Raw genomic sequence first — 230,686 nt, 5'->3', positions numbered from 1 at the left:
GGCGCGAGTACTGTTAGCGGCTAACAGACTGGGTGGTAAGTTCAAATTCGTTGAAGAGAAATTGTTCAGCAGTTTCAACGGATACGAAATAGTCAGTATTCCCAATGCATACTCTGTCAGTGAATCTTGCGCTATTGCCGGTGCACCGATTTTAAACAAATACCCGAAAGATAACTATTCAAAAGCAACGCGTGTCTTAGCCGATCGTGTTGTGGCCAGGCTGGGTTGACTTGTGAGCAGAAGATAGTCGGAGTGTAGATGTCGAAACTTAGAGAGCTACTTTTCAAAGAACCTGAAGTCACCGATGAGGTCGAGGTAAAGCCTGCAGCGGTTTCTGCACCTCAGGCGCCGGTCGCAAAAGTTCCTGCGCAGTCGGCACGCGAGCAGCAATCAACGACTTCTCTATCTTTGCGTGGAGGAGTGGTTGCTCAAAGTAAAACTCAGCGAGTTTCAATATCGGAGGCCGCTCAGTCTTATCAGCGTCTAAAAACAAGAATTCACAATCGTTTGATTGAAAATCTCGATGTCAACGCATTGATGCAATTGAACGGAAATGATGAACTGGAAGCTTCGATTGAGCGCACCGTGCACATTCTGCTCGACGAAGAGCGATTGCCCTTATCCAATACTGAGCGTCAAAACGTTGTGCGCGACGTTATGTATGAGACCCTTGGTTTAGGTCCACTGGAACCTCTTCTTGCCGATCCGAACATCAACGACATTCTCGTCAATGGCGCACAGAGTGTCTGGATAGATCAAAACGGCAAGCTCAAGGAAACCGATATTCACTTCAAAGACGACAACCACTTGCTGCATGTGATCAATCGTATTGTTTCGCGTGTCGGCAGGCGTGTCGACGAGTCATCGCCGATTGTCGATGCTCGCTTGCCTGATGGTTCGCGCGTCAACGCTATTATTGCGCCGTTGTCTATTGATGGACCGGTGCTTTCAATTCGCCGTTTCCGTCCGAATCCTTTCCAAATCGAAGATTTGATCGCTAAAAACACAATTTCCGCAAATATGGCTGAATTCTTGCAGAAGGCTGTACGAGCGCGTTTGAACATACTGGTTTCGGGTGGAACTTCTGCCGGTAAGACCACGCTTTTGAATGTCTTGTCGGGACACATCTCGGATGAGGAACGCATCGTAACTATTGAGGATACGGCGGAACTGCGCTTGCAGCAGCGCCACGTCATTCGCCTGGAATCCCGCCCTGCTAATATCGAGGGTCAGGGTTCCATAACTCAGCGCGAGCTTGTGAAGAACGCTTTGCGTATGCGACCGGACCGCATTGTTGTCGGTGAAGTGCGTGGCCCGGAAGCTCTGGACATGCTGCAGGCGATGAATACCGGTCACGAAGGTTCGCTCACTACTGTGCATGCTAATTCATCTCGCGATGCACTCAGTCGTTTGGAAACGCTGGTTCTACTTGGTGGAGTCGAGCTTTCTCAAAGAAGTATTAGAGAGCAAATCGGTTCAGCCTTCGATCTTGTAGTGCAGATCAAACGTCTGCTCGATGGCACTCGTCGCGTCGTCAGTATTACCGAAGTGACTGGTGTGCAAGAAGGCGTAATTAGTTTGCAGGATATATTCGAATTCGAGCAGACTGGCATCGATGCAGATGGAAAGGTCCTTGGCGCTCATCGGGCTTGTGGAATCAGACCTCTCGTTGAACACAAGTTTGCCGAGGCGGGAATCGAATTGCCTCTGGAAATATTTGCACCTCCGAAAACTGAGGAGGCCAAATGAACGAACTGACTATAGTTGCAATTATTTTGGCCGCGTCGGCTATTTTTGGTTTCATTTTGATCAAACATCTGCAGATGCGCAAGCAGAAGCAACTTCTGGCTGACCGTTTAGCGGGGTTCCTCGAACCGGCGACCAGTACTGCAGATGATGGCGCAAAGACTCTGTTGAAGACTGACAGGGCTTTCGGCGATGGACTGCTGTCGGCTTTCGGTTCCTTTTCTCTGGCAAAGAAGATCGAGAAACTGATTGCGCAATCGGGCGTGCAAATGTCTGGTGCTACATTTATCTTCGCTTCAGGCATGCTGCTGCTTCTGCCTATCAGCATTGCAATGATGTTTCAGTTGGATGTGCTTATTTCGGTGCTGGTCGGAGTGATACTGTCCGTACTGCCGCTCAGTTTCGTGCTGGCCAAACGTACTGCTCTGCGTAAGAAATTTACAGAGCAGTTGCCTGACGCCATCGATTTGATGATCTCCGTTTTGCGCAGCGGTCACAGCATTCCGCAGGCTGTTAAAACAGTGAGTGAAGAATTGCCGTCACCGTGCGGCACTGAATTCGCCGAAGTGATGCAACGCATGAATCTCGGTCAGCCACTTTCGGAAGCATTAGTCTACACCTGCGATAAGTTTCGCTCTTTCGAACTCGACTTGATGCGAAGAGCAATCGCCATTCAAGCCGAGGTTGGTGGCAGTTTAGCGGAACTGCTGGATAAGACTAACTCGACTCTCAGGCAACGGCTCAAATTGGTTCGACAAGTTGGGATTTTGACGACTCAGAGTCGGTTGACTGCGCTGGTAGTAGGTCTTTTGCCCATCTTTATGGCTGTGGGAATGCAGTTCCTCAATCCTAACTATTTGCAGCCGTTGGTTTCGACAAATCTGGGCCGAATGCTTTTGATTGTGGCGGTAGTGCTGCAGGTTTTTGGAATTTTTGTCATGAAGAAGATGTCTACGGTCAAGGTATAAAACATGTCAACCACAATGTTTTTTGATTATCCCGAATTCTTCCTGGCTGCCCTGGCTGGAGCGTTCTTCTTCCTGTTTAATAAGACGACGGGTGCAAGGTTTTTTCTGCCTGTTTTCATCACGGAGCCTGCCGTAACTATCTTGTCGGCGATGCCGGCCACGTATGTCACCTGGCTTATGCAGTGTCAGAATTGGGCGGGTTGGCGCTCGAATACTGCTTTCGGCGTGCTCGCCTCACTCAAGGTCTACGTTCCGATTTTGCTTCTCAGTTTGCTTATAGTGTTTTCGCCGTTTGTCGTTATCCCGATGATGATTGCGGCTTTCTTTATACCTGATGCAGTTACTGCCTTGACTGCAAAACGGCGTCAGCAGCAGATTCGTGAGTCACTGCCGCAAGCTCTCGATTTGATGGTGCTTTGCGTCGATGCGGGGCTCGGTCTGGACGCCACCTTGCAACGAATAGCAGCAGAAAAGTCTATTGTCGCAGTGGCGCTGAACGAAGAGTTGCAGACGCTCGGTCGGGATGTGTTGCTTGGAATGGAGCGCGAGCGTGCTTACCAGGAGCTGTATCGCAGAACCGGCGTCGATGAGCTGAAAGCGCTGGGCTCGTCGCTTAATCAGTCGGCCAAACTTGGCCTGGCGATTGCTAAAGTGTTACGTTCGCAGGCTGATTTCCAGCGCATGAAGTTGAGTCAGAAAGCCGAAGAGAAGGCTACTAAACTGCCTATTCTGATGGCATTCCCTCTCTGGTTTTGCATTATGCCTGCCTTGATGGTGGTATTGCTTGCCCCGTCTCTGATTACGTTTTTCGAAAACGCCCCTTCTTCTTTCGGCCGTCAACTCGTGAAATAGGCTGGCATGAAGGCATTGCTCAAAAACAACATCGGTGGTTTTTTGCTCGGCGGGTTGACCGCAGTATTGATTGCCTTTGGTATTGCATATGGTGTTATTGTTTCGGGCATAATCAATCCTTGTGCAGACGAGGCAATTCCCCCTATGGAGAGATGGGCGGCAAAAACTTCACTGCGAGCCTATCTCAAATCGAATACGCCAAAGACAACAAACCCGCTCAAGGCTAGTTCCAGTGAAGATCTAAAGGCGGGCGCAAAACTCTATGTGAATAATTGCGCTTTCTGTCACGGATACGCTAATGGCAGTACATCAAAAACTGCTCAGGGCTTGTATCGTAAGCCTCCCGTCATTGCTAAGGAAGACTGGTCTGAAGACGCCGATGGTCTGGTTTACTGGTTCATCGATAAGGGCGTTAAGTTGACCGGCATGCCTTCCTATGGCAAATCTTTGAGCGAGAAGGAGATCTGGCAGATAGTTCTCTTTATCAAAAACATGAAGAAGTTGCCCCCTGATGTTCAAGAGTACTGGCAGGAAGCTTCGCAGCATCCGCTTATTCAACAGTAGCGGTCTGTCGATTTCGGGAGCGGGATGCGCTTTCCAGTGGGATTTTTCTGAATGTGCAGTAAAGGCAGATGTCGTAAATAGTTTTACAAGTGCCTGCGATCACAAAGGGCATACCCGACAGTGCACACATCGTCGCCCAGCCGGAGAGCAATGGTGACAGCCCCTGAGCGATAGCTCGGCTTGCCGAGGTCATACCAGCTACTGCTGAACGATCATCGGGATGCACAAGTAACATCGTATACGCCTGGCGCGCCGGTATGTCCATAGACGAGAAGAGGCTCCGGCATAGGAGCAGTGCGCCAGCCAGTTGTGCCGTTGGCATGAGTGGCACAAAACACAACGCGATACTGCAGGGCAAGTGAGTGAAGACCATGGTTTTGAGCAATCCAATTCTGGTAGCGAGGAATGGCGCTGCCAGGAATGAGCCAGCCGCAAGGACGTTAGCCACACAGAAAATTATGCCGGTAAAGTCTGCTCCGACGTGATACCGCATATAGAACCAGTAGGCGATCAGAGATTGCACAACGAAGCCGCCGCCGAATGCATCCAACCCCTGTAAAAGCACGAGAGCGCCAGCTTTTTTGTCAGCCAGTACGGAGAGGAAGTTTATCTTCCCGGATTCAGCCTGTGCCTGGTCTTTGGTCGGGGACTGCGCTTGCAGCGAATTTTGAGGACGGTTGATTTCAGGCAGCATCGCATAAAGCGATGCCATGACAATGCTGCTTGCTATGTAGAGCATGAATATGATCCGGTACGCAGCGTCTTGATCGATTGCCGCGAATCGGGCAAAGCACAGACCAGCAAGCAGCGAGCCCAGAGCTGCACCAGCGAACCCGGTGAGGTTATACCAGGAGAATGCTCGGGTCAGCTTGTCGGCTGAAATCTCTCGGGCAATTATGGTCTGCTCTACCGCCGCAAACGGACCGCCTTCAAAGCCTGCCGGGCTGAAGATACCGCATACGGCCGCCAGTGCTATCAACCAGGGTTGTGAGGCGAAACCGAGGCATAATCCCGACAGCATCATCAGACCGCTACACCAGAGCAAAACCTTTCTCAGCCCCAGACGGTTTGCAAATAAGGAGACAAGCGTAGTGAAGAGTGCATCTTCGATGAGAGTAGCCGAAAATATTGCTCCCACCTGCACCGAAGTGAAATTATGTTTGGCCAGAAACAGTGCCAGGATGACCGACACGCTGCCGAAGCCAAAGGTGCGAAGCCCTTTAGCCAGGCAGACTAGAAGCAGTTCTTTATCAGAGGAGCTTATTCTCATTCTATGCCAGGCAGACCGTTTTATTGCTGTTGTTACCAGATTGGCAGCGGCTGTCGAAGTCAGTTAGTGTTCGTAAGGTCTGCTCGATAGAACCAGTCTTTCTAAATGTATCGGCAATGTCGTCGGCTGGAAGATGTTGCTTCTTTAGCCGATTCCAGAAGGTTTTTAGACTGCTGCTGTTCAAGGAAAATCGACGGGCTATCGTCTCGGCACTTTCGAGAATCTGAGCTGCCTTTTCCCGAACGCTTTCAGTTGCCAGTCCGTCGAAAGCAATTGCTTCCAGTTCCGATATGCGGTTTGAATCTGATTCCTCTCCGGTCAGTCCGTCATCGAGGAGGAGCGCTAATCCAATTAGAAACATGGCATGGTAATCGTTCAGATTGTTGCTCATTTCGAAGCCTTTGAATTCAAATCGCAGGCTTGGCTTTTCATGCACATAGAAGATTGGCGCCCATTTGCTTCTTTCAAAGGTGCGCACAGACTTGCCGATTCGCCCATCTACGCTCCATAGTGCGCCGTCGCGAATCGGAGAGGCAAGTGTCAGTGCTATCGCCGCTGGTGCATAATAGTTGACGCGCGCATTGATGCGTTCGATATTTACTTCTTCTTCCAGCTGGTTGGGCAGGCTTATGTTTATGTCTGGACCATAGGTGGTCGTTGCGGTGAGAGCCCACTGCCAGTAGTCGTGGCGTTTGTAATTGGCTGGAGCATCTATTCGTTGCTCAGTTGGATGGTATGAAATCATCGCCGCATTGAGTTTTGATTCAATCAATCTGGTCTTCAATCGTCTGTACAAATTATTGAGCGTCTCTGTGCTTTGCTCAAAAGAATCTGCCAGAGGCGTGCGAATTTCTACACCTTTTGGCAGAAGACTCAGCGGTTTCATCTGTGCATCAGTGAGTGTGTACCCTTCAATCAGATATGGCGAGATCAAGTTATGCAGCGGTTTTTTGTTAAAACCTTCGCGAGAACAGTCAGCTGTTGGGATACTGTCTACGAGTGCAAGCAGGGTCTGGAAATTTAAGCTGCGATAGCTCAGCGGTGTATAGGACTGATTATCGACAATCAGGAACTCAGCTTCGATACCGAATCCAAAATCGTTTGCTTGCATTTGAACACCGTTAGACTTTGAGTAGAGCTGCAAAACCCAGTCATTATGGGGCTCAACGCTGAAATAGTTGCGTTGCTTGAGTGGAGCTCTTCTATCGATAGTTTATTATAACGGCTTTAAAAAAGTAATGCTTGGCAACTGCGAATCCTCTTTATTTAAGCTTCTCTGCCGTTATTGATTGCCCAGAGATCTACAGCACCTGAAAGTGAATACGAACTGACAGCTGGGCACTGTATGTGGTGTCATACTCGACTGAGCGCCTATATCATTATGGGTAGATTCGACTTGTTAGTGAATGATGTTAGCGCATGGAAGAATATTCTATGTCTCCTGTACCTGCTTTAAGCATATGTCCGGAGCGTTCTCCAGGGGGGCGCCATCCGCCGGGAGCTTGGCGTTTTGGGAATTTTTCTGGCTTCCTGCTAATTTTGCCGAGTTCCGGGTTATCAGAACATACGCGATGAAGGTGAAACCATGAAGAGATGTGCCAAGCGACACTTGAACCACGGAATGTTGAGCGCCTTGATTGCCGTTATGAGCTTGCATGGCGTGGCAGTAGCCCACTCATCCAGCGTTTCTGGAACACCTACTTCGGCACAGTCGTCTATGCCGGGTCATTCGGCAAGCGTTTCCATTGCCGTCGATGCCGATGCTGAACCGGTACCAACTGCAGAGCAGATAAGAGAATGGAATAAACCTATTAAGGGCTGGCATCCAATCAGGCGTCTGATGCGTCCGGTCTGGAAGCTGAGAAGGAATGCCCTCCAAATCGAGAAGAAATTGGAAGAGATCCAGAACCCGGTTAATCAGATACAGCCTGCGCTCGTTAGCCTTGATGACAAGATCTCTGGCGTAAACGAGAACATGAATCAAATGGAAGATAAGTTGGCTGGTTTGAGCGGCAACATACCATCACTAACCAGCCACATCAGCGAAATTCAATCGCATATGGATCAGCTAGGACAGGGCGTCAAAGATGTTGGCATGGTGAGAAAAGAGCTGCGCGATGTTATACAGATGCGTCAGGAGATACGTCAGCTCGATAAGCAGATTGCTCAATTGAAGGAACCCTTGCAAGAGATACAATCGCCGGTTGCCAGCATCTCGACACCGATCAAGAGTATGAACAGTGAGCTGGTTAATCTCAACGATAATGTCGCTGTAACAAGTGGACAACTCAATCAAGTCGTCTCTGAAGTCACGGCGATGCGTGCCGAGATGAAGGAGATGAAGCTGGCAATGCAGCAATTGAAGCAGCCGGTCAATTCGATTTCATCGCCTGTGCTTGCCGTGCACAACGATTTGAAAGAGTTGAACGATGTGCTCTTAATGGCTGTTCGCACCGTTTTATTCGGCGCACTGGCTCTGCTTACGGGAATGGTGGCTCTGGCTCTCAAGTACCGAGAGCGACTGGTAAAGCTGGTCGCCCGCAACTCCTTCGGTGGTTAGTGGTTTTAGCTTGAAAGCTTCAGTCCGACAATACCCGCCAGTATCAATGCTGTGTAGAGGCATTTCGATGCCGTCACCGGATCTCCAAGTAAGGCTCCCGCGATAAATGTGCCGGTGATGCCTATTCCAGTCCAGACTGCATAAGCTGTTCCAATTGGAATCTGCTTCATGGCCACTCCGAGCAGAACAACACTGCTAATCGCTGTAATGACAGTCAATCCGATTAAGAGTGGTCGCCCGTTGTGTACGCGAAGACCTACAGCCCAAGATATTTCTAACGCACCAGCGAAAAATAAAACCAACCAGGACATAGCATACACACCCTCGCGGGCCGTCCCGATTGATTCCACTGGTCAGGTCGTCCTGACAATCTTATGCTAGCACGACGCAGCAGCAGGTCAAGCAACTTTCACTCTTTGCAAGAATTGCTGAACTGAATTGCCCTATAATGGTGCCGAAATCGCGATGGTGTGTGAAATTCTGAAATGAAAATTTCGATTGTAAAAGAGAGTCCTGTTCCGATTCGCGACCAGCTGATTGAGCAAATTGCGTTGCAAATTGCCTCGGGCACACTCAAAGGCAAGGAGAAACTTCCCAGTATTCGAGCTCTTGCACAACGTCTGGGAATTCATTACAGCACTGTCACTGCCGCATATAATCATCTTGCTGATGTCGGACTCCTTGATGTCAGGCAAGGCAGTGGTGTTCGCGTAGCCGGTAAAGCGCCTGAAAAGAGCGATGAGAAGGTTGATCTCAGCCAACTGTTTCGTGAGTTTCTGGCTCGAATTTCAGAATCCGGATATTCGCGTGATGACTTGCGTCGTTGCATCGAAGATGTCTCCGGCAAAGGGAAAGTTCGTCGTATTCTCGCCGTTGATCGAAACAGGGACTTTCACGAACTGCTTTTGAAGGAACTGAGACCGCACTTTTCCATACCGGTTGAAACATGTACGGTGGAAGAAGTGCTTTCCAAGCCGGGAATGATGGATGATTCGCTGGTTGTGACAAGCCTTTATCATCTGTTCTCTTTTCAGCATACCGTGCCCGATCCGACCAGGTTGGTGGCATGCAACATTGAACCTGGTCGGGCTGAGCTCGATTCGATTAAGGATTTGAAGAGCGGCAGTCTTGTTCTACTTGTCTCCGGATCGCAAACGATGTTGAATATGGCCACCAAATTGCTTGCCGCTACCCGTGGTGAGGAAGTAGCAGTGCGTGCCGTTCTAACTTCCGATCAAAAGGAGCTTGCGTACATGCTCAAGCACTCTGATTTGATTATTTGTGATACCACTGCTGAAGCCGAGGTGATTCCTAATGCGGGTAAAACCAAGGTCATTGTCTTCAGGTTGTATGCAAACAGCACCATTGATTTGATCAAGGAACGCCTGACAAAATGGGGTTAGGCAAGGTCTATCAAAGCCGCTCTAACATGATTATGTTGGACGCCTATAAAGAGATTATTTGAGATTCTCTTAAAGGACCACCAGAGACGCTCTTAAAAAGTCTCCCTGCTGTAGGTGTTGATTGGAGCGGTGCTTCTATCAATATTGCCGGTAAATTGGTATGGGACTGTACTGCAAATTTTGCAAGAGCGTAGACGAAAGAGAAAAATTACTTTAGTCCGTTCAATTAATCTCAAAAATGGTAACGCAATCTGTAGGATCTATTTGCAACCTTATGAGAAGTCTTTATCCTAAGGGAATCCCGAATTTTTGAAGAAGCGAAATGGTCATTGAGATCAAGAGCGACCGCGAAGCTATGCTGAGCGAGAGCGCACCAGATATCATCGATGTGAATGTTGCCGGGGACGACGCCTCTGCGTCGGCTCAGGCTGCACGAACACGCATTTTTCTCGCCTGTTCATATGTTTTTTGTTGCCTGGTATGGAGCACGACTTACTGGGTCGTGCGGCAAACTGTTTTGCCTACCGCTGGTCTGGCGCCCTATTACACGGCGACGATGCGCTTTCTCATCGCTGTTGCAATTTTTGTCCCCGTCTGGCTCATCTTCGCGCGAAAAGATAGGCTTCCGACTAAACGTGAGTTCTTTTACATCGCTACAGCCGGTGTATTGAACGCTTTCAATCAGGTTTGTGTCTACAGTTCGGAGCAAGAAATTTGTGGTGGTCTGGCCGCAGTGCTGGCTGCAACGACACCGCTTATGGTGGCATTGATTGCCATGGCGACGAAGACCGAGAAAGTTTCTGGTCGCACGATAATTGGTTTTGTCGCCTGCTTCATCGGTGTGGCACTTGTCTGTCACGACAGGTTGCAAGTTTCCATGGCCCAGGCATTTGCGGCTGCACTCATGCTTGCCTCGTCGTTCTTCAATGCCTGCGCCAATGTGACATTGAAGCGAGCGAGTACAGGGTTGAACCCGATTATATCGGCGACGATATTTCTCGCCGTTACTGCCATTCCAATCTGGGTTGCCAGCTTGATTCGTGGCGAGCCTCAGTTTGAGCCGATTCCAACTCAGCCGTTCATGGGCATCATCTATCTGGCTGTGATGAGCTCGTTTGTTGCTTTCGGGTTGTACTTGTACATGCTCAAGCATCTCAAGCTGATGACCATTGCCACGCTTCCTTTTGTCATACCGGTTCTGGCGCTGGTTGTGGACTTGTTTCTGGAAAAGCAGTTCGTCATGACGACGGAAAGTTGGATTGGCTGCTTCGTTGTGCTCGCAGGCGTGGTTTACAGCATACTCCGGCGCTAATGGTTCTGGGCGGTTGGGAATGCTCAGGCGATGGTAATGCAGCCGTCACTTTTGAGCTGCACGCAAGATGCGGCGTGCCATGTGGTCGGATGGAAATGTGTTTGGCTGCACGCAAGATGCATACGTTCCATGCTGGGCGCGGATGGTTTCTACTTGTACGTGACCCCGAGTCCTGGCAGCTCTGTCAGTTTGAGAATGCCATCTTGATAGGTGGCGCCGTTGAATGGATCGTTGGAGAGCAGCAGGGCGCCGTCTAGATCGAGATGATCGACGAGACTGGAAAGATGGGCAGCGGCCGTTATACCTAACGAGGTTTCGAGCATGCAACCGAACATAACCTGCATTCCGTGTGCTCGAGCGGTTTGAATCACTTTTATGGCTTCTAACAGTCCGCCGGTCTTGGCCAATTTGACTACGACCCCGTCAACGGCGCCGACGAATTTTGCCACGTCGTGTGCTCGTGAGACGCTTTCGTCTGCGTAAATAGGCAAAGGCGAGCGCTCTCGAACAAATCTGAAATCATCGACGCTGGCTGTTCGGGCGACTGGTTGCTCGATGAATTGAACATTATGTTCTGCCAGAAATTCTGCCATGGCAATCGCTTGCTTGGGTGTCCATGCACCATTTGCATCTACCCTGATGGGCAGGTCGCCTGCTACTTTGCGAACAGCTTTGATGATGTCTTTATCGTACGGCGTGCCCTGTTTCACTTTTAGAACTTTGTACCCGGCATCGAGGGCTTCCTTCGTCTTCTTCTCAATCATCTCGAGGCTGGCGATGCCTATCGTGAAGTCAGTTACGGGTTGTTTCAGACCAGACAGTCCTAACATTTTGTAGGTGGGCTGGTTGGCGATCTTGCCGCAAATGTCATGCAAAGCCATCTCAATGCCGGCTTTGACCGAGTTGTGTCCGGCTATTGATTTGTCCATTTTGCGGCAGATCTCTGCGATGGCGAATGGGTCGTCGCCGAAAATGTCGGTCTCAGACCACGCCTTCAAGAGCGCTGCAGCCGTCTCAGGGCTTTCGCCGTGGTATTCAACGGGGGAGGCTTCGCCATAACCGACGATATCTTTGTAACTCAATTTGACCAGAAAATTATGCGAATCAGCCGCTGTGCCGGAGGCAATCCCGAACGGATGGATGGTCAGAAGGTCCAGAGGTTCAAAGCTGATCGCAATTTTCTTGTCGAGGCTTGTGGTTGTCACGTCGATTCTCCTTGAGGCTGGTTTCTTTGGACTTTTCGTTGCGGCTGCGCGCTTGATCATCTCGCAGTTCGAGTACTTACTGTCAATAGATGTGAGGGCAAGGTGTCTTGCCAACTTCAAGGGAAGACGGATGTTGTCGGGAGGATGGTCGCATCAAAGTAATTTCTTATTTTTTGAATTCCGGCTTTGTTTCAGGATGTTGGCTGCAGGGAATGAGCCGCCCTGCTATCCTTTGTAACAGCCTCATTGGCTTTGCCCGCGTTTGATCAAGATTGTTTACCGACAAAATCAACGAGTTTGGGCGTGAGTGCCATAGAATTATATGGGGGATTATCTGCGGGAGACCATTTGATGGCAACGGATGATAGCGGCAATCTGAACGGTGGCACTGGCGCTGGGGCGCCTGAACCTGAACCTGAAAAACCGGAAGATCGTGCAAACCGCATGAACGCCGCCAAGGCGTTTTATCGAGCGATGTATGCCGGTGAGGAAGTAGCGCCGGATGATTTCGGCATCAACGGCGTAGCGGCGTCCGCTCCTGCACCTGCACATTCGGGACCCTGTCCGAGCTGCGCCAGGTTGGAGGCGCAAGCTGCCGAGTTTGAGAAGCAGAAGAACGAGGCGGAGAACTTTTATAAACGAATAGCAGCTGACTTCGAGAACTACCGCCGTCGCAACGACCGCGAGCGTGAGGAAGCGCAGGGGCTGGGGATACAGAAAGCAATCGAGCAGATATTGCCGGCTCTCGACGATATGGACAGGGCGAGAACCAGCCTGGCCAACGTCTCCGACCCCAAGGCAATCCTGGACAGTATGAATCTTGTTTTCGCGCGGTTTGCCAAGTGTCTTGAAAATACCGGCGTCAAGCAGATGGATGTTATCGGTGAACCGTTTGATCCCCGACTGCATGAGCCAGTTCAGGAAGTTGAAACTAACGAATGTGCTGATGGCGCGGTTGTGCACGAACTGCGACGTGGATATCTCTACAAAGACAAAATTTTGAGACCGGCACTTGTTAATGTCGCCTCCAATCCAAGTGGCGTCGTGGTCAAGAAGGAGAGCCCGGCCGCGGCTCCCGCTTCCGAACCCGCCCCTGCGGCGGAACCACAGGCGCAAGCGCCTGCACCGGAAGCGCCTCCTGCAGCCTCGTCTGAGGCAGCAACCGCCGCTCCTGCACCCGAAGCGACTGCTGCGCCTGCCCCTGAAGCTCCTCCTGCTGCACCTGCAGCCGAGGCACCAGCGCCTGCGCCATCTCAAGAAGCTGCCGCCGCACCGACACCGGATGTCGCTCCAGTAGTTGACGAGATCCCAGCTGCTCCAGCGGCTGAGGCACCTGTCGCAGCGGAGGAAACGGTGGCCCCGGCGCCGCACGCCGAAGCGCCAGCGGAGCCGCCGAAAAAGGCTATCGACAAACTGAAGCCGACACGCGTGCATACTGAAACCCAAGATCTTCCTGTCTTCAAGATAGAAGACTATGCTGAGAGTCTGGCTCCAGAACCTGAGTTGGAAATGGTGGAGGCTGTGCCCGTAAAGGCTGCCGAAGGTGGCACCATATACGATATCACTGACGCCGACACCGAAGATCAACCAGCTGGGCAGGAAGAGCCAGTAGGTGAGTAGGTTCTAGATGAGTACTGACAGAATCATCGGTATCGACCTGGGCACCACATATTCGTGTGTAGCGATTATGGAAGCTGGTAAACCGGTCATTATCGAGAATGCTGAAGGCGCTCGCACAACACCATCTGTGGTTGCGTTTACACGCAATGGTGAAAGACTGGTTGGGCAACTGGGCAAACGCCAGGCTGTAACCAATCCGTCGCGCACCATCCAATCGATTAAACGTGAGATGGGTTCCAATCACCGGGTGACCATAGAAGGAGTCTCGCACAGTCCGGAACAGATTTCGGCGATGATTCTGCAAAAGCTGAAAGCCGACACTGAGTCTTACCTGGGCGAAAAAATTTCTCGTGCAGTGATTACCGTACCTGCTTATTTCAACGATTCGCAGCGGCAGGCAACCCGCGATGCCGGGCAAATCGCCGGTCTCGACGTCATGCGTATCATCAACGAGCCGACTGCATCAGCTCTGGCGTACGGATTGAACAAGCTCGAAGAGCACTCGACTATCTTGATATTTGATTTGGGTGGTGGCACATTTGATGTCAGCATTCTTGAGATTACTGACGGCGTATTCGAAGTCAAAGCAACCAGCGGCAATAATCGTCTCGGTGGCGACGATTTTGATCAGTGCATCATAGACTGGCTTGTTTCCGAGTTTCTGGAGCAGACGGGCATCGATTTATCGAACGATTTGATGGCGACGCAGCGATTGAAAGAGACAGCGGAGAAAACAAAGATCGAGCTTTCCACGGCCATGGTCAGTGAAGTTCATTTGCCATTTCTCACCGCCGACGATACCGGTCCGAAACATCTGGAAACTGCATTGACTCGGGCCAAGTTTAACGAGTTGACGGCGCATCTGGTGGAAGCGACTCTGGGACCGTTGCATCAAGCTCTGGAAGATTCTGAACTGAATCCTGAACAAATCGAGCATATCATTCTCGTCGGCGGTTCAACTCGAATTCCCGCAGTGCAGGATGCGATTCGCCGTTTCTTCAACAAAGAACCTTCTAAGTCCGTTAATCCAGATGAAGCAGTGGCTCTTGGAGCGGCCATCCAGGCCTCTATTTTGGCTGGGGAAGTGCAGGATGTACTTTTGCTCGACGTGATCCCGCTCTCCCTTGGTATTGAGACAGCGGGGGGACTTTTCACTCGCATTATCGAGCGCAATACCACTATTCCTACAAGCCGTACGATGACTTTTACAACCACTGAAAATGGTCAAACCTCAGTAGAGGTGCACGTTTTGCAGGGTGAGCGCGAGCTCGCTAGCGCCAACAAATCACTGGCTAAATTCCACCTTTCCGGCATTCCCGCTGCACCGCGGTCGGTGCCAAAGATCGAAGTGACGTTTGATATCGATGCCGATGGCATTGTTCATTGCAGTGCCCGTGACTACGGCTCCGGCATCAAGCACTCAGTAACGATTCAGCGCAGCACCGGTCTGAGCCCTGATGAAGTCGAATCTTATCAAAAGGAAGCAGAGCAATTTGCTGAGCAAGATAAGGTCGTAAAAGATGAAATATCCGCAAAAATTCGAGCCGAGGGTCTGGTCGCCGAGTCCAAGCGTACGATTGAAAAATATGGTGAACGAGTTGAGAAAAATTTCGTCGACAAAGTTAGCCGCGCTTCAGACTTGGTTCTAGAGGCATTGGAGAAGGCCAATCCGGACGAAATAAAATCGGCAACAGCCGGTCTGGATGTGGCTTTGATGGAATTGGGCAGTGCTATTCACTCGGGCAATCGAAGCGGAACACCGGGCACTAAGAAACGTCCGCTTACTTCAGAGAGCGGTCCGATCGAGCTGGGTGAGGTTGGACGCCAGACTATCGAGACGAGCGCTAACCCTGAGTGATGTCCTAGAATGTTATAGTTCAATTTGCTGCACTGATTAAGGCGGCATCTACACTCGTCCTACCTCTGAAGGTATTCCTTTGGCTACTATGGCAAAACGAGATTATTACGAAGTGCTGGGTCTCTCCAAGAACGCCAGCCCTGAGGAAATCAAAAAAAGCTTCCGCAACAAAGCACGCAATCTGCATCCGGACAATAAGGAAAGCGGAGACGAAGCGGCGTTCAAGGAGCTGGCAGAGGCTTATGAAGTCCTTTCAGATGAGCAAAAACGTGCCACTTACGACCGTTATGGTCACGATGGAGTAAAAGGCAGCACGCGCGGCTTCGACAACGTCGACTTCAGCTCGATGGCAGGTTTCGGCATCGACGATTTCATCGACTTTTTCTTCGGTGGAGGCATGCGCAGCGGCGGACGTCGCGGCGGTCCCGAGCAAGGTGCACACCTGAAATATGACCTCGAGATTGAGTTTCTTGAAGCAGTTTTCGGTACTGAGAAGAAAATAAATATTCGCCGCCTGGAAGAATGTACCGCCTGTGAGGGTTCAGGGGCTGCTCCAGGAAGCAACCCTGTCACTTGCGTCGCCTGTGCCGGGATGGGGCAAGTGCAGCAGGTCGTGAACAGCTGGTTTGGTCAAACCATGCGCGTGATTGAATGCCCGACCTGCCATGGCAGCGGACAGAAGATTGAGAAACCCTGCCGCGAGTGCAAAGGCGAAGCTCTGATTCGCAAGAGTCGCGAGTTTCAACTGAAGATTCCTGCTGGTATTGAACCTGGTTCCAGATTGCGCCTTACCTCAGCCGGTGATAAAGGCAGACGTGGCGGACCTTTCGGGGACCTGTTCGTAATCATTCATGTCAAAGAGCATAAGCACTTTATACGTGATGGCGAGACTATTCACTTGCGTCAACCGATCAGCTTCTCAATGGCTGCTCTTGGTGGCGAAATGATGGTGCCTACCGTCGACGGACCGCATCAACTGAAAATTCCAGCTGGTGTACAGCATGGCACCACTCAGATTATGCGTGAACTCGGCGTGCCCCGTTTCAACAATCCGTCGCGGCGTGGAGACCAGGTTGTGCACCTCGTTGTTGAGACTCCAACTAAACTCAGCTCCGAAGAACGCACACTGTTGGAACAGCTGGCTGAGTTGAGAAACGAAAGACTGCATCTCTCAAAAGAAGAGTTGGCAGAGATCGAAGCCAGAAAAGAAGCTGCAGCTAAAGAAGCTGCGGCAGCGACTGCAGCCAAGGCTGGAGCCGCCGGTAAGAGCAAAGGTAAGAAAGAAGAAGAGAAGGAAAAGGAAAAGGAAGAATCGATTATCGACAAGATCGTGGATGTTTTCCGTCCCAAAAATGGTGATGAGGCGAAGTAGATGAAGCGATTCATCGCCGCGTCTTCCAGTTTTTTTCTTTTAGCTTCGATGTTTGCGTGCTTGATTCAACCGGCATGGGCAACGCGTCTTGCGCCGGAATTGAAAGTGGCTGTGATGGCACAGTTTCCAGAGGCGAAAATACGCCTGGATGGTGCCATTGAAACTAAGGAGGGACGTTTGTACCTGCCGCTTCAGCCTGCGGTCGCAAAAACATCGCCCGAGAAAACTGCCGGCGGTAATTCAGCACTCGACAAAACTGGTCAGACGAGACCAGGTCAGCCGGCTAAAACCGTTAAAAACGTGACGGCGCCTGACAAACGCATCCCCGAAAAGTCAGTGCCGGATCGTGCTTCTCAAGACAAGGTGGGGGCGGATAAGACCCCGGAGAAGAGCGGTCAGGACAAAACAGGGGCGGATAAAAAGGCCATAGAGCTGCGTGAAAAGTTTCCTGCCAATTCGGAGACGCCTGATGCCCTCTTCTTCTCCAACGGCTGGTGCTTCCTTCATGTGATCAAGAAGGGTAACTTCAAGACCACTATAAATTCTAATTCTCTGCCTGAGAAAGCTCGAAAAGAACTTTTTGCATGTAAGTTTGTGCCTGATTTAATTGTGCCGGAGAATTTTGCCATTCCTCGCGTCATGAAGCCGTTAGCGGGAGAACTGTCCATAACTATCTTGCCTGAAGCTGTGCCTAAGCCCAAGTCAGTGGCTACAAACGCAGGTGATGCCAATGCAACTGGGAAAGGCAAAGTCGGCGAGAGCACCGCGCATGGTGCAGTATTTGTTTCGTCGCCGGGGTCCGGAAAAATAACGATGCTGGATGACAAAACTCTGGATAAACTGACGGAGTTTCCGACCGAAGGCACACCAGCCGGAATGACGGTGGCTGAAGGACGGTTGTATATCGCTGATCAGGGGAAAAGTCGAATTCTCGTTCTCGATCCCAGGAAACGTCAATTTCTCGGTCAGATAGATTTGACGCCGAAAAGCGCTCCGAAAGGATTGGCTTCTCTGCCCAATGGAAAGCTAATCTACGCTTCTGAAAGTGCGGCAGGAAACGTAGATGTTATTGAAACTGAAACCGGAAAGGTTCTCTTAAAGACCAAAGTTCTGGCCGGTCCGAGCAAAGTAGTGATGGCTCCTAACGGCACTTTGATTATAGTTTTGAATCCGCCGTCCGGTCAGGCAACGCTCATTACTACTAATAATCAGAAGGTGGCCGGTGTGGTTAAGGTAGGTGCCAATCCGACTGCTGTTGTTTTCAGCCCTGATGGCGCATTTGCATATGTTTCAAATCGCGTTTCCAACACTGTCACTATCATTGACGTCAACAAGCGGCAGGCAGTTGGCAATTTGGAAACCGGCGCCGGCCCCACCGGACTGGCCGTCACCAGAGACGGCGAGAAGTTGTTTGTTGCCAATGCCAAAGACAACTCAATTAGCATTTTCGATTTGTTGAAACGGACCAAACTGCAAGATGTGAAACTGCCGCTGGATGTGGACTTCCCCAGCTCGCTATTTTTGATGCCCGATGGTGAACATGTTCTGGTATCAAGTGCTTCCACCGATGCCGTCGGTATTTTCAATGTGACCAGAGCCGAGTTCGAAAAACAGCCAGTCATCGGTCATACCAGTGATGAGATGTTGTGGCTGTCTCTGGAGTGAACATAGCTTGTATAATAGGTCGCTCCTGTGCTTTTCGCGAATCATGAAACTCAGCTTCTTATGCCCGCTTTGATGACAATGTTCAAGCTGATACATTCAACCTGGTCAAAACGAGCTGTGCTGCGACTTACTGCTGCTGCATTTGCGGCATTTGTCTGTTTGACACTTTGTTCTGCTCCCGTCATTGCTGACCGTATCATTCCGTTCTCCGATGATTGGTTCAATCGCCAGTATGACTGGACTATTTACATGAGCCTCAGTCCTATGGATCAATACTTGAAGTATCCAGGCTCGTCCATGACACCGATCATGCGTGTACCGATCGAATATCGTTATTCGCCAAATAGAAACTTCCGCAAGAGCTATCCTTTAGAGCGGCAGAGGTACGAGGAAATCTGGTATCACTCAGGCAAGGCAGTTGGTTTGCGGCGTTATAACAACCTCAACCTCTCGATGGAAGAGCAGGGCGCTGTCTATATAACGCCTAATCCGAAGAACGGTCAATACATTCCCGAGCTGACTAATGCTCTGGTTCGACTGGTGCTCGACATTTACGCAAAGCGCACGATTCTTGCCACTATCGTTGTGCCGCAAGAGTACTTTGAAAACTTTGCCAATACTCTGGCGCAGTACAATTTTTTCAAACTGACAATCGTTTATCCGGGTGGACCCGGAAATAATATGTCTATCCATCTTGTATCCGAGCCGTTTGGGTCTGAGAGATATTTCTATTACGATGACACTGGTCGCCGCTGATAGAGTCTGCACTGATAAGGTCGTCGCTAATAAAGACGCACTGATATCTGTTTATCAGGTCGGTGATTTGTTTCAGGGCAGGATGACTTTGACCGTCTGGATATTCGAACAGCCAGGGCTAGTTGGCATTGCTCCATTTCACAGGTAGTTGAAATTGGTTCTGGTTTCCGATGTCAGGGAAGGCATCGGGAATTGGCTGTGCACCGTTTGTCAGAGCGGTGGAACCAATTTGAACTCGCTGGTTTCCTTCGCGCATCTGTACGTCCATGCGCCCGACCACCTGCACCGCAGTTGGTATCTGATCGAAAGATTGCACTACTGCTTTGCCGTTGTCGAAAAAGAGATTGCCAAAGTGAAAAATCTCAGGATTAGCCAGTCTGGCTGGAGCGATCAACTTCTCTACAGGGGCTGGAAGAGACGTGATTTTGAAATCCAGGTTGTTGTCTGGGGTTGGCAGCTTGGCGTTGATGTTGCCCATGTACAAGTTACTGCCGGGTTGAACATATTTTGCTCGCCTATCTTCGATGTTCAAGTCGTCGTAGATTTCTGTGTGCTCAACGTTTGACTGCACATCTCGCAGAGAGCCGCCGTTAACCTGAAACACTTGCAGCCCGTACGTCTTCCACCATGGCAGCGAAAACGTTGCCACGTTCTGGGTGTGCATGTTGTAGCGTTCGACAATATCTTTGATTCGTTTTTGCTGCAGGGTGATCTGTGTTTTGCGTTCTTTGTCGATTTCTACAGAACCTGAAGACGCTTCGTCGAGTAACTGTTGCGCCAGTGGTGCGCAAAATGAAAGATTCGAGTTGACGGTCGTGTTAGCAGTCAATCTCGATGCGTAGACGAGCTCACGATTGCGCACGACCAGATTATTGATCTGTCCGATGCGATCGTTTTCGTTCATAGACTTGGAAATTTCAAGCGCCAGCTTGTCTGCTTCTGTCTGTCCGCGCTTTTGCTCTGACAGAAGCAGGTAAAAGGCAAATCCAATCATGCACACGGCAAGCAGCAAGCCGACGCACAATAGCGTCATGGTGAGCATGTTACCGCTCTGTCGCCTCTGGGCTCGTTTGAGCGGCTTCAAAGTTCTGCGTTTGGATTTTTGTAGGACGGTGTTTTCTGCTGACATGGGCACGATTCTACCAAATCAGGCAGCAGGAAGGGGCGGACGTTGCCAATCACTAAGGACGTTCCAGTCTTCAGACTTGAGCTTCGTACTGATTATGTACTTTGTTTAGAAAGCGCGTGATGCTTGATTGGTAGAGGAGTTCAACTGTTCCAACCGGTCCGTTTCTTTGTTTGGCGATGATGATTTCGGCTTCGCCACGTTTGTCGCTTTCCGGGTTGTAGTATTCGTCGCGATAGATGAACATAACAATATCTGCGTCTTGCTCGATACTGCCTGATTCTCTCAAGTCTGACAGCATCGGTCTTTTGTTTTGGCGAGCTTCTACAGCGCGGGAAAGCTGAGAGAGCGCAATCACGGGTACTGAGAGTTCACGCGCCAGTTGCTTCAAGCTTCGGGAAATTTCTGAAACTTCCTGAACGCGGTTATCGGTTGCTTTTCGACCTTGCATGAGCTGGATGTAGTCGATGATGATGAGACCGAGTCCCTTCATTTCGCTTTTCAGACGCCGGCATTTAGCGCGGATTTCCAGTGAGTTGAGCATGGCCGAGTCATCGATGAAGACAGGCGATTCACCGAGTTTGCCCATGGCGGTGGCGAGGTGGGTCCAGTCATTTGTGTGCATGTGTCCTGTGCGCAAACGATTGGCGTCAATCTGAGCTTCGGCACAGAGCATTCTTTGTACAAGTTGCTCTTTTGACATTTCAAGACTGAATATAGCGACAGGCACGCCGGCTTCCACTGCGGCGCTGTGAGCCAGGTTAAGCACGAACGCTGTTTTACCCATAGAAGGGCGAGCAGCGAGAATGACAAGATCCGACTTTTGAAATCCTGAAGTCATTGCATCAAGATCGTAAAAACCTGTTGGAACGCCTGATAGCTGCTCGCGATTTTCATATCGTTTTTCGATAGCGGCGAATGAATCTTCGACGATATGCTTGATGTGCACGAGCTGGTTCATATCCCGCTTCTGTGCCAGGCTGAAAACGAGGTGTTCGGCTTTGTCTAATGCAACTTCTGCATCCGTCTCTTCATAGCAATAACCGACGATTTCAGTTCCGGCTTTGATTAGATGACGGAGAAGCGCTTTCTGCTGAACCGTTTTTGCGTAGTATTCAAGGTTGGCTGTTGTAGCTACGGCAAGAGACAGATCTGTGATGTATTGCCGACCGCCCACGCTATCGAGCTTGCCTTCGTCCTTTAAATACTGGGAGAGGGTGATGATGTCTATCGGTTCACTCTTCTCGTACAGGTCCAACATGGCCGAGTAGATGACTTGATGGGATTTTCGATAGAAAGACTCAGCCTCTAGCAAGTCGACGATGCGCGTCATTCCTTCCGCGCTCACCAGGAGGGCGCCAAGAACGGCTTGTTCAGCGTCAAGAGACTGTGGTGGTAGCCTCTCTGCGCCTGCTTCTGAAGTTATCTCTGGGTTCATCATATTCCTATAAACGTAATTTTCGCGAAATTAGTTCAAATTGACCGGCGGTCGTTTGTATATACGACAGCGGTCTAATTGGATATCGAACCGCATGTTCCCCTGGCTGCAAGGGCGCATGACGACTGGATATGCAGTTGTTCTGGTGTTTATAGGATAGTTGATCGAGCCTGCTCTTGCTCTAAAAAGAAAATAGGCTGAATCGCTAAATTTAACGATCGATCAGTCGTCTTCCAGCGACGAAGTGTCACCAGTAGGCAGTCCCAATTCCCACGCTTTGAGGAGCCGTCTCATGATTTTGCCTGAGCGGGTCTTGGGCAAACTTTCTTTTACCTCTATTTCTCTAGGATAGGCATGTGCAGCCAGTTGACGCTTGGTGAATTCTTTTATCTCTTCCAGCAGTTCGTTGGTTTGCTGGACGCCATTTGCCAACACAACGAAAGCTTTGATGATTTCGCCGCGTTCGGCATCCGGCTTACCGATCACGCCTGCTTCAATCACCGAGGGGTGTTCGATCAGGGCTGATTCCACTTCAAACGGGCCAACTCTGTGACCGGCTGTGTTGATGACATCATCGGCGCGTCCGATGAACCAGAAGAAGCCGTCTGTGTCTTTGAGCGCATTGTCTCCGCTGAAGTACCAGCCCGGGATCTTGAAATATTCTTTGTACTTCTCTTCGTTGCGCCAGACTTCGCGCAGCATGGCAGGCCAGCCCGGGCGAACGACCAGTTTTCCTTCTTTGCCGGGCGGCACTTCTTCGCCGTCGTCGTCGACGATAGCGGCATAGACGCCTGGCAGCGGTTTGCCCATTGAGCCCGGTTTGATGGGGTTGCAGGGCAGATTAACGATTAATTGCATGCCTGTCTCAGTCTGCCACCAGGTATCGTGGATGGGCAGTCCGTAGACTTTGTGACCCCAGCGTAGAACTTCTGCATTCAGAGGTTCACCGACGCTGAGAATGTGGCGCAGGCTTTCGAGGCTGTGTTGATAGACGATCTCGTCGCCACCCTTCATCAGCATGCGCAAGGCAGTTGGGGCGGTGTACCAGACGGTCACTTTCAGGCGGTCGATCAATGCATACCAGCTGGCGGCATCGAATCTGCCTTCGTAGCTGACGACGGAGGCTCCCAGTGACCATGGTCCGAAGATACCATATACGGTGCCTGTAACCCAGCCGGGATCGGCTGTACACCAGTAGATGTCATCATCGCGAAGGTCAAGCACCCACTTGGAGGTCATGTGATGACCGATGATGTCGTTGTGAACGTGAACAACACCTTTGGGTCTGCCTGTCGTCCCTGATGTGTAGAGCAGATAGAGCGGATCTTCAGGGTCCATCTGTTCGCATTGCAGTTTGGTCGACTCGTTTTCGACCAGTTCTTCGTAAGTGTATTCACGCTCTCCGAGCTGAGATTTATCGCCGCCGACAACGATCACATATTCCAGATCAGGCAGTTGATTTCTGATGGCGTCCAGCTTCGGTTTGAGTGCCGGGCTGGTGATGATTATTTTTGCTTCGCTGTCTACAAGCCTGTCGCGCAGAGCGTCTGGACCAAAGGCCGAGAAAAGTGGTCCTGCGATCGCGCCTACTTTGGCGATAGCGATTGTTGAGGTGTACAGCTCAGGAACACGGGAGAGGAAAACGAAGACACGATCGCCTTTTTTGACGCCCAGTTTTTTCAGGGCATTGCCCATTTTGTTCGACTGTTCGTAGATATCTTGGAATGTCAGCTTTTCGATTTTGTTGGCGGCATTAACGGAGTAGAGGGCGACTTTATTCCTTCTGCCGTCATGCATGTGGCGGTCGACTGCGTTGTATGCCGCATTCATTTTTCCGCCGGTAAAGTAAGAAATCTCTTTTTTGGCATCGTCCCAGTTGAATGACTGATAGTCCTGCTCGTAATTCTCGATATTGGCGCGAGGTGCAGGCTTCTTGATCAGCTCAGCGCGAGCCGGAGTGCTCTTCGCTCCTGTGTTTTCACCAGCCGTTGATGCTGAATTGTCCCGCTTTTGGGATTTGGCAGGCTTGTCAACCAGTTTCATCAGTACCTCCATCTAAGCCCTGCGGGCCTGAGAGTCACAAACCAGAGATCTCCGGACCTCTAAAACCATGCGATGACCGCAGGGGCAGAGGTGTATGCATGAGCCCAATAGTGTAACCTTTTTTGTACAATCCGTGCGTTTGCTAGTGTAATTCAGCCTAATCTGAGGTTTGTCCGGTGTCCCCGCAGGCTTTGACGATCGAGACGAGATGTCCTTTTTCTGACTGTCTGGCTGTTTTTTCACTGCCGCTATCGAGTCAGGACCCGAAGGCCTCGCGTCCTATCGCAGGCGTCTGCCCGACTTGCAATCGCAGAGCCAGTTTCAAACCTCTCTCTATTTTGCTCAAGCTGGAGCGGCAGGTTGGGCAGCATTCCGTCTTGCAGCCGGGTCTGGAGGCTGTTCACGGCTCTGACCCGTCTGTCTCTCGTTATCCCTTCGCGCTCTCTGCTCTGGTTGAGGATGTGCGCAGCTTGTGGAACGTCGGTTCTATTTTTCGATCTGCTGACGGCGCCGGGTTTGGTCAGTTATTTTTGAGCGGCATTACCGGCTGCCCGCCGCGTAAGGAGATAGCTAAAACAAGTTTGGGCGCCGAAGACCATCTCGTCTGGAGTTATCATCTCAGCGCTGTCGATGTGATTCCGCAATTGAAAAAGTCCGGTGTGCTTATCGTTGGGCTTGAACGAAACCAGCAAAGTATCGACCTCGAACAGACTCTGAGCGCTGACGAATTGCAGACGCCGCTGTGCTTGATTGTCGGTAATGAGGTGACGGGACTATCGGTAGAAGCGCTTGATTTGTGTGATGTAGTCTGTCATCTGCCGATGAAAGGATTCAAAGAATCGTTGAATGTGGCAGTCGCTTTTGGAGTTGCTGCGTATTTGCTCTCCTCGAAATTTCTGCCGCATGATGCTGAGAGCCTGAATCAGAATACGGCTTCGGCAGTGCATAAATCCGGCGATTTCGAGTGCGGAACTGATTAGCTTGTTTTCTGGAATCAATTTTGGCAATTCGGTACGATTGACGAATCTGTTCGGAGACACTTGAAGGGAGCACTTTGTTATGACGCTTGATTGGATTTATCACCGCAACGGTTGTGTGACTTGTGCAAGAGCTCAGGACTTCTTGACTCGCAAAAAAGTAAAAGCTGCAACGGTCGTAGATGCTAAGAAGACACGTATTGGACCGGATGAAGCTGTGGCTATGGCGCGCAAATTTGACGAGATTTATGCCAGTAAGGGCACTAAGCTGGTGCATCTGAATTTGAAAAAGGAAAATGTTGATGATGATGAATTGAAGAAATTGATCATTGGTCCATCCGGAAACCTGCGAGCACCCACGTTGCAAGTCGGCAAGGTCTTGCTGGTAGGTTTCAACGAAGAGAGTTATTCAAAAATTCTGAAGTAGCAAAAGTTCTGACGTAGTCAGGCTAATTTCTCGAAAACAGATTCAGGTATTCCTGTCTTTCCGCTGCGCTCAGGAACGACGCGTTAATCGAATTAACAGCCAGCGTTTTCAACTGATCGTGCGACAGGTCGAGAGCGTCTGTAATCGATTGGAAATTCTCGCCTATATAACCGCCGAAGTAGGCTGGATCGTCAGAATTGATGGTCGCTTTCAGTCCCGCGCCAAGCATTTTTTTGATGTTATGGTCTTTCATTTTGTCAAAAACGCGGAGCTTGATGTTTGACAGCGGGCACACCGTCAGTGGTGTCGCTGTCTCGACCAGGTGTTGAACTAGTTTCGGGTCTTCCATGCTCCTGACGCCGTGGTCGATGCGTTTCACCTTCAAAAGATTCAGAGCTTCCCAAACGTATTCGGCAGGACCTTCTTCACCGGCGTGTGCTGTGGCTTCGAATCCGGCGGCGCGGGCTTTGGCAAATACATCAGTGAATTTGGACGGCGGATTGCCCACTTCTGCAGAGTCGAGCCCGACAGCTACGATCCGCTCGCCATATGGAATGGCCTGATCGAGAGTTTCCATCGCTGATTCAGCACTGAGGTCGCGAAGGAAACACATGATCATTTTGGTTGTGATACCAAAGTTTTTCTTGCTGTCTTTTACGGCTGACCAGAGACCATCTATCACGGTTCTGAAAGGCACACCGCGTCCGGTGTGTGCTTGTGGATCGAAAAATATTTCTGCGTGTACGACATTTTGCTTGCTTGCTCGTGCGAAGTAAGCGTTGGCCAGTTCGGCGAAATCTTCTTCGGTTTGAAGCACGTTCATGCAGGCGTAGTACAGATCCAGGAACGACTGCAAATCAGTGAACTGATAAGCCTTTTTCAAGGTCTCGACTGAATCGTAAGGAAGAGTGATTTTGTTTCGCTCTGCCATTTTGAATATCAACTCGGGTTCGAACGTACCTTCTATATGAAGGTGCAATTCGGCCTTCGGCAAGCTCGCGATATAGTCGTCCATCATCCGCACCTGTATGTGATCCTGGGATAGCCTGTGCAGTCGAGCTGACCGGCGTTAAGTGCATAGAAGGTTAGCAGGTTTTTTCGCGGTTGCGTTTGCTGAGAACAAAAAAGGCGCCCGTGGCGCCTTGAGAAGTTTTGGTGCAGGGTGCCCGTTCAGACGGCATGACGACAGAACTCTGCTTGTGCAATTAAGCTGCGTCTGAATCCTGGAAGTGGGAATCATCAGTGAGGAAGCCGAGCACGAGACCGAAAGCTGCTCCGACTACGAGACCCCAGAGTGCTCCTATTTTGAAGCCGTACACTGGAACGATACTGACAGGTAAAGGCCAGTATCTGATGATTATGAAGCTCAGTCCACTGACGATTGCGCCGGCAAATCCCATTACTACCATGGCTGCGCTGGGCAGTCCGACACCTTTATTGACTTTTTCCTTCGTAGCCATAGAAAGCCTGAACCTCTTTGAATGCCGTTTTGTCACCGGAATTTATTAAGCAAAACACAGGAAGATTCTGCACTTTGCTGAGCGGAAGTATACCATCTGCAGGCGCCAAGTTTTGCTCTGATAAGTCTCTGGAGCCTGAGTGGCAGTTAAAAAATACGCTTGTACTTTTCCGCGAGCAGCATGCCTATTCCAGATACTGTTTTCGCATCGCGAATTTTTCCGTCGAGAACGAGTTGCCAAGCGTCCTCTGTGTCCAGAACGATGACTTCTGTCTCTTCGTCGTAGTCAAGATTTTTGCTGACGAGTTCGACTTCTGAGGCGTGGAACATGTAGAGCATTTCATTGCAGAAGCCCGGTGCCGAGTACATTCTGACAAGCTCGCGCCAAATTTTTGCACGGTAGCCGGTTTCTTCAGTCAGTTCACGTGTGGCGGCGTGCAACGGATCCTCTCCAATTTCGATGCGACCGGCCGGCAGTTCGAGCAAGTCTTCATCGACCGAGTATCGATATTGACTGATCAAAACCACTTTGTCTTCAGCGGGTTGACAGGCGATGACAACTCCCCCGTTGTGCTCGACCAGCTCTCGGATAGTCTCCTGGCCGTCTTCCAGGCGAACTTTGTCGACACGGAAGTTGACAATATCGCCTTCGTAGATGCGTTTACTTTCGACTTTGTGAGCGGCTTTGAAGACTGGCACGGGGAACTCCATTTGTTAGGTCAAGTCAAATCGTAACAGGTATGATCTGAGGCAACCTATTTGGTGTCGCAGTTTCAAGACATGTGTTGATGGATTATTCAGAGTGTCTCTCGTACATCGAGAGTTTGTCCCCAACTTTAGAGAAGCCGAGTTTAACCAGAATTGCGGCGTTTATGGCTGCGCATGGCAATTGGCAGAATCAATACCCTGTCATTCACGTGGCTGGAACGAACGGCAAGGGTTCCACCGTTGCTTTGATTGACAGCATTGCCAGAGCGGCTGGCTTGAAAACGGGTCGATTTACCGGACCTCATCTCTTGCGCTGGAATGAGCGGTTCCATATAGACGGCGAGCCAATTTCAGATCTCGAATTCGCTCGTATCGGCAGTTACGTTCGCGATCTTTCTCAAGAGTTCGCCTGTGCGAATCCGGAAATTGGTCCATTAACCTGGTTCGAATTTCTCACTGTAATCGCCTTTTATTGGTTCGCCGAGAACCGGGTCGATTTAGGGGTAATCGAAGTCGGTCTGGGCGGGCGGTTTGATGCCACCAATGTTGTCGGCAACGTCCTTGTCAGTGTAATAACGAATATCGATCTGGATCATACTCATATACTCGGTAATACCGTTGAGGAGATAGCGTTTGAAAAGTCCGGCATCATAAAATCAGCCGTTCCAGTGGTATCAGGTGCAAGCGGAGCGGCTCTGGGTGTGATTTCTAATCGAAGCAAGCAATTGGGATGCGACCTCTTTGCCATAAACGATAATCCGAAAGGAGAGCTTGCAAGCAAGATCCAGAGCGACTTTAATGCTTGCCGAGAGTCACTGGCGTTGCTTGGTTCATATCAGCAAGAGAACGGATTGTTGGCTGTGGCAGCCTTTCATATCAGTGGTTTAGCGGCGCGAAACCCCGGACGATCGCAGCAAATCATTCGCTCCGGATTTGAGCACGCATACTGGCCGGGTCGCTTACAAGTCGTGCGGGTGCCTGGATCCGATAGAAAAATTGTTCTCGATGGTGCGCATAATGTGGCCGGTGCTGAGGCGTTGCGAGCGGCACTGGAACGTATTCATCCCAGGAGAAAGATTCAATTTGTTATAGGTTGTTTCGAGAACAAGAATGCCAGACGAATCGTGGATGCGCTTGTGCGTGCCGGTGACTGCGTTTACGCCAGTCAGGCTGCGACACGCAGAGCTACCTTTGACAAGGAGCAGCTGGCAATCTTTTGTAACGAGCGTGGGGCTCGCGCATCAACCTACGAGACGATCGCAGACGCTTTTCGGGCTGCGCTGGACAAATCTGAACTGGTAGTGGTGACCGGGTCTTTTGCCACAGTTCGCGAAGTCATGATCGCACTTGGTTGGAAATCTGTAGAAGATGGGAGTCCAGAATGCGTTAAAATCTCAGACGAACGAAAGCGGACCGAGGATTTATTTTGACTTCGACAGTCTTCACCTTCAACTTATCCGGTACAGTCCGCCATCAAGGTTTGAGCATTTCAGGTGTGACTGTCTCTTTGTATGACCAGGGCGTCACCGGTCCAGAGGGGCTGGTTGGCAGGCAGCGCACTGGCACCAGGGGAGAATTCAACTTCGGTGTTTGTCCCGGTGGCTATCGCATTGAAATCGAACCCGACCCAAACACGAGGTTTCTGCGCACTTCAAACGAGTTGAATGTAAACGGCAACACTATGTTGAACGTTGGTCTTGTCACGGGAAATATTTTAAAGGTCAAGGCTGTCACCAGATCTGGTGCTCCAGTCACAGCCGGTGAAATTCTTGTGTCGGCGAGAGAACCGCTGACCTATAGCGCCTCTGCTGTGGCGGGGCGTGATGGCAAATACGCGGTGACGCTGCCCCGAGGCCGGTTCAACGTGGCCTTCCGTCATTCCCCTCAATCGGGAAGCGAGGGTGCAAAAGCCGGCAATCTGCCTTTTTTGACAAGTACTATCTATCAAGTTGATTTACAGCGCGACGACAGTCTCGAATTTGTTTTGCCGGATATGTGTAACTTCGAGGGGCGCGTCACAGATGTGTTTGGTGTGCCGGCCGCCAACGTGAAAGTGAAATTGACGCCTGCTAATCAGGAAAACGAGTTGCTCGAACAGCTCAATATCGACGTCACTTGCACCACCGATGGTAACGGCGAGTTTCGTGCTCTTGTTGAGTCAGGTGTTTACGATATCTCCATTGAGCCCGATCAAGCCGGATTGTTGTTCGCTGCCACCGAAAGCAATGTAGAAGTTTTCGCCGACTTGAAAAAGGACTTTCAACTGGCCGAGGGTTTTCGACTGCGCGGGCAGGTGCAGTACGAGCTGACACCACTGGCGCAATGCCTTGTGCGTATTCAGGGATTAGATAGGAAGATCGATCTGTTGACCAAGACCGATGAAGCCGGGCAGTTTTCTGTCGGTGTGCCGGGTGGTACCTATAAATTGGTCGTCTCAGCCCATCCCAAGCATGCTCCGTCAGTCACTCTTGACGGTGCGCAGTTTAGCGGCTTAGCGCCGTGGACTCGCATGGTTGTCGTTGGCGCTGACACGCAGCTTCCGGTGAGGCTTGTCCAGGGTACACGTCTTTATGGACGCATTGCCGACGAATCAGGGCACACTCGCAACGGTATTAAAGTCTCGGTTTATGCAGACGATGACCGAGATTTGTGTGAATCTGAAAACGATGTTCCACTGTCAACCTGTATGACTGACGCTGAAGGTCGATACAGCTTTTTCATAGCGCCCGGCTCTTACTGGCTGGCGGTGCATACTGATCTGTCGAACGCCCAGAAGATTGAAATTGGATCGGAGCCTAAAAACCTGGATATTGATTGGCATGGATGGTGTCAGGTCAAGTTCGAGGTGGTGGGCGAATCCAACCAGAAAGTGGCGCGCTGCCGAGTGGCCTACAGCCCATACGGCAATGCTATCACAGGCGATGGCAGCAGTAAGTCTCTGCCTAAAGGTTCAGTCTTAACCGATCCTGACGGTGTCTGTAATCTGACCATACCGGCTGGAGTTTATTCGCTCCGTTTTGCGCCGCCGTCAGACAGTGCCTTCGAGTCTAAAACTGTAAAACAGATTTCCATCAGTCACGATTTGAGCAAGACTATTCGCCTCGGTTTGAAAAACAGTTCTCAGGCATCCGAGAGCTGATTTCCGGCAAATAAAAAGGCGGCATAAAAGCCGCCTTAAACCCAATCAATCGAGGACAAACAAATCTTAGATGGCCACCGCTGTGAATGTCGGTGTTGCGAAAGCAGCAACTACATTCGTACCGAACAAGTCAGCGGCGCGTTGATCCGCTCCTTGCCAGGCTGATTTCACGATACCGGTTTTGTAGAGCTCGTGGTGAGTCGAGAAGAAAACATTCTTGCTCACGCTCGAGTTTGAAAGAAGAGTCTGAACTGCAGCTTGATGTGCTTCATCGCGTGAGACGATCAAAACTGATTCGACTCCGCCTTTGATGGCGCTTTCGATGTTGCTTATCAGTTCGGCAGTTGTGGCCGGGTGATTGATGATGCCGAAGTTGCGAACGTTGCCTCCGACAGTCAGTTTCACTATGGCATCAACATGCTTCTTCTGTCCTTCGACGGCTTTGCAGGTCGTCCATGTGAAATCGGAAATTTCATTTTCTTTGACACCAATCAAGTGCATCATGCGCAAGTTTGCAACTTCAAGCAGATGTCTTTGAATGTCGGCGTCGAACAGATCAACTTCTTCTTCTTTGAGATTTGAGACAGTGCGAGCCAGGGGCGCCAACATGTAGACCAGTGGCTTTGTTGGAGTCGTCCACCAGGGCAATTTTGTCGCGTGGCGGTGGCAGAGCAAGTAGTCGAGATAAAAGAGTTTGCGTAGTCGATCGCGGATCAAGACAGGTTTGTCATCGCCTGAGATGAACCAGGAAATATGTTTTTCGAGAAGAACCTGATGCTCATCTATCAGCTTGAAGATGAGATGGTCTCTTTCATTGAGTTGGATTGCCATTGCCTGCGGTCCTCGGATTTGTTTGGGGTGTTTGTTCGGAGAAAGACTTTTACTTCGGTAGCGCCTGAATGTGATTTGGCGTTTGATTGGAGACGTACTGCCAGAGCTTGTCGGTTTGTCTGGGCTGGTGGACGTGATACACATCTCTCAGGTGCATATCCATTGCGTGCAATTCTTTTTGTTGGCTGGCAATGCTGTCTGCGCGGTCATTGATTTCTTTGAGCTGGTCCTGCAGTTCTTCGATCGTTCTGGCTGGTGGGCGAGGGCGGATCAAATCTTCGTAGACAGCCGCTTTGTCGTCGTACCAGGCAGACATCAGATTTTGATATTCCTTCAAAGGTGCATGATTTGGAGGAACCGGTGCAGTTTTTAATTTCTTGGCGAGAACTCTGTAGTTGTGAGCTACTTTAGATGCAGTTTTAGACCATGCTATAACGCGCTCTGCTTCCTGGTTGAAGTTGGTTTTGAGGATGATTCTGTCTGTGTCGGTCGGCATTAAGCTGAATGACACATTGTCGAAATTCTCAAACCAGGTGAGCGCCGGAGACGTCGTTGACATCATCGCCATTGAGCCCTGTCCAATCGGATTGGCAGCAGGAATCATGCTGGCGATTTGATCGGCAGCGGATTTTCTAGGCGGGTTTTGATTTCTGTTTCCGGGTGTGACGTTGGAGAAAACATCCATTCCGTTCGGAGCGGCGTAGGCTGGAAACAATGTCACGCAACCTGCTACAAGGCTCAGTGCCGTTGTTGCTATCAGTAGTGTTTTTGTCTTCATTGTTTACCGCGTCCTTTTGACTACCTGAGAATCTTTGTTTTGTCTGCTTCGTCGATTATGGGTTGTTAGCATTGCCGAATGGAACGACTGGTATGCCGCTTCTTCCGGCTCCGCCGACGCCACCACCCGGGGTGACCGGTACTCCTGGCGGGCCTATGTTTGCATCGTTCACTTGAGCTGTTTGCGGTCTGTTCTGATTGATTGCCGGCGTGTTGCTCATTGCTTTGAATGTGTTCATCTGGACGACTTTCCAGATTGTGTAGCCCATGAGCAGGAGCATGAAACCAGCTGCGGTGCCTATTACTCTGGCGCCACCGTAAGGGTGACCGAGCACCATGGAGTAGGCTGCCAGTGCCATGAACACTGTGGCGCAGACGACGCCGAGAATGACGAGATAGCGGGAGAATGTTCTTACTGTCGGCAGCGGACCCTGGAAGTCGTAGCTATTGTTTTCGTTGGCTTTTGGGTATCCGGTGGCTGGTGAATCGTTGTTGATTTTCTTGCGATTGCCGTTCATTTGATATTGCGGCCAGGCTGCCATTGCTTGCTGCAACTGTTCGATCTGACCATCAGAAGCGTTGACCTGAATGATTTGTTCGCCCGAGAGCAGGTTGACGCCGAGAATACCTTGCACTTGACCGAGTTGATCAGCTGAGAGCTGGTCTGGACGAATCGTCATGACCATGCGGTTGCCGCGTGGCTGACCGAGTGCACCGCCATTGCTGTTGCGGTAGACGTTGACGACTGTTCTGTCGCGACCGACGCCATTTGGGAAACTGTTGCCTGTGGTTGGATCAGCTGTTCCAGTGGGAACAGGAGGAGCACCGATTGTGTCGCCGGGATTGACCGGCGCAGGAGTATCGCCGCTGCCAGGCACTTCTGCTTGTGGTGTCGTGTTCTGGCTGGGGTATCCGAGCGGTTGTGCAAACTGGGCAAGCGCTGCCAACGGAGAGAAGACGCTCAGTGCGCCGAGCATAAACAAAGACAACGCCGTGGTCTTGATGAACTGCTTATGTGCTCTGCCTGACATGTACGATTTCCTAGTGATCCGACTGCACCACTAGTATGCTTTTAAGATTCTTCGTCGTCCATGATGTAATTACCCTCACCATGGGATTTTTCCCCTTCGCCGCCCTCACGAGGGTTTGAGGATTTGACCGGCTCTGTGGGGGGCTTTACCGTTTCAGTAGTATTTCCGAGGTTGAGCAGCTCTGAAGCGAGCGACTGGAGATCGCTGAGCGACGGAAAGTCAAGCGACAGCTTTTCTTGTTGGCTGGAAAGTTCAGGCGCAATCGCTGCTGACAAATCTGATAAATCAGCGCTGGAAAGCGCAAAACGCTGCTCGCCGGCAGGTTGCGCAGTCGGTGGGGCGAATTCGGCTGGTTTCTTGAATTCGTTCGGTTTTCCGAACTCGACCGGTCTGCCGAAGTCGATAGGAGCAGCGAATTCTTCAGGTTCATCGAATTCCTGCATTCTTTGATTGTCTTCCTGGTTGACTGTTCCACTGGCAAGCGTTCCATCAGGTCCGAGAATGTCGCTTGTGGCGTCGTCGATGAAGGAAGCGAGATACGCTTCATCGCTGTCGTCGATGTCGTCGATGATTGGTTCTTGCGAAACTTCGATGCGCGGCTTGAAGCCGTTCTTGCCGGTTGTGACTGAGGTGATGACCGGTGCTTGCAGCGGTCGACTGATAGGAACATAGTCGCCGGCTGGGATTTCGAGAATCTTGACTCCTTCTTCTTCTCTCGTATCGACGGCGGAGACCATGTACTCTTCTTCGAGTGTCTTTGGAGGTGGTTCTTTCGATGGGGTCGAGCAACTCTTATCTTCGACAACGTCGAAGCTGTCTACGATGCGACCAAGTGTCATCTCGAAGCCAAGTCCGCGAATTTCGCAGCACAGACCGTCGAATGCAGCTGTACGTCCTGGTGCGCACATCGGGTTGCCCTGGACGATGTCGGCGTAAGACTGGTGCCGTCCGTGTAAGTCGTCGGCTTTGATGGTCATCATTTCGTTGAGAATATTGGCAGCGCCGTAGGCTTGAATAGCCCAGACCTCCATTTCGCCCATACGCTGTCCGCCGTGGTTTGCTTTTCCGCCCACGGGCTGTTGTGTGACAGCGGCGTAAGGTCCACCCAATCCGGATCTTGCGTTGATTTTGTGGAGAACAAGCTGATTCAACTTGAGCATGTACTGTCTGCCCACAAGCACCGGGCGGTCAAATGGCTCTCCCGTTCTGCCGTCGGTCAGAATTACTTTGCCGTCCTTGCCCATCCACTCGTAGCCGGGTGTTTTTCGAACCTCGGCAAGTGCGTCTCTGACCAGGTTGAACGAGGCGTCAGGTGAGATAGATTCGTCGAACTGGTGAATGCGGTAGTAGCGATTGAGAATCTGCGAGTAGAGCCCGAGCTGCGTATCGAACACCTGTCCCACATTCATACGGCTTGGTACGCCAAGCGGGTTGAGGCAGATGTCGACTGGTGTGCCGTCGGGCAGGTAAGGCATGTCCTGGTCTGGCACGACAATCGAGACGATCCCTTTGTTTCCGTGGCGTCCCGCCAGTTTGTCGCCTACTTCAACGGGGCACATTCGGGCAATCAGTACTTCGATTTCGCAGATCAGACCTGATTTCAACTCAGGCGTTGTTTCCGGCGTGAAGATGCGCACGTCGATGACTCGACCGCCTGAGCCGTGCGGCACGCGCAGACTCGTGTCTTGCATTTCTTCTGCCACCTTGCCGAAGATTGCCTGGAGGAGTTCTTCTTCCGCACTCATGGCGCGCTGTTCTTTCGGTGCCAGCTTGGAGACGAGGATGTCGCCCGGGTTGACATAACTGCCTATCTTCGCGATGCCGCGCATGTCCAGGTGTTCCAGATCTTTGTTGGCCACGTTGGGAAGTTCAGGCGTGAGAACCTCAGGACCACGCAAAGTCTGGTGAACACCGACCGAGTGCTTTTCTATTTCTATATGACTGAGCTTGGCGTCTCGAATCAGTCCTTCTCTGAGGACAATAGCGTCTTCGAAGTTCTGACCGCGCCATGACAGGAAGGCGATAAGAAGATTGCGACCGAGAGCCAGTTCGCCGTTGTCGATGGCAGGACCATCGGCGATGATTTGACCGGCTTCGACTTTCTGGCCTTCTTTGACGGCGGGCCGCTGGTCCAAAATTGTGTTCTGGTTAGTGCGGTCGAAGCGTATTAGATTGTAAGTTCGTGATTCGCCGCTTGCCTGGGTAACGACGATTTCGTTGCCTGTGACTCGTGTGACAGTGCCGGCTCGCCTGGCGACGATAGAGTGTCCTGATGAACGGGCGACGATTTTCTCCATGCCTGTGCCGACACGCGGGCGCTCAGGCTTGATAAGCGGCAGGGTCTGGCGCATCATGCCACCACCCATGAGGGCGCGGTTGGCATCGTCGTGTTCTAGAAATGGAATCAGACCCGATCCGACAGAGATGAAACCCTGTGGCGCGATACCGATCATATCGACGTCTTTGGGCTCCATCTCAAAAAACCTTTCGCCGCGTCTGCCGCTGACGAAGGGTCCTTGAATCTCGTTTTCAATTACTCTCGTATCAGGTGGTGCCAGCGAGTAGACTTTGTCGTCGGCGGGGGTGAGATAGCATACTTCGTCGGTGACTTTGCCTTCTACAACGCGGCGGTAGGGCACGGTCAGGAAGCCGTCTTCGTCGATGCGACAGTAGGTCGCCATGTACGCTACAAGACCGCAGTTTTTTCCTTCTGGTGATTCAACCAGACAGACTCTGCCGATTTGAGAGGGATGCACGTCGCGCATTTCGTTGGGAGCGGCGTTTGGATCGATACCGCCTGGTCCGAAGGAGGTGATTCTGCGTCTGTGAGACAGCTCTGAGAGCGGGTTTTGCTGGTCCAGATACTGAACGAGAGGATTGCCCGAGAAGAATTTGACCATGGCGTTGGCGACCGGACGGCAGTCGACCAGGTCGTTGGGGCTGCCTATCTCTTCGTCTTCATTGAGCTCCAGCCTCGTTCTCAGCGACTTGACCATCTGAGCCAGAGCCGGTCGTACGGCGCGCGTCAAAACGTCGCCGACACCGCGCAAATGGCGGTTCTCCAGGCTGTCTATGTTGTCTGTGGTGCCGTTACCCAGTGGCAGGTTGAGAATATATTCGACGGCTGCCATGATGTCTTCGGCACTGAGTTGCAACGACTCGTGGTCAACGCCAAGCTTCTTGTTGACACGTTTTCGACCGAGGTGGCCCATGTTGTAGCGGCGTTTCTCGGTCAATTCTTTCAACGCCGTGACGCCACCACTGGCGCCACCACCGCCGTCCGGTTTCCAGCCCCTGCCCACGACTGCCAGAGCTTCAGTCTGTGACACTTTCTTCCACTCGATGCGGTTGCGCTCGAGCAGGGGTGCGATTCTTTTGGTCATGGTGTTCTCGTCGACACCCATCGCCGTCAATACGGTCGTTGCTGCAATCCAGCTGCGTTTAGGCAGTTTGATTCTGCATTTGGCGCGACTGGTTTTGCCCGAACCGGGATCGAGTTCCAATTCGATGCTGACTGGTGCGCCCTGTTCTGCCAGCCAGAGAGCTTTGTAGCTGCTAGGCCCTCCCTGTGAAAAGTAGATGCCTGGAGCGCGGACAAGCTGACCGAGTACGACACGTTCAGAGCCGTTGATAACAAATGTTCCGCGGTCGGTGATTACAGGCACGTCGGCAACGTAGGCGGTTGATTTACGCAGTTCGTGGGTCTGGGTGTCGCGTAACCAGACTTCCATCATCATGCGCTTTGCATGAGTCATGTTGGTTTTGCGCGCCGCCTCGGCTGACGTCGGATAGCCTGAGTCGGGTGCGTAATCTTCGAATCGCCAGTGGACTTTGCCGTCCTGGCCGACAAATGAGACTTCGTAGCGGGTGCTGAACTCGCTAGCTATTGGTGAAATTTCAGCAAACAGATTACCCAGTGTTTCTTCAAGGAACTTTCGGTAAGATCGCCTCGGAAATTCGGCTAGATCAGGTGCCTGAAAGTAAAAGCTCATTGAGGTGCTCCGGCTCCGTCGCTCGTCATAGAGCGTTTATGAATGGACATAGCTCTCGCTAGATCTTCAGCATAAGCCTTCTGCTTCGGATTTAGTGCGCTTGCAATCCTAAATTCCGAGATTGCTTCGCTAATTTCTCCGGCTGACATCAGATTGACTGCCAGTCGGTGGTGTATGTCCGGGTTCTGGAGATTATCAGACAGCAGTTGGCGGAGAATTGTCACCGCTCCCGCGTAGTCCTTTTGTGCCTCGCAGGCGCTCACTTTCGCGAGATTGTCATTGGCTGCAGGCGCTGTAGTTTGAGGTGCTGTGATACCGGGGGCGGCGGCGACTGCCGTGCCTGATTGGGCTGCTTCCGACTCGTCATGAGTTCTGAAGTTCATGGTCTGGGGAAGGGTTGGTGAGCCGCTTCCGCCTTCAAACATATTCTTTCTCACGCCACTGTTATCAGTCGGCATGCCTTGAGCCAAAGCTGCAGGCGCGGTCTGCTGTGTTTGCACGGGCATCGCTTGTGCTTGTGGTGTTGCCAATGGTGAATGTTGTGAGTTTGCACCCGTCAATCTGTTGGTCACCTGGCTGATTGCGTTTTGCGATTGCTGAGCTGTCATGCCGCTCTGATTTTGCATCGCTTTCATGCGAGCGGCGGCTTCTTTGTTGTTTTCCGGGTCGATAAGCACGCATGTCAGGTAGGCCTGGTGCGCATTTTGATAGTCGCCATTTGCTTCCAGGCATTCACCTAGAAGAAACTGATATTCGGCATTTCTTGGCTCGAGCATGACTGCTTGATTGATTTCTGCCAGTGCTTCGCGGCGCAGCCCCTGGTTGTAGAGGGTGGTGGAGGCGAGTTTATGTTTCTCCGCTTTCGCGTGCTGGTAGGCGCGACTGAGGCTGGCACGGCCGGCTTCCAGTCCTGGATTTTTGGGATCGAGAGCTTCTAACTTTCTATATGAACTCTCTGCGCCGACGAAATCTCCAGTCAGTTGCAGAGCGCCCGCCAGACCTAGATGATTCTCTGCCAGTAAAGGATTTGTTGCTACTTGTTTGCGCCAGATCTCGACAAGTTGCTGCCCGGCTGCCACGTCTTTCGGGTCGAGAATGACTGCCTTGCGCAATGATGCCGCCGCCGATGTATTGTCACGCTGAGCCAGCGCCAGGAATCCCAGTTGCCTGTGGGCTGCGCCACAGTTTGGATCTTTGATGATCGCTTGACGATACCAGTTCGTTGCTGTGGTGATCTGTCCGTAGCGATAGGCCATATCGCCCATTTTTACGTATGTCTTCCCGGACGGCTCAATCTGCATGGCTGCCTGGTATTCAATCGCCGCGCCTTCGAAATCATTTGCACCGGCCAGTTGATCGCCAACTTGAATTCTCACGTCTGCATTGGTTGCATCGAGCCCGCTCTTCTTCATGCACTCGACCAGCATTTTGCCGGCCAGACCGTTATCAGGTGCTGCGCTGAGAGCTTTGCGGAACATGCTGGCAGCGCCCGCGTAATCTTTCTGGGCCATCCGTTGTTGGCCGAAAGCTGTGCGTGCCGCTGACAGATTGACTCTGAACTGTTTGTTCTTGGGGTCGTATTGAACAGCTTTTTCATGGGCTGCTATCGCTTCCATCCAGCGACCCTGTTTACCCAGGGCGACGGCGCTGTTGTTGGCTTCTATGGCGATCTGAGCCTGCTTGTTATAGGCTTCGATTTGCTGCTGCTGTGCTTTTGCTTCTGCGTCGAGCTGTTGCTTTTTGGCGAGAGCGGCGTTTTTCTGGGCTTCCAGTTCGTCTGCTTTCTGTTGTTTCTCGACTTCGCGCGCATCTGGACGGCGCTTGAAGCGAGTTGCGCTTGGCGGTATCACGGTCTCTTCGCCGTTGGAGAAGTCTTTTGAATCGCGCTCATGAGGCAGAGGCGCTGCATTGAGCTTGGTTGCGAATGCCTGCTCGGTGGCCAGACCGAGCTGAATGCTCATGGCTACTGCGAGGGTGTAGATGAATTTATGGACGTTAGTCATTTTTGCTTGAAAATCTGGTGAGGTGCAATACATATAATTTCCGAATGTGAGCACAGCTTAACGATTCCGCGGCTGCCAAGTCTATTGGGGGATATCCCACAGGCTTCGTATATTTCCCATACTTGATATACCCTTGGCGTCTCAAATCTGCGTGCTGGAAAGGGATTGACTTGACGAAGGGGGCGTCATCCCTTACCTTTCCACATATGGAGTTTTGGAATACTCCGTCAGTTCTCTGAGGCGTTGTTACAATTAACCAGTGGCCCAAGTGCCAGATTTTAAAAACTAGGTTCGGAGATTTCCTTGGATTCTTATTCACAACCGCAGAGGCACTCAGTGTTCCGACCACGTACAGTGTTGTGTGAGCGTCACGAACTGATCCGCTTCGGTCTCAAACGGGTTGTTTCAGAAGTAGTCGAAATTGTTGGAGAGGCATCCGACGGTATGGCGGCGATGGATTTGATTCGTCGCATGAAGCCTGATTTCGTAATAACAGATGTTGACCTCGATATTTTGAACGGCGTAGAAATCTGCCGGCGTGTCCATGATGAGATGCCAACGGCTAACGTGCTGGTGTTGACTGACTCCTATCACGCCACCAAGTATCACAATCAGCTTGTGCGCGCGTCGGCGCGTGGATTTTGCTTGAAGAGTTCCGGTCCACGTACTTTGTTCGAGGCAATCGAGCAAGTAACGCGTGGCTTGCCGTTTTGTGACCCGAAAATCACCCAGCTGGTGAAGCAGAGCCCGGCAACTTCGATGCCGAATTCGAACCTCACCGATCGCGAAATTGAAGTTTTAATTCGACTTGACTTGCGCAATAAAGAAATTTCAGAAGAACTCGATATGAAATTGCGTACAGTTGAAAAACATATCGAATGTATTCTTGCCAAGTTGAAAGTGCCGACAAGAACCGCCGCAGCTTTGAAAGCCGTGCAGCTTGGTTATGTGTTGTTGCCCAAGATGCCGGGACGCGACCCTGTCACAGGCGTCACGCACGAACAGACAGTGGCCGAGTTGCAAGCTGAGTTGGCCATTGCCAACGAACACTTGAAAGCTTTGCTCAAACAAAACGAGTTGTTGAAAGAGGCTTTGAACGAGAAGTTGCGTCCGAGTGGAGGCAATCCGAATGCTCCGCAGAACCCGCCACCCCGACCACAACCGCGTCGCGAAGACGAGATGGAAGGGCGGTCGTCAGGTTCGCCACCGCCAGATCCGTTCCGTCCGGAATAAATAGAGCTGACTCCACAGAATTTTTGCTGGCACCGTCTGTAGTGCGGCATGGTTGTGACTAATTTGTGTACGGACTTCTGTCTCCGGTCATCGTTTTTGAAAGTATAAAGAAAAGGTGATGGTTGAGCCGTTTCATTTTGCTTGCAGAAGCTTTTCAACTGCTCCTTTTAAGGCGCGTAAAGTCTGGAATTGCTTTCAGTAAACGGGTTTACAAAACATGTTTAACAAATAAGCGACGGGCGCGATCCTGAGTGGATAAAAGATCTTACAATCACCACGAGCTGCTTTCAGGTATCCGTTGGAATCCCAGATGATTATGCACCCAGAGGTGAAATGAATGTCCAACCTATACGGAGCGCCGAACGGCATCGAACGTCGCGCTTATCGCACTACCAATGCAACCTTGAACAGCATCCCTGCGGTCAACCCGCAACAGTCGACATCGGGAAAGCTAAGCGATCCGCTCAAGCGCACATGCACACGTGAGTACCTGGTGCAGTTGCTGGAAGGTCAAATCGAACTTGCCCTTGAGAACAAGTATCCTCTTAGCGTTGTGCTGGCTGAATTTACAAGCCCAGATGGTTCGTTGCAAGAAACGGAAGCAGTACTGTATGCGGTGGCACAGCAGTTTAACCTGAACTTGCGCCCAACTGATATTGTTGTGCGATTCAGGAATAAGACTCTGGCATTGATTCTGCATGAATGCGATGAAATCGGTGCTCGTTTAGCCAGTCAGAGATTGACAGCGTTTCTCGGTGAAGGCGTGAGAGTTGGCGCCGAGAAAGTCGTGCTGAAACCGCACTACGGGTTCTCTTCTCAGTTGACTCGCGACAGTGACAGAGCTTCTAAGCTTTTGTCCAGTGCTGAAGTTTCTTTGAGAGCACTCCAGGAAGCATAGAAAACAAACCGGCGAACAGTCGGTTAGAAGTCGAAGACTCTCGAGCCCAGAGCGAGAGGCTCAGGCGGTTCGCTTGAGATCAATTCGAATTCGAACAGGGCATCGAGCATGTCGCGGAAGAAGGCGTTGGAAGTAGCCATCTCCTCTGCGCTATTGATGCGGACTATATCGAAAAAACTGAGCACGTTACCCCAGGTTTGATCTGGGTTGAAGTTGCTCGACACTGCAAAGCCGGTCATTCGCGAGGCCAGTATCTTTTCTCGGATGCGGTGTTTTTCAAACAGTTTTTCAACCAGTTGTGGATGAGTGGTTTTGATGACAAAGCGGCTATCAACGTCATAATGCCCGCTCTTCACCTCGGTTCCAGCATCACTTCTGGGCTTTCTGTCGCCTACTTCTTTCAGCTCAGGCCACAACCTGATCACGTTTTCGAGTGGCTTTGACAGCCATTCCACGGAGGTGCCTCGGGTGATTATACTGAGCTGAAAATCTTGTTTTGGAACGAATCTCGTGCCTTGAACAATCAGCATCACTTTGCCTGGAAATATGAGCGGGAACTCGGCTGGGCCAAGAACTCGGGTCACTAATTTCCAGTGCTTATAACGGACGGTGATGACGGGAAACTTCAGTTTGTCCACCAGTCGCTGGCGTAATTCCATGTCGAGAAGGGCGTTTCCCGAGTTGAGCTTGGGAATGTCTTCTTCGTTTTTGTACATGCGCCCTTCTGAAAGTGTTCCACCTTGCTTGGCGGTGAAATTTTTGACCGTGCGCATCATCTCTTTGTGGTACTTCTCAAGCCAGTCGTCACCTTTGTTTCTCCAAAGGTCGAAAAATCGCGAGGCTAATTTTTCCCAGGGCTCCATGAAGCTACTCCAGCCGCATCAACGTGTAAGCATATGCGAGTGATTTGTCGAGCAGTCGACTTGCGCGGTTCGTATTCTGTTGAACCACTGATCGATTGTGCAGGTAGATCCTATTCCATTTGAGGATGTTTGGATTTGATTTGAAACCTGTTTGGAACATTATGTTTCGCGGCGTCAGGGCGACGAGATCAATAGTGACCAGCATCGACTATCGTCGATAAGGATTGGTAGCTCTACTGCGAGTTGACCATATCAAGCCAGGCTGGATGCTCTCCGAGCAGCTTAAGAGCCTGAGCCAGTAATGTGATGCCGGGCTCTTTTTTAAACCATGTCGATGCGCCGGACGGGTGGGGCAGTGGTATCACGTCACATGTCTGTTCGAATGCTTCGACCTGGAATTTCTTTCCGATGATTTCGTTGAGCGGAGCTATTGGCAAGAACTGTTCAATCGCTAAACGACCGACTGGCACAATCAGTTCAGGTTTCATTAATTGAAATTCTCTGTTCATCCAACTCGAGCAAGTGCTCACCTCTTGAGCGGATGGCACTCGATCGCCGCCCTGTTTGGTTTTTCCTGGAAAGCACCGGCAGACGGCGCCGATAAACGCTGAAGATCGAAATTGTTCTTCGTTCAAGCCGATCGTTTCGAACCACTTAAACATTGTTTTACCGGCCGTCCAGGCGAAGGGGCGGCCGAATGAGCCTTCTCGTGGACCCGGGGCCTGACCGCAAAGGTAGACTTTGCTCACCACCGGTGTAGGTGTGATTACCGGACCAATCATTTTTGGACAGGCAGTGCACTTCCTTACCTGGGCAAGATGGTCTTCTAGTGTTTGCTGAAGTTGTGTGTTCGACATTTGAGAGGGAACCGCTGACTGATAGAAGTTATTTGAGAATAGTCTATGCAGCAAGGAAGCGCCTTAGTAAGGTGAAGATGTTAAGAGACATTCCTTTTCGCCGGCAGTGGGATTTGCTATCCTTTGCAGCCTGGCATCGTGCCTGTCCGGGTTGAAATTATGATTCTGCAAATGAATATTCGTCTGGTTAGAAAGTTACATTTATCAGCACTGTATCTGACTCTCGCTCTGACTGCTCAGGTGTCATCGTATGGGGCTGAGCCAGCGTCAAGTTCGCCTTCTACGACCGATCCGCCTTTTCCGATTGGGAGCAAATTCAGTCGAACTGTTCAAAAGGTTACCGGTATTACGTTTATAAGTGATGTAATTGCTGGACAAGCCGCCAAAAAAGTATTGCAGAAGAAGCTTGGTGGCAAGGTAAAAGTAAAAGTAAAGACCTTCGGTTTGACAGATCTGGTCGCCGGAAAAGTGAAGTCCGTCTCTGTTTCCTCTGATGGTGGCTCCATTAAGAACGTTCCGCTCGGAGAGATTGAAATGGCTTCAGCCACGCCTATCTGGTATCAGTACAGGCGAAAAGAGGGAAAGAGTCTAGGATTGCAGACTCCTATTTTATTGAACGTGAAGGGAAATCTAAGCTCTCATGATGTTGTTGTTGCCCTTGGCTCAGAGCGGATTGCCAGATCTATGCGTGGTCTCAAGTTAGACCTGCCCGGTTTAGGAGATCAGCAACTGCAGGTGGTGCGTCCCCGCGTCGATATTGGTGAGGATGAACTGACAGTCGATGCAGTTTTGGTTACTGCCGGTGCCGCCGAAGAAACAGGCGTTCCAATCAAAATTGCTGGACGACCGGTGCTCGAAGGAGACAAGATATTTTTGAGAGGCATGAAGGTCGAGTCGCCTGACATAGTCGAACCGGAAAAGTTTTCAGCCTTTGCAGAGGAGCTGCTTAATCCGATTGTTGACTTCAGTCGGATGGACAGAAAAGATCATGCTTTCAGGCTCAAGGAACTGGCAGTCAGTAAGGATGTAGTGCATGGTGGCGGCCAACTTTTGATTGCGCCGAAGCCCACAGCGGCAGTGGCGCAGTCGACGAGAGCGGGCGAATAGGCTATTCTAGACTTGGGTCTGGAGCGCAGCATTGCGGCACGATAAAAGCAACGAATCTTTTTCAGATTTTTCGAAGTCTCTGGTGAAGTCGATTGGCTCTCAGTTTTTTGCCCTTCTGCCGGCCATAATCACAACTTTTTTTGCAGCCTCGCTTTTGACGTCGTGCTCTCACCATACGCAGTTGCCCAAGTCAGAGCGGCATGTCACCGGTGTTATCAAAGGACATACCGATTCCGACACCCGCGAGATGAAGATCTGGTTTGTCAAGCCAGCGCATGACGAAGTCAGTCTCGTACCGGTGATCCGAACTCTTACCCATAGCGATCAACTAGCCGAGGCGGTCGAGCAACTGTTATCTGGTCCTACTGCAACGGAAAAGGATTCTGGACTGTCCAGTGAAATCCCGAAAGGAACTACGTTGTTGGGTGTGAAACGTACTGACGGGGAAGTTGAACTTAACCTGTCTAAAGACTTCGCCTCTAGTGGTGGTGGCACATCGCTGGAAACAAGAATCGAGCAATTGAGCCGAACTGTCTCTGATCTGGCTGGATCGCAGAAGGTATATCTGGCTATTGAAGGTGAGCGCGTCAGCGCTGCTGAATTTGATGGGCTGGAAATCAAGCAACCTATAAATAACTGACTTATTCAGAAGTGCTTGAGTCAGCGAAAGTCGAATCCGCTGTCTGGATATCAAGTGTCTGCGGTTGACCTGAGTCGGACGGCAGATAGGCAGCCGGGGGGGGGGAGTCAAGAAGGTGTCGACTCAAACGACAACGTAAAGGCAGCTATGGGAACCAAGTTTCGGTTCGACCATTTTAGAGACCTGTGAGAGCGCTAAATCGGGAAGTACCAGTCCCTGGATTGCTTATGGATATTGGCGTCGCAAGGATTCTATGCAAAATAAGATGGGTAGGTTCTGGGTGGCATTACCTTTCTACTGAGAAAACTCAACCGATAGCGGTTGGACAAATTTCTCGATACTCAACCGATAGCGGTTGACTAAATTTGGATGGGTTTTCAGGAGATCAGACCGGCTTATTACGTCAGGAACTTAATCATTCTGTTTAGATTGGGGCTGAAGTCCCGATGTTTGTTATGATATCTATTCGCTTCACACAATCTATATCAAGCAAGGTCTGCCATGAAGGAAGGAATTCACCCTCAGTATCAAGAAGTTATCGCCACCTGTGTGTGCGGTAATTCAGTAGAACTCGGTTCAACCAAACCACAAATAAGAGTTGAAATCTGCAGTAACTGCCACCCGTTCTATACCGGTCAGCAAAAAATTGTAGACACGGAAGGTCGTGTTGATCGCTTCCAGAAGCGCTACAAGCTGGACAAACACAAAGTTGGTTCCAAATAACTAGTGTCCTCTTTGATTTTGGAAAGCTTGGCAATATTTAATTGCCAGGCTTTTTGTTTAGCCATGGTCTCTCCAGTTCGCTCAATACAGCAGGTGTCAGGATGCCGCCAACCATGAAAACCAAAACTGCACGTGAGAAATTGATTCTCGCGCTTGATGTTCCGTCAGAAGCAGAGGCTTTGAACATAGTCAAAGAGTTGAAGGATGAGGTCGGTCTTTTCAAGATTGGTCTTGAACTGTACGCACACAGCGGAACGCGTTTGTTCGAGGCGATGAGAAGTGAGGGCGTTTCCTTTTTCTTCGACTGCAAGTTTCACGATATACCAAACACCGTAGCCAGAGCCAGTCAGGCTCTGGTTGGACAGGGCATTGCCATGTTCAATGTGCATGCCACGGGCGGCTACGAGATGATGCGAGCCACGATCGAATCTACGCATAAAGCGGCACAGCAAGCTGGTGTTGCTGCGCCTAAAGTAATTGCCGTGACTATGCTGACCAGCATTAATGATCAGGAAGCCGGCGACATAGGCTTTGGACAGACGGTGTCTCAAATGGTGCCCCGCCTGGCTGCCCTGACAAAAAGGGCCGGCCTCGACGGTGTCGTGGCCTCGGCGCAAGAGGTTACTGCAATCAGGGAGGTCTGCGGTCCGGATTTTCTCATCGTTACTCCGGGAATACGTCCAGCCTGGTCGTCTAGCGACGATCAAAAGCGTATAGTCACGCCGGCTCAGGCAATTAAAGATGGCTCTGACTATCTTGTCGTGGGCAGGCCGATTACTCAGTCTTCCAACCGCCGTGATGCTGCACGACGAGTCGTAGAAGAGATGGAATCGGTCAGTTGAGAAATTTAGCCCTACTGCTCGCCTGTTTTTTAGCTGCTTTCATCACACCGGTTTTTGCCGCTGAGGAGCGCCCGGTCAACTTCATCTTCTTGATTGACGTGTCAGGCAGTATGGTCTTGAAGTCCACTATGGTCACCGCCAGTGATGGCAGTCAGGTGACATTGTTCGAATCGCTCAGGCAGGCACTGAAGCAGGTTGCTGCAGATGAACGTCTGATCAATCCAAAGAGCAGAATTTCATTTATCACTTTCGGTACGAAAATTACTGAGAAGACAGATTGGCCTTCGAAACTAGAAACGGCTGAAGACAGGCAATCACTCTTGAGAGTGATTCAATCTCCAGAGGCTCTAAGCGCCGACAAGCATGGCGACACATATATGGGAGGCGCGCTGGCGCTGGCTTTGCAAAAGGCGAATCAGCTTTACTCTGAGACCGACCCTTGCACGACAACTTTCATAGTCATGCTTACGGATGGTTGGGATGAACCACCGCCTGGTGCTGCTGTGAAGGTTCGCGATATCTCAGCACAACTGACCAAAAAGCAAAACGAGATCTTCAAGAAGGTCGGAATTAAAACCTGGAAAGTACTTGTGATCGGCTTGCAGCGACTGCCTGACAGGAAAGCGGGAACGACAACTGCAAAAGAGCTTGCTGAAATGCTTGGCGGCGATTTTATTGATGTGACAAAACAGGCTGGTGGTACGGTTTCGGAGAGGATCTTCCTCTCTTTGAAGTCACAAGTTGAGCAGTTGAAAGGACAGCTGACGCTCGGGCAGGGCCTGAGCTTGAAAAACGGCATTGTTGATTTTGGCACTGTTGTAGGCAACGGTTCGGCAAAAGCATCTTTTCCATTGCAGCTGAAGTCCTGTTATGCAGAAGAGATAAGCGGTGTCAAAGATGTCACAAGCAGTGTCGCCGCCGACAAGTTGAAGGCAGTTCTTGCCTCTGCCGCGACTGTCACTGGCGCTCCCTGTCAGTCTGTTACTTCCATTCCCGCAAATGCAATTACGTTGCACGTTGCGCCCACCCAGGTAGCACCGGCTGGTGAGCCTGGAAATCGCACCTTGACGAGCCAGGAGATAAATATCGATGCGCAGGCGCACACGAATTGCCCGGCTGGTCATTATGCCGGCTGTTTCAAGCTCGACTCCAGCGCTAAAGTGCCTGACTTCATAGGCTGGACTTTGCGCGTGCCGGGACGCGTAGTTGCAGAGCCTGAAGCGATCAAAGTGAAGATGCGCAAGCCTGGATTCTTATGGGCTGAGGATTCGGATGTGGACCTGATTGGCAAGATCAAAGAATTGCCGGGTGCACATGCGCAAGCGAATTACGATATTGAGATTTCGCCACAGCAGGCAACAATGGTGAGTTCGAAGAAAGGCGATGCAAGCGATGCTCGGGCAATTCCCAGAGAGGAGATGAATGGTGGCAAACCGCTTTCGTTCGCGCTTGATACCTCAAAATCGGACAGTCATGATTTCAAACTCAATGTTCTGGTGAAATCGAATCAGGCGCCGGGCAAATACGCTGGAGTTCTGGGTGTGCATGTATCTGGACCTCCAGAAACTGTAGCGCCGACGGAAATTCCATTTGAGATCACTGTAGAGCCAAGTGCCTGGGAAGAAATCGCACCGCTGGCAATTCCGATTTTTTTCATTCTCATTATCTGTACTGTTTTTGGGCTTTTCTTGTGGATCACTAACCTGAAGAGGGACTGATCGGCAATGTTGAAGGTTTGCTTAGTCTAAGATTGCTATACTTTCCTCCTCAGGTCCGACCCTGTGACGCTTTCCAAGTGTTGGCGTGTCCGCTGAGACCCGTTTGAATTAGCCTATGATTGGGCTAAAGCGTGATAGTACAGACACAGCAAGTTGTAAAACGAAGGACGGCGAAGTCGATGGAAATGGTTGGGTGGTATGTAATTCTGGCTGTCGCCGCAATTGCAATCGCGATTGCGCTGCGTTTCGTTGTTTACACCATGCTTGTAAAAAACAGTCGGTGGCTGCCCGAAAAAGCCACCAAGGTCGCCAATATAGCAAGCGGTGCTATTGCAGGTCTGGCCATTCTCGCTATCGTCGGCAAGGCCCTTTTAACTCACTAATTAGATCATTGGCTCTGTTCGTTTGTCTGGTCTTGACGGCGTTCAGAATATCGCTCGCAGCAGAAACAACCGGGAGTTTGCATCATGGCAATAAGGACAATTCCTTCTCTGGTAATCGGGTTGGGTGGCACTGGCAAACGTGCTCTGACGCACTTGAAACGCCGCATCTATGATACTTATGGGCGTGCTGACTTGCCATGGATCCGCCTGCTGTCAATCGATACGGATAGTGCTGGAGTCAATAACCCGCCTGTGATCAGTCAACGCACTGGTGAGTATATTTCGCTCGGTACAAACGAATTGCGAGTCATCGATCAAAGCGATACTCCTCAAATCATCAGCAATCTAGACTCACCTGAAAACAGGCACATTAAGGATTGGTATCCGGATCCCGAAATGCGAGTGGATTTCCCGAAAGCCGCGCGTGGCTCAGGACAAGTGCGGATGTTTGGCAAGATTGGTTTATACAAGGGCGAGAATCTGCACACTACTTACAGATGGTTGCAACAAGCTGCTCACGAAGTATCCGATCCGGCTGCCTGGGAAGATTTCACAAATTTTGAAGTCGACCCTACCTTGCAGTTCGTTTATATCATTTGCTCCATATGTGGTGGCACCGGCAGTGGTATGTTTCTGGATGTTGCCTATATGCTCAGAAAAATTGTCGGTGTAGATCCATCGACGCGACGATTTATAGGCATGTTTGTCATGCCTGAGGTATACGAGCCGGTCGTGGAAAACCAGCATATCCGGCGCATTTACTCGAATGGCTATGCGGCCTTGAGAGAGCTGGACTACCTCCTCAACAGTCCCAAGCGCTCCTACATTATCAAAGGGAAGGATCACACTTTTGTTGATTTCCCAAAGGATGTGCCACCATTTGATTTTACTTTCATGTTCAGCAATAAAAACAAGCGCGGTGCGGTGATTTCGCAGCGTCAGGTTTCCGGCGATAAACCAGTTGCAGCCGATGATCGTGTGTCACAGTATATGTCTGAGACTATCATGACTGATGTGTTGTCGCCTCTGACTGAGCGGAGCGAGTCGATTTTAAGCAACATTTTTACGTCGATTAGCGAACCGGAAACGATGGGCGATCGCACCTTCTATAAAGCATATTCTGCTGTTGGTGTATCGTCGGTTAAGGTGCCACCGATTGCGTACTTTCAGGATCTGCTTGAAATCAAGATTACAGATGCGGTGGTTGACTTTCTGCTCAGGCCGGACCCGGACATCACCGAGAAGGCTCTAGCAAAGCAATTCTTTGCAGATAACTTGTCCAAGATAGAAGATTCGCTGACGCTGAAAGCAAGTCTTGGTACTGATGCCTCATACGGACGTTACCTTTCGCGTGCCTTCTTTGAAGAGTTCAAACAGAATCGACCGGCTTGCATAAACAAGTTGAAGCAATGGTCGGACACAATTGTTTCTGAAACGGTTGATCCAGAAAGTCCTCTCGAGATTGAGAAGATTGCCGCATCCGCCAGTAAGCAGGCAATCAGTAATATTTCGTCTGTTCTGGATACAGGGCTTAAATCGTACGTCAAGGATCCGGAGCGTGGATATGTGTTCCTGCGAGAGTACCTTGAGGAATTGATTGCTTTGGCGCAGCAAAAATTGGCACAGGTGCCACCATTGGAGGTGCATGAAGGTGATGCCAGAAGACCTGTAAAAGAAGCGATGGATTCGCTGCAGCGCGTTTCAAATGATGTGCAGCTGCCCGTTTTGCGAGATACTGTGGAAGTTCTCCTGGAGCGCCTGGCAAACTATTACGATAATTTCGGGCGTGACGGTCGCAGTCGCAGCATGCTGGTCAATTTCTACAATGACCTGATCAAGCTGTTCCAATCTGTGCACGCAAGTATCAAGTCGCTTTCGGACACGATCACTGTCGTCAATAAGGAAGGTGAGCAGAAGCTTTCCGCGCGCATAGCGACGATGGGTGATACATCACAGGAGAGAGTGCTGATCGACAAGTCTTTGATCGGTCGAAAAGAAGTGGAGCGTTTTCTTGACGGTTTACTGGCACAACTGTGGGAGAAAAATGACTGGAAAGCGGTTTCTCCTGTGCTTTCGACTGAGACGAAGAGTCTGATTACATCTGAACTGGCCGGCAAATTATTCGCCATGCATCTGGATCCATCCATCGACGCAGATTCCAAGAAACAAAAAGTGGAGGAGATGATTCGCGTATTCGTCAAAGAGAAGCTCTTTGACAAGCTTTTCCCCAGTGATCCCCAGAGCGGCACAATCAAAGAACCTTTATATACAAATTCTGATGGACGGAGTTTGTTGCTTGATTTCGCCAATGATAATCTGCTGCCGCTCATGATTGCGCACAGCAGTCCGTTGTGGTCAGTGCAGACCCATCAGATTGGCTCTGCCAGTTCGCCTGTGACGTTCGTCGGTTTGAATGGAATCAAAATTCCAGAGACAGTGGTCGAGGATTTGCAGGAGCAGATTCCGAATTTTCGCACTACCGATATCGTTCTTTCGGATGTCGAGCCACGTGTAGTAGTGAAGCAATACGATCCACTTTATTCGCTGGCATCAATGAACGGCATTGCCGATTACGAAAATTATTACAGAAATACTGATCGCAAGATGAACCCGATGCATACAGACGTGAAGTTCGTCACCGAGCCGAACCCTTATCTACAGTGGCTTTCGTATGAGGTGCCTGAGGATACTTCCGTCAAGACTTGCCCGGTTGGGCATGACATTACTGCCGCTCTTGCAGATGATGCAAAGTTCTGCCCTGCTTGTTCGAAAGCTGGAATGAAAACGCTCATTGTGCCAGGCAAAATGTTGTGTCCAAAATGTCAACACATAATCGACGAGGGCAGCCGCAAGTGTCCTGAGTGTTCTGCGATTGTGATTGAAGATAAGAAGGCGCAGGAAAAGACCTGGCCGCTTCAGCGTGGCGATGCGAAGAAAGAGCTCTGTCCTGGATGTGTGACATTAGGTCGTGAGAATCCTGAGACGATGATCTTGAAGACAGGAAGTGAGGCTGGTGGCGCCAAGAGCTACTGTCCAAGTTGTGGTTCAGTCTGGGCGAATCTTTGTCCTTACTGCAACGCGCCTCTGGAGAAACCAACAATATGCACTAAGGGTAGTGACAGGTGCATCTTCGAAGGTCCACCGATTGTGTTGTGTGTCTCTTGCAGCTGCCCTGTGACGCCGGATACGACGAAGTGTCCGCGCTGTTTTAAAGACCTGATTGAGTGTGATATATGCCGCAAGGAAGGCAAGGAGAAGCGCATGTTGCCCAAGGGCACTGAGTGTCCACAGCGACACGTCAAAGCTGCGCCGGTCAGTGCGGTTACAGAGACTGTCGCGAAAGTCGAAACCACAGTTGCTGCGGAACCTGGGACTAAAGTCGATGGCACTGCCGCTTCCGGGTCAGAAAAGTCTAGTAGTGAACCGACTGCCGAAGAACCGGTGACTGCGAAGGCACCTTCGTGACAACCTGCCTCGTTCTTTCGAGTAAAATCTAGTGCAGTTTAGGTCGTGTCTCTATACGTATAGGAGTCATTCATGCCGCTTGTCGTGCATTTGCGAGATACCAACCCAGAGATAGTAAAGTCATGGTCTGCCTTCTTCGGGCGGAATGCTAAAGTCGACATTTCTGAAGGGAGTGTTTTCGACCTTGATGTTTCAGTTCTGGTCACTCCGGCCAACAGCTTTGGCATCATGGATGATGGGCTCGGAGCACAGTTGAACAAACTCACTGATGGAAGACTGGAGTCCAGAGTTCGCAAATTGATTCAGGATAAGCACGCCGGTGAGTTACCGGTTGGATGCGCTGAAGTAATCAGCACCAATCTGGATAAACCGAAGTTAGCAATCATCGCTCCGACCATGCGTGTTCCGTTGCGCATGACCAATGCAAATGTGAATAGCTACCTTGCGACAAGAGCAGCATTTCGTGCGCTTGCGGCTTACATTCGGCAAGAGCGCGAGGACCATGGCGGTGAATCGAAAATAGATTCAGTAGCTTTAGTCGGCATGGGAACCGGTGCTGGAAAAACCGCACCGGCAGTGGCTGCCTTCCAGATGTACGAGGCGTATTGCCAGATTGTTCTGGGACAAGAACCAAATTTCGCCACTGTCGAAGCTGCCACCGCCCATGATGCCGAGCTGCGCAAGAGCCGGTACATTTAGACACTCGCCCATACTTAACTGTAAAGCTCGCGCAGATGCCGATGCTGATGTAGTGCAGATGCTGATCCAGTCGCCTGAGCGGATGCATCAGCAGAGTCCGGATGAGGATGCAGATTTACACATCCAAAATTTAGAACTGATCCAGAGCCGTGCATCGAAAAATTATGGACTTCTCTGTCGTCAATTTGCCGGGGTTTTATGAAATTGCTGCCATTTGAGCCACTCGACCGATGCTGCCAAACGTGATAATCTCGCAAAAGCATATGTGGAGATTTCATGATGACGAAATTCAGGTCATTCGTTGCCTTTGCGGCACTTCTAGTACTTTTTCTGTGTAGTTCGGTGACTACAGCTCAAGCTCGTTCTCTTGGTGGATCTTCGCAATCGGCGGGGATCGATACCACATTTCAAGTCTATAACCCCAGCAATCCCGACGTGAACGTGTGGGTTGTGCTGCCGACGAGCAGTAATCTCGGTTGCGGTGCGACAAGATTGACTCAATTGCAGATCATCGACGTCAACAACAACAACCCGATTGCCATCACTCAGTTCGCTGACAACCAGCAGCTTGGTTACTTCTCCCTCAAGAGAGGCCGTGGAGCCTATATCAAGCCTGCAAATGGCGCTAGTTGCCTGGATGGTCTGAACGTCACATTTTTGAATCACCCGCAGTGTCCGTGTTCGAACACCTGCGCTGGTGACAAACCATTCGTGCCCGGACCGAATCTGCCAAATGGCACAAACTTTGTCGAAGCGACCTTGAACGCGCCAGGATCGTTCCAGGAAACTGTCGATATTAGCTGTGTAAACGGAGCTAATACAACAATCTCAGTTGATTTTCAGGGTGGTCCGAACTGGAATGCCGGAGCTGGCAACAACAACGTCACACACATTCAGAACTCGTGGGTGAATGTCAATTGCAATCAGGGTGCCGCTTGTGACAACAACTGCTCGCTGACGGGAGTCTTCCCGTACAACGCTACGTTGTGCGCCACTGCCGGTGCCGGTGCCTGTCCGAATGCCGGTTCGCCGCCGTTCTGTCTGGCGACCAGCGAGCACTGCAACATCCAGCGCGCCCGACAGAACGGTTCTTTCGGCGGGTTGGTCAAGGCCACCTACCTCGGACCTATCGCTCCTCCTAACTAGGAAACGCGCGATAAACAACGATAAACAGCAACTCTAACTCTGGCGGATGGCGAACTTCAACGTAATGTTGAACTTAGCATCCGCCAGATTTCTTTTGTTTCCGACCTTTCACGTGCCGATTTATTCATTGTTGCCGACTCAGTGATTGCACAATATTAGTGAAGTTTGGATGGTCGGTGCAGGACAGAAGCATCTGACAGAGGTCATAACGAGCTTTAAACTGCTGATACAGCTCAGAGTTTTTGTTCGACAATTCCGGGACAAGCAAATCTCGAATGTCACGCAGCGAATTTATTGCGTTCGAATCTTGAGCGGTTGTTTTCAGATTCTTCAATGTCTCTTCCAGTCGCTCTGATAATAGAGTCAGCTGTTTGTGGCGTGCCAGGGGCGTGTACAGTCCGGACTCTTCCAGTTCAATGTTCAGTGTCTGCAGAACGTCTTCTGATATCGGCACTGGTTGTTTTTGTTTGCATCGATCAAGGCACTGTTCGAAAGCTTTCATTGTCAGATCCCAGTTGTACTGTTCAAGCGTTTTTCGTCCGTTGAGGCGGAGTTTTTGGATCAGGTTTTTGTCAGTCAATATTCTCTTTAGTTGATTCTCGATGCTTCGAGAATCATTTGGCGTCGCTATGAGAAGGTTGACTTCGTCCAGCCCGAAGTCGGAGACACCTTGATTGGCTGTGCAAACGACCGGTAGTCCGACAGAAAATGCTTCCAGGCAAGGCAGTCCAAAACCCTCGTACCATGAAGCACAACAGTATGCATCGCAACTGGCGTAGATGGCTGCTAATTCTTGCTGTGGTGGTTGGTAATGGTACTGAACAGGAAAAGAACAATTGTCGAAAAATTCCCGTCCTTTCTTTTGTTGTGTTACAAGAACGAGTTCTATTGGTAGCTGACTGGATAAGCTTTGCAAGGCTTCGCGCAGGTCTGCCATTCCTTTCAGGGGCCACAGATAGTTGCCGACCGCAAGAATTCTTTTTGGAGAGGCTGTGAATTCGCGCTCAGGCATAGGAACAAAAACTGTTTTGTCTACCGCGGGTGGAACCAGGTAAGAATCTGTAGCTAGAGTCGTCGAAAGAATGCGCTGCACGGATTCGGAGATTGCAATTTTGTCTATCGGTAATTGATAGAGTTTGGCCATTGTTTCGTTGCTTTTGAAAGTATCCTTAAAAGAATTCGCATGGCAATAGCCTTCGTATCCCTGACAAATTAAGAGAGGTCGGGCGTCTTTTATGGCTGGGAGAGCTAGAGGCAGTAAAAACGCATTCGAAAAGAGGACAAAATCAAAATCACTTGCAACTGCTTTTTGAATCTCTGCCTCTTCTGATAACACCGGCAGCGCATTATGCGAAGTAGCCTCTGGTGACCTGATTTTTTCTTGATACCAGTTCTGATTGGCAACGGGGTTCCAGAAATGAATCACACATTTATATCCCATTGTTGAAGCTCGTTCTGCCAGCTCGAGCAGTACGCGATTGGCACCGCTGATGGTGTTGCTGGTGAGGCAGAATAAGATGCGACCTTTCATCCGAATCACTTGTTCCGCGCTGATAGAGTCGAAACACACTTTAAGAAATCAGGAGCATCTTTGAACGCGATCAGCAGCTGGCATAAGTCATAGCCGGCTTTGAAAGATTTGAAATATTGAGTATTCGTATTCTGCGTGTATTGTTTCAGCTCATTTCTTATAGCTGATAGCCGCTCAATACCTTGATCTGCTTGTAGGCGCTGATTCAATAAATCATCGCATATGGAATCGATAGCGCTATTCAAATTCTGCAATGCATCTAGTGTCACCAGTGGGGTATACATACCTTCCTCTTCTAATGCAGTCAAAAGTTGATTCATTTCGGCAGCTTCGACGACTGCAAGAGGCTCGGAGAGAATCTGTTGTTGCGCTTCTTTCCATGCTTGCAAGACTTTGCCAGGTTCGTATCTTTTGGCCTGATCAAAGGCATTTTTTCGTAATTTCGAAGACAGAACCTCGTCTGTCAAAATTACTTTGAGTTTATTGCACAGGTCCTGCGGATTGTTCGGCTCAGCGAGGAGTACTGATTCGTTGTCCACTCCGTAATCATCGACGCCGTGGTTTCGGGTGCACACGGCAGGGACCCCGCAGCTGAAGGCTTCCAGGGCTGCCAGTCCAAGTCCTTCATGCCAAGACGAACAGCAGTAGACGTGGCAGCTGGCATAAATGTCCGGTATTGCTGCGAGCGGTGGTTGGTAGTTTATTTCAATGGGAAATTCGTAGTGGTCGAATATTTTTCTACCATGCCTTCCCTGAGTTATGAGCACAAGCTCGACATTCACGTCGTGTGAGAGCATCTCGACAGCGGTGAGAGCGTCTTGCATGCCTTTCCAGTTCAGATTGTAATCACCGACCAGCAAGATGCGCTTTCGAGATGCGCTACGGTCTTTCGGAGGGCGTGGAGTGAAGAATTTTTTGTCTGGACCAACCGGGATGTAGTACGAATGACGTCCCGTTTTGCTCATGAGTATGGTTCTGAGTGCTTCCGAAATTGAGACTATTGAAATCGGCAAGCGCAGAATATTCAGAAATGCTTCTGACTCAGTCATACACTCGGCGTATGTCGAGCCGTAATGATAGCTTTCGTGGGCCATGTAGTACAAGACAGGATGAGCGTTCCCAACAAAGGGCAATATAAGTGGTGCTAAGTAGGCGTTGGAGAAAACTACAAAATCGAAGTTTTTGGCGGCGATATCCTCGATTCTCTCGATTCTTTCAACAGGCAGGTTGTTCCATCCCTCGAATCTCCGTCGTGAATTCCAGACGAGGTATGCAACTTCCTGTCCATCGTTCTGAAGTGCCTGCATAATCTCTCGACACAGTTTGATACCGCCGCTAATCGAATCGCTGTCCAGGCAAAACAGTGTTCTGTACATTTTGGTCTCGCTGTCTCGCTCTAGGTTCGCCTGGCGGGGGCAAAATACTTGCGTCTGAGTAATCCCATTTCTTCGAAAAGTTTGCCCTTGTTTCGGCAGAGAACGCTATCCGGCGATTCCAGAATTAGACCGAGCGGTTGTGCCACGCGTTTGAATGGAACGTGTTCTGCAATGCGCAGCCAGAAATCATAGTCGCCGGCGACTGTGAAGCCGGGGTCGAAGGTACCGAATCTTTCATGAAGGGACCGCCGCCACATTGGAAATGCTCCGATGAAGCAGCGCAGTAAAAGTTCTTTGTGGCTGTATTCAGGTGTTTCAATGCGTGTCCAGTTTTCCAGCGGGGACAGAGTCTCAAAGTTTAGAATGTCATAGTCGTCTTCAGTTTCCCATGCGTCAGAGTAGACCAGTCCAACCTCGGGATTCGCATCAAGAGTACTGGCGAGCACTTCGTAAGTATTTGCGCTGAGTCTGTCGTCTGTGTTTGCGTTGATCAAATATTGGCCATGAGCAGCTGCCACGGCTCGATTCCAGGCGCCATAGAGAGTTTCTCTTTCGCTCCTGATGTAGGCTATATTTTGATGATTCTTTTGATAGTCGCTGACGATTTCGGCTTCGTTTTGAAGGGAACCACTATCAACGACGATTATTTCCAGCGCGTCTGACAATGTCTGTGACAGTAAGTTGTTGAGCTGAGTTGGTAAATACCTGGCAGCACAGTAGGTTGAAACGATTGCTGTTACTTTCGGTGTCATGAGCGGCTACTCCCTGCTACTACAGGGCTGTTCCTGTCTGCGGCGGGAACTGCTGATTCAAGCCTGTTGATTTGAGCGATTAGCTTGGAAAGGTGTTCGAGAAAGCGATGATCATCTGCTAAACCTATGACTAGTTGACAGAGGTCATAGCGTTTTTTGCAGCTTTTGTAGTATTCGGCGCCCGGCATGGCAAGGAACGGTTTCAACTCGTCACGTAATCCTTGCAACTTTTCCAACCCCGGCAGCAAGTCGATGCGTTGTTCGGTCAGCTGCATGAGAACTTTGTCGATTTCGTGAAAAATGTGGCTGCATCGTACGTGCACTGCGTGTGGTGTATAGAGCCCGCCCTCTTCGAGATTAACAAGTAATTTTTCGAGCTGTGATTCTGTCACTCTTGTCTTTGTGCCGGAGTCGGTAAGAATCTTCTGCTGACAGGCAAGAAATTCAGTCACGGCGAGTTCCCAATTGAACTTGTCTTCGGTCATCTCCCCCTGTTCAATAAGCTTGTTGCGGAGCTTTTCCTCTTTAAGAACCCTTCTCAGTTTCTGGCATAAGTCGGTCGGGTCATTTGGGTTGCACAGCAGCAGGTTCTCTTCGTCGATACCATAGTTGGTGACGCCGGAGTTTCTGGTTGAAACGACGGGAATCCCCATTCTGAATGCTTCAAGCGCGGGTAATCCAAATCCTTCGTACCAGGAAGTGCAACAATAGGCGTCGCAACTTGCGTAGATGTGGGGGAATTCTTCTGCGTCAGGGCGTATGTGAATTTCGCACGGGTATCCGAGATTCTCGAAGATCTGCTGACCGCGGTGTTCTCGAGTAATCAAGACGAGTTCCACCGGCAGCTCGTCGTTCAGGAGCTTCAATGCCCTCAGTCCGTCCCGAATCCCCTTAGTCGGTAGTAGATGGTCTCCCACCATGAGAATTCTTTTGCGGGCGCGTTCTTTCGCAGGGCCTGACTGCTTGGAAAACAATTCTTTATCGATAGCCAGAGGCACATAATAGGCATGCTTTTGGTGGCGCTCGCTGATGATTTGTTGAACAGGTCTCGAGGTCGTAATGATGTCGATGGGCAAGCGTAAGACGTCATCAAAAGGAGGGCACTCCAGGTTGATTGAGTCGAATGATGTAGCTGCATAGGCGCTTTCAAAATCGTGACAGATGAACACCGGTTTTGCAGAGTTGAGAGAAGAAAATGCCAGTGGGATGAGAAATGCCTTTGCGAAAAAGACGACAGCGTAGTTGCCGCTTACGGCAGTTTCAATATCCGGTGCTTGAACTACCGTCAGTTCATGGTCGAACCAGTCCAGGTTTTTATCTGCGTGCCATATGTAAATCTCAGCAGTTTGACCGCTGCGCTTTAGTCCCCTGGCGTATTCGAGAATTGCTTTATTACCGCCGCTTATGGAGGCGTTGGCCAGGCAAAATAGCGCGCCGCTCATCTTGCACCACCAGTGGTGGATGCGATTAGCTCTGGTATCTTTTCCAGATCCCGGTCGTCATAACGAAGCTCGAAGGCTCGGGCTTCCAGGAGCATCGCGCTGGTCGTGTCGAATATGAATTTTGTAGCTCGTTTGAAAAGCTTCGGATCTGAAGAGAGTGTGATTTGTGGACCGAAAATCGACATGAACTCCCTGATCAGATCACCGGTAACTTTATTTTTACTGACTTCCGTCAGGCTCGGCTGTTGGCAGGGACCTCGCTTCAACTCAATGAAATCAGTAATTGGCAATGGTCCAGACGCAACCTTCTCTTTCCCGAGGGCTGATCGAGAGACAAAGTGTTTTCCAGAGATTTCGCGTTGACGTGAGACGAATTCGTTCAGACTCGGAAATAGTTTAAGCGTGTTGGTAGTTACGCTCAATTCGTCCAGTGATGATAGAACCAAGGTCCTACCGTCAATGAAGGTAAACAACGGGCTGTCGTCTGAGAGAATGCGATAACCGTTTTCCAGCAGCTTGAGGGAGATGGTGCTTTTACCCATGCCCTTGTCACCGGCCAGAAATATCGTTCTGGAGCCATTTGTTACTACTGCTCCGTGCATGCTCATAAGATTATTGAGAGGCAGCAAGAGCTTACCGAGTACATCACGCATTACGTTGTAGATAAAGCTCTCTTCTGACTCGATAAATTCGCCACCGATGTTTGCACGCATCGAGCGTCGACGAACGTCTATTTCGATCTGGTGCGCAAATTGACCTTCTCCATTGGAGTAGAAGACTCCATCTCTGTAATGGCAGTGGGAATTGGCCAGGCAGAATTTAGTGAAAACTCCCTCGCCTGAAGTTTCCAGGTCGTGGGCAAAGACCGAACCTATCTCTTCCAGTTCGAGTTTATAGGATGCTGAGTGGTCGCTGAAGATATCGCGTTGATCGTAAGGACTGTAGTAACTCGTGAGCCACTTGTGGATGCGCTGGCTGTGCGTTTTGACTTCCAGGGAGAGGAAGTGCAGCAGAATCTCGAACTCGTAGACGCTTTTATCGCAGCTTGATTCAACCGGTTTCAGATGCATTAAAACCTAATCGACACCATATGCGGTGACATAATCGATCTGTGTGTATTTGCGAAGTTCCGGCTTCTTGTATTGTTTCTTTTCGGCTGGTTTCTCCGCAGCAGTCTTGAGATCTTCATGCTTTTCGGTTTGTACCGGCTGGGAAGTGGTGTCGCTCATTTGACTATTCTCCAAGGCTGGCGATCTGTTCTTTGTTCAAGTTGGCAATCAGCTCCTGAACATCGCGTCTGACGCTTTCGCTGTCGATTTCGTAGCGTTCAGATATCGTCGTCGCGACGTCGTCGATGCTTTTGCCTTCGTTGAGGAGGCACCAGATCTCGGTAGCTGTGTCATTCATCGAGAAGTAGTAGCCGCTGTCAGTGTCGAGGAGCAATGCCTCGTCATCGACGACACGCCAGATGATCTCTTCTTTTGTCTTCAACATGCGCTTGGATTCCGACAGGTAAAACGAGATGTCATTTTCCCAGGATGCCCGTGTTTGCTGCATTAACGACCGCTTACTTGTTAAGTTTGAGCACTGGCACTGCCTCAACACCAGAGAAGGCGTACTGAATCAGGCGCCAAAGCCGCTAAAATGCCGCTTTCTATTAATTAGATTCAATGACGGATGAAGGGTTGCACCGCACACTTAGACCATGTGTGCTCTCTTTACAGTGATTTATTTATCGCTCATCCCGGTTCTACTGCAGACTGCTGAAGTTGCTCGAGTTCTTAAACTGCCGACTTTTCTAACCTGTGGCATTATTGGTTCCGTATTGCTCTATCTGGGCTCATTAATCCCTGGTGCCGCAGGTCACTACACTCCGGTCTTTGTTACGGCCTCGACAGTTTTTGTCTCATTATCGGCTTCGATTCTGATCTGGACGGGGTATGGAATTCGTCCTGGTTTGACAGTCTCTAAGTTTGAGCTAAGTTCCGAACTCAGTTCCGAACTGCGATCTTACTCCTGGAGCATCGGCACTGTTGCACTCTCGATAGTTGGACTGGTGGCACTGAGTCCGCTTGCAGATTACCTGAAGCGCTTGCCCGGGATGTTTCTGTCTCCGGAGCCGGAGCTGAGCTGGGATGTGGTCAGTTATCATCTACCCGGTCTGGCCGAGTTTATCCGTAACCAGACGCTCTGGTCTAGTGACGGACCTTTCCAGAGTTATAGCCAGGGCTACGAGCTGATAGGTGGGCTGTCGCTGCTGTTTTTTCATTCTTCCTGGGGGTTGATTGCAGCAAATACCCTCTCGGTTATTCTGCTTTTCTTCGCGACGATTTACGCTGCAGAAATGGTAAGCAAAATAGTCCTCGCGCCGTCCAAGTTGCCGGTCAATAAATTTGCCGTCTACGTCATTTCACTGGCTCTCTGGTTGTGTTGGTTCAAGTCCGATATTTTTGCCGTCGGTAAAAATGACGTCTTTGAAGCTGCCGCTCTTCTGGCAGCATTTGCATGCTTGCTTGACAGTCTCAGTCAAAAGCCTGATCGGGTCAGGCATAAGGCCTTGCTAGGTCTTGCCGCTATCGCCTATGGCTTGAGCATCGCCGTTAAGCTTCCATCACTCGTCTACTTGCCTTTATTCGGATTTATGGCTGGGGTTCGATTGCCAGGTCATGATGCAGCGAACATTCCGGCTGATTCTGCGAAAACTTCCGCGGCTCGCAGTACCGTTCTTTTTTCATTCCCCTCCGCGCTGGCGACCCTGTCCGCAAGCCTTCTATTGGGCGGGTTCTTTCAGTTTCGAAATCTGGTTATGTTTCATCAATTAGTTGCACCGGATGTGGTGGCGGAAACTTATCGCATGGCGCTGGTTCATCAGTGGCGTCATGCTGAACTCTACAATCCGTTTGATCGCGGCGCACTTTATGCGTTCGTCTGTTTGACAACTCTCAGTTTTTTCGTTTATTGCATAAAGAATCGCTCGAAATATGCAAATGCAGTGCCACTGTTATGCATTTTCTTATTTACTGCCCTGGGCTTAGGCGCGTTTGCCTTCATGCCGACCAGTGTCGATATTGCTGCGGGCAGTCTGAATTTCCAGGATAGGAAAATAATAGCTGCTTACATTGTGGCTGCAATTCTCATTGCTATTTTCGTTTCTGCCAGAGCCGCTTACCTGAACTGCATCAAGATTCACTCACTAGTCTGGATAAGCAGTCTGGCTGGGATTCTTCTAATCGTTCCATCATACAATCAGTTTCTGCACAGGGAGCCCACGCCTGGCATGCCCGGCTATGAGAATGTCAAAGGACTGCCGACAACTAAAATTTACCGGTGGGTGCAAGCCTTTACTGAACCGCAGCGCATTTACTCGGCGGGGCTTCGTCCGTGGGGTCTGTACGGCATTAATTTGCAGAATGATGTGTTTTACGATTTACATTCTCATATTCTGGAGCACGATGGAGAGATTAGAGTGCTGGCTATAATTAGGCAGTTTCATCCGGACTTGATTTTGATCTCTGTCGACCCCCATAGCTATACCGGTTCACCGCATAAACCTGCCGTCGTTGATTGGCTTCGCGGTCAGAGCTGTTTCACAGAGGTTTATAACGACGAAACAGTTTCTGCATTCAAGGTTGGGCATGGCTGGGAAGAGCTTCTGAGACAGATAACCGTTCCCTCAAAACCAATCCGCATGCATGGCTGATCGGAGAGCGCCCATGAAAACTGTTGTAATAACTGGAGCAAGTGGCAATCTTGGCGGAAAGTTACGTCAGCATTGGAAAGATCGCTACCAATTACGGCTGCTGGATCGCAGCACGAATGGGGATAATGAGATAGAGACGGCGGATGTCGGCTGCTGGAACAGCAGCTGGGTCGATCGGTTCGTTGGTGCCGATGCGGTCATCCATCTTGCTGCCGATGGCATTGGCTGTGCGGATAGGCATAGACTGATCCGCACTAATATCTACGGCACAATGAATGTGTTCAAGGCTGCTGTAGACGCGGGAGTACGCCGTGTCATATTTGCCAGTTCGAGTCATGTGATGGGAATGTATCGGTTCATCGCAGAGCCGGCAACGATTACAACCGACCTTGAGACTTATGCCGGTGGTCACTTTGTTCAGGATGGCTGGAGTTATGACAGCACCGTATATGCTACCACAAAGGTTTTTGGTGAAAAGCTGGCTCGGCGATACTCTGAGGAGCATGCATTGGAAGTGATCGTCGTGCGGATTGGATTCATTATGCAAGGCAAGAACGCTGCTGAGGACTTCCCAGCGCGGACGGATGAATGGCTGAAACAATTGTGGATGTCCAATAGTGATTTTTATGCCTTGATGGATCGCTGTTTGCAGCAAGAGTTTGAGCCTAAATTTGCTATAGCTCACGGCATCTCTCGTAACGCCGGGTCTTGCTGGGATGTTGAGTCGACTGAAAAACTCCTCGCGTTCGAGGCGCAAGATGGACTGGTTGTGAACCCTGCGAAAGTCCGACTGCGCCCTGGTTATCTCGCGAAACTGCGGTGGGAGTTTCGGAAATTGATTCCCGCAATGTAACTTGAAATGTTGAACTTCCCTGTAAGCCTGACACATGCAAAGGAACTCGAGTTCCTCGTTTGTCTTGCGCTGCCCTCTTTGCCGGAATCGCGTCTTAAGCGGGCGAAGGGGCTGGCTAAAGATGGGCTTGACTGGTCATATCTTCTTTCTGCTGCTGCCTTTCATGGCGTAGTGCCGGCTTTTATGAAACATGTGAAGGCGCACTTCGAGACTGATGTGCCAGGCGAAGTGATATCCCAATTAAACGTTCGCATGAAGCAGATATCGACGCAGAATTTAGCGTTGGTTGGTACGTTTCTCCGTTTTTACAGAGAACTGGAAAAACAGGGCGTAAAGTCGGCTATCTTCAAAGGACCAGCTTTAGCCTTGCTTGCTTACAACGATTTGTTTTTACGTGAGTTTGGTGATGTGGATGTTTTTGTCGACAAAAAGGACGTGAAGACGACGCAGAAACAATTGCTCACTCTCGGCTACAAGCCCTTGCCCGAACGTGATCCTCCTCTTAGCGAATCGTTTTTTCAGTCTGACCGTTTTTTATCGGTAACGACAGAGCATACATTTGCCAGGCAATTTCCTACGGGCGTAATCGATGTTCACTGGGAGGTGCAGCCTTCGCATCTTTTGCCGTTGACTTCAACTGAAGTTCTCGCCAATACGGTAGAAATTTCTCTGGAGGGGCGTACTGTACGAACCATCGAGCCAAATCTTTTGTTTGTGGTGCTCACTGCTCATGCCTCAAAGCATGCCTGGGATCGTCTGATCTGGATTTGTGACATCGCTCAGTTGTTGGACAACTGTCAAGATTTTGATTGGCGCAGAGTTTATGACTTTGCCGACCGACTTAATGTCAGCGAGATGGTGACATTAGGACTGCTTCTGTCGAATCGCTTCTTCGATTCTAAGTTGCCGTCCATCGCACTTGAGAGAAAGACGAAAACATTAGAGTCACTTGTTGAAGATGTGGTGCACAACCTGCCTGCTATGAAGCTGGAGGGTGAAGGTCTCATGGTTCGCTACTGCAAGTTCAGTGCAACTCTGTTGTCTGGAGCGCAGGCCAAGTTTCGCTTTTTAGCGCGGGAATTTTTACAGCCTACAGTTCCTGACCTTTTGAGACTAAAATTGCCTGAGCCTCTATTTTTTCTCTATTTTGCGCTGCATCCGCTCTGGCTTTTCTGTGATGCGGCGCGCAGGCGTTTGACGTGGACTCGCGCTGAGTGAGGGTTTTTGTGGTTAACCTGAGTGCCGCGCTATGATAAAGAACGATGTTAGTTGAGTTGATGTCAACGATGATCTCCCTGGCTTTGAATTGGATCGGACGGTTTCCGGGTGCGAAACTGCCTGTAGCGCACGGTTTACGATTGTGCCTTGTTTGGCTTGCTGCGGTGGTTTTTGCACTGAGCACTCTTGTTGGACTTTGCACCGTCCCGTGCTCTGCCGATATTAATGCAGACTTGTTGGATCCGAAACTTGAAGAACAGTATGACTGGGCCATGTACATGGACGTCCATGACATGAAAAATGTTTTGAACTATCCTACTTCTAAATTGCATCCTCTTACTAATCTGCGTGTGATTTATCGCCCTCTGGCACGTGGTCTGCGCGCTGCCGACTACAAGAAGGCGCGTGTGTATGAGGAGTTCTGGTATCGAGAAGAGATGCCTATTGGTTTGAAGCGTAATGAGCAACTCCAGATCGAGAGCTATAAATTTGGAATCATTTTCGTCCAGCCCCGAGATGGAGAAAACGACCATACCTATGCCATTGCCAATGCACTCGTGAGAATCCTCGTGGACTTGTGGATTCACGATATTGTGGCAGGATACGTTGTTGTGCCCAGAGACAAGTTTGATCAGATGGCTGGTGCTTTGAGTCGTTATGGATTTTTCCCTGGAATGAGGGTGGCTCAGGGCGCGCAACTAAGCATTCATCTGCGGTCTTACCCGGCCGGAAGGGATGAGATATATTTTTTTCAAAAGGGTTATTAGTCAAATTTGACTGGCTTTTCAAGGCTTGTTAGCCAATCATGCCGCGTTTTAAACCGCTTTTTCCGATTCCACTGAACTTTTGATCTGGGAAACATTGCTCTCTTTGACGGGGGCGACTTCAAGTGACGGTTTGAGAGATGGGTCGCTAACTTGTTCACTGTCTGATTGGTTTTCCTGTTCGCCACTATCTCTGGTGGCAGTATTCGATTTGGTGCGACCGAGCATTGACAGAAAGGAATCCAGCGGGGTTGGAGATTTGCGGTCTGCGTCTTTCAGGTACATGTATGATAGTGGGTCCATCAAATCGTCAGCCGTGCTGTAACGGGCGAGAATACCGCGGTTGGCTGCCGATATGGCGCCAGTTTCCTCTGAGACGACGATGCACAAGCCGTCATAAATTTCGGATAGTCCAATAGCGGCGCGGTGTCTCGTTCCATATCGCGAACTCAATTTTGGATCGTCGGTCATCGGCAAGATCACGCCGGCTGCGACAATTTTGTTGTGGCGGATGACGACTGCGCCGTCGTGTAGTGGTGATTTTGGAAAGAAGATTGAGAGCAGAAGATTGGAGGAAATGTCTGCATTTACCGGAGTTCCGGGGCTGAGATAATCTCGTTCTCCTTCTGGTGGTTCAACCACTATAAGTGCGCCGGTTTTGCTTCTAGAGAGATCTCGAACTGCTGAAATTATTTGAGCGATATCGTGTCTGGTATTGTCAACGTCGCGATTCGGCAAGGAGAAATCGATTCTGAAGGTGTTCATTCTTCCTAGATAGCCCAGTCCCCGTCGAATCTCTGGTTGAAAAATGATGACGAGCGCCATCACCGCTACTGGTATCAGGTGCTGTAGGATAGAAGTGACAAGAGTGAATCCGGCAAAGTAGGAGATTACTGCGACGCCGATCAGAACCATCACGCCCTTGACCAATCGCTCGGCTTGCGTACCGACTATCCGGCGCCATATCCAGATGGCGCAGTAGCAGATAATCATGATTTGAACGAATTGTTTCAGGGCGCCTAACCAGTTCGCCTGGCTGATGATTTGGTTTAAATCGCCACCCATTTGAAACTAACCCCTTATTCGTTCAGTAACTGATTCGTGAATTCAACCGTCATCGGTTGAGTAGAGCGATTTGTTCCGCCAAAACTGGTCTGCACTAGACGACCTTATAGCAGACGCTCCGGCGTCCTATCATTGCGTACCAGGTCTTCGTTCGTTTCCCTCGCCAGAATTATTTCGGAGGTCCCTTCGTGCACGAGTACGCATGCGGGGCGTGTAGTGCGGTTGTAGTTAGATGCCATACTGTAGTTGTAGGCACCTGTTCCGAACACGGCGATAATGTCGTCGCGTTGGGCCGCTAAATAAGCTTCCTTTACGATTATATCTCCCGATTCGCAATACCTGCCGACGAGGCTGACAGGTTTTTTGGGAATTGGCTCATTCATGCGGTTTGCTACGCATGTTGTATATTTCGCCTGATAGGTTATGGGGCGCGGATTGTCAGCCATACCGCCATCGACCGCCAGGCAGGAGTATCCACCTTCTATATGCTTTGTATGTCCAGCGCGGTAGAGTGTGACTCCGGCTGTGCCGATCATAGAGCGGCCAGGTTCTACAAAGAGTTCGGGTAAGTCGATGTTCCTTTGAGTGAATGCCTCCGCTACCTTTGTTGCTACTGCGTGAGCCCATTCGTAAATAGGTGTGGGTTGATCATCTTTTGTATAGGCGATTCCCAGTCCGCCGCCGACGTCCAGGTGTGTCAGGTTGATTCCATAGTCTGTTTTGAGCGTAGCGAATCGATCTGCCATGATGTCAATCAATTCCAGAAATGGACCGAGGTCGTGCGATTGCGACCCGATGTGCGCATGCAGCCCAATCAATTCGATTGAGTCTGTATGCTTCAAAACCAGTTCTGCCAGCTCGTTCAGGCTGTCGAGTGGCACTCCGAATTTGCTATTGTGCTGCCCGGTTTTGATGTGTTCGTGCGTATCTGGCTCCACCCCTGGTGTCACGCGAATCAAGATGGAAGCTTTCTTTTGGGCTGTCCTGGCTAGTGCCGCAAGGATTTTGATTTCGTCGGCGCTGTCGACAACGATTTTCACGCCTGTATAGTCCAGTGCTGCCTGGAGCTCGCGTTCGCTTTTGTTGTTTCCGTGCAAATAAATGAGATCGGCAGGAAATCCCGCTTTTATGGCTGTGTACAACTCTCCTTCAGAGACGACGTCCAGTCCAAATCCCAAATTACGAATCAAGTGACAAATAGCTGTGCATAGAAATGCTTTGCCTGCGTAGAGTGGGCGTGCCTTTCTGTACGATGATAAACCTGCTTGAAAGGCACTAGCAGCCTGGCGTATCGTTGCTTCGTCGATTATGTATAGCGGTGTGCCGAATTTTTTCGCTAAATCTACTGTGTCGCAGCCGCCGATGGTCAGGTGTCCTTTTTCATTCGTGGCGGCGGTGACAGGCTTAATTTCTACGTTTGGCGAAACAACGCGCGTTGATTGGCTCATGAGAGCAGGTGCCTCCGTCGACAAGCTTGAGCTGCGCATTTGTGGCGGCGCAGGTCTCTATTATCGCGCAGACGTGGACGTAAGTCGAGTCGACGATCAAAACGGCGCAACATTCATCTAAAAACCGCGCCCTGAGCCTAGCTCAGAAAATCGCAAAAACTGTCAAAGCGGTACTGGCGCTGCTGCTAGCAGTGCATTGTGGTTTTGCTACGAATCAAACCTGAGTTGTTACGCAAAGGCTTGTGTCGACCCGAATCTTTCTGCAACTCCTCGACATCGAGGTGGTCAGTAGGTATGAAGGTAGTGTAGCTGACGTGACTGGCTCTATCACCGAGCCCGGTCAGGCTGAAGGTCATCTCTTCCACTTCTTTGATGTTGCGAGCTGCTAACGCGCTGGCCATGACTTGTACTCCGTTGTCGCTGAGCACGTATCCGAGCGCTGTCTCATATGTCGATTGCACCCATCCTTCGCTAAATGAGTAGACGCCGGCTATTTGTCCTTTAAAGATGTAAACCATGCACAGAGCTTCATTAGTGGAGGAGTTAATCACTACACAACCTGGTGAATTGCTGTGCATGAGATTACGCACCACGGTTTCGAAAATTTGTTCTGCTGTGCCGCCTGAGTGTTCGATCGGATGACCGTGAAAAAGAGCTCCACCAGCTAGAACAAGCTCCTCATTTAGTAAATATGTGTCGATGATATTGCCCGGTTTGGCGAGTTCAGACATCGACAACCGATGCGCTTCTTGCCCGAAGACTTGTTCGGTTTCGACTTTACTTCCGTACAGGCAACCCAGTACCCGTCCTCGAAAAACCAGTATGGCGGCACGCGATTTACTGGTTTCTGATACGATGCGGATACAGCAAGTGCTCTGTTTAGCCTCAATTGAAACAAGCAGTTGATGATACTTGATGCGATGTGACTGGGCGATTTCGTGAGCATCGCGCACCGCAGGTAGTGGCACAAGATTGATTGCCCGGCGGTTAGAGCCCCGGCCGTTGTTTTCTGCCGAGACTAACTTGGATATGGTTTCCTGAATTCCTCTTTTGTCTTTCCAAGCAAACATGTGCACGGGTCCTGCAAATTGTGGGTGCGCAATTAGACCGTTTATAGCGGCTTTCTGGGCGTTAGGTTAAGGTGAAGGCTAAGGCTGCTCACATTGAAGGTAGCAAAGAGAGATAGCACTGTCACTGGGAAAATTACGAATGTGAGTTGTTTTAGTTTAGGTAGGCAGGAGTGCATTCGTCAGTAGAAAGCCTGGTAGATATGAGTCACAACCGGGGCGTCCAATTTGGATCTGAGTGCGTCCTCGTCGAGTCCCTCTAGAACTTCCGCCTGGTTATCGACCGGATTCCGGCGCGGTCGTTCAGGAGAATTTCTTGGGTCTTGATTTTGGGGATTTTGTTTTCGTGGATAGCTGACAACGATTACATCTAGACGAGCGCCCCTGTCGACAAGTTCGTTGTGATGAAGGTAAATACTCGCTGCCGCTACAAGTCTTTGTTTCTTCTCGTGTGTAATTGATTCCAGGCCGTACATCGACACGCCGGGGTGAACAGATGTGATTCTGGTTTTGACTTCTATAAACACAAGCAGTTGTTCGGGGCTAAGAGCAATGATGTCGATTTCATATCTGCCTGCTTTCCAGTTCTGGTTGATGATGGTCCAACCCTGCGAAAGCAGTGTTTGCGCTGCGAAGCGTTCGCCCATGTGCCACAAGAGCGTACGGCGTTTGACAATTGAGTCGTTGAGCAGTTCCATTTGCATCTTCAGTGGTTCCACCGAATGCAACAATGTGTGGATGTTTGATCTGATTTGTGCTGCATAAACCTGTCCTTTCTATATAATTGTCATCTTTGCAGGTAGGTGAATGGACCTTCCTGTAAGTGAATACGCGTTATCCCTGTAAAAAGTTCAAAGTGAAGCCATGATTGATCTAAGACTAATTCGAGAAAAAGCAGACGAAATTGAGAAGGCTCTGGGGCGTCGCAATGGCGGTTTCTCGATCAAAGAATTAGTTGAGGTTGATGCCGCTCAGCGCAAGGCGCAGAGCGAGTGGGAAGCGCTCAATCAACGTAGCAACCAGCTGCAAGGTCTGATTAAGGCGGCTCAGGCAGATGAGCGCGAAAAGCTGAAAGTAGAGGCCAAGGACGTAAATGTTCGCATCAAAGAAGCCAACGCATTGCGCACTGAGTTGGATGCGCGGGTGAAAGAGCTTCACTTTGCTTTGCCGAACGTTCCAGATGCTTCCGTTCCCGATGGTCCTGACGAAACTCACAATGTCGAGCTGCATGTGTGGGGCGAAAAGCCGGAGATCGAAGATCCCAAGGAGCATTGGGAATTAGGGCCTCCATTACGCATTTTCGATTTTGAACGCGGCGTGAAAATTGCCGAGTCACGTTTCACTGTGCTCATGGAAATGGGTGCGAAGATGGAGCGTGCCTTGATGAACTTCATGCTCGACTTCCACTCAAGCCGCGGTTATAGCGAAGTTTTTCCGCCGATACTTGTTAATCGTCAATGCATGATTGGTACCGGACAGTTGCCCAAGTTCGAAGGGGACTTCTATAAGTGTGCAGATGACGAACTATATCTGGTGCCTACTGCAGAGGTGCCGGTAACTAATTTGTATCGTGATGAGGTTTTAGATGCTTCTGCTCTGCCCATCAGTCACTGTGCTTACACGCCTAATTTCCGTCGAGAAGCTGGTAGCGCGGGCAAGGACACGCGAGGCTACATTCGGCAGCATCAGTTCAACAAGGTCGAGCTGGTCAAATTTTGCTTGCCTGAAGACTCAGAAGCGGAGCACGAAAAGTTGACGCGTGATGCGGAAGCCGTTCTAGAGGCGCTCAAGTTGCCATATCGGCGAGTAATCTTGTGTGCCGGCGACATTGGTTTTTCTGCAAAAAAATGCTTCGATCTTGAAGTCTGGTTTCCCGGTCAAAACAAGTATCGTGAAATCAGCTCATGCAGTAACTTTGGCGATTTCCAGGCACGGCGAGCGAATCTCAAGTACAGACCCGCTGATGAAGGAAAAGCTCGCTTCTTGCACACTATAAACGGCTCTGGATTAGCGATCGGCAGAACTCTGGCGGCGATATTAGAGAATTACCAGCAGCCTGACGGAAGCGTCAGGGTGCCTGAGGTGCTTGTCCCATACCTGGGTGGACTGAAAGAGCTCAGACGGACTGACGGCGCTCCGTGTGCTGGAGCTTGCCACTAAGCTCGGACGGGATCTCTATCCAGCCGGACCTCGATCCAAGCTGGACCTCGATCCCAACTGGACGTCAATCCAACTGGACGTCAATCCAACCGATTTGAGCAAAAAATACTGAATCGATAACGGTTGAATACGCTGGCACGTTTCAGTATCCATACAATCATGATTGGCTGGATTGTCTTCCCTGCCAATCTGGGATATGCTGAATTTTGCTTGATGCTGTTTTTTGTTGGCTTTACCTGAGTCCTTTGTTTCCTTGGACTTTTAGTTGGTCGGCCGGGGACTGGTTTAATCCAGATTGGATGAGTCGGAATTTATGGATTGGCTGGATTTGCTGAATGTGGAAGAGCATGGGCTGGATCGAACCGAGCCCATGTACGCCAGAATAACCTCCGGTATTCGCAAAGCGATTCAGTCCGGAGAATTAACTGACAATAGCCGCTTGCCGACGAATAGAGAACTGGCGGCTCTTTTGAAAATTGATCGCTCCACGGTCTCGAGGGCCTATCTCGAACTGAGCCAGTCAGGCTTGATCGATAGCCACGTCGGGCGCGGCACATTCGTACGTCCGCTCGCGCAACGACGTCGTCTTGCTTTCAAGAGTGCTGAAGAAATGCCTGCCGTGAGCGATGGCGCCTGGCCTGCTGTTTTGAACTGGACTGAAAAATTCTCTGAATCCAGTCGTGCTTCGCTCGATTTGATTGGGCGCCAGCCGGCAGCACCAGAGCGCTCCGATATTATTTCTTTCGCCGGTGGAATTCCAACTGAGGAGTTCTACCCCAACGAGCAGTTTCATCGCATCGTCAATGAGTTGTTGCAGTCCGCAGATGCAGCTCGTATGTTCGGATATAGCGCTGCCGAAGGCAGTCATTATTTACGAACAGAAGTGAAGAAACATCTGCTCAAACATGGTATCGACTGTGGTGACGATGAGCTTTTGATTGTCAGCGGTTCTCAGCAGGGCATTGATTTAGTCACCAACATTTTCGTAGATCCCGGCGACCTGGTCGTTCTTGAGGACCCGAGCTATTTTTGGGCAATTTGCAATTTCCGTGCACGTCAGGCTCGTTGTCTGCCGATTAGTTTAGATAATGAAGGCATTCGCTTGGATCTCCTCGAATCCAGTCTTGCCAGGCAGAGAGCCAAGCTGCTTTATGTGATGCCAAGCTACCAGAATCCCACCGGTGCGACAATGTCAATGGCACGGCGCATTGCATTGATTGATCTGGCAAGGAAGTATCAAGTGCCCATACTCGAAGACAACTTCGTGGGCGACCTTGTTTATGGCGACGCGGTACTACCTCCGTTGCGTTCGCTTCCGGGTGGTAAGGATATCGTGATCCATCAAGGCACCTTTTCCAAGGCTCTGTGCCCCGGCTTGCGACTGGGGTGGTTGGTGGCACCACCTGAGGTGACAGCGAGATTGCTGCTCGCTAAGCGAACATCAGATCTTTCGACTAATTCAATCGCTCAAATCATTCTCGCCAAATATCTGGAAGAAGGTCTTTACAGTAAGCATCTCGAACACGTGCGTTTGTCGTACAGAGCCAGGAGAGATGCGATGTTGAAGGCTTTCTCTGAATATTTTTCTGACGCAGAATTGAGTTCAAAAATGACCTGGTCCAGTCCAGCTGGAGGTTTGTTTATTTGGGCAAAGTTAGCGCCTGGTCTTTCGGCGCGTGAATTTCTGAATTTTGCTGAGATGGAGGGTGTTTCATTCTCTCCCGGTGACATCTTCTTTTTGAATGGCGGTCACTCGGAGTATCTCCGACTCTGTTTTATTCAAACAGAGGAGTCAATTATTGTAGAGGGTATAAAACGGCTCGCAAGAGCTATGCGCAGCTATTTAGAATCGGTTGCGCGTTTGAACTTGGCGGATATTTCCGGCAAAGCGCGTGTGCGCAACAACGTACTGATTTGACAAACTGATGTCTTGACTGGAGGAAATTATGGTCATTGAAACTAAAGACGCCGGGAAAAAAATCGCGACTGGTACTGAACTGGTCAAGAAGGCGTTGCCTCAGATGCTCAAGGGTGGCGTAATCATGGACGTCGTCAACGCCGAGCAGGCCAAAATCGCGGAAGATGCCGGTGCCGTCGCCGTGATGGCTCTTGAGCGAGTTCCTGCGGACATCCGCGCTGATGGTGGCGTTGCCCGCATGAGTGACCCGGAATTGGTGAGCAAAATCATCGAAGCCGTAAGTATTCCCGTCATGGCAAAAGCGAGAATCGGACACTTCGTCGAGGCTCAGATCCTTGAATCACTGGGAGTTGATTGCGTCGATGAAAGCGAAGTTTTGACGCCGGCGGATGAGGAATATCATATCGACAAGAATTCATTCACTATTCCGTTTGTTTGCGGCGCTCGCAATCTCGGTGAAGCTCTCAGGCGCATCGGTGAAGGCGCAGCGATGATCCGCACGAAAGGAGAAGCGGGTACAGGTGACGTCGTTGAAGCGGTTCGTCATGCTCGCAAGATTCTTGGCGAAATTCGTTTGTTGTCGACGATGCCTCGGGAAGAACTGATGACATATGCAAAGAACATCGGCGCACCTTACGAGCTGATTTTGAAAGTTGCAGAAGAAGGCAAGCTACCGGTTGTTAACTTCGCCGCCGGAGGCATCGCCACTCCAGCCGATGCTGCATTGATGATGCAAATAGGTGTTGATGGCGTTTTTGTGGGCTCCGGAATCTTCAAATCTGGCGACCCTGGAAAGCGTGCCCGCGCCATTGTGAAGGCAACGACCTTCTATCAGGATCCCGCTATTCTGGCTGAAGTAAGCCGCAACCTGGGCGAACCGATGGTTGGTCGCACGGCGCGCAACTTGAGCGAAAGCGAGCAACTTGCAGTTCGTGGTTGGTAGTTTGAAGTGGTTCGAATTAATTTGAACTAGTTCGAAGCAGTTAGACGCAGTTCGACGCAGTTCGGAGTAGTGAAAGCAGCTGCCGGAGGGTCTATGACAAAAATTGGTGTGCTTGGATTGCAGGGATCTTTCGCTGAGCATATGGCTGCGATTGAGAAATGTGGTGCTCAAGCAATTGACATACGAAACTCCCGGCAGCTTGCCGATATTGATGGACTAATCATTCCGGGCGGTGAATCGACTGCAATTGCCAAACTGACTGGAGATAACCCTGACCCGATTTTTGATACCATCAAAAAGCTGGTGGGTCAGGGCTTGCCGGTGTATGGAACTTGCATGGGCTCTATTTTTCTTGCAAAAGAGATTGAAGGGTCGCAGCAAGGACGCCTGGCTTGTATGGATATAAAAGTTCGTCGCAACGCTTTTGGACCTCAACGCAATAGTTTCGAGACATCAATAAAAATAGATTCGCTTGGACTGGAGCCGTTTCCAGCTGTATTTATTCGGGCACCAATAATGGTATCAGTTGGTCCTGAAGTGGAAGTATTGGCCAAAGTTGAGGAAGGAATTGTCATGGCAAGACAAAAGAACCTTCTCGTCACTGCTTTTCACCCGGAAATCACAGATGATCTGCGCGTTCACAGATACTTTCTCAGCATTGTCGAATCCCAAAAGGATCTCAGGGGAGCAGGTCGCCAGGTCGGCTTTGACACAGTAGTCGATTGTCACCCTGTTTAGGACTTCATTTCACTCCCGCTGGGTCCGGCTAATTCCTCATTATCGTTTGGCGCTTTTAACGGCGTGACCTTTTGAATACATCTCGCTGCCGACTACAGCTTCTTGATTGAAGGTGATTTTGGGCAAACGAATTGTCTGCATATTGGCGACATCATTGCCGCTGCCATCGTAATTACCCCAAAATGTAGGTCCAACTTTCTTTTTGCGTGGTCTGTAGACGGGCATCATTTCGGATACATCTAAGTTGTGCAAAATACTCACCAGGGTGATGGTGGCGCCTACGATGCCTATACCGAGGAGAAGATAGACTAAAATGATCATTGGCTGTTCCTTTTGAGCAAGTTTGGAGTATTTGAAAACACCGCAGCCATCTGGCTTCAGGGATGCCATGAAACAGCGTGTTTTGTAAGCTGTGTCGGTGCAGTGGAGTCCATGGTGGGATTGTGTAGTGCGATGCTGCCTGGTCCGGCTGGTTCGGTGGCACCGGCATATCTGCCCCAGTAAGCAGCAGAAACACGAGACTGTGGCAAGATCTCATCTGTATGACAGATTCTAATCAGGACGAAGGATATGATGAGAGGGATTGTCAAAATCACGGCGAAAACAATTACTGGAAGGAACATACGTTTCTCCTCTTGGGGAAGGACGCGAGATTCCTTGCTGGCGAATAAGTAATCGCGCAGCAAACTTACGGCTTCCGTGAAGGACTTTGCGGGCACAAAGTCAATATATTGGTTGCACTTTAACTCCGCCTGACATCTTCGTCCATGGGAAATATACGATTTGATGCCGGTTTCAAGAACTCTGATTAGCCAGTTTTCGAAGATGTTTTTGTATATCAGCGGGCCAGGATTCAATCTGTTTTTCGAAGCGAATTCCATCTTGTGCAAATAATGCTCTGGTCGCTTCTTCGAAGCCGGTCAAATTGCCTGCCATCGCCGACATGAACTTGTAGGTGGCGTTCTGTTTGGCGCGAAGCTGATCCTTATATACGCTTTTGCGTTTCGCTTCTTCAACCAATTTACGCAGTGCAACAGATGCGCCACCAGGTTGTTCGTTGAGCCAGTCCCAGTGCCTGGGTAGCAACGTCACTTCCCTTGCGACAACTCCTAATTTCGGACGTCCTCTTCCGCGCGCACCGCTTTCGGTATCACCGGGTTTTGCGGTATTTTCAGGAGTGGCTGCGTCTGCTAATTCAGGTTCTGCTACTCTGTGTTCGATGCTTTTGATTGTGTCTGAATCTGCCGCTTCCAGTTTTAGACGTTCCTCGAACGCTTTAATTGATCCTCGGAAGTCTATCTCTATTATTTCGCTTGTTTCATCATCGAATACAAGTATCGGCTGCTGCTCTCCTTCGTCCAGGCGTCTCTTTGTCTTATTCAGCACATCGTTGATGTCTCCTGTCGCGATCATTTGAAAGCCAGCGAAAGAAGTGCATCTTAAATTAGACTGGTTGGTCATAGCATCCTCAGTACAGGTTTTTGGATGTGTGTGCCAGTGAAGGCGTGTAACTGCTTTTCGAAGATTGGAACACCGCACTTGTGATTTTACCCGGGTAATATTGGTAATGTCAAATTATATCCGGGTAAAAATAGGCGGGTAAAGGCGCTGGCCAATTTTGTTCTGCCTCATAAAGCCAATACAGGATTGGTTTAACCGGTTCTGGACATTTATGGGGTACCTACCATGGGAAATCTACTAATCACTAGGTATTTCCACCAATCGACTAGTTTGTCTGAGATATCTATCATTCGACTATGAAGCAAATTAGTTGAGGAAAAAAATCAAAGTTTGAAATCTTGGAAATAGTTGCGGGAAGTTAGCTTTAAATGCAATTCTCCGCGCCTTAAGTGAGCGCATGCGTAAAGCAGTCTCTTGTTCTGGTATCGGCGACGGTGCCTAGGAGTTTAGTGATTGACTGAAGCTCATAAAGTCCATGTTTCTGCGAAAACCATTCAGTTTAAAGGCGATGTGCAAATTAAATTTGGTTCGATAGCCCATTACAGCAGTCCAGCAGTTTTTAATTGGATAAGACAATGCATACAAAACAAGCCCAAGTAAGCGATTATCAGAGTCAGAATCTATCCCTTGCGAATCAAACAGTAGACCTTCTCGATCGCCTGGACCGTCGAAAAGAATTGCCTTTTGATCCGCTAAAACCGATTCAGAAGTCCAGTCCGCTCGTCCGACGAGTTGTCAGACCCGCTGTAGATAGAATTGCGCTTGGCGAGACGAACTTCGCGCCGCCAGCCGATAGCGCGATCGACGTCAGAGGCGAAGCTGCGAAGAAATCATCTTCTCATGAGACGCTTGATGAATTTGTGTACGAGTTTCGGCTTGCGAATTCACGCAGTGCCGCCCTTCGAAACATAGAACCATGGCGAGCTGAAAGCGAATTGAAATTCGCACAAAACAGCAAACGGGCCGCAGAAAGCGGTCGCTATCTCGACGAAGAAACTCGACTTCGCACCATTGAGATAGCAGAGGCGCGGCTGGCGAAAGCGCAGATTGCTGCAGATGCGGCAGGACCAACAAAATATGCGCAAACTGTTCGTTGTCTTCGAGATTACGCTGTTGCGATATCAAAGCATTTATCTGATCTGGCTGATTCTCAAGAACATGCAAGAGCTGCGCGTCACCTGGCTGTTGATCTGGAGTTGATGGTTAGAGCAGTCAAAAATCTCGAAAAAGGAGGCGCAGGTGATCTGCCTCAGGTCAACTTAGTGGAACCTTTTGACTATGTCGCTCGTATTGCGAAAGTTCGAGATCATTTAGAAGAGAAAATTTCTCGTATAAATTCCAACCAGGATAAACGGCTGGATCGTCTCGTCGAACAAAACTCGATATTGACTCAGCTTCAGAATCGATTGCCTGAATTGCCTGGTGATGGCGTAATCTTTTTCTTCAGTCGTGAGGGATTGATTATCAAAACCCCGATGAGCAAGCCGGGAAATATTCTGGTTGGAGTAGACAGACAGGAGTATCCGAAGAGTAAGTTGCGACCTGATGGAACTTTTCTCAGTCCCAATGGCGAGACGGTAAAGGTTGAAATGACTTATAAGGCAATCGACGTGCCGCGCTGGAAGAATGCTGGAAATGGTCCTAACGGTGCAGGAATTGATCGATTTGCCGGAGATGATATCGCTGGCGCGGTGATTGTGCGACCGAAGGCCGGCGCCAAACCAATTCAAGCGAATAAGAGAGTGTTCGTTGAGAAGGAGGTTGTTGGTCTGATCGGTGAATTGCCGGCAGACGTCATCGAAGGCATGGCCTTTAAGGAACTGGCGAAGCGTTTCGGCAACATGGAGTACAGCAGAAAACCATCCGAAGTCAAAGCTGTGTAGGCGCCTGGTTGTGCCCGATTCGAAAGAATTGTGCTTGGTGCAATTAGGCCCCAAAAACAGCCCAGGCAAGACTTGGGGAACCTCAAATTAAAGAGGTACTGAGCCGGATCTGGGTAAGAATCCTCAAAAGCAGGAAGCCATCTTCCTGCTTTCATTTATTTGGAATCGTTGTTAGTCAACCGATAACGGTTTGATTTTGGAAATGGTTTCCGTTAAGTCAACCGACAACGGTTGGGTTTTGGAAATGGTTTCCGTTAAGTCAACCGATAACGGTTGGGTTTTGGAAATGGTTTCCGTTAAGTCAACCGATAACGGTTTGATTTTGGAAATGGTTTCCGTTAAGTCAACCGATAACGGTTGGGTTTTGGAAATGGTTTCCGTTAAGTCAACCGATAACGGTTGGGTTTTGGAAATGGTTTCCGTTAAGTCAACCGATAACGGTTGGGTTTTGGAAATGATTTCCGTTTAAGTCAACCGATAACGGTTGGGTTTTGGAAATGGTTTCCGTTTGGTCAACCGTCAACGGTTGGGTTTTGGAGATGTTGAGGTTAATGTTAGCGGGGTCGTGACGATCGCCCAATTTTCGCTGATACTGACGACGTCGTATTTTTTGTCATACCGGCAAATTAATCTTCTGTGGAATGCACCCGGATTCCATACGATTTCTTTGATTGCGGTTGGTGTTCGATCCATTTCCAGTCCGACACGTCCGAAGAAGCCCTTTTGGGTGATTTTTTTGACGCCGAGTTGTTCCGACAATGTCAGGGCTTCTTGACAGTTTTCTTTCAACACTTGGGTTGGACTTAGCTTTGGATACATATAAGAGAAATAGTTGACATTGGTTACTACATGTCCAATGTCTCTCTCGTGTTGGTAAAAGAAGCGAACCAACTCTTGGTTAGAAATCAGCTCAGTATGAGCTGGACGAAGTAAGCAGAAAATCGGCAACAAAGAGAGATACGTAGTAAGAAAACACAATGCGCTCTGCATTTCGTCCCTCCCCGTTTTTTGGATTATAGCGGCAACTCTCGTCGGCTCATATGTTGCCACTTAACTATTTCTTCCGTAGCCGTGTTTTTTTTGAGAAGATAAGTCGGAAGAGGGGGTGGGGCGTGGATCAACCAAAACAACAATTAGAGACCGATTCGTCTCCGCCTCTGTCTTCGGAGCCATTCACCACCGAAGAGCAAATTTCACCATACAAGTGTTTTGCAAGTAAGCAGTGGTGGCGAAACGTGCTTTTCATGTCGCTGACGTTTGCCAGGCAGTGTATTACTCCAGCGTGTTTGTGGTTGGCTTCACTTGCGACAATTATCTTACCGTCGCTTTTTGTAGCAACGACGTTTGGTAAAACCGTTGAAATTTCTCAGCTGCTGCAAGCAATGGCTGTCTACATAGTGACCCTGTTTATTGCTGTGCCGCTTTTGTTCTGGTGTTTTGGGGCCTGGCTTGTTCGTCTCACTGCTTATTCAGCGGCTCTTGAAACATTCTCTCGTCGTGAGCTCTTGTTAGAGAGGCTTGATAAGTCTCGTGTGGTGCGAGTTCAGCAGCAGGCTCTGGAGCACGTGAGAACTCAGAAGCTTTTTCTTGCAAAATTCTGGTCGACTTTGACCATATTCTTGTTAGGACCGTGCGGCTTGTTTTTCCTATCTATGCTCGTGCTAGCGTGCACCTCGCCAGCTGTGCTGGGGAACTCCGCTCTTCGTTTGTCTGCAGGTGTGACTTTGGCGGCGCAGGCGATCTGCCTTATTTCTGGTTTGGTGACTACTACGGTCAGTTTTGTCGGTATCTCAGTGTCGGCAGTCTCTGATATCGAACCCGTTAAACAGGCCAGAAGGACCGTCTTTATTTCAGCGAAATGCTTGATTCCGCTTAGCGTGATCACTGTGTTGTCCGTCTGTGTGAGTGTTTTGATTACATCTCCTGACGAGATATTGCAAGGCAACGCTATCAGCGCCGGCTTTGTCAATGCGGGTTGGATGTCGGTCGTGCAGGAAATCTGGCGAGCTGTCTCCAGCACTGTGGTATGGACCCTGACACTGGCTCCGATTTGTGAGTTTATGCGAGGACGGCAGATATTGAATGACTGAGTTTATTCAGTATTTAAATAGTGAAGAGCAGATGCGAAAACTCTTGTTTCGTCTGAATGCTCGCACCCAGTTTTGTTTGTCGATGGGAAGCACTGAAACAAGCGACGTTGCAGGCATTTCCGCCGCTGGTGCAACGCCCGAATTCAGACGGCTGACACCTGCTGCAGACGCTGAAGCCCTTGTATTTGGTCATACTTTATCGGTCGACAAGTTACCAGTCTCCCCGTTGGGCGTCGTGTCTCCTGTAGTTATTACAAGGGCTTGTCTTAACCTTGCCGGATTGATACCACATATAGTGAATTGTGGTGCTTTTGTGGTGCCGCGGGTTCCTTTTCTTGGCGTAGGAACCGCTCCCGCTGCGGCAATCTCGACTGGACGCGCAATGCCACCTGATTTGGTGTGTGCATTGTTCAGTCGGGGCTATGAGTTTGGACTTCAACGGTCCCGGGAAACAGATTCTATTGTCATGGCTGAATGTGTTCCTGGTGGAACTACGACTGCCCTCGGAGTGCTGATTGCACTTGGATATGACGCTCGCCGGGCACTCTCTGGTAGTATCCCTAATTGTAATCACGATATGCGTTTGGAGTTGGTGGAAGAGGGCTTGCGCAACGCTTCTCTTCAGCCCGGAGAAGGAGATCCGATTGCAATCCTTGCTGCTCTTGGCGATCCAATGCAACCATTTGTTGCCGGGATGGCATTGTCTGCCAGTAAACACATAGCTGTGATACTGGCTGGCGGATCTCAAATGCTGGCCGTCTATGCTTTGTGCAAGGCTTTCGCGCCCATGTACGACATTCAAATTAAGGACAGTGCAATCGGTATAGTTACCACTAAGTGGGTAGCGTTCGATGAGCACGCCCGCGTTCCTCATTTGTGCGAGGAAATTGATGCTCCGATGGCGGCTGCCTGTCCGGATTTCAATTTGTCTAGGCACCCGGGCTTGCAGTTGTACGAGCGCGGCAACGTCAAGGAAGGCGTAGGAGCAGGAGCTGCTATGGTTCTTGCATACAACGCTTTGCAGGGCGATACTACAGCAATGATGAATGCTATCGACCAGTCCTACGACGAGATGGTTCGCTATCCTTGCTCAGAGGCGATCAGTTAATCGTACACTGAAACGCAGTTGCGTCCAGCTTCTTTGGCTTTCTGTAAGGCAATTTTTGCGTCCCGCAAGATGGTTTCTGGATTGAGATCTTCCATGTTGAAATGAGCACAACCAACGCTAACTGTTACTTGAGGACCTTTTTTTCCGCTGTTTTTACCAAAGCCTAGTTGTTCGACTTCAAGCCGAACCTTTTCCGCCAATACTTTTACACCTGCAATCTCAGTGTTTGGAAGGACAACTGCGAATTCGTCCCCGCCATAGCGTGCAATCAAATCACTTGATCTTGTGATGTTCATTAGTCTGTTAGCAATCGTCGAAATGACGACATCACCAACTTCGTATCCAAATTCGTCATTGAGTTGCGCAAAATTATCGATGTCGATGATCGCCATGCCGACTGCCAGTCTCTGTCTAAAAGAGAAGAGCAGTTGTTGCTGGAGAAAGCCGACAAGAAATTCCAAATTGTAGAGACCGGTGAGCGGATCGATTGATGCCCGGTACGCTTCGCGCGAGTGGAGCACTTCGATTTCTTGCTTGGCGAGCAACAGTTGAATTACAGGTTGCATTTGCAGCTGTAGTTGGCTCATAAATGCTTTGGAAGTGGCATTGAAAGTCTTCTTTTGATATGAGGCAAAGATGAGTGCCCCGATGCCTGTTTTTTCACCAGCTACCGGCAATAACTCAAACTCTCCTAAACCTTTTCCGTTTTCTTCGAACTCTCCCCGAACGTCCATGGAAAGGTCGCGTGGTACGGAAAGTTGCTTGGTTATTTTGGCCACAAGTTGATCGAAAGCTTCCTTGCTGAGTCCGGGCGCTAACTGAAACGCAGCCCAGGGGCTATCTGGATTGGCAATCACGATGCCAAGTACATCCGGGCTGAAAAGTTGGTTTATCGATGAGAAATAAGCGTCTACAAAGCGTTTCCTTGGTTCTACAAGTCCAGTCATGCTGCGAGTCAATCTGGTCACCAGTCGCTCAATGAGCAGGTCGTCCAGCAGACCGGCATAACTGTTGATCAAATTGTGGCTGGAAAAGGTTCGGGAGGGAACCAGCAAGTTTTTTACCATGCTGGTCTTCCAGCCCTGTTCTTTGGCTGACTTGATCAACTCTTCTAGCATTTCGATCACTGCTTTGACGTCGGTAAGTTCTTCCGGTTCAAGCAGCGCATCAGGTAGAGACGCTATACGCCAGAATTCATCTTGCTCAGCGGGAGTGCCCTTTATTAATACAATCGGAAGTCTGCTCGTGCGATCGTTCGACTTAATCAAGCACGATAGTTGGTATCCGCTCAGATCTTGCAAAGAAGTCGAGGCTATCACGATGTCTGCCCCTTGCGAGCCCAGCTCGTCAAGAGCGTCGAAGCCTCCACGACAGGCCGAAATCTCATGGCCAGCTGCTTTTAGCTCACTTTTTAGATGGCTGTGGGCGACTGGATCTTCATCTACAAATACGATTTTATACTCTGCCATGCTTTCCAAATCCTGCTGGTTTCATGCCTTGCTCGTCAATTTTACAGGGTTGAGAGAGGAGTATCCATCCATCCAAATCACATCCAAATCACTCTAAGAGAAGACAAACATGAGGAGCGCGAATGTTATGATCATGCTTTGATAAAAGCTCTGTGCCGGCTTCGATTGAGAACTTATCGGCGCCGATTCAATGAGGTTCGTGACTGACTATGGCAACTGCGACATCGCTCAAAGACCAGCCGCTTACTTTCGAATATACGGAAGAACAGCTGTTAATTCGAGACACAATTCGAGAAATCGCTCAGAAAGAATTTGCACCGAGAGCGGCGGAAATAGATAGAGACCATCGTTTTCCCCGTGAAAACTGGGAGTTGCTTGGCGCATCAGATGTTTGTGGTTTGCCTTTTCCCGAAAAATATGGCGGCTCCGGCCTCGATTCTCTTTGCTACAGCATTGTTGTAGAGGAACTGGCTAAAGTGTGCGCTACCACCTCTGTTGTTTATTCCGCACATGTCTCCTTAACAGCAAAGCCAATTTACATGTTTGGCAACGAAGAGCAGAGAGAGCGTTTTCTTGTGCCGATGTGCCAGGGCAAAAAATTAGGTGCCTTTGCGTTATCTGAACCAGGGTCGGGTTCAGACGCTGCAGCTGCAAGATGTACCGCTGTTTTAGACGGCGATCACTTCATTTTAAATGGCTCAAAAAATTGGATCACCAACGGAGTCGAAGCTGATTATTATCTGGTTATTGCTCAAACTGATGCGAGCCTGAAGCACAAAGGGCTCGTGGCAATAGTTGTCGAAAAGGGCACTCCAGGTTTTACTTTCGGCAAGCTCGAGGATAAATTGGGAATCAAGGGTTCTTCAACATGCCAGATTATGTTTGAAGATGCCCGTGTGCCTGCAGCTAATATGCTTGGCTCAATCGGTGAAGGGTTCAAAGTCGCTATGTCAACCTTAGACGGCGGAAGAATCGGCATCGCCTCCCAGGCTGTGGGAATTGCGCAGGGGGCGTGGGATCATGCCTTCAAATATTCAAAAGAGCGCGTTGCTTTCGGCAAGACGATCAATCAATTTCAGGCCATTCAATTCATGCTTGCTGAGATGCAAACCGAAATTGATGCCGCTCGACTTTTGACCTATCATGCCAGTCTGGCACAAGATCGCGGTCTGAAATTTACGAAAGAAGCTGCCCATGCCAAGCTTTATGCCTCTGAGGTGGCGATGCGCAGTACCGTCAAGTGTGTTCAGATCTTCGGCGGATATGGCTACGTCACTGATTATCCTGTTGAACGCTATATGCGCGATGCAAAAATTACGGAGATATATGAAGGAACCTCCGAGGTACAAAGAATTGTGATTGCTAACCAAGTATTAAAGGGAATGTAAATTATGTCGTGGAACCCGCCTCCTCAGCCCAAACCACAGGGTGCGCCTCCGCCAGGTAACGGAGGTCCAGCAGAACCAGCAGAGTTGAGCCTTTATCAACTTTTGCATGTAGATCGTGATGCGCACGTCACCATTATTCGTTACGCCTATAGATTTTTGGCTGCTCAGTATCACCCAGACAATGGTGAGACTGGCGATGCTGAAAAATTCAGGATCATCACCGAAGCATGGAAAACCCTTTCTGATGAAGGTAAGCGAGCCGCTTACGACATGTCTCTCGGCGCTCAGGAACAGACCCGGGGTGGGACGCAACACAAAGCGCAGCCTAAGGTAAACGAGTTCGGGCGAGACGCGTTGCCTACTATGGTCAAAGCCGGAATCTCGTGGAACGAAATTGAGTTGCGTCTGGCTATTCTGCAGGTTCTTCTGGCTGCCCGCAAAAAGAAACCAGCGTCAGGCGGTGCTTCCGGAAAGATGCTAATGGACTGTTTGCAGTTGGATAGCATTATCGAAATCGAGTTTGCTTTGTGGTACTTGCGTGAGAAGCGCTACATCGAAACCGGCGAGCGTGTGTTTATGATCACCGGAATCGGGCTCGACTACTTGACCGATCAGTTGTCCAAGACTCAGATTCTTGAAGGTCCAGGCGCCAGCGAGAAGAAGGTCAATGAAGTGGCTAACCTGCCAGCTGTTTTGAGTTAGCTTCCAGCCGGTAGTATCGAATTTGGTGCCTTGCTGTCACGGCGATTACGCTATCGGCGTGCCGCGCCACGGCCGTTGGTGTCGCCTTGTAACCAATGTCGGCGTGCGTTGCAACTAATATTGGTGTGGCCGTGTAACTAATGTTGGCGCTGACATGCAACTAATATCGGTGTCGACTTGCAACTAATGATCGGCGTCGTTCGAGTTGTCGGAGCTTTATTTGGCAATCATTTCTTTAACGCGTTCCTGCAACTCGTAGTCTGACATTAGGTCTTCACTCGTGCAGTCGCCGGTTACGAACTTTTCGCTAAACAGACGGCGATGATAGCTCGTCATGCCCAGCCTTCTCAGCGCCTCTCGATGCGCTCTCGAAGCATATCCTTTGTTCTGGTGCCAATCATATTCAGGATGTCGCTGGCTGAGCTCATGCATAAGCTTGTCCCGATACACTTTTGCGATTATCGAGGCAGCGGCGATGCATGCTGATGACGAATCTCCCTGAATAACGGGTGTTTGAAGGTGCTCGACGTCGTTCATTGCTTTATTGCCATCAACTAAAACCAGTGTGGGTAGTAAATCCGGAATCGAGGCTTTGACTTTGCTCATGGCACGACGCATCGCAAGGAGACTGGCTTGCAAGATATTGATTTCGTCAATTTCTGATACAGAAGCCTCCTCGATTGCATAGACGGATACTGATTGAATAATCGCAGCGAGCCGTTCTCGTTGTGCAGGAGTTAGCTTTTTTGAATCGTTTAATTCGCAAAGTGATTCGGCCAGTTGGGAATTCTCATCGATATCTGGCAGCATAACTGCCGCTGCCACCACCGGGCCCGCGAGACATCCGCGTCCTACTTCATCGGTGCCAATTAAGTAGCACTGCGGTTTTTTAGATCTTCCTTTGAAACGCTGCTTTTGATCGAATAACAGCAATTGACGCAGTGCAATCAGCTTTTCGTCTGTTTTTTTCTTTCTGTGCAGAGTATTCGGCATTAAGGCACCAGCGCAGGATGACTTGATTATAGTGTTTGTGGTGCGCGATCCAAAGTTATTCTTCCTAATCTTCCATTGCGCAGATCCGTTAGAAACGTATTGGCCGCTCTGGATGTATCGAGTTTTCCGCCGTGAGTCAAAAAATGCCGTAGAGTCGCTATGTCTTCCAGACTCGCTGAACTTAAATCACAATCTGGCATATACTCTTCGATTATTTTTGGATATGTTTTTTTGAGCAAATTCAACCCGTGCCGAGATATTTCTTCTGCGTTGTAGCTGGTCTCTGGAATCAAGTTAAGTAGAGCCAGCTTGAGAAAAGCATCTTCGTTCAGAGTAGCCGATGGCAAAAAACCTGGGGTGTCGAGTAACTCGATCTGCGGATGAACTCGAACCCACTGGGGACCTTTAGTAACACCCGGTCGGTTCTCTGCTTTGGCTTTATTTTTGCCGATCATCCAATTGATCAAACTCGACTTTCCAACGTTTGGCATTCCAACCACCACTGCTCGCATCGGACGAGGTAGCAATCCCTTGCGCTTGAGCTGGAGCCGTTTTTCTTCTGTGAGTTGTAATGATATATCTAGAAGTTTCGAACGATTTTTTTGCGTTTTCAGGGAAAGTGAAATTGTCTGCGTCGGGGCCTGGCTCCGAGAGGATGGCTCAGGTGGCGGGGTCTCTTTGTCATTGTTTGCCGAAGTTTCCATCAAGTTGAGCCATTCACGAACTTTGGCTTGATCGGCAAGGTCTTCTTTACTGAGAACGACGAGGCGAGGTTTCTGGCCGAAGATATCCTGGGCGTTGGGGTGGCGGCTGGATACAGGCGCTCTTGCATCCAACACTTCAATAACAAGATCAACCCACTTGAGAGCCTCCTGCAAAGACTTGTAAGCCGTTGCATGACCTGAGCCCTTGCCGGATTTTGGTGGCATGTTTGATCCGAATTGGAACGTTTTTGCTAAGAGAATAATCCTGGGTCTGCTTAAGTTGGCGACGTGAGTCGCATACCAGCCCCAGGATCAAACCATTTATCTTATTCTGCGACTTCAGTTTTGGCCGATTCTGCAACCGGAGCTGGAGCGGCTTTGCCTTGAGGTGCAGCAGTGCCAACCAGTTCTTTCTTGGCGCCAATTTTTTCTTTGATACGTGTAGCTTTGCCGGTTCGCTCACGCAAATAGTAGAGCTTGGCGCGGCGAACGTGTCCGCGTCTCTGTACCGTGATCTTTTCTACACGAGGTGAGTGAATCAAGAATACCCGCTCGATGCCGATTCCTTGAAATACACGTCTAACCGTGACAGTTGCACTGACGCCACTGCCGTTTTTCTTGATAATTACGCCTTCATAACCCTGAGTGCGTTCTTTGCCGCCCTCTTTGATTTTTACGAACACTTTGACGGTGTCGCCGATATTCAAGGCCGGCACATTCGTCTTCAAAAGTGGTGCTTCAATTTCCTGGATAATCTGATTCATGGCTACTGCGCTGCTTTTTGACTGTAATAAATTTGGTCCATCATTCTAACATGAGCCTTTCCCGATTGTTGGTTTCGAAGAGCCAATACTGGTAAGCGATTCACGTACCTTAACGAATTTGCTGTTGAGTCCAAGGCTCTAGCGTTCATATATACAGGACGTTGTGCTTCCTCATGACTAAAGCGCTGCCGCAAGATGATACATGATTTATATTCTAATGTGCCTCCTGATTGTCAGGAGGCTGGTTGTAATTGGCACCTTGAACGACCTTTTGACTGGAAAAAATTCAACCGCTTTCGGTTGAGTTAAATTCGAGTAGAGAGATCCGCCGCACTTATTTAGAGTGGGAAAATTCAACCGTTATCGGTTGGGTTCGCAGAAAAATCCAAAAAGATATCGATTGCTCCAAAAAAGCTGAACCGATTACGGTTGAATTTCAGGCTGGCACAGTGGAATTAAGCACTGGATACAGTGGCTTCTTCTGCCTCTGTGTGGGAAAGCAGTGTTTTTGTGTCTTTCAGAGTGTTGAGCTCAACTATGAAATCTTCAATCGACCGAAATTGTCGGTAAACACAGGCGAATCGGACGTAAGCTACTTCATCTAGATTTCGAAGGCGGGCGAGGGCGAACTCTCCCAACAAGGTAGAAGGCACTTCCCGCTTGCCAAGTGATGCTAGCTCATTTTCCAATGAATCGACTAGATCATCTATCTGTTCTGCTGTAATTTTTGTTTTCGATACTGCTCTAGTAAGTCCAGCTCGCAGTTTCTCACGCATGTAAGGTTCGCGACTACCTGATCGTTTTACTACCAGGAACTGTACTATTTCAACGCGTTCGTAAGTCGTAAACCGTTTATCGCACTGTTCGCACTGACGGCGTCTGCGAACGGATTTTTCTCCCGTCAAGCGAGATTCAAGAACCCGACTATCTCTGTGATTGCAAAATGGGCAAAACATCTCAGGTCAATTATAGAACAGTGGGCCGGTAGAAACTATCAATGAATTGCCTCCACGCGCTTAAATACTGGTTCGAGGGTGTAATAATGGTTGTTAGTAATGACTCTTTCCGTTCATTCTAATGCAAAAGAGGACTCCCAATTATTACCAGATGCTCGGGTTGGCACCCGAGGTAAGTGCGCTTGAGATCAAACGTGCTTACAGGACTCTTGTAAAAAATCATCATCCAGATGTCGATTACCACGGTCAAGATCTGAGTGAGAGAAATAGAGCCACTGAATACATGATGCAGATCAATGAAGCTTACGAGACATTGATCGATAAATCGAAGCGTGCGGCCTATGATTTGATTCTCTCTTCGGATGGTCGAGGACGGTTAACGGCCAGATTCACTGACTTAAATGAGGCTGAGGATCGCGAAGTATATCTGCGTATGAACTTTCACCCAGCCAGGCAGTCGATCTTGCGTGTGATGAAAAAATACAAGCGCCAGTTAAGCGATCTCTCACTCGATATATATGATGATGAACTGGTTGCGTCTTTTGAAAAGTATGTTGACGAAGTTGAGGATACGCTGCGTAAGGCTTCACAATCACTGTCAGCAAGGGTTGTGCCCAGTTCTCTGGATGGCGCCGTAACAATGCTCCGGTATTCGATTGCGCAGGCTGCCGATGGGCTCGATGAGATGCGCCGCTTTTGTCAAAATTATGACTACGATCATCTCCACATGGCGGGTAATTTGTTCAGAGAGTCCTCTGACCTCTCCAAGCAAGGTCTGCAGCTAAGCAAGCGTTAGTATGTTAGCTGTGGACTGGCTGTGTCCTAGAATATTCGGTCCAACTGCAGCTCTGTTAAAAAGCCTCGATTTAAAATGGCCTGGCGTAAAGTGATATTGCCCGCGATGCGGTCGCTTATTGCCGTTTGCAGCTGATCTGCAGTCAATAAGCCGGTGCGTATTAGTTTCTGCCCCCAGCCATTTTGTTTTTGGTTAACTGGTCGAAGAGCTTTTAACAAGAAGAGAAAGGCTCGCAATTCCTCAATTGTAAGACAGCCTGCGTAGACAAAAAATGTGCCGAGTGGCAGGCCGTTTAGTGCTGGGGTCTCGTGCACCAGGAGTAGATCGGTCAGTTCGTCCTCGGTCAGTCGCCCGCTTTCAACCAGCATTCGCTGCAGATCTGGTGTTGCAAGACAAAAAGCTTTGGCCTCGTTGATATCACCTTCAGTAAGGCAACGCATCAAGGCCTGATAATTTAGCTCTCCGCTGCCGGTATGGCAGTCCGCAGAGCGTGTTTGATCTGGTTGTTCCATCATATTCTCGCGCCAACAGTTGAAGTATGCCCACTATATTTGCGCGATAACGGTTGATTTCCCGGCGGGCATCCTGGTGGGTGAAAGTCCCACAGAGATGGTAAATCGTCTGATTTCTGAGATCTAAATTGAGAATTTAGCTCAAGTCGAACCGAGTCAACTCAGACTGAGCTGCCCTTACTTGCCACTAGATGTAGTGCTGGAGAGGGGTTTTCTAATGCTGTACCGTACAGGTCATACGGTCCGCTTCGGTCAATTCTGACCGTGGCAAGTTCACCCATGGTGACCAGATCTCCGGCTGGATCCGTTACGTAGACTTGATTATCGATTGAGGGTGCGTCCCACTGTGATCTTCCGCAGTACAGGTTTTTCTTATCGTCGAAGCTTTCGATCAAAACGTCTATTTGTTGACCAACCAGCATCTGGTTGTGTGCTGTCGAAATCCCGTGCTGAATCTGCATGATCCGCTTGCGACGGCTCTTTTTGACTCTTTCGGTAATTTGATCCGGCATGTGACCGCTTGGTACTTCCATCTGCCGAGAATATGCAAAGACACCAAGCCTGTCGAACTTTTGGGTTTCTATGAAACGAGCCAGGTGTTCGAAGTGCTCTTCTGTTTCACCCGGAAAGCCAACAATAAACGTTGACCGGATACGAACGTCAGGGATCATCTGGCGGATCTTTTCTACGGTTTTTTCAGGATGCAGTGGTCTGGCCATTGCCTTGAGCATCTCAGGATGCGAGTGCTGCAGCGGAATATCAACATATTTCACAACTTTGGGTAGCGATGCAATCGTTTCGAGCAATTCATCCGGTGTTTCCGTCGGATAGGCATACATAACCCGCAACCACTCCAGCCCGTCAATATCGTGGAGGGCGCGCAGTAAGTCTGAAAGCGCCATTCGCTTGTATATATCGAGCCCATAATAGGTTGAGTCTTGAGAAACTAAGATGATTTCTTTTACGCCAGAGGCAACAAGCATGCGCGCCTCTTTTACCAGCGATTCGATAGTTCGAGAGCGGAAATCACCCCGTAATTGCGGAATAATGCAAAATGTACAACGGTGATCGCAACCCTCGGCAATCTTCAAGTATGCGGAAGCGCCAATGCCTGTCTGCATTCTAGGCAACACATCTTCGTGGTAATCGTTGGGAATATCGCTTACCTGCACCACCCGTAGTGATGAATCGTTGGCAATGGCCGAAATCACGTCCACTATGCTGGCGATGTCGCCCGTACCGACCAGGGCTCGGGCTTCAGGAATTTCCTCAATCAACTCTTCTTTGAAGTGCTGAGCGAGGCAGCCGGCAATTATGAGCTCCTTGCCCTGATCTGCAAGTTCAACCAGGGTGCGAACTGACTCTTGCCTGGCATCCCCAATAAACGAGCAGGTATTGACGAGGCACATATCTGCTGCGTCGTTATCAAAAGTGACCTCGAAACCAGCCTGATTCAACAGTCCGAGCATTACCTCGGTGTCGGTTTGATTCTTTGGACAGCCAAGTGAGACAACGCCAATCTTTGGATTACGCATGACCAGTGCTCCGTTGGTTCGGAATTGACTTCCGAACTGAATTGAGACGCTGGACTACTCGCCGCTATCTCGCCCTTCAGTATAACGGTAGGGGACGTCAATAGATCTTGAGCCTCCCACTGATTCCCCGGGAATTGAACGGGATGCACCGTCATCAACCGGTCGGTATCTGCGTTTTGGTGTCAGGGTGGCATCTGTCACAGGTCGCTTAACAATGCGCTTTACAGGTGGCTTGAGCGTGCTGGTCAGAGCCGTTGCACCCAGCGGTTTGATGGTCCCGTCGGGCCCGATTGTTGTGCCCGATGTCGCCACCGGATTTTTAGCCATGAAAACCTTTTCGGCCCGGCGCCCGGCTGGTCCGAGAGTGGAGGTCTTGCCGTCGACATCAACTGTGATGCTAGCTCCGTTTCCGGCGACGATTCTGATACCCTGCGGGTCTTTGTAATCACGACGGTCGCCGGACTCCAGATTGCCGATGTAGAGTGATTCACCTGTGCTCACTGATTTGATATCGACCCAGACGTGCTGGCTAGCTGTGAAAGAAAGCTGCACGTCGTTGCTGGTTGGCGTCTGAGTGGTTGCTGGCACAGTTGCTGCCACTGTCGGACCTGTCTGAGAGCCTGTCTGTGCGGTGCCATCCGGAGCAGCCGTTGGCTGGATTTTGTCAAATTTGGACTGAGGCAGTGACTTAACCAGTGAGTCAGGGTTTGTGTCGTTGCGCTGTTGCAGGTTGTATAGGAAAGTGATTAAACCAAAGATCAAGACAATCCAGCAGACAGGAAAAAACAGACTTTTCAGAATATTAGGCGGCCTATCTTCGATGCGTGATCGTTGCACATACGGTGCGCTTACAAGCACTGGTTGGGCGACGTTAGACCGGCTGCTCCAGCCTCCATCGCCATTGCTTGATCGTTCAGGAGTGGCTTGTTTGCGATATTCATCAGACAAATTTTGTCCATTCAGTCCTACGCATTCGGCATAGCGCTTAATGAATCCAGCCACATAAACGGGCTCCGGTAGGTCATCTGCGATGCCTGTATCAATTGCTTGAAGATGGTTTACCGGAATTTTTGTGCGCTCGTAAATTTGAGCTAGAGTCAATCCTTGCCCTTCGCGGGCATTCTTCAATTTTTGTCCAATCTGCTCAAGTGCCACTTAACAAACCTGTCTTAATTGCTTTGATTTCACGAACCGTCAAATGGCGCCATTCTCCCGGCTCCATTTCTCCCAATTGTAACTCACCTATAGCAACTCTGACCAAACGGATGACCGGGTAGCCCAGCTTGGCGCACATCCGCCTGATTTGCCGGTTTCGACCCTCTCTTATGGCAATCTCGAAAATTGATTCATCTTCGCTTCTGTTTATTAAGCAAGTTTCCGCTGGCAGGGTGAAGCCATCGTCGAGTCGCATTCCGGTGGACATTTTTCGCAAGGCAGCATCGGTGATTTTGCCTTCGACAACCGCTTCATATCGCTTATAGACGTGCTTGGATGGATGAGCCAGTGACTGGGCCAGGTCGCCGTCGTTGGTGAGTATTATCAGGCCTTCAGAATCCATATCCAGTCGACCAATAGGCTTCAGGTGGGCAAGGTTTTTTGGCAGAAGCTCAAGCACGGATTCGCGCCCCATCTCATCGCTGCAGGTTGTGACGACGCCGCGCGGTTTGTATAGTAGGACGTAGTCGAGTTTTCTCGCTCTCAGCTTTCGCCCGTCAACGACCAGAACATCGCGCTCGAGATCGATTGCCCTGTTGAAATCAGTTACGATCGTGCCGTTCACCACTACTTTGCCGGCTGCAATCAGTTCATCGGCGCGTCGCCGCGAGCAAAATCCGGTGGCAGCAATCGCTCTGTTGAGCCTTAAGGTCATATTGCTGGTTCGCTTTGCACCGTATGTGGTGCATGGTAACGGTCGGCACAATGGTCAGGCGTGCGTTTTTCGTGAATGTTGGCCGTGAGCGGATCACCACACGTTTGTGTGTGTCAACCAGACACAGACAAAGCGAGTCTATCACAGTTGAATAATCGGACCGGCATGGATGCAGCCGGGATACCTACCGCTAGATAATCGACTAGCCCGATGTCATCGATTCGACGTCGTCAACCAGTACCTGGGTGCTCTGCCCGGCTAGTTCCTGGATCTTGTTTGAAATCGTCTCTTTTGTGCCTGCCAGCCCTTCCGACGCGCGTTTGATGACATCACCACCGCGTTGCTGCACATCGTTAATGGCAGCGCCTCCCCGCTTTTTGATGTCTCCAATTGAATCGCTGGCTGTTTTGTAGAGGTCTTCTGAACCGTCTGCCAGCTGTCTGCGCAGGTCAGCGCCTGACTTTGGTGCAGACAGCATTCCAAAGAGGAACCCCATGATTCCGCCCACTAATAACCCTTCAAAAAATCTTCCGCTTGAGTCGGCCATTGTTCTTTACCTCTGCCAATCTTGTATTTGACGACTTCCATCCTTCTAGTTTGTTCTTGTTTCTAAGACTAGCTATGTTTCCGGTTGTTAGCTAGGTTTGTTCTCGTGATTCGCTTTTGCCTTCCAAGTAGGTTTTGACGCCTGCAAACAGTCCATGTGCCCAGACTGACGATTGTTTTGTTGCTGAACCGGCAACTTTTGTGAGAGTGCCGCTCACATCTTCCACTTTGTGGCTGACTGTACCCATAGTTTGCCCAGCAATTTGCTTCAACTCGCCCACGCCGACCACAACTTTTTGTACCTCCTGCAGCGTTGGACCGAGCTCTTCTTCGAGCGTCACTGCGAGCTTCTCATAAGCTGAGAGGGTACGATTTACCTGTGGTATCAAGGTCATTGCCGCCCAGACCAGTGCGCAGACCGAAAAGCCCAGAAACAGAAGTGCGCCCAGTACCAATCCATTTATCGAACTTAGCGGATCCAAAGTTTATTCCCCTTTTAGCGGTCGCTAGATTAACGATGCTGGAACGGCAATACCGACGAACTACCCAATTCCAACTCTTCCCGCTTTTTCGCAGCTGCCAGTTTCCCGGCTGCCACAGCGCGTTTTAATCGCATCGTCTGTTCTTCGATAACGAGCTGGCAGTAGTTAAGCGCTGATGCGTAGAGATCAAGTGAGTCATCCACGAGTTCACTGACTCTCTCCGGCATATCAGTTGCGGTCTGCTTGATAACGCCTCGAACCTCACTACCCGGTTTGGGTGCGGTCAGAAGAGCCAACGCGGCTCCGCCCAGTGCGCCGACGACCAGTCCCACGAACCACGAACTCGTTCCAGAGCCCGTCGTCTCATTGTCATTTTGTCTACCCATTCGATAGTCTCCGATCTTTTCGATTAGCTTTGATTTGAGATAGGACGCCAAATGCTTAGTCACATCAGGTCGCAAGGGACTTTTGTGTCCAGTAGTGGAGTATATCATTCACATTATGTCTTAAGTTGGCGTAGAAGCCTGATTCGCACAATTATTTTAATCGGACGTCAGTGGCGCCCTGCCGTTTGGCTGCGCTGTTCCGCTAACCCGTTGGTTCGGTTTGGATATCAAGGCACGGCTCACTAGCTCCTCGGTGTTGAACCGTTATCGGTTGAGTTTTTTTTGGATTTTTTTGAACTTTTTTCCCTGTTCTTACGTTCTACCTGGTAGTAGGACAAATTGAACGGAGGTAATCGTTGTGACAAGCATGCTTACTTACGCCTCAAAAAGAGAAAAGTTGAGATCTCGAATTGCTCAGATTGACGCACTCTTTGCTGATCCCTCTGAGCAGATTTTGTATCTGTACGGGTTTTTTCCTGGTGGGTTGAAGTGCAAGTGTTGTCGGAGTGCGCATCTCGACTTATACAAGGGCAACCGAAAGGCGCGTTGCCTTGTTTGTGGGAAAGTCAATTTTTTGACAGCTCATACGTTTTTGCATGGCGTGCGTAGACCGATCGAATGGTTACGCGCCATGTGGTTGCTCGAGGAGGGGTTCTCTTTTAGTGCCAATATGTTCGCTGACGTAACAGGAATGGCTCCTTCCTCGGTCGGCTCCATGTTTTCAAAATTGTTTACTGTACTTGTTGGAGAAATGGATGATCTCGAGTCAGAGTGCTCGAGTACGTTCGTGAAGACATTCAAGCGGCGCAGCGTTCATACTCCTGCGCTCAAGCACCCAAGTGCCGAGCAGGATATTTTTGACGAGATTGAAAACCAGAAAATGGCCGCTTCGCTAGACTCGCACCTCGAAAGATGTCTTGATGAAATCTATGCGAAACCGGTAGGTGCAACAAAAGTAGCTGCACCCGTCGGCCTGCCGGAGAGCGCGGAACGATCTGACTGTGCTGTACCTGGCGTTCTGTCAGGGAGTAACTCTTATTGCGGGGAGTTTTCTGATGGCAAGGAATTGGTTGCAAGTGCGGTGACTTCCGTTGTTGATTGGTCGAAAGAAAAAAAGGTTTTTAAATTGCTTTCGAAGCAACCGATAAAGTTCGATGCCCTCGGGTCAACTGCCAAATTGTCTATTGGTGACCTGTCAGTAGCGCTTGTACATCTGGAACTGGGTGGTCTAATTAGAACTCTCCCGGGCCATCAATATGTCCGGCAGCGCTTGTTGTGGACCGACAAGTCGTCGTCGAAAAGCGGTAACAAAGATAAGCGCTTTGAACCGTTTTTCGACTTTATTAGTCGAACTTTTCACGGTATAAGCAGGAAATATCTACAGCTTTACCTGGGGGCTTACTTCTGTTATGTGGCCAGGGTTCGCTGGGGAGTTGGTCGGCTCTTCGCGGCTTGCCTGAGAAGTAGACGAATTACACACAGAAAGGTTTTAGCGTTTGTCTCACCGCATGTAGTGGCTTACTATACGCCTAAAGCTGACAGATCACGCTAGTGTTATCATCGAGCGGGAGTTTTTTCCATAGCTGCGAACTTGTTTGCGAGTAAATCACACAGATGCTCAGCAATTGCTCGTTTTGGCATACGGGTGAGATTTTCTCTTGTGCCATCTTCACTCAAAATAACGACAGCGTTATCGTCACTACCAAATCCAATATCGGGAACGGTAATGTCGTTGCCTACGATCACATCTAAATTCTTGCGCTTCAATTTTTGTGAGGCGTTGCTTAAAAGTTCCTCGGACTCGGCAGCAAATCCGATGATTACCTGATGCTTTTTCTTGACACGTCCCAGTAAGTCTAGAATGTCAGGATTTTTTGTTAGCTCAAGGTTGATGTCTTCGGAGACAGTCTTCTTGATCTTGTTGGTGGAGACAGACAGTGGGCGGAAGTCGGCCACTGCTGCCGTCATAACGAGAGCATCACAGGAGTCGAATTCGCTTTCTACGGCCTCTTGCATTTCAAAAGCTGTTTCGACCAGTATGACTGGATAGGCACGCTCGACTTCGACCGTTGAAACCAGCGTTACATCAGCCCCGCGTGCGAAAGCCGCATCGGCCATTGCGATTCCCATTTTCCCTGAGGAGCGATTGCCTATGAATCGCACCGGGTCGATTGGTTCCCTGGTGCCGCCTGCGGTGACCATTATGTGTTTGCCAGACATTGCACCGTGCGAGACGAGCCTGGATGCAATCGCTGCCACAATTGTCTCAACAGATGCCATCTTTCCTGCGCCCCAATCGCCGCACGCTACTTCGCCGAATTCAGGAGGAATAACTTCATAGCGATAGCGATTCTGCAGGACTTCCAGGTTATGCACTACTGACGGATGTTCAAGCATGGTCGGATTCATTGCCGGCGCAATCATTACTTTCGCTTTAGTTGCGAGAATCATCGTCGTCAGCAATTCGTCGCAGATGCCGGTGGCCAGTTTGGCTAACATGTCTGCAGTAGCTGGTGCAATGATCACGAGATCCGCGCGTTTGGCCAGGTCAATATGTTCTGGACGCCATTCACCATTTGCACCATATTGTTCGCAATGGGCTGGGTTACGAGTAATAGTTTGTAAACTGAGCGGAGTAATGAACTCTTTGGCATTTTTGGTCAGGACAGCGTGTACGTCTGCACCGGCCCGTCGCAACATCGAAGCCAAGTCGCAAGCTTTGTACGCAGCTATACCGCCACTGATGCCAAGCAAGATGGTCTTGTTTTCCAGAGGATTGAAGTTTTCAAAGGTTTCTTCACGCTTTCTAGCCCTTTTCATCGTTCTTACTCTCCGCTGCTTCAAGTTAGTTATATTATGTGTCTAATCGGGGCTTCTTCGCTAGCCGCTTGAATTCTCATGAGCGACTTTTTTGCGAGGCGAAGGTATATACGCCTGCCACAATCCACAGATGTGCACACTTCAGCATATCTACTCCTCGACAATCTGACTAAAATCGACAACAAAACTTCAGAAGAGAATCACATGCCCAGCACACAGAAAGCATCCCGCGGAAAGTATTACATCACCACGGCCATAGATTACGTTAATGCCTCACCGCATATCGGACATGCCTATGAAAAGATAGCTGCGGATGTTTTGGCTCGCTACCATCGCATGCAGGGCGAAGACGTCTTTTTCCTGACCGGGGTTGATGAACATGGCTCCAAGGTCGAAAAGTCGGCTCTGCAGGCTGGTCGCACTCCTAAAGATTTTTGCGATGAGATGTCTTCTAAGTTTATAGGCGCCTGGAAGAATCTCGATATCTCGTATGATTCCTTTATTCGCACAACCGAACCTCGTCACGCTCTGGTCGTACAGGAAGTTTTTCGACGCTTACGAGATAAGGGTGACATTTATAAATCGAGTTATTCCGGACTCTACTGTGATGGTTGTGAAGACTTTGTCAGAGAGCGTGATTTGATCGAAGGAAATTGTGTTTTCCATAAAGTGCCACCAAAAACAGTTCAGGAAGAAAACTACTTCTTTAAGCTAACTAAATACAAACCCCTTATAAAGGAATGGATAGAAGCCAATCCTGATGCGGTGCAACCAGAAGGACGGCGTAAGGAAGTTCTTAACCAGCTTGAAGATTCTGAGTTGGGAGATTTTAGCGTTTCCCGTTCTCGGACTTCCTTGAGCTGGGGTATACCGGTCCCTGACGATGATGATCAGGTTATCTATGTTTGGATTGATGCACTTTCAAACTACATTACGGGTGTCGGTTTCCACGCAGACGAGACCCAGTTTGCTCGGTATTGGCCGGCCAACCTGCACTTAATTGGCAAAGACATCACGAAGTTTCACGCCATTTACTGGCCCGCGATGTTGATGGGAGCGGGAGTGCCAGTACCAAAACAAATTTATGCTCATGGATTTATAACAGTGGAAGGACAGAAGCTGAGTAAGTCGATTGGCAATGTCATAGACCCAAATGCGCTTGTTGAGCAGTTTGGTGAATATGGATCTGATGCGCTCCGTTTTTACCTTCTGGCTGCGACTCCCTTTGATCAGGATGGTGACTATTCCAAGGAACGGTTGATAAACACTGTAAATGCCGCCCTGGCAAATAATTTGGGGAATCTGCTTAACAGAACTCTGAACCTGGTTGATAAATACTGTGACGGTCGGGTGCCGATTTCTGATCCCGAACACACTTTGCGAGAGCAAGCAAATACGATTCACGTGGTAGTAGCCCAACACATGGAGCGATTGGAGTTTGCAAGAACTATCGATGCGATTCTTGCTCTGGCAGACCAGGCGAATAAATATCTTGCTGATGAGAAGCCCTGGGCTTTGTTTAAAGAAGGCAAAGATTTGCATGGCCGCGATATTTTGTACACGGCTCTTGAAGTTATTCGTCGCGTGGCGATGGAGCTTTATCCTTTCACTCCGAAATTGTCTCAGGCAATCTGGCACCAGCTGGGATATGACGATCACATCGGAACCATCGGTGATTCGAAGAAGGAAGATGGGTTTTTTGACACCATCGAACCGGGACAGATAGTCAGAAATGAGGGTCCAATTTTTAAGAGAATTGGAGAGTAATAGCTGCACTGACCTGCGGTTTTGACAAATTGCTTTCCGCGAGCAAACCGTTATCGGTTCAGTTAACGGATCTTGGGCTTTCAATCGAGAGTTGTCATGGAATGAATTCAACCGATATCGGTTGAGTAATTGGGAGAGTCTAAGCTCTCCGGTAGGCTACAACACTTTCATAGTCGTTGGATGCAAATTTACTGATTGGTGCAACGGTGACGCATCCCTCTGCACTACTATTGTTTACAACTTTTCCGTTGCCGACATAGATGGCGGCATGTCCGTGCCTGTTGCCGTAGCGGTGCGCAATGATGCAATCACCGGGCTGAGCAAATCGAATAGGTATGGCGCGGTATCCGTTACGGCGCAACGAATTTTCCAACCCGTCTACATTTGTGTCGTGAATGTTGACGCCGTGCGCTCGTCGTAAAGCTGCACTTACGATTGTTGCACAGCCGAGATCGTCGGGTACGTTTCGGTTGAATTCACTTGGTGAGTGTCCGAGCATTGCTTGAAGCGTTGCCCGCATCCGCAGCCAGTCCCCAGAAGCCTGTCTCGGGTAATAGTCGTTTGAATCGCCATCAACTCCGTAATAGTTACTTGAGAAGCGACCAACTGGATAGCTATCACCATCATAGGACTGCAGCCGATTGTTGTTGGGGCTCAATGTATAGCCCTTGTCGCTGGCATATTGGTCGTTCCAGTTTCGCTGCTCAGTGTACTGCTGCTGCCCACTGTATGTATCGACTGGTTGAGTACCGCGATAGCGTAGATCAAATCTGTTATTGACCGGGTCGAACGGACCGCAATACTGGTCATGGGCAGCATAGTATCGGCTGTAGCCGTTATCGTATCCGTTGTAATCGAAGTTGTTTGCGTAATGCAGTTCAGGATTGAAACTGTTTGAGTACCGGTCATTGGGATAGGTGTAATAGCCTGAGTCGGAGCCGGAGTAGACGGTATTCTGCAACCTTTGTTGGCTTTCTAGCTGACGATAGTAGTAGCGTTGGGCTTCAAATGAAGTGGGCGTTTCCGCGATAATCACGCGTGGTGAGACGATCTGACCATAGACATTCCGGTAGGTATTGTCGTTGCTCTCATATATGCTTGGATAGCCACGATAGTCGTAGGAATTTGAATATCTCGGATGGGTCTGGTCTGAGAAGCGGTCATCATCTGGGTTGCCGTATTCGTGGCTGCGTCCCCAATGTCTGTAATGGCGGCCGTCAAGGGAATTTGTACCAATGCTTATATGAGCGCTGCCCACGTCGAACGATAATCCTGCGCTTAGTCGTTGATGTGATAGCGGGTAGTTCGTCCGAACATCCTGCTCGCTGGCAACTCGCTCCCATGATAGGCTGGAAGTTTGCTGCTGGTCGGCAAAATGCCGAGAATCGTCGCATTCGCGTGTCATAAAATATGATTGCTGTAGGGAATCTTCAGGTTAATCTCTGAACTCCCTTTCCACAACACGGTTTCTCCCATCAAGCCCATTGTCGGGAGTCCATTGGATTAAGCCCGCTTATAAAGGGGAAAGTTGACAGAGCGCGCCCTCTCGGAATCGGTTATGCCTCAAAGGGAGCACATAATCCGTTATCGGACTGTTCCAACCTGGTTTGTGCCAACGGTTGCTGGTAGCTGCGCGGGGCTGAGTTTGTCAGTAATTTTCAGTGCGTCGTCACTAGCGCTTATGCTTGTTCCAAGCGTTCCAGCTGGTAGCGCATATGTTTTCCTGGAGACATGTTTAAGAGCGACGGTGGTCGTTTTCCTCATGTTTATAGCTTATTTGACTAATGAGGTGGCCCGGCACGATCAAGTGCTACTTTCTGAGGAAGGGCTCTATTTCCCACTTTTCCTGGGAGCGGATCTTCTTTTCCGGCGACGCAGGAGTTGGGACGATATCGGCAACATCTTGCTCGGTGCCATGTTGTTGGAAGACAGAAAAGGCACATACGAATACGAACTTGAGCAGGCCAAGGACAAGAAGAAACTGTTTATTTACTTCAAATCAGGTGGTCACGTTACCCTTGATCTCGCCCGTATGCCAAAGGAAAGTGTTGAACGAATTTTTCAGTCAATTGAAAGTTGGTGCATCGCCTGCACTCGTTCGCCTCAGATGACAGCCGTCAAGGAAATTAGTCCAGATAGCTCTAAAGCCTCCGCCGTCAAACTGGATAAACTGTCATACACGAGAATGTGGGAAGAGGAATTACATTCGCATTTTTCTGCCACCAATTTCGTGCCACTGGATAAGGGCTGCACCATGCAGGATGGTCGATACTCAATTCTCATGCAGCTTTCCTCTGGTGGATTATCTGCAGTCTATCTTGCTGAGCTTGGTGACAAAGACCTCGTCATTATCAAAGAAGCTGCGCTGCCGGCAGACTTAAAGGAAACTGCACGTACAAAGGCTAAAGCGATGTTCCTTCGCGAAGCAGAAATCCTGCGAGGGATCGCACATCCGCATATTGCAAAGGTTCTGGATAACTTTGTGGAAAGAGGACGAGATTATCTAGTCCTGGAGTTTGTTCCAGGCGAAACCTTGAGGCAAACAGTTCGTAAAACAGGAACACTTTCTGAGCAAACGGTTCTTACTTACGCACGAAAGACGGCTTCTATACTGGATTATTTGCACTCTTTAGAGCCGCCGATTATTCATCGCGATCTGACTCCAGATAATCTAGTGGTGCGTCAGGATGGAGAGATCGTCTTAATTGATTTCGGCGCTGCAAATCTTTTTCTTGGAGCGGCAACGGGAACCATCGTAGGCAAACAAGCCTATATTGCCCCAGAGCAGTTTCGGGGTAAGGCGTCAGTGCAAAGCGACATTTACTCACTGGGCGCGACTTTGTTTTTCCTTTTAACAGGCGTCGACCCTGAGGCGCTCAGCGAATCTCATCCAAAGTGCAAACGTTCTGAAATTTCAGAGCAGCTGGACCAGTTTGTTGCACGTTGCACCGCTCTTGATACCAGTATGAGATTTGCTTCTGCTGATCAGTTGATTGACGTAATTGAAGCTATGCTCCCGTCTACAAAACTCAAACTTGCTCCGTCAAGCGAAGGAGCCTGATGGACGCATCTCTCAAGGCTATGCTCTCGAGTCGTTATTTCTTCACTAAAGGGGTGAAGGCAAACGATGAGTACGAGCAGTTTTGGATTCGTTACAAGCCAGGCAGAGTTGTTCGGAAGCATCTCAGTAAGTATGGTCGGAATGACTTGCGGGTCAAGCTTTGTGCAGTAGGTTTGCTTCTGCTTCTGGCGCTCTATGTGTCTGTCGCGCTTCTACTAGCGTTAGGTTCAATTGGAATGGCATGGATGCTTTTCTCTCTCTTCAACTTGCTTTCGCCCACTCATATTTTGTTGTCGGAAACAGGGCTCCAACTGCATTGGTTGCGCAGTTTTTGTAATGTCGCCGGTCCGATTGTAGGCTGGGATAGGCTTTCACATCTCTCTATTGCCCCAGTCAAAAATACATTCGGTTCAGTCGATGCTGCTCTTGAATTCAACGTATTGGCAAATGGAATCCCGCTGAAGCAACGAATGCTCTATGCACTTTTCGCACCGAATATGACATCGGGGTGGTGGAGAGGGGAGCGCTGCAAAATTATGCTTAAGCTTGATGGAATCGCCTCGAGTGATGATCGTAAGAGATTACAGATGGCATTGAAGAAGTTTTTACCTTCTTATCGAATTGATTCGTCTGTTACTGATGAACTGAATCTGGCAATCCGTGTCGAAAGTTATACAGACCTCTGGCTTGATGCTTTATCTTCTTCGAAGCGAATTCGTCAGGAAATGTTGGAACCTGGCACCCACATTCTCGGCGGAAAGTATGTCGTGGTCAGACATATAGGTGGCGGTGGGCAAGCAGTCGTGTATGAGGCGACTGAACGAGTTTCGGCAGGTAACGGGGCGATTGGCGAGACGCCCGTAATCTTGAAGGAGTTCGTTTTGCCCGCGCATGCAGGTGTTAACGTACGAAAGCGTGTATTGAGTAACATTCAGCGTGAAGCAAAAATTTTGAAGGAGCTTCATTGCGAGAACATAGTTCGGTTCATAGACTTTTTCGTCGATGATCAGCGGGCCTATTTAGTCCTAGAACGCATCGACGGCCTGACTTTGCAAGATTATGTAGAAAATTCCGGTGCTTTCACGGAAAGAGATACTGTTGCAATGGCGCTGCAGATGTGCGAGATCTTGAAAAACTTGCATAGCAGTGTGCCACCAGTAATTCATCGAGATTTTACGCCAGACAACCTTATGATCGACAAAAACAAGCGTTTGAAGCTTATCGACTTTAACGTCGCTGAGCACCTGGAGGCTTCGGACACCAACTCCGTAGTGGGCAAACATGCTTACATTCCCCCTGAACAGTTTCGTGGGAAAGCTTCTGAGCATAGTGATATATATGCCATGGGTGCGACCATGTTCTTTTTGCTAACAGCGCAAGAACCCGAAGCAATTAGCGTATCCGTTCCTCGACAGTTTAATTGTTCGATCAGTAACGAACTTGACGCCATAGTCAGGAAAGCAACCGCTCAAGATGTGAAAGATCGTTTTGATTCGTGGTCTTCTGTTCAGAAGGAGCTTCTACAGCTATGGAATGGTCGGTATGGAGGCAGCCATCCAGATTAAGTTGTCGAGATTACGGTGTTGGAAAATTCAACCGTTATCGGTTGAGTTTTTTGTTTAATCAAACTCAACCGATAACGGTTGGGTTTTCAATTTGGTTGATTCGTTGTCGCCCCTGTTTTCTGAACAAGTTCTTGTATTCCCCATGCGGGCAGTCAAGGGGGGCAGGCGCGCTTATTTTGCAACCAAAACGAAACAGAATGTTCTCGATTGGGCGTAGAACCGGTATTCTGATTGACTGGTGTCCTGTGTTGTACTTAGTTCCATGTTACTAGTTGAAAACTCGTGAGAGTTCTAATGCCAAAAGACGTTTCTATAAGTTTTCCCGAGAAGCAATCCTTGGGCAGCCTTTATGTTGCCGAACATTCTTTTCCTCATCTGCGCAAGTGGGTTGGTGAAGCTCGTGGAAAGATTGTAGTTCGACTTGAAGATGACCGCATGCTTGGAGTTGCTTTGGGTTCTCTGGGCTGGGAAGGTCTAGCGCATACAGGAGAGAGAGAACTAGCATTGCTGGAGTCGCTGGATGTATCGACCTGCCATTTTTCAGAACGCTCACTTTCGCACGATATTGCTCTGGCTAACTTGTCGGAAATAAGGTTGGACTATCTAAAGATAGGCGACCCCGAAGTGCGCTTGCTGAAGCGATTTGAGGGATTGAAAACGATCTGGCTGACCGGAACTGAAATCACAGATGGTGGCGCACGCGAGTTTAGAGAATTCAGGCAGATCGAAAATCTTGTGCTGAAAAGCACTGGTATAACCGATCAAGGTCTGTCAAACATGGGTGAGATCACAAGTCTCCGTTGTTTGAACTTGCCAACTCAAATCACGGATCGCGGATTGGATTTCCTAAAGAACTTTCCATCGCTTGCGAGGCTAGATTTGTCATTTACGAAGATAACGAATGAGGGACTGAAGCAGCTGGAAGCGCTTCCAAGACTGACTGAGTTGTATTTGAATGATACCACCATTGGTGACAGTGCCGTGCCACATCTGACGGAATTGGACAGTCTCAAAGCTTTGTTCTTGAGTGGCACAAGAGTTTCCGACGCTGGATTGACTCATCTTGAATCGTGCTCTAAGTTGGAGCATTTGGAATTGCGGGATACTAGAGCTACCGAAATTGGAGTGGCTCGTTTGCGTTCGCGTTTAGCTAACTGCGCAGTTTTCGGTCCATAGCGAAAACTGACGTTAGGCTCATTGCTGCTTCGGTAGAGCTTGTTTTAGTTGTGGTGTTTTCATCTGAAGAACATCATATTCCTGGTGTTTTTTCTGTGAACTCAGCAGAATGCCACAGAACAAGACAATCAGTCCTATGACGTTGCCAATACAGAACCAGGAGACCGTCGAAAGTTTGTCCAACACAGTTACCCGTGAGTCTCATCTGCTCATAGCGTAGCACGGCAAGCTGCTAGGAGCTTATTGCAGGTATTGCAACCTACAGCCTAACAGCGGCCAGGGAACGCTCAATAGCCAGTCGTGCCGCTAAACTGCGAGCTCAGCGTTCTCAATCCTGTTGGGAACTCTGAGCTCTTCATACGCAGGCCGCATCTAATCGTTGGCGATGTCTTTTCTCTTCACCCAGGAAAAGAATCGACTCCACCACGGACGGCTTGCGTTATCGACTTCAGAACGCATTTTTGTTAGCTTCATGCGTTCAATTTCTAGCTTCACTTTGGCGAATTCTGCTTTAAATTCCTCAGCTGTGAACGCCATTGTTGCGGCACGCTCTGACTGCGCTTTGAGATCTGGAAGCAACTTTATTTCATTCTGTAGAGTCGCCAATCTTGCCCGATCATCTACTCTGTCAGTGAGTAGTCGAATGATCGTGCCCTGCGCTTCCACCAGCAGTGTTTTCAGTTCGGCTATTTCTGCGGCTTGGTCTGCTGATGAAACAACGTCCCGCACCTCTATTTGTGGCGGAGCGAACGAGAGCTGATGGCTTCCGTCATCATCATCGCTGTTTTTTACCAGCTCGACGAAACCTTCCATAATCTGAATTAGTTCGGCTCTGGACACTTTTGGTTTGCCGCTTTCCGAATTCTTTTGAATCGGTGCGGGTAGGTCCATTGTCTCGCCGACTGAGTTGTTTTCGGTGCTGCTTGGTTGTATGACACCGGTTACAACGTCGTTTGTGCTTTCTTTCTGTTGCTCGCCCTCACTCACAACAGTTTGAATTTCTCGGTCCTCAGCAAAGAGGTGTGTTAGCGCGTCCTGCATAGCAGATTCGGTCATTTCCGCTGCGGTCATTTGCACTCCTAATCCATTCCCCAGACCTCATTATCTCGACTCCAACATGTATTGTCTAGTTTTGTTTTGGTGCTATATGTGGTGCATATTTATAGGCATGCTGGCTCGAGTATATGAATACTAATGGAACGCCCCGATCCTCGGAATGGTGAAATTCCCCTGGGTCACCTTAATTGTCAAGTGGTGTTGAGCAGGTAACCATTCGGGCGACTTCACATTGACTTCATTTAAGTCCGCCCAAATTAGAGTCATTTTCATTTGTGCATTTGGGATTAGCAGGTGTTCGGTTGGTTTGTATCCGGTTGGGTCAGGTCGGCGGATTGGTCAGGTCGGTGACCTTGGTCACTGGGTGTATGCGGTTGGGTCCGGTTGGAGAACTGGTTAGGTCGGAGGATTGGTCATGTCGGTGAATTGGTTAGATCGAAGGATTGGTGAGGTCGGCGGATTAATTAGGTTGGTGACCTTGGTCGCTGGGCGTATCCGGTTGGGTTAGGTCGGAGGATTGGTCCACTCGGAGGAGCGGTCCACTCGGAGGAGCGGTCCGCTCGTAGGATCGGTCCGCTCGTAGGATCGGTCCGCTCGTAGGATCGGTCAGGTTGGTTGGTTTATTGGTTGGTTGGCGGTCGACCCTGGTAAGCAGTTCTGCGCGCTCGGTGTTGGCACTTTTCGTTCTTTAGTTGGTTGTACATTGTTGTTGCAAATTCCGAGTTCGGTCCTACCAGCTAACCCGATGGCACCAAATACGGTGCATCATTGAATTCGAAAATCATGTCTTGGTTGGAAACTGTAAATTGCGATCTTGTCAATCTGCATGTTTTCCAGTATGTTTGTCTGTATCGAATCACAAGAAAAACATACGGGTAAAGTTAATGGAAGAAATTTTGAGAAATGCGGGTTTGACGCTGCGTCATTGACGAGCGACCTCGGTATTCGTTTGCGGTGATATTCGCGGCAGCCCAGTGGGCTTCCGGGCGATTGCATAATTGTGCTGAGAACGCTTGTCTGACCTGGTAAAACAGGGGACTTTGAGCGGCTTGGTGCGATGGTAATCGCCCGTTTATGCGTTTGGTTTTTATTACATAACTATCTGGAGTGTTGGTCAAAATGAACAACATAGTCGAAGTGCGCGGTCTCAGGAAGGAATTTCGAAAAACCGTAGCGATTGAGAATTTGAGTTTTGAAGTCAGGCAAGGTGAAATTCTTGGCTTTCTCGGTGCCAACGGTGCCGGTAAGACGACAACGATATTTATGCTGCTTGGATTGATAACGCCAACCAAAGGCACTATCAAAGTATTCGGCAGAGATTTGAGGTCCTCCAGAGTAGAGATTTTGCAGCGCATGAACTTTGCTTCTGCCTATCAGCAATTGCCCTACAACTTGCTGGTCTGGGAAAACTTGCATGTATTTGCTGAAATTTACGGTGTCAGGAATAGCAAAAGGAAGATCGATGATTTGCTCGAAGTTTTCGAGCTCTCTCATATGCGAAAGAATCTGACGGGATCTCTCTCTTCTGGTGAGCAGACCAGGCTGACGTTGTGCAAATCATTGCTCAACGACCCTGATTTGCTTTTGCTCGATGAGCCGACAGCGAGTCTGGATCCGGATCAAGCCGACAAAGTTCGCAAAATCATAGCGGCACGTCAGCGAGACACCGGAATGACTGTAATCAACACGTCTCACAATATGTTAGATGTGTCGGAATTGTGCGACCGCATTCTGTTTATGCAAAAGGGTCATGTTGTCGCAAATGGCTCCGCCTCAGAATTGCTAGATAAATTCGAAAGCAAGAACCTGGAGGAAGCCTTTATCACAATGGCTCGAACCCAACTTGTAGAAAAGGTATAAGGAAATGAACTGGAGAATAATTTGGGCCCTTATTGTTAAATACGCTTTTGCGTGCTCTCGCAACAACTTTCGAGTCATGGATATCTTCTTCTGGCCCGTAATGGACCTTCTTTTATGGGGATTCGTGACTGTATACATGTTGAAAGTCAGCAACGCAGTGCCGACCTTTATCACGTTCTTCATCGCCGCAATTATTTTGTGGAATGTGTTGTATCGTGCTCAACAAGTGGTCAGTGTTTCATTTTTGGACGATGTCTGGTCGAGAAATTTGCTCAACATTTTTGCTGCTCCAATTAGAGCCACCGAATATGTGGGCGCATCCTATGTTATGGGATTAATTCAGTCTACGGTCGTGTTGTTCATATTGGGCCTGCTGGCTTACTTTGTGCATTCCTTGAACATACTGACGATGGGTCTGCACCTCGGACTGTTGTTTGCCAACTTGATCCTCATGGGGTGGTCTATTGGACTGATGACCACGGGCTGCATTTTGAGATGGGGACCACCAGCGGAGGCTCTCGCCTGGGCAATTCCTGGTGTGATTCAGCCTCTGTCTGCGGTCTTCTATCCAATCAGTGTGTTGCCGCTTTGGTTACAACCGTTCGCGGTTTGTTTCCCGGCATCTCACGTATTCGAAGGAATGCGTGAAATATTGGCTGGACACTCTTTGAGCTCGGAACACTTGCTCTGCGCATTTCTGCTCAATGTTCTGTACATGGCACTGGCTGCATTCATGTTCAAATCATGCTTGGATGGCGCTAGAGAACGAGGCTCACTCGTTAAGTATGGCACTTGATAAGTGCCATACTTAATGCTGCAGTCCGGTAAATTCAACCGTTATCGGTTGAGTGACGAAAATGCAAACGTTATCAGTTGATGCCGAAATTCAACCGCTATCGGTTGAGTGATGAAATTCAACCGTTGTCGGTTGAGTGATGAAGATTCAACCATTATCGGTTGGGTTCGTACTTGGGCAGGATTTCAATCCAGGAAAAAACTCAACCGTTATCGGTTGAGTTTTTCTAGTGATGTCTCGGCTTTATAGTCGACTTCGGCTTTGCCGCTGCAGCAGACTGTTCGGCGGTTTTAGAAGCTGTGTCGATTTCGAAAAACTTCTCCAGCACTGCTTTAGCAATTGGCGCGCAGGTTGTTCCACCGTGACCACCGTGCTCCACAAATGCGGCAATGGCAATTCGAGGCTTGTCGGCTGGCGCGTAACATGCGAACCATGCGTGCGTTTTACTTCCTACTGGAGGCGCCTCAGCTGAACCTGTTTTCCCAGCTACTTCGATACCGCCAAGTTTTGTGGCTCCACCTGTTCCGCTGGCAACCACGGCTTTCAGACCTGCCAGAACGACGGCCAGATATTCAGGGTGAGTCTTCACTTTTTCGGGACGAGGAGGCGGAATTTGACGATCGCCTATCTTGATAGCAAAGTGAAGGTTTGGGACCTGTCCTTTCATGCCGAGTCCGGCAAATATTCTTGCCGCTTGTGCAGGTGTTACCTGAACGTAAGTTTGTCCGATCGACATGTGTAAAGTATTGCCCGGGTACCATTTCTCGTGATAAACGCGCTCTTTCCAGGCCGAATCTGGAACCAGACCCATACCTTCGTGTCGCAACTCTAAACCGGTGGTGCGGCCAGCCCCGAACTTTACCCCCCACTCTTTAATCTGTTCGGGCTTGAGTTTCAGACCCATCTGATAGAAAGCTGAGTCCCGCGACCAGGCAAGGCACTTCACCAGATCAAACAATCCGGTTGAGTGAGTCCAGTCACCGAAAAAGAAGCCACCAAGGCTGATACCGCCAGAAACTTGCAATTTTGTATCCGGTTTGACCACTTTATTTTCTAATGCTGCCAGAAGCGTAATTGCTTTCCAGATCGACCCGGGTGGAAATCCTGAAAGGGCGCGGTTAAAGAGGGGGTGATCCGGTGCGTTTATACGTTTCCAAACAGCCGGTGTTATTTTTCTTGTAAAGACATTTGGATCGAAACTGGGGCGCGATACCATGGCCAGGACTTCCCCGTTTTGTGGATCTATGGCCACCACTGCGCCCGATCTTGCTCCCAGCGCCTGATATGCGGTTTTCTGAAGATCGAGATCTATGGATGTGACGATCGAACGTCCCGGCACAGGTTCTTTCGTGATCACAGGTTTAGAAGTTTCGGCTGACAGAGATTGTCCCATGGCGTTAACACGCACTCGTTGTTCGCCGTCGATACCGCGAAGTTGCACATCGTAGAGTCGTTCGATGCCGTCTTGCCCAACGATATCTCCCATGTGTCTTTCTGGACGAAGTTTCAGTTGTGCCTGTGTGATTTGACCACAATAGCCAAGAGCGTGCCCGACCAACTCACCTTGTGTGTAGTTGCGGCTGATGTCCGGCAGAATATCGATGCCCGGTAGGAACAATTTTTGCTCGTAGAATCTGCTTACAATATCGACATCAAGGTCTCGTTCTATGACCACGGGCACCGGCGAATGTGAGGCTTTTGCCTTCAATATGACGTTCAAGACTTTAGCCGGTGGCTCGTCGAGAACTTTTGCCAATCGATAAGCCAGATCCTTTGCATGTTCTATCTGCATTGGAATCGCAATCATAGAAAGGGATTGTTTGTTTGTCGCAAGCAGATTCCCGTGTCTGTCGTAGATAGTGCCCCGGGGCGCACGCAGAAAAGTTACGCGAGTCGAATTATCGATGGCCTGGTTTCGATAGTAGTTGTTTTGCAAAATTTGCAGCCAGCATAAACGCGCAATCAGAGTGACAACAGCCGCTGCGATTACCACCGACAGAACTATCATCTTGAGGATGGGATTGTAATTTTGGCTGCCTAATACGTTCTGTGTCATGTCGATTGCACCGTGTCACGTTCTTTGGAGAATTTGTACCATTCGCGCATCGGGAAAAATATGAATGGTGCCATGAGCGCGTTGAGAATTGCTTCTGGAAAAGCGATCGAACTCAGCTGCTGTAAAACGTCCGGACGACCCATCATAGCCAGCTGCAGTGCCGTTACCGTTTCAGCAAAAATGGACGCAAAAAACACCAGAGGAATGCAAAGGAATGTAGCTTGATTGAAATTCTGCAAGGTGAAATAGCCCGCGATCCAGCCAATCAGCGGATAAGCAATAGGATAGGCGGGGATGACCGAGGCGAATAGAGCGCCGAAAAATGCGCCGACCAGGGCGCCGCTCAATGACCCGGAGAGCGCTTGCCGTGCGATTACCTGTCCGAGAGTGCTGATGCGTAGTTCATTTGGTCGCGGGGCTTGCAGAGGCGATCCAAAAACTGAACCCCATAAGATGGTAAAAGTGAGGGGTAAGCTGGCCAGAACATTATTGAAGGTCATCTGTGTGAAAACCGTTAGTTGAATCAGCCAGGCGAAACACACAACCAGAGCAGTTATTCCAATTTCGCCAATACGCTTTTGAGTGCGAACCGACATCAGCGCCATAGCTTCGCTCCTTATTCAAGCGGGGGCAAAACCAGTACCTGGCTTAAATCGTAACAGTTCTCAGAAAGCTTTACTTCGATTTGCAACGCTGCTCCATTGTTTTCGCGGCGTACGGCGCTGACTATGCCTACTGGATGGTTCTCTGGAAAGGTGCCGCCCTTGCCGAGACACATGATCTTGTCGCCTGCATCAACGTTGGTGCCGACTGGAACATAGTCTATCTTAGCTGGACTGGCGTAAGCACCAGAAAGAATGCCAGTCAGTCCTATCCTGGAGATTACCACCCCCAGTTTTTGATCGGGATCAGTTAGTAATCGCACTACGCTGGCATCGCTGGTTGTGCTTACGACTTGTCCGACGACGCCGTCACTGGTGATTACGGCAGAACCTTTTTTGACACCATTTATGGTGCCTTTGTCTATTACAACCTGGCTGAACCAGTTATCCGGGTTGCGCGCGATTACTTCTGCCGCAATTGTTTTGCGGTTTGACTTCTGCTTCAAATTGAGTAGACTGCGCAGCTTATTTGTGTCTTGAGACTGCTGTCTCAATCGTGTCAGCTCGAGCTCTTGCTTGGCCAATTTGGTTTCGTAGGCTTTGATTTTTTCAGAAGATTCCAGAAGTTGTTGGGCGAGGTTTTTGGTTGATTCGACTTGATAGGAACCCTTCGCCACGATCGAGGTAATCCATGTTTGCGCTCCCAGCACCGCCCCGCTGATAGGACCCGCTACCATCCATATGAGAACGAGAATGAACACGAATTCCGCGGTGGATTCCGTGTCTACACCCATTCTGCCTTGGTTTGGAGGGGGCACGAGCGAGCCCTCAGTTTTGCGAGATACACTGCTCGAGAACGCGGCGGAATGTTGGTTCGCTCAGCATTCTGCCAGTTCCGATAGCAACGCACGAAAGCGGGTCGTCTGCGATGAAAACCGGCACTTCAGTTTCGTCAGATATCAGTTCGTCCAATCCTTGCAATAAGGCACCGCCGCCAGTAAGCATTATGCCTCTGTTGAAGATGTCTGCCGCTAACTCGGGTGGTGTGCGTTCCAGTGTTCGTCGCACTGCTTCGACTATCTGGTTGAGCGGCTCACCAAGAGCTTCTCGCACCTCTGCGCGACTGATGGAAACTGTTCGGGGCAAGCCGTTTATTAAGTTCAATCCGCGTACTTCGTAGCTGTCGTTTTCAACTGAGTTTCGGGCTGAGCCGAGACGGAATTTGATGTCTTCAGAGGTGCGTTCGCCGATAGCCAGGCTGTGCACTTTCTTCAGATATTGCACGATAGCGTCGTTCAATTCGTCGCCTGCAATGCGAATCGATTCATTGACGACGATGCCGGAAAGACTGATAACAGCAACTTCAGTCGTACCGCCGCCGATGTCAACAATCATCGAGCCGGTCGGCTCGGCCACTGGCAAGCCCGCACCGATAGCCGCTGCCATCGGTTCTTCAGGCAAATAAATCTGACCAGCTTTAGCTGTAATGGCTGCATCTCTGATCGCTCGTTTCTCTACGCTGGTGACGCCGGACGGCACGGCAATCGCCATGTATGGATTCATGAAGCCGCGATTACCGCTCACACGTTCGATAAACTTTTTGAGCATCACTTCGGCGAATTTGAAATCGGCAATGACGCCGTCTTTCAGAGGGCGGCATGCCGTGACGCCGACTGGCGTGCGACCGATCATCGCCCTTGCTTCCTCGCCGACAGCGAGAACTGTGTTTGTCTGATCATCAACAGCGACAACAGACGGCTCCCGCAAGACGACGCCTTTCTGGGTCAGATATATAAGCGTGTTTGCAGTCCCGAGATCGACGCCAATTTCTTGTCGGAAAAAACCTTTGAACAATACTGCCAAGCCCCGCGTGAAGTCGTCAGCACCAGATGCTGATACTCGCCAAGTTTAACACAAATGCCCGTCTGATGGCATTTGAGAGCCTTTGGTAAGTAAAGGATCACAGTCTGATAGGCTTCATTTTTGTTCTACTATCGATATATTCGCGCCGCGACTTTGAAATATTTTGGCTCCCCGGGCTAACGCTATTTGCATCTTCGGGGATATTGCGAGGATTTTGGCTATTGTAGGGACCTGTATCCGAGTACGGATGTTCGTAGCAAAGTGATAGGTCCTTCATACTCTTGTACAAGCGAAAAGCAGCTGTCATCGAACCAGCGCAGAGTTCCGACAAATTTTTCTCCGTTGCTGAGAAGAAATTCCAACTTGACTTTGTCTCTTACAAATTTTTGCAATTCCGCTACGCTCGGACTTCTGTTTTCTGGTCCGCTGAGAGTCATAGATTGCTCGCCTTTATAGCCGGGATTTGATTAGGGTACTCAGAGCCGTCAAGCATGTCAAACCGGCCTCGATTTGGGAAGTGGTAACTGCCAATTCAATGGTTCGGCTCAGGTTCACCGCCTGCTTCAGTGCTCGCTTCTTGCTGCCATTGCATGTGGTGCGTCTCCAAAAAAATAACAGTCAATAGCCTCCCTGCGACCTGGGGAAAACCTGGTGTTGTTTATAAACGCAGATAGTCAAAATGGCTCTACTGGAGTACGTGATGCAAAAATTGGATTGGAGACAAAAGGTTGTTGTCACAGGAGCGCTATGCCTGCTGTGTTTTCTGTCTTATCTATTCTTTCGAGTGCGCATGGCGAGCGGGCTGCCGGTAGTTCACACTCTCTGGAGCATCGAACTCGCGTCGCTCTTACGAACAACAGCTAAATCAGTGCAACTGTTGGGACTTCTCGCCTGTGTCACAACCATCTGCGCCGCAATAAAGAAGTGCAAGAAGAAGGAACCATATATCTATGTGCAGGTGCTTCAGGCGTCTGTGCTTGGTGCTCTCAGCTTCCTGGCTCCAGATCTGGCAACCAGCGCCATACCGATATTATTTGGACTTGATTTTTAAGTACGTGTCAACGCTTAGTGGGAGGCACCGTTTGTGTTCGCCGTCTCCTTCGTTCTTCCGAGCGATTTTAAAATGGAGTTGTAGGCTCTGACAGCTGCAATTGTATCGGGATGTTCTGCTCCCAGAGTCGTTTTTCGCACGGTCATCGCTCGCTTATAGTAGTGCTCCGCTTCCTGAAATTGCTTTTTCTGTTCGTAGTAGTTGCCGAGACTTGTAAGGTCGTCGGCGACTGCCGGATGCTCGAATCCGAATACCGACTGGTGCACTGACAATGCCTTTTTCAAAGCTGCTTCCACTTGATCGAAATTACCCCGAGCCATGTTGATTTTGGCTAGACTGGCTGAGATTCCTACGGTTGTAGGATGGTCTTTTCCCAACACTTTCTGATCGATTGCCAGCGCTTTTTTGAAGTATTTTTCGGCTTCCTCATAGCGTTTTTCGTGGAAGTATAAGTTGCCAAGGTTTCCCAGCGTGACAGCCACATCTTCGTTGTTTTCTCCCAGAACTTTCTCTCGCACTTTCAAACATCGAAAGTAGAGTGCCTCAGCTTCGGCAAAACGTCCCTCCCGGTCATACAAGGCCGCTAAGTTGTTGTAACCGGAAGCAATGCTTGGATCGTCTTTGTCGAGAAGCTTTTCTTTGATGGCGATGGATTTTTTATAGAGCTTCTCAGCCTCAGGATAATTTGCTTGTAGTGCATACAAGACAGCCATATTCCCTAGTGTTTTGGAGACGGTTATGTTGTCGGATCCAAGTAATTTTTCTTTGATTGAAAGCGATCTCTTGTAGGCTTTTTCGGCATCTGAGTATTTACCAGTCAGCCGTTCCAGCTCGGCGATGTTATTGAGCGTGGCGGCAAGGTTTAAGTCATCTTTGCCCGTCTTCTGAGCTTCAATCAAGGCTAATTGAAAGAGCATCGACGCTCGCTTGTAATCAGCGTCTGCCATCGCTTTTCGGCCTGCTACGTTGTACTTTGACCAGAGTGTTTGTTCTGGCTCCTCCGTATCGAAACCAGTTTTCTTGCTGGTTCTCGCTGCCTCACTTCGGTATTCAGCTCCTTTGAGCTTCTTGAGTCCGCTTGAAACAGGTGAACGGGTCGCAGCATCACCTTCATAGGACCTGCCAGTGTTCGTCCTGCCGGTACCATCATCACCAGTGTAAGAGTCGCTGCCCCGTGCTGCCGTAAACAGCCCGTCGTTTAACGAGCAGACGGTTATCGTCGCGAAAAGAAATCTCGCTGCCTGTAACCTAATCCGGTCCATCGGTCGAAAGCGACGCGGAGTCAAGCGCTGCATCCAACTTCTTGGGTGTGTTTGGCTGAATTGTCTTGGACGTATTAACCGTATATTGGCGTCCTTTCCAGTTGACCTTGCTGCCGCTCAAAACTAAGTATGCTGCGTGTATTTGTAACCACGTCACCGACAAAGCGCCAAATGGCAGCCAGAAGAAGTGCCACCATGTCGTGCCGGCGCGGTGTTCAGCTGTCAATCTGAACCACAGCATGAGGATAAGTAATTGCGAGCCGACAAGCAGGCTGATAGGCAAAAGCAATGGTGATGGATCTGCCTGCATCCACATATTTGCTACAACGCCCAATTCAATAAACGGTGTCAACAGAACCGTATTCAAAAGCGCGATGATGGCGAGCAGATTGATTACGTGGCTATCAATCAATGAATACAGATTCTTGGTCCAGCCCTGCCACATGCTCTCGAGATCTGTATACATGCGCACGCTGTACAAAGTTTTGCCGTCTGCCACAAGAATTTTATAGCCCTTTTCTTTGAACACTCGGGCAATGGCATGGTCTTCGACAATTTCATCACGTACGCTTTGATGACCGCCCAGTGCATCATAAGATGAACGGCGGCAGATGATGTATTGTCCGTAGGCGTAAGCCCGTTTGGCTTTGGGATTATTGACGCTGTGAAATGGGTCGCCCAGTACGAACGAACTGAGCAATGTAGGCATGACCAGCTTTTCCCAGAAACTGCCTAGCTCCTGCATCGGCACAAACGAGACCAGATCGGTTTTGTTCGTTATCGAGTAAGCCACGGCATCTCTGATTGAAGATTTTGCATGGCATGTATCGGCATCGGTGAAGATGTACCAATCGCCTGACGCATACCCGACAGCGTGCGCCAGCGCATTGCATTTACCGATCCAACCTGAGGGAGCGTCTTTGCCTTGCACATACTTAACGCGGCTGTCGCGTTTGGCATATGCTTCGATTATTTCACCAGTGCGGTCTGTTGATCTGTCGTCAATAACGATCAGTTCAAAGTTTGGATAATCCTGAGCGAGTAATGAGTCCAGACATCTTTCGATTTTTGCTTCTTCGTTTCTGGCAGGCACAAGTATGCTGACAAAAGGCAAATTCTGGTCGGCAATTTTGCATCGCTCGACATTACGTAGAAACGTATAGAACGCTACGGTAAGCGAAAACATGAAGAGGATAACGACTGCATTGACGAGAACAAAAGTGAAAAAAATCATCCGGCGTTACCGTATTCGTAGAACCCCTTACCCGTTTTGCGGCCCAAGTGACCGGCTGAGACCAACTGCCTCAAAAGAGGACATGGTCTGTATTTTGGATCCCCGAAACCCTCGTGCAGGGTTTCCATAATGTGCAGACAAATGTCTAACCCAATGAAATCAGCCAGTGCCAGCGGCCCCATCGGATGGTTGTATCCGAGTGTCATGCCGGTATCTATTTCTTGAGGCGTTGAAAGTCCTTCCATCAACGCGAAAGCTGCTTCATTAACGAGCACAAGACCCAGACGCGTCGTGATGAAGCCCGGCATGTCTTTTGCCGTAATGATTGTCTTACCGAGTTCGTTTCCGAATGCTTTGGCGCTTTCTAACGTGGCTGCACTCGTGTCGATGCCTGGAATCAGCTCAAGCAGTTTCATGATGTGAGCGGGCGAGAAGAAGTGCATGCCTATGAAACGATCGGAGCGTTTGGTTGCCGATGCCAGACTCGTAATCGGCAGAGACGATGTGTTCGAGGCGAATATTGCTTCCTTTTTGCAGATGCCGTCCAGCTTGCTGAATAAGTCTCTTTTGGCTTGTAAGTCTTCGGCAATTGCTTCGATTACCAGGTCTGCCTCAGCAGCTGCTTCATGACTGGTTGCTGTTTTAATGCGACCTCGACACTCAGCCAGAGCTTCGGCTGTAATAAAACCCTTATCTACCGAACTTTTGCCGAACTTCTCGACGGCTGCTTCGGCGCGCTTCAGTGACTCCTGAGAGATATCGAACAGAGTTACTGTCGCTTTCGTTTTGGTGGCAATCAGATAGGCTATGGCTGAACCCATAAAGCCGCTCCCTGCCATGAATACATTGTTGATAGACGCCTGTGACATGGTTTTCTCTTGCCAACTTGTGGGATGCACTCGATCTGTACGCAATCATCCTATCATCCCAGTTTTTGGCTTTTCTGGCCACGCAACAGTAGTGGAAGTGTCTACCAATCGCACGTTCAGACTATATCGCTTGCCATGAGGCGGTCCGAAAGAGTTTCATAAGGATTTCTAATTCCCTTTTTATGCCGATTATTTGGTAGCTTTGCAGATGCATTTTTAGGCCCATAGTTGACATACACTTTCACAATCAAGAGTCAGACATGTTCAAGAAAATATTAATTGCTAACCGCGGTGAGATTGCAGTGCGCGTTATAGCGGCTTGTCGAGAATTAGGCGTACAGACTGTCGCCATCTTTTCTGAACCCGACCGCGAGTCGAGGCACGTGCAACTTTCTGATGAGCAGTGGCGGTTGGAAGGTCAGCCGGCTCGCGTATATCTTGATCATGCTCAGATTCTTGATATTGCCAGAAAAGCCGGAGTCGATGCTGTGCATCCAGGTTACGGCTTCCTCTCTGAAAATGCCGAGTTTGCCCAGGCTTGTCTGGACGCGGGCATCAAGTTTATCGGGCCGACCCCTGCTGTAATCAGAGCAATGGGCTCGAAAGTGGAAGCCCGTCGAGCCATGGAAGCAGCCGGAGTGCCGGTAGTTCCGGGTACCACCGATCCAGTCACAGATCCGAAGATTGTGAAGGAGCTTGCCACTAAATATGGTTACCCTGTCGCTATTAAGGCTAGTGCCGGTGGTGGTGGCAGAGGTCTGAAAGTCGTTCGCAACGAGCAGGAAGTGGAGAACGCACTGTCCTCAGCTCAGCGCGAAGGACAGAGCTATTTTGGCAGCAACGAGGTTTATGTCGAAAAGTATCTGGATGCTTCGCGTCACATCGAAGTGCAGGTGCTTGGAGATGAGCATGGTAACGTCATCCATCTTGGTGAGCGCGATTGTTCGAGCCAGAGACGCCACCAGAAGCTGCTCGAAGAAAGCCCGGCTGTCAAACTGGGGGCTGAAGTGCGTAAACGCTTACTGGAAGCGGCTGTCAGAGGTGCTGCCTCGCTGAAGTATAGCTCTGCCGGTACGCTGGAGTTTCTTGTCAGTGGTGACGAATTCTATTTTCTGGAAGTCAACACTCGCGTTCAAGTTGAGCATCCCATCACGGAATTAGTCACAGGCGTCGATATAGTTAAAGAGCAGATTCTGGTTGCCGATGGAAACAAGCTTTCTCTTACTCAAGACGATGTCGAGTTTCGTGGACATGCGATTGAATTTCGAATCAACGCTGAAGATGCATTGAAGAATTTCATGCCCAGCCCGGGCGTTGTACACACTTATGCCGAGCCCCGACTTCCCTGGACTCGCATCGATAGCGCGTGCTATCAGGGCTATCAGATATTGCCTTTCTACGATTCACTGCTGGCTAAGTTGATCGTCTGGGGCCGAGACAGAGAAGAAGCGATTGTTCGAGGCAAGCTCGCTCTGAACAGCTACGACATCAAGGGAGTAGCAACAACGATTCCGTTTCAGTTGGCAATTCTTGATGATTCAAAATTTCGCGCCGGTGAGATGACCACGAAATATGTCGAGGCCGAGTTGATCAAAGATTTTATCGCCAGGCATCAGGCGCTCGCCGCCACTGCCAGTAGCGCCGGTCAAGCTGAAAAAAAAACAAATGACTCTTCGCCCTCTCTGAATAGTGATTCATCGTCAAAAACCACGCGTAGTTTTGAGGTGGAAGTAAATCAGAAGATATATAAGGTGGCTGTGACTGATACCTCGCCAGCTCCGGTTGCGGCGGCAGGAAACAGCAGGGCCGCGGTGGCCGCACCAGTACCAGCACGAGCTGCTCGCCCGATGCCCGAACGCGCGTCCAGGAAATCTGCTCAATCGTCAGGCTCGGGAGAAGTGCGCACTTCTATGAATGGTCTTGTTAAGGATCTGTTTGTCAAAGTCGGCGATACCGTTTCGGTGGGGCAGAAGATTGCTCTTTTCGAAGCAATGAAGATGGAACAGGAGATACTCGCTGCCACCGCCGGTAAGGTCTCCAGCATTGATGTGAAGCCTGGTGATACCGTTGAATCGCAAGCTTTGCTCATGGTTATATCACCAAACTGAGTTGGTCTGGACGAGCCCGGGAGATGCGAATCAGCATGAACCCGGGGCTGGAGAGGTCTAAGTGAGAATCGGCACCGGATACGATGTGCATAAATTTGTGGAGGGGCGGCCGCTTGTTATCGGCGGAATTCGTATCGATTATCCGCTCGGGATGGAAGGACATTCAGACGGCGATCCACTCACTCACGCGATCATCGATGCTTTGCTCGGCGCGGCTGCTCTCGGGGATATAGGGCTGCATTTTCCACCCGGAGACCCGCAGTACAAGGGCGCTGACAGTCTTGTGTTGCTCGAACACGTTTATGAGCTCTTAGTCGCACGTGGCTACAAAATCGTCAACATCGATTCGACTATCATTTGCCAGGCACCCAAGATGTCTCCTTATTTCAATCGCATCAGGGAGTCGCTTGCATCGCGCCTGCATATGGACGTCGACGCTCTCAGCGTCAAAGCAACGACGACAGAAAAACTCGGTTACCTGGGACGTGGCGAAGCTGTAGCTGCAGAGGCGGTAGCTCTGATTTCAAAAGAGTAGAAAGCCTGGTGAAAGGTTTAGACCAGCTAGCCATGAGCCTTCTGATTATTAAAAGTTGTTGACAAGTGCCCGGTGCCTTGATACAGTTTCATTTGCCCCTCTGAATATTTACTAAGAACCGGTTGCTGCCAGGTTTGCTGTTTTCGCAGCTCGCCTCAATGTAGCGACCCCAACACAGGTGACGACGAATGTCTCGACCTTCAGCTGCTGCATTGGAGAATCTCAACGCTGCTCCGCTAGATATTCCGGCACTCGCACTTTCTAATCATGTATATGGTGATCTCATGCCGCGCAATTTCACAGCTGCCGGCGCACCCCAGGAATTGCCTCAGAGTCTTGATTTCAGTCCAAACATTTACCCGGCGGATGCAATTGATTCGTTGCCTGCCGCTACACCGGAGCAGCTCAGACCAATCTTTGATAAGGCTACGAGCGTTTCTTTTACGAGCGCTGCGGACAATCAGAAGAGTGGTCAGCAGCCCGATTTTTTCCTGGGAGCAGATGGCAAACTCAGAGCTAATCCTGATAAGAAAAGCCCGAATAAAGACGGGTCCATCAACATCGAGCTGCAAGCAAAAAACAAGTCTGATGTTGATGCTAAAAAGTTTGCTGACCAGTTGCAGAAGGCTGCTATTAAAGACTTGATCAGCTATTTTGCCAAAAATAATCCTGGAGCGAAGATTCCACAAGATTGGCTGGATCAATTGCAAAAAGCACCGGACTTGCCGCCGGCACCAGTTCCGCTTGCTGTCGATCAGCCTGCTGCACCAGACGTTACTCCACCTGCACCACAGGATCAGCCTCAACCTGCGCAACCAGTTCAACAACCCTCTGATTCCGGCTCCTCCGGTGGGGGCGGTGGTGGTGGCGGCGGTGGTGGCGGCAGTTATGGCGGTGATGGCGGCGGCGGTGGCGGCGGCGGTCGCAGTTACGGCGGAGATTCAGGCGTTTCTCGAGCCGGTAGTGACGGCATTGGTCCTAACGTCAATTTGAATGCCAACTCTCCTGCGGCAATGCAGATCATGGACTACTTTGTAGAAAAGGGATTAACCAAAGAGCAGGCGGCTGGAATTACCGGCAATCTTCAATATGAATCAGGTCTGAATCCCGGCATAACTGAAGCAGGAAATGGTATCGGTTACGGTCTGGCTCAATGGAGCTTTGGTCGACGCGACGCCTTAAATGAGTTTGCTCAGAGCGAGGGCAAACCGGTTTCCGATATGAAAGTGCAACTTGATTTTCTGTGGAAAGAAATGAACACTACAGAACCGGCAGCGCTGGATGCTTTTAAGGCGAATCCAAATATGAGTGCGGCGGAAGCATCAAATATTTTCTACGATAAGTTTGAACGACCTCTCTACAATCCAGAAAATAGAAACAACCGAAGTGAGGCGGCTACTCAGTTTCTTGCTCAGTACGAAAGCAATAATGGCAGTCAGGGTGCGGTTGCGGATAACAGCGGACCATCTGGCAATGCACCGGCTCCAACTGAGTTCAATCAGAGATTGGTTGCGGCGATTAAGGAGCAAGATGCGAACATGGCGGGAACTGGATACTGCGCAAAGGCGGTACAGCAAGCTCTCAGTCAGTGTGGATTGCCTGAGTTCCTTGGTTCCGGCAATGGTGGCGAAATGGATAAACCACTGCTGGATAGCGGAAAGTTCAAGGAGATTTCTTATGCTGACGCCAGACCCGGTGACATAATCGTCAGACCACCCAGTGCAAATCCTAATGATAGTAGCGTTTACGGTGACATTTCGGTAATAACAGCCAGGAACGGAGACAATATAACCCAAACCAACGACGCAACTTACCAGTTCCACAAAGATAACGACCGATACGATGGCAAAGCAAAATTTATCCGTTACACCGGCTGAGTTTGCTTGTCATTCTATAACTTGGTTGCGTCTTTCAAAAATCGGTTTCGATTTTCAATGATCGGTTGCGTCTTTCAATGATCGGTTTCGTCTTTCAACAACAGCTGTGTTTTCGATAATCGGTTGACTTCAATAATCGGTTCAGCCGAACAACTACTTTTTACTGTCAGTTTTAGCTTGCTCAAGTGGATTGGGCGCGATTGGCAGTGTTGTGTGGTCAGGCTTGACCGGCGTCAGTTCGAGTTCACCAATCACATAAGAAGGTATGACCAGCGCTCTAGCTGCCGAATCTTGCGGTTCGACGATTTGCGCGGTAGGTTGATCCCCGACTGCCTGAATGTCTCGGAACGCCCTCAACGAAATATTTCTAAACTCCAGCCCTCGTACCAATTCTCGTTTGCCATCTGGATAGAGCTTGTATACGAAACCCGGACTGCCCGGCTGCATTGAATAGGCAGGCGTTACGTATGGACGCTCACGATGTTGTCCGGAGGGGTATTCTTGCATTTGATAGTCGTCATACATTCTAGAGACAACCAGGACATAGTCTGTGCCGGCGTCTTTTGCCAGATCGAAGAGCTGCTGTCGAATTTGTTCCGGTGTGGATGGCTGGGAGCAGCTCACTTTCAAGATGCTGAAGTCGCCGTGTCCGCCAACTGAATGCCCATTGCTGTGTGGGTTTTTCTTGGTCGGCAGTCGACTCTGGCAAAAGCCTTTCAAAATACCATTGTCGACCAGCGTCAGCTGTTTTGCCGGCATGCCTTCATCATCAAATTTGAATGTGCCATACAACAAATTGCCAGCTGCATCTTTAGCTTGCGGATCATCAATGACAGTCATATTCTTGGGGAGGATCTTCCGTCCCACGGCATTTTTCAGCGGATTTCGGAAGTCTTCCTCGCCGATATAGTCTTCGGCAAAGCAAAAGTTTGGCGCCATGACCTGAGAAAAAAGTTGCGCTGCTGCCTGCCCTTCGAACAGTACCGGTCCGCAGTATTCCTCAGCCTGAGGAGCCTTCTGTGCGGAGACAACACGTTCTGCTAGCTGTTCCGTTCTTTGCTTTAGTTCATCGAATGATGGCAGCTGCTCCTCATTTGTTACTGCGAATACATCAAAGTCGGAAATTGGCATTCCGTCGGAAGCTTGTGCAGAAGCCGTTATGCGCAGTGAGATTTTTGAGACCGAGTCTCTAACTCTTGATCCTTCTGAATTTACATACCAGGTGTTGATGGTGCGGTTGATGAAAGATACTTTTGACTTTTGCAGAGAGGGATAATTCTTGAATATCGCTGACAGTTGCTGCACTGTGTCGATCCACTTAGGATCTGATTTTGTAGTGCGCAGCGGATTGATGGAGGTGATTGCCTCTTCGTGGCTCATGTCCGGTAATCTATCGGGCACATTGTTGGCGCTGAGATAGGCTTTTTTCCACTCTAGAAAGCGGATCGCGCTCTTGTATTCATTGTCGCTGTACAGCCAGAGCGCTCGCCGGATCGCATCGTAATTGTCGTCGACGGGCAGCGGATAGATTGAGTCAGTGTGAGAAGAGACGTGGTAGCCACTGTCGAGATCGTAATCGCCAACACGTATTATTGGCGTGAGGACCCGATCGTGCGCTTTGTTGACGATCGGTTTTGATCCTAAGATCGATGAAAAAACGATCTCATCGACATCTTTGACTGCATACGAAACAAAATATGGGGGCTTGTGTTGATCGACGCGCAACTCGGAAATTGACCTGGACATTTCGTCCACGAGGGCACTCATCACAACATCGCTGTCTGCATAGACTGCGGCAGTAGAAGCCAGAGAGAGCACTGTTAGAAATAGGCAGGCTCGTGTGATTTGCACGATTCTGTTGCGGTCACTCGAGATGATGCCGAGGAATTGGTCGCATCCGGACTTCCAGAGTTTGGCGGATTTTACAACAAAGCCTCTATTCATTGACTGCCACCTTTCGAGGAGTGCTCGGATGGCGGCTTCGTTTCAACTTTTGTATTGTTTCCAGGTGGTGGCAGTATCGGCACTTTGTCGAAAGATTTCGCAGAACGCTTTGTTTCCATGCTTTCAATCAGCAGGCTGGGTGCCACTGCCGAGACCGGAACCGGACCTGACTCTCTTCCGCAAACACCATTGAATACCGATCTCTCTTCGCCGGCCGCTATTACATGTTCAAGCGCTGCTAGTGGCGTGCCGATGATCTCTGCACCGCGAATGAGTTGATCGGGCTTACCGTCGGCGAATATCTTGTAGACGATGAGCGGGTTGATGTAATAAGTTTGTTCCGAACCTCTGGCTGTGTAAGTATGACCGCCTTGAATTTCGTCAAACAGAAGTCCGTATGGCTTGTGTTCTTTTTTGAGCTGGCCTATCAGCAGGGCTCTAAGCTTTTCGAATGGAACCTGTTTTTTGGGATCAGCGTTGACTATCAAGTTCGCCTGTCTTGCAACCGGATTCCATCCCGGAGACGAGCGCCCGTGACCGTTTGACCTGGAGAACCCCTGCACCATCGTTCTGTTTAGTAGAAAACCGGTCAGTACACCGCTTTTGGCCAGAGTGACTGCCTGTCCTGGCACACCCTCGTCATCATATTTGTAATGACCGTTTAGGTACTCCCCGTTCCATTTTTCAAGAGTAGGATCATCGACAACCGTTAAGAACCTGGGCATCACCTGGGTGCCCAGTTTTTTTGCGAAGGTTTTGCCTTCGTTCTCACTTTTTTCATGCACGGCCTCCACCCTGTGGCCAAAACTCTCGTGGAAAAACACAGCCGCTGCTTTTCCTGAAAGAATTGCCGGCCCGACAAATGGCTCCGCTACTGGTGCCTTACGCAATTGCTCTAATTTGTTTGCCAGTTTTTCTACTCTTGCAGCCAGTTCCTTTTCGTCCGGGAAAAGGGATGCGTCCGGCCGCGAAATAGTGTCGTTCAATGAGAGCGCCATTCCATCATCAGCCAGGGTATTAGCAACAATCATAAGATGGTAGTCGAGGTGCTGTTCAATTATTTTCGAGCCCTCACTGTTGACGAAGTAACGTAATTGAGGCTCGCTTACGAATGCTACGGTTGAATTCTGCAAAAGAAGAGGATGTTTAAGGAAGATCAAGGACAGCCTTCTGACGCGCTCACGCCATAACGCTCTGTCAAATTTGATTTCTTTGATTGGAGAGATGTATTTGTGAATTGGCTGCGATGAAAAGTCATCAGATTTGTCGTCTTCGTCCGACATTACCTCATTATTTGCTACCAGTTCGGAGTAGCGCTGCTGCGCCGCTTTATAGGCTTCGTCAGTCTTTAACCACAAACATTCCTGTAATGGAATTCCAGCACCATCGCTGGGCAAGGTCGAGGACAAGGTAGTCGATTTCTCGTATTGATGCGGTGAGGAGGAATTCTTTCCTCGCAAAAAATGTGTGTTATCGAATTTAGGCGTACCGACGCGCAAATCAACCGCCAGCATACGCCAGGAATTATTGGGATAGTCATCCAGAATGGCGCCGTTCGTCGCTGAAATCTTCTCCCAGTTTCCCTCGTATAGTCTGTATGCCAGATAATAGAGTGGAACTTTGCCGGCGTTTCGAAGTTTTGCCAGTGAGCGTTTCAGTTCGGCATCCATGGTCTGGATAATAGGATTGTCCGCCACCACAGCCGCACCGTCGCTTGGTCCCTGGCTGGAAGAGCCGGTCGTCTTTTTGTCTGTCTGTCCATAATTGGCCTTGCTTTTTGACTTGGTGTTTGTTTTAGAAGCAAACGGTGCAGGCTCGGAGCTTACAGTCTTTCTGGTTGAACACAGTCCCGGTTCCGAATAGTGGACCATTGCCAAATTCGATGCGAGAACTGCAGCGACCAGAGAGGCCGCATTCAATTTCAACTTGCAGTGGTTTCCAGTGTGTACCAATTGTTGCCGCTTTCTTATTGCTTCAGCTTGGATAAAGCATTGAAATAGTGTACGAACATTTTTATGCCGCCTCCGGCTTGCTGCCAGTCAAAGTTCTCGTTAATGGCATGGTATCCGTGTTCAGGTAATGAAAGACCTAGAAATACAATCGGCTTATTGAGAATATCGTGCATACTCACCACGGCACCAATTGAGCCACCTTCTCTAGTGAAAGCGGCTTCTTTACCGAAGGCAGCTTTCATGGCGGCACTTGCAGCCTCGTTGTAAGGACCGCCGAATTCTCCCAGATAGGGACGAAGCGCACCTTCCGGCAAGACTTCAGCGTCAGGACATTTTTCTTTTACGAAGCTCTTGAACAACGCAAAAATCTTCTCTGGATCTTGATCCTTGACCAGGCGCATACTGATTTTAGCTTCTGCTTCATGGGGCACAATCGTTTTGACGCCCGGACCGTGATAACCGCCCGTGATACCATGTACTTCGAAAGTTGGCAGTGCCCAAATGCGCTGGGATGCTTCTTTGGCATCTCGTGTGCGCAGCGAATTCAGTTCATGCGCTTTCATGAAGGCATCGACGTTAAACCCAGAGGCGACGAAGTTATTTGTTTCGTCGTCGGAAATTTTCCGGACATCGTCGTAGAAGCCCGGAATGTTCACGTGCCCAGTTTTGGCGTTATAGCACTCGTTAATGAGATGTGCCAATTCTCCCACTGGGTTGCGAGCTAAACCGCCCGTGGTGCCGGAGTGAACGTCTTTGACTCCGGTCTTGAGGCGGACAAGCACACCTTGCAGTCCTCGTAAACCATAAGGAATAGCTGGTCTTTCTCGTGAGACCCAGATAGTGTCTGAAATCACAATTGAATCAGTTTTGAGTTTTGCCTTATTGTCATGCAAAAACTGTTCAAAGTTTGGACTGCCAATCTCTTCTTCTAACTCCCAGATGAATTTGATGTTGATTGGAATCTTTTGCTCGCGCGCGTATTTTGCCGCGTAAAGTACTGACAGCGCCGGACCTTTATCGTCGGTTGTGCCTCGACCACGATAGGTCCCGTCTTCGATCTTCATATCGAACGGAGGCGATTGCCATTCTGACGGATCTGCTGGTTGCACATCAATATGATTGTAGACCGTGACGGTCGGGTATCCAGGATCGGCAAGCATTTCAGCAATCACGACTGGATTACCACTGGTAGGAATAATTTCAGCCTTTGCGCCAGCCTCTGTCAGCAAGCGTGCTGCCACTTCGGCTGTGCGCATTATGTCTGACTTCCGATTGGGATCCATGCTGACGCCTGGAATATCAACGAGCATCTTCAGCTCTTGCTCGTACTTCTGACGAGACGCGGCAGCGTACTCAGCGACCTTATCTACATCGACTTCGACTGGCATTCTTCCTCCCTGGCAACAGCAGCAATATCGTACTTGCCAACCGAAGTTTTCAATCTTCCGAAATCGGAAGTTCGGAGACCAATTACGAATCTGCAATCATGCGTAAGCATAATCTGTGATTGGATAATTCATACGCTAATAGTCAAGCAAATCAGCGCTAAATTCAATATTGACTACCGTGGCCCAGTGCTTACCAGGCCCGAGTTTGGCCGCAGTCGATTTTGTATGGTCCTGCTTCGTCTACTTTTCAGGCAATCCACAGTTGTGTGCCTGTTTATTGGTTCAGGCCGCTATTGAAGTCTGTTCTGCACTAGCCACTTGTGGTGCTTGCAGCGCTGAGTTTACCTTGTTGATGTATTCGCTAACTTTGTTTGCCACTGTTGCAGCGTCGAAATAGCCAACTATTCTGCCCACTTCATCGAGCATCGTGCCGTTTGGGCTTAGTACGGAGATTGAAGGATAGTGATCGACACCCAGCGCTTTACCAATGTTGGCTGCCACTGCATCTGTCGAGGGAGTGCTTTTGAGAAAAACTGCTTTGGACGCGAGTCTCTGGAATTCTTCCTTATCCAGCTCTCTGTTCATGGCCTGAGACCATTGACCATTTTCACCGAACACCATAACAATTGGTTTCTTGGCTTGTACTGCTGCGTCATAGCCGTCGGCAGTGTTCGTGATCCAATCGATTTTTTCTGCTCTGTCGGTCTGTCCGTTCGGCAAATCTCTGATCACTTGCCGATCTGAAGGACGTGTCGGATTGTATGCTACGTCATTTTGAGTCAGCGTCAGCTCTGGAAGAACCGCCTGTGCAGTGCTAGTGTCTTTTGTCGGTGGAACAATTGACCAGTCGATTGACTGGGCTGCTTTATTGAAATTGTCTGCAAAAACGCTAAATGCAGACTGTTCCACGTAAGAATCGGCTGATTTGCTCATCAGTCTTGTTTCCTTATTTCGCCAGAGTTCTCACATGTATACAAGTGAGAGCGAAATTAGACAAAATTTCGAAATAATTGTCAGGCTTACTTCCAGAGAACCGTAGAAAGTGTATCCGTGAAGGTTTTCACGAATCGTTCGAATTGAAAGTAGCCGTAGGAAGCTGGAACTTGCAGGTAGATTTCTTGAATTCTATTATTGTCGGCACCCGAGTCGATAAAAATCCCGCAGTATTCATTTTGGACTTGCTTAGATAACGGTTCCAGAAATGAGCCTTTCACTTTCAAAAGGCACTTGCCGTTTATGTTTGTGATTTCGCCTTGTGTAAACCGAAAGTTCGGCCCGCGCGCGCCTCTTTCCTTATTCGTCCACTGATTGTTTCCTGCATTGCCCATCACGGGAGCTAATTGCAGAAGTTCTTCGCCGCTCTCGACTACTTTGTGTTCGCCCAGAGCGAGTATCTTTCTGAAATCTCGCAGGGCCGATTCCGGCACGCCCTGGGTCTTTTCGAAGAGTGTTATTTCCACATCACTATGCGCAGGTGGATGCAGGCAGATCATCTTCAAGACGCCTGTGTTTATCTCTCCGTCCGCCAGCCAATCGCCGGGAACAGTGATGCTTTTGATTGCCCCGAAGTCTCGAAGTTCCATTACCTGCCGAAGTTAGCACGGATCTCTTCGATTTTGTGTTTGAGGATACCGATTTGCATCGAATCATTTTTGCTGACTGCGTCATCAAGCATGCTTTGCAGTGGAGCAATTTGGACGCTTGGGTCAAGGTTTGGATTTTTCTTGAGCGGATTTTCGTCCATGTCTTTCCAGGACTTGTCGAAGACGTCTTGTCTCCATGTCTTGTAGTCTTCGTCGCGCATGACACCGTCATTTCTCGACCAACCGCGTCGGTTACCGCCCTGGTCACCGTTGCCTTGTTGTCCACCCTGATCGCCGCCACCTTTTTGCTGGTGACCGCTTTCATCGACACGTCCTGCGCTGGTTGGCAAAGTAGCGTTGTAGAGGTCGCTTACGTTGACCCACTTGTTGTTGGCAGAACCCCACTGGTTTGTCATGAAAACCTGAGGAGGAGGACCGGCTTTGTAGTCGCCGACAGTGACCACGTGCCAGCCGCCGGAGCCGCCCTTGTCGCCGTTGCCGCCGAACAATTGATCGTTGGCGTTTACCATGATGATTGCAGGTGGTTTTCCGGAAGTAAGAGCGTCTGAGAATTCTTGGTAAGAGCGGACTTTGGCAGTGCCATCGGTTTTATCGGGACCAGCTACATCGGCATTCGAAATTATGTAATTTCCCGAGAACCCTAGCCGTTTACCGATGTCGGCCATAGCATCTACACTTAGTGCGGGCTGCCTCATGGGTTTTCCGTCGGGCCCCATGACCTCTTGCCCATTGGCGTATTTCAGCCGTTCTCCCGTGTCAGACTGGCTTGTGGGAGCGACTTGCGAGTAAAAGAGAGGCGGATTCTGGTGTTGCCAGTAATCGTTGACCGTAGCCTGGTCGAAAATCTGACTGGCATAGTTGCGCTTTCCATCGGTTTGCTTGTCACCAAACTGAAGTGAAGCTTCTCGGTCCTCGTGCAAACTAGCTGCGTCGAGTTTAATCACTTTGCCATCGCTTGATTGAAATTGACCTGTTAAACCAACTTCTGAAACGATGCGGGCGGCTTCAGCAGGATTGGTGACATTGAGCCGACGCTCGATTGTCGTGACATTGCAGGTGTTGTGGAAGCCCTGGTCGGTGCCGGTTCTGAGTGATGCGTTGTGCAAGATGCTTCCAGCAAGTTGATTGCGCTCATCGGCCGAAAGAGGTGATTGTCCACCATCGTTTCTCAGCAATCTGGCGGTCGAATCGTAAATGCCTTTGACCTGATCTGCAGTCAAAGGTGGATTGCGATTCTCAATTGCCTTCAAGTCTTTGTCAACTTCAGCCTTCTGATCGGCAGTCATACCGTCAGTTAATTTGAGCAAGTCTTGTCTCGACTTGATGACGCTGGCGTCGTTGCTGACAGATGATGGAGCGTCGGTTGGCTTGCCAGTTGCGTCAGTAACTGGTTTCGTGCCGTCAGTGGGTTGTGTTTGGTCGCCCGGCTTGCCGCTTCTGAGCGGTGTGGCCAGTTCCGGGTTTACGCCCTGCGGTCCGTAGATATTGGAGAATTCCAGCTTGCCATCTTTGACTATATTGGGACGCGACTCAGTCGGCGTTCTAGCTGCCGCCATCTCTGTGTTAGACACTGTCAAGTTAGGAGCGGAATGCGCTACCTCTTTGACCGAGCTTTTCTCTGATTTTTCTGAAGTTTCAACCACGGGTTGATGACCTGCGATCCTGAATGGAAACGCCAAAAAGCGCTTTCATCGGACCTATTGAGACTTGGGCAAGCTAGTAATATGAACTGAATTGTGCCTATTTTGCCTGGACATATATATGATGTCAAGTTAAACCAGGGTTCCGCTTGATTGCTTGCCAGGCTTAAATTTTAGGGCTTCAATCTCTCGCGAATTCAACCGATAACGGTTCGCTTTCGAGAGGAAAAAGACTCAACCGATAACGGTTCGCTTTCGAGAGGAAAAAGACTCAACCGATAACGGTTCGCTTTCGAGCGGAAAAAAACTCAACCGATAACGGTTTAGTTTCGCCGAGCAAAGTCTCAGGTGTTAATGGTGGCCGGCTTAAGTTGCGACCGGGGCTCGCTCGGTCATGGTCAGCTTAATGCCGCGACTTTCCAGTTCAGCCAAAAAGAGTTTGACGGGAACGCTTGTTTCTTGTTTCAGCACTCCTCTGTCCGTGATGTCGCCGCGTGCCATCATTTGAGCAACTATGGAGGCTGGGAACGCAGTCATTCTCATCATCGCCGAAACCTTATCGGCCTGATCGTTGTAGTCGATACATTCCCACACTATCTGCACGGGTTCGCGTTCTTTGATACCAGTAACAGTTACCCGTACCAACACCACATCCGGTTCATCCTGGGGTAGGGTTTTGATCAACAGATCAGACAGAAGATCTCTCGGTACGACTTTGCCTGAAGGCAGCTGTACAGGCTCTGAACTCATCAGACCGAGGTGCTTGAGCAGGTACATCTGCTCACAATGACCTTTGTAGCGAATGGTTTTATAATCCATGTGCTGGATCTTCCCACCATATGTCTTTGGCAGCGTTGAGATTCCGCCTGAAGTATTGAACGCTTCCAGCTTTCCAAACGGTTTTGGAAACTCAATTTCTTCGATGTCGGTAAGCGATGGCACCTGGAATTCCTTGCCGTCGCGAATCACCGTGCAGTCTTCTACATATTCATTTATCAAACCATCGATGGCAAAAAACTGCGCATATTTCAACGGTCCCTCAGGATCAACTGGAAGCCCCCCGACACGTATACGCATTTCATAGAGTTCATCCAGACTGTCCGCCGCATTGACAGCCAGCATTGACACCATCCCTGGTGCCAACCCGAGGTCGGGCATGATGGAGATGCCTCTTTCTTTTGCGAGATCGTCGAGTAAAAATTCCTTAGCTACCATTGCTTCGTTACCGCCCAGGTCGACGAAGTGAGTTCCTGCTTCCAGTGCAGCTTTGGCCAGGTCGTAGTTATGATGGTAGGTTACGCAGCTAATGCAGGCATCACAGGCTGCCATTAATTTGACGACTTCATCGAATTTTTTTACGTCCAGTTCGACCGGCACGATTTTCGGATCGGCAAGAAGGTCAAGTAAGGTTTCAACGCGCTTGATGTCGAAATCGGCTACGACAACTTGTTCTACTTTGGGGCTGCGAATCAGATCGAAGACTGCGGCATAACCCATGCGACCGGCGCCAAGCACTAAAAACTTCACTGCTACATCCTCACATTGATTGAACTACGACAGCTAAATTTGTTCTGAAGCGAAAATAATACCATCAGACCGTCGATCTGCGCTTACCGCCATCGACACAGAGGGTGGAACCGGTTATGTATGAAGCCTGGTCGGAGCACAGGAAGACAGCCGCGGCTGCGAATTCCTCAGGCGTACCCAATCTGCCTGCAGGAATAGGCTTGACATAGTCAGCCATGTATTCTTCCTCTGTTTGACCGGTCTTTTCTCGGCGAATGCGTATCAGATTTTCGATTCGCCCTGTCCAGATGGCACCCGGAGCAATGCAGTTTACTGAGATGTTGTATTTTGCCACTTCATCGGCAAGTGTTTTGAGCATCGATGTCACTGCCGAGCGCATCGCGTTAGAGATTGCCAGATTGCTTATTGGTTCTAGTACAGACAAGGATGTGACGCAGACTATGCGACCCCAATTGTTCTTCTTCATATGAGGAATGAACGCTTCATTTAAGTCTGCGACGGCAGGGAATAGCTGCTGAAAACCCTCATGCCAATCTGATTGTGTAGTGCCTTCTACTGAAGTCGGCTTTGGACCGCCTGTATTGTGCACGATGATGTCTACACCGCCTGTTTTCTCGGCTTCGGCAATCAATCTTTTCCTATCGGCTTCAATGGACAAGTCGCTGATCACAACTACTGGTTTGATTTTAGTTTTTGCTTCGATTTCTGCTGCCACCGCATTTAGTTCGTCTTTGCTGCGTGCGCAGATGATCAGCTCAGTGCCCTCTTCTGCTAGAGCAAGAGCAATGGCTCGTCCCAGCCCCTTTGAGGCGGCGCAGACAAGTGCTCGTTTTCCTTTGATTTTTAGATCCAATGTGTCACCTATTTATTTCTGTATTTGTAAGTGATCGTTTTTGTTTGTGAGAAGAAATCGAGACTGTATCTGCCGCCCTCGCGTCCGAGTCCGGACGATTTCTGACCGCCAAACGGTGCTCTCAGTTCTCTGACAAACCAGCAGTTTACCCAGACCATCCCAGATCTTAGTTTGGTAGCAACTCGATGACAGCGGTCTATATCCTGGCTCCAGACGCTTGCCGAGAGACCATACGGTGTGCTGTTGGTCATTTCGATAACCTGATCTTCGCTGTTAAACGGAATTACCGGTACGGCTGGACCAAAAATTTCTTCCTGGCAGAATCGTGAGTCGAAGGGTAGATCTGTGAAGACTGAGGGCGCTAAGAAATTTCCATTTGGCAGTTCGCTTATGCGATGACCGCCAGTCATCAGTTTGCCTTCTTTTTTGCCGATTTCTAAGTAGCTCTCCACTTTTTTCAGATGCTCTTTGCTGATTAATGCTCCCATCTGGGTCTGAGGATCAAGAGGATCGCCGACTTTGATCTGTTTTACCTTTTCAACAAGTCGTTCAACGAACTCGGAATAAATCGTGTCCTGTACAAATAGTCTTGATCCGGCCAGGCAGATTTCACCCTGGTTTCGGAATGCCGCACGCACTGAGGTCGCCAGCGCATCGTCGATGTTAGCGTCTGCGAAGATGATATTTGCACCTTTGCCACCAAGCTCGAACGAAAGCTTTTTCAGTGTCTGGGCGCCAGCTGCCATGATCGCTCTTCCCGTAGAGGTTTCGCCTGTAAAGGAGATGCTGTCGACCAGTGGATGTCGAGTTAAGGCCTCACCTGCGCCATTAGCACCAAATCCGTGCACAACGTTGAATACACCATCTGGCAATCCTGCTTCTTGCACGATCTCTGCAAATAATGTTGCTGTATAGGGTGTCCACTCAGCTGGTTTGAGAATGCATGAATTACCCATGGCCAGACACGGTGCAATTTTCCACGTGGCTAGATAGAGTGGCAAATTCCATGGAGTGATTAGTCCGCAGACGCCCAGCGGTTCGCGCACCGCCAGATGTCTTTCATACTCTCCCACCGTATACAGATCCTCGCTTGCCGATTGAGCGAAGTCTGCGAAGAAGTGGAAATTGTAAGCAGAGCGGGGAATGTCTCCCTCTAAACTTTCGCTGATTGGTTTTCCGGCGTCCATTGATTCGGCGCGGGCCAGAGTCTCTTTCTTCGCGAGAATCAAGTCGCCAATTTTTCTCAATATGTCACAGCGTTCTCGAATAGACATGCGCGCCCAGGGTCCAGTCTCGAAGGCCTTGCGTGCCACCTTCGCAGCTTTGTCGATATCATCCGCGGTGCCGAGGGCAACTTTTGCTATAACTTCATTTGTAGCTGGATTTATGGTGTCAAAAGTTTCTCCACCCGAGGCTTTAGTGAACTCGCCACCTATGAAGTGATTGAGTTGCAATGTTTTTGTTCGCACTTCGGTAGTCATTTTTTGCTCCTATTTTGCTTCAGGTGAGGGTGCTGCTTTCTAGTGAGGCTGCACTGCGATTGCTTTGATTTCAATGAAATTGTTTCCCGGTAGATCCGCCACCGCTACTGTTGTTCGAGCTGGCGGATTCTCAAATGAAAAATACTCTTTGTAGACTGTGTTGTATTTTGCAAAGTCTTTCATATCCTTCAGAAAGACGGTCACATCGACGATATCTGTGATGTCGCATCCGGCTGCTTTGAGCACAACGATCATATTTTCAATCACTGCTCTGGTTTGTACTTCAATTTCGTACGAGAGCACAGTGCCATTTTCAGCAAGCTTAACGCCAGCTTCTTTGCCGGTAGTCGCATCGCGGGCTCCCTGTCCAGCCAGGAAAACAAGCCCGCCGGCTTTGACTGCATGCGAATAAGCTCCAAGCGGGCCTGGTGCTTTGCCTTCTTCGATAATGATTGCAGTGCGACCTGCGCCACGATTGTTTTGGCTCATACGATTCCGCCTCTATATAGTTCGGTAATAGTACCAAAGCGGCTGGCTGCGTAAGTTCTTGGCAGGATGAGCTTTATTGAAATGAAAAGAGGAAGGGCTGTTGTGCAGCCCTTCCTCTTTTTGAGAGTTGAATGGAGGTACCGGGAAAACTTTATGGATTGGTCGACGTCGTGGATGGCGCACTGCCGTTGTTGCCCCCACCCGGGAATCCGGGAGGGAAATCTCCTGGCCCACCGCCGTGCGCACCGGGTAGACCAGCTGCTCCGCCATTTTGCATATTGCGATGGCGATGATGTCCACCAAAACCAGCTCCACCCGGTCCATTTGCTCCAGGACCACCTGCACCCGCATTTGGACCTCCTGGTCCGCCGCCATTCATCTGTGCCTCTCGTTGGGCACGGCGCTCAGCTCGGAATGCTTGCCACTTTGCCTTCTCAGCATCGTCAAGAACTCCGTCGCCATTGGTGTCAAAGCGCTTTAATATCTTTGCTCTGCGTTCAGCCACCTTTGCCGGGTCCATATTTTTGCCTCTGCCGATAGCGTCGACTCCTGAACCGGTTGGTCCGGCTCCAGCACCAATTGACGAGCCAGAAGCGGAGCCGTTTGTGCCTGTTGGGCCTGCTCCGTTGCCGCCAGCTCCGCCCTTCCACCGGTGTCTTCCTCCCGGCCCTCCAGGGACTCCGGCTCCTGGGTTGGCTTGACCGTCGTTGACGCCGTTAACTAGATTTTGCAAGCCTTTATAGTTGCTGTCCGTGGCACTTTGATTTGTGCTCTGTGAGAAGGCCGGAGCGCAATTCACAATCAGGCAAACGCCGCCGACCAAAAGTCTCATCTTATCCATTTAATGTCATCCCCCAGTTCGCAGTCCACATTGAGCTCTGTAACTTTCCCAACCGAAACCTTTTGGCCCGGGAGCAAATTTTGTTCGGCTCTTCCATCTCATACCTGCGCGTATAACTCTTTAACGTCAAAACTCACCAAAAAGTTCAAACGAATTTGCTGATTTAAGGAAAATTCTTTGATTTTTTTGATGGGGTGACTATGCAAATTGCGAAATCCCACTCATCTATTTTGAACTCTTGTGTTTTGAGTTTGTTTGTTTGTTTGTTTGTTTGCACCAAATGTGATGCGTTGTTTGTTTCCGTCTGCTTCACTGTTGTTGGATGTTGTGTGTCATATAAGCTACAACTTTTAGTCGATGCCTGACCGCCCGAAAGTTGAGCAGTGCTTGAACTTCGGTATGCCTTTTATATGGATTTGATGTACCTCTTGTTATTCTCCTTGACGTTAGCCTTCCAGCTGACTTGTGGTCGAAACTTACTAAAGTGCAGAGATAAATGCCAACGGATCGCGCCCCCGAAACACCGCCGGTAGAGCGACATGCCACTACAGGTGCAGCTGCAGACGCTGCTCGCGCTCAGAATGCACCTGGAGCTAGCAACAACGATTACAGGGCTGCCCGCGAACGTTCATCAGCGGGTGACCCAGCGGCAACCCCGCGGGCGCATGTCGATAGTACGGGCATTACCTTCGATGCTCATCCTCCTGCTCCGCCAGCTACCACAAGACAAGGTGAACAACCAGCAGCAAGGGCAGGTGAGCAGCCAGCAGCTAGGGCAGGTGAACAACCGGCAGCAAGGGCAGGTGAACAACCAGCAGCAAGGGCAGGTGAACAACCGGCAGCAAGGGCCGGTGAACAACCAGCAGCAAGGGCAGGTGAACAACCGGCAGCAAGGGCAGGTGAACAACCAGCAGCAAGGGCAGGTGAACAACCGGCAGCAAGGGCAGGTGAACAACCAGCAGCAAGGGCCGGTGAGCAGCCAGCAGCAAGGGCAGGAGGTGAACAACCACAGGCAAGGGCAGGTGAACAACCACCGGCAAGAGCAGGAGAGCAGCCAGCTACAGGGCAAACCGATCAGCATGCTGCGAAGGCAGGAGACCAACAAGCGAGCGCTGCACAACCTGCTCCCGAGCACTGGTATTCCGGCATCGTTGCTGTAGCGGCAGATCTGTATGCCGGCGCGAGAAATGAAGTCGTTAATCATCCAGGGCACGTTGTAGCCAGTGCGGCAATTGGAGTAGCGGCCGTGGCTGCCGTGCCGGTGGTGGCAGCTGGCGCAGCGGCTCTGGGCGTAGGCGCAGCAGCCATTGCAACCGGTTCAGCCCTGGCTGAAGGGGCAATGGGCGCAATTGGTACCCTGTACGCAGGCTATCAGGTCCATGAGCACGGCGGTGCCTTACTGCATGATGCTCAAGTTGTTGCCAATCCTCAGAATTACTCCAGGCAGGAGCAACAGAACGCTCATGCAGGGCTTCAACAAGCCGGTGCAATTGGTGTCGATATTGCGGCTGGAACCTTAGCCGCAGGTGCCGCAATGGCGGTCAGAGGCGCTTTGACGAGTGGAGTGAGAGGTGCCAGTGCGGAGGGAGCGGAGGCTCAAGCAGCCAGAGGTGCAGGCGAAGCAGGCGAGGCTGGAACAGGTACTGGTGTTGCACGTTCCGCTGAGCCAGCGGGACCGCATGCACCACCTGATCATTGGCCGAGCGGTATTGCTGACAGGACTGAACCTCCGGTTCAAGAGGGTTTTGCTCGTTTATATCGTGGAGTGAGGCGTGAAGGTGAGCATTATGAATTTCAGAAACCTCTTTCAGATTCTGAGTGGGACCACTTCGATGCGCTTCGTCGAAGCATGGGCGAGAGGGAGTTTACACCTCAAGAAGATGACACTTTGCGAGCCCTGTTTGTCAGAGCGAGGGCCGACTCAAAGTGGTACACAGACGACATTGCAACAGCTGGCGATTATGCTCAGGAATCCGGAAAAGTCCTTTACGTAGATGTTCCGGTTTCAAGTTTAGGAGCAATGGCAAGGGTCACCGGACTTATCGGCAGGGGTAGAATGTCTGGTGCATTTGAAGTTCCTTACGAAGTTACGACTGGTGCTCGAGAACATGTGCTCTCACCAACGAACATCCATACTCAGGCTCCAACTGGTTAGTTAGACGTCTGTACGAGTATTCCTCAAGTGATGCTGTAGAATTTACTCAGCATCGCAGAAATGGTGGAATAGTGGCTCGTATTCTTGTCGTTGAAGACGAAGTCGAACTGTCTAAAATCATGAGGGAATGGCTCGAGGGCGAGTTTCATGTCGTCAATACAGCCTTCACTGGTGGTGACGCAGTAGCGAAGTTATCGAATGGCACGTACGACTTGATCATTCTCGATTTGATGTTGCCTGAGATTGGAGGAATTGAAGTTTGTCGCCAGTATCGCCAATCAGGCGGCGAGGCGCCAATTCTTATAGTGACTGCAAAGAAATCGCTGTCTTCAAAAGAGGAAGGACTGGATAGTGGTGCTGATGACTACCTGACAAAACCTTTCAAGCTGCGCGAGTTGGCAGCACGGGTAAGAGCTTTGTTGCGGCGTCCAAAAGTTGTTCTGCCGACAATTTTGAGCAGAGGCACCATCGAGCTTGATTTGAATTCGAGGACTGTGACCAGGGCTGGGCAGGAAATTCGACTCGTCGGTAAAGAGTTCGCTTTGTTGGAGTTACTGATGCGTAATGCCGGCAAAGTGGTAACAGTGGACGCGATAATTGATAACCTCTGGAGTGAGACGAGTAGTATCTCAAACGATACAGTTCGATCGCACATCCGTTCACTCCGGCAAAAGCTCGATGGAGAGTCTGATTCGAAGACGATAACGACTCTACATGGAATCGGATATCGCATCGATGAGTAATGACAGATCAAGAGCACGTATCGCACTCTGGTTTATAGGTTTGTCGACTCTCGCCTACATCATCCCAACAATGCTTGGTATTTTTTTCTTTTATGGCACGTTAACAGCCGCTCTCGATCAGGAACTGCGCACTCTCGCTTCGAGTATGGGTCATGCCATCGATCTGTCGAGCGGCCAACCGCGCTTTCGCGATTGGGCGAGAATTGTGCAGACAGAACCGGCTCGTGCTGTCTATGCGATTCAATTGTTCAGTCAGGATGGAAAATTGCTAGAAAGCTATGGCATCAAGGGAAGCCGGAGACTCTCGTTGAAAATTAAGGAGCTCAACGATGCTGGTCAACAGGTGCGTTTGCTTGTAAGCCCTCTGACATTTGGTGGGCAGGTGATTGGTTATCTGCAGCTGGAAGTTTCGACAAAGGATAGGGACAACGCCACCAGATCTTTCATTTGGACAATGTTGACCATTGCGCCTTTCGTCGTTGCTGGACTGGGTTTCTGTGGCTACTATGTCTCTAATAAGGCAACGGTGCCTATCAGGAAGGCGGTAGTCAGTCTGCGTCAATTCCTCGCTGATGCCGGTCACGAGCTGAATACGCCGTTAAGTGTAGTTTCTGCCTATACGGAAACTTTGCAGCATAAATTGAGCAAAAGTGGATTGCATTATGAAGAGCCTGAAATCATAAATAATGCGGCCGAGCGCATGCAGAGAATCATTGATGATTTGTCGATGATTGCCGAGATAGAAACTCTTGAAGCAAAAGAATCAACCTCTATTGATCTGGCAGAAATAGTCAAACAACAGGCGATAGAGTTTGCAATCAAATTTGAAGAGAAAAAGTTGCAGTTCACTTGCGAAATTGCTAACGGTTGTCAGGTGTCTGGCAGTCAAGAAGCTCTTCATGCCTTGATCTCCAATCTTCTGGCAAACGCCCTGCGATACACGAACGAAGGATCTGTTTCGGTCGAATTATTTAAGGATGGTGCTGAGGTCAAGATCATTGTCGAAGACACAGGCATCGGAATTCCTGAAAGTTCGCTTGAGGATATCTTCAAGCGATTCTATCGCGTCGATAAGAGCCGAAGTCGCGCTTCCGGTGGTTCAGGACTGGGTCTTGCCATTGTCAAAGCGATTGCTGAAGCACACCGTGGTACCATCAATGTGATAAGTGTTTTAGGCAAAGGCTCAAAGTTTATTGTCACGTTTCCTGCCTCAGAAATTCTTGTCGAACGTGTCAAAGATCCGGGCAGAGCTTGATTTTGTAATGCTTGGCCACTCGATTTGGGACCGTTTGCCTTGCACGAAACTTGCACACATTCAGAGCCGCATCGTACTAATATAGTCGAAGAGTATGGCTCGCGCATTGGAGTGCAGTATACCTTAGCGACGTTGCCTAAAGTACTCGTTAAGATCCCGGATACTTAATCGCAAACGCAAGAAAGGAGGCGGGCCACTCTCCTTCTTTGTGATCCTCTTCAGTGAATTCGCTGAGCTATAATTCGCCAAGAGTTTGCGTGTAATCTCTGAAATAAAAGTGACTAAACCGGCAGAATTTACGGCTTCCAGCGCATTCTCAGATGTGATTGACTGTCCTATTGGGCCAGGAGAGCGGCGTCTCTCCTGTTATTCACATGACAGTATCCGTAAGACAGTTTTTGCCATTCTTTCTTACACTTCATCACTTGTGCTGGCTTTATTTCCGAATGCGTGCCTGGCAGAAAATTCCGGTCTAACTGGACTTGGTGAACCTGCTGCACCTGGCAGCCTGCGGAACCCTTCTCAAGTTATGCCGAGTGATCATGCCAATGAATCTCTGAATGCTCCTACTGGAACGGTCAACCCGCTTAGTTCGAATGGAGCTGCCGATCTTCGTTTGAAGATGGGTTCCAGTGGCAGTCAGCCTGTCAGCTTGTCACAGCCGGCTGCGCCCCTGTCCGATTCATCGACTCCGTCTCCTCGTAAAGACAAGGCTGAGCCAATCTTTTTAAAACCTCGCATTGAACAGACTGTCATTGATAAACCGTTCACTCTGCGTGGTGCCGTTGAATATGCTCAAAATAATTATCCGAACATTCTCAAGGGCAAATCTCAGATCCGTGCTGCAGAGCGTAATGTCACCGTGCAAAAACTGACGGAATACATGCCAGATTCGCTGTTGCAGTATCAGGAACTGTACGCCAGTCACAACAAGCTGACGCAAGTCTTCTTCGGTAGCCCGGTGTTCCCTGCAATTTCTGGACCGGCAAAGGATACCAGCACACTATCTCCTTATCTGTTCAGTGCTGCCGGTGTAAGCCTTGACTGGGCACCGCTTGATTTCGGTTTGCATAAAGCCCGTATTCAACTAGCGAAACGATTGGCCGCGCAAACAAAGGCAAACTACAACGCGACTGAATTGGATGTGGGTCTGACCACGGCGAATGCATTTTTAGATAGTGTCATTGCTATTCAGCAGGTTAAGGCTGCTGAACAAAACGTTCGCTCCTTTGAGCAATTTAGCAAAATAGTCGAGGCGCAGGTGAATGCTTCTCTTAAACCCGGTGCTGATGAATCGCTGGCCCTGGCTCAATTAGCCAACGCTCGCAACGATCTGGTTCGGGCCGAGATGTCGCGTGATCTTGCTTTTGCAAACCTGGCTAACTCGATGGGTCTGGGCGGCAGGCTTGTCGATATTGATTCCACTGGAATTGCTGATAGAGCCGAGCCCGCGCAAATTCAGCGAACCACCCCGGTCTTCGAAGAAGTGCCGATACTGCAGGCTGCCAACGCTACTGTTCTTTCTGCTATTGCACAGAAAAAGGTCCTTGATAAAGAGTACTACCCGGTATTTCATCTTTTAGGAGGTTTCAACTTCCGCAGTTCGGCTCTCAGTCCGACCATTCCAGGCAAGATGCAGTCAACTAATCTTGCTGGCGCACTGCCTGTGATTCCTAACTATCAACTGGCATTGATCATCAACTGGAACTTCCTCGACATCTTCAGGCTGCACCAGGAGAAAAAGGTACAGCAGGAGCGTATCTACCAGCAGCAACAAGAATCAAATCTGGTTCTGCAAAATCTGCGCACGCAAGATCTACAATCCCGCGCTCGCGTCAAAGCAGCGTTAGCATTGGCTGAGAATATGCCTGTGCAGGTGCACGCTTCGGAAGTAGCCACACAGCAGGCTGAAGCGCGTTACCGCACCGGGCTAGGTTCCGTTGCCCAGGTTGCGCAAGCTAATGAGGTGCTTGCCCAGTCTAGAGTTCAAGATGCAATTGCCAAAGTCGGTGTCTGGAGAGCACTTCTCTCCGTGGCATCTTCGCATGGCGACCTGAGACCACTTCTATCTGAGTCTGATCGTATTCAAAAGGGTCTTTAAATCATGTGGCTGATTCGACTGGCAATGGGACGACCTATCACCATGATGGTTGTGGTGGCAGCCACTGTTTTATTTGCTGTGCTTGCCATCACTCGCATGAAGGTGGATATCTTCCCCACTATCGATTTGCCTCGAGTCACAGTTATTCAGCCTTATGGCGGTATGGACCCTTCTCAGATGGAAGGTTACATGGTCACCTTCTATGAGCAGCACTTCTTCTATATCAGCGGTGTTGATCATGTTTCGTCTCGCTCAATTCAGAGCGCGGCGATCATGGACGTATACTTTCAGCCGGGCGCTGATATGGCTGACGCAATGGCGCAGGTTGTTGCGCAGGTGGAAAGATCCAGAGCCTATATGCCACCAGGCACGGTGACGCCTTTCATCTTGCGTTATGACGTTGGTAGCGTACCGGTTGGTTATTTGGTATTCTCCAGCGAGACAGAGAATCTTGGTCAGATTCAAGACCTGGTCTATTCTCGTATCCGCCCGGTCGTCTCTACTACTCCGGGTGTATCCACGCCCCCACCTTTTGGCGGAAATCAGCGTTCGATTGTCGTCACCATCAATTCCAGGAAATTAGCCGAATACCATCTCAATATCGATGATGTGGTGCGGGCAATTAATGACGGCAATGCGATTATGCCATCAGGTATTGTGCGCACCGGCGATATGCAACGGATGGCTTCCATCAATTCCATTGTGACGGATATCCAGAGCCTGGGAGACATTCCGCTTCAGAATAAGTCAGGTACGCAAAATGTCTTCTTGCGCGATATTGCATCTGTCAAGGACACCACCGATATTCTCACCGGTTACGCCCTGGTAAACGGTCGCCGAACTGTTTATATGGCAATTTCAAAGCAGGCTAGTGCATCAACTCTCGCTGTTGTAAACGGCGTTAAAGAGAAGGTCCCCTACATGCAAGATCTGCTGCCTAAGGACATCAAAGTTTCCTTTGAGTTCGATCAATCCGTATACGTGACGGAGGCTTTGATTGGTCTTCTAATTGAAGGTGGCATCGGTGCGCTTTTGACTGGAGGCGTAGTACTGCTGTTTCTGCGCGATTTCAGAAGCTCGCTTATCGTGGTGCTCAACATTCCATTCGCCTTGCTGGCCGCAGTGGTGGGACTCTGGGCTTCCGGACAAACTATAAATTTGATGACGCTCAGTGGTCTGTCGCTTGCCGTAGGTATTCTGGTAGATGAAGCAACTGTGACAATTGAGAATATTCATAGCCATTTGAGTCTCGGGCGTCCACTGCTACCAGGTATCTACTTTGCCTCTCTGGAAGTTGTGGTGCCTCGATTACTGGCGATGCTATCTGTTGTCTCTGTTTTTACACCATCATTTTTCATGGTCGGCCCGACTAAATCTCTATTTGTGCCGCTCAGCCTGGCGGTTGGATTGGCCATGTTTGCTTCATACCTACTATCCGGAACGTTTGTACCGATCATGTGCGGCTGGCTGCTCAAGAGCCATAAAGTACATGTCGATGAATCTCGTGAAGAACACATTCAAGATTTGATAGAAGAGCGACTTGATGGACATGTCCCGCACCACAAGCATTTTGAACACACGGAAGCTGAGCCTGTCAGCAAGTACCCGAAGCATCATCCTCCCAAGCCTGATCTGATGGAGCGCATCCGCGGACGTTATCAACGAGTGTTGATTCGTTTATTTGGCATTCGTCCGGTTATTCTGATCGTTTTCGTCCTGGCTTGTTTGAGTTCAGTTCTAATTTACCCGACACTGGGCCGCGAAATTTTTCCAGCTGGAAACCCGAAAGGTTTTCAATTGCGCCTGAAAGCACCTGTGGGAACGAGATTCGAGAAGACTGAAGAAATTGCCACCAGCGTATTGAAAACGATTCAAGATGATGTCGGAGCAGACAATGTGGAAGTTTCAATCAGCTACGTTGGCTCGCAACCGCCTTCTTATGCCATCAGCAATGCCTATATGTGGACGAGCGGACCACAGGAAGCAGTTATGCTCGTATCTTTCAAGGATGAGGCGAAAGTACAGATCAAACCACTGGAAGAGCAGCTTCGTAAGCAATTTAAGGCTGATTTCCCGGATTGCGATTTTACCTTCGAAGCTGGTGACATCGTCAATAAAGTTATGAACTTTGGCGCTTCCACTCCGATTCAGGTCGATGTTGATGGACCCAGGTACGGTGAGGTCACCGATTTTGCTCGTAAGGTTCTCGATAAGCTGAAGGACGTCAAAAGTCTGCGTGATGTAGGCATCGTTCAGCCTCTCGATTATCCAACTCTGCAGGTCGATGTCGATCGTGTCAGGGCTGGACAACTGGGAGTCAGTGTCCGTGATGTCGGGCATGCACTGGTTTCGTCGACTTACTCCAGTCGGTTTGTCACGCCGATGTACTGGCGTGATCCGAAAAGTGGTTTGTCTTATCAGGTTCAAGTGCAGGTCCCGCAGGGAGATTTGAACTCTCTTGAAGCCGTTGGTGCCATCCCGATTAAGACAGGCAGCTATGCCGGCCCGTTCATGCGTGATGTAGCAAAGGTTACTTTTGGCACCATGCCTGGTGAATATGACCATTACAACATGCGTCGAACTGTTTCCATTTCAGCCAATCTTGCCAGTGAAGATCTTGGCGGTGCAGCTGAGGATGTGCGCAAGGCGATTGACAGTCTGGGGAAACCACCAAGAGGAGTGAAGGTTCATGTGCGCGGTCAAGTGCCCACGATGGATGAAACATTCGTTGCTTTGAGTCTTGGTATCCTCTTTGCGATCGTGGCAATTTTCTTGCTCCTGGTCTCGTTCTTTCAATCAATGGCTCTTGCATTCATTATTGTGTCTGTGGTTCCAGCCATCCTCTTTGGTGCATTGTTGGCTCTGTTCCTCACCCACACTACGCTCAATGTGCAATCGTTTATGGGGGCGATCATGGCCACGGGTGTCGGCGTGGCTAATAGCATTCTCGTAATAGTGTTCGCGGAAGAGCGCAGAGCGCTCGGCATCTCGGCGAAAACGGCCGCAATCACCGGTGCTGGTGCACGATTGCGACCCGTGATGATGACCAGTATTGCTATGATTGCCGGTATGGTGCCGATGGCGCTCGGAATGAGCGAAGGTGGAGACAGAACCGCGCCGCTCGGGCGAGCTGTAATTGGTGGATTGTTGGTGTCGACAAATGCCGTGCTGCTGGTGCTGCCTCTCGTCTATGCACTGGTTCAGAAAAAAGCATCGCGGAAGACCGTGTCACTTTTACCGGAAGATAACCCAGAGGAGTCGGACGAGAATCACACTCAGCTGGCTAGAGAAGAACAAACTGCAGGAGCGTTTTAGAGTGTATTACTTGAAGAGCGATATTGGCAAAGCTGCTGCGATGACGATCTTGTCATTGACGCTTCTGACTTCATGCGGGGGAAATAGACAACAGGCACCATCAGGCAACTCTAACGCCGAGTCCGTTAAATCCGAAGGCAGTGAAGCCGGCAAGGAACATCATGTGGCTCAGTTACCCACAGTTCCTGTGGTGCCTGTTAAGTCGGAGATGCTCTCACATAAGTTGAATCTGCCTGGTGAGCTTGTTGCTTATCAGAACGTACCTGTGCATGCGAAAGTCGAAGGCTACATAAAGTCCATAACAGTTGATCGCGGCTCTTTTGTCAAAAAAGGTCAACCGATGATTACCATTTTTTGTCCAGAGTTGAACGAAAAAGTTAAAGAAGCGGAAGCAAAATTGTCTGCCGCACAGTCGTCGTATCGGCAGGCTCAAGCAACTCTGGACGCCACGAAGTCGAAACTCGTTGAAGCACAGGCAAGAGCAGATGCGGATCAGTTGACCTTAAGCCGCTTGCAGCAAGCAGCCAAGACTCCGGGGGCGGTCGCACAGAACGAAGTTGATGTACAAGCTAAGGCCTATGAGTCTGATCGTGCTCGCGTCGAATCGGTGAAACAAGAGGTAACCGGCGCGCAAAATCTGGTGCTGGCGGAAAGTCACAATGTGCAGGCGGCTCGTCAGGTTCTCAACTCTGTCCGTGACATGAGAGGTTATTTGACCATTTGTGCCCCTTTCGATGGTGTAGTGACTGAAAGAAATGTTCATAACGGCAGCATTGTTGCTATCGGTACAGGACGTGATGCACCGCCTCTGGTGCGTGTTCAGGAAAAGGATCATCTTCGTCTTGTTGTGGCAGTGCCAGAAGATTCAGTTTCCGGTACTAAGGTTGGCCAGAAAGTGGAGTTTAGCGTGCCTGCCTTCATCGGACGAAATTTTTACGGTACTGTAGCCCGACCGGGCTATGCACTGGATAGCTCGACACGAACAATGCCGGTTGAACTGGACGTGTCCAACTCCAGTGGTGAACTTGAGCCTGGCATGTTTGCGACCGTTCACTGGTTTGTCTCACGACCCTACCAGACACTGTTCGTGCCTTCCTCAGCAGTCGTATCTGACCTCAAAGGCACATTTGTTATTCGGGTAAAGGATAATGTTAGTGAACGAATTGACGTTCAAAAAGGTTTGACTATGGATGAGGAAGTCGAAATTTCTGGAAATCTGCACGCTGGAGATATGGTCGCATTGAAGGCTACTGACGAACTCAAGACAGGTACGCGTTTGATTGCCAAAGCAGCAAGTAAGGAAGAGATCGAGAAAGCTGGAAAGCATAGTGCGGCAGGTGGTGAATGAAGTTCAAGCTAAGTCTGTTGTTGTTTTTGTTTGGTTGGTCAGGCGTTGCCTCTCCTGTTTTCAGTCAAACTGTGGGTAACGGAACTGTGTTTTCTCCTCCGGCTGGTGCTCGCGAAGCATACGGCATCAACGCAACTCAGGAAAGTAACATCAGTTACCCGACGCGTCATTCTCTTGGTGGCAATGGTAGTGGCATCGGCACATCATTCATCGGCACGACTTCGCCTACCTCCGAAAGTTCGCCTGCTACGTCGCGCCCCGCTTTTGTTGCTGATACGACAGTTCAGTTTCATTTACCCAAGCTGGAAAACGGGTTCACCGGAGGAACAACAAATCCAGCCTTGCAATCTTTCAATCCTGCTATGCCGAGCCTATCTGGCGCGGGACGGACCACATCTCCCTGGGCCGACCCACTGATTAAGCCTAATACTTTTCAACCGCTGGAAGAATTGCCGTCGTTCAGTAAGAAGCCATCAGTAACTGATTGGATGCACTTTTGATTGTGTTGGATGTAGTTCTGAACTTGTGTTGGATCTGGTTCTGAACTTGTGTTGGATGAACTAGCTGCAGAACTTGTATTGGATGCACATCTGGCTTTCTATTGCATCCAGCTTTGAACTTGTCTCTTGAATACCTGACTGCAGTGATTATTTATTTCGAACCTGAGCATTTTGCTTTACCGTCAGGCATTTTAACGAGATGATTAATGCATGACAGATCTAAATTCAAGCGTAACCCCGTGGCAGTCTCTCTACACCATTGAGCGAAGCGGAATAACAGAAGTTCAAGTTTACGGCATTATCTCCGTTGTCGAGGGGACAGCAAGCGGCGACACTCGCTCGCTTCTTAGCCATGGAGATGTCAATTACATGTTGTGGAGCCGTTCGCTCCTCAAGCCGTGGCAACTGTTGAGTCACTTTAAGGAAGTGGTCGACAATTACCCTCAACTGAGCGAATCGCATCTCACTTTGATGATGTCGTCGCATAGTGCTGAAGCTGCGCATCTGAAGCTGCTCGATGAGATCATGAAGATAGGTGGCGTGTCCGATCATCTGTTGCGATGTCCTGCTACTTATCCGCTGGCAAATGAAATGCGCATCGCCCTGAAAGTTGAAGGCAAGCCGCCCAGTTCGCTGTATCACAATTGCAGCGGTAAGCACTTTGGTTATTTGTTGGCTTTGAAAGCGACTGGAAAAGATCTGGAAAGTTACGCAGACCCCACCGGTGAGCACTTTCAGCCACTGAAGGAATTGCTTTCGGATATGACCCATCGACCGCTCGATGATTTTAATTTTGCCACCACTGATGGTTGCCAGCTTCCCAATTTTGCATTGACACCTAAAGAGATGGCCGCCGCTTATCTCAAGTTGGCGTGTGGTTATGATTCCTCCAATCAGCGTGTTTTGCAACTGTCCGAATTGGGAGAGTTGATGCGGGGCCATCCGCAGGTGATTGGCGGGGTGGAGCGATTCGATTCGCGGTTGATGTCGGGGCTGTTCGCCAATGTCGATGAAGTGCCGCTCGTCGCTAAAGAAGGTGCAGACGGATTACTCGGCATCGGAATCGCTCCGAACAAAAAATATCCTCATGGACTCGGCATATTGGTGAAGCTGTCGTCCGGTAACGAAACGCGCCATATGCAGGCACTGGTGAAGGAGCTGTTCCGCCAGCTTGATTTGCTCAAGCACAAGCGAGACAAAGCCCACATCGGACCGCCCGTGCGCAAAGACCACATCAAATCCAACTTCGATTTTGAGATTTCAGTATCGTCACCGGTATGAGTGGTGTAAGCATGCATCAAATTTACGACTTGCTCTCCAAACCCTTTCGTATCGTTGATATCTCACAGCCGATTAAAAGTGACACTGCCTGCTTTCCTGGTGATACACCCTTTAGCCGTGAAGTGACAGTTTCCTATGAACAAAGCAATGTGATCAATTTAACGGCTTTGAAAATGAGCCCGCACGTCGGCACTCACGTCGATGCGCCGGTCCACGTGCGTGGTTCCATGACTGGTGAGCAAGAGACTGCCGGCACGATGCCTCTCGACGCCTTCATTGGTCCGGCCGAGGTCATTGATATCGCACCTTTCGTTGGCGCGATCAAACCAGAACACGTCGAGAAACATTTGAAGACTGAAGCTGTACGATTGCTGATTCGCACCAGTCACCAATTGCGGTACCATGTGTTCGAGGAAAGTTATTCGTTTCTTTCTACTGAGCTGGTCGAATGGCTGGCTAAGCGGGGTACAAGACTGGTAGGTCTCGATAGCCCTTCAGTTGATCACATCGAGTCCAAGACACTCTGTGCTCATCACAGCCTGCTTGCTAAAGACATTTACTGGCTGGAAAATTTGGATTTGACCGCTGCGGCATGCGGCGAATATTTTCTTGTGGCAGCGCCGCTGAAGTTTATGGAATTGGAGGCATCGCCTGTTCGCGCTTTACTGCTGGATTGGTCCGTTAACTAGAAAGGCTTGAGAGGTTCAATAAATGTTTGGAAGAAAGTGCTCAGTGATAGGCGTAGTGCATTTGCCACCACTTCCTGGCTCTGCCGCATACGGTGGAAGTATGGAAGCTGTGTTAGGAACCGCTCTTTCCGATGCAATGGCATATAAAGACGGTGGTGTCGATGCATTGATTATCGAAAACATGCATGATGTTCCATATTTGAGAGGGCGCGTAGAACCTGAGACCACGGCAGCTATGTCGGTGGTGGCTCATGCCATTAAATATGAGACTGTATTACCGATAGGAATTCAGATATTGGCTGGTGCCAACCTGGAAGCACTGGGTGTAGCAGTGGCTGCAGGACTGGACTTTCTGCGTGTGGAAGGTTTCGTATTTGCTCATGTCGGCGACGAGGGAGTGCATCAGTCATGTGCTGCTGAATTGATACGCCGCCGTGCGGTTCTAAAGGCAGAGCACATCAAAATCTTCGCTGACATTAAGAAGAAACATTCTTCGCATGCCATTACAGCTGATATCAATCTAGTCGAGACGGCCAGACATGCAGAGTTCTTCAAAGCCGATGGAGTGATAGTGACTGGACCTGCCACTGCCCATGCTCCGGAAGAAGAGGAAGTGAGCAGCGTGCGGGCTGGAGTGGCCACTCATGTTTTAGTCGGTTCGGGAGTTGACACGACTAATATCAAAAAGCTTGCTAAACATGCAGATGCGCTTATTGTCGGCAGCTCGCTCAAATATGACGGACTCTGGACCAATGAAGTAGATCAGTCTCGCGTAGAGCGATTGATTGATGCGCTTGCAGCGGCGGTTTAAAAAACTTCAGTAGACAATTAATGATCGTAACTGTGGCGCAAGCTCGCCCACGGGTCACTCTTGGTGGCCGGGCGACTCTCAGTCGAAGCGGCGATGGCCCGAGCTTTCTTATGTTTCTTTGGTTTATCCGATGATGCTGATTGCATCATGTCAACGATATTGGTGGTGCTGTATGCTCTTCGATGTCCTGGTGTCGCGGGCGATACCGCAACATCAGTCGAACCGTCATCTGTTTCTGTTTTGCCACCACGCTTCGCCTGGTGCGACTTGAGTGCCGTCTCAGCCGGGTTGGGTGACTTTTGCGCAGTCGGATCTGCGGGCTGTGCAGGTGGTGTCACGGCAGTCGTGGGACCAGTTGTTGAAGCCGAATTTCTCGGCGCTGTACCATCAGGAGTTGTTTGTGCTGCATTGTTGGGTGTTTGTCCGGCGACTGCATTTGGTGTCGTCTGGGTGGAAGCTGTGCCGGCGCCGGGAGTGACTGATTGCTGTAAAGCTGGTGGATTCTGAGTGTTTGTTGTTTTTCGCAGCTGAAGTACACCCAGACCGCCTGCGACAACGACAGCCAGAACTACTGCCCAAACTTTCATCGAAGTGTTTTTAAGCGCTTCCGCTATCAGTTCACCGGGAGTTCTGCTATCGCCGGGCGCTGATCTTAATACCTGACTCCTTCCCGGTCGCGGAATGGCGTTCTCCAGTTCGATGCGCAATTCATCCATAGTCTGATGGCGATCGTTTGGATCTTTGGCCAGTGCTTTGAATACGACCTGTTCCAGTCGTTCCGGGATGTACAGGTCGGGACGGGCTTGAGCAAATGTTGGTGGCATCTCGCTGATGTGCTTAGACATGGTATCGACCATGGTTTTTCCGAGAATTGGCAACTTCCCGGTCAGCGTTTCGTAGATGACGATACCCATCGAATAGATATCCGAGCGCTGGTCGAGCTCACCGCCCGTGCACTGCTCTGGGCTCATGTAGACCGGACTGCCACAGACTTCGCCGGCCTGCGTCAACCTCTGCCCGTCGGGGGTAGAGTTCATCAATTTAGCCACACCGAAGTCGACTACTTTGACAAAATCCTTTTCTTCGTCGTAATTGATCAGTACGAAGTTTGTCGGTTTAACGTCTCTGTGGATGACACCCATCTTGTGCGCGTGGTCCAGCGCGTCACAAGCTTGAGAGAGAATTTTGATGCTTCGCTCTACACCTACTTGACCTTCTTCTTTGATTATGTCGGCCAGTGAGGTGCCTTGCAGATAGTCCATGACGATAAACGGTTGACCACTTGGGCTGATGCCGAAGTCGTAAACCGTAATAACATTCGGGTGGCTGATTCTGCTTGCCGATTGCGACTCTTGCTGGAATCGCTTTACGCTCATTGAATCTGAAATCAACTGAGCCTGCAACATCTTAATGGCGACGATGCGATCCATGAGGGCGTGGCGTGCCTTATAGACTACGCCCATGCCACCGTGACCGATCACTTCCTGAATCTCGTAATTGCCGGCCAGAGTCGTGCCCAGGAGAGGATCCTGGACAACATTGACGAGCAGAGTGCCGTCATGTGGGCAGGCTGCGACTATACCCGTGAACTGCCGATTGCATTCCAGGCATACTTTGTCATTCATCGGTTTGATTTCGGCGGACACAGTTCTCCGTAGGTCCTTTATCGGGCGTTGCCACGCAGTCACTCAGGGGCGAGCATTAACCATGTACCCACGTATCATAGCGGACTAACCCACATCCTGCCGCCAGGGGTATGGACTAAGTGAGCTGGATGCTCGCTGCTTCGCTGGTTGGCTCGATAGAGCCTTCTTTGACTGCCAGAAAATGTGCCCCCGCTACCCATTCTGGCTTGAACCCGGTCACGTGAGTCGTGGTAATTAAAGTCTGCGTTTCTGTCTGAACCTGTGACATCAGCAAACCTTGCCTGTTCAAGTCGAGTTCAGCCAGTACATCATCCAGCAGTAAAATCGGAGGCTCGCACAAATTTTCCTGCACCCGTTCGAGCTCGGCCAGTTTGCAAGCGAGCACCAGGCTGCGTTGTTGACCCTGACTGGCGAATTCAACTGCATCTGCTCCATTCAAGGCGAATTTGATATCGTCACGATGGGGACCGCACAATGTCTGTTTCCGTGCTATTTCTTCGTAGCGCCGTTCCTTCATTAGTCTGATCAGCGTCTGCACCAGTTCAGCCTCAGGTTGATCGATAATGTCTTTTGCGGCAACTCCCCGAGGCTGCTCGGCTGTGTTTCCATCTTCTGTGTCACGTGATTCTTGGGCGCGGAATACATACTCTGCTGTTAACAGCTCACGCTTACCCGAGATATGTTGTTGGTGCCTTTCGGCCTTTGGCAGTAATTCGTTGAGCAGATAAAGTCTCTGTTTGATGATTGCGGCGCCGATTCTTGCCGTTTGTTCGTCCCATACTTTCAGTTGGTTCTGGTCCTCGACGCTGGCTTTCCCTTTTTCGAAAATTTGCTTGAGCAGCCGATTTCGCTGAGCTACACTCTTGCCGTATTTGGAGAGTGTTTCCTGGTAAGTCGGGCGCAGAGTGATGAGAATGTCATCGATCCAATCGCGACGAAATTTAGGACCACCCCGGAGCAAATTCAGATCCGAACTTTTAAAACTGACCATCACCAGTCGGCCACGTAAAGACCTGGCTGAGCCGATAGTCAGACCATTGATTTTTATCTGGCGCTCGACGCCTTTGGTTCTGGGTTTGTCACTGCGAGCCAGGGCAAATGATGCTGTTACTTCGGCACCGTTGCTTTCAAAAACAACCTCGATGCGGGCACTGTCAGCTTCTGCTTTGATCAAGTCGGCATCTTGTTGCGCGCGGGTTGAGCGCCCTAACGCAATAATTTCGATAGCTTCCAGAAAGTTGGTTTTACCTTGAGCATTTTCGCCTATGAGAACGTTTCTGCCGTCCTGCAGGTCAACGGAGGCGTAATCGTAATTTCTGAAGTTTGTCAGAGTGACTTTTTTGACTCGCACGTTAACCCGCTAAAACTCGCTATGCAGGCAATTTGTCTTTGGTCATCCCGTCGTTTGACTGGTTGAGCAAGGCCCGAGCGATATTGCAATCGGCAGCGATCTGGGCGCGCAAAGCATCCACCCCATCGAACTTTTGCTCACTGCGTAAGTGGGCGTTGAAGTCAACTTGAATGGTCGAGTTATACAGATTCTCGTCGAAATCCAGTATGTGTACTTCAACAAGAAGCGCTGCTCCGCCTGATTCGCTTACACCCGGCTGAGGTTTGAAGGTCGGTCTGAAGCCGACATTTATTACAGACGGCAATTTGCGTCCGTCTGCCAGTCGTGCCACTCCAGCATAGACACCGCGTCCAGGCACAAGTTGATATTCGTTGATTGCCATATTGGCTGTTGGAAAGCCTAACTTCCGTCCTCTTCCTTCACCTCTGACGACTTCACCAATCAGTGCGTATGGACGAGACAAGACCCGGGTAGCCTCTTCGACTTTGCAACCGGAGACAAGTTCTCTGATGCGTGAGCTCGAGCAATCTTCGCCATCGATCAGCACCATCGGGGCGGCAAAAACACAGAAGTCCAGTTGTTTTCCCATTGTCCCGAGCAATGATGCGTCGCCTTCTCGGTCTTTGCCGAAGTGATGGTTATAGCCGACCGATATCGATTTGGCACCCATCGAGCCGACCAATATGTTTTCGACATACTCCCTGGGGCTCAGGCGGCAGAGATCTTCTGTGAACGATAGAACTAGCGTTGCCTCTACACCGAGACGCTCAAAGAGCTCCAGGCGTTGCTCTATCATCGTCAAAAGGAGAGGCGCAGCACCTCTTGTCAGAGAGCGCGGGTGATCTTTGAAGGTGACGACGCCGGCTGTGACGCCGAGACGTTTAGCTTCTTCAACGGCCTTTCCAATGACAACTTGATGTCCATGATGCACACCATCGAAGAATCCGAGCGCTATCGCTGATTTCTTCAAGAGACCTGGTGTGGCTTCGTAAAAGGTTTCCACGGCAATTCCCTGTTGGCTGATAACGCTTAGACCGGGCTTCGCGCCACAGTATTTTAGCCCAGAGATGAAAAGACTGCTAAGACTAAGCTGTTTTCATCTGAAAATATTGCGGAAAGCCGCCAGTGAACAGCGCGGAGGGGGGATTTTTACATGCCCTTCGTGCTAAAATTGAAGTTGTGGGAATTATTGTCCCTTGAGGGCAAGAGCCTTATCCTGTCCGTCTTTTACGCTTCTGCGAGTTTCTAAGTTCCTGGTTCATTTGAGCTATCGAACTACGGAAACCATTTACATTTGGGTGTCATAAATGCCGAACAAACAAGATTCATCAGCAGGTACTTCAATAGTGACTGAAGATAATTCAGAAAAAGAAGAAAAAGAGAACAAACCATCCACGGCGACGGGTACCGATGCCGCTGACTACAGTGCCGATACCATCTCTGTGCTGGAGGGGCTCGAAGCAGTTCGCAAGCGTCCTGGCATGTACATCGGAAGCACTGGACCGCGCGGACTACATCACCTTGTCTGGGAAATTGTCGACAACTCTGTAGATGAAGCGCTGGCTGGATTTTGTAAAGTCATTGATGTAACCATCAATGAAGATAACTCTGTTACCGTCCAGGACGACGGTCGGGGTATTCCAACCGGTATTGTTGAAAAAACTGGTAAGAGCGGTGTGGAAACTGTTTTCACAGTCTTGCACGCGGGCGCCAAATTTGGCGGCGGCGGTTACAAAGTCTCAGGCGGTTTGCACGGGGTCGGTGCCTCTGTTGTGAATGCTCTTTCCGAGCGTCTGGAGGCGGAAATCCATCGCGATGGACAGGCCTACAAGCAGGCCTACAATCGGGGCGAGCCTGATGGTGGATTGCAAACTCTAGGACCCTCCGATCGACGCGGTACGAAAGTTACTTTCTGGCCTGACGATCAGATCTTTCATGACGTCAACGAAGACAATGAACTCGTCAAGATCGTGATGGATTGGGATGTTGTCATTACGCGTTTGCGAGAAATGGCCTTCCTCAATAAAGGTCTGAAAATCACTGTTACAGATAAGCGTGGTGAGAATCTGCATCAGGAATTTCACTACGAGGGTGGAATTGCAAGCTACGTTGAGTACATCAACGACACTCGTGATGTATTGCACAAGCCGCCCATTTATTTCGAGCAAGAGCAGAACAATGTCGTTGTCGAGTGTGCAATGCAGTGGACAGAGACGTTTACTGAGTCGATCTACACTTTCGTCAACAACATCAAAACCGGTGATGGTGGCACTCACTTGACTGGTTTCAGAAATGCCTTGACGAGAATTATCAACGATTACGCTCGTAAGCAGAATCTGATCAAGGAAAATGATGCCAACTTCACAGGCGAAGATGTGCGTGAAGGTTTGACTGCAATTATCAGCGTCAAAGTTTCAGAGCCTCAGTTCGAAGGTCAGACTAAAGAGCGTCTGGGAAACCGCGAAGTGCAGGGTATTACCCAGTCGGTGGTTTCTGAGCGTCTGGCCGATTGGTTGGAATTGAATCCCAATCCAGCCAAAAAGATTATTCAGAAAGCTTTGCAGGCAAGATTAGCTCGTGAAGCTGCGCAGAACGCCAAGAAGGCAATTCGACGTCAGTCTGCCCTGGAGAACTCTTCTCTGCCTGGCAAGCTCTCAGATTGCTCCGATCGTGATCCTTCCAATTGCGAAATTTATCTGGTAGAAGGTGACTCCGCCGGTGGTAGCGCTAAGACAGGAAGGAACCGTCACTTCCAGGCTATTTTGCCTTTGCGCGGCAAAATCTTGAACGTGGAAAGAGTACAGCCCGGTCGCATCTATGAAAACACTGAAATTCAGGCGATGATTCAAGCGCTCGGTCTGGTCGTCAAAGAAGATGATGAAGAGGGCGGCAAAACTGCAGGTTTGCTCAGACCAAATGCCGAAAATCTAGATCTGAGTAAGCTGCGCTATCACAAAATCATCATCATGACAGACGCAGATGTTGACGGCAGCCATATTCGCACTCTACTGCTGACGTTCTTCTTCCGCTATGCCCGTCCGTTGGTCAACAACGGTTATGTCTACATTGCACAACCGCCGCTGTTCAAAGTAACTAAAGGTAAGCGCGTCGAATACTGCTACAACGAGCATAAACTCGAGGCTGTATTGGCCGAGATGGGAGAGAAAGCCGAGATTCAGCGATTCAAAGGTCTCGGTGAGATGCAGGCGGAACAGTTGTGGGATACAACAATGAATCCTGAAACCAGAACACTTCGACAAGTGACTGTCGCTGATGCTTCTGAAGCAGATCACGTCGTAGACTTGCTTATGGGTGAAGCTGTTCAACCGCGCAAAGACTTCATTATGAATCACGCGCACGAAGTGCAGCATTTAGACGTTTAGGCTCGCTTGTGATCAATGTAGCAAATGTACTCACGGTAGCAAGAGTCGTACTGGCTCTGGGCACCGTGAGTTTGCTATTCATGCCTGGCGAACAGGTGCGATGGACTGCATTTGTCCTCACGATTTTCGTCATTTGGGCTGACGGGCTGGATGGATACTTTGCTAGAAAACTCAAGCAAACGTCAAAATTGGGCGGTGTTCTGGATATCGCCGGTGACAGAGCTGTTGAACTGGTCTACTGGATTGTTTTTTCCGTGCTCGGTTGGATTCCCGTGTGGATACCAATTCTGTTCGTTGTGCGCGGCACTTTTGTCGATGCGATGCGCAGTCATGCCGCCGAAGACGGGTTCACAGCATTCGGCGTCAACACTATGATGCAAAGCAAGGTGGGCAAGTTTTTAGTTGCCTCGAACTTCAGCCGCTTCAGTTACGCCATTGCCAAAGCTGTTGCCTTCTGTCTCATGATAGCGGCGCACACCGAAGCGGGAAGCGTGACAATGGTGCCCGCGATTGCTAGCTTCTGCGTTTATTTTTCTGCCGCTTTCTGTGTTGTTCGGGGCTTACCCGTTTTTTTTGAAGGCGACAATATTTTCATCTTCAAGCCAAAAGTTGATGATCCAAAAGTTGCGACCGCAGATTCAAAGTCAGAATCGTCCGAATCAATTAAGTAGTTCTTGTCATAGTTGCTCTGACAGAATCTGCTCACCTCCCGGGCCCAACTTATGCTGCCAAGAATGGGCATATTACGTAGCGCTGTTCTAATTCGGTAACCTTTCGGTAACGTTGCATTGGCACTCTAAAACGTGAAGGGTGGGAAACCCACCTCTGTTTCGGCTGATAGGGGAAGTGCAATGTCTCTAGGAACACAGAAGGCTCTTGATGCTAACGCCGCAAAGCAGCCAGATCATCCGGCTCCTCAGGCTCAACCCAAATGGGATGTGAGTCATCGTGAGGTTTTGAATCAAATCAAGCATGATCGCGCCCCAGTTCACCCTGATGTAAGACCGACTGTTGTTCAGGCACAACAGCCGCATCGTGAACCACACCGAGAAATTCCGCATCCTCAGCCACAGCAACAGAACCATCAACGCCCAGCGCTGCCAGGGCTAGTTTCGCAGGCAAACGCAGCACCGCGCAATGACGCTTCGCATCCCGTGCCGCCCGTCAACCAGAACACTCGGCCGCAGTGGAATCCATCACACCCACGTCCGGAGGTGGTGGCTCATCCCCCGCAAGTCGTCCAAAACACGGCTGCTGTCGGCAACCATCAAATTGCCCAGCAATACAGGGGTAATCAAAATCAACACCCCATTGAAGTAAACCGGACAATTATCAATAACAACCAACGTTACGAGTACGGAAACAGCGGTCAGCACAATAACACCAACAACAATTTGAAATATCTATACGGCGGTCTTGCCGGTGGTGCTCTACTGGGTGGTGCGGGCACTTATTATGCCAACCGCGACTACGGTTATGGATACAACAATACCGACAGCTATCGTAACTGGAACACTTATAACCAGTACAACCAATACAATAACTATGATCAATGGTCACTTAACAATACGTACAATCGATATGGATTGAATCAGTACGATCAGTACGCGTGGAATCAGTCCGATCAGTATCGCTATCCTAACGCCATATATGAGAGCACTTATGCTGATAGTTACGATCCTCTGTTGAACGGCACTTACGGTAATTCGGACTATCTCTACGGTAGTACTTATAACAATAACGATTATCTTTATGGTGGCACTACATACGGTGCAACTCGGTTTGACGATGGATACAACTCGCCGATCTATGAAACAACGATCGCTGACTCATACAGACCTGTATACAGGGATGCAAATCCAGCAGACGCAATTCCACGATTGTTCTCAAACTTGATCGGTGGTGTGCTTGGAACAATCACCAGGAGCCAGCATCACAGGCAGTATTACGATCGTTTCGACTGCTAGTAAGGCACTAGAACGACAAGAGTTTCGTCTTTAGAGCTGGCTAAATCTGTCTTCAAATCTTCATACATCTGGTAAAACTCATCCAGACCGGCGTCAACGTATGTGTCAACATACTCCAGTCCAAGCGGTTCAAAAAACTCGCTGATGGTCGGTTCAAAAGTCGGCTCCTGCCGTGGATCGACTTTTTCCATCTTTTCTTTCAATTCTGTCTGGGTTTGATAATCTATCACCCAGTGCACGTATTCGCAGTCCGCGACAAACTCTATGCCCGTTCGAGAACCGAACCCGGGTAACTTAAACCTTTTTGTCATCCAGGCGCTTAAACCTGACAAGATCCAGGAGTCTGTTGTGCCCCCCCAAACTCTGACCAGACCTTCTTCGCTGCGCATCCTTTCGAACAGACCTGCAACATCGTCAGGTGAGTTCCAGTCAAAATTGCGTAACTCTTGGAAAGAAGCTGGGCTGGCAAAAAAGGCGATGTAGTCTGACATTGGTTTCTTCTGAAAGGAAGTCCAATTATAGGCGACTGAGGAAAAAAACGCGCCCTTTCAGGCGCGCTTTTAAATTGGTCGCAGGTCCGGTGCTGCCCGCGGTTGGATGCATCCCTGCTTCCACTCACTTGAGTCTCTGCGTTATGCTCAGATTGACGACCGCCTATTGGGTTTGTTCCCGTTTTAGGGAGCTGAACGACAACCAAAATTCAACCGATAACGGTTTACTTTCAGAGAGTGAAAACCGTTTTCAAATAACTCAACCGATAACGGTTCGACCTATCTAAGATGAACATTAACCGACAGTTTCGTTTTGAACGGTTTGGGCGTTGCCTGGAGTGAAATTCAGTCTGGTCTGCATTACCAACATTGTTTTTTCAACAATTTTGGCAGGGCTGAATTCAGTCAAGCATTCTCGGTTGTTGCATGTTTTGTTGTAATTGCATGGGCGGCAAGTCAAATCGGGATTAAACAGGGCCAGGTGACTGTCACCGTAGGGTCGCCACCGTTCGGGATCTGTGGGACCGAATAAGGCTAGTGTCGGTACTCCGACGGCAGCGCTCAAATGTGCTGGTCCCGAGTCGACGCACAAGGATACGTTCATGCGTCTGTAGAGCGCCATACTTTCGCGTAGAGATAATTTACCGGCTAGATTGAATCCTTTGATTCCGGCTAAATGCTGCAGATCTTCGTAGAGCAGATAGTCTTGTTCTGCACCAGAGAAGTAGAAATCGCAGTCAATTTGAGCGCCTAGCAGTTTCATTACTTCTGCCCAGCGATCGATTGGATACATCTTGTCCGGATGCGCAGCAGCTGCGTGGATAAGGACTTTCGTTTTGCTTCGGGCTAATTCCGGAGCTTTTCTCGAAATGGCATTATCTTCTTCTTCGCTGATCCAGGCATCGAGAAAGCGATCCTGAATTGGCAGGTTGGCTCCGCTCAGCACTTCCAATGTTGAATCGACTTCATGAATGTCTTTATGCCAGGGAATACCTTGAGTGAGCAAAATCTGGCGCCCCTCGGTTGCGTACCCGATGCGATGCCTGGCTCCCGTCAAAAGTGCCAGAAAGGCTGATGACCATGAGCGTTTCAGTACAAACACTAGATCATATTTTTCTTTGCGCAACTCTTTTGCGTATGACCAGAAGCTTTTCGCTTCGCCTTCGCCTTTGTCGTATTTATGGAAACGCGTCGTGTCAAAAGTAATGAACTTATTTACGAACGGACATCCTTGCAGAACTTCGCCGCTTTGAGGACCTACCAGAACGTCGATATGTGCGTCGGGAAACGAATATCTGAGGTTGCGTAAAAACGGCACTGTCAAAATGGTATCGCCAATGAAACGATAGCGGATCACCAGTATTTTTCTGCAAGCCAGCAAGTCTGTATGTGCTTTCATACACCGACGCTCCGCGAGCTGTGCGTTAGTGTTGAGAGGATTTGAGTCACTGCGGGTGGTGGCGAACTCAGCCACTCAGTCTCTATCCTCAGTGCATATAGCTTCTCGGCAAGGCGTTCAGAAGGCTTCATTTTGACCATATCTTTTTCGGTTGTTACTACCAGGTCAGCACGTTCCCCTGCTGTTTCGATACGCTTCATGTCGTCGTCGGAATACCAGTGATGGTCTGGCCAGCTCAGGGTGTCTACCAGATTGGCACCTCTCTCTCTCAGTAGTTTGTGAAAAGGTTCCGGCCTTGCCAATGCTGAGACGGCTACAATCGAATTGCCGTTAAGCGCATCTGCCTGCAGCATGACACAAGTCGGTGATACCAATTGCGATGCTGTGAAGCGACACTTGCTAATTGTTTGTTCGGCCGCATAACTACTTAGGAATTTTTCGAGCCGTTCCAATTTACTCGAGTCGTAATTGTCGGGTATCTTTGTTATCACAAGTGACGTTGATCGAGATAGTGCAGAGAGTGGCTCACGCAGTCTTCCGGCTGGCAAAAGAGAATCGTTGGCCGGCTCGTCGTTGTAATCGATAAGAACCAGATCTGCATCGCGGTGCACGGCTAGGTGTTGAAAGCCGTCGTCGAGAATGAGAACCCGGCAGTTGTAGTGTGAGACGGCAAGGTTAGCTGAAGCCCTGCGATTCGAGCCGACAAGCACGACTGCTTTAGGCACTCGTTTGGCAATTAAGTACGGTTCGTCTCCAGAGTCTGCGCAGTTGGCAAAATTTCCAGCACCGTCACTGACGACCAGGGTTGCATCTTTCGACTGGCGTTTGTAGCCTCGACTTAAAATGCCCACTTTGACTCCCGCCAAGACAAAACGTTGAGCAAGATCTATGGTTACAGGTGTTTTGCCTGTGCCACCGCAGGTGATATTACCGACGCTGATCACCGGTATCTCAACTTGCTCGCGTTTTAATAGCCCGTTTCGATAACCTTGAAGTCTCATCAGTGAGCCTATAAAGTAGGCTGCAGATGCCGGCGTCAGGAGTGTTTTCCGGAACTTTTCGAGAGGAGTGGTGGGGTTGCCCCAACTCATCTTCTTTCTCCTTGCGCGGTTTCTACCTGGATTGTTTCAGGGACAGCCGAATTCAATCCAGCTGCCTTTTCAATCATTGTCAAAGCTCTCTCAACAGCGCCCTGACTTTCTTTCAACCATTCATTGCCGTGACGTCCAAGTTGCTCACGTAAATTCGCGTCGTTGAAAAGTAATTCTAGTTGCTGGGCCAATTCTTTCTCGTCCTGGACAATGATCAAGGCGTTGTGTGCCTTCAGGGCGTCGGCAACATCTTTTGTTTTGTGCAAATGAGGACCAGCGATGACAGGCACCGAGTATGTCAGCGGTTCAACTATGTTGTGACCGCCAATAGGAGTTAGAGTACCGCCAACAAATGCCACCGTTGCTACAGAGTAGAATTTTGCCAGATGACCTATGGCGTCAAGCAGATAGACGTTACCTTCTTGTTCAAACTTTTCATTTTCTGAAAAACGACGTGGGCGAAATCCGGCCAGTCGAATGATGTCTGCCACTTTGTCGAATCTTTCAGGATGGCGCGGTGCAATGATCAATCGCTTTCGTTTGGGCTCGGGTAGCTTTTTGAAAGCGTTGATGACGGCTGCTTCCTCCCCTTCATGTGTGGAACCGGCAATGAAAACGAGATCGTCGGGGGAGAGATTAAGCCGGTTTAGAAGTTCATCTTGTTCGCTTCGGCTGATTGGCTTAAGTCCATCGAACTTTATGTTGCCTAAAACTTGAAGTGGAAGGTTATCGCCGGCTACTTTTTTATATCGCTCTGATTCCCCGGTCGATTGCACCCCTATCGCATCAAAATTACGCAGTATCGGACCAAAAAAGGTTCTGAACCTGTAGTATGACCCGAACGAACGTGGCGACATCCTTCCGTTGATCATTGTGATCGGAATAGTTCTTTCTTTGCATTGGTTGACGAAACCAGGCCAAATTTCAGTTTCGACGATTGTCACTAATTTAGGGCGCAGCGCATCGAGCCAGTTTGCGGTGCACCAGGGCAGGTCATAGGGGAAATAGATGCAGTCGGCAAAGGAAGCGGCTCGCTCCAGCGCCAGTTTATGACCTGCTCCCGTCGTAGACGAGATGACTATAGTCTGTTGAGGGTGTTTGTCGTTGAGTCGCTTGAGCAGTGGCCAGGCGGCATTAAATTCGCCGACAGATACGGCGTGAAACCAGATCGGTTTTACACCATCGGGCGATTTGTATTTTTCTTTGATCGCTTCAGGAACAATGCCGAGCTTTTGTGGCATTCCGTAACGAGCCCGGCGCTTGAGCAGCAGAAATGGTCCGACCAGCACTGCTATTGCCAACATCACTATGTAATACGCGAACAAGCCCGGAATTCCGAAAGTGCAGGAAGTTATAGTCGGTCGAAGATGACAGAAGTGTCGAGTCTAAAGCCTTTCCTGTCCAGAGTTCCAGTCAGATCGGTTCATATTAGCGTGACAATTTTGCGATGACTCAGACTAGGTCAAGAGCGTCTACATCCACTGCCATGCTCAGCCCCTGGGGCAGGTATTTGTTTCGCAAAAAGGCGGTAACCATTTGTCGGCCTTCTTCACCGCCGAGATTCTTGAGAAGCAAATGGTAGCGGAACTTGCCGCGCAAGCGCTCGATCAGGCAGGCGGCCGGTCCCAGCACCTGGACTTCATTGGCAGGTAAAGTTTCTTCTATAAAGCTGGATATCTCCTCGGCTAGCTGTTTGCAAGCGGCTTCTACCGTTATTGGTTCGTCGCCTGCCACGACTACTCTAATGATCTGGCTGAAAGGGGGATAGCCAAATGCCCGCCGCGCCTCCAACTCCTCATTGAGAAAATTGGCGTAATCGTGGTCTTTAGACCATGTGAGGGCAGGCATTTCGCAGTCGTACGTTTGCAATATCACAACTCCCGGTCTTTCACCTCTACCGGCTCGACCAGATACCTGTGTCAATAGTTGAAAGCCACGTTCCGTCGACCTGTAGTCGGGCAGGTTGAAAGCGGCGTCTGCTGTCATTACTCCTACCAGTGTGACATTGGCGATATCCAATCCCTTTGAAACCATCTGAGTGCCAATCAAAACATCGGCCTCACCTTCGGCAAAGCGCTGCAATATCTCATCATGGGCACCTTTGCGACTGGTGACATCGCTGTCCAGTCTGAGAATGCGGCTAGCTGGATAGCGCTCCTGGACTTCCTCTTCGACTCGCTGTGTTCCCAATCCGTACTGTTTAATGAACGGGCTTTTGCAGCTTGGGCACTCTTCCATAGCGGAGCAGCGAAAGCCGCAGTGATGGCAAGCAAGAAAGCCTGCCAGATATGAAGTATTGCGATTTGGACCTGAGTGCTGATGGAAAACCAGAGCAACGCTGCAATTGCGGCATTTGACGACATGCCCGCAAGCACGACAGAAAACGTGACTTGCGTAGCCGCGTCGGTTGATGAGAAGGATGGCCTGCTCTTTTCGCTCCAGGCAGGCTGTCAGTTCGTTTGAAAGGGCAAGCGAAAAGATGCTTTTGTTGCCATTGGCGAATTCTTTTCTCATGTCGGCAATTCGCACAGCGGGCATGGCTTGCTTGAAGACTCGCTCGGGCAATTCGAGAATCTTTTTGCTTTCCCGGGCCCTGGCGTAAACAGCAACGTCGGGAGTTGCGCTTCCGAGCACCACCATCGCTCCTGTTCGTCTGGCTTTTTCAATCGCTACGTCTTTAGCGTTGTACCTGGGACTGGGGCTGGTTTGTTTGTAGCTTGAGTCGTGTTCCTCATCAAGAATGATCAGACCGACCTGGGGAAGATTGGCTAATATCGCTGATCTCGCACCAAGTAGCACTCTGCCTTCGCCGTTTCTCAAGCGTCGCCAGGTGTCGTACTTCTCACCGGGGGTGATGGCACTATGCCATACCGAAACCTGGTCTCCGAAACGCCCTTTCAGTCGCCTTGCTAGTTGAGGTGTCAGGCTTATCTCCGGAACAAGCATTAAGGCAGCCTTGCCGGCAGCAAGTGTTTGCTCAATCAGGCGCAGGTAAACCTCGGTTTTGCCGGAACCTGTCACCCCGTGCAAGAGCCAGGCCGGATAGTCAGATCCATTGTTTGCTATTGGACCCTCATCGCCCAGAGTTCTTGCCAGCTCTGCCGATAGAATCTCCAGAGCTTTCTCCTGCGCTTCTGTCAAACGGAGATCTGTATTAGTTGTTCTGGATACTTGCAGATTGCTGAGCGGGTCTCGAAATGTCTCTTCGTGACTGATGCTTACGATTGCGGACTCGGCTAGCTTTTTAATCGTTGCCGGCGTCGTTTTGCCCTGATCCAGCAACTCTTTCAGGGTCATCTGACCGCCATTTTTGGCCAGGATTCCTATTACCTCTTTCTGTCGAGCGGTTTTGCCCTCTTCTCCAGTCCAGATTACTGTCGTAACCACTCGTGGTGCCTGGGCGTTGGTTGACTCCTGTACGACGGTCAAAAGTCCTTCGCCGCGCAACATTCCCACGGCTCGATAGAAATGTGATGCCGTCATTCTCGATTTCACCGTGCGCCGCCATCGTTGCTTTAGTGCCACCATTGATAGAGCCAGATTTCTGCTTTCCAAAAGCACCCTTATGATTGCTTGACTGGCTGGTTCATAGCTGGAAAGACTGCCGCCGCGCCGTTCATAGGCATCTCTATTCAACCTGACGATACGCTTGAATTTGGCGCTCAGTACAGAAGGCACTGCGGCTGAGATCACGTCGGAGAGATTGGCGCAGTAATAATCGGCAATCCAGTAAAGAAACTCGACGTATTCCTTGTCGAACAAAGGCTCAGGCTCAATGACCTCGGCTATCTCCTTGAGAGTTACCTCGGTTTTGGCCTCATCGCTGAGCGATACCACATAGCCACCGACCAGGTCTCGCCCGCCGAAGGGCACAAGCACCTGAGCGCCGATGAAGGTCTCGGCTGCAAGTTCTTCGGGGACCCTGTATGTGAAGAGCTTATCCTTGAGCTCGCGGGCCTGGATATCGACGATTACATTGGCGTAAACGGTGCTTGCCAAACCTTTGCTCCGCAGTAGACCGGCATGAAAACGTTTTGTGGTTCCATGAAAGTATAGAGATAAAGACACGTCTCTGACCTCATTGCAGGGGTATGAGCGCGAACGCTTACATTCAAATACGTTCTTTTGCCTGCAAAAGTTCAAATTCGCCAAAATCGCACTGAATCGGGTCTGAACTAAATCAGGCGCCGATTACGTACTTCTTCCAGCTGAACTCACCAGAGACTGAGTGCTTCGAAATTTCAAAATAAACGTGACTGGGCGGACGGCGCGGCACCACATGGAGCGCCATGTTCGCTTCTTTGGGGGTGCGGTCGCCTTTCTTGACGTTGCACTTCAGGCAAGCCGCCACGACGTTATCCCAGCTGTCTGTGCCCCCCTTCGACCTTGGCACGATGTGGTCAATGGTCAGATCGTGGCGCCTGTCACCGCAATATTGACAAGTGTAATTGTCACGGTGCAGCAGGTTTCTCCTTGACAGGCTGATCTCTTTGTAGGGAATCTTTACGTACGAGCGCAGCCGAATCACCGTCGGTAGTGGGAAGTCTGCGTAAAGAAGTTTGCCGTTGTGTTCGATTTGCTCAGCCTTCCCTTTCATGAGCAAAACCACTGCACGACGCCATGTACAGATGTTCAGAGGTTCATATGAAGCGTTAAGAACTAGTACTTTAGACATCCAAAACCCGTGCGACTTAGCAATTGTTTACGATAGAAATATTATAACAAGAATAACAAGTATGTCTATAAATAAGCCTTTTAGGGGCTTTGTGATACAATTACGTGATTGTCTAATCGAGCAATCGAGGTTTGTAGCGGACTGCGCTAGACTCTGTTGCATCGTTTGGACTAGCGAGTGACGCTGTTCGAGCTCCGTCAGACTGACGCTCTTGAGTGTTTGGTCCGTGCCTGAACTCCGCTACTCGTTCCTGTCCGCAAGTATTACCCTTCGTTATTACACGTCGTTCGTGCTCGGCACCATGAGGAGATTGTACAAGCCTTGTCAGTAGCATCTATGAGACAACTGTTGGAAGCAGGCGTCCACTTCGGCCACCAAACCCGCCGCTGGAACCCTAAAATGCGCCCATATATCTATGGAGAGCGCAACGGAATTTACATCATCGACCTCGAGCAAACCACTCGTGCCCTCGATAAAGCCTGCGAGTTCGTTCGCAAATCAGCTTCAGAAAAGAAGAACATTATCTTTGTCGGCACTAAGAAACAGGCTGCTGAGATCGTTCAGGAAGAAGCACTGCGTTGCGGCGCTCACTTCGTCAACAGACGCTGGTTAGGCGGCATGCTGACCAATTTTGAAACCATTCGCTTGCGTATCAACCGACTCAAAGAGTTGGAAGAAATGAAAGAAACCGGCGAATTGTATCGTCGCCCCAAGAAAGAATTGGCTGTTCTCAATCGTGAGCTTTTCAAGCTTGAGAAGTCACTTGGCGGCATCAAAAACATGCGCGGCAAACCAGACATTCTTTTCATCATCGATCAAAAGCGTGAACTGATTGCAGTGGCAGAAGCCAAGAAGATCGGTTTGACCGTCGTCGGAATTATCGACACTAACTGCGATCCAGCCGGTATTGATTACGTGATTCCAGGCAACGACGACTCGATTCGTTCAATCAAATTGATCACCGGTAAGGTTGCTGACGCCATTCTGGAAGGCAAGCAAGGTCGTGTCGAAATCGAACCGGCTTTGTCCAAGGCAGAAACCGAAGCCGCCCCGGATGCCGAAGAACGTGCACCTGAGCATGCTCTGGTCGGTGCCGGTTCGTCTGACGAATCAAACGAAGAAAAAGCCTAAAAGCTGAATGATCCAAAATTCGACTTTCCGGGCTTTAAAAAATCCCGGAAAGTAGTTTGGTGATTAGATTTAGAGTCGAAAGCAAATTGCAGGAGTAATGAAATGGTTGATATATCCGCATCCATGGTTAAGGAGCTGAGAGAGAAGTCCGGCGCCGCTATGATGGATTGCAAGAAGGCACTGGTCGAAGCGGCTGGAGATCTGGAAAAAGCTTTCGAGGTGCTGCGTCAGAAGGGTGTCGCGGTTGCCACCAAGAAGTCGGGTCGTACTGCTTCTGAAGGTCTCGTGGTCGGTCAAATTTCTGCTGACGGCAAGACCGGCGCGATTGTAGAGATAAATTGCGAAACAGATTTCGTTGCCCGTAACGATCAATTCGTCGAGTTGACCAAGCAAGTCTCGGATCTCGTTTTGAAGAACAAACCGGCAGATGTCGAGAAGTTCCTCGCTCAGAGCGCCGGCGACAAGCAGGTGAGCGAACTCGTCACCGAAGCAGTGGCAAAAACTGGTGAGAACATCATTCTTCGCCGACTGGCTGTTTTCGATGCGACTGGAGAAGGCATCGTCGGACTGTACATTCATGCCCTGGGCGGCAAAATGGGAGCGATTCTCGAGCTTTCATCGACTAAACCAGTCGATCGTGAAAAGCTCGCTGCCATTGCCCGCGAAGTTGCCATGCACGTAGTTTCGGCAAAACCACAGTATCTAACCAGAGACGAAATTCCAGCTGATGTTGTCGAAAATGAGCGTCGCATTGAGCTTGGAAAAGCCGATCTGGCAGAGAAGAAACCGGAGATGAGAGAAAAGATCGTCACCGGCCGAGTAGACAAGATTTTGAACGAACGCTCTTTGAACGATCAGATGTTCGTTAAGGATCCCAACAGCACCGTTGGCAAGTATTTGCAGACCAAGGGTGCCGAGCTTGGTACTGAGCTCAAACCCGTCAGGTTCGCGCTTTTCATTCTCGGTGAATTAGCGGCTGAGACAAACGGTAAAGAAGACTAAAAGGAGAGGGCGACGCGAAAGCATCGCCCTTTTTTTCTGACTCTTTTACAGAAACTAATCAGACAGTAGTTCGAACAACAGTTAGGAATAACCCAAAATTCAGAGCATCGACCGGACCTATTAATCCCCGCAATACCGATCGATATCTGATCTGCCTGCACATGTACATAAGCCTTGTAAGAATGCTGAAAGGACAGCGTTCAGGCGAACGGGTTATTATGGCGGGGAACCAAAAACACCACCTCGTCAAAGGTTCAATAGCTATCGTGGGCGACATAAAATATAAACGTGTTCTTTTGAAATTAAGTGGTGAAGCCCTGATGGGCTCTCAACACTCTGTTAATGCTGCTTCTATTGCTACTCGCGGCAATATCGACCCGGAAGTAATCGATCGCATCGCCAATGAAGTGGCCAACGCACACAAGCTAGGTGTGCAAATTGCCATTGTAGTTGGTGGCGGAAACTACTTCCGCGGCAGCCAGGGAAGCGCCTGGGGCATGGACAAAGCTGCTGCCGATTATGTCGGTATGCTTGCCACAATTATGAATTGCTTGATATTGCAAGAAGTTTTGAAGTCCAAGGGTGTCGACACACGCGTGCAGACAGCTATCGCTATGCCGGCAGTGGCAGAGCCTTTCATCAGGCAACGAGCGATCAGGCATCTGGAGAAGAATCGTGTCGTCATCTTTGGTGGTGGCACAGGCAACCCCCTCTTCACCACAGATACAGCCGCTGCCTTGCGAGCCGCTGAGATCAAGGCCAATGTCATTCTCATGGCTAAGAACAACGTGGACGGTGTTTATGACGACGATCCGAAATCTAACACCAATGCCAAGAAAATTGACGATATAAGCTTCGGAGAAGTGATACAAAGAGGTCTGAAGGTCATGGATCCAGCAGCTGTCTCTGTCTGTCAGGACAATGGCATTCCAATCGTTGTGTTCGACTTCGCAAAGCCCGGAAGTATTGAAAGAATCGTCTCGGGACAAAGAATAGGTACATTGGTAGCGACTGCTGTTGGAGGAAGAAAATGACCGGCGGTGACATTATTGCTGATGCCGAAGAGCGCATGAAAAAGGCAATTGGAAATCTGCATCAAGAATTGCAGACAGTCCGCACAGGACGTGCAAATCCTGGATTGCTCGATCGTGTTGAAGTTGACTATTACGGAACACCCACTCCGCTCAAAAGTCTGGCAAATATATCCACTCCTGATGGTCGTTCGCTTGTGATTCAGCCCTACGACAAAAGTGGACTGAAAGACATTGAACAAGCTATCCACAAGTCCGGACTGGGATTGACGCCCACCAGCGATGGCTCCATGATCAGAATTTCGATTCCGACTTTGACTGAAGACCGTCGCAAAGAACTGGTCAAAATCGTAAAGAAATACGGTGAAGAGTGCCGCGTCGCTGTGCGCAACATTCGCCGAGACGGAGCCGATCATCTGAAGAAACAGAAGGGTGAAGGTGTCTCGGAAGACGAAATTAAACGCAAAGAGGAAGCTCTGCAAAAGGTTACAGATAAGTACGTAAAGGAAGTAGATAAAGCCATTCACGACAAAGAAGTCGAAGTGATGGACATCTAGGAGGTTCAAACATGTGTGGAATTGTTGGTTATCTTGGACCAGCCCAGGCAGCACCGGTTTTGCTATCCGAGCTTAGATGTTTGGAGTATCGCGGTTACGACTCAGCGGGCGTGGCTGTAATTGAAGACGGTCAGTTGTCTGTAATGAAGGCGGCTGGCAAACTGTCCAATCTGGAAGCCTTACTTGTCACCAAGAAACCAGCAGCAACAGTGGGCATCGGTCATACTCGTTGGGCTACCCACGGTGTGCCGAATGACCAGAATGCTCATCCCCACATGGATTCGACCGGCACGATTGCAGTTGTTCACAACGGAATTATCGAAAATCACGAAGAGCTACGTGAAGAGCTGATTAAGGCTGGATACGTTTTTACATCTGAGACCGACACTGAAGTGGTGGCACATCTGGTGTCGTTCGAATATAAAAAAGACCAGGACCTTCTGAAAGCGATTTTGCGTTCAGTGGCCAGACTGGATGGAGCCTATGCTCTGGGAATCGTCTGTCAGCGCCATCCAGACAAGATTTATGCTGTCAATCGTCACTACTCTCTGGCGATCGGATTGGGTGAGCACGAAAGCTATCTTGCTTCCGACAGTATGGCCGTGCGTCAGTACACCAACAAGATTCTTAAACTCGAACAAAGCGAAGTAGCAGAGATTTCTGCAAGTGGCGCCAGGCTGTTCGACTTTGAAGGCAAGGAAGTTTTCCGTAAGCCTGTTTCGATGGACAGCAATCCATACATTATCGATAAAGGTGGATACAAACATTTCCTTCTTAAGGAAATTCATGAACAACCGCTGGTGCTGCGCAAAACGATCGGAAAATACCTGTCGGCTCCAACCAAACCGGTCAATTTTGTCGTCACGCACGAAGCTGATGAGAACCTCGGTTATGGAGTGAAATTCACACCGGAAGAGATCAAATCTTTTGAACGGGTCCACATCGTTGCTTGCGGAACTGCATATCACGCTGGTATGGTCGGCAAATATCTTCTCGAGGAGCTTTGCTCAATCCCAGTTGACGTTGAGATCGCGTCTGAAATCCGCGGACGTCGAATGCTGGTGAACGAAAAGACTCTCACTATTGCAGTCAGCCAGTCAGGCGAAACAGCCGACACAATCGCCGCATTGACCGAAGCAAAGGCACGTGGATCCTACACGTTGGGAATCACTAACCGTCCTGATTCGCATCTTGGACAGATCACACCTAACTTGATTGTCACTGAATGCGGTATTGAAGTCTCAGTCGCTGCCACGAAAACATATGTGGCTCAGCTGACGAGCTTCTATTTACTGGCCATCTATCTGGCGGAAGTGCGCGGCTCAATCACGAAGGAACGTGCCAAAGAGCTGAAATCAACTTTGAATTTGATCCCCACGCTGCAAGAGAAAATCCTGGGCAAGGAAAACGAAATTCGCAAGTCGTCTCTCAAGTATGCAGAAGCTCATGACGTTGTATTCATCGGTCGTGGTCTGAATTTCCCCACTGCACTCGAAGGCGCTCTTAAACTCAAGGAGCTGTCTTACATTCATGCTTCCGGTTACGCTGCCGGTGAACTCAAGCATGGACCGATTGCCGTACTGGACGCAAACGTACCTGTGGTGACTGTAGTTGTGCCAGGCGCAGTTTATGAGAAGACTCTGTCTAATGCTCAGGAAGCGCGAGCCCGGAATGCCAAAATGATCGCCGTGGCAGTTGAGGGCGATGAGCAAGTAGCGAAGATGTTCGACACCACTTTCACCATTCCGGAAGTGGAAGAATTCTTCAGCCCACTGCTCACAGTCGTGCCGCTGCAACTGATGTCTTATTACATTGCCGACTATCTTGGTAAAGACGTCGATCAGCCGCGCAACCTCGCTAAGTCAGTCACGGTCGAATAAGTCCATCGTACCGGTTAAGCCACTTTTCATAGCGGCTCCTACTGTGAGCATCCGCAAACACGTGGATGCTCAAAACGTGGATCGGCACCGGTGAGCACCTGAACACGTGGATCCGTAGATCTGATCAGCCTCATGTGCAGAGGCTGATCAAAACCGCGACCCACTGTCAGCGCGCAGATCCGTTTGATTGATCAACGCGAACTTACAGTGTCGGTGTTGGTGACGCATCAGTGATTGATGTCGGATCGTCCTCTACGATTTTTGGCGTCAATAGAAGCATCAGCTCCGAACGATTTCGTCCCTTCAAACTGTTTCTGAATAATGCGCCAAGAACTGGAGCTTCAGCCAGATACGGAACTTTGGCCAGCTGGGCTGCTTCTTGCTCTGAGAACAAACCACCTAGTACCAGCGTCTGACCATCTTTGATGCGCACTTCTTGCGACATGATTTCACGTACGTTCAAGAGCGTGACAATTGTAGGGCTGGCCGTAGAGCCAAAAACCTGAGGCGGACCCAGTGGAGTGGAGACCTGAGGGCGCAGCCTCATCGTGATGAAACCGTCCTCGGTGCACTTGGGCAATACGTTCAAAAAGATACCAGCTTTGGTCAGCTCGACGTTCGTTGTAACCACGCCCAAGCTGACCGTAGACGTCACTTTGTGTACGACTTCACTGGCAATCGTAATCAAAGTCTCTGTATCGTCCACGACAACCACGCTTGGATTGGCGACAACTTTAGCTTTATTAGTTTGCAGCAAGAGCTGTAGGTCGAGGTTCAGAGCCGTAGGTACAGTGGCTATATTCTGCTTTCCGCCTGTACCCTTACCACCTGTGAGGAAGTTGAATGCCGACTGTGCAAACTGTGAGGCTTGAATGCCTGCGATGGTAGGAGCGACAGGCAGAAGAGACCCGACCAGTCCGGTGAAGGCGGTGCCAGGGCTACTTGGTGTCACTGGAGTCGGATTGGTTGTCGGCAACGTCGCGCCAAACGGTTGTGCCGGCGAAGGGAAAGTGCTGCCTAAACCAGGAAGGTATTGAATCAACGGTGCTCTAGAGTTACCCAGGATTGATGAGGAAGCGCCCTCTCCCTGCACGTTCAAAGTAGCACCGAGCTGGCGGATCCCCTGGTTCGTCAGTTCTATCAGTGAGGCTTGAATGTGTACTTGTTTCGGACGGCGATCCAGTAATTTGATCGACTCTTCGGCGATATTTATGTCTTCCTGGGTGCCAACGACCAGGATCTGGCGGTTCTTTGCGTCTGGTATGACGATTGCCCCGCCACCATTTTGTTCGACGATGTAGTCTGAATTGATTTCCTGGAACGAACGGATCTGTTGCGAACCGGGGTCAGTGGCGGCATTGTTGAAGCCCACCCCTTCCTGTGTCTGGCTGCGGCTCGAGCCACGTACGGTGCGATTTACATCCGGTCTATTGGTTTGCGAACTATCGATTTCGCTGGTCGACTTATCGCCTTCGCCTGTGGTGCCGTGGTTCTCGGTCGAAACATCACCCTCAGGCGTCGTGCCACCAGCTTTACGCACGCGGTCGTTTGACGATGTGTCTGTTGATTCGTTGCTGCTTCGCCTTCTGAACTGAGAGTTGAAATCAGGGAGCATTCCTTTGTTGAATATAGAGGCATGCAAAATCATGGCCACGTCATAAGGCGATGCATAACTGAGCTTGAAAGCACGAGCCATGGGGCGGTTCAGTCCCAACTGCACCATGGCCTGCAATGTCGCGACAATGACCGTGTTGTTGTCCAGAGTTCGACTTTGTAAACCGGCGGCAGCCAGAACACTGTCCATAGCTTCGTTCAATGTGACGTCGCGCAGATCGCCTGTAATTTTTCCAGCTACCGATTTGTCGATGATGATATTGAGATTGCCACGACGAGCCAGTTCTGCAATTACTTCGCGTACTGGAGTATCGCGAAAACTCATGTTGTGGATCAGTTGTTCGTTGGCAAATAGTTTGAACTGCTTGCGGATGTTTACTGTTCCGACTACTCCCGGAATCGGATTGCGTTTTGAACTCGCGGGGCGGGGAGGGCTTTGCGCTATCGAGAGACCATTGCCTGAGTCGCCCGGAGCACCGGCAGGGTTTGAAGCCCCGAGGATGTCACCGTCGTCTTTGCCTGTATCTTTGCTGGCTATAGATTTGGGCGGGCTGGAGGCAGGATCGGCGTCGGCAGTCTGTGTGGCAGAATTCCCTGCCGCTGATTTTGCATCGCTGCTCTCGCCTGCACTATACGAAAGAGACGTTGATTTGCCTGAAGCTTGAGCAGGAGCGCCTGCTGCATTAGCCGAAAAGTCTTTCGCGCTGGGCTGGTCCGGCGGAATGGAAGGATTGACCGAGCCTGGTGGTACAGTCGGGTTGGTTGCACCGGCAATAGTGTCAGTGCTATTTTGCCGGAGACGGTTTGACGCAGTTGAGTTTATAGTTTGGGCGGAAGCCGGAAACGAGGACAACAAAACTGACACCATGCTCAGTGTTACAGCGGTGTTGATGAAGCTTCGAAATTGTCTGGATCTTCGTTTGCTGTTTCTTTGGTTCATTGGGCCCGTTCGGGCAATTCCCACTTGTTTCCCTGATAATTTTACCTGCATGGTATCAAATTGCAATGTACCGTCAGACATACGACGCCGCGCCGCCACATCTGGTGCCTGTCTTCGAGATCATTAGCTAGTTTAAATCGCTTTTCAACTGCAATGGTATCGAATATGGTTATGGATGTTTTTTGCCGGAAAGCCCGTGAATGGCGATTTCCAGGTTGTTTCGAGCTTCGCTCAAATGTGGATTGATCCGCAACGCCAGACGAAGTTCGGAGATAGCCAAAAATATATCTCCTTTGCCGTACAGAGCATAACCAAGATCATTTCTTGCTTGTGCATTGAGTGGATCAAGTGCCACCGCTTGTTTGAATTCTTCGACAGCGCCGTTCAGATTATTTTTTGCGTGCAGGGCTCGACCGAGTGCTATATGGCTGTCTGCCGAGGCAGGGCTGAGCAAGACCGCCTGTCGGGCCGTGCGTATCGCCGACTGCGTATTTCCTGAAAGCAGCAACGCTTTTGTCAACGCAACATGTGCCTTGGCAGAGCCTGGCTCCACCGAAACTCCCTGACGGGCTGCTTTGACGGCACCGATATTGTCGTGTGCAACAAGCAAAGCTTCGGCTAGCCCAGAGTAGCCGTCTGCTGTTGGTTTGATTGCCACTGCTTTTCGATATTCGGCAATCGCTTCTGAAACGTCACCGTGACTGGCAAGACTGTCGGCGTACAAGATATGAACATCAGGTGAATCAGGAGACAGCTCCATAGCTCTGTGAAATTCAGCACTGGCAGATTCTCGCGCGTTTACGTCGTCATAAACGCAAGCCAACAATGTGTGAGAAACATAATCATCAGGTTTGAGCGCGATCGCTCGTTTGAGCTCTGTGGCTGCGCCCTCGTAGTCTCCCGCCAGAAAGAGGTATGCTCCTAACTTCCGCCTCAGCATGGGATCAGAAGGATGGTCGGTAACCTGTCGTCTAAAGCTGATCAGCAAATCGCCGATGGCATGCAGGTCGGCTGAAGCAGGATCCAGTTTCACTACCTTGACGACAGAATCCAGATCGCCGAGAAAATCTTGAGCTTTCTCCTCAGATGTCAGCTCCACCGGCTTACGGTTGAGACGGCTGACCGGCGGCTTTCTTGTCACCGTCGGTCCCACGTTTGTTTTCATGATGCCATTTAGCGGAGTCCTGGGAATCAAATTCTCGGCAGATTTCTGCCTGAGCATATCCATCGCCGGGGTGAGACTTTGCGAGCTGCTCGTTGATTGCGCTGATGCGTATGCAACCGAGCATGAATAGATAAGTCCGAGGACTACGAAGTTGGGCCAGATGGATGTATTGTGGCTACTGTTAAGCAAAATGTTCACGAAGCTCAAAGTTCTTCAATCGTAGCAAGTTGTCCGATTCTTAGTATTTTAGCTGCGTAATTAACCTCTGGCTGGAAGGTCTTGAATTTTCCAGAGTGCAGGAAATTCCTTCATCACCGGTGCAGAGTAATTGTGATTTGCCGCATAATATCTGTACTCATGTCTTTAAGCGCATACGTTCACATTCCCTTTTGTACGCACAAATGCGAGTTTTGCGATTTCGCAGCATTTGCCGGACTGTCGCATCTGGAAGATGAATATTGTCAGATCGTCTGTTGCGAAATCAGCGAACGTGATGTCTCGAATCTTGAGGGGACCGCGCTTGATTCAATCTTCTATGGTGGTGGAACTCCTGGCTTGATAAGCATCTCCAACCTGGCAAAGATTCAAGATCAACTGAGAAATAAATTTGGGCTTTCCGCAAACTGTGAAATCAATCTGGAAACGACACCACATGCGATTACATCGGATAAACTGCAGGGCTGGAAAGAACTTGGTGTCAATCGTCTGTCTATCGGTGTCGAGTCGTTTCAGGATGCTGAACTGAAAGCAATTGGACGCGATCATACGAGAGCCCAGGCTTACGAAGGAATCGAGCAAGCGTTAGCTCATGGTTTGGATAATGTCTGTCTTGACTTTATGTATGGTTTACCCACTCAAACTATAGAATCGTGGACAAATACACTCGAACAGCTATTCGCTCTCACCGAGCGTTCTCAGCAGATCAAACATTTTTCTGCCTACGGTTTGCATCTTTCAAATAATTCGCCTCTGTATTCGAGATTTCCCAAAGACTCTCCCCTTTATCCAGAAGACAAAATTCACGAAGAGATGTTTGTGACGCTCGTAAAAATGGCATCGAAGGCTGGCTTTCAGCACTACGAGGTGTCAAATTTTTGCCGACCAGGAAATCAATCCCGACATAATCTTTCCTATTGGAATAACAGTGAATACGTAGCCTATGGTGTCAGCGCTCACAGGCATGTTGCGGGCGTGCGAAGCTCTAATTGGCGATCGATAGCCGCGTACATGAAAGACTACCTTGGTAACGAGACCTCGGAGGTGATCGACCCGGAGACCCGCAAGCGCGAGGCGATTATGCTGGGGCTGAGATTGAGGAGCGGGCTTGACCTGACTTCGTTTGAAGCAGATTTTGGCGTCAAATTTCTGGAGAATTACCGGTCGCAAGTGGAAAAGCTGACCAGCTTGGGTCTGGTCGAGCTTGTGGACCGCAGGTTGCGTATTACCGACCACGGGGTACTCGTCAGTAACTCAATCATCTCCGAGTTCTTTTAGATTAATTCGGTCGCTTTGCGGATGATTTAACCCTGCGCTGCTGCCTCCTCACGGTCTGTCATACCCTCTTGCGCCGTCAGCCGCCCCCGTGGCAGTTTAGCGTTCGGGTAGCACGGGTATGGTTATAACGTTCGCTGGCGCCATTAGCGCTCTCGGGAGATGCCCATGCTTCGGGAGTCGAAAATCCATTGAAATCCTGCCCTGAATGCTTTTCAGAGTATGAGGACTCGGTCGAGCGTTGTCCTGAAGATTCAGCGACCCTGAAAAACATCGAGAAAGATCCCCTGGTTGGCAGCCGCCTGGCAGACCGATATGAGGTCCTCGGTGTGGTTGGACGGGGCGGTATGGGTGTCGTCTATAAGGTACGACACGAGATGATGGACCGCTTCATGGCCGTGAAGATGTTGCATTCGCACCTTGTTTCGGAACCGGAGGCTGTTAAGCGTTTTCATCGGGAAGCGAAGACCGTTTCTCAGGTTAAACACCATCACATTATTACCCTTTACGACTTTGGCATGAGCTCACAGCGTCAGCCTTATCTGGTCATGGATTTTCTGGAGGGAACAAGCCTCAAGAATGTGATCAAAGAAGAAGGGATGGTGCCTTTTGAGCGTGCTGATCACATTTATCAACAGGTCATAGACGGATTGGCAACAGCCCACCAGATGAATCTGGTGCATCGCGACTTGAAGCCTGAGAACATCATGCTCAGCAAAAACGCAAACGATCCAGATTGGGTGACTCTGGTCGATTTTGGTTTGTCGAAGCTTCGCGAACCGAAGCAGGAAGATGCTTATCAGATTACCAAAGTCGGCGATGTCTGCGGCAGCCCACCCTATATGAGTCCGGAACAGTGCCTCTCTTCCACGGTCGTCGATCCGCGCAGCGACATCTACTCGCTTGCTGTGTGTGTATATGAAACCCTTACAGGCAGGCTGCCATTCAACGCTAAGTCGGCTATCGAAATGCTCGATGCTCATCTTTACGCCACTCCAATCCCATTCAATCAGGCATTGCCTGAATTGAAGGTCTGCTCGGAGGTGACGCATGTCCTTAATAAGGCTCTGCAAAAGGATCCTGAAGCAAGGCATCAAACTGTCCAGGAATTCGGAGAGGAACTGCACGACGCCCTGTCTAGAGATGCTTTGAAGCTTCGAACTTTCAAACACAGAATTGAGGTAGCAAACTTCAAGGATCTGGTCAGTGAAGCTGAGGCTTTGCACAAAGCGACACTGGAAAATGAAGCAATGAAGGCCGTTACTGCGCAAGTCGCCAAAGCTGCTGCTGATCTGGATGGCGTGCAGTTTATGCGCAACAAAGAAAATTCAAGTGAGCAGCGTACGTCTAAGGCCAACAAGATTCTTTCCGACAGCGGCTGGATGAGCCGGTTTCAGAGAAAGGGAGAAGATGAGTCAGAGTCTGTCGCCACAGGTGAGCATCCACTACTGGACACGTGTCCATACTGCCATGCTGCGGTGCAGCCGGAAATCAAATTCTGCATAAAGTGCAACCATCAACTGACAGGACCGGTCGGTCAATACAGCCCGACCAGGGCCAACAAGAGCGACGGACAGGGCAAGGGTTTCAGTTCTAAGGCCAAGGTCGCAACGACCAGCAAGTCAAATTCGCTGTCAATTATCCAGAAGGTTCTTACTGTCGTCTTAGTTGTTCTGATTGGCTATGGCGGCTGGACTGCCATGAATAATGATGAACTGCGCACCACTATTAGTAAGCTCGTCGCCAACGTGGAGAAAAAATAGTCACCATATGCGGTGCTTGACTCACTGCATTGTGTTTTTGGGTTGGTTGAGTTCTTTAGTGTTTAATTCGCTTTGCTGTGGTGACGATTGTTCGGCGATGACGGCTCGGTTCAGCAATTCTTTGATTTGTTCGATGTGCTCTTTACCTTCCTGCGAAGCCTGGAATCCTTCCGCGGTCGTGGCCACTCCTGCATCACAATGGTTCTGTTCTTCGATTTCAAGCGCCTCTTGAAGCCAACTTAAAGACTTGACGAAGTTCTTTTTTTGAAAATCGTCTCTGGCATTGGCTACATATTTCTTCGCCAGCGTTTCTGCATAGGCTCGGTCGACTTTGCTGCCGCCGATTCTCTGCAGCAGCCCTGCATCCATGTCGATTATCCTCGCCAGGTCGTGACCGTCGTGTCCATAGATATACTCCATGTGTTTGACGTTGGCGTCGAGCAGTTCATGACGAGCCTGCGTTATTGTCTCTTGATCCGCGCCGGTATGCTCAAGGCAGATCAACAGACCGAGGAGTGCTTTCGTTCGTTTCTCAGTTCCTTCGCCAAAATCCTTAGACATCTCTACGGCAGTTTTATAAGATTCGAGAGCTTGCTTGTATTTGCCCTCACGCACTTCAGCCTCAGCTTCTGAAATTTTCCACCGATAGGGCTCTTGCTTGTAGAACGGGGCGGGATCAGATTGTGGACCAGGTTTAGTGGCCAGCCAGAAAAGTGTCATCACCAGGGAACCCAACATGACGTACAGAACCAGCACCATCTGGCGCAATCGTCGATTGTGCGCATCTTGTTTTTTTGTCAGGTCGACTGCGTCCAGCACAAGCTTTTGCAATTCTTCTTTGGCCCTGGCACCGAGTTCCAGATCTACGACCGTCTCTGCGCCAACATCTTCAGGGCCAGGTGGCGTACCAACTGGTTTAAGCCCTGTCCGACTCTCTTGTAGATGGAATCGTGAGCCTTTTATCGAGTCAATTAGCTCTTGTTTGAATTCTTGCATTGTTTGCTGGCGCTGATCGGGATTTTTTTGCAGCGCTTTGAGAATGCAGGCGTCGAGAGCTTCGGGAATCTCTTTGTTTGGCACCACTGCGCGAATCGGAAGAGGTTGCTCGCCGACGTGTTTGTTCATCGTCTCGAAAGAATTTATCCCCATCAGTGGTGGCGATCCTGATAGCGTTTCGTAAAGGACGCAGCCGAGCGAATAAATATCTGAACGCGCATCGAGCGGTTTGCCCTGGCACTGTTCCGGGCTCATGTAGAGTGGACTTCCGAAAACTTCGCCTGGTTGTGTCAAACTTTGCGAATGGCTTGATTCGATTTTTGCAATGCCGAAATCGACAATCTTGACCAGATCACTGCCGTCATCTTCTTTCATAAGAAAGAGATTGCCGGGTTTGAGATCTCTGTGAATTACTCCTTTTGCATGCGCGCTAGCAAGCCCGCTGCAAGCCTGGATGAATATATCGAGAGCTCGTTCGACATCCATATCTCCATTTTTTGTCAGCCAATCGGAGAGGTCCTGTCCTTCCAGATATTCCATAATCAGGAAAGCTTTCTCGTCGCTGATTCCGAAGTCTAGAACCTGAATGACATTCTTGTCTCGAATTGATATTGCCGCGACTGCCTCTTGTTTGAATCGGTCGAAGCTGGTCGGGTCAGAGTTGAGGGTTTGATGCAACACTTTGATGGCGACAAGATTTTGCATGAAAATCTGCTGCGCCTTGTAGACCACGCTCATGCCGCCGCGCCCGAGCACATCTATGATCTCGTACCGATCGGCAAATGTCTTGCCGATCATGGGATCAGGCAGCGCGACAATCAGACGCGTTCCATCGTGCGGACAGACTTGCCTGCCGTCGGCAAATTCTTCCTGGCAGCGCATGCAGCGCATTCTAATTGGCGTTTCGACGTCGTCTGAGCCCACGTGCAGGATGAATCCTTATTTAGGGCTTAGAGTTCTTAGCTCGGCGCCCAGGTCCGCTTCATTGTTTGACCAATTCTAAAGCCTTGCACGAGATTGACGCGCATCAATTGATACAGTTCGTGCAATGCTTCTTGATCGTTTATGCCATATTTTTCGGCGACAGAATTTACTTGCTGCATAGCGATCGCCGAGAAGTAAACCAAGACTTCTTCTCTGACTTCTCCCCTGCCTTGATTGGGAAGTCTCAGAACGGCTTTTCCAAAATCGTTGTTGACTGCATCAACGATTTCTCGATCGAGCATGTCTACGTAGAATGATTCTGTTTTCTGGCCCATGGATGCCCTCTCAAAATGTTCCACTTCAGGATTCATTAGTTGAGATTACTGTAGCACCGTTTTTATGCAAGAACTATGCGCACGTTTTTAGTTATACGTTCCTTAACGTCGCGCGCGCGCCTGTCTGCGTTCGGGCTCAGCCATATGCGCCCGATATGAAGAATATGTACTTTGCTTACGGTGTGACGATGCTTGGTACCGCTGGTGACGCCATCGATTCGGCGGCAGCGATGACGACGTCGGTGATTTTTTCCATGAGACTTTGCTCAGAAAATTGCTCTACCGATATTGCCTGAACTGGACCTGGAAGAGCCCCCAGGCAGCTTGTAGCAGCGCGAGAAAATGTCTCGGCATTGCCAGTGACATAGAAGTTGAATTCATCTTGATTGGAAACATTGACTGGCGCATCATTGTAGTTCGAGCCTGCCGTCAAAAATTCTCTGAGAATCACCGCCGGATCGATAAGTTGTACTTTTCCGTCCAGTAAGCGCTCCAGATGTGCACGCAGGAAGGGGAAGTGTGTGCAGCCCAGAATCAGGACTTCTACCTCTTGCTCCAGGAGCGTTCGTACGTGCTGCTCGACGACACCGAGAGTGCCGGGCTGATTTATATTGCCGCTTTCAATGATTGGTACAAACTCTGGGCAGGCTAGCTCAAATACATCTAATCCTGGTTGATGCGATTTGATCAATCTGGAAAAGATGTGACTGCGCACTGTGGAAGCAGTGGCCATGACACCCACCTTCTTGTTTAGACTGGCAGTGTATTCGGCCGTAGCGCTGATCAGGTCGAACACTGGCACGGGCGAGCGGCGTTTCGCTGACTCGAAGGCGTGCGCTGCACTGGTGTTGCATGCCATTACAATCGAATCGACGTTCTTCGTCATCAGAAAATCAATGATTTCGTCGACGTAGCGAACTATTTCAGCCGGTTCTCGATTGCCGTAGGGGCATCGAGCTGTGTCACCGACGTACGAAAACTTCCGTCCCCTGGATGTTGCAGGCAGTTTAGCCATTTCTCGCAAAACCGATAATCCACCAACGCCTGAATCGAATAAGCCGATGCGATTGAAGTCTCTGAGCTGCTCTGCCATTTCTAGGTTCCTCTGACGCTCACCTGACTGCGCGGACTGCGTCTGCCCGCTCTGAGAGACTTGCAGCCACTGACTTGGTGGGCACTGCAGATGTTCCCTTTCCTTCGTTCTGATTTGGGTTGATGACCGGGGCTGGTTTCACTGCATTTACTGGCGTTTCGGGGTTTTTGTTTACATAGAGAATAACACCCTGCGTGAGTGCATCTGCAATCTTGCCCTGGTAATCAGATGATATTAATTTCTCACGTTCATCCTTATTAGATATATAGCCGACCTCTGCCAGGATCGCCGGCACGGTGGTGTGATTGATTACGTAAAAACGAGCTTTACGAACGCCGCGATTTGGAACGCCCAGGGAAGTGTAGAGACAGTTGTGGACTGCTTCTGCCAGGGGTTTACTCTGTTCAGTCTGGAAGTAAGTTTCTACTCCTTTGATATCGTTAGTGCTTTCCAGTGCATTTATGTGCACGCTAACGAAAGCTTTCGGCATGACGAGATTGGTGATTTTTACCCGGTCTTCCAGTGAGACAAATGTGTCGTCGCTGCGTGTCATTGTGATGAAGGCACCATTTGCCTCAAGCCGCTTCTTGAGCTGATTTATGATGCCGAGTGTCATTTCTTTCTCGCGTGCGTCGCCACGCTGTGCACCAGGATCACTGCCACCATGTCCGGCATCAAGTACAAGGCTCACACCTTCCAGCGGACGATTTGATTTCGTCGTCATCGATGCTGGTTGACTGAAAATCTTCAATGTGAGAACTTTTCCGTCTTCTTCAAAAGTCTTTTCTTGCACTTGCACGCTATCGTCGGTCAGGTCAAATACCAGTCTGCAAGTGTGTTTGTCTGTCATTCCGATGCGCACTGATCGGCACAGAGAATTTTCTTGAAAGATTGAGACGGTCGCTTCATCTAAATCTGGTGGCTTTTCTAAATCGATGATGTACCGCTCGGGTGAATGTAACCGGAAACTTTTGTAAGTGATGTTGCGTTCAGACAAAAGCTGAATCGCCGCGTTCGGCTCACTTGAATCTGTGTCACTTACTACTGAAAGCCGCGCCATTGGTACTCCGGGTGGTTTCTCGGTTTTCTTCTCAGCGCGCAGACCGTCTGATTTTTCTTTGCTCGGTAAGTCTGCACTGCCGGTCTTTTCTGCTGTGTCAGTGTCGGGTTGGTTTTTTGCTGATGTTGTTTCGTCCAGCGCCGGCTTTTTGATTCTATCTGTCGGATCCGGCTGGTCTTGTGAAGCGGTTGTTAGGAGTTTGTTATTTCGCTCGGAATCCGGAGAAGCCTGTGCTGGCGTGGCTTGCGAAGACCTCAGGATGGGTGCATCAGTTGCTTTAGGCATCGCTGCAACGGTAGCCTTCGCAGTAGGAGCGGCAGTCGCCACAGGTGTTGCAGGAACGGTTGGTTTGGCAGCTGCAGCGGTAGTCGTGACAGGTGTTGCAGAGATGGTTGGTCTGGCAGCTGCAGCGGTAGTCGCGACAGGTGTTGCAGAGATGGTTGGTTTGGCAGCTGCAGCGGTAGTCGCGCCAGGTGTGACTGCAACGGTCGGCTTATTCGTCGTTGCGTCAGTCGTTTTTGCTGTTCCAACTTTTGATCGGCGCGCTGCTTCGAGCAACGCCTGAATTTGTTGAATGCCGCGGTCAATATCTTCGTCATCGGAAGCGGGCGCGTGAGCCGGTCGAGATCCAACCTGTACGGACGCTACTGGCTGAGATTTTGTATCCACGACAGCCGTTTTCGTCGCCACTTTGACCGGCAATTTTGCCACCGATACACTCGAGTCTTTTGTAACGGTCGGCTCATCACTCGCAGAAGCTGGGTTGCGTTGAGTAACTCGTGCCGGTTTGTCTGATTTTTCCGCCACTTTTATCACCGGGTCGGTTTTAGCCGGCGCCCTGGCAGGCACCTCAGCCGTTTCGATCTGGTCCGGAACCAATCCTTTCGGACCCGTCCACTTGACGATTAAACTTCCTGAATTAGCGGTAAATGAAAGTCCTTTTAATGAAGCAGGGTTTCTGGATATAGCGGCAACCCTGCAAATGGGTGGATTGACCTGAAACTGACCGACCCGAATCTCTTCGATGCCCCACTTGCCAGGGGGTTGGACCGGATGAATGATGTGCGGAGGCATCATGTAGCTCAGCCCGGCGAAGTCGGCGACCATCATGGCGTGACCGTTGGGACCCGGCAGATATTGAATTGAAGGGGCGCTAATCTGTTCACCTTTCATGGTGCTAATCAGGATTGCATTGTTATCAGCATCATCTTTGCACGAGACGACGCGGTCAAAATTCCAGGCCGGCTGCGCGAAAGAAGCAGCGACCGATACGGAGGCAAATAAGAGACTCGATAGAAATCCAGCGACCCGGCTCGATTTCAGCGACATGAAGCCACCTTAACTTTTCCTTCAAAACTCAATTTTAACACGCCAGCACTGCATCTTCGCTTGAACTGTATATTCTCTTGATATCCACTGCCACCACATATGAGGCGTAAATAAAATTCAGATTCTGTTATCTCCATTAGTAAACTGATACTCTTACGTGCGTGTTTCGAGCCCTCCATCGCTTACCAAGTGGCGGTCTCTGGCTAAATGGCGTCGTCTTTTTTTGGGAGTTAATTTGGAATGAACTTAGCTGGTTTCCCTCTGATATTCGGTTGCGCAATTGCAGCAATCATCTATGGTGTCGTTGCCAGTTGGAGTGTTCTGAAGCTGAGCCCCGGCAACGAACGAATGATCGAAATCGCCAAGGCGATTCAGGAAGGCGCAGGCGCCTACATGAACCGTCAATACACGACGATCGCCGGGGTCGGTGTCGTCCTCGCAATCATCATCGGCGTCGCGCTGACACCGATGACTGCAGTAGGTTTCGTCGTAGGTGCGTTGTTGAGCTCACTGGCAGGATATGTCGGAATGTTCGTGTCGGTGAGAGCTAACGTCAGAACTGCTGAAGCAGCTCGAGGCGGATTGGAACATGCTTTGACGGTAGCGTTCCGCGGTGGTTCGGTAACCGGTTTACTAGTAGTTGGATTAGGACTTCTCGGAGTCGCAGGTTTCTTCTGCTTTGCACATGACGTGCAAGCTCTGATCGGACTCGGCTTCGGCGCCAGTTTGATCTCTGTATTTGCTCGACTCGGAGGTGGCATCTATACGAAAGCTGCCGACGTCGGTGCTGACCTCGTTGGTAAAGTAGAGGCAGGAATTCCGGAAGATGACCCAAGAAACCCTGCAGTTATCGCTGACAACGTCGGCGACAACGTGGGTGACTGCGCCGGAATGGCTGCTGACTTGTTCGAAACCTACGCTGTCACAGCTATTGCTACGATGCTTCTTGCTCATGAAACATTCCAGACTGTAATCGAACAGCGCCCAGAAATTATGCTCTACCCGCTGGTATTAGGGGCGGTATCAATCGTGGCCTCTATCATCGGTACGTTCTTCGTTCGCCTCGGCGGAAGCAAGAACATTATGGGTGCTCTCTATAAAGGTTTGATTGTTTCCGGTGTTCTGGCTGCCGGTGGGTTCTACTACTTCACTAACGCCATGATGAGCGGACTCAGCCGTGAGCCGATGGCTTATTTCTTAGCTTCCATGGTTGGATTGGTTGTCACTGCCGCCATCGTATGGATCACTGAATACTACACATCGACTGCATTTGGACCAGTGCGCGGCATCGCCAAAGCCTCTGAAACCGGTCATGCTACGAACATCATCGCTGGTCTGGCTGTATCGATGCGTTCGACTGCAATGCCTGTCATCGTCATTGTTGTCGGTATTCTTGTGTCGTACGGATTAGCCGGTATCTTCGGTGTCGCTCTGGCTGCCATGTCTATGCTAAGCATGTCCGGAATCATCGTCGCCATCGACTCTTACGGACCGATTACGGACAACGCCGGTGGTATCGCCGAAATGTCCGAATTGCCCAAAGAAGTACGCGAAATTACTGACCCTCTCGATGCCGTAGGAAATACAACCAAAGCAGTAACCAAAGGTTACGCAATCGGCTCAGCCGGTCTGGCTGCAATTGTACTGTTCAGCTCGTACACAACCGAGTTGCAGGCTGCTATCCATAAGGTTACTCCTGACGCGACAATCACATTTGACCTCTCCAGCCCTTATGTGCTGGCAGGACTTTTCCTCGGTGGCTTGATTCCCTTCCTCTTTGCTGCAATGGCAATGGAAGCGGTCGGCTATGCAGGCGGTCTGGTTGTCACTGAAGTACGTCGCCAGTTCAAAGAAATCCCTGGCATCATGGAGTCGACTGCCAAACCTGACTATGCTAAGTGCGTCGACATCGTCACTACTGCTGCTATCAAGTTGATGGTAGTACCTGCGTTGATTCCAGTTCTGACACCTGTCCTTATTGCCGGTCTCGGATACTTCTACCTCAACGCTGCAATGCCCGGTGAATATGCCGCTGCGAAGATGTTGGGTGGTGTGCTGGTCGGTTCTATCGTCACAGGTATCTTCGTTGCCGTCTCGATGACCTCGGGTGGCGGCGCCTGGGACAACGCCAAGAAGTACATTGAGGAAGGCAACCACGGCGGCAAGGGTTCAGAAGCTCACAAAGCTGCCGTGACTGGTGACACAGTTGGTGACCCTTACAAAGACACTGCTGGTCCAGCCATCAACCCGATGATCAAAATCTTGAACATCGTCGCATTGTTGCTGATTTCGGTTCTGGTAGGCTCCGCGCACTAATCCAGCACTGTATCGCTCATAATCGAATGCAAAAACTCAACCGCTATCGGTTGAGTTTTTGGTTTGCAGTTGAATTGCGGACGCCCCAACTGGTGTGCGATTCGGGATTTTTCCTCACTCGCGAAGTCAAGAGGGTTGGTGTGGTTAATGCGGGGGAACATAAGGATTAGAGTTCTGTTCAATTCATTGTGAGCCACATCAGGCCGAGGACCACATGCAAAACCCGCCGTTGAGAAGTTTATATCTGGGAGTGATGCTTGGTCTTTTGATTGCGTTCTCTCCGACGTGGATGAACAGAGAGCCAGTGCATACTTACGATGCGCCGTGGGTTTATCCTGCTACGCACTGACCGTTGGCCAACGCCTTCAACGCTCTGGGCTTAGATAAGCTTGATCACATTAGTCCGCAGCCAGGCAGCAATACTGTTACCCTAGTGATTGTGCTGTTCGCGGGCTGTCTATGCCAAACCTCAGAAAAACAAATGTTCTCGTTAGTACGCGTGACGGGATCTCGTATATCTTTCAGATCGTAAGTCTTGCGGTTGGATTCGCAATCTTGATCATTACAGTCACAGCCGCTGTGATAGCCATCCTCGTTTGCAATGACTTGCGCCATGTTCCAGACCTGGCTTTTCTCAAAGATTATCACCCCAATCGCACCATTCAAATTTTCGACCACAAAGATAAGCTCGTCTGCGCAGTGGAACAGGACGTCAGCCGAGTTGTAGTGCCGCTCAAGAAGATACCGCTATACATGCAGCAAGCAGTGCTCGCAGCAGAAGATCGACACTTCTATGAGCACAGTGGTATCAACTTTAAGAGTCTGGTCAGGGCTGCCTATGCCAATATGCAAGCACGTCAGGTCGTCGAAGGTGGCTCGACTATTACGCAGCAGCTGGTAAAAAATTTGTTTTTTCTCGACACCGGTCGGTCAGCTGACCGCAAGATTGCCGAAGCTCTTGTTGCTACTGAGCTCGAAAAACGATACAGCAAGCCGGAAATTTTGCAGATCTACTTGAACGAAATTTATTTCGGAAACGGCGCCAATGGTATACAACAGGCTGCACAAAGGTATTTTGGAAAGAACGTCTGGGAGCTCAATCTGTCTGAGTCTGCCTTCATAGCAGGGCTAATTCGTTCGCCGTCTACATTAGGAAGTCCGGAACACCGTGACGAAGCAATTTTGAGGCAGCGGCAAATCCTTGATGGTATGGCCGAATGTGGTTTCATTACTCACGCTCAGGGACAGCACGCTAAATTTTACCCGCTCTACTTTCACAGTAGTCTGGAGCCAAAACCCCAACATGCTTTCAACGTTTATCCCTACTATGTCAGTTATGTATTGGATTTGATCAAACTGCGTTATCCTGAAACCGTGGCGCGCCGGCAGGGCATCAAGGTTTTCACGAATTTGGATCAAGTAGCGCAGCAGTGCGGTGAAAAGGTTCTGGCGCAAGAGATCAAACATGCTCCAGCTGGTATTACGCAAGAGGCGTTGATTGCTATTTCTGTTAAGGATGGCGGCGTGCGCGCCATCGTAGGCGGTGCTGGCGACTACTGGACCAAGCAATGGAACTGCGCCACCAACCCCCATACTGTGGGATCTACATTCAAACCGTTTGTATATTTGACTGCCTTTCTGGAACATGCACTTGGTCCTAATTCTCTCATCGACGACACACCACTGACGGTGCATCAGGTCGACAGCGCGGATTACAGCCCTAAAAATTATGATGGAAAGTTTCTCGGCAAGATTCCTGTGCGCAAGGCCCTGGCGCAGTCACGCAATGTTTGCGCTGTTCGTGCGGCTCAGATGGTCGGAATGAGCCGGGTGCTGTCGATTGCCAGAGAAGCTGGGATTACTGGTGATATCGCTCCAAATATTTCCTCTGCCCTTGGAAGTTCGGCGCTTTCGCCGCTCGACCTGGCTGGTGCTTATGGAACCTTTGCCAGAGGCGGCGTCGTCATTACCCCGCGCGCCTTGAGGCGGGTCGAGTCGATGAACGGCGAATTACTCGAAAACTTTGACTCTGATGCACACCGGGTCTTCCCTGAAGAGGAAGTCTCCTGGCTTGTTTCCATATTGCAAGAGGTCGTAAATTCAGGCACAGGAATGCAGGCTCGCCTTGGAGACAGACCTGCAGCCGGAAAAACTGGTACGGCCGACAAAGCTACCGATCTCTGGTTTGTTGGATTTACACCGGATATGGTGACCGCGGTCTGGGGCGGTAATGACAATAATCTGCCCATTGCCAATAAGCACGTCACAGGCGGCACGGTGATGGCTCGGCTCTGGCGTCAATACAACAAGATGTATTACTCTCGGGTATCGGTGCCTCCCGGCGCCTTCCTCAGCAGTCAGAATGAAGGAGCTGTGACCGATATCAAGGATCTGCCCGACGATAGCAATTCCACAGCAGCGCATGCTGTTGTCGAGCACAAAACCGCTGGCAGGCGCAGACCAAAGGTTGTTCATCATTTTCGGGCACCCAGAATGTTTTCTGGGCACAAGCCTTCGAATCCTGACGGTGGGGTGGCTGTGCGTCGCGCTGTCGGTGTAACCGAGTATTCATGGGGACGCTAAAAGCAAGACTTTGGCCCCACAATCGAGTATGCTTGCATACCCAACACATATATGGAATCAGCAGGTATGGTTAAGAAAGAAGACGGCGGTCGTTCACGCAGCAATGAGTCGGAGCCGCGAAAACCTCGTGTGCAAAGAGCTTCCGCCGATAGTGAGCGGGCATTCAAAGAGCGCCGGGAACGTTCCGAGCAAGGAATCGACCAACCTCGTCCACGTGGAAGAACTGGTGGTCGAGCAGAGCGACCGAAGCAAGAAGACAATGTAAATTTATTCCTCAGCCCCAGAATGATGGAGCTTGCCGAGGAACTTGCTCAAGCTGAAAAGATGAACTTGCGTCAGTATCTGACTGAGGCACTCAAATACATTTTGCTGGCACATGGTAAGCGTCTCGGTGCAACAGACAAATATGTGACGGAATTTGTCAGTCAGAACAACAAAAAGATTGCCACCTGGCGCAGTGATTCTGGCGTAACCGCAGATGGTGCCCCGGATGAGCAACTCGACGTTGAAGTGCTTGCCAATGAAGGCGAAGGTGCCACAGAAGGTGAGTCTGGTAGCATACCGGAGGGCGGTGATGCTCGACCTCGTTATGGACGCCGGTTTGAAGGTGGTCAGGAATCAGGCTATGGTCGCCGCCCAGAAGGCGGTGAATCCGGCTACAGGCGCCGAACAGAAGGCGGCGAATCAGGTTACAAGCGCCGCACAGAAGGCGGCGAATCAGGTTACAAGCGCCGCACTGAAGGCGGTGAATCAGGCTACAAACGCCGAACGGAAGGTGGCGAATCAGGCTACAAACGCCGCACCGAAGGCGGTGAATCAGGCTACAAACGCCGCACCGAAGGCGGCGAATCAGGCTACAAACGTCGCACCGAAGGCGGCGAATCAGGCTACAAACGCCGCACCGGAACGGAAGGCTCGAGTTACGGTCGCAAAACAGAAGGTAGCGGATCTGGATACGGTCGCAAGACTGAGGGCGGTGGCTCCGGATACGGTCGTAAACCGGCTACTGGAGAGTCTCGTTACGGTCGCAAGACTGAAGGTGGCGGATCTGGATATGGTCGCAAAACAGAAGGTAGCGGCTCTGGATACGGTCGCAAAACAGAAGGTAGCGGCTCTGGATACGGTCGCAAAACAGAAGGTAGCGGTTCTGGATACGGGCGCAAGACTGAAGGTGGCGGGTCTGGATACGGTCGCAAAACAGAAGGTGGCGGTTCCGGATACGGGCGCAAGACTGAAGGCGGCGGTTCTGGATACGGTCGCAAGACTGAAGGTGGCGGTTCCGGATACGGTCGCAAGCCACAGTCCGGAGAATCAAAATCGTACGGTCGTTCTGCCGGCAAATCGTTTTCAGGTGATAAAAAATTCGGCACCAGATCTGGTGGCAGCGGCGGGGCTCGCAAGAAACCGTCGAACAGCAGCAGTACTCGTCGCAGATCGACTTAAGAAAAACGATTGTCTGTCCAGCTGAGGCTGTCTGAACTCATTAGTGAGCACTGGCTGCAAGAAGTGCGTTAAGCCAGTGAAAGATGCCTATGTGCAGCCCATAAGCAAGCATTCCGGCGCATGGAATGGTAAGGAACCAGGCCATCAACATATCCCTGGCGACGAGCCAGTGCACGCCTTTTTTTCGCTGTGCAGTGCCTATACCCATGACTGTTGATGCAATCACCTGGGAAGCGGAGACCGGACCGCCTGTAATTGAGCCTATCAATACAACAGCGGCAGAAGAGAATTCAGTGACAAATCCATGTAATGGTCTCAATCGATAGATTCCCAGACCTACTCTTTTGACAATACCGGGTGCCAGAGAAGCGATGCCCACCGCCATGGCCGTGCCGCTCAGAAGTCGCACCCAGAGAGGAATTTCATCACCTGCTAAATAACCGCCGGCGTTCAAAGTTAAAACAAGTATGCCCATCGCTTTCTGTGTGTCATTAGCTCCGTGGGCAAATGCGAGTACGGCAGTCGTTATGATCTGCAGCTGTTTCAATCCCCGATTTACGCGTGTCGATGCGCGCATGAGAACTAATAGAGCGGCGACAAAACAGGCATAGCCAGCGGCAAAGCCGATCACGGGCGAAAGGAACAGGCTGAACACAACACGCCAGACACCGGTCGCCTGCATCACGTGATCGGGGGTTCCCCAGCCGATATTTTGCCATCCACCCGAGCCCGCGTAGACAGCCCCAATGATGCCGCCGACCAGGGCGTGCGTCGAACTGGAGGGAATGCGACAGACTTTGGTGATGTAATTCCACAAGATGGCGGCGAAAAGAGCTGAGGCCAGCACTGGTAGCAGGCTCGGGTCATGGCGCCAGCTTGTCAGCGACTGAATTGAATGGGAAACCGCCGAACCCCCAAACAGTGCTCCCAAAAATTCGCACGTGGCAACTAGAATTATCGATTGCCATTTTGTCAGCGCGCGCGATGCAATGGCACCAGCAGCAACTGAGCTGCCATCCTGGAACCCATTTGTGTAGGTGAAAATGACGCTGAGGAAGAAAACCAGAATTGACAGAGCTAAAATCGACAATAGGTGCTCCAGCATCGTGGATGTATAGATTATTGCTGCTTTTCGGCATGGTCTGCGCGATTTTGCAATAAAATTTGGGTAATTCAGTCTGCTCCAAAAGCTACTTCGATTTCTCTTCCACAATCAATGTTGTGATGTTGACTCTATTTGAATACATCCATTAGCATGGCACGATTGGAAAGTCACGAGGAGCGAGGTAATCAGTATGCATGAGCGATTTTGTGAGGGGGAAATCGCCACGCTTCGGAAATTCGGCATTGTGATTTTTGCAAATCGAATTATTTATGAAGCGCAGCCGCCCATGTCGAAGAAAGATATTGAAGCTGTTCAAAAGTATTGCCTTGGACCGATTCCGAAACCGCTGCTAGACCTCTGGAGCCAGACTGCTGGTGGACGTCTTCCCTATCGTCTTTCAATCATCATGGACGGAAACGTTGAGCCACTTGAGTGGAAAGAACTTTTTTACAACGGTAGCGATTCATATAATGATCTAAAAGGTTGGATCAACCACGAGCGTAAACTCACCAGAGCGGCTTCTGGTTTCAACCTGCTTAAGATATCGAGTAACTTGAGGGCAAAGCTTACGGACCTTCCAATCGGTGGGTTCGACCGCACAGATCGTGTTTACGTAAATGTAAGCGCCTCGCCTGAAAGTGGACAGGTGCAAGGATGGAGCGAAGGGAATTATCGTCGAGGCGATGCATTCGGTACGATTGCTGAGGATCTTTATGGTGCGTTTGAAGCGTTGTTTTTAGAAGAGGATTCGATTGCTGAAGAAGGGCGAGACGGGGGCGAATTGGCCGCATTTTTGGAAACCTCTGTGCGGGCAGGTCTTTCAAGGACCCTGGCCGACAAAGTGTTGGAGTATTACCGGCAGGCCATTGTAGATTGGAGAACGCCACTTCAACAAAAAACGCTTGCTCAGAACCCTCTCCTGGCAAACATGGCACTGAGGCAAAGCATAGAGCGTGACGATCGAGATTTGATTTTCGAACTTTCTAATGCGGGTGTGAATTTGCATACTTCAATAAGAGGCGCATCACCAGTGGAATATGCCTTTGCCCTCGAGAAGTTTCAGGCCCTCGAAGCTTTGATCGATCTGCGTGCGGCAGTCAATAAAGATATCCTCTATAACATGATAAGTGGGGCTGTTCCTGCACCAGCCATGCGGGCGCTGCTTCAGTGCGGGGCTGAGCCCACCGTCATCGCTATCGTTCAATGCGCCTCGGCAGGCGAGTATGAAAGCGCGCGCATCTTGGCTCAAGCTTGTTCGGCGTCGCCCGACTTTGAAGATGAATTTGCACGAGCTAAGCAGAGATTTTTAGAGAACTTCGAACGCTCTGTAACGGAGGTGCAAGCAGGCGTGCTGCATGATTTCAGGGGCGAGGAAGGTTTGAAAAATTGTCTGTTGCAGCTTAAGAATTTCGAGCTTACTAGCTCGTCTTGACGATGACGTGTAATAACTTCTCGCCAACGATATCGATTTTTGTGGCACATGACACCATACAGATATAGACTTCGCGTGTCTTCAAAAGTGTTTTGAAGTCATCGAGAGTAAATAGATTTTTCATCGCTTGCCTGTAGATTTTGGCGAACCGCTTTTCCGATTTCCTTGCCAGGCTGGCTTGATTGGAGGCTTCCGTCGAATTATTTTGCAGGTGGTTGAAAGCCTGATTCAAGCAGCGAGTTCCTTCAACGAGAGTGGCTGCCATCTCCTTGAGAAATGGATCGGAGCTTTTGAAATCGAGGGCTTCCATTTCGCGAACTGTTGCTTTTGCTCCGTTAATCACTTCGTCGAGTTTGACTGAGAGATCGTGGATGTCTTCTCTATCGAAAGGCGTGACAAAGGATTCAACTAATTTGCGCTCGAGCTCGAGTTTGTGCTCGTCTGCATCGTTTTCCAGATCGCGCACTTTCTGGCAGCGATCGAATGTTCCTTCATTGATCCACTGTTCCAGCGCGATAATGCCGTCAAGGGTGGTGGCTGACTGTATGTTCAGCAGGGCGAAGAAGTCGGTCTTCGGTTCAAATACTCTGGCAAACCAACTTGATTTATCGACAGACGGTGACATGGCGAGCCTCGCGGATACCTAGATTATTGCCGTTTTTCCTCCGAGCTTGCTCTTTCAGGCAATAAAATTTGAGTAATTCGATTATTTCCGCCCCTCCCACTCATCGTAAAACTGCTCCAGAAACTGCTCGATGAACTGATGCCGATTTTGAGCCATGTCTCTGGCTGCTTTTGTATTTAATCTGTCTTTGAGCAAGAGCAGCTTCTCATAGAAATGGTTTATGGTCGTTCCAGTGCTTGACTTGTATTGCTCGAAAGTCTCATGTTGTACGGGGTTCTGCTCGGGATCGTACATGATGCGGTTGAAGTGCCCGCCATACGCGAAAGTGCGCGCGATTCCTATTGCACCGAGTGAATCGATTCGGTCGGCATCCTGAACGACTTGACCTTCCAGCGTATCGACTTCGTTTTTTACACCAGCGCCTTTAAAAGAGACTGTGAGAATGATCTGCGCAACGCGAGCCTGTGTTGTTTCATCGACACCAATGGAACTGAGCCACTGGCGAGATTTAGTGGCACCAGCCGTGATGTCACCGCCGTGAAACTTCCAATCGGCAATGTCATGCAATAATGCTGCCAGTTCCACTATGAACGGATCTGCTCCTTCGGCTCTGGCAAGTTTCACTGCCACATTGCGGACGCGATTGATGTGCCACCAGTCATGCCCGGTAGAATCTGCTTTCAGGGTCTCCCGAACAAATTCTTCAGTGCGCTCAATGATTTCCTTTTGCTTCGTGGTGTGAGCAGTTTCCAATTCAATCGCTCCCATTCTGACTCCTCCTGCAGCAGTTATGAGTCGACGTTCTTTTGCTGCGCAAGAAACGCCAGCACCTGGCTGCGAAAACTTTCGGGTGTGATCTTGCTTTGAATATCGCCTGATAAGCGCAAAATCGGCACGATGTCATTTATACCACCGAAAGTCCATCTGCCGTCCATCGACTCTTGCTTAGAAAGACTTTCGGCTAAATCTTGCAAATCTACCCGGGGGACGGTCTTTCGTGATTGATAGTCAACCCATGTTTCGTAGCGATAATAGAGCTGGAAATTTGTCTCCTGCATCAAAAGTATGCGCATGCAACTGGTCAGATTGTGAACAGCCATGCGGTGCACGGATTTGTCTGGAGTTCTGTTGGAATCAGGCATGGTCACAATTGCCAGGTCTAATTCCGGTATTTCAGTCAGTCTGTATGTACCTTTGCGAAATGCCGCTTCGCTTTCGTCGAGTAAATCGTCCTGTTCTCTCCAGAATTTTTCAAATGAGTTGATCTTTTCTACAATTCTTTCGAAGCGTGGCAGCAGTTCTTCGTACAGTATGTCTGTGACGGTGTCGTAACTTTCGGAAAAAATGCTGGTTTTTAGTGGCGACGATTTGGGGTTATGCCAGGCATCCAGCACAAAACTAATTCGCGCCGCATCTCTGTCTCTATAAATTTCAAAATCACCCGCACCGGCTATATCCAGAAGTAAGTCTTTACGAGCCATTGCCTCATTCTGGTTGAGAAGCGTGTACAGTCCCACTAATCCGTCAGCATCAAAATGATTGTTCGAGACTATCTCAGCTTTCGCGCCCTCCGCGGCGTTCAGCAGATAGTCGAATACTATTTCGGCAGAGAGGTCTGCCTTGAACTCTTGTGGCGTGCTGTTTCCTGGCCAGTGCGACAGAGTCAGTACTGTCCCTTCGTTTGCCTTCCCATCAACGATGATATTGGGAAGCACTCTTGATTTTTCGTAAGCGAGATATCGCACTCGTCGTCACTCCAGAAAAATTTTTCTCCCCTTAAACCATATAGTCAGGAGTTTTCAGCAGTCGCACAGCCAGTTGTCAGTTCTTAACTCTTAACATTTTGAACTTCTACAATTTTTACGAAATTTGCTGAAAGTGTCTATTGAAGCTGTTTTTATCGCTGGCATGATTTTCGTGCAAGTTTCCTAATCCATTGCAAAATAAAGAAAGAACGACTCCTGCATGTCGTTCCAATATCTACCGTTAAAATGATGTTCCTCACATGAGATTCGGAGTTCGTAGATGAAAGCACTAGTCCTCGATAAGCCCGGTACACCGGAATCACTTTATACATCAGACGTTGAGCAACCAAAACCAGGTCCTGGTGAGGTCCGCGTCAAAGTTTATGCAGTCGGTCTCAATCCTGTTGATTACAAACTCGCTGCGTCAGGCTACCCAGGTTGGGACTATCCAATGATCCTCGGGCTCGACGTAGCCGGTGTCATTGATGCCGTTGGCAAAGGTGTCGATGAATGGCAACCTGGAGACCCAGTCTATTATCACGGCGACCTTTCGAAGCCGGGTGGCTACAGCCAATATGCCATCGTCACCACGCGCACATTGTCCTGGTTGCCCGACGGTCTGTCTTATACCGATGCAGCTGCTTTGCCGTGTGCCGGTTTTGCCGCATATCAAGCGCTGCACAGAAAGCTGCATGTGCAGAAAGACAAAACAATCCTCATTCTCGGTGGAGCTGGAGGCGTGGGCGGTTTTGCAGTTCAGCTGGCCAAGCTTGCCGGGCTGAAAATCATCACGACTTGCTCCAAGCACAATGTTAACTTCGTCAAGAACCTCGGTGCTACTGAAATCATCGATTATCAAACCGAGAACGTTAAGCACGCCGTCGATGAAATCACGCAGGGTCGCGGTGTTGACTACATCGTCGATACTGTAAGCAGCGCCAGCGCCACAGAAGCGCTCGAGATGCTTGCCTTCAATGGAGCCATCGCCTGTGTCGCCGGTATGCCGGACATCACTAAAGTCGGCGCTGGTGAAAAAGCCTTTTCAGTGCACGAAATTGCACTTGGTGGCGCCTACGCGGCCAATGACACACAAGCTCTTGATGATCTTGCAAAGATCGGAATGGAGTTCGGTAATCTCGTTGCCAAAGGTCAGGTCAAGCCGATGGTGGAAGAGGTTGTAAATCTGGAAGATATTCCGGATGCTCTGGTACGTCTTTCCATGCGTCATGTGCGCGGCAAGATAGTTGCTAAAGTGCCACAGCCGCAAGAAAAGTAGAAAGCTTGTTTGCGACCGGGTCATTTCCGCCCTGGTGCAAAGCTAAGAGAAAAAAGCCACCTGTATTCCAGGTGGCTTCTTTCATTGTTGCAATATGGTTGGCTTAGCGCACCTTTTCGATGCGGCGCGCTTCGTCTTTGACGAACTCAGCTTTTACATGCTCTCCACCGTTTGCCTCAAGCAGCCGATGTGCTTCTTTGGTTCTGTCGTCGTCCTTTTCTGCATAAACTCCCAGCAGGATGCCACCCTTCTCGAGTTCGCCACGATAAAGTTCGGCTTCGTGTTCGGGGATGCCGAGCCCGACCAGACCGCCCAAAAGCCCTCCTCCCAGCGCGCCTGCTCCGAAACCAGCCAGCATCGCCAACCATTGACCGGCTGCGAATAAGCCAATCGCCGGGGCAGCCACCAGGCCTGTTGCGGTCAAGCCAAGAGCGATGGCGCCGAGCGCGCCACCTACAGCCGCACCGGTTGCCAATCCTTCAGGAGCTTTGGTTGATTCATCAACCATGAACTCACGTCCGCGTGTCGTTTCAGACATGAGCAGACTGATGTCGTCCTGAGAAAAACCATGTCGAATCAGATCTTCAACTGCAGTCATTGCTGCGGCGCGACTGCGGAAAATCGCCGTTAATAGCTTAGCCATGAAAGTTCCTCCACTTTGCGACGGGACCGACCCGTCGCTATATATTTGCGTTTTAAAAATTGCACCGGCAATGGTGACGGAGGCGGTGTCGATTCAGTTTCCGATTAAGGCACAATCTTCCACATTGATTCAGAAACAGTGCATAACACTCAGGAACTTGAATATTTGCGTGGCGTCGATAATGTTTGAATTAGTCGAGGTGCCGAATATGAACACAGTGAGATTCCAGACCTTTGTGGCTGATGTTCACGAATTGCCGATAGATTTGAAAAGAGTTTTGAAAGTTCAATTTCGCGAATTCATTCATTTTGTAGAAGATGCAGAAGACGGCATCTTAATTTTCGAAGCAGCTGTTCAGGCAGATGCGAGCAACCTGGAAGCTGCCTGACCGCGCTTACAGGCAGAAGGCATGGGCGCTCAAAGAGGCGCCGACGAGCAAAAGGCGCAGTCTCAGACCGCGCCTTTCACTTGTATAACTCACCCATCGCACTCGATGGAATAGATACCGATCAAAGAAGCTTTCTCAGGCTTCGATGAACGGACAGTCAATTAGTGACCGCCGCAGCAGCCGCCCGAGTTTGGTTTTTTAGCTTGCTCTTCTTTCTTTTCTTGCTGCTGAGCAGGCTGTTTCTCTTCCTTTTTGACTTCTTCTTTGTCTTTGGTTGCTTGATCGCTCATGTAACACCTCCTGGAGTTGTGTCTTAAGGATGACGCATAAATTCGCCGATTGACAGCGAATGTAATATAAAATCTTGCCCGGTCCGTTTCTCTATAAGGGTGTTTTCGTACCCTGTTCAGCCAGGTTCGGCGTTAAGGCACTCTCTACCATCGAGATAATTTCAGATTTGGGCAGGAGACCGACGTTTGCCTGGACCGGATGCCCATCTTTAAAGACGACCAGGGTCGGTATTGATTCGATCCCGAGCGCTCGAGCGAGCCCGGGGTTTTCATCAATATTTACTTTCAAGACTTTTACTTTGCCCTGGAACTGTTCGGCGACTTCGTCGACAATCGGCGCCATGCGTTTGCAAGGTGGACACCAGGTGGCGTAGAAGTCTACGAGCACCGGCTCTTTTGCTTTTAAGACGTCGGTATCGAACAGCGCGTCAGACGTAGATTGCACTTCTACAGCAACGTGAGGTGCTTTATTCTCGAATGCTCCTGAGCAACCACTCAGTAGAACGGCACTCAAAGTTGTTGCAATAAACCAATTTCTCATCTCGAGACTCCGTTGCGTAGAAAGGCTGAATAGAATAGACGCTTCGCGTCTCTGTGGTGTTTCGAAGATCGGGGCACAATCGTGCAATAACAACAATTTCTCAATTTTTTCAATCCGGTCTGCTGAGACTAACCGCTGGCCGAAGTATTGGCACCTGCCAGTGTCGGGTGAGGCGTTGCATCCTTTTGATTCGGTAACCACTTGAATGAGTCATAAATTGATTTGTTCATGCCATTTGGATTGTCGAGCGTGCCCGATATCTTGAAGCTGAATGCCCGCGGTTTATTATCAGGCCAGACATTAGGCACGATAGGCAACCCATCAAGAACGTCCAGGATGCCGCCGATGCTGAACATCGGTCCGACCTTGCCTAAGAAACCTCGAGTGGATGTGCGGGGAATGTTGCCCACAACATCTACCTTCAAGGTGTCCTGTTTGAAGTCTATGTTTCCGGAAGAGCGCATACGCAGCTCATCACCGTTGAATTCAACCGGTCCAAAGCGGGCCATATCAGGGTCAGCATTGCCAAACACAACTTTCAGTCCCGGTTTTAGAACGAAGGTTCCGGCGATTGTTTTGTAGTTGCCGTTCTTTACAGGAGCAACACTCTGCAGGAAGTTGTTAATGTTGAACCCGACCAGACCGCCTTTGATGAGATTGGCCTGATCGATTCGCCTTTGCAATAAGCTGAAACGCGAGACCCGGCCGTTCTCCAGCTTGAAACTGCTTGGTTGATGAGCTCCCAGGTTGACCATGTCACTTTCATCTGGTGGCGGTACTTCCAGTGTGTCGTAAACGTTCTTGCCAGGGCTTATATCGGCTCGAAATCTGATATGCGACTGCAGTGTTCCAGTAATTTCGTTGGGCAAGTCGAACAACTGTGTAAAGAGAACATTGGCATCAACACCGCTCAAGTCTGCTGTGCCACCGAAGAGCGCTTTATCCTGAGCTGTCCATCCGCGCATTTTCAGTTTGCCTTTGGCGATATCGGCTGTGATGTCTTTCAGTGAGATGTTTCGCACTTTCTCGTTTGTTTTGCTTGTGTAGTAGCCCGCTACCAGTTTGCCTTTCAGACCTTTTACGGGCAGTTTGTTCAAAGTCATGGACTGGATATTGACGTCGAATGGAGTTGATTGCCGTTCATCAGCGGCCGCTGCGTTTCCCGTCACCCACTCGTTTGAACTGACATCACCTGTGACATGGAAGAGTTTGTAGGCCGGAACGCCAAAATCGTTGATGTGTACTGACCCTTTAACAGCGGGGGCGGTGGTCGGACCTTTCATCTCGATACTGCCGCTGATACTGCCGTTTAAATTCTTCAAGCCACTGTCTATGGTTCCGGCCGGCAGGAATGCAATCAGATTTTTCGCCTGTATCGGGTTAGGAAGATCCAGGGTAATGTCTATGTTTGGCGCCCTATCTTCTGATGTCGGTGAGTTGTAAACTCCATTGATTCGAATGATGGCGATTCCGGCTTGCAGTTGAACATTTTGCAGAGTGATCTTGTTGTCTTGCAGCATCAAGGTACCAGATGCGGTGGCAGGTTCGGTCTTTGGTTTAGAAAGTGTGCCAAAAGGTCCGACGAAGCTGAACTCCTGGTTCGCCGGTACGGAGCCCTGGAAAACCGCCGTCACGGTCTTTTCTGTGCCCGTCAGCTGTGCCGTGATCGGCAGCGGTCCTGACGAAACAAGTTCTCTTGCCTGCTGGTCTTGTTTTTGACCCATGACGTTGAAGAAGTCATTTAAGTCGATGTGGGTCAGAACCTTGATGTTGTAGGCCTTTGTCGTTTTGTCGGTAAAGTTGGTCACACTGCCTGAGGCGTTGAAATCAGTTTTGCCCAGATTGCCTGTGATGCTGTCGATGTTGAGATTTTTACCTGCCGTCAGGAAGTGCCCTTTGACGTGACTGATAGGAAACCCGGAGACGCGCGCCGCTACTTCATCGAAACTCATGTCTCCTGTGGCTGTAACATTGCCGCCGTTGACGTTAATAGCGACATGACCTCGGACTTTTCCTTTTGGTGGTGTGATGTTGAAATCCGACATTTCTTTGAGGTAGCGATCGCGTATTGGCTTGGGTGTGTTTGCCGCAGCCAGGTATGAATGCAAATCACTCAAGTCGAAGTTAGGTGTATCAACAGAAAAGCTGGAAATGGACGATGTTGCTTTGGAAAGATTGTTGATACTGAGGCTGGTGCGCAACCTGCTTCTTGGGCTGCTTACGTCAACATCTTGCAATGAGAGCGTATCTTTGTCGTAGATTACTTTACCGTTCATCAGGTGCACGGCTCGGCTCGAGCCGAGCGGCTGATAGGTAATATCTTTAGGTAGGGCGGTCATCGAAATGGTCGGAACTTTAGGTGAGCCGCTCAGACTGAGGTCCACTTTTTTCACTACGCCGTAAAGGAGCTGTTCAGCCAACAGTGGAGACTGTACTTTCATGGCCTGCATGGCCATTTTTACGTTGGACAGATCGATATTTTCGGCTCGGATTTTGACATTCACTGGTGCGCTGGGACTGGCTCCTACTGAACCGTTTAGCCAGAATTTGCCGTTGCCTAAAGTGCCGCTTGTGTCGCGAAAATCAAGCGATTGATTGACTATGCCGATTTCACCACCGTTCACTTCAAATATGCGCGTTTTTGAGTTGGTCGGCTGATAGTAGAGATTGATCGGCACTACTTTGAGCGCGATGGATGGATTCTTGAGGCTGCCCTTGACTTCGCCCCGAGCGCTTCTGATGCGACCGTAGAGGGTCTGTTCGTTGACTAGAGGGCTGTCTATTTTTGCTTCTTTGAGCAAAGTCTTTACGTCTGAAAGATCTATGTCATTGCTGGCAACGCGAACATCGACTTTGCCTTTTTCGCTCAACTCCGAAGTGCCATCCAGCGAGAAGGAGCCTCTGCCAAGTTTTCCTGTCAAGTTGGTAAACGTGGCAGTGGTGCCGTTGTAATCAACTTTGCCGCCGCCCAGCTCAAAAAGCCTCTGTGGCTCCCTGGGCATGTAATAGAGTTTCTCCGGCGTGGCATTGAGTGTGATGCGCGGCGACCCCGAATTGCCCGTCAGGTCGCCTTGCAGCGTCATCAGAGCTTCCTTGACAGTGCCGTACATCGGCTGGTGCACCACATCTGGTGCCGGAATTTTGAGAGCGTCGAGCGTCTGCCTGACTTCATCGAGCTGAATATGCTTGCCGTGATAACGTATATCGGCTTTGCGATTGGCGTCGACCCAGCCATCTGCCTCAAACTCGCTGTGACCGAGGCGCCCTTTCGTCTTTTCAAAAGCCAGTTTTTCTCTGGTTAGATGAATTTCGCCGTTGAGAGATTTAACCGCCAGTTTGCCCTGTGGGTACTCGAAATGAACATTCGTCACTTTCAAGTCGGCCCGATCAAACGGCACCGGTACTCCATCTTTGTCGGGCAAAAACGGCAGCGGCCCGGTTTCTTCGATTTTCTGGGCTGATAGGGTGAACTTTGGCGTCTCGATGGAGGTCTTCGCTTTTATGCCCTGATTTGGGATTCCTTCGCCTGAAAAGGTGGCATTGATTGGGGAGCCTATGTCTGGAAGCGAGAGTGGTCCGGTGAAGTCTTCAAAGTCAGCCAGCACCAGATCTTTTACTTTGGCGTTGAAGGCAAATTGGTTGTCTTTCCAGAGTTTTGGGTCTCCGTGACCGGTGCCATCGATCTCGAAATGCGTGGTAAAGGAAGGGTGTTTCAGGTCCATTGAAATTGCGAACGGCCAGCCTTTTCTATAAAACGGCCGGTCCATTTTTGCTTCGATGGATTCGAAGTCTAATTGCATCTTCGGTCTGCGAATGTCGGTTATGTGGACTCTGCCTGCATGAACACCTAGATGCGACAAATCTTTCAGCGCCGGCAACTCCGGTAAATCTGAAAAGTTCCATTTCGTATTAGATAATCGCGTCGCCCATATTTCTGGATTTGTGAAGTTGAGATTGGAAAGCATCAACTCTTTAGAACGAATCAGCGGAATCAGTGCCACGGCAATTTCTGTTCGACCGGCCTCGACAAACGGCTTACCGTTTAGTTCGTTTATGGTGATTTTGTCTGCGTGAAAGATTATCCCTGGCAGACCGACGGACCACCGCACACTGCCTAGATGCACCTGGCGATTCATATTTTCACTGATCACCGACTCCAGTCTTGCTCGAGACCAGGTGCTCAGCACTTTGCGCAAGTAGTACTGCCCGGTCAAATAGCCGACCACACCGACAAGTAGGACGACGCCGACTATCCACCCCCACTGCTTGCGGGGCGAACGAGTAGCGCGTTCGCTAGTTTGCGATTGGAGGTCTATCAATGATCACCCTCAGGCACCGCCGCGACGGTGAGTCCTAAGTATAGGCGCACTTGAATCTGTCGAGTGGCGATCCTTACTCTATATATTTTCGACTGCCGAACAGGCGCCTAAGTTCCCACTAACATTCATTTGAGGTCTCGGTAAAATGCAGCTTTTCTAACTTGCCAGTTGCTTTCACTACGGGAACTAGCAAAGCCTGAAACCGTCATGCAACCAAAGCTCACTGTTAGTTAATGGAGACCGAATAAATGTTTGGAACTATTCGAAAGGTGATATCTTTTGTGACGCTCGTCACAACGTTGGTTGTCGCTATTAGGGAGTTGAAAGTTGCAGTCGATGGCTTCCGTGGGTCGTTACGATCTACGAAAAACAGGTCTGATGCCGCTGTTAGTCGTGCCTGAAACTTTCGCTTTTTTAGATTTTTCTCCTCTTGCTTGTTGCTTGAGGATGTCATGCTGCGCTGAATTACGAGGATTAGAGAATGGAAACAATTAAGGGCCTGAAGGCAATGGTTCTGGCCGCTGGTGTTGGCTCGCGTCTTGATCCGTTGACAAGGTCAACTCCCAAACCTCTCGTTCCGCTCGCTAATCGACCGGTCATGGAGCATATTCTCGCTCTACTGAAACGCCACAATATCAACGACATCGTCTCCAATGTTCATCACTTGCCTGAACAGGTGCCCGCTTACTTCGGTGACGGCAGCAACTTGGACATGAACCTGACCTACAAACATGAGCAGATCTTATCGGGAGATGCCGGTGGAGTTCGTTCCTGCCGCAAATTTCTCCAGGATGGAACCTTCCTTGTGATCATGGGAGATCTGATCACTGATGCAGACATCTCTTACGTGGTCGAGCAGCATAAGTCCAAAGGTGCGATCGCTACGATAGCACTACAGAAGGTGGCAGATGTTCGACACTTCGGTGTCGCTGTGACTGACGCCGATTCATTCATCAAAGGCTTCCAGGAGAAGCCTTCGCCCGAAGAAGCTATTTCAGATCTGGCATCAACAGGCATATATGTCCTCGAGCCGGAAGTGTTCGACCATATGCCAGCAGATGGTCAATACGGTTTTGGTCGGCAGTTGTTTCCGTCGCTCGTCGAGAAAGGTTTGCCAGTTTTAGGTGTTCAGGTATTTGGATACTGGTCTGATATCGGCACAATGGAAAATTACAAGTTATCGAGCTTTGATGCATTGAAAGGCTTGATTGATATCGAATTGCCGGGGCAGAAAACTCAACACGGTTGGTACGATTCTGGAGCCTCAGTGGCTTCTGATTGCAACATAGATGCCAGAGTATTGATCGGTAAGAATTCTCGCCTCGACCCGGGCGTGACGCTGAAAGGTCACGTCATAATCGGTGATAACTGTCACATCAAATCTGGTGCAGTTATCGAAGACTCGATCATCTGGGCCGGCACAACTGTTGGCGCCAATGCCATATTAATAGACTCTGTTCTTGGTAACAATGTTGAGGTAGCAGACCGCTGTGTTATGACTGGTGAGGTGACTACTGAGCCTGTCAAGTTGAAGCCTGTAGAGAAGACTGCGGACCTGGCCTCTGCAAACGTGCTGCTGTCGCAGTTGCAACAACCAGTTGGGGCTCGATAGAGACATATTCCGCCCTGTTTAGTCTGGCGGGCAGCGCTTGAAACTTTGTTACGGGGACGACTCCTCTATCCACTTCTGCGCCAGTGGCAGCCCATCCTGCAGTCATTGACGGCACATATTTTCTGCGGTCTCATTAATTATCGCCTTAGCTCGTCCACTGACGGACAATCGAGGTAGGATCTTACTAGTCACTGATAGTCGACGGGTAGTTATTCACCTGCACGTTTTTTCTGAAGTGTTTCCGGCGGTAGAGATGGAAGAATTGTCGCAACCTTCGAAAGTGAAAAGCAGCGGAGGTAGGCCGATAGTCGACGTCACCGAAACTGGAGACGGCGAGCTACTTGCTGTCACCCGTGGCGATTCGGATGGTGAGCGCCTCGAGGCTGTGCCACAGAGTTCGTCTCTTTTTAAGTTTTTTTTCGACGACTGCGCGGCGCCTTGTTTTGTGAAAGACGATCAAGGTTGTTACGTCTTTATCAACGAGGAATTTGAGCGTCAGTTCGGAGTCAGACGATGCGATTTGATCGGCAGAAACGCTTCATCGTGGCTAGGCGAGGAATTCTTTAAAAAGATCCGCTTGCGCGATCACGAAGTACTGACGAATCAATGCGCATCGTCAGAGCAAGAAGAAATTACTGATGCCGACGGCGTGACGAAAACATGGCATGTTCATCGATTTCCCATTTTTGACTCACGGAGGCGCTGTTTTCTTGGTGGTATTGCATTTGATATCACTGCCGAAAAGCAGAAGCAAGAGCAAATGCGGGAAAAGAGCGAACTTCTCGAACTGATTTTGAATAACATCGGTGATCCTGTCATTGCCGTCGATCAAAGTGGAGCTTTGCTTCTGTTCAACCCTGCTGCTATCAAACTGCATGGACTGGACAATGCGCGTGGTAAATACGGACTTTTCATGCCTGATAAAGTGACGCGCTATGCCCAGGAGGAATTGCCGCTGGCACGCGCTATCAAAGGCGAGGAAGTGCGTGATCTGGAGTTGTTTGTACGCACTCCCTATCATAATGAAGGCATTACGGTCAGTGCCAGCGCTCAGCCGCTGCGAGATAAAGACGGGAAATTGCGCGGCGGTGCAGCTGTGCTGCGCGATATAACTCCTCGTAAGCAAGTTGAGGAGGCACTGCTTGCCGCTCGTGATGAAGCGCTAGCGGCCTCCGAATTGAAATCGCAATTTGTCTCTAACATCAGTCACGAGTTGCGTACTCCTATGAGCGGCGTTCTTGGAATGACTGAATTGTTGCTTGAAATGGGTCTTGAGCCTGAACAGAAGGAACTGGCTGTATATATCTATGAGTCGGCTCAAAATCTTTTGAAAGTGGTAAATGAGTTGCTGGATTTTTCCAGACTGGAAGCAGGCAAATTGTATCTGGAGAAAGCGGAGGTTGATATTCACGATCTGGTGCAAGCAAGCCTGCAGAGCATTTCAGCCAGTGCTGAACAGAAGCGGATCGCCCTGGTCTCGCGCATAGATGAGAATATTCCGCGGAAAATGATGGGCGATAAATTGCGTATTCAGCAAGTGCTCAACAACATCACCGCCAATGCCATCAAGTTTACAGAGAAGGGAAAGATAAACGTCTCCGTCACAGAAGCCCGTCAGTTCGCCGGCGGTATGATAGTGCGCTTCACCGTAAGTGATACCGGAATCGGCATCGAGAAGGCTCAGCAGGAGACTCTGTTCCAGCCGTTCGTTCAAGTCGACGGTTCGAATACTCGCAAGTACGGCGGTGTAGGTTTAGGTTTATCAATATGCAGACGCTTAATCAAACTCATGTCGGGTGATATTGGTGTATCCTCTGTAATTGGAAAAGGCTCCGATTTCTGGTTTGAAGTTCCCATGGAGGTTTTAGCGAAGGCTAACCATGAGCAGTAACGCGAAAGTGATTTTAGTCGTTGAAGACGATGAGACACTGCGTCTTCTCGCCACTAAGCAGCTGGCGAAACTTGGTTTCGAAGGTCATGCTGTAGCCGACGGCAGTGAAGCTGTGGAGAAGGCGGCCAGGGTTGACTATTCTCTCATTTTGATGGATATACAAATGCCGCGAATGGATGGCATTGAAGCGACCAGCGCAATTCGTCAGTTGGAAAATTCCAAGAACAACGCTCGTGTGCCGATTATCGCTATGACTGCTAACCCGGACAGACAGAGATGTCTTGATGCCGGCATGGACGACTTTATTTTTAAGCCCGTTATGCTTGGCCAGTTGAGGGAACTTCTCGATCGTTGGCTGCCGGCTGCCAGCTGAAATACCCACAGGCTGTCGTTCTAACCTGTGGACGCGGTTCGATACCTGGGAACTTTTCTGTTCACAGATCGACAACTATTTTAGTAAACGCATATTAAGAGCAGAGGTGGGAGCATGGGTGAAGATGCTCAAGGCAGCGCGCAGGTAATTGGCATGCTGCGTGCCGATCACGGTCACATAAAGGATTTGATGGCGCGGCTGAGAAGCGCGGCTGACAAAGCTGAGCAGGACCGTGTGCTGGCAGAACTATTTCTTGATTTGCGAATTTTGTCGGTGCTCGAGCAGCAATTCTTTTATCCGTCACTGGCTCCGGTCGTCGATCAAAAGCAAATAGCAGAGCTTGGCAAAGAACTGTACTTCATGCTCACACTGATGCTCGAGTTGGAGAGTACATACGCAAGCGAAGCGCCGCTTGAATCTACTCTGGCTCTTTTAAGTGAGCGTTTCGAGCAGCATGTGCACAAAGACGAAGGTCTTTTTAGACAGATGGAGAAGTGGGCCGTTGATTGGCGCAGCCAGCTCGCCAGCATGGCGGATCGAATGGAAACTTACAGAATCGAGCTGAAACAGAAGCTCTGTCGCAAGCTCACTGATTGTCGCGGTGAGAGTCGCTTCCAGCCTCCGTTTTCGATACGACGCCGTTGTGCGTGACGATTATTTCAATCATTTATATGGGCAAGATCAGTTTGCCGCTTGTCGGCAGAAAGAGAAAATTAGATGACCGTAGTGAGGTCCTTCTTATGCCTGATGATAACAAGAAGGTTCTTCTCGTTGAAGATAACATCGTCAATCAAAAGATGGCGACACTACTGTTGCAGCAATTGGGTCTGATTGCAGATGTTGTAGACAGTGGCAAGAAAGCGCTGCATGCAGTTGAGAGGGAAGTCTACGCAGTCATCCTTATGGACTGTCAGATGCCTGAGATGGATGGCTTTGAAGCAACAAAAGCGATCCGCAAATTAGAGGCTCTACGGGGCAGCTACACGCCGATAATCGCTGTTACTGCTCTTTCTATGGTCGGTGATAAAGAACGTTGTATTTCAGCCGGAATGGACGACTATATCTCCAAACCGATTGACAGGCAGATGTTGAAAATTAAGCTCCATCACTGGTTGCAGAAAGATATCGTCTTGAGGAATCAGGAGCTTTCCAAAAAATTTGCCCAACCAGCTTTATTTGTTTCAGAAATCGAGCCGCCAATCGATCTGGCAGAACTGCATGATTATTACGGTGAGGAAGTCGGTGACGTGCTGGCTACATTTGTGAGAAGCACGAATAGATTGATGCAAGAGATTGATCAGTCAATCACGGAAAGCAATGGCGATAAGCTCGCTTATTTAGCTCATGAACTGAAAGGCTCTAGTGCTTCGGTGGGCGCTAAAGGAGCCGCCAAAATTTGTTTGCTACTGGAGCGTTCTGCCGGTCTTAAAGACTTTCACGAAGCAAAGGAGGGTTTTACAGCGCTCTCTCTTGCTTTTTCCCGAATCAAAGATTTTATCAATCAGCAGAACTCGGCTTCTCACGAAGAGGTAACTCTGCCAAGAAGAGAGTAGCAATAAGCGTTGCTAGAAGCAGCATTCCGTATAGAAAGAAGATTTTGTCAATCGAATCAACCAGTGACTGTTTGACGACTGCAAGAATGCTGTCTATCTGTTGCGGCGCTAAATGCAGATTTTCCAGACTGCGATGTAACTTTGCAGATTCGAGCGGATTATGCAGCAACGCCCGGGCCTGTGGGCTGAGGGTAGAAAGTGCTGCTGAACCAGCTTTCAAGCCTACCTCGTAAAGGGCAAGCATGACGGTGCCAAAGACGGCGACGCCAGTCGTGCCTCCTACTGAACGAAAGAATTGGCTGAAACCGGTTACTGCACCGATATCTTTTTCGTCGACGGCATTTTGTATGACCACCGTATAGATGGGAAGAAGAAGCCCCAGTCCTGCTCCTACTAGGAGCATGTTGGAGAGCATGTAGGCGATCGACGATGATGTATTTATCTGCGCCAGCATGAACGTCCCGAGTGTCATACAAGATAGACCGGCGTAGAGAATCGCTTTGTACCGTTTTGATTTCGACATCCAGTAACCACCTATGATACTGGTCAAAGCGACGACGACAATAAGCGGAGTAAGCAGCGTACCTGATTTTGCGGCTGTCATACCGACTACGCTTTGAAAGAAGATTGGCAGGAGCATAATCGAACCAAACATGCCTATTCCAGTAACGAAAACCGACAGGCAAGAGATGGTTACAACCCGATTGGCAAATAACCGAACATCCATAAAGGGGTGCTGCACTTTCATTTCATGCTTGATGAACTTGGTCGCCATGCCTGCTGCCGTAAGCATCGCGCCCGCCACAGGCAGGCTCAGCCAGCCCTCGCTGCCGCTCCAGCTCAGTCCCAAAAGTAGTGGCACGAAAGCACCGATGAACAGGAGCACGCCAACGACGTCGAGATTCTCTTGTGAATTTGTTTTTCTGTCTGATGGAAATGTGAGATGAAAAATCAGTGCCGCCACAACCCCTATCGGTACGTTCATGAAAAACAGCCAGCGCCAGCTGTGGTGGTCGCTTATAAAGCCGCCGAAGGTTGGTCCGACGATTGATGCAAGGGCGAAGACGGCCGCGAAATGCCCCTGATATTTACCGCGTTCAGCTGCTGGAAATAAGTCTCCTACGACTGAAAAACACAGACCGAGAATGATACCAGCCCCCAGTCCCTGCAGACCTCGCCAGACGATGAACTGATTCATCGGGTCTAAGATGGCACCGAAAGGTGCCATGCCGGAACACCCACAGAGCACTGAGGCGAGAACGAAAAGCAGGACACCTGCGATGAGTAGATGTTTACGCCCGTATAGATCTGATAGTTTGCCGATTACAGGAATTGAGATTGTTGAGGTGAGGAGATAGGCTGAAGTCGCCCACGCGTAGCGGTCGAACCCGCCCAGGTTTGTCACTATTTTAGGCATGGCGGTGCTGATTATTGTCTGGTCGATGGCGGCCAGAAGCAACATCAATTGCAGTCCAAAAATTACAGCAGTGGTGTTCGGCAATCTCTTCGGTTGCGTTGTCGATTCAGTTTTCTGCTCTAAGATCATAATTTCCGAGTCGGTGCGAGCCGTTTGCAGGTGGAGCACCATTTACGGTCCGCACCATATCGCAGAAGCGAGGCAGAAGCGCCTCGACGCTGAAGAGATTGTGCACCGCTCTGGCTAGCTTCTTCAGCTCATCATTGTTTGGCGGAGAATCTTTGACGGATTGCAACCGGGCTGCCAGTGAACCGTTTTGCGACAGGTCTGTCGTATATTTGGGATCGCCGAGAACAAAACGGCTGGCTGCATGACTGTGAGCTACAACCGGTATCTCAGCCAGTGCAGCTTCAGCCATGGCATTTCCGAGACCCTCTTGCAGGCTGGGCAAGACAAAGCAGTCCGCTGCTTGCAACGCCTCATGCACTTTTGCTTCAGGCAAAGTCAGCCACTGCACACGCCCCGGCAGTTTCTCTTCCGCCAGTTTGCGCAGATAACTTATGTCTGGCTCCGGGTGACCGCAGAGCATGAGCTTCACGTTCTTGTCGGGTAATTGAGCGACTTCCTCAATCAGGTAATCGATTCGCTTATGGTAGCGATTCCAGGCGGCGACACAGATGACCACCCAGTCGCTGTCCGTATAGCCAAATTGGGATCGCAGGTGCTGGCGCGACTGCTCCGATTTCTGGAAATACAAAAAGTTAGTCAGAGTCAGATTCTTCTCTGACGGCAAACCATATTTGATGGCATCAGCGTATGATTCCGGCTGTAGATGCTGGATGTAGTCGAAGTCTTTGTAAGTGGGCGGGTTGAATGCTCCGCCGTTTGCGAATATGACTTTGTACTTGAAGCCGAACGATTTTCTGTAAGCGTCCAGGAAATATCCAAACGGCACTTCTTTGGTCCAGACAACATCTGGCTTGAAACTGAAAAGTTCAGGCAAAAGAGAGAGCGCGAAAGAAATCTGCTCGACACCATAGGCGAATTCCCAGAAGCGGCGATCGTTTATGTGGCTGATTAGCGCCAATCCTTTCTGCACTTCGTCGCGCGGAATATTCCAGACGAATTTCGCGCCTTCGTGCTTGCCGCCACTGTACAGTCGCACATCGAAGTCGCTCTTCTCATGGAGCGTCTTGTACAGACGGGCGGTGGAGACTTCAAATCCTCGGTTGACGTTGCCGAGGCCGCAGCTAATAAGAGCTAGTTTGATCTTTTCGGATCTCATACAAATTCAATTGAATACTCGCTGATTGTAAAGCGTGGAGCTGATTTTCATATAGATCACTCCACTAATAATGTCTGCCATGACGGCTTAAGCCCAAAGCAGTTCCCGCTTTCTGTAGTTGACAAGTTTCTCAATTAATTGCTGAGCGGAAATATTGAAACTTAGTGGCGCCCAGTTGCGTCCCTTCCAACGCAACAGTTGATTTTGGTCGCAGTTAGTTAAGAGGTTCGCAGTATGGACATTTTTGAATATTTGACCGCAGAGCATAACGATATCGAAGAGAAGTTGATCGAACTGACTGACAACTACGACACCTGGTCGCGGGAAAGAGTATTCGATTCTGTAAAGGTCGTCTGTGACGCCATTATGGGGCATTTGAAGAAGCAAGAGCATATTCTCTTGAACAATCTCACTAAGACGTCCGACCTGGTTCCCCTCATGCAAAGTGCTCAGGTAGATCGCGCCAGAGTTGAAGAGGAAATTGGTCAACTTGTCATGGTGCACGTCGACGAGCCTGCTTACGAGGAGTATTTGTCCAATCTTTTAAGAGTGATTGAAGAGCACATTGCCTTTTCCAAATCTTTTTATGCTCAGTTGAAAGATCATGCCAATCCAAAAGAGTTAGGCAAAATCAACCAATCTCTTAAGGATATGGTGCTGCATACGGCCGAGTACAACGCTATTCAGACCCAGGCTTAGTTTTCTGACCCCGGGTCTGATAGAAGTTCAGCGATTTTGTGACCGTGCTCCTTGCGAGTGCGGTCTTTCGTTAATCTATTTCCGGAACAAAGCGTTTCAAGAGATCGTGGAAATGCTTGACTCCCTTTTCCCATCGAGGCGCGTAGCGCCCGCGTTTATAAAATCTGGATTTAACGCCCTGCTGGACGCGTTCGACGATTTCTTCGTCTTCTCTTTCTACTCGGTCAAGAGCAGCGCCTGCTCCCAGCGCTCGTTTTGATTCGTCCAGGACATAAGGCAAGAAGACAACTTTAGTCAATTCTTGACCGAGTGGTTGTACTATGTTAATCGACAAGCCCCAGGGATAAAAGTTGAACATCATATTGGGGAAAAGCCAGTAATAGTAGCCGCCAATGCGCTGTCCAAAGTCTGGTGAGGAGCGGGGCAGATCAAAACATTCCTGGGCACTGGATGCGATACCAATTTGTAGATTGGAGTATTCGTAAATTTCAGAGCGGTAATCTTTGATATCGAGTGCGGTGGCAAGATCGGGGTGCACATAGGGAATATGCATACCTTCCAGATAATTCTCGCAGTAGAGAGCCCAATTGGCTTTTACAAGATATTCACGGGCGCCCGTCGAATCAAAGAGAAACTTTTCCAGCGGTAACCAGCCCAGTCGCTTATCCATATCTGCCACCAGTTCAGCCAGGGTGAACAGCGGTTGTGTCACGGAAGCGTTGACGAATAGCATGGTTTTCCAGAGAGCAAAAGGCACCGCCGTCAGGTTGTCCGACTCTGCCGGAAAGTCGATGGCATCCTCAAAGCCGGGAGCGGAGGTTATCTTGCCATCGAGGTTGAATCGACGTCCGTGATACCTGCAGCGCAACGATGTGGTGTGGCACTCTCCTTCTGTTAGCATGTTGCCCCGGTGAGTGCATACATTTGAGAGGCAATGCAGTTGATCGCCGCTGTCACGTGTGAGTAAAACCGGTTCGTTTAGAAATCCCTCCAGCATTGTAAGGGGAACCGCATGACCAGGCGCTTTCAGTCGAGCGGTGTCGGTGACGAACTGCCAGCTGCGAGCGAATATGTTCTCTTTTACAAGCGACAACAATTTTTCATTTCGGTAGAAGTCAGCCGAAATTGTATAAGCGTTGCGGATATCGTTTTGTTCAGGCAAACTGCAGGCACTCGATGTGTACGACTGATGATGTTTTAGAGCGGTGCGGTCGTAAGAGGCGATGGTTGCTTGCGCAGGAAATCCTTGAGCTGCCAGGCAAGGTCCGACTTGCGATTGGCAAGACGATTCTGCAGACGCTCCAGGCGATCGGCGATGTCGCTATTGCCCGGATTCAAGGCATGCGCCTGACTGAGAAATTTGACGGCTTCGTCATACTGTTGGAAATACAACTCCAGGTTGTTTGCCAGACGATAGGCGGCTAAGTACTGAGTCGGGTCTGCTCGATAGGCTCGAAAAAATTCTCGAGTGGCCAGGTCATGATAGCCGTAAAAATCGAACATCTCGCCCAGCGTGAAATGCCAACGAGTGTTGTTCACTTGTCTATCAAGCTTTTCTAAGGTCTTCGTCGCTGTCTCTTGAACATACTCACGCGGCAATTGCGAGATCGCAGTGGCCACGAGCCACTGCGTCTCGCGATCAGGTTCACCGTTGCGACTGGAGAGCGCCAGTGCCACCAGTGCTGGTTCCAGTGCCATCTTCAAATCGTTGGTGGCGAGGCAAGACTGAGCAAATTTTCTTGCATAATCTGGCTGCATTGGAAACGCGATATAGGCGTTTCGAAGAAAAGGCAAGGCTTGATTGAACTTGCGCATTGTGAAAAGAGCTTGTCCCTTAATGGCATTGCCCAGAGGATACTCAGGGTTTCTGGCTAAATCGTTGTCGACGAGGATGGAAGCCAGTCCCGCTCTTCCTTCTCTCAGTTGAACTTCAGCCTGAGCTGTGCCCATTCCAAAAAAAGCCGGGCCTGACTTCATTACTTGATTGAACTTTTGCTCTGCCTGTTTTACGTCACCCTTAGACAGATAGTAGTTACCCATCCAGAAAGTGATTTCGCGGTCGTTTGGAAAACGCTTATCAGCTTCTTTCAAAAGCCTCATTGCGGCTTCTTTCTGCCCCACACCGATTTCGGCTTTAACGAGCTCAATTACTGCCTTTGGACTATCGGGACCATACTGGACGGCCAATTGATATTGTTCAATCGCCTGCATCGGCATCCCGACTCGATCTAACGTGTTCCCCATGACCAGGCGGGCAAAGTAATCTTTCGGATATTTGTCGACAATTGCCTGCACCTGAGCCACAACTGCTTCAGGAGGACGTTTAGCTTCGTTGTCTTTGAGAACCTTGTTGAGAACTTCTCTATCTTGATTACTGATGGACTGACTATATGCTGGATATACTGCTGTCGACAAAGTTGTTGCCAACAATAAAATCGCTAAACGAATGGAACGATGATGTTGTTTCAATTCAGTCCTGCTCTTGTTGTAGGAGAAAAATTATAATAGCTTAACAAAGGCGGGAAATGCTCGTGTGCCGCAGTAGCTTTATCTCTTCAATTCTAGCCCCTTGCAAACTTGGTTTACCCGGGTGAAATTTGCAATCCATGACAGAGGTGGCGCTTAACCCACTAGGGCGTGGGTATAATGAGATTACCTTTAGATTTCTTCACAGACCCCTGCGTCTTACGGCTCTTGAGGTTGTGGTTCACAAACCGGTAACCTGTTTGTCGAAGGTCTCAATTCGATGGAGTGCACATGAAGTTTTATCGGAACAAAAAGGGCGGTTCTGGTACCGTCGAATTAGCTCCTGCTTTAGTTGTTATTTTCATCGTCATTCTCATTCCGATGTTGGACTTGCTCTATTTGAGTTTGGCTTATGCGGCTGGTTGGTATTGCAATCACCTCGTCGTTCGGGAAGTCGCCTGTCGCGAGCCTAGCAATGCGACTGCGGCTGCTGACTCAGCGACTACAGCTTGGGCTGCCACCGGTCTGGCCAAGTTCATCGGTGCCGGCAAAAGCGCTGTAGTCAATTCGCCCACATTTACTAACGACGCAAACGGCAACCCGATTTCATGCACGGTTTCAACCGTAGTTACTGTTCAACCGTTTCTACCGATTCCATTTTTTATGAAGATACAGGGTATGAATCAACCAGTGAATTTTGCCTATTCAGCGGAGCGACCGCAAGAAGAGAAAGGCATCAAATAGATTTTAGAAGCGAAAGAGGGATAACGTAGATGTTGGTTCAAGGACGACTGGGTCAAGAACGAAAACAGAAAGGTAGCAGCATCGTGGAGACTGCTGCAGGTCTCATTCTCCTTATACCAATCGTACTCTTTCTAGTGGATGTGGCAGCTATGGTCGTTGTGCAAACGGAGAACGACAAACTGGCGAAAGCTTGTGCCCGCGCTGCCGCCGAGTATCCACAGGGGGATGTGAAAGCTGTCAATGCGGCCAAAGGCGTATACATGAATCAGCATGATTCCAATTTGCTGAAGAAGGCACCCTTTGACCCGAGCGGTGCTCCTACCTATCTTTCAGCAGGCATGGTTACGTGTAAAACCACAATCACTTGTACACTGCCTGTGCCCGTGCCGCTGGTAGGAAATTCACAAGTCGCTTTCAACGCCATTGCAACCGAACCAATCGTTGGTGAATTGCCTTAGGCAAAAAAAGTTAGACGAAGATGCCTGCCACTTGAGCTGGTCGTTTTACGCAGTATGTAAATCCTGACCCGGCCTGTGCTTCCAACTAATGATCTAGCACTTCATCGCCTATTTTCGGCACGAGAACCGTTGGCACTTTCGCAATTGCAGTGTCTTCGATTGAGACAAATTTGACTTCTGGAACTGTTTCCTGGGCTTTGTCCAACAGCGCTTTCTGGTTGGTTTTGCTGGCATCGTAGAGTACTACTGCAGCGTATGGAGCCTGCAGTTGCACGGCTGCTTTGATTGAACCCGGCACACTGCTGATGCGCTTCTGTATGCCAAGCAAACAAACCGCGCAACTCTTACCGGTAACTTTGAAGTCCAGTCGGTGCAACGCTTTAGGATTATAAGACGGGGTCTTACTTTCAGTCGTGGTCGAGACCAACCCGCCCTTATCTTTTGTCACTTCAGCACCAGTCTTTGTTTTTAGTGGTGCCGCAGCTGGTGCCGGTGCTGCGATGGCTGAGATATTGCTTGTCACTGAAGCGATAACGACCGCCGCCAGCACTAACAGATTGCCCTGCTCAAGTTTTCCCATATTCAGATCCTTCCGGTGAAGACAATTTCAGTTTAACGCATCGTTGGTTTCGATGCAGACTAACTTTCCTTCTGTCGCAAAGCATTGGCAATCGACTCTTCGTAAGGAGGGCGCAGTACGCCACATTCGGTAATTATGCCGGCTATAAGTTTGGCTGGTGTGACGTCGAAAGCCGGGTTGTACACCTTAACGCCATCCATGCTTGTTTGTACGCCTCCAAAGCTTGTGATCTCTGATTCGTGGCGTTCTTCAATCGGGATACTCTTGCCCGTCTGAATGTGAGGATCGATTGTCGATACTGGCGCTGCTATGTAGAAAGGTACATTGTGATAGTTTGCCACCACGGCCAGATTATAGGTGCCGATTTTATTGGCCGAATCGCCATTTGCGGCAATGCGATCGGCGCCAGTTACTACCATCTGCACTTTGCCGTCTGCCATTAGATGACCTGACATAGAATCGCAAACCAGGGTGGCTGGAATTTTGTCTTGATGAAGTTCCCAGATAGTCAGTTTAGAGCCCTGATTGCGTGGCCGGGTTTCGTCGACATAGACAGCAGGATTGAGCCCTTTCAGTGCGGCTGAGCGGATGACACCAAGAGCGGTGCCCCAACCGCAAGCGGCGAGTGACCCTGCGTTGCAGTGCGTCATGATTGAGGCGTCGCGGGGAACCAGCTCCGCTCCGAATTCACTGAGAATGCGATTGGTTTCGATGTGCTCGTCTAAGATTCGTCTGGCGCAGTCCATCGCTCTTTCTGCCATGGCACGAGCGTCAGCGTCGAGATTGGTATTTCCGTATCGCTCCACTTCGAGATAGAGTTTTTCTGTGGCCCAGCGTAAGTTGACCGCTGTCGGTCTCGTCGCTTGTAAACGCACCCTGGCTTCATTCAAGTGCTTTAGAAATGTCTTTTTGTCGATGGAGTGGTTTGCTGAGAGCCGCATAGCCTCCATGGCCAGTCCAAATGCAGCAGCCACTCCTATAGAGGGGGCCCCTCTGACGACCATGTCTGTGATGGCAAAGCACATGTCATCTAAAGAAGTAGCGTCAAACATCTCAAACTTGTACGGCAAGTGTCGCTGATCAACGAGCAGCACTCGATCGCCTTCGAGAACGAGCGGCAGAACGCCGATATCAAGCTGTTGGGTCGAATCGACAGTCATAAACTCCCTCAGGCAAACTACCGGACCAGTAAATCATCAAATCAGCGATAAGGCCCAGACGCATCAGGCACAAATGCTACAGCACCCTAAGATACCCCGACTGTAAGCTTGTGAGCAAGCTGCTTAAAGATAATGGCGCTGTCAGCATTTGCTTACAGCGCCATCAAATTGATTTTTCGGTCCGGTCTACTTAGGACCTCTTGCTCTCAAAAACTCAGGAATATCGAGAAGATCGCTGGCGATCTTTTTGATTTCATCCTTTCCGTTTGTGTTTGCTTGAGGTGCAGGCTGTGGGCGCTCTGGCTGAATCTGCTGGCGCACTACAGGAGGTGTGGTTCTGGCATGCGTGGGATAGGGTGGCTGTTGTGAAACCATGTCGAATCCTGTGGCAATGACCGTGATCAACACTTCACCGTGCAGTCTGTCGTCGAGAACAGCACCGAAGATGATGTTGGCATCGTCAGAGACTGCGGAGTAGATTACGTTTGCTGCTTCCTGAACTTCATGCAATGTCAGGTCTGGTCCGCCAGTGACGCTGAAGATTACACCGGACGCACCATCGATGGTGGTTTCGAGCAATGGGCTGTTGATGGCATTGCGAGCTGCTTCTACTGCTCTGCCTTCGCCCGTTGCTCGGCCCACGCCCATCAAAGCGGAGCCTGCTGTCTGCATAACTGCTTTGACGTCGGCGAAGTCGACGTTGATCAATCCAGGCACGGTGATGATGTCTGAGATACCCTGCACACCTTGCATCAAGACTTTGTCTGCTTCAACGAAAGCTTCCTGCATCGAAGCGCGATGGTCGACAACCTCCAGCAAACGCTGGTTTGGAATGACGATGAGCGTATCGACTCGTGATTTGATTTCGTTGATGCCGGCGTCTGCTTGATTGCTACGACGCTTGCCCTCAAAGAGGAACGGTCTGGAGACGACTCCAACTGTCAGAGCGCCTTGCTCTTTGGCAACTTCAGCAACGATTGGCGCCGCACCAGTGCCGGTGCCACCGCCCATGCCCGCTGCGATGAAGACCATGTCAGCACCTTGTAATGCTGCAGCTATCTCTTCGCGGCTTTCTTCTGCTGCTTTGGTGCCGACGCTGGGATTGCCACCGGCTCCGAGTCCCCGAGTCAGCTTGCTTCCGATTTGCAAGCGATTTTTCGCTGCAGCCAGGTCGAGGGCTTGAGCGTCTGTATTGCAAGACCAGAACTCAACTCCATTCAACCCTGCGGCGATCATTCTGTTAGTAGCATTGGAGCCTGCGCCGCCCACACCAATTACCTTGATGTTGGCTTTGACTTCCAATCTGTTGTTCTTGTCGGTTTGTTCCGATCGGTCAAGCACAGCTCGTGAACCTCGTGTAGGTCTTTAAGTGGTTGTATATACAATCGATGTAAATTGGACTCGCTTGTAAAAGCGCTTAACGAAGCGATATTTCGCTTGCGACAAGTAATCCATTTGTCACCGTTCCGGTAATGTTAGAGCGTATCTACCTTATTTGCAAGGTACTAAAGGCCTTATGTCTTTAAGCTTTTTACAGTAATAAAGCCAGCCCATGATTACTTGGAATAGTTGCCAGTACCAAGACAGGCAGTGCCAAAAGCTACCCCATAAAGCCCTGCGCACGCATATAAGATTTTGTTGACCCAAGCTACTTAGCCTTATCGGAGGCGGCTTTGATCTTTTCGAGTGTTGTTTTGCACTGCTTGTTGTCGGGCGCCAGATCGCAAGCGGTCTGTGCATATTTGAGCGCTTCCGGGAATTTTCCGCTCGAGGCAGTTACCCCAGCTAAAATTCTAAATGCTTCAGGATTTTTCTTGTCCAGCTCAACACTCCGTTGCAAATTGAGCAGGGCATTATCATGGTCTCCCTTCATCGCATATGCAGTGCCTATATAGAAGAGGGCGTCTGAGTCGTTTGGTGCCAGAGCCAGTGCCTTTTTCTCTTCTACTATCTGACCGTCTAGGTCACCTTTCATTCCCAGTGTGGCACCAAGATCGCGATGGGCTGCCGCGTTTTGCGCGTTTAATTTAATCGCTTGCCTGAATTCTGCAATTGATTCTTCTGTTTGTTGCGCTCTGTTTAGCACCTGGCCGAGCTTATAGTGCACATCTGAATTTTCAGGGTCCAGTTTGACAGCTTTGTTCAGAGCTTCGAGCGACCCTTTGACGTCATTCTTGCGAATCAGAGTGCGGGCCAGACCCATGTAACCTTCTGAGTTCTCGGGGCTCAGTTTGATTGCCGCTTTAAACTGCTCTTCTGCACCGGCGATGTCGCCTGAGGTCAAGTATGCGCGCCCCAGGCTCAATCTGGTTTGGGGATTATTTGGGTTGGCTGCGATGCCTGCCTTGAAGCGAATGATGGCGTTTTGTATATCGTTCTCGTCTTGTTCTTTGCTTGCCATCACGCCTGGTGATGCAGCTGCAATCACAAGCAGAGTTGCTAACAACGCTCTTACCGGATCTAATTTCATTTCGAACACTACCTCGTTGTAAACGCGCTTGGTAAAGAAGCGGTTTTTTGTTTGAGCAGATTGGTTAAAACTGCACGACAGGCTGGGTCTTTTGGGCTGATTTGAATAGCCTTGCGATATGCCTCCAGAGAATCTCCTTTCTGCCCCAGCCCGTTATAAGCATCGCCCAGAGCCAGATAAGCCCAGTGGTTATTTGGAAACAACTGAATAGCACGCTTTTCAATTAAAGCAGCATTTTTGTAATCTTTCCTGGCCAAAAAACATTTACCAAGTCCCATATAAGCAAGGGAGTGATTTGGTGCCAGTGCGATAGTTCTTTTATATGCATCGGCTGCTTGATCCGTATCGCCTTTCAGTTGCAAGGCTACGGCCAGGTTGTAGATTGCCTCAACGCTTTTAGGCTGCGCTTTGACAATGATGCTGAATTGTTCAGCAGCGGCATCGATATATCCTAGCTGTTCCAGGCAAATAGCGTAGTTGCCGCGCACATCATTATCAGCAGGCACCATATCAAGTACCTGTTTTAGCTGCCCGCCCGCTTCATCCCAGTTGCCGCGTTTCATCAGAATCACCGCTATCTCGGCTCGCGTCTCGGCATTTTTGGGGTTGAGTTTGAGAGATTCAAACAAAGCCGAAAGGGCTCTATCCTGGTCGCCTGCGCGTGAGAGAGCTTTGCCCAGTTCTAAGCGTGCTTCGGGGCTGTCAGGCTTGGCTTCTACAGCCTGCTGAAAGTATGAGATCGCCTGAGAATATGCCTTTTGATTGCTGAAAGTTTTGCCTGCCTGCATCAAATTGGCAAAATTGCCAAGCGGCGCTGCCTGCGCAGACCGCGGGGCACAGGCACCACTCAAGACAGTGAGCAGCAATGATGCGATTATGGGCAGTGATGATTGAAAACGATTTGACACGAAGTCATTATATGAGAGCTGCACAGCTTAAAGCGCCCATATATTAGTAAGCCAATTTAAGTTGCTCAAAGACAACGGTTAAACACTTATCGTGGCATCGATTCGGGCAATTCTTCCGAAAGAGTGTCAAAATAAAACCATCTTAAGTTGATATCCTAGTAAACTGCTTTTATGAAACACGCGCGTTATTCGTTCTTACCAGGTTGTCATCTATCACACAGCTCAGCCGCGTAATTTTTGGATATAGACCCAAATGAGTCTGGAAGCCCTATTCGCCAATCCACAAGTAATTTTTTGGAAAGTTCTTTTTCCACCGCTGGTCTATTCGTTTCACGGTTGGTTTGCGACGAGAATGGCTATTGCTGCTCTCTTCAGACCATATAATCCGATCATGATCGGATCTTATCAGCTGCCTCTGACGCCGGGAATTTTTCCAAAGCGGCGCAGTAAGCTCGCCGAGTCAGTGGCTTCTACTGTGACAAGCAAGCTTTTGACGACCACCGATATCAAAGTTCAAGCGGAAAATCTTGTTACTGAGCAAAATATCTACACCTCGGTCGATATGTTTGTCGACTCGGTGCTCAAAGAATTCAGAGATACTTCTAAATTGCATAGATTGGCTTCAGATCTGGCTGAACTCAGTCCCACGTTGCTTCAACACCTGGTTGAATCAACAATTGAAAGTGTTGAGCAGGGACGAGAACAAAAGGTGGCCGCGATCACCGAAAAGATTTTCGATCAGGTCATCCTCAGCACTCGCATCAGCCTTGATCAGGCCAACGAACTGGCTGCTTACATTATCGAAGCATTTTTAACACCGACGAAAGTAAGAAACGTGCTCGTTGCGGTGCTCAGCCCACAGAATATCAATGCTGTAGATGAATCTATTCAAGCTCACGCCAGCGGTCCTTATAAAATTCTTGCTCGCATCATCGGCGTTAAGAGGGTCTGTTACGAGTGGCGTACATTTCTGGAGAAAGAACCGGAAGAGTCGCAAAAAATCATCAATGATTTGATCAAGCGCTTCGGGATAAGAGATCAAATCGCCGTGCAGATAGCCAACTTTGATATGCGTTCCCTGCCTTTGCAAACGATCGCTCGTTTCAAACAAGATCTGATTAGCTTTGTAGAGACATTCATTGTCGAGCACAAGGTTGATTTGATCGAGTCGGTAAAACGTGTCGAAGTCGAGGCGATGGGCACTGTTCGATCGGCGATTGTGCGTTTCAATCCCGAATCTATTCCGGAAATCTGGCTGAAAAGAGCCAAGCAAGATATTGCTACTTTTGCTTATTCATATTTGAAGCGTGAGCTTGGAGAACTCCTCGGGCAAGCAATTCCAGCACTTGGTATTCACTCTTTGATTGCGCGCAAAATCGATCAGTTTACAGCTCAGCAACTGGAGAATCTGGTCAAGGAAATTTGTGCGCGCGAGTTGATTTTGCTTGAGTGGTTTGGTGGTGGAATCGGGCTTGGTATGGGGCTCATTCAGATCGTGATCAACGCCTGCGTGCCATAGAGTATTCAAGAACGGCGTGAAAAACTGATCTGGGTTTATCGCTGTGTGGTCGCTTGTTGGTATCAAATATGGTGCAACGGTGCGACGCCTGAATCAAGGAGGTCAGTCTCCCGCAGTACCAGTTGCTTAATTTGGCCTGGTCAATTGCATATTTTGAAGTAATATTTGATTAGACAGCGAAGGTTAAGGATGAAAACCCGGCAACTAAAGCGGCTTCTTGCTAGACCAGTATTGGTAACACCGGCCGTGCGTCCTGTGCCAATGGCAAGTGGTCGTTTGCCTCGATATCGCGTTTTCATTCCCCCTGATGCGAAAGATTTGTTGGTCGGCGCACGCGTTGCCAATCGTTATTATGTTTTGTCAGTGCTTGGTCACGGCGGCATGAGCGTCGTCTATAAAGCCAAAGCAATGGGTAAAAACCCGCGCATTGTCGCCCTTAAGACATTGCGTACGCAGGGTCTGAACGACGAGTTGATCGTCAAGCGATTTCAGCGAGAAGCTGAACTTTTAAGCAAACTCAATCATCCGCGCATCGTGCAGGTTCACGATTACGGCACCACTGTGCGCGGGCAGCCTTATTTCGTCATGGATTATCTGACTGGGGTTAACCTGGCTGATGTATTGAAATATCAGGGTCCGCTTGCCGTAGAAAAGTTCCGCGACATTTTCTCTCAAGTTTGCGGCGCGGTCGATCACGCCCATCGCTGCGGCGTTATACACCGAGACCTCAAACCGGGCAATATCATGCTGTGCAAGTTCAATGGGCAGAACGACTTCGTCAAGGTCGTCGATTTCGGTATTGCTCGTTTCGAAGAAGAAGCTCAACGTCTGACGCGATTGGGCGAAGTCTGGGGCAGTCCTATCTACATGAGTCCTGAACAGTGTATGGGTGCACCTCTTGATGCCAGATCTGACATCTATTCGATTGGTGTGGTTATGTACGAAGCTCTCACAGGGCAAGTTCCGTTTCTCGGCAGGAACTACGTCGACACGATGACGCAGCAAATCAGTTCACCGCCGCGTCCGTTGTCGGAGGTTAGACCAGACTTGAACTTGCCCGCTAAAGTCGATGCCATCGTTTTGCGTGCTCTTGCCAAGGAACCGGACACTCGCTATCAGACCATGGCTGAACTGCGTGATGATATAGAAAAGTCTGTTTCACGACCATTGAAGATGGAAAGGTCTTATTCCGGAATTGCAGCAGTGCAGCAGCCTAAAAACGCGCGCGCTCTTCGAGCGACGGCAATCAAGCAGGAACAGCGCTCTGAAATTAAGAACATGCTCCTCACCGTGACACTAATAGCGGTGCTTTTCTTTGCCGTCGGCTATGGCTGGATGCGCTATCGTGACACTATAAACAAAACCCAGCAGGGTATGCAGACCTACCAACTGCAGCGCTCCTCAGAAATTCAGCGTCCGCCCGGGCTGGCGCCACTTTCGGAACCGAAGGAGCGCGGCAGTTCAAGGCGATAATTCGCTCATTTTCTGTAATTGCAGTTATTCTGATTGGCGATTCTAACTGACAGGTTACTGGGGCTTGCTTCCGCCGCCGTAGTATTCCCAGAGTTCTCGAGCCAGCGTGCGGAACTCGCTCAACCGTCCTGAGAATTTTAGTGCGGCATCGGCTCGAGCCAGATCGCGTTGCGCAAATGCATCTGAGCCTGCTTTGGCAACAACCTCAAGCTCCTGATCGAGTGTCCCAAGCAAAGCGGAGAGAGCTTCAGGGAAGGTCGCTGGTCGAACCGGCTGCGGCGGTGGCGCCGGCTGCTGATATGGTGGTGCTTGCGGAGGCTGCTGTTGAGGAAACTGCATCGCCTGTGGATATTGAGGCTGAGGGAATTTAGGCGGGGATGGCACCACAGGTGGCACCTGCGGCATCATCGGCTGAGGCGCGACCGGTGCTGAAGGCTGGACCTGCGGCAGAGGCGGCTGTGGTGCGACGGGCTGCTGCTGCAAGGAGGGCCACTGCGGGGTCATCGTACTGGACATGTGCGGTTGCGGTTGAGGCTGCGGGTGCATCTGAGGGAGAGGCGGCGCCTGTTGCGGTATGACCGGCTGCGGTTTTGGTGCCGCTTCAGGTGTGATTGGCTGAATCGGACGATTGCGCTCCGCCATTAATCGCGCATTGTCGGCATTGTGGGCAGCGCTGTCTGGTACTTGTTTCCATCCGCTCGAGCTGCCTGAGCCTACGCCCTGTGCTCCAGGAGTTGGCAGTTGCCTTGGTAACTCTGGTTTAGCAAATTCAGGCACTTGTTTTGTCTGAAAATCGTCTCTAGAACGCATATCCTGGAAAAATGCATCCTGGTAAGCTTTCTGGCGGGCTATCTCTTCTTCTTTTTTGGCCTGTTCGTTTTCTGTAGGTATCTCGATGCCGATCTGTCGGAGCGTAAAAACCTCGTCTGGATGTGCTTCTTCTCGCGCAAATCGAATCAGTCCGTTAAAGAGCTCCTTATAGATGTTGTGGAATAGTTCAGGCGGCATGATGTGCTCTTCGATCTGCCAGCGAACATCTAGATTCTCGCTAATCGGAATCATCGTGAAATAGGGCTTGAAGTTATTGGCGCTGAGCGCGAAGCCGATTAACTTGTCAGCCGGTAGTATGAAAACTACGACCTCTTCGACAGTGCCTTTGACTACCATAGTCCAGCGACGCGTTGAGACCCGTCCGCTGAAGATCAGATTGGCGTGTTCTTGCTGCTGCCAGTTGGCTGTCACTTCTTTCGATAGGAAAGGCCTGATCCAGTTGATTTCAAGCTCCGTGCCGGCGGCAATTTTATTGAATTCGTAGGCGCAATTTTGGAATACGTCGAACATCTTGTCGACGGTAGAGACCATCACTTCTTGAACATTTGCGCTCTTGTGCCTGTCACCTACTTCCAGAGCAGCCTTGCCGTCTGAGATTTTGGCGAGAAGCGTATTTGAATCTTTGGCTCCTTTGCTCTTGTAAGAAGCCAGCACTCGACTCTTCCACAGACCACGCACCGTGTCTTCAGATTGTGACTCACCTCGCGCAGCCGCTTCTTTCTGAGCCTTAGCCTGGGCCTCTTGCTGGGCTGCGATTTTGGCTGCTTCCTGGGCCAGCTGCGCTGCCTGCATCTTGTACTTGGTGCTGCCCGCTCTCTTGCCTGTGCCCGGTGCACCGGGTTGAGCTTTAATCTTCGAAGAGCTGTCTTTTTGCGACATTTTAGTTCTCCCGGATCCCAACAGTTGCCATGAAAGGTGAGCACGGTTGTATCCCGTGCACGCCGTCGTCTGGACGCCAGCCAGTAGACATATCAGGGGTATGGCGACAGCTTCCTATAGGATATCTACCCGAGCCGGGATACCTGCTAAACCATTGGCAGATAAAATAGCCGCCCGTCTACTCCAGCTTTCTGTAAAGAGTCGACGCCATGCCGATTGAGATGTAAAAGCTTTTCTGAAAAGCGTGTAAGAACGCTTGGAATCGCGATATATTTAGCGAGGATGCAAAGCTCTGAGCAAGCTGTGACTTCCGACCCGAAGATTTCTTATTAATCTTGGGCGGCTTATTTTCGGTGGTCTCGTCTGAGCGTTTTTACGCTCGAAAAAGGAAATAATGGCAGGCGAAAAAAACGGCTCTAAAAATGGACGCAAAAATTCTGTCAACGAAGATGCAATTGTGGTGCGTGGTGCGCGCCAGCACAATCTCAAAAATATAGACATCAGTATTCCGCGAAACAAGCTCGTCGTTGTCACCGGAGTTAGTGGCTCCGGCAAATCGTCACTGGCTTTTGATACGATTTTTGCCGAGGGGCAAAGGCGTTACGTAGAGTCACTTTCAGCCTATGCGCGACAGTTTCTCGGTCAGCTGGACAAGCCTGATGTTGATGCCATCGAAGGACTGAGTCCGGCAATTTCCATCGATCAAAAATCAACCAGTCACAATCCTCGCTCTACAGTCGGCACCGTTACGGAAATCTATGACTACCTGCGTTTGCTCTATGCAAGATGCGGTACTCCACACTGCCCGCAGTGCGATCGCCTGATCAATCCGCAAACCATCGATCAGATTGTTGATGGTGTTATGGCTTTGCCTGAGGGGACAAAAATTCAGATTCTTGCACCGCTTATATCCGGTCGCAAGGGCGAGTATCAGTCGCTTTTTCAAGATTTGCGCAAAGAAGGTTTTGTGCGCGTTCGCATCGACGGTGTTGTGCATGCCCTGGAAGACGACATAGAACTCGACAAGCAAAAGAAGCATACAATCGAGCTGGTTATCGACCGCATCGTCGTCAAGCCAAGCATTCAATCGCGGCTGGCAGACAGTCTTTCGCTCGGTTTGAAATGGGGCAAGTCGAATGTTCTGGTCGATCTGGTTGATGCTGCCGCCAGTGAAAAAAAGGAGTTGCTGTTCTCTGAGAAATTTGCCTGCGCTAATTGCAATATCAGTTTTGCCGAAATTTCCCCTCGAATTTTCTCTTTCAATAGCCCCTATGGTGCTTGTCCTGACTGCCACGGACTGGGGTCGGTGTTTGAAGTAGATCCCTCACTGGTCGTGCCTGATCCGAAGAAGTCACTGCAGGAAGGGGCTATTTATCCCTGGGCTAAGACCGGCAATCCATATTACGAGCAGATTCTCACTTCGCTCGCCAAACACTACAAGTTTAAAATGAATGTACCTTTTGAGAGTTTGCCGAAAGCAGCTCAGAAAGTCATTCTTTATGGCTCCGGCGAGGAAAAAATCAAGCTTGCCCATGATTCTTATGATGGGCGGGAATTCTGGGAGTACAAGAAACCGTTTGAAGGTTTGATACCGAACTTGACACGCCGACACGACGAAACAAATTCGGATCGGGCTCGCGCCGATATTGAAAATTTTATGACCCAGATGCCCTGTAAATCTTGCTCAGGCACTCGCTTGAAGCCTGAGAGTCTGGCTATCCGAACCGGTGGTCTATCTATTGCTCAGGTGTGTGCACTTTCTGTCGTTAAGGCATTGCAGTTCTTTGAGAACTTGCCCGAGCAATTGACCGCGCGCCAGCAGACAATAGCGCATCAGGTGTTGATTGAGATTACCTCTCGATTGAAGTTTCTGTCTGATGTCGGGCTTGATTATCTGACTCTGGAGCGACAGGCTAATACCTTATCTGGTGGCGAGGCGCAGCGTATCAGGCTGGCCACTCAAATCGGCTCAGGTCTCTCCGGTGTTCTTTACGTACTGGACGAACCTTCGGTCGGGTTGCATCAGCGTGATAATAATCGGCTCATTCACACTTTGAAGAAGCTTCGCGATCTGGGTAATACTCTGCTTGTCGTAGAGCATGATGAAGACACTATGCGCATGGCTGACTGGTTGATTGATATCGGACCTGGTGCCGGCGTTCATGGCGGTCACCTGGTCGCCGAAGGCACCATAGATGATATCTGTAAATCGAAGAATTCCTCGACCGGTGCTTATCTGTCCGGGCGTAAATCAATCGAGGTGCCGAAGAAGCGACGCCCTGGAAATGGTCACTATTTGAAGGTTACAGGTGCCAAGCTGAACAATTTGAAAGATGTCAGCGTCACCATACCGCTCAATAAATTTGTTGCTGTTACCGGGGTCAGTGGCTCCGGTAAATCCAGTTTTGTAAACGATTTGCTTTATCAATATCTCAGGCACGCCCTGGGCAGCCCGGTGCCGATGCCGAAAGGCGTCACCAGCGTCACAGGCATCGAAAATCTCGATAAAGTGATCGATATCGATCAGTCTCCGATTGGTCGCACACCTCGATCCAATCCCGCTACATACACTGGTTTGTTCGACGTCGTGCGCGACATCTTCTCGCTCACCAATGAGGCCAAGGCGCGCGGCTATCTGCCCGGACGATTTTCATTCAACGTCAAGGGTGGGCGTTGCGAAGCCTGTCGCGGCGAAGGCATGAATGAGATCGAGATGAACTTTCTGCCGTCTGTTTTTGTTACCTGCGATGTCTGCAAGGGCGCCCGATACAATCGCGAGACTCTGGAGGTTAAGTTCAAAGGCAAATCTATTGGTGACGTGCTCGAGATGACCGTGGAAGATGCACTCGTCTTTTTCGAGAATGTGCCGAAAGCTGAGTCCAAGCTGACGACCATGCAAGAAGTCGGTCTCAACTACATTAAGTTGGGGCAATCGGCTACCACCTTATCTGGTGGCGAAGCGCAGCGTGTCAAACTGGCTGAGCAGTTATCGAGACGGTCGACCGGAAAGACTATCTTCATTCTGGACGAGCCGACAACGGGATTGTCCTTTGCTGATGTAGACAAACTCTTGCATGTTCTCAATCGATTGGTTGACGGAGGCAACACTGTTTTGATCATTGAGCACAATTTAGACGTCATTAAGCAGGCAGACTGGATTATCGACCTCGGTCCGGAAGGCGGCGACAGGGGCGGAACCATCGTCGCCGAGGGAACACCGGAGCAACTGGCTGCTGTCAAAGAATCGCATACAGGACAGTTTTTGCGCGAATGTCTTAATTTGAACAAAGCCCTGGTATAAACGGTGACTCAGGTTGTTATGGCTCCGTTCGTGTTTTATGATGTATGCGGCACCCTCTGTTTCCACATAGCCAGGAGCTTTTGTGACTGACCCGAGCGACGTCAAGGCGATGCAAGCAGACGGACAGAACACCTCTGATCCCGTTTTCGATTCATTGCGCAAACGTGGGCACCGCATCACGGCGCAACGCGAAACCATTTTGCAGATCTTTCGCGACTTGCCGCACGGCAACCACCTTTCAGCAGAGGAATTACACGCCAAGCTGCTCGAGTTAGGCTCGAATGTCAGTCTGGCTACAGCTTACCGAACGCTGAAGCTGCTTTCATCGCTCGGGTTGTTGAGAGAACTCGACTTTGCTGAAGGTCATAAACATTACGAACTCAAGCAAGACACATTGCCGCATCAGCACATCATTTGCATTGGTTGCAATATGACTCTCGAGTTCGAAGATCACTTCCTGGAGGAAGCAGGGCAGAAAATTGGCGCTCGTCACAACTTCGAAGTAATAGATGCGCAGTTCAAGATCTTCGGGCTCTGTCCAACCTGCCGGGAGCAGAAAAAGCCCGTATTACAGCCAATGAGCCGCCCAGTTGGCGAAAGTCGAAAAACTTCCGGTCGTTCGGCCGGAAAAACATCAACTTGATTAGAGAAAGTTCACGTAGTTTTTTTTGAGGTGTCATTTTGACTTTAAGCGAAGCAAAAGATGGTCAATGGTTCATCGTCGAGCGAACCACAAGTGACGATATAACCTATCAGGCGCTCCGTTTCGGCATTGGCGAAGGGTCGCGTATTCAAGTCCAAAAAAATATTCCGGGCGGTCCGATAATAATTTCGAAGAATCAACTCGAGATTGCTATAGGCAGACAGTTAGCCAATTTCATTGAAGTCTCCCACAGTGATTTGGAAGGCAAGAGCAAGAAATGAGATGCTGCAAAACCGCCTGATCTGCCCCCACTGCAAATGCCCGTTAAGCCCATCATCAGGGCAAAGTACGGGTATGCATTGTCCTCGTTGCAACACCTGGTTGGACATCGACGCGCAATGCAAAGGCAGCTGTCTGGCCTGTCATAAAACGCTTAAAAATGACAACAGTAGCTGTGTTGAAGCGACTCCGGCAAATTCAAGCTGCTGCAGCGAGAATTCTAGTGCAAATGTGGTACAGAGAGAACAGTGGGCTGGTGCTTCTATATCCAGCAGGACACTTGCACAAGCCTGGAAAGCTGTGTGGAGCAAGTTGTTTCCTGTAAGATAAAGGTGAGAATGAGAGTTTCAGCTACGCTAAAACGGTCACTAAGAGGTAAACATAAGGGTTCTCGATGAGTCCGTTGAATCCCTGGAAATTATCGGGATATAAAGCTGGTCAAAATGTTGTCTGCAAGGTCGTTAAAGATGAACCTGGCGGCTACGCAGTCATTATCCCGAAAGACAATCTTCCTGGTTTTTTGCCCACACAAGCTTTGCTGCGGACGGGTGAAGAGATCTTGGCTCAGTTCGTATGCGTTCATAACCATCGCATTTTGCTTTCTGCTCGTTTCTCCAACAATGTAAGCAAACTCGCTGCTACGCCAAATGTCCGCTGGGAAGAGCATCTTGATGAGATAGACGTAGCTGCACCAGCGCCGCCACAGCAAAATGAGGAGCCCGCTCCCAGAGCTTCGGTTGAGCAACAATCGCAGACTATTCCGCCTCATCAGCAAGGTAACGTGATCGTGCCTCCTTCGACGCGCCCTGATGACGGCATGTACAAGAATTACCCGGCTACATCAGTGAAGACCCTGCCGGTCGAGTCCAACCCGCCAGCGCCGCCGAACAGACCAGCAGCAGCACAGGCGCCTCCTCAACCTCGCGGGGGAGGGCTGAACCAGGCCATGCCGTATCCGGCTAACGCGCCGCCAGCATCTGATCCTGTACCGAACCGACTGATCTCAATCCCCTCCAACCAGGCCATACAACTCGAGCAAGAAGCCGAAGCAGAAAGGGCTTTTGGAGTCTGGGCATCAACCCCGCGTAAGTTTCATTTGAAGCGCGCCACCGATTTGATTTTGCCACCAATTGATAAAGACTCTCTGGAAGAGTTCAAAATCGTAGACTACGATGTCGAGTGGCTTATAACCAATCTGGAAGGCGGCATGCGCACCGGCTGTGTCAAAGCTGCCTGTGAGAGCAAACTTTCTCGTTCTGCCATGTTGCTTTATCGCGGACGCGCTGTCGGCTGCATCTACGGTTGCAAGTCTATGCCTGATACTCAGCCTACCGAGCAGTCTTTGCAAAATATG

The 230,686-nt window shown here is 49.9% G+C and carries 191 protein-coding genes (2 of these 191 running past the window's edge); 95 read left to right on the top strand and 96 right to left on the bottom strand.

Features of this window, described 5'->3' with window-relative positions; all coding sequences use genetic code 11:
* The 5 genes from EKK48_06730 to EKK48_06710 all read left to right on the top strand — a co-directional run.
* Nucleotides 1-229, top strand: partial view of a hypothetical protein gene (locus tag EKK48_06730; GenBank protein ID RTL44939.1) — the end only. The gene continues 572 nt to the left of window position 1, outside the view; only the last 229 of its 801 coding nucleotides appear in the window; its start codon lies beyond the left edge, outside the window; it ends in the stop codon at nt 227-229.
* 308 nt (nt 230-537) lie between these two features.
* The gene (locus EKK48_06725; protein ID RTL45010.1) at nt 538-1,749 is read left to right on the top strand and encodes a CpaF family protein; all 1,212 of its coding nucleotides are present in this window, start codon (nt 538-540) and stop codon (nt 1,747-1,749) included.
* Complete coding sequence (locus EKK48_06720; protein RTL44938.1) at nt 1,746-2,714, top strand: hypothetical protein; 969 nt, start codon at nt 1,746-1,748, stop codon at nt 2,712-2,714. Before EKK48_06725 ends, EKK48_06720 begins: the two co-directional genes overlap by 4 nt.
* 3 nt (nt 2,715-2,717) lie before the next feature.
* A complete protein-coding gene (locus EKK48_06715) occupies nt 2,718-3,566 on the top strand; it encodes a type II secretion system F family protein (GenBank protein ID RTL44937.1) in 849 nt (282 codons plus the stop codon).
* 6 nt (nt 3,567-3,572) lie between these two features.
* Nucleotides 3,573-4,130, top strand: coding sequence for a cytochrome c (locus EKK48_06710; GenBank protein ID RTL44936.1), 558 nt, complete (start codon nt 3,573-3,575; stop codon nt 4,128-4,130).
* Here the strand turns inward: EKK48_06710 and EKK48_06705 are convergent.
* Nucleotides 4,117-5,400 (bottom strand): MFS transporter, encoded by a 1,284-nt coding sequence (locus EKK48_06705; protein RTL44935.1) that lies wholly within the window; start codon nt 5,398-5,400, stop codon nt 4,117-4,119. The genes EKK48_06710 and EKK48_06705 overlap by 14 nt on opposite strands.
* A gap of 1 nt (nt 5,401) precedes the next feature.
* Nucleotides 5,402-6,511 (bottom strand): hypothetical protein, encoded by a 1,110-nt coding sequence (locus EKK48_06700; protein RTL44934.1) that lies wholly within the window; start codon nt 6,509-6,511, stop codon nt 5,402-5,404.
* 474 nt (nt 6,512-6,985) lie between these two features.
* Here EKK48_06700 and EKK48_06695 point away from each other — a divergent pair, with 474 nt between their 5' ends.
* Nucleotides 6,986-7,960 carry a hypothetical protein gene (locus EKK48_06695; protein ID RTL44933.1) on the top strand — a complete coding sequence of 325 codons (975 nt, stop codon included), beginning with the start codon at nt 6,986-6,988 and terminating at the stop codon, nt 7,958-7,960.
* A 5-nt stretch (nt 7,961-7,965) separates the two neighbouring features.
* On the opposite strand, the gene EKK48_06690 is transcribed toward EKK48_06695, so the two are convergent.
* A complete protein-coding gene (locus tag EKK48_06690; GenBank protein ID RTL45009.1) occupies nt 7,966-8,271 on the bottom strand; it encodes a multidrug efflux SMR transporter in 306 nt (101 codons plus the stop codon).
* Nucleotides 8,272-8,445: 174 nt separating this feature from the next.
* Between EKK48_06690 and EKK48_06685 the strand changes: the two genes are divergently transcribed.
* Complete coding sequence (locus EKK48_06685) at nt 8,446-9,363, top strand: GntR family transcriptional regulator (GenBank protein ID RTL44932.1); 918 nt, start codon at nt 8,446-8,448, stop codon at nt 9,361-9,363.
* 322 nt (nt 9,364-9,685) lie between these two features.
* A complete protein-coding gene (locus EKK48_06680) occupies nt 9,686-10,675 on the top strand; it encodes a DMT family transporter (GenBank protein ID RTL44931.1) in 990 nt (329 codons plus the stop codon).
* 149 nt (nt 10,676-10,824) lie between these two features.
* On the opposite strand, the gene EKK48_06675 is transcribed toward EKK48_06680, so the two are convergent.
* A complete protein-coding gene (locus tag EKK48_06675; protein ID RTL44930.1) occupies nt 10,825-11,940 on the bottom strand; it encodes a dipeptide epimerase in 1,116 nt (371 codons plus the stop codon).
* A 291-nt stretch (nt 11,941-12,231) separates the two neighbouring features.
* Between EKK48_06675 and grpE the strand changes: the two genes are divergently transcribed.
* The 5 genes from grpE to EKK48_06650 all read left to right on the top strand — a co-directional run bounded on the left by grpE (nt 12,232) and on the right by EKK48_06650 (nt 19,151).
* Nucleotides 12,232-13,500: a nucleotide exchange factor GrpE gene (gene grpE, locus EKK48_06670; GenBank protein ID RTL44929.1), complete on the top strand. Its 1,269-nt coding sequence runs from the start codon at nt 12,232-12,234 to the stop codon at nt 13,498-13,500.
* A gap of 7 nt (nt 13,501-13,507) precedes the next feature.
* A complete protein-coding gene (dnaK, locus tag EKK48_06665; GenBank protein RTL44928.1) occupies nt 13,508-15,358 on the top strand; it encodes a molecular chaperone DnaK in 1,851 nt (616 codons plus the stop codon).
* An 88-nt stretch (nt 15,359-15,446) separates the two neighbouring features.
* Entirely contained in the window at nt 15,447-16,730 is a 1,284-nt protein-coding gene (dnaJ, locus tag EKK48_06660) for a molecular chaperone DnaJ (protein RTL45008.1), read from the top strand.
* On the top strand, nt 16,731-18,395 hold the full coding sequence (locus EKK48_06655) for a hypothetical protein (GenBank protein RTL44927.1): 1,665 nt from the start codon (nt 16,731-16,733) through the stop codon (nt 18,393-18,395). It begins immediately after the preceding gene.
* A gap of 27 nt (nt 18,396-18,422) precedes the next feature.
* Nucleotides 18,423-19,151, top strand: a complete 729-nt coding sequence (locus tag EKK48_06650) for a hypothetical protein (protein ID RTL44926.1) — start codon at nt 18,423-18,425, stop codon at nt 19,149-19,151.
* Between the two features lie 118 nt (nt 19,152-19,269).
* Here the strand turns inward: EKK48_06650 and EKK48_06645 are convergent, their stop codons facing one another.
* From EKK48_06645 to acsA, 3 genes are all read right to left on the bottom strand, one after another.
* Nucleotides 19,270-20,280 carry a hypothetical protein gene (locus EKK48_06645; GenBank protein RTL44925.1) on the bottom strand — a complete coding sequence of 337 codons (1,011 nt, stop codon included), beginning with the start codon at nt 20,278-20,280 and terminating at the stop codon, nt 19,270-19,272.
* A 70-nt stretch (nt 20,281-20,350) separates the two neighbouring features.
* Nucleotides 20,351-21,715: a replicative DNA helicase gene (gene dnaB / locus EKK48_06640; protein RTL44924.1), complete on the bottom strand. Its 1,365-nt coding sequence runs from the start codon at nt 21,713-21,715 to the stop codon at nt 20,351-20,353.
* Nucleotides 21,716-21,937: 222 nt separating this feature from the next.
* Entirely contained in the window at nt 21,938-23,758 is a 1,821-nt protein-coding gene (gene acsA / locus EKK48_06635; GenBank protein RTL44923.1) for an acetate--CoA ligase, read from the bottom strand.
* Nucleotides 23,759-23,934: 176 nt separating this feature from the next.
* Here acsA and EKK48_06630 point away from each other — a divergent pair, with 176 nt between their 5' ends.
* Both EKK48_06630 and EKK48_06625 read left to right on the top strand, forming a co-directional pair.
* Nucleotides 23,935-24,738, top strand: coding sequence for a TrmH family RNA methyltransferase (locus tag EKK48_06630; GenBank protein RTL44922.1), 804 nt, complete (start codon nt 23,935-23,937; stop codon nt 24,736-24,738).
* 79 nt (nt 24,739-24,817) lie between these two features.
* On the top strand, nt 24,818-25,162 hold the full coding sequence (locus tag EKK48_06625; protein RTL44921.1) for a hypothetical protein: 345 nt from the start codon (nt 24,818-24,820) through the stop codon (nt 25,160-25,162).
* A gap of 22 nt (nt 25,163-25,184) precedes the next feature.
* Here the strand turns inward: EKK48_06625 and EKK48_06620 are convergent, their stop codons facing one another.
* From EKK48_06620 to EKK48_06610, 3 genes are all read right to left on the bottom strand, one after another.
* Nucleotides 25,185-26,177: an adenosine deaminase gene (locus EKK48_06620; protein ID RTL45007.1), complete on the bottom strand. Its 993-nt coding sequence runs from the start codon at nt 26,175-26,177 to the stop codon at nt 25,185-25,187.
* 190 nt (nt 26,178-26,367) lie between these two features.
* A complete protein-coding gene (locus EKK48_06615) occupies nt 26,368-26,622 on the bottom strand; it encodes a hypothetical protein (GenBank protein RTL44920.1) in 255 nt (84 codons plus the stop codon).
* 146 nt (nt 26,623-26,768) lie between these two features.
* The gene (locus EKK48_06610) at nt 26,769-27,332 is read right to left on the bottom strand and encodes an NUDIX hydrolase (GenBank protein RTL44919.1); all 564 of its coding nucleotides are present in this window, start codon (nt 27,330-27,332) and stop codon (nt 26,769-26,771) included.
* Between the two features lie 77 nt (nt 27,333-27,409).
* Between EKK48_06610 and EKK48_06605 the strand changes: the two genes are divergently transcribed.
* Entirely contained in the window at nt 27,410-28,759 is a 1,350-nt protein-coding gene (locus EKK48_06605) for a bifunctional folylpolyglutamate synthase/dihydrofolate synthase (protein RTL44918.1), read from the top strand.
* A complete protein-coding gene (locus EKK48_06600; GenBank protein ID RTL44917.1) occupies nt 28,756-30,468 on the top strand; it encodes a carboxypeptidase regulatory-like domain-containing protein in 1,713 nt (570 codons plus the stop codon). The genes EKK48_06605 and EKK48_06600 overlap by 4 nt, the downstream gene beginning before the upstream one ends.
* Before the next feature lie 66 nt (nt 30,469-30,534).
* On the opposite strand, the gene EKK48_06595 is transcribed toward EKK48_06600, so the two are convergent.
* Genes EKK48_06595 through EKK48_06575 form a run of 5 tightly spaced genes read right to left on the bottom strand, consistent with a single transcriptional unit; the run spans nt 30,535 to nt 39,135 of the window.
* Nucleotides 30,535-31,299, bottom strand: coding sequence for a hypothetical protein (locus EKK48_06595; GenBank protein RTL44916.1), 765 nt, complete (start codon nt 31,297-31,299; stop codon nt 30,535-30,537).
* A 49-nt stretch (nt 31,300-31,348) separates the two neighbouring features.
* Nucleotides 31,349-32,077, bottom strand: coding sequence for a hypothetical protein (locus EKK48_06590; GenBank protein RTL44915.1), 729 nt, complete (start codon nt 32,075-32,077; stop codon nt 31,349-31,351).
* Nucleotides 32,078-32,132: 55 nt separating this feature from the next.
* The gene (locus EKK48_06585; GenBank protein ID RTL44914.1) at nt 32,133-33,107 is read right to left on the bottom strand and encodes a hypothetical protein; all 975 of its coding nucleotides are present in this window, start codon (nt 33,105-33,107) and stop codon (nt 32,133-32,135) included.
* Between the two features lie 41 nt (nt 33,108-33,148).
* The gene (locus EKK48_06580) at nt 33,149-37,099 is read right to left on the bottom strand and encodes a DNA-directed RNA polymerase subunit beta (GenBank protein RTL44913.1); all 3,951 of its coding nucleotides are present in this window, start codon (nt 37,097-37,099) and stop codon (nt 33,149-33,151) included.
* The gene (locus tag EKK48_06575) at nt 37,096-39,135 is read right to left on the bottom strand and encodes a tetratricopeptide repeat protein (GenBank protein ID RTL44912.1); all 2,040 of its coding nucleotides are present in this window, start codon (nt 39,133-39,135) and stop codon (nt 37,096-37,098) included. The genes EKK48_06580 and EKK48_06575 overlap by 4 nt, the downstream gene beginning before the upstream one ends.
* Before the next feature lie 303 nt (nt 39,136-39,438).
* On the opposite strand from EKK48_06575, the gene EKK48_06570 reads away from it, so the two are divergent.
* Entirely contained in the window at nt 39,439-40,335 is an 897-nt protein-coding gene (locus tag EKK48_06570) for a response regulator transcription factor (GenBank protein RTL44911.1), read from the top strand.
* Between the two features lie 337 nt (nt 40,336-40,672).
* Nucleotides 40,673-41,233 (top strand): diguanylate cyclase, encoded by a 561-nt coding sequence (locus tag EKK48_06565; protein ID RTL44910.1) that lies wholly within the window; start codon nt 40,673-40,675, stop codon nt 41,231-41,233.
* A 23-nt stretch (nt 41,234-41,256) separates the two neighbouring features.
* Here the strand turns inward: EKK48_06565 and EKK48_06560 are convergent, their stop codons facing one another.
* Together EKK48_06560 and EKK48_06555 are read right to left on the bottom strand one after the other, a co-directional pair.
* Nucleotides 41,257-42,096, bottom strand: coding sequence for a hypothetical protein (locus EKK48_06560; protein ID RTL44909.1), 840 nt, complete (start codon nt 42,094-42,096; stop codon nt 41,257-41,259).
* A gap of 233 nt (nt 42,097-42,329) precedes the next feature.
* Nucleotides 42,330-42,878, bottom strand: coding sequence for a uracil-DNA glycosylase (locus tag EKK48_06555; GenBank protein ID RTL45006.1), 549 nt, complete (start codon nt 42,876-42,878; stop codon nt 42,330-42,332).
* Nucleotides 42,879-43,112: 234 nt separating this feature from the next.
* On the opposite strand from EKK48_06555, the gene EKK48_06550 reads away from it, so the two are divergent.
* The 9 genes from EKK48_06550 (at nt 43,113) to EKK48_06510 (ending at nt 53,676) form a co-directional block, all read left to right on the top strand.
* Nucleotides 43,113-44,060, top strand: a complete 948-nt coding sequence (locus EKK48_06550) for a DUF2993 domain-containing protein (protein ID RTL44908.1) — start codon at nt 43,113-43,115, stop codon at nt 44,058-44,060.
* Nucleotides 44,061-44,091: 31 nt separating this feature from the next.
* The gene (locus EKK48_06545) at nt 44,092-44,700 is read left to right on the top strand and encodes a hypothetical protein (protein RTL44907.1); all 609 of its coding nucleotides are present in this window, start codon (nt 44,092-44,094) and stop codon (nt 44,698-44,700) included.
* Between the two features lie 501 nt (nt 44,701-45,201).
* Nucleotides 45,202-45,423, top strand: coding sequence for a 50S ribosomal protein L31 (locus EKK48_06540; GenBank protein RTL44906.1), 222 nt, complete (start codon nt 45,202-45,204; stop codon nt 45,421-45,423).
* Between the two features lie 113 nt (nt 45,424-45,536).
* The gene (locus EKK48_06535; protein RTL44905.1) at nt 45,537-46,265 is read left to right on the top strand and encodes an orotidine-5'-phosphate decarboxylase; all 729 of its coding nucleotides are present in this window, start codon (nt 45,537-45,539) and stop codon (nt 46,263-46,265) included.
* Complete coding sequence (locus EKK48_06530) at nt 46,253-47,983, top strand: VWA domain-containing protein (GenBank protein ID RTL44904.1); 1,731 nt, start codon at nt 46,253-46,255, stop codon at nt 47,981-47,983. The genes EKK48_06535 and EKK48_06530 overlap by 13 nt, the downstream gene beginning before the upstream one ends.
* Nucleotides 47,984-48,162: 179 nt before the next feature.
* A complete protein-coding gene (locus EKK48_06525; GenBank protein ID RTL44903.1) occupies nt 48,163-48,366 on the top strand; it encodes a hypothetical protein in 204 nt (67 codons plus the stop codon).
* An 84-nt stretch (nt 48,367-48,450) separates the two neighbouring features.
* Complete coding sequence (locus EKK48_06520) at nt 48,451-51,831, top strand: hypothetical protein (GenBank protein RTL44902.1); 3,381 nt, start codon at nt 48,451-48,453, stop codon at nt 51,829-51,831.
* A 72-nt stretch (nt 51,832-51,903) separates the two neighbouring features.
* Nucleotides 51,904-52,530 carry an Appr-1-p processing protein gene (locus EKK48_06515; protein RTL44901.1) on the top strand — a complete coding sequence of 209 codons (627 nt, stop codon included), beginning with the start codon at nt 51,904-51,906 and terminating at the stop codon, nt 52,528-52,530.
* A gap of 276 nt (nt 52,531-52,806) precedes the next feature.
* Nucleotides 52,807-53,676, top strand: coding sequence for a hypothetical protein (locus tag EKK48_06510; protein ID RTL44900.1), 870 nt, complete (start codon nt 52,807-52,809; stop codon nt 53,674-53,676).
* A 124-nt stretch (nt 53,677-53,800) separates the two neighbouring features.
* Here the strand turns inward: EKK48_06510 and EKK48_06505 are convergent, their stop codons facing one another.
* From EKK48_06505 to EKK48_06480, 6 genes are all read right to left on the bottom strand, one after another.
* The gene (locus EKK48_06505; protein ID RTL44899.1) at nt 53,801-55,207 is read right to left on the bottom strand and encodes a glycosyltransferase; all 1,407 of its coding nucleotides are present in this window, start codon (nt 55,205-55,207) and stop codon (nt 53,801-53,803) included.
* Nucleotides 55,208-55,212: 5 nt separating this feature from the next.
* A complete protein-coding gene (locus EKK48_06500) occupies nt 55,213-56,583 on the bottom strand; it encodes a glycosyltransferase (GenBank protein RTL44898.1) in 1,371 nt (456 codons plus the stop codon).
* Nucleotides 56,584-56,603: 20 nt separating this feature from the next.
* Nucleotides 56,604-57,335 carry a glycosyltransferase gene (locus EKK48_06495; GenBank protein RTL44897.1) on the bottom strand — a complete coding sequence of 244 codons (732 nt, stop codon included), beginning with the start codon at nt 57,333-57,335 and terminating at the stop codon, nt 56,604-56,606.
* On the bottom strand, nt 57,332-58,777 hold the full coding sequence (locus EKK48_06490) for a glycosyltransferase (GenBank protein RTL44896.1): 1,446 nt from the start codon (nt 58,775-58,777) through the stop codon (nt 57,332-57,334). The genes EKK48_06495 and EKK48_06490 overlap by 4 nt, the downstream gene beginning before the upstream one ends.
* Complete coding sequence (locus tag EKK48_06485) at nt 58,774-59,847, bottom strand: hypothetical protein (protein RTL44895.1); 1,074 nt, start codon at nt 59,845-59,847, stop codon at nt 58,774-58,776. The genes EKK48_06490 and EKK48_06485 overlap by 4 nt, the downstream gene beginning before the upstream one ends.
* A gap of 163 nt (nt 59,848-60,010) precedes the next feature.
* Nucleotides 60,011-60,334 carry a PqqD family protein gene (locus EKK48_06480; GenBank protein ID RTL44894.1) on the bottom strand — a complete coding sequence of 108 codons (324 nt, stop codon included), beginning with the start codon at nt 60,332-60,334 and terminating at the stop codon, nt 60,011-60,013.
* Between the two features lie 166 nt (nt 60,335-60,500).
* Between EKK48_06480 and EKK48_06475 the strand changes: the two genes are divergently transcribed.
* From EKK48_06475 to EKK48_06460, 4 genes are read left to right on the top strand one after another with little or no spacing between them, the layout of a single operon-like run.
* Nucleotides 60,501-62,477, top strand: coding sequence for a hypothetical protein (locus EKK48_06475; GenBank protein ID RTL44893.1), 1,977 nt, complete (start codon nt 60,501-60,503; stop codon nt 62,475-62,477).
* Nucleotides 62,470-63,330 carry an NAD(P)-dependent oxidoreductase gene (locus EKK48_06470; GenBank protein ID RTL44892.1) on the top strand — a complete coding sequence of 287 codons (861 nt, stop codon included), beginning with the start codon at nt 62,470-62,472 and terminating at the stop codon, nt 63,328-63,330. Before EKK48_06475 ends, EKK48_06470 begins: the two co-directional genes overlap by 8 nt.
* Nucleotides 63,331-63,336: 6 nt before the next feature.
* A complete protein-coding gene (locus tag EKK48_06465; GenBank protein ID RTL44891.1) occupies nt 63,337-64,548 on the top strand; it encodes a hypothetical protein in 1,212 nt (403 codons plus the stop codon).
* Between the two features lie 59 nt (nt 64,549-64,607).
* On the top strand, nt 64,608-65,315 hold the full coding sequence (locus EKK48_06460; protein RTL44890.1) for a hypothetical protein: 708 nt from the start codon (nt 64,608-64,610) through the stop codon (nt 65,313-65,315).
* Between the two features lie 48 nt (nt 65,316-65,363).
* Here EKK48_06460 and EKK48_06455 read toward each other — a convergent pair whose 3' ends face one another.
* The 4 genes from EKK48_06455 to EKK48_06440 form a co-directional block, all read right to left on the bottom strand.
* On the bottom strand, nt 65,364-66,377 hold the full coding sequence (locus EKK48_06455) for a TIGR00159 family protein (GenBank protein RTL44889.1): 1,014 nt from the start codon (nt 66,375-66,377) through the stop codon (nt 65,364-65,366).
* A gap of 104 nt (nt 66,378-66,481) precedes the next feature.
* Nucleotides 66,482-67,825 (bottom strand): diaminopimelate decarboxylase, encoded by a 1,344-nt coding sequence (lysA, locus tag EKK48_06450; protein RTL44888.1) that lies wholly within the window; start codon nt 67,823-67,825, stop codon nt 66,482-66,484.
* A 185-nt stretch (nt 67,826-68,010) separates the two neighbouring features.
* A complete protein-coding gene (locus EKK48_06445; protein ID RTL44887.1) occupies nt 68,011-68,895 on the bottom strand; it encodes a hypothetical protein in 885 nt (294 codons plus the stop codon).
* A 179-nt stretch (nt 68,896-69,074) separates the two neighbouring features.
* On the bottom strand, nt 69,075-69,596 hold the full coding sequence (locus EKK48_06440; protein ID RTL44886.1) for a hypothetical protein: 522 nt from the start codon (nt 69,594-69,596) through the stop codon (nt 69,075-69,077).
* A gap of 160 nt (nt 69,597-69,756) precedes the next feature.
* On the opposite strand from EKK48_06440, the gene EKK48_06435 reads away from it, so the two are divergent.
* The 4 genes from EKK48_06435 to pdxT all read left to right on the top strand — a co-directional run bounded on the left by EKK48_06435 (nt 69,757) and on the right by pdxT (nt 74,651).
* Entirely contained in the window at nt 69,757-71,052 is a 1,296-nt protein-coding gene (locus tag EKK48_06435; GenBank protein RTL44885.1) for a serine--tRNA ligase, read from the top strand.
* 313 nt (nt 71,053-71,365) lie between these two features.
* Nucleotides 71,366-72,970 (top strand): PLP-dependent aminotransferase family protein, encoded by a 1,605-nt coding sequence (locus EKK48_06430; GenBank protein RTL44884.1) that lies wholly within the window; start codon nt 71,366-71,368, stop codon nt 72,968-72,970.
* A 28-nt stretch (nt 72,971-72,998) separates the two neighbouring features.
* Nucleotides 72,999-73,913, top strand: coding sequence for a pyridoxal 5'-phosphate synthase lyase subunit PdxS (gene pdxS, locus EKK48_06425; GenBank protein ID RTL44883.1), 915 nt, complete (start codon nt 72,999-73,001; stop codon nt 73,911-73,913).
* A 93-nt stretch (nt 73,914-74,006) separates the two neighbouring features.
* Nucleotides 74,007-74,651: a pyridoxal 5'-phosphate synthase glutaminase subunit PdxT gene (gene pdxT / locus EKK48_06420; GenBank protein ID RTL44882.1), complete on the top strand. Its 645-nt coding sequence runs from the start codon at nt 74,007-74,009 to the stop codon at nt 74,649-74,651.
* A gap of 39 nt (nt 74,652-74,690) precedes the next feature.
* On the opposite strand, the gene EKK48_06415 is transcribed toward pdxT, so the two are convergent.
* The 3 genes from EKK48_06415 to EKK48_06405 all read right to left on the bottom strand — a co-directional run bounded on the left by EKK48_06415 (nt 74,691) and on the right by EKK48_06405 (nt 76,112).
* A complete protein-coding gene (locus EKK48_06415) occupies nt 74,691-74,972 on the bottom strand; it encodes a hypothetical protein (GenBank protein RTL44881.1) in 282 nt (93 codons plus the stop codon).
* Between the two features lie 56 nt (nt 74,973-75,028).
* On the bottom strand, nt 75,029-75,274 hold the full coding sequence (locus EKK48_06410) for a hypothetical protein (protein ID RTL44880.1): 246 nt from the start codon (nt 75,272-75,274) through the stop codon (nt 75,029-75,031).
* Nucleotides 75,275-75,446: 172 nt separating this feature from the next.
* Nucleotides 75,447-76,112 carry a DUF2239 family protein gene (locus EKK48_06405; protein RTL44879.1) on the bottom strand — a complete coding sequence of 222 codons (666 nt, stop codon included), beginning with the start codon at nt 76,110-76,112 and terminating at the stop codon, nt 75,447-75,449.
* A 575-nt stretch (nt 76,113-76,687) separates the two neighbouring features.
* Between EKK48_06405 and EKK48_06400 the strand changes: the two genes are divergently transcribed.
* Both EKK48_06400 and EKK48_06395 read left to right on the top strand, forming a co-directional pair.
* Nucleotides 76,688-77,995 carry a hypothetical protein gene (locus EKK48_06400; GenBank protein ID RTL44878.1) on the top strand — a complete coding sequence of 436 codons (1,308 nt, stop codon included), beginning with the start codon at nt 76,688-76,690 and terminating at the stop codon, nt 77,993-77,995.
* Between the two features lie 244 nt (nt 77,996-78,239).
* A complete protein-coding gene (locus tag EKK48_06395; GenBank protein RTL44877.1) occupies nt 78,240-78,464 on the top strand; it encodes a hypothetical protein in 225 nt (74 codons plus the stop codon).
* A 50-nt stretch (nt 78,465-78,514) separates the two neighbouring features.
* On the opposite strand, the gene EKK48_06390 is transcribed toward EKK48_06395, so the two are convergent.
* On the bottom strand, nt 78,515-79,045 hold the full coding sequence (locus EKK48_06390; GenBank protein ID RTL44876.1) for a hypothetical protein: 531 nt from the start codon (nt 79,043-79,045) through the stop codon (nt 78,515-78,517).
* A gap of 62 nt (nt 79,046-79,107) precedes the next feature.
* On the opposite strand from EKK48_06390, the gene EKK48_06385 reads away from it, so the two are divergent.
* Together EKK48_06385 and EKK48_06380 are read left to right on the top strand one after the other, a co-directional pair.
* The gene (locus EKK48_06385) at nt 79,108-80,085 is read left to right on the top strand and encodes a hypothetical protein (protein ID RTL44875.1); all 978 of its coding nucleotides are present in this window, start codon (nt 79,108-79,110) and stop codon (nt 80,083-80,085) included.
* Nucleotides 80,078-81,193 (top strand): TIGR00303 family protein, encoded by a 1,116-nt coding sequence (locus tag EKK48_06380; GenBank protein RTL44874.1) that lies wholly within the window; start codon nt 80,078-80,080, stop codon nt 81,191-81,193. The genes EKK48_06385 and EKK48_06380 overlap by 8 nt, the downstream gene beginning before the upstream one ends.
* Here the strand turns inward: EKK48_06380 and EKK48_06375 are convergent.
* Nucleotides 81,190-82,662 (bottom strand): diguanylate cyclase, encoded by a 1,473-nt coding sequence (locus EKK48_06375; protein RTL44873.1) that lies wholly within the window; start codon nt 82,660-82,662, stop codon nt 81,190-81,192. The two genes, EKK48_06380 and EKK48_06375, sit on opposite strands and share 4 nt — an antisense overlap.
* A 209-nt stretch (nt 82,663-82,871) precedes the next feature.
* On the opposite strand from EKK48_06375, the gene EKK48_06370 reads away from it, so the two are divergent.
* Together EKK48_06370 and EKK48_06365 are read left to right on the top strand one after the other, a co-directional pair.
* Entirely contained in the window at nt 82,872-84,050 is a 1,179-nt protein-coding gene (locus EKK48_06370; protein ID RTL44872.1) for an acyl-CoA dehydrogenase, read from the top strand.
* Nucleotides 84,051-84,053: 3 nt separating this feature from the next.
* Entirely contained in the window at nt 84,054-84,752 is a 699-nt protein-coding gene (locus EKK48_06365) for a J domain-containing protein (GenBank protein RTL44871.1), read from the top strand.
* 216 nt (nt 84,753-84,968) lie between these two features.
* Here the strand turns inward: EKK48_06365 and EKK48_06360 are convergent, their stop codons facing one another.
* From EKK48_06360 to nrdR, 4 genes are all read right to left on the bottom strand, one after another.
* Complete coding sequence (locus EKK48_06360; protein RTL44870.1) at nt 84,969-85,745, bottom strand: ribonuclease HII; 777 nt, start codon at nt 85,743-85,745, stop codon at nt 84,969-84,971.
* A gap of 26 nt (nt 85,746-85,771) precedes the next feature.
* Complete coding sequence (locus EKK48_06355; protein RTL44869.1) at nt 85,772-86,674, bottom strand: ribosome biogenesis GTPase YlqF; 903 nt, start codon at nt 86,672-86,674, stop codon at nt 85,772-85,774.
* A gap of 101 nt (nt 86,675-86,775) precedes the next feature.
* Complete coding sequence (rplS, locus tag EKK48_06350) at nt 86,776-87,213, bottom strand: 50S ribosomal protein L19 (protein ID RTL44868.1); 438 nt, start codon at nt 87,211-87,213, stop codon at nt 86,776-86,778.
* Between the two features lie 455 nt (nt 87,214-87,668).
* Nucleotides 87,669-88,169 carry a transcriptional repressor NrdR gene (nrdR, locus tag EKK48_06345; GenBank protein RTL44867.1) on the bottom strand — a complete coding sequence of 167 codons (501 nt, stop codon included), beginning with the start codon at nt 88,167-88,169 and terminating at the stop codon, nt 87,669-87,671.
* Between the two features lie 121 nt (nt 88,170-88,290).
* On the opposite strand from nrdR, the gene EKK48_06340 reads away from it, so the two are divergent.
* Entirely contained in the window at nt 88,291-88,965 is a 675-nt protein-coding gene (locus EKK48_06340; GenBank protein RTL44866.1) for a hypothetical protein, read from the top strand.
* Nucleotides 88,966-88,991: 26 nt separating this feature from the next.
* On the opposite strand, the gene EKK48_06335 is transcribed toward EKK48_06340, so the two are convergent.
* The 7 genes from EKK48_06335 to EKK48_06305 form a co-directional block, all read right to left on the bottom strand.
* The gene (locus EKK48_06335) at nt 88,992-89,480 is read right to left on the bottom strand and encodes a hypothetical protein (GenBank protein ID RTL44865.1); all 489 of its coding nucleotides are present in this window, start codon (nt 89,478-89,480) and stop codon (nt 88,992-88,994) included.
* Between the two features lie 158 nt (nt 89,481-89,638).
* Complete coding sequence (gene rimO, locus EKK48_06330; protein ID RTL44864.1) at nt 89,639-91,012, bottom strand: 30S ribosomal protein S12 methylthiotransferase RimO; 1,374 nt, start codon at nt 91,010-91,012, stop codon at nt 89,639-89,641.
* Nucleotides 91,013-91,066: 54 nt separating this feature from the next.
* Entirely contained in the window at nt 91,067-92,167 is a 1,101-nt protein-coding gene (locus EKK48_06325) for a helix-turn-helix domain-containing protein (protein ID RTL44863.1), read from the bottom strand.
* A complete protein-coding gene (locus tag EKK48_06320) occupies nt 92,157-92,882 on the bottom strand; it encodes an rRNA pseudouridine synthase (GenBank protein RTL45005.1) in 726 nt (241 codons plus the stop codon). The genes EKK48_06325 and EKK48_06320 overlap by 11 nt, the downstream gene beginning before the upstream one ends.
* A gap of 202 nt (nt 92,883-93,084) precedes the next feature.
* The gene (locus tag EKK48_06315; GenBank protein RTL44862.1) at nt 93,085-93,429 is read right to left on the bottom strand and encodes a YtxH domain-containing protein; all 345 of its coding nucleotides are present in this window, start codon (nt 93,427-93,429) and stop codon (nt 93,085-93,087) included.
* A gap of 91 nt (nt 93,430-93,520) precedes the next feature.
* Nucleotides 93,521-93,910 (bottom strand): hypothetical protein, encoded by a 390-nt coding sequence (locus tag EKK48_06310; GenBank protein ID RTL44861.1) that lies wholly within the window; start codon nt 93,908-93,910, stop codon nt 93,521-93,523.
* A 29-nt stretch (nt 93,911-93,939) separates the two neighbouring features.
* Nucleotides 93,940-94,404, bottom strand: a complete 465-nt coding sequence (locus EKK48_06305) for a hypothetical protein (GenBank protein ID RTL44860.1) — start codon at nt 94,402-94,404, stop codon at nt 93,940-93,942.
* Between the two features lie 466 nt (nt 94,405-94,870).
* On the opposite strand from EKK48_06305, the gene EKK48_06300 reads away from it, so the two are divergent.
* Nucleotides 94,871-95,848: a hypothetical protein gene (locus tag EKK48_06300; protein RTL44859.1), complete on the top strand. Its 978-nt coding sequence runs from the start codon at nt 94,871-94,873 to the stop codon at nt 95,846-95,848.
* A gap of 5 nt (nt 95,849-95,853) precedes the next feature.
* Here the strand turns inward: EKK48_06300 and coaBC are convergent, their stop codons facing one another.
* Complete coding sequence (gene coaBC / locus EKK48_06295) at nt 95,854-97,116, bottom strand: bifunctional phosphopantothenoylcysteine decarboxylase/phosphopantothenate--cysteine ligase CoaBC (GenBank protein RTL44858.1); 1,263 nt, start codon at nt 97,114-97,116, stop codon at nt 95,854-95,856.
* Between the two features lie 78 nt (nt 97,117-97,194).
* Between coaBC and metG the strand changes: the two genes are divergently transcribed.
* Nucleotides 97,195-98,883 carry a methionine--tRNA ligase gene (gene metG, locus EKK48_06290; GenBank protein RTL44857.1) on the top strand — a complete coding sequence of 563 codons (1,689 nt, stop codon included), beginning with the start codon at nt 97,195-97,197 and terminating at the stop codon, nt 98,881-98,883.
* Between the two features lie 139 nt (nt 98,884-99,022).
* Here metG and EKK48_06285 read toward each other — a convergent pair whose 3' ends face one another.
* Nucleotides 99,023-100,288 (bottom strand): hypothetical protein, encoded by a 1,266-nt coding sequence (locus tag EKK48_06285; GenBank protein RTL44856.1) that lies wholly within the window; start codon nt 100,286-100,288, stop codon nt 99,023-99,025.
* 153 nt (nt 100,289-100,441) lie between these two features.
* On the opposite strand from EKK48_06285, the gene EKK48_06280 reads away from it, so the two are divergent.
* The 3 genes from EKK48_06280 to EKK48_06270 all read left to right on the top strand — a co-directional run bounded on the left by EKK48_06280 (nt 100,442) and on the right by EKK48_06270 (nt 104,685).
* Complete coding sequence (locus tag EKK48_06280; protein RTL44855.1) at nt 100,442-101,944, top strand: serine/threonine protein kinase; 1,503 nt, start codon at nt 100,442-100,444, stop codon at nt 101,942-101,944.
* The gene (locus EKK48_06275) at nt 101,944-103,509 is read left to right on the top strand and encodes a serine/threonine protein kinase (GenBank protein ID RTL44854.1); all 1,566 of its coding nucleotides are present in this window, start codon (nt 101,944-101,946) and stop codon (nt 103,507-103,509) included. Before EKK48_06280 ends, EKK48_06275 begins: the two co-directional genes overlap by 1 nt.
* Nucleotides 103,510-103,803: 294 nt before the next feature.
* Nucleotides 103,804-104,685, top strand: coding sequence for a hypothetical protein (locus EKK48_06270; GenBank protein RTL44853.1), 882 nt, complete (start codon nt 103,804-103,806; stop codon nt 104,683-104,685).
* Between the two features lie 372 nt (nt 104,686-105,057).
* Here the strand turns inward: EKK48_06270 and EKK48_06265 are convergent, their stop codons facing one another.
* A complete protein-coding gene (locus tag EKK48_06265) occupies nt 105,058-105,756 on the bottom strand; it encodes a hypothetical protein (protein RTL44852.1) in 699 nt (232 codons plus the stop codon).
* A gap of 1,104 nt (nt 105,757-106,860) precedes the next feature.
* Here EKK48_06265 and EKK48_06260 point away from each other — a divergent pair.
* Together EKK48_06260 and EKK48_06255 are read left to right on the top strand one after the other, a co-directional pair.
* Nucleotides 106,861-107,601: an ABC transporter ATP-binding protein gene (locus tag EKK48_06260; GenBank protein ID RTL44851.1), complete on the top strand. Its 741-nt coding sequence runs from the start codon at nt 106,861-106,863 to the stop codon at nt 107,599-107,601.
* A 4-nt stretch (nt 107,602-107,605) separates the two neighbouring features.
* On the top strand, nt 107,606-108,397 hold the full coding sequence (locus tag EKK48_06255) for an ABC transporter permease (protein ID RTL44850.1): 792 nt from the start codon (nt 107,606-107,608) through the stop codon (nt 108,395-108,397).
* Between the two features lie 226 nt (nt 108,398-108,623).
* Here the strand turns inward: EKK48_06255 and mrdA are convergent, their stop codons facing one another.
* Genes mrdA through EKK48_06235 form a run of 4 tightly spaced genes read right to left on the bottom strand, consistent with a single transcriptional unit; the run spans nt 108,624 to nt 112,909 of the window.
* The gene (gene mrdA, locus EKK48_06250; GenBank protein RTL44849.1) at nt 108,624-110,453 is read right to left on the bottom strand and encodes a penicillin-binding protein 2; all 1,830 of its coding nucleotides are present in this window, start codon (nt 110,451-110,453) and stop codon (nt 108,624-108,626) included.
* On the bottom strand, nt 110,450-111,058 hold the full coding sequence (gene mreD, locus EKK48_06245; GenBank protein ID RTL44848.1) for a rod shape-determining protein MreD: 609 nt from the start codon (nt 111,056-111,058) through the stop codon (nt 110,450-110,452). The genes mrdA and mreD overlap by 4 nt, the downstream gene beginning before the upstream one ends.
* A gap of 11 nt (nt 111,059-111,069) precedes the next feature.
* Nucleotides 111,070-111,849 carry a rod shape-determining protein MreC gene (gene mreC / locus EKK48_06240; protein ID RTL44847.1) on the bottom strand — a complete coding sequence of 260 codons (780 nt, stop codon included), beginning with the start codon at nt 111,847-111,849 and terminating at the stop codon, nt 111,070-111,072.
* A 34-nt stretch (nt 111,850-111,883) separates the two neighbouring features.
* Nucleotides 111,884-112,909 (bottom strand): rod shape-determining protein, encoded by a 1,026-nt coding sequence (locus tag EKK48_06235; GenBank protein RTL44846.1) that lies wholly within the window; start codon nt 112,907-112,909, stop codon nt 111,884-111,886.
* Nucleotides 112,910-113,618: 709 nt separating this feature from the next.
* On the opposite strand from EKK48_06235, the gene EKK48_06230 reads away from it, so the two are divergent.
* A complete protein-coding gene (locus tag EKK48_06230; protein ID RTL44845.1) occupies nt 113,619-113,969 on the top strand; it encodes a hypothetical protein in 351 nt (116 codons plus the stop codon).
* Between the two features lie 14 nt (nt 113,970-113,983).
* On the opposite strand, the gene EKK48_06225 is transcribed toward EKK48_06230, so the two are convergent.
* Genes EKK48_06225 through EKK48_06215 form a run of 3 tightly spaced genes read right to left on the bottom strand, consistent with a single transcriptional unit; the run spans nt 113,984 to nt 117,334 of the window.
* The gene (locus EKK48_06225; protein ID RTL44844.1) at nt 113,984-115,264 is read right to left on the bottom strand and encodes a tetratricopeptide repeat protein; all 1,281 of its coding nucleotides are present in this window, start codon (nt 115,262-115,264) and stop codon (nt 113,984-113,986) included.
* Nucleotides 115,218-116,465 (bottom strand): glycosyltransferase, encoded by a 1,248-nt coding sequence (locus EKK48_06220; GenBank protein RTL44843.1) that lies wholly within the window; start codon nt 116,463-116,465, stop codon nt 115,218-115,220. Before EKK48_06220 ends, EKK48_06225 begins: the two co-directional genes overlap by 47 nt.
* Nucleotides 116,462-117,334 (bottom strand): 3-hydroxybutyryl-CoA dehydrogenase, encoded by an 873-nt coding sequence (locus tag EKK48_06215; protein ID RTL44842.1) that lies wholly within the window; start codon nt 117,332-117,334, stop codon nt 116,462-116,464. Before EKK48_06215 ends, EKK48_06220 begins: the two co-directional genes overlap by 4 nt.
* A 260-nt stretch (nt 117,335-117,594) precedes the next feature.
* Between EKK48_06215 and EKK48_06210 the strand changes: the two genes are divergently transcribed.
* The 3 genes from EKK48_06210 to EKK48_06200 all read left to right on the top strand — a co-directional run bounded on the left by EKK48_06210 (nt 117,595) and on the right by EKK48_06200 (nt 121,854).
* A complete protein-coding gene (locus EKK48_06210; protein RTL44841.1) occupies nt 117,595-119,442 on the top strand; it encodes an acetyl-CoA carboxylase biotin carboxylase subunit in 1,848 nt (615 codons plus the stop codon).
* Nucleotides 119,443-119,503: 61 nt separating this feature from the next.
* Entirely contained in the window at nt 119,504-119,977 is a 474-nt protein-coding gene (locus EKK48_06205; protein RTL44840.1) for a 2-C-methyl-D-erythritol 2,4-cyclodiphosphate synthase, read from the top strand.
* A gap of 188 nt (nt 119,978-120,165) precedes the next feature.
* A complete protein-coding gene (locus EKK48_06200; protein ID RTL44839.1) occupies nt 120,166-121,854 on the top strand; it encodes a hypothetical protein in 1,689 nt (562 codons plus the stop codon).
* 153 nt (nt 121,855-122,007) lie between these two features.
* Here the strand turns inward: EKK48_06200 and EKK48_06195 are convergent, their stop codons facing one another.
* From EKK48_06195 to EKK48_06145, 11 genes are all read right to left on the bottom strand, one after another.
* Nucleotides 122,008-123,798 carry a hypothetical protein gene (locus EKK48_06195; protein RTL44838.1) on the bottom strand — a complete coding sequence of 597 codons (1,791 nt, stop codon included), beginning with the start codon at nt 123,796-123,798 and terminating at the stop codon, nt 122,008-122,010.
* Entirely contained in the window at nt 123,795-125,669 is a 1,875-nt protein-coding gene (locus EKK48_06190; protein RTL44837.1) for a peptidase U62, read from the bottom strand. The genes EKK48_06195 and EKK48_06190 overlap by 4 nt, the downstream gene beginning before the upstream one ends.
* Nucleotides 125,670-125,764: 95 nt before the next feature.
* Nucleotides 125,765-127,138 carry a M20/M25/M40 family metallo-hydrolase gene (locus tag EKK48_06185; protein ID RTL44836.1) on the bottom strand — a complete coding sequence of 458 codons (1,374 nt, stop codon included), beginning with the start codon at nt 127,136-127,138 and terminating at the stop codon, nt 125,765-125,767.
* 282 nt (nt 127,139-127,420) lie between these two features.
* Nucleotides 127,421-128,071, bottom strand: coding sequence for a hypothetical protein (locus tag EKK48_06180; GenBank protein RTL44835.1), 651 nt, complete (start codon nt 128,069-128,071; stop codon nt 127,421-127,423).
* A gap of 86 nt (nt 128,072-128,157) precedes the next feature.
* A complete protein-coding gene (locus EKK48_06175; protein RTL44834.1) occupies nt 128,158-128,721 on the bottom strand; it encodes a hypothetical protein in 564 nt (187 codons plus the stop codon).
* On the bottom strand, nt 128,721-130,385 hold the full coding sequence (locus tag EKK48_06170) for a hypothetical protein (GenBank protein RTL44833.1): 1,665 nt from the start codon (nt 130,383-130,385) through the stop codon (nt 128,721-128,723). The genes EKK48_06175 and EKK48_06170 overlap by 1 nt, the downstream gene beginning before the upstream one ends.
* Before the next feature lie 363 nt (nt 130,386-130,748).
* Nucleotides 130,749-131,909 carry a saccharopine dehydrogenase gene (locus EKK48_06165; GenBank protein RTL44832.1) on the bottom strand — a complete coding sequence of 387 codons (1,161 nt, stop codon included), beginning with the start codon at nt 131,907-131,909 and terminating at the stop codon, nt 130,749-130,751.
* Nucleotides 131,910-131,973: 64 nt separating this feature from the next.
* On the bottom strand, nt 131,974-132,774 hold the full coding sequence (locus tag EKK48_06160; GenBank protein RTL44831.1) for an SDR family oxidoreductase: 801 nt from the start codon (nt 132,772-132,774) through the stop codon (nt 131,974-131,976).
* A complete protein-coding gene (locus EKK48_06155; GenBank protein RTL44830.1) occupies nt 132,771-134,243 on the bottom strand; it encodes an aldehyde dehydrogenase in 1,473 nt (490 codons plus the stop codon). The genes EKK48_06160 and EKK48_06155 overlap by 4 nt, the downstream gene beginning before the upstream one ends.
* Before the next feature lie 39 nt (nt 134,244-134,282).
* Nucleotides 134,283-134,732, bottom strand: coding sequence for a RidA family protein (locus EKK48_06150; protein RTL44829.1), 450 nt, complete (start codon nt 134,730-134,732; stop codon nt 134,283-134,285).
* A gap of 151 nt (nt 134,733-134,883) precedes the next feature.
* Nucleotides 134,884-135,573, bottom strand: coding sequence for a hypothetical protein (locus EKK48_06145; protein RTL44828.1), 690 nt, complete (start codon nt 135,571-135,573; stop codon nt 134,884-134,886).
* 539 nt (nt 135,574-136,112) lie between these two features.
* On the opposite strand from EKK48_06145, the gene EKK48_06140 reads away from it, so the two are divergent.
* The 11 genes from EKK48_06140 to EKK48_06090 all read left to right on the top strand — a co-directional run bounded on the left by EKK48_06140 (nt 136,113) and on the right by EKK48_06090 (nt 149,771).
* Entirely contained in the window at nt 136,113-136,733 is a 621-nt protein-coding gene (locus EKK48_06140) for a hypothetical protein (protein ID RTL44827.1), read from the top strand.
* A gap of 86 nt (nt 136,734-136,819) precedes the next feature.
* On the top strand, nt 136,820-137,728 hold the full coding sequence (locus EKK48_06135; GenBank protein ID RTL44826.1) for a hypothetical protein: 909 nt from the start codon (nt 136,820-136,822) through the stop codon (nt 137,726-137,728).
* 71 nt (nt 137,729-137,799) lie between these two features.
* Nucleotides 137,800-138,471 carry a response regulator transcription factor gene (locus tag EKK48_06130; GenBank protein RTL44825.1) on the top strand — a complete coding sequence of 224 codons (672 nt, stop codon included), beginning with the start codon at nt 137,800-137,802 and terminating at the stop codon, nt 138,469-138,471.
* Nucleotides 138,443-139,726 (top strand): hypothetical protein, encoded by a 1,284-nt coding sequence (locus tag EKK48_06125; protein ID RTL44824.1) that lies wholly within the window; start codon nt 138,443-138,445, stop codon nt 139,724-139,726. Before EKK48_06130 ends, EKK48_06125 begins: the two co-directional genes overlap by 29 nt.
* Nucleotides 139,727-140,003: 277 nt before the next feature.
* On the top strand, nt 140,004-141,827 hold the full coding sequence (locus tag EKK48_06120) for a TolC family protein (GenBank protein RTL44823.1): 1,824 nt from the start codon (nt 140,004-140,006) through the stop codon (nt 141,825-141,827).
* Nucleotides 141,828-141,830: 3 nt separating this feature from the next.
* The gene (locus EKK48_06115) at nt 141,831-145,142 is read left to right on the top strand and encodes an efflux RND transporter permease subunit (GenBank protein RTL44822.1); all 3,312 of its coding nucleotides are present in this window, start codon (nt 141,831-141,833) and stop codon (nt 145,140-145,142) included.
* Complete coding sequence (locus EKK48_06110) at nt 144,988-146,490, top strand: efflux RND transporter periplasmic adaptor subunit (protein RTL44821.1); 1,503 nt, start codon at nt 144,988-144,990, stop codon at nt 146,488-146,490. Before EKK48_06115 ends, EKK48_06110 begins: the two co-directional genes overlap by 155 nt.
* Nucleotides 146,487-146,990 (top strand): hypothetical protein, encoded by a 504-nt coding sequence (locus tag EKK48_06105; GenBank protein RTL44820.1) that lies wholly within the window; start codon nt 146,487-146,489, stop codon nt 146,988-146,990. Before EKK48_06110 ends, EKK48_06105 begins: the two co-directional genes overlap by 4 nt.
* Before the next feature lie 210 nt (nt 146,991-147,200).
* Entirely contained in the window at nt 147,201-148,271 is a 1,071-nt protein-coding gene (locus EKK48_06100) for a hypothetical protein (protein ID RTL44819.1), read from the top strand.
* Entirely contained in the window at nt 148,268-148,960 is a 693-nt protein-coding gene (locus EKK48_06095) for a kynurenine formamidase (protein RTL44818.1), read from the top strand. The genes EKK48_06100 and EKK48_06095 overlap by 4 nt, the downstream gene beginning before the upstream one ends.
* Before the next feature lie 22 nt (nt 148,961-148,982).
* Nucleotides 148,983-149,771 (top strand): BtpA/SgcQ family protein, encoded by a 789-nt coding sequence (locus EKK48_06090; GenBank protein ID RTL44817.1) that lies wholly within the window; start codon nt 148,983-148,985, stop codon nt 149,769-149,771.
* Nucleotides 149,772-149,788: 17 nt separating this feature from the next.
* On the opposite strand, the gene EKK48_06085 is transcribed toward EKK48_06090, so the two are convergent.
* The 3 genes from EKK48_06085 to EKK48_06075 form a co-directional block, all read right to left on the bottom strand.
* Entirely contained in the window at nt 149,789-151,417 is a 1,629-nt protein-coding gene (locus tag EKK48_06085) for a serine/threonine protein kinase (protein ID RTL44816.1), read from the bottom strand.
* Between the two features lie 115 nt (nt 151,418-151,532).
* Nucleotides 151,533-152,768, bottom strand: coding sequence for a DNA replication/repair protein RecF (gene recF, locus EKK48_06080; protein ID RTL44815.1), 1,236 nt, complete (start codon nt 152,766-152,768; stop codon nt 151,533-151,535).
* Between the two features lie 19 nt (nt 152,769-152,787).
* The gene (locus tag EKK48_06075; protein RTL44814.1) at nt 152,788-153,837 is read right to left on the bottom strand and encodes a bifunctional riboflavin kinase/FAD synthetase; all 1,050 of its coding nucleotides are present in this window, start codon (nt 153,835-153,837) and stop codon (nt 152,788-152,790) included.
* A gap of 238 nt (nt 153,838-154,075) precedes the next feature.
* Between EKK48_06075 and gyrB the strand changes: the two genes are divergently transcribed.
* The 3 genes from gyrB to EKK48_06060 all read left to right on the top strand — a co-directional run bounded on the left by gyrB (nt 154,076) and on the right by EKK48_06060 (nt 158,118).
* Nucleotides 154,076-156,151, top strand: coding sequence for a DNA topoisomerase (ATP-hydrolyzing) subunit B (gene gyrB / locus EKK48_06070; GenBank protein ID RTL44813.1), 2,076 nt, complete (start codon nt 154,076-154,078; stop codon nt 156,149-156,151).
* Between the two features lie 8 nt (nt 156,152-156,159).
* Nucleotides 156,160-156,822, top strand: a complete 663-nt coding sequence (locus tag EKK48_06065) for a CDP-alcohol phosphatidyltransferase family protein (protein ID RTL44812.1) — start codon at nt 156,160-156,162, stop codon at nt 156,820-156,822.
* A 180-nt stretch (nt 156,823-157,002) separates the two neighbouring features.
* Entirely contained in the window at nt 157,003-158,118 is a 1,116-nt protein-coding gene (locus tag EKK48_06060; protein ID RTL44811.1) for a hypothetical protein, read from the top strand.
* Here EKK48_06060 and EKK48_06055 read toward each other — a convergent pair.
* From EKK48_06055 to EKK48_06030, 6 genes are all read right to left on the bottom strand, one after another.
* A complete protein-coding gene (locus EKK48_06055; GenBank protein RTL44810.1) occupies nt 158,115-158,609 on the bottom strand; it encodes a hypothetical protein in 495 nt (164 codons plus the stop codon). The genes EKK48_06060 and EKK48_06055 overlap by 4 nt on opposite strands.
* Nucleotides 158,610-158,904: 295 nt before the next feature.
* Complete coding sequence (locus EKK48_06050) at nt 158,905-160,008, bottom strand: glycosyltransferase family 9 protein (GenBank protein ID RTL44809.1); 1,104 nt, start codon at nt 160,006-160,008, stop codon at nt 158,905-158,907.
* Nucleotides 160,005-161,099, bottom strand: a complete 1,095-nt coding sequence (gene lpxK / locus EKK48_06045) for a tetraacyldisaccharide 4'-kinase (GenBank protein RTL44808.1) — start codon at nt 161,097-161,099, stop codon at nt 160,005-160,007. Before lpxK ends, EKK48_06050 begins: the two co-directional genes overlap by 4 nt.
* Nucleotides 161,096-162,424, bottom strand: coding sequence for a 3-deoxy-D-manno-octulosonic acid transferase (locus tag EKK48_06040; protein RTL44807.1), 1,329 nt, complete (start codon nt 162,422-162,424; stop codon nt 161,096-161,098). Before EKK48_06040 ends, lpxK begins: the two co-directional genes overlap by 4 nt.
* Nucleotides 162,425-162,551: 127 nt before the next feature.
* On the bottom strand, nt 162,552-165,254 hold the full coding sequence (priA, locus tag EKK48_06035) for a primosomal protein N' (protein RTL44806.1): 2,703 nt from the start codon (nt 165,252-165,254) through the stop codon (nt 162,552-162,554).
* A gap of 25 nt (nt 165,255-165,279) precedes the next feature.
* Nucleotides 165,280-165,774 carry an HNH endonuclease gene (locus EKK48_06030; GenBank protein ID RTL44805.1) on the bottom strand — a complete coding sequence of 165 codons (495 nt, stop codon included), beginning with the start codon at nt 165,772-165,774 and terminating at the stop codon, nt 165,280-165,282.
* Nucleotides 165,775-166,095: 321 nt separating this feature from the next.
* Here EKK48_06030 and rpsB point away from each other — a divergent pair, with 321 nt between their 5' ends.
* The 5 genes from rpsB to glmS all read left to right on the top strand — a co-directional run bounded on the left by rpsB (nt 166,096) and on the right by glmS (nt 171,375).
* The gene (gene rpsB, locus EKK48_06025; GenBank protein RTL44804.1) at nt 166,096-166,905 is read left to right on the top strand and encodes a 30S ribosomal protein S2; all 810 of its coding nucleotides are present in this window, start codon (nt 166,096-166,098) and stop codon (nt 166,903-166,905) included.
* Nucleotides 166,906-167,007: 102 nt separating this feature from the next.
* Nucleotides 167,008-167,907, top strand: a complete 900-nt coding sequence (locus tag EKK48_06020) for an elongation factor Ts (protein ID RTL44803.1) — start codon at nt 167,008-167,010, stop codon at nt 167,905-167,907.
* A gap of 266 nt (nt 167,908-168,173) precedes the next feature.
* Nucleotides 168,174-168,941 carry a UMP kinase gene (locus EKK48_06015; protein RTL45004.1) on the top strand — a complete coding sequence of 256 codons (768 nt, stop codon included), beginning with the start codon at nt 168,174-168,176 and terminating at the stop codon, nt 168,939-168,941.
* A complete protein-coding gene (locus EKK48_06010) occupies nt 168,938-169,495 on the top strand; it encodes a ribosome recycling factor (protein RTL44802.1) in 558 nt (185 codons plus the stop codon). The genes EKK48_06015 and EKK48_06010 overlap by 4 nt, the downstream gene beginning before the upstream one ends.
* Before the next feature lie 11 nt (nt 169,496-169,506).
* A complete protein-coding gene (gene glmS, locus EKK48_06005; GenBank protein ID RTL44801.1) occupies nt 169,507-171,375 on the top strand; it encodes a glutamine--fructose-6-phosphate transaminase (isomerizing) in 1,869 nt (622 codons plus the stop codon).
* Between the two features lie 202 nt (nt 171,376-171,577).
* On the opposite strand, the gene EKK48_06000 is transcribed toward glmS, so the two are convergent.
* Both EKK48_06000 and EKK48_05995 read right to left on the bottom strand, forming a co-directional pair.
* A complete protein-coding gene (locus EKK48_06000; GenBank protein RTL44800.1) occupies nt 171,578-174,010 on the bottom strand; it encodes a hypothetical protein in 2,433 nt (810 codons plus the stop codon).
* 88 nt (nt 174,011-174,098) lie between these two features.
* Nucleotides 174,099-175,292, bottom strand: a complete 1,194-nt coding sequence (locus tag EKK48_05995) for a tetratricopeptide repeat protein (GenBank protein ID RTL44799.1) — start codon at nt 175,290-175,292, stop codon at nt 174,099-174,101.
* 159 nt (nt 175,293-175,451) lie between these two features.
* On the opposite strand from EKK48_05995, the gene hemW reads away from it, so the two are divergent.
* Together hemW and EKK48_05985 are read left to right on the top strand one after the other, a co-directional pair.
* Nucleotides 175,452-176,588: a radical SAM family heme chaperone HemW gene (gene hemW / locus EKK48_05990; GenBank protein ID RTL44798.1), complete on the top strand. Its 1,137-nt coding sequence runs from the start codon at nt 175,452-175,454 to the stop codon at nt 176,586-176,588.
* 188 nt (nt 176,589-176,776) lie between these two features.
* Entirely contained in the window at nt 176,777-178,348 is a 1,572-nt protein-coding gene (locus tag EKK48_05985) for a serine/threonine protein kinase (protein RTL44797.1), read from the top strand.
* A gap of 21 nt (nt 178,349-178,369) precedes the next feature.
* Here EKK48_05985 and EKK48_05980 read toward each other — a convergent pair whose 3' ends face one another.
* From EKK48_05980 to EKK48_05965, 4 genes are all read right to left on the bottom strand, one after another.
* Nucleotides 178,370-180,268, bottom strand: a complete 1,899-nt coding sequence (locus EKK48_05980) for a serine/threonine protein kinase (protein RTL44796.1) — start codon at nt 180,266-180,268, stop codon at nt 178,370-178,372.
* Between the two features lie 35 nt (nt 180,269-180,303).
* On the bottom strand, nt 180,304-180,603 hold the full coding sequence (locus EKK48_05975; GenBank protein ID RTL44795.1) for a hypothetical protein: 300 nt from the start codon (nt 180,601-180,603) through the stop codon (nt 180,304-180,306).
* A 175-nt stretch (nt 180,604-180,778) separates the two neighbouring features.
* Nucleotides 180,779-181,696, bottom strand: a complete 918-nt coding sequence (murI, locus tag EKK48_05970) for a glutamate racemase (GenBank protein ID RTL44794.1) — start codon at nt 181,694-181,696, stop codon at nt 180,779-180,781.
* A 19-nt stretch (nt 181,697-181,715) separates the two neighbouring features.
* Nucleotides 181,716-184,085 (bottom strand): N-acetylmuramoyl-L-alanine amidase, encoded by a 2,370-nt coding sequence (locus tag EKK48_05965; GenBank protein RTL44793.1) that lies wholly within the window; start codon nt 184,083-184,085, stop codon nt 181,716-181,718.
* A 240-nt stretch (nt 184,086-184,325) separates the two neighbouring features.
* Between EKK48_05965 and EKK48_05960 the strand changes: the two genes are divergently transcribed.
* From EKK48_05960 to EKK48_05950, 3 genes are all read left to right on the top strand, one after another.
* On the top strand, nt 184,326-186,401 hold the full coding sequence (locus tag EKK48_05960; GenBank protein ID RTL44792.1) for a sodium-translocating pyrophosphatase: 2,076 nt from the start codon (nt 184,326-184,328) through the stop codon (nt 186,399-186,401).
* A gap of 459 nt (nt 186,402-186,860) precedes the next feature.
* A complete protein-coding gene (locus tag EKK48_05955) occupies nt 186,861-188,984 on the top strand; it encodes a PBP1A family penicillin-binding protein (protein RTL44791.1) in 2,124 nt (707 codons plus the stop codon).
* 66 nt (nt 188,985-189,050) lie between these two features.
* Nucleotides 189,051-190,427 (top strand): hypothetical protein, encoded by a 1,377-nt coding sequence (locus EKK48_05950; protein ID RTL44790.1) that lies wholly within the window; start codon nt 189,051-189,053, stop codon nt 190,425-190,427.
* Between the two features lie 40 nt (nt 190,428-190,467).
* On the opposite strand, the gene EKK48_05945 is transcribed toward EKK48_05950, so the two are convergent.
* Nucleotides 190,468-191,532, bottom strand: coding sequence for an inorganic phosphate transporter (locus EKK48_05945; GenBank protein RTL44789.1), 1,065 nt, complete (start codon nt 191,530-191,532; stop codon nt 190,468-190,470).
* A gap of 286 nt (nt 191,533-191,818) precedes the next feature.
* Here EKK48_05945 and EKK48_05940 point away from each other — a divergent pair, with 286 nt between their 5' ends.
* Nucleotides 191,819-192,964, top strand: a complete 1,146-nt coding sequence (locus EKK48_05940; protein RTL44788.1) for an SMI1/KNR4 family protein — start codon at nt 191,819-191,821, stop codon at nt 192,962-192,964.
* Here EKK48_05940 and EKK48_05935 read toward each other — a convergent pair.
* The 3 genes from EKK48_05935 to EKK48_05925 all read right to left on the bottom strand — a co-directional run bounded on the left by EKK48_05935 (nt 192,951) and on the right by EKK48_05925 (nt 195,334).
* Complete coding sequence (locus EKK48_05935) at nt 192,951-193,589, bottom strand: DUF47 family protein (protein RTL44787.1); 639 nt, start codon at nt 193,587-193,589, stop codon at nt 192,951-192,953. The two genes, EKK48_05940 and EKK48_05935, sit on opposite strands and share 14 nt — an antisense overlap.
* A gap of 81 nt (nt 193,590-193,670) precedes the next feature.
* The gene (locus EKK48_05930) at nt 193,671-194,357 is read right to left on the bottom strand and encodes an HD domain-containing protein (GenBank protein RTL44786.1); all 687 of its coding nucleotides are present in this window, start codon (nt 194,355-194,357) and stop codon (nt 193,671-193,673) included.
* Between the two features lie 20 nt (nt 194,358-194,377).
* Complete coding sequence (locus EKK48_05925; GenBank protein RTL44785.1) at nt 194,378-195,334, bottom strand: hypothetical protein; 957 nt, start codon at nt 195,332-195,334, stop codon at nt 194,378-194,380.
* Nucleotides 195,335-195,614: 280 nt separating this feature from the next.
* Here EKK48_05925 and EKK48_05920 point away from each other — a divergent pair, with 280 nt between their 5' ends.
* Nucleotides 195,615-196,610, top strand: coding sequence for a zinc-binding alcohol dehydrogenase (locus EKK48_05920; protein ID RTL44784.1), 996 nt, complete (start codon nt 195,615-195,617; stop codon nt 196,608-196,610).
* A gap of 103 nt (nt 196,611-196,713) precedes the next feature.
* On the opposite strand, the gene EKK48_05915 is transcribed toward EKK48_05920, so the two are convergent.
* Entirely contained in the window at nt 196,714-197,253 is a 540-nt protein-coding gene (locus tag EKK48_05915; GenBank protein ID RTL44783.1) for a hypothetical protein, read from the bottom strand.
* A gap of 208 nt (nt 197,254-197,461) precedes the next feature.
* Here EKK48_05915 and EKK48_05910 point away from each other — a divergent pair, with 208 nt between their 5' ends.
* On the top strand, nt 197,462-197,641 hold the full coding sequence (locus tag EKK48_05910; protein ID RTL44782.1) for a hypothetical protein: 180 nt from the start codon (nt 197,462-197,464) through the stop codon (nt 197,639-197,641).
* 381 nt (nt 197,642-198,022) lie between these two features.
* Here EKK48_05910 and trxA read toward each other — a convergent pair whose 3' ends face one another.
* A complete protein-coding gene (trxA, locus tag EKK48_05905; GenBank protein ID RTL44781.1) occupies nt 198,023-198,472 on the bottom strand; it encodes a thioredoxin in 450 nt (149 codons plus the stop codon).
* A 128-nt stretch (nt 198,473-198,600) separates the two neighbouring features.
* Nucleotides 198,601-202,791, bottom strand: coding sequence for a hypothetical protein (locus tag EKK48_05900; GenBank protein RTL44780.1), 4,191 nt, complete (start codon nt 202,789-202,791; stop codon nt 198,601-198,603).
* Nucleotides 202,792-203,272: 481 nt separating this feature from the next.
* Here EKK48_05900 and EKK48_05895 point away from each other — a divergent pair, with 481 nt between their 5' ends.
* The 5 genes from EKK48_05895 to EKK48_05875 all read left to right on the top strand — a co-directional run bounded on the left by EKK48_05895 (nt 203,273) and on the right by EKK48_05875 (nt 208,220).
* Entirely contained in the window at nt 203,273-204,403 is a 1,131-nt protein-coding gene (locus EKK48_05895) for an NDP-sugar synthase (GenBank protein ID RTL44779.1), read from the top strand.
* A gap of 253 nt (nt 204,404-204,656) precedes the next feature.
* On the top strand, nt 204,657-206,294 hold the full coding sequence (locus EKK48_05890) for a PAS domain S-box protein (GenBank protein ID RTL44778.1): 1,638 nt from the start codon (nt 204,657-204,659) through the stop codon (nt 206,292-206,294).
* Nucleotides 206,284-206,667: a response regulator gene (locus EKK48_05885; protein RTL44777.1), complete on the top strand. Its 384-nt coding sequence runs from the start codon at nt 206,284-206,286 to the stop codon at nt 206,665-206,667. Before EKK48_05890 ends, EKK48_05885 begins: the two co-directional genes overlap by 11 nt.
* A gap of 114 nt (nt 206,668-206,781) precedes the next feature.
* Entirely contained in the window at nt 206,782-207,318 is a 537-nt protein-coding gene (locus EKK48_05880; GenBank protein ID RTL44776.1) for a hemerythrin domain-containing protein, read from the top strand.
* Nucleotides 207,315-208,220, top strand: a complete 906-nt coding sequence (locus EKK48_05875; GenBank protein RTL44775.1) for a response regulator — start codon at nt 207,315-207,317, stop codon at nt 208,218-208,220. Before EKK48_05880 ends, EKK48_05875 begins: the two co-directional genes overlap by 4 nt.
* Here the strand turns inward: EKK48_05875 and EKK48_05870 are convergent.
* Nucleotides 208,165-209,808 (bottom strand): DHA2 family efflux MFS transporter permease subunit, encoded by a 1,644-nt coding sequence (locus EKK48_05870; GenBank protein RTL44774.1) that lies wholly within the window; start codon nt 209,806-209,808, stop codon nt 208,165-208,167. The genes EKK48_05875 and EKK48_05870 overlap by 56 nt on opposite strands.
* Nucleotides 209,744-210,922, bottom strand: coding sequence for a glycosyltransferase (locus EKK48_05865; protein ID RTL44773.1), 1,179 nt, complete (start codon nt 210,920-210,922; stop codon nt 209,744-209,746). Before EKK48_05865 ends, EKK48_05870 begins: the two co-directional genes overlap by 65 nt.
* A 234-nt stretch (nt 210,923-211,156) precedes the next feature.
* Here EKK48_05865 and EKK48_05860 point away from each other — a divergent pair, with 234 nt between their 5' ends.
* Nucleotides 211,157-211,621 (top strand): hypothetical protein, encoded by a 465-nt coding sequence (locus EKK48_05860; GenBank protein ID RTL44772.1) that lies wholly within the window; start codon nt 211,157-211,159, stop codon nt 211,619-211,621.
* A 70-nt stretch (nt 211,622-211,691) separates the two neighbouring features.
* Here the strand turns inward: EKK48_05860 and EKK48_05855 are convergent, their stop codons facing one another.
* Nucleotides 211,692-212,783, bottom strand: a complete 1,092-nt coding sequence (locus tag EKK48_05855; protein RTL44771.1) for an aromatic ring-hydroxylating dioxygenase subunit alpha — start codon at nt 212,781-212,783, stop codon at nt 211,692-211,694.
* Nucleotides 212,784-212,818: 35 nt separating this feature from the next.
* Nucleotides 212,819-214,036, bottom strand: coding sequence for a tetratricopeptide repeat protein (locus EKK48_05850; GenBank protein ID RTL44770.1), 1,218 nt, complete (start codon nt 214,034-214,036; stop codon nt 212,819-212,821).
* Between the two features lie 342 nt (nt 214,037-214,378).
* Between EKK48_05850 and EKK48_05845 the strand changes: the two genes are divergently transcribed.
* Nucleotides 214,379-214,831 carry a hypothetical protein gene (locus tag EKK48_05845; GenBank protein ID RTL44769.1) on the top strand — a complete coding sequence of 151 codons (453 nt, stop codon included), beginning with the start codon at nt 214,379-214,381 and terminating at the stop codon, nt 214,829-214,831.
* A 29-nt stretch (nt 214,832-214,860) separates the two neighbouring features.
* A complete protein-coding gene (locus EKK48_05840; GenBank protein ID RTL44768.1) occupies nt 214,861-215,289 on the top strand; it encodes a hypothetical protein in 429 nt (142 codons plus the stop codon).
* Between the two features lie 85 nt (nt 215,290-215,374).
* Here the strand turns inward: EKK48_05840 and EKK48_05835 are convergent, their stop codons facing one another.
* The 5 genes from EKK48_05835 to EKK48_05815 form a co-directional block, all read right to left on the bottom strand.
* Entirely contained in the window at nt 215,375-215,869 is a 495-nt protein-coding gene (locus EKK48_05835) for a hypothetical protein (protein ID RTL44767.1), read from the bottom strand.
* A gap of 59 nt (nt 215,870-215,928) precedes the next feature.
* Nucleotides 215,929-217,029, bottom strand: coding sequence for an S-methyl-5-thioribose-1-phosphate isomerase (gene mtnA / locus EKK48_05830; GenBank protein RTL44766.1), 1,101 nt, complete (start codon nt 217,027-217,029; stop codon nt 215,929-215,931).
* A 186-nt stretch (nt 217,030-217,215) separates the two neighbouring features.
* Complete coding sequence (gene ftsZ, locus EKK48_05825; protein ID RTL44765.1) at nt 217,216-218,370, bottom strand: cell division protein FtsZ; 1,155 nt, start codon at nt 218,368-218,370, stop codon at nt 217,216-217,218.
* A gap of 307 nt (nt 218,371-218,677) precedes the next feature.
* The gene (locus EKK48_05820) at nt 218,678-219,499 is read right to left on the bottom strand and encodes a tetratricopeptide repeat protein (protein ID RTL44764.1); all 822 of its coding nucleotides are present in this window, start codon (nt 219,497-219,499) and stop codon (nt 218,678-218,680) included.
* An 8-nt stretch (nt 219,500-219,507) separates the two neighbouring features.
* Nucleotides 219,508-220,407: a tetratricopeptide repeat protein gene (locus EKK48_05815; protein ID RTL44763.1), complete on the bottom strand. Its 900-nt coding sequence runs from the start codon at nt 220,405-220,407 to the stop codon at nt 219,508-219,510.
* Between the two features lie 253 nt (nt 220,408-220,660).
* Here EKK48_05815 and EKK48_05810 point away from each other — a divergent pair, with 253 nt between their 5' ends.
* Both EKK48_05810 and EKK48_05805 read left to right on the top strand, forming a co-directional pair.
* Entirely contained in the window at nt 220,661-221,926 is a 1,266-nt protein-coding gene (locus EKK48_05810; protein RTL44762.1) for a DUF445 family protein, read from the top strand.
* 189 nt (nt 221,927-222,115) lie between these two features.
* Nucleotides 222,116-223,399 (top strand): serine/threonine protein kinase, encoded by a 1,284-nt coding sequence (locus tag EKK48_05805; GenBank protein ID RTL44761.1) that lies wholly within the window; start codon nt 222,116-222,118, stop codon nt 223,397-223,399.
* Nucleotides 223,400-223,453: 54 nt separating this feature from the next.
* On the opposite strand, the gene EKK48_05800 is transcribed toward EKK48_05805, so the two are convergent.
* A complete protein-coding gene (locus EKK48_05800; protein RTL44760.1) occupies nt 223,454-225,109 on the bottom strand; it encodes a hypothetical protein in 1,656 nt (551 codons plus the stop codon).
* 394 nt (nt 225,110-225,503) lie between these two features.
* Here EKK48_05800 and uvrA point away from each other — a divergent pair, with 394 nt between their 5' ends.
* From uvrA to EKK48_05780, 4 genes are all read left to right on the top strand, one after another.
* The gene (gene uvrA / locus EKK48_05795; GenBank protein ID RTL44759.1) at nt 225,504-228,410 is read left to right on the top strand and encodes an excinuclease ABC subunit UvrA; all 2,907 of its coding nucleotides are present in this window, start codon (nt 225,504-225,506) and stop codon (nt 228,408-228,410) included.
* 109 nt (nt 228,411-228,519) lie between these two features.
* Nucleotides 228,520-229,053, top strand: coding sequence for a transcriptional repressor (locus tag EKK48_05790; GenBank protein RTL45003.1), 534 nt, complete (start codon nt 228,520-228,522; stop codon nt 229,051-229,053).
* Nucleotides 229,054-229,091: 38 nt separating this feature from the next.
* A complete protein-coding gene (locus EKK48_05785) occupies nt 229,092-229,334 on the top strand; it encodes a ferrous iron transport protein A (protein ID RTL44758.1) in 243 nt (80 codons plus the stop codon).
* Between the two features lie 392 nt (nt 229,335-229,726).
* Nucleotides 229,727-230,686, top strand: the 5' portion of a protein-coding gene (locus EKK48_05780; GenBank protein ID RTL44757.1) for a hypothetical protein. 426 nt of this gene lie beyond the right edge of the window; the window shows 960 of its 1,386 coding nt (coding positions 1-960); its start codon is at nt 229,727-229,729; its stop codon lies off the right edge, out of view.

It is taken from the genome of Candidatus Melainabacteria bacterium, assembly GCA_003963305.1.
GTDB lineage: Bacteria > Cyanobacteriota > Vampirovibrionia > Obscuribacterales > Obscuribacteraceae > PALSA-1081.
Note: the sequence above shows the minus strand (reverse complement) of the source record. Positions and strands in the feature narration are given on the sequence as shown.

Excerpts from the sequence above, each read along its gene's own strand:
- EKK48_06725 (RTL45010.1), top strand. The coding sequence starts at position 538 with ATGCAATTGAACGGAAATGATGAACTGGAAGCTTCGATTGAGCGCACC.
- EKK48_06720 (RTL44938.1), top strand. The coding sequence starts at position 1,746 with ATGAACGAACTGACTATAGTTGCAATTATTTTGGCCGCGTCGGCTATT.
- EKK48_06715 (RTL44937.1), top strand. The coding sequence starts at position 2,718 with ATGTCAACCACAATGTTTTTTGATTATCCCGAATTCTTCCTGGCTGCC.
- EKK48_06710 (RTL44936.1), top strand. The coding sequence starts at position 3,573 with ATGAAGGCATTGCTCAAAAACAACATCGGTGGTTTTTTGCTCGGCGGG.
- EKK48_06705 (RTL44935.1), bottom strand. The coding sequence starts at position 5,400 with ATGAGAATAAGCTCCTCTGATAAAGAACTGCTTCTAGTCTGCCTGGCT.
- EKK48_06700 (RTL44934.1), bottom strand. The coding sequence starts at position 6,511 with ATGCAAGCAAACGATTTTGGATTCGGTATCGAAGCTGAGTTCCTGATT.
- EKK48_06695 (RTL44933.1), top strand. The coding sequence starts at position 6,986 with ATGAAGAGATGTGCCAAGCGACACTTGAACCACGGAATGTTGAGCGCC.
- EKK48_06690 (RTL45009.1), bottom strand. The coding sequence starts at position 8,271 with ATGTCCTGGTTGGTTTTATTTTTCGCTGGTGCGTTAGAAATATCTTGG.
- EKK48_06685 (RTL44932.1), top strand. The coding sequence starts at position 8,446 with ATGAAAATTTCGATTGTAAAAGAGAGTCCTGTTCCGATTCGCGACCAG.
- EKK48_06680 (RTL44931.1), top strand. The coding sequence starts at position 9,686 with ATGGTCATTGAGATCAAGAGCGACCGCGAAGCTATGCTGAGCGAGAGC.
- EKK48_06675 (RTL44930.1), bottom strand. The coding sequence starts at position 11,940 with ATGATCAAGCGCGCAGCCGCAACGAAAAGTCCAAAGAAACCAGCCTCA.
- grpE (RTL44929.1), top strand. The coding sequence starts at position 12,232 with ATGGCAACGGATGATAGCGGCAATCTGAACGGTGGCACTGGCGCTGGG.
- dnaK (RTL44928.1), top strand. The coding sequence starts at position 13,508 with ATGAGTACTGACAGAATCATCGGTATCGACCTGGGCACCACATATTCG.
- dnaJ (RTL45008.1), top strand. The coding sequence starts at position 15,447 with ATGGCAAAACGAGATTATTACGAAGTGCTGGGTCTCTCCAAGAACGCC.
- EKK48_06655 (RTL44927.1), top strand. The coding sequence starts at position 16,731 with ATGAAGCGATTCATCGCCGCGTCTTCCAGTTTTTTTCTTTTAGCTTCG.
- EKK48_06645 (RTL44925.1), bottom strand. The coding sequence starts at position 20,280 with ATGTCAGCAGAAAACACCGTCCTACAAAAATCCAAACGCAGAACTTTG.
- dnaB (RTL44924.1), bottom strand. The coding sequence starts at position 21,715 with ATGAACCCAGAGATAACTTCAGAAGCAGGCGCAGAGAGGCTACCACCA.
- acsA (RTL44923.1), bottom strand. The coding sequence starts at position 23,758 with ATGAAACTGGTTGACAAGCCTGCCAAATCCCAAAAGCGGGACAATTCA.
- EKK48_06625 (RTL44921.1), top strand. The coding sequence starts at position 24,818 with ATGACGCTTGATTGGATTTATCACCGCAACGGTTGTGTGACTTGTGCA.
- EKK48_06620 (RTL45007.1), bottom strand. The coding sequence starts at position 26,177 with ATGGACGACTATATCGCGAGCTTGCCGAAGGCCGAATTGCACCTTCAT.
- EKK48_06615 (RTL44920.1), bottom strand. The coding sequence starts at position 26,622 with ATGGCTACGAAGGAAAAAGTCAATAAAGGTGTCGGACTGCCCAGCGCA.
- EKK48_06610 (RTL44919.1), bottom strand. The coding sequence starts at position 27,332 with ATGGAGTTCCCCGTGCCAGTCTTCAAAGCCGCTCACAAAGTCGAAAGT.
- EKK48_06605 (RTL44918.1), top strand. The coding sequence starts at position 27,410 with ATGGATTATTCAGAGTGTCTCTCGTACATCGAGAGTTTGTCCCCAACT.
- EKK48_06595 (RTL44916.1), bottom strand. The coding sequence starts at position 31,299 with ATGGCAATCCAACTCAATGAAAGAGACCATCTCATCTTCAAGCTGATA.
- EKK48_06590 (RTL44915.1), bottom strand. The coding sequence starts at position 32,077 with ATGAAGACAAAAACACTACTGATAGCAACAACGGCACTGAGCCTTGTA.
- EKK48_06585 (RTL44914.1), bottom strand. The coding sequence starts at position 33,107 with ATGTCAGGCAGAGCACATAAGCAGTTCATCAAGACCACGGCGTTGTCT.
- EKK48_06580 (RTL44913.1), bottom strand. The coding sequence starts at position 37,099 with ATGAGCTTTTACTTTCAGGCACCTGATCTAGCCGAATTTCCGAGGCGA.
- EKK48_06575 (RTL44912.1), bottom strand. The coding sequence starts at position 39,135 with ATGTATTGCACCTCACCAGATTTTCAAGCAAAAATGACTAACGTCCAT.
- EKK48_06565 (RTL44910.1), top strand. The coding sequence starts at position 40,673 with ATGTCCAACCTATACGGAGCGCCGAACGGCATCGAACGTCGCGCTTAT.
- EKK48_06560 (RTL44909.1), bottom strand. The coding sequence starts at position 42,096 with ATGGAGCCCTGGGAAAAATTAGCCTCGCGATTTTTCGACCTTTGGAGA.
- EKK48_06555 (RTL45006.1), bottom strand. The coding sequence starts at position 42,878 with ATGATTGGTCCGGTAATCACACCTACACCGGTGGTGAGCAAAGTCTAC.
- EKK48_06550 (RTL44908.1), top strand. The coding sequence starts at position 43,113 with ATGATTCTGCAAATGAATATTCGTCTGGTTAGAAAGTTACATTTATCA.
- EKK48_06540 (RTL44906.1), top strand. The coding sequence starts at position 45,202 with ATGAAGGAAGGAATTCACCCTCAGTATCAAGAAGTTATCGCCACCTGT.
- EKK48_06535 (RTL44905.1), top strand. The coding sequence starts at position 45,537 with ATGAAAACCAAAACTGCACGTGAGAAATTGATTCTCGCGCTTGATGTT.
- EKK48_06525 (RTL44903.1), top strand. The coding sequence starts at position 48,163 with ATGGAAATGGTTGGGTGGTATGTAATTCTGGCTGTCGCCGCAATTGCA.
- EKK48_06520 (RTL44902.1), top strand. The coding sequence starts at position 48,451 with ATGGCAATAAGGACAATTCCTTCTCTGGTAATCGGGTTGGGTGGCACT.
- EKK48_06515 (RTL44901.1), top strand. The coding sequence starts at position 51,904 with ATGCCGCTTGTCGTGCATTTGCGAGATACCAACCCAGAGATAGTAAAG.
- EKK48_06510 (RTL44900.1), top strand. The coding sequence starts at position 52,807 with ATGATGACGAAATTCAGGTCATTCGTTGCCTTTGCGGCACTTCTAGTA.
- EKK48_06505 (RTL44899.1), bottom strand. The coding sequence starts at position 55,207 with ATGAAAGGTCGCATCTTATTCTGCCTCACCAGCAACACCATCAGCGGT.
- EKK48_06500 (RTL44898.1), bottom strand. The coding sequence starts at position 56,583 with ATGTACAGAACACTGTTTTGCCTGGACAGCGATTCGATTAGCGGCGGT.
- EKK48_06495 (RTL44897.1), bottom strand. The coding sequence starts at position 57,335 with ATGACACCGAAAGTAACAGCAATCGTTTCAACCTACTGTGCTGCCAGG.
- EKK48_06490 (RTL44896.1), bottom strand. The coding sequence starts at position 58,777 with ATGAGCGGCGCGCTATTTTGCCTGGCCAACGCCTCCATAAGCGGCGGT.
- EKK48_06485 (RTL44895.1), bottom strand. The coding sequence starts at position 59,847 with ATGCATCTGAAACCGGTTGAATCAAGCTGCGATAAAAGCGTCTACGAG.
- EKK48_06480 (RTL44894.1), bottom strand. The coding sequence starts at position 60,334 with ATGCAGCAAACACGGGCATCCTGGGAAAATGACATCTCGTTTTACCTG.
- EKK48_06470 (RTL44892.1), top strand. The coding sequence starts at position 62,470 with ATGGCTGATCGGAGAGCGCCCATGAAAACTGTTGTAATAACTGGAGCA.
- EKK48_06465 (RTL44891.1), top strand. The coding sequence starts at position 63,337 with ATGTTGAACTTCCCTGTAAGCCTGACACATGCAAAGGAACTCGAGTTC.
- EKK48_06460 (RTL44890.1), top strand. The coding sequence starts at position 64,608 with ATGTCAACGATGATCTCCCTGGCTTTGAATTGGATCGGACGGTTTCCG.
- EKK48_06455 (RTL44889.1), bottom strand. The coding sequence starts at position 66,377 with ATGGGTGGCGATTTAAACCAAATCATCAGCCAGGCGAACTGGTTAGGC.
- lysA (RTL44888.1), bottom strand. The coding sequence starts at position 67,825 with ATGAGCCAATCAACGCGCGTTGTTTCGCCAAACGTAGAAATTAAGCCT.
- EKK48_06445 (RTL44887.1), bottom strand. The coding sequence starts at position 68,895 with ATGTTTGCTTGGAAAGACAAAAGAGGAATTCAGGAAACCATATCCAAG.
- EKK48_06440 (RTL44886.1), bottom strand. The coding sequence starts at position 69,596 with ATGCAAATGGAACTGCTCAACGACTCAATTGTCAAACGCCGTACGCTC.
- EKK48_06435 (RTL44885.1), top strand. The coding sequence starts at position 69,757 with ATGATTGATCTAAGACTAATTCGAGAAAAAGCAGACGAAATTGAGAAG.
- EKK48_06430 (RTL44884.1), top strand. The coding sequence starts at position 71,366 with ATGGATTGGCTGGATTTGCTGAATGTGGAAGAGCATGGGCTGGATCGA.
- pdxS (RTL44883.1), top strand. The coding sequence starts at position 72,999 with ATGGTCATTGAAACTAAAGACGCCGGGAAAAAAATCGCGACTGGTACT.
- pdxT (RTL44882.1), top strand. The coding sequence starts at position 74,007 with ATGACAAAAATTGGTGTGCTTGGATTGCAGGGATCTTTCGCTGAGCAT.
- EKK48_06415 (RTL44881.1), bottom strand. The coding sequence starts at position 74,972 with ATGATCATTTTAGTCTATCTTCTCCTCGGTATAGGCATCGTAGGCGCC.
- EKK48_06410 (RTL44880.1), bottom strand. The coding sequence starts at position 75,274 with ATGTTCCTTCCAGTAATTGTTTTCGCCGTGATTTTGACAATCCCTCTC.
- EKK48_06405 (RTL44879.1), bottom strand. The coding sequence starts at position 76,112 with ATGACCAACCAGTCTAATTTAAGATGCACTTCTTTCGCTGGCTTTCAA.
- EKK48_06400 (RTL44878.1), top strand. The coding sequence starts at position 76,688 with ATGCATACAAAACAAGCCCAAGTAAGCGATTATCAGAGTCAGAATCTA.
- EKK48_06395 (RTL44877.1), top strand. The coding sequence starts at position 78,240 with ATGGTTTCCGTTAAGTCAACCGATAACGGTTGGGTTTTGGAAATGGTT.
- EKK48_06380 (RTL44874.1), top strand. The coding sequence starts at position 80,078 with ATGACTGAGTTTATTCAGTATTTAAATAGTGAAGAGCAGATGCGAAAA.
- EKK48_06375 (RTL44873.1), bottom strand. The coding sequence starts at position 82,662 with ATGGCAGAGTATAAAATCGTATTTGTAGATGAAGATCCAGTCGCCCAC.
- EKK48_06370 (RTL44872.1), top strand. The coding sequence starts at position 82,872 with ATGGCAACTGCGACATCGCTCAAAGACCAGCCGCTTACTTTCGAATAT.
- EKK48_06365 (RTL44871.1), top strand. The coding sequence starts at position 84,054 with ATGTCGTGGAACCCGCCTCCTCAGCCCAAACCACAGGGTGCGCCTCCG.
- EKK48_06360 (RTL44870.1), bottom strand. The coding sequence starts at position 85,745 with ATGCCGAATACTCTGCACAGAAAGAAAAAAACAGACGAAAAGCTGATT.
- EKK48_06355 (RTL44869.1), bottom strand. The coding sequence starts at position 86,674 with ATGCCACCAAAATCCGGCAAGGGCTCAGGTCATGCAACGGCTTACAAG.
- rplS (RTL44868.1), bottom strand. The coding sequence starts at position 87,213 with ATGAATCAGATTATCCAGGAAATTGAAGCACCACTTTTGAAGACGAAT.
- nrdR (RTL44867.1), bottom strand. The coding sequence starts at position 88,169 with ATGTTTTGCCCATTTTGCAATCACAGAGATAGTCGGGTTCTTGAATCT.
- EKK48_06340 (RTL44866.1), top strand. The coding sequence starts at position 88,291 with ATGCAAAAGAGGACTCCCAATTATTACCAGATGCTCGGGTTGGCACCC.
- EKK48_06335 (RTL44865.1), bottom strand. The coding sequence starts at position 89,480 with ATGATGGAACAACCAGATCAAACACGCTCTGCGGACTGCCATACCGGC.
- rimO (RTL44864.1), bottom strand. The coding sequence starts at position 91,012 with ATGCGTAATCCAAAGATTGGCGTTGTCTCACTTGGCTGTCCAAAGAAT.
- EKK48_06320 (RTL45005.1), bottom strand. The coding sequence starts at position 92,882 with ATGACCTTAAGGCTCAACAGAGCGATTGCTGCCACCGGATTTTGCTCG.
- EKK48_06315 (RTL44862.1), bottom strand. The coding sequence starts at position 93,429 with ATGGCCGACTCAAGCGGAAGATTTTTTGAAGGGTTATTAGTGGGCGGA.
- EKK48_06305 (RTL44860.1), bottom strand. The coding sequence starts at position 94,404 with ATGATATACTCCACTACTGGACACAAAAGTCCCTTGCGACCTGATGTG.
- coaBC (RTL44858.1), bottom strand. The coding sequence starts at position 97,116 with ATGAAAAGGGCTAGAAAGCGTGAAGAAACCTTTGAAAACTTCAATCCT.
- metG (RTL44857.1), top strand. The coding sequence starts at position 97,195 with ATGAGCGACTTTTTTGCGAGGCGAAGGTATATACGCCTGCCACAATCC.
- EKK48_06285 (RTL44856.1), bottom strand. The coding sequence starts at position 100,288 with ATGACACGCGAATGCGACGATTCTCGGCATTTTGCCGACCAGCAGCAA.
- EKK48_06280 (RTL44855.1), top strand. The coding sequence starts at position 100,442 with ATGCCTCAAAGGGAGCACATAATCCGTTATCGGACTGTTCCAACCTGG.
- EKK48_06275 (RTL44854.1), top strand. The coding sequence starts at position 101,944 with ATGGACGCATCTCTCAAGGCTATGCTCTCGAGTCGTTATTTCTTCACT.
- EKK48_06270 (RTL44853.1), top strand. The coding sequence starts at position 103,804 with ATGCCAAAAGACGTTTCTATAAGTTTTCCCGAGAAGCAATCCTTGGGC.
- EKK48_06265 (RTL44852.1), bottom strand. The coding sequence starts at position 105,756 with ATGACCGCAGCGGAAATGACCGAATCTGCTATGCAGGACGCGCTAACA.
- EKK48_06260 (RTL44851.1), top strand. The coding sequence starts at position 106,861 with ATGAACAACATAGTCGAAGTGCGCGGTCTCAGGAAGGAATTTCGAAAA.
- EKK48_06255 (RTL44850.1), top strand. The coding sequence starts at position 107,606 with ATGAACTGGAGAATAATTTGGGCCCTTATTGTTAAATACGCTTTTGCG.
- mrdA (RTL44849.1), bottom strand. The coding sequence starts at position 110,453 with ATGACACAGAACGTATTAGGCAGCCAAAATTACAATCCCATCCTCAAG.
- mreD (RTL44848.1), bottom strand. The coding sequence starts at position 111,058 with ATGGCGCTGATGTCGGTTCGCACTCAAAAGCGTATTGGCGAAATTGGA.
- mreC (RTL44847.1), bottom strand. The coding sequence starts at position 111,849 with ATGGGTGTAGACACGGAATCCACCGCGGAATTCGTGTTCATTCTCGTT.
- EKK48_06230 (RTL44845.1), top strand. The coding sequence starts at position 113,619 with ATGCAAAAATTGGATTGGAGACAAAAGGTTGTTGTCACAGGAGCGCTA.
- EKK48_06225 (RTL44844.1), bottom strand. The coding sequence starts at position 115,264 with ATGCAGCGCTTGACTCCGCGTCGCTTTCGACCGATGGACCGGATTAGG.
- EKK48_06220 (RTL44843.1), bottom strand. The coding sequence starts at position 116,465 with ATGATTTTTTTCACTTTTGTTCTCGTCAATGCAGTCGTTATCCTCTTC.
- EKK48_06215 (RTL44842.1), bottom strand. The coding sequence starts at position 117,334 with ATGTCACAGGCGTCTATCAACAATGTATTCATGGCAGGGAGCGGCTTT.
- EKK48_06210 (RTL44841.1), top strand. The coding sequence starts at position 117,595 with ATGTTCAAGAAAATATTAATTGCTAACCGCGGTGAGATTGCAGTGCGC.
- EKK48_06200 (RTL44839.1), top strand. The coding sequence starts at position 120,166 with ATGTCTCGACCTTCAGCTGCTGCATTGGAGAATCTCAACGCTGCTCCG.
- EKK48_06195 (RTL44838.1), bottom strand. The coding sequence starts at position 123,798 with ATGAATAGAGGCTTTGTTGTAAAATCCGCCAAACTCTGGAAGTCCGGA.
- EKK48_06190 (RTL44837.1), bottom strand. The coding sequence starts at position 125,669 with ATGGTCCACTATTCGGAACCGGGACTGTGTTCAACCAGAAAGACTGTA.
- EKK48_06185 (RTL44836.1), bottom strand. The coding sequence starts at position 127,138 with ATGCCAGTCGAAGTCGATGTAGATAAGGTCGCTGAGTACGCTGCCGCG.
- EKK48_06180 (RTL44835.1), bottom strand. The coding sequence starts at position 128,071 with ATGAGCAAATCAGCCGATTCTTACGTGGAACAGTCTGCATTTAGCGTT.
- EKK48_06175 (RTL44834.1), bottom strand. The coding sequence starts at position 128,721 with ATGGAACTTCGAGACTTCGGGGCAATCAAAAGCATCACTGTTCCCGGC.
- EKK48_06155 (RTL44830.1), bottom strand. The coding sequence starts at position 134,243 with ATGACTACCGAAGTGCGAACAAAAACATTGCAACTCAATCACTTCATA.
- EKK48_06150 (RTL44829.1), bottom strand. The coding sequence starts at position 134,732 with ATGAGCCAAAACAATCGTGGCGCAGGTCGCACTGCAATCATTATCGAA.
- EKK48_06145 (RTL44828.1), bottom strand. The coding sequence starts at position 135,573 with ATGGATAAGATGAGACTTTTGGTCGGCGGCGTTTGCCTGATTGTGAAT.
- EKK48_06140 (RTL44827.1), top strand. The coding sequence starts at position 136,113 with ATGCCACTACAGGTGCAGCTGCAGACGCTGCTCGCGCTCAGAATGCAC.
- EKK48_06125 (RTL44824.1), top strand. The coding sequence starts at position 138,443 with ATGGAATCGGATATCGCATCGATGAGTAATGACAGATCAAGAGCACGT.
- EKK48_06115 (RTL44822.1), top strand. The coding sequence starts at position 141,831 with ATGTGGCTGATTCGACTGGCAATGGGACGACCTATCACCATGATGGTT.
- EKK48_06110 (RTL44821.1), top strand. The coding sequence starts at position 144,988 with ATGCCGTGCTGCTGGTGCTGCCTCTCGTCTATGCACTGGTTCAGAAAA.
- EKK48_06105 (RTL44820.1), top strand. The coding sequence starts at position 146,487 with ATGAAGTTCAAGCTAAGTCTGTTGTTGTTTTTGTTTGGTTGGTCAGGC.
- EKK48_06100 (RTL44819.1), top strand. The coding sequence starts at position 147,201 with ATGACAGATCTAAATTCAAGCGTAACCCCGTGGCAGTCTCTCTACACC.
- EKK48_06095 (RTL44818.1), top strand. The coding sequence starts at position 148,268 with ATGAGTGGTGTAAGCATGCATCAAATTTACGACTTGCTCTCCAAACCC.
- EKK48_06090 (RTL44817.1), top strand. The coding sequence starts at position 148,983 with ATGTTTGGAAGAAAGTGCTCAGTGATAGGCGTAGTGCATTTGCCACCA.
- gyrB (RTL44813.1), top strand. The coding sequence starts at position 154,076 with ATGCCGAACAAACAAGATTCATCAGCAGGTACTTCAATAGTGACTGAA.
- EKK48_06060 (RTL44811.1), top strand. The coding sequence starts at position 157,003 with ATGTCTCTAGGAACACAGAAGGCTCTTGATGCTAACGCCGCAAAGCAG.
- EKK48_06055 (RTL44810.1), bottom strand. The coding sequence starts at position 158,609 with ATGTCAGACTACATCGCCTTTTTTGCCAGCCCAGCTTCTTTCCAAGAG.
- EKK48_06050 (RTL44809.1), bottom strand. The coding sequence starts at position 160,008 with ATGAAAGCACATACAGACTTGCTGGCTTGCAGAAAAATACTGGTGATC.
- lpxK (RTL44808.1), bottom strand. The coding sequence starts at position 161,099 with ATGAGTTGGGGCAACCCCACCACTCCTCTCGAAAAGTTCCGGAAAACA.
- EKK48_06030 (RTL44805.1), bottom strand. The coding sequence starts at position 165,774 with ATGTCTAAAGTACTAGTTCTTAACGCTTCATATGAACCTCTGAACATC.
- EKK48_06020 (RTL44803.1), top strand. The coding sequence starts at position 167,008 with ATGGTTGATATATCCGCATCCATGGTTAAGGAGCTGAGAGAGAAGTCC.
- EKK48_06010 (RTL44802.1), top strand. The coding sequence starts at position 168,938 with ATGACCGGCGGTGACATTATTGCTGATGCCGAAGAGCGCATGAAAAAG.
- glmS (RTL44801.1), top strand. The coding sequence starts at position 169,507 with ATGTGTGGAATTGTTGGTTATCTTGGACCAGCCCAGGCAGCACCGGTT.
- EKK48_06000 (RTL44800.1), bottom strand. The coding sequence starts at position 174,010 with ATGTCTGACGGTACATTGCAATTTGATACCATGCAGGTAAAATTATCA.
- hemW (RTL44798.1), top strand. The coding sequence starts at position 175,452 with ATGTCTTTAAGCGCATACGTTCACATTCCCTTTTGTACGCACAAATGC.
- EKK48_05975 (RTL44795.1), bottom strand. The coding sequence starts at position 180,603 with ATGGGCCAGAAAACAGAATCATTCTACGTAGACATGCTCGATCGAGAA.
- murI (RTL44794.1), bottom strand. The coding sequence starts at position 181,696 with ATGGCAGAGCAGCTCAGAGACTTCAATCGCATCGGCTTATTCGATTCA.
- EKK48_05965 (RTL44793.1), bottom strand. The coding sequence starts at position 184,085 with ATGTCGCTGAAATCGAGCCGGGTCGCTGGATTTCTATCGAGTCTCTTA.
- EKK48_05960 (RTL44792.1), top strand. The coding sequence starts at position 184,326 with ATGAACTTAGCTGGTTTCCCTCTGATATTCGGTTGCGCAATTGCAGCA.
- EKK48_05955 (RTL44791.1), top strand. The coding sequence starts at position 186,861 with ATGCCAAACCTCAGAAAAACAAATGTTCTCGTTAGTACGCGTGACGGG.
- EKK48_05950 (RTL44790.1), top strand. The coding sequence starts at position 189,051 with ATGGTTAAGAAAGAAGACGGCGGTCGTTCACGCAGCAATGAGTCGGAG.
- EKK48_05945 (RTL44789.1), bottom strand. The coding sequence starts at position 191,532 with ATGCTGGAGCACCTATTGTCGATTTTAGCTCTGTCAATTCTGGTTTTC.
- EKK48_05940 (RTL44788.1), top strand. The coding sequence starts at position 191,819 with ATGTCGAAGAAAGATATTGAAGCTGTTCAAAAGTATTGCCTTGGACCG.
- EKK48_05935 (RTL44787.1), bottom strand. The coding sequence starts at position 193,589 with ATGTCACCGTCTGTCGATAAATCAAGTTGGTTTGCCAGAGTATTTGAA.
- EKK48_05930 (RTL44786.1), bottom strand. The coding sequence starts at position 194,357 with ATGGGAGCGATTGAATTGGAAACTGCTCACACCACGAAGCAAAAGGAA.
- EKK48_05920 (RTL44784.1), top strand. The coding sequence starts at position 195,615 with ATGAAAGCACTAGTCCTCGATAAGCCCGGTACACCGGAATCACTTTAT.
- EKK48_05915 (RTL44783.1), bottom strand. The coding sequence starts at position 197,253 with ATGGCTAAGCTATTAACGGCGATTTTCCGCAGTCGCGCCGCAGCAATG.
- EKK48_05910 (RTL44782.1), top strand. The coding sequence starts at position 197,462 with ATGAACACAGTGAGATTCCAGACCTTTGTGGCTGATGTTCACGAATTG.
- trxA (RTL44781.1), bottom strand. The coding sequence starts at position 198,472 with ATGAGAAATTGGTTTATTGCAACAACTTTGAGTGCCGTTCTACTGAGT.
- EKK48_05895 (RTL44779.1), top strand. The coding sequence starts at position 203,273 with ATGGAAACAATTAAGGGCCTGAAGGCAATGGTTCTGGCCGCTGGTGTT.
- EKK48_05890 (RTL44778.1), top strand. The coding sequence starts at position 204,657 with ATGGAAGAATTGTCGCAACCTTCGAAAGTGAAAAGCAGCGGAGGTAGG.
- EKK48_05885 (RTL44777.1), top strand. The coding sequence starts at position 206,284 with ATGAGCAGTAACGCGAAAGTGATTTTAGTCGTTGAAGACGATGAGACA.
- EKK48_05880 (RTL44776.1), top strand. The coding sequence starts at position 206,782 with ATGGGTGAAGATGCTCAAGGCAGCGCGCAGGTAATTGGCATGCTGCGT.
- EKK48_05870 (RTL44774.1), bottom strand. The coding sequence starts at position 209,808 with ATGGTGCTCCACCTGCAAACGGCTCGCACCGACTCGGAAATTATGATC.
- EKK48_05865 (RTL44773.1), bottom strand. The coding sequence starts at position 210,922 with ATGAGATCCGAAAAGATCAAACTAGCTCTTATTAGCTGCGGCCTCGGC.
- EKK48_05860 (RTL44772.1), top strand. The coding sequence starts at position 211,157 with ATGGACATTTTTGAATATTTGACCGCAGAGCATAACGATATCGAAGAG.
- EKK48_05845 (RTL44769.1), top strand. The coding sequence starts at position 214,379 with ATGAAGTTTTATCGGAACAAAAAGGGCGGTTCTGGTACCGTCGAATTA.
- EKK48_05840 (RTL44768.1), top strand. The coding sequence starts at position 214,861 with ATGTTGGTTCAAGGACGACTGGGTCAAGAACGAAAACAGAAAGGTAGC.
- EKK48_05835 (RTL44767.1), bottom strand. The coding sequence starts at position 215,869 with ATGGGAAAACTTGAGCAGGGCAATCTGTTAGTGCTGGCGGCGGTCGTT.
- mtnA (RTL44766.1), bottom strand. The coding sequence starts at position 217,029 with ATGACTGTCGATTCGACCCAACAGCTTGATATCGGCGTTCTGCCGCTC.
- EKK48_05820 (RTL44764.1), bottom strand. The coding sequence starts at position 219,499 with ATGAAATTAGATCCGGTAAGAGCGTTGTTAGCAACTCTGCTTGTGATT.
- EKK48_05810 (RTL44762.1), top strand. The coding sequence starts at position 220,661 with ATGAGTCTGGAAGCCCTATTCGCCAATCCACAAGTAATTTTTTGGAAA.
- EKK48_05805 (RTL44761.1), top strand. The coding sequence starts at position 222,116 with ATGAAAACCCGGCAACTAAAGCGGCTTCTTGCTAGACCAGTATTGGTA.
- EKK48_05800 (RTL44760.1), bottom strand. The coding sequence starts at position 225,109 with ATGTCGCAAAAAGACAGCTCTTCGAAGATTAAAGCTCAACCCGGTGCA.
- uvrA (RTL44759.1), top strand. The coding sequence starts at position 225,504 with ATGGCAGGCGAAAAAAACGGCTCTAAAAATGGACGCAAAAATTCTGTC.
- EKK48_05790 (RTL45003.1), top strand. The coding sequence starts at position 228,520 with ATGCAAGCAGACGGACAGAACACCTCTGATCCCGTTTTCGATTCATTG.